Genomic DNA, 225,055 nt, shown 5'->3' with positions numbered 1-225,055 from the left:
CGTAGCCCGCGATCACCTCGTGCAGCAGCGCGGTGTCCAGCACGGTGCGGCCACACGGGCCACCCTGGTCCAGCGAGGACGCGCAGGCGACCAGGCCGAAACGGGACACGGTGCCGTAGGTCGGCTTGGTGCCGACGGTCGCGGTGACCGCGGCGGGCTGGCGGATGGAACCACCGGTGTCGGTGCCGATGGCCAGCGGCGCCTGATACGAGGCGAGCGCCGCGGCGGAGCCACCACCCGAACCGCCCGGAATCCGGTCGGTGTCCCAGGGATTGCGGGTCGGGCCGTACGCCGAGTTCTCGGTGGACGAACCCATGGCGAACTCGTCCATGTTCGTCTTGCCGAGGATCGGGATGCCCGCCTCGCGCAGCTTGGTGGTGAGCGTCGCGTCGTACGGCGACACCCAGCCCTCGAGGATCTTCGATCCGCAGGTGGTCGGCATGTCCGTGGTGGTGAAAACGTCCTTGAGCGCCAAGGGAACACCGGCCAGCGCCGAGACCACCTTGCCGCCGGCGACCTGACGGTCCACCTCGGCGGCGGTCAGCAGCGCCTGCTCGCCGGCCACGTGCAGGAAGGCGTTGATCTCCCCGTCGACCTCGGCGATGCGCTGGATGTGGGCCTCGGTGACCTCGACCGAGGAGACCTCGCGCGCGTGGATCTTGTCCGCGAGTTCGGCCGCGGACAGCTTGGTCAGGTCTGTCATTCGCCCTCTCCCAGAATCTGCGGAACCATGAACCGCTGCTCGTCGACGGCCGGCGCCATGGCGAGCGCCTGCTCCGGAGTCAGGCAGGGCTGCTCCGCATCCGGGCGCGTCACATTGGTCTCCGGATTCGGGGATGCGGTGGCGGGCACGTCCGCGGCGGCGACCTGCGAGATCTGTGCGACGTGGGTCAGGATGGAATCCAGCTGACCGGCGTACAGATCGAGTTCGTCGTCCGTCAAAGCGAGCCGGGACAGCCGGGCGAGGTGAGCGACCTCGTCCCTGGAGATGGCGGGCACCGCGGGACCCCTTTCGGCATGGTTCGAGCTTGGTGATTGGCCATTCGACAGCCTAGTGGGTCGCCTCGAGCCAGCGGTCGCAGGTGTGCGCCAGAACTGGCACCATCAATGTGTAACCGATGGGTAAGTGGCCCGCGTCACACGGAATGGTTCGATTCGATAACGAGCTCTCGAGGGTGTAAGTATTGCGGGACTCGGGTACCCGTCCGAAAGTTTCGGTCGCACAGTAAAGAAAGGAAGGCACGTGTCTTATCTGCTTCGCGTGCAACTTCCGGATCGCCCAGGGAGTCTCGGATCGCTGGCATTGGCGCTGGGTTCCGTCGGCGCGGACATCCTCTCGCTGGATGTCGTCGAACGCGGCGACGGCTTCGCGATCGACGACATCGTGGTGGAGGTACCCCCGGGTGCATTGCCCGACACCCTCATCACCGCGGCCGAATCCCTGCACGATGTGCAGGTCGATTCGCTGCGCCCGTACTCCGGGATGCTGGACACCCACCGCGAACTCGAGCTCATCGATCAGGTCGCCAATGCGCGCGACGATCGTTTGCAGGTGCTGGTCGACGGCGTGCCGCGGGTGCTGCGGGTGGGCTGGTCGATCGTGATCGACATGGGCCCGCAGGGCGCGTATCGCGTGGTCGGCTCGCAGAGCGCCCCGTCGACCCAGGCGGCGTCGGCGCCGTGGATGCCGCTGGAGAAGCCGACGGTCCTCGACGGCGAGGCCGACTGGCTGCCACAGCTGTGGAAGGACATGGACACCAAGCTGGCCGCGGCGCCGCTCGGCAACACCGGCAAGGTGCTGCTGCTGGGCCGTCCGGGTGGTCCGGACTTCCGGCCCTCGGAGGTCGCGCGGCTCGGCTACCTGGCCGGCATCGTCGCCACCGCGCTCGGCTGAGCCGCACCACCTTTCTCGCACCGCGTTTCACGCCCCCGCCGGAGATCCGGTGGGGGCGTTCTCGTCCGCCCGGCCGCTGTTCGCCATGTCGCATCTACGTACGAACTTAGTAGATTCACAGCATTTACCTACTATTCATCTACGTAGATGATCTACGGTCTTACTTAGTAGATAAGTCGCCGACGTGACCAGAACCGGCAAGCAGATCAGCAATGACGCCATGCAGAGAGGCAGGACGCCATGCCGCAAGCCCATCGATCACGCCCGACCCCCCGACGAGCGACCCTCGTCCTGACCCCCGTGGCCGGACTGGCCGCAGCCCTGCTCGCAGCCGGGCCCGCCAGCGCCGAATCCCAATCCCGCGGCACCATTTCGCCCGGCGCCTCCGACTCGGCCGGACCCCGATCCGGCGGCGGCCGGGGCATCATCACCCATGGCGACGACCCCACCGGGGTACACGCCAGCGACCCCTTCGGCTACCGCCACTCGGACATGAATCCCGTTCTGCAGAACCAGCATCCGCGCTCCCCGGGCAAAGTCCCCGCCCCTTCGCCACCGTTCGACACCGGGGCGGCCAACTCGCCCGTCTGGACGCCATCGTGGAACGCCGACGGCTCCGGCTACACCGTCTGCCCCCCGCTGGCCAGCTACTGCTGACCCCGCACCGAGCCACGGGAGCCCCGATGCCCAACCCCGCAACACCCACGCCGACAGCCACCAGCACCATGCCCACGGCCGGCAGCCCCCACCGCCCCGGGCGCGTGGCCGCTGCGCCCCTCGCGGCCGCGGCGCTGGCCTCGCCGGTCTTCCACTCGCTGGAGCCGCCGAGGCCGAACCGAGCGAGCGCAAGTCGCGCGCCGGATATCTTTGGGCGGGAACAACTCACCCGCAGGACAGCACCGTGGCAGCGGGGCGGCACCATCTTCCGATGCGGAACCCAGTCAGGCGCTGCGTAGATCGCGGCCCGAACATGCCGGGATGACAGACACTTCCGTCGCCGCTTCCCCTGGGCATCGCCCGCGAATCCGTCGCGGGCCCGCGAGGTTGGCCGGTTCGACCGCGTGACGGTCGAGCCGGTCCGCCGCGGCCGGTCGGTGAGTCCGCCGCCACCGGTGCCCATCCGACGATGCCGGGCCTCCGGCCAGGTCAGCGTGCCGCAGCGATCTCCAGGCGCATCACCGTGAGCTGCAGGCCCGTGTCGGTGCGCCAATCTCGTTCCGGGGCATGGGCGAAGCCGAGCCGGTCGTACATGCGGCGGGCGTCCTGCATGGTCGGCATGGTGGTGAGCACCACCGCGTCGAACCCTTCGGCGCGGGCGGTATCGATCACCCGCTCCATCAGGGCGGTCCCGATTCCCAGCCCGCGGGCGCCCTTGGACACCGCGAGCATCCGGAACTCCAACTCCCCCGGCCGGGCGATATCCGCGAACGGCGTGCCGGGCCGGGCCATGGTCAGCGAGCCCAGGAGCTCGCCGTCGCGGACCGCCACCACAATCTCGGCCGCCGCCGCCCGGGTGGCCGTATCCGCGAGCTCCTCGACATAAGGGCTGCGCGGATTCACGTGCCCCTCACCGACATACACCTCGACGGTCAGCTCACCGATGGCCGGGTAATCCCCGGGCTCGGCTACCCGAATCTCCACGCGGCCGTCCCGTGACCGCTCAGTGCGCACACTCATCATCACAATTCCATCCTCGATACCGCCCCGCCGCACGCGTTGCCTTTACCGATCGCCCCGCCCGGGTGGCGGTGTCGGCACAGAGCCCGGCGGATTCGCGCACCCCTCACCGACATACACCTCGACGATCAAGTCGCCGATGGCCGGGTAATCCCCGGACTCGGCCGCCCGAATCTCTGCGCTCCCCCGACCGCATTACCGATCGCCCCGCACCGGGCGCGTACGCGGTTGCACGAGGCGCCGCGCCGGTGCGAATCGGCCTCCAGGACACCGCCTCCGGGCTCTATGACACCGCCTCCGGGCTCTCGGAGTCCGCTTCCGGGACTTCCGATACCGCCTCCGGGCCGCCCTCGAGCAGTTTCACGAAACCTGCCTCGTCGAGGATGGGAACACCCAGTTCCTCGGCCTTGGCGGCCTTCGAGCCGGGTGCGTCGCCGATCACCACGAAAGCGGTCTTCTTGGAGACGGATCCGGCCGCCTTGCCGCCGCGGACGAGGATGGCCTCCTTCGCGCCGTCGCGGGTGAAGCCTTCCAGCGAGCCGGTCACCACGATGGACAGGCCCTCCAGGTTGCGCTCGATGGACTCGTCGCGCTCGTCCTCCATCCGGACGCCGGCGGCGGTCCACTTGTCGACGATCTCGAGATGCCAGGGCACCGTGAACCATTCGGTGACCGCGGCGGCAATGGTGGGGCCGACGCCGTCGGTGGCGGCCAGTTCCTCGGCCGAGGCCTCCCGGATGCGGTCCATGCTGCCGAACGCGGTGGCCAGGGCGCGGGCCGCGGTGGGACCGGTATGGCGGATGGAGAGGGCGACCAGCACGCGCCACAGCGGGCGGTCCTTGGCGGACTCCAGGTTCTCCAGCAGGCGTTTGCCATTGGCCGACAGGGTGCCGCTCTTGTTGGTGAACAGCGTCGTGGTGAGCAGCCTGTCCGCGTCGAGGGAGAACAGGTCGCCCTCGTCGGCGATGGCGCCCGACTTCAACAGGTCGATGGCGGCCTCGTAGCCCAGCGCCTCGATATCGAACGCGCCGCGCCCGGCCACGTGGAATACCCGTTCCCGCAGCTGCGCCGGACAGTACTGCTGGTTGGGGCAGCGGATATCGGCGTCGCCCTCCTTGGCCGGGGCCAGCTCGGTGCCGCACTCGGGGCAGTGCGTGGGCATCACGAATTCCCGCTCGCTGCCGTCGCGGGCATCCACCACCGGGCCCAGCACCTCGGGAATCACGTCCCCGGCCTTGCGGATGGTGACGGTGTCGCCGATGAGCACGCCCTTGCGCTGTACCTCGGAGGCGTTGTGCAGGGTGGCCATGGCGACGGTGGAGCCCGCCACGGTGACCGGCTGCATGACCGCGAACGGCGTAACCCGGCCGGTGCGACCGACATTCACCTGAATGTCGAGCAGCTTGGTGGTGGCCTCCTCCGGCGGGTACTTGTAGGCGATGGCCCAGCGCGGCGCGCGCGAGGTGGAGCCCAGGCGGCGCTGCAGGCTGAACTCGTCGACCTTGATGACCTGGCCGTCGATCTCGTGCTCGATATCGTGGCGGTGCTCGCCCCAGTAGTCGATGCGGTCGACCACCGCGTCCGCGCCCTGCACCCGGATCGTGTGCGCCGACACCGGCAGCCCCCAGGAGGCCAGCGCGCGGTAGGCCTCGAACTGCGATTCCGGCGCGAAGCCCTCCAGCCGGCCGAAGCCGTGGCAGATCATGCGCAGCCGCCGCCGCGCCGTCACCGCGGGATCCTTCTGCCGCAGCGACCCGGCGGCGGTATTGCGCGGATTCGCGTACGGCGCTTTGCCTTCCGCGACGATGGCGGCATTGAGCGACTCGAAGTCGGCCAGCGTCATGAACGCCTCGCCGCGCACTTCCAGGAGCTTCGGCACCGGGAACTCGTCGCTGTGGATGAGCTCGTGCGGAATGTCCTCGATGGTGCGCGCATTGAGGGTGACGTCCTCACCGGTGCGGCCGTCGCCGCGGGTGGCGCCGCGCACCAGCTTGCCGTCCTCGTAGACGAGGTTGAGGGCGACGCCGTCGATCTTCACCTCGCACACGTAGTGCAGATCGGTGCCGGCATCGGCCTCCACCTTGGCGACCCACTGCCGCATCTCGTCCTCGTTGAAGACGTTGTCCAGCGAGTACATCCGCTCCAGGTGATCCACGGGCTGGAATTCGGTGGTGAAGCCGCCGCCGACCAGCTGGGTGGGCGAATCCGGGGTGCGCAGATCCGGATGCGCCTCCTCGAGCGCCACCAGCCGGTTGAACAACTCGTCGAACTCGCCGTCGGAAATGACCGGCGCGTCCCGCACGTAGTAACGGAACTGGTGGTCGCGAACCTCCTCCGCCAGCCGCTGCCACTCGACGCGCTCGTCCCCGCTCGCCGCGGTGATCTCCATGCCCGATTCGCTCACACCAGGCACTCTATCCCGCCCCACCGACAGCTTCGATCAACATTCCCGCACGTCGCACGCCTGAAGCGAGGTTTTTCCGGCCTCGGGAACACGCCCGCAACCGGCCGGGTTCCACTCGGTATGGACCTCGCCAAGGCAGTCGATTTCGCGCGCTCCCACCGCAAGTCGGTGCTCACCACGATTCGCCGCGACACCCGTCCGCAGCTGTCCAATGTGCTGCACTGGACCGGCGAGGACGGCATCATCCGGATCTCCATCACCGCCGACCGTGCCAAGTACCACAATCTGGTCCGGGACCCGTGGGCCGCGCTGCACATGAGCAGCGACGACTTCTGGTCGTACGCGGTCATCGAAGGCGAGGCCGAGGTCTCCCCCGTCGCCGCCGATCCCGGCGACGCCACGGTCGACGAATTGGTCGCCTACTACCGTGCCCTCAGCGGCGAGCACCCCGACTGGGACGACTACCGCCACGCCATGGTCACCGACCGCCGCGCCGTCGTCCGCCTCACTCCCGCCCGCGCCTACGGTCTGCTCCGCTGAGGTTCGCGCACTGCTCCGCTGCGGTTCGTGCACACCGTCATCCGGTCGCGGCGCGGTCCGTGCCGGTCGCCCCGGTTTCGAACCCGGATATCGCGAAAGTTGCCCTCCGGGTGCCGCCCTCACGGAATGCCCGAATAAGGTGAGTCGCATTTCCGACCCGCGACCGGCAGGATGTCCAGGGTGTTGCGTAGTTTTCAGGTGTCGAATCATCGGTCCCTCGCCGAACCGCAGGAACTGCGGCTGACCCGGGGTAGCGGGCCGGTCGCCACACCGGTCACCGCCGTCTACGGGACGGCCGCCACCGGCAAGACGGGCCTCGTCGACGCGCTCGATCGCATGCGCGACGCCGTACTCAATTCGGTCACCGGGTGGGATCCCTACTCCGGTCCGGTTCGGACGCCGCACCTCGGATTCTCCGATCGCCCTTCGGAATTCGTGGCGAACTTCGTCGCCGAGGGGTGCCCGTACACCTACGGGTTCCGGCTCGACAATGCCGACGTGGCCGCGGAATGGCTGCACTCGCATCCGCACAATCGCAAGCGCGTGGTGTTCGAGCGCGCCGGCGACGACATCCGCATCGGGCCCATGTTCGAGGCCGCGCGCTACGGGCTGGGTGCCGTGGTGCCGCTGGTGCGCCCGAATGCCCTGCTGCTCAGCCTGTCCGGGCAGTTGTACGCCGAGCCGCTGGTCCCGGCCTACCGCTGGTTCCAGTCGCTGCTGGAAGTGCAGTGCGGGCAGCCGGATCCGCAGGAGGTCGCGCACCGGGTGGGCTCGCACATCTCGCGCTCGACCGACCATGCGGTGCGCCTGCTGACCCTGCTGCGCGCCGCCGACCTCGGCATCACCGATCTGCTGCTGCCGTCCGACGACCCCATGTACGCCGACTACCTCCGTGACCTGGACGCCGATATCGCCTCCACCACAAAGGAAATCGAGTCCTGCACGGTCTCGGCGAACTACGCCGAGGAGATGTTCCTCGAGCACGGCATCACCGTCACCCTGTTGCAGCGCGAACTGGCCAACCTCTATGCCGCCCGGGACGCGCTGTACTCCCGCATGGTGGCCCGCCGCGGCGTCGGCCTGGGCCTCACCCACGAGGGCATCGAAACCGCCTTCGACATCACCGACGAGTCCAGCGCCACCCTGGCCATGCTGCGCCTGCTGCCGCCCATGCTCGACGCCCTCGACACCGGCGGCGTGCTGGCGGTGGACGATATCGACGCCGCCCTCACCCCCGAAACGGCCGACAGCCTCATCCAGCTGTTCCAGAATCCCGAAACCAATACCCAGGGCGCGCAATTGGTCTTCACCACCGCCAACCGCACCCTCATCGACCGCGGCAACGGCCGCTCCCAGTCCAAGCGCACCACGGTCTGGCAGCTGCGCCGCCACAACGGCATCTCCGAACTCACCGCCCACTAGCCGCACCGGTCGTCACACGGCCCCGGCCGCTCGTCACACGGCCCCGGCCGGGCATGAACTCCACGCCGCCTAGCATGGAGTTCATGCTCCTGCAGCTCATGTTCGTCCTGCTGATCGGCGGCGCACTGGCCGCGGCCCTGGTGTACTACCGTCGCGGCAACGGCGGCGGCTCACGAGCCTTCCCCGGCGACCCGCTCGCCGCCTCCTGGAACGCCTCGCCCGCAGGCCTCGAATCCGGCACTCTCCACGTCACCGGCGTCAGCCCCCGCCCCGACGACCTCGGCGAGCAGTACGTCACCATCGCCGGCAGCATCTCCGGCCCCACCGTGTTCGCCCACGAGGTCTACGGCCGCTTCGCCTGGGACGTCGACAACTGGCCCTCCATCGGCGACCAGATCCCCGTCACCTACCCCTCCGGCAAGCCCGACAAATGGCAACTCGACCACCCCGGCGCCCGCCCCTACTTCGGCTCCAAACGCCCGAAGAACCAGGGCTACTGAGCCTTTCCGATGCTTCTGGGCGGGACTCAGCGGCGGATGGCGGCGATGGTGCCGATGCGGGGGTCGACCAGGGTGGTGGGGCGGGGTAGGTGGGAGGTCATGTCGTTCCAGGTGCGGAATTCGGTGGTCCAGCCGATGTTCTCGAGCCAGTGTTGGACGTCGAAGTCGGGGGCGGGTGGGGTTGGTTGTGGGGTGTTGTCGCCGGAGACGAGGCGGCGGAGGTCTCGGTACCGAGGGGCTTCGGGGTCGATGGGGATGCGGGCCGCCCCGAAACGGCTTGCGGGGGCGGATAGTTCGGTGAGGGTCTGGACTACCTGGCGGTTCCAGTCCTGATTGAGGTAGCCGAGGGAGCCCTCGTCGACCCAGTAGGTCGGGACGGTTGGGTCGAAGCCGGTGTCGAGCAGGGGTTTTCGCCAATTTTCGCGGAGGTCGGCGATGACCACGTGGCGGTGGCAGGCGGGGGTGGCGGCGGTGGCCGACAGGACCGGTTCCTTGAAGGCGAAGAGTTCGGGTAGGTCGATCTCGTAGATGTGCAGGGCGGGTGGGAGGTCGAGGCGGTAGGCGCGGGTGTCCAGACCGGCGCCCAGGAGGACGATCTGGCCGCAGCCCGCATCGATCGCCTCGCGGAAGCGCTCGTCGACGAGGCGTACGCCGATGGTGCGGCCGTCGTAGAACTGGTCGGCCAGGGCTTCCATGCGCGCCCAGCGTTCGGGGGTGAAACCTTTGCGGGCCGCGGCCACGAAGTTCTTCGCCTGCGGATCGTCGTAGAGGCGATGGTCGCGTTCGGATTCCCGTGCCCGGATGATGGCGACCCCGATAGCTGTCACGGCCACGCCGTCGACCGGCACTGTCGCTGCTGTCTCGGTCATGTTCTGCTCCCCACTGCGCAAAGTAACTTGCCGACCGGCTAGGTATCGGCCGGTGATGGAGACGCTAGGCTTCACCTTGCCGGTCGTCAAGCAAAGGGACCGTCGTCAAGGAACAAGGGCGGGGTACCGAAAGAAGGACTCGATGGACGGGCGTCGCAGTGATACGCGGGAACGGATTCGCTCCGTCGCCATGGAGCTGTTCTCCGAGCGCGGCTATGAGAAGACCTCGTTGCGCGAGATCGCCGAGCGCCTGGGCGTCACGAAAGCCGCGCTCTACTACCACTTCCGGACCAAGGAAGACATTGTCGCCAGCCTGTCGGAGGATCTGCGCGGCGGTATCGACGAGATCGTGCAGTGGGCCGAGGCCACGCCGCCGGGGCCGGAGCGGGCCCGCGAGATCGTGATTCGCTACGGCGCGCTGCTGCACAGCCTCGGCAAGGACATGATCCGGTTCTGGCACGAGAACCAGCCCGCCTTCCGGGACCTCGGGTTCGGCACCAGCCTGCGCTACCAGTTCCGGGTGCTGGCCGACCTCATGACCGCGCCGAGCACGGAGCCGCTGGCCACTTTTCACGCCCGGCAGGCGCTGCTGGCCATCAGCTGGAGCCTGTCCATGATGGGCGATCTGGAACTCTCCGACGAGGAGAGCAACCAGGCGTCGGTGGCGATCGCGCTGGACATCCTGACCCGGATGTGAGCCGCACCCGCCGAAACACCCTGCGGCACAGCGTCACGCTGCCACACGGCCTCACTCGAAGGTGAGCGACTCCGGCTCCTCGGCGTAGGCGCGCGCGGTCTCGGCCGCCAGGCTCAGCGCGCGGCGCGCCCAGGACAGCGGGGCTCCGGCCAGGCCGCAGGCCGGGGCGACCAGGATCTGCTCGGCCAGCAGGCGCCGCGGGAAACCGAGCCGATCCATCAGGCGCACACCGGGTTCCGCGATATCGCGCCAGGTGACGGGCGCGGCCGGCGCGGTGGTCGGCACCAGCCCGAGCACCAGGTGCTTTCCGCTGTCCAGCAATTCGCCGATCCGGTCGAGGTCGGGGGTGCCGACGGCGGCCATGTCGAAGCCGACCGCGGCCGCCCCGCTCTTGCGCAGGAACCCCAGCGCGGGCCGGTCGGCGCAGGTGTGCACCAGCACCGGCACGGACTGGCTGCCCGCGACGATGTCCAGGATGTGCAGCGCCTCGGGTTCGGGCATGGCGCGCACCGTGTTCAGGACGCTCACGCCCTTCAGCGTGCCGTTCAGCACGGCCGTCAGGTCCGGCTCGTCGATCTGGAGCACGACCTGTGCGCCCAGCCGCTTGCCCACCTCCGCCACATGATTCGCGATGCCCTCGGCCAGCGACTCCGAAAGATCGCGTAGCGCACCGGAATCGGTCAGCACGCGATGCCCGCCCGGCAGCTCCACCTCCGCGGCCACCGTCAGCGGCCCGGCCACCTGCACCTTCACCGGATGGCCGGAGCCCGCGAAACCGCCTGTCTCCCATGCCTCTTCGAGCGCGTCCAGATCGGTGCGCAGCAGATCGCGGGCCCGGCGCGCGACCGCGCCCGGTCGCGCCGCCAGCCGATATCCGCGCGTGGTGCTGTCGAACTGCATGTCCACCAGCAGGCCCGACACCCGTCCGACCATGTCCGCGCCCACGCCACGGCCGGGCAGTTCGACGAGATGCGGCAGCTGCCCCAGCTCCCCCACCACGGTTGCCGCCGCCTCCCGCGGATCGGTCCCCGGCCACGAGCCCACGCCGGTCGCGATGCCGCCGCGCAGTACCGCCGTGTTCGTGTCGTCAGTCATCCCAGCCATCCCGTATCACTCGGCCGTCCGTTCCGAAAACCCCGCGTACCAACCGAACTCGTCACCTCGGCGTCGACCCGGCCGCCCGGCATCCGGCTCGCCCCGTTTCAGAGGCGTCGACGAACTCCCGCCCGGAGCGAACCGGATCGCGTGCGAGCCGTCGTGCACTGCGCGGCGAAGCGGGCTGCCGAGCCGCGCGAGGTCACTCGTCGGCATTGCCGCGTTCGGTGCGGCTGCTCGAATTCGTGTACCAGTCCCAGCAGGTCGCGTTGACGAACCAGTCCCAGGTCTTGCCCGCCCGCTCGGCCGCGTCGGCGGGCGCGCCGGGCCCGGTCGTGGGGCGGCCGCGCTCGGCATACGGGGTGACCCGGACGACCACCCCGGTCCGTGCCCGACCGCGGCCGGTGCCGTTCGCCACATCCGTTTTCCCGTCGGGGCCGGGTTGCGGCTCGCCGGGCCGGAATTCGCCGGTGTCGGTGCGGGCGATCTGCTCCGGCGCGGCGCTGCCCGCGGCGTTCCGGCCGAGCCTGGCCCGCCCCGGCGCGCGGCGCGGGCGCAGGCGCAGCGGCTGCGGCATTCCGGTGCGCCAGACGACCCGGGAGGTCGATCGAATCTGCGCCGCTACATATGATTTCGCGCGTCCGCGCGTGTGGCGGTCGCTCACCGGGCGCTATCCGAGACCAGTTCGCTTGCGTACGAATGAGGTTCGCGTTCGGTACCGGAGATGGTGCCGCTGCCCAGCACCTCGTCTCCCGCCGGGTCCGGGCGGTACAGGACCACGGCCTGGCCGCGGGCGACACCGGTGAGCGGTGTGCGCAGCCGCACCACCAGGCCGCCGTCCACGGCCTCGGCGACGGCCGGGGCGATGCCGCCGTGGGCACGCACCTGGGCCACGCATTCCACCGGGCCGGAAGGACTTTCACCCGAGGTCCAGATGGCGCGGTCGGCGCGCACCGTCCACACCTCCAGGTCCTTGGCCGAGCCCACGTGCACGGTGCCGGTGTCCGGGTCGATGCCGGTCACGTAGCGTGGCTTGCCGTCGGCGGCCGGGCCGGGCAGGCCCAGGCCCTTGCGCTGGCCGATGGTGAAGCCGTGCACGCCCTCGTGGTCGGCGAGCTTGGTGCCGTCGGCGTCGAGCACCGCGCCGGGGCGGATGCCGATCTTGGCGCCCAGGAAGGCCTGGGTGTCGCCGGAGGGGATGAAGCAGATGTCGTGGCTGTCGGGCTTGCCGGCCACCGCCAGCCCGCGCTCGGCGGCCTCGGCACGGATCTGCGGCTTCGGAGTGTCGCCGACCGGGAACATGGCGCGCGAAAGCTGTTCGGCGGTAAGGACGGCCAGCACGTAGGACTGGTCCTTGTCCTCGTCCACGGCCCGGCGCAGCACGCCGTCCGCGAGCCGCGCGTAGTGCCCGGTGACGACGGCGTCGAAGCCCAGGGCCACCGCGCGGTCGGCCAGCGCCGAGAACTTGATCTTCTCGTTGCAACGCAGGCACGGGTTGGGGGTCTCACCGGCGGCGTACGCGGCGACGAAGTCGTCGATCACGTCCTCCTTGAACCGGTCGGCGAAATCCCAGACGTAGAACGGGATTCCGAGCACGTCGGCCGCCCGCCGGGCGTCACCGGCGTCCTCCTTGGAGCAGCAGCCGCGCGATCCGGTGCGTAGCGTGCCCGGGTTCGCCGACAGCGCCAGGTGCACGCCGACCACCTCGTGTCCGGCGTCCACCGCGCGGGCGGCCGCCACGGCGGAATCCACGCCACCACTCATCGCGGCAAGTACTCGCATCTAGAAGCCTCCCTTCGCTCCGGCCAGTCCGGCCGCCTTCGCCCGTTCCACCACCTGCGGCAGCACGGCCAGCAGGGCATCGATATCGGCGTCGGTCGAATTGTGTCCCAATGAGAATCGCAGGGATCCGCGCGCCAGCGCCGGTTCCACGCCCATGGCCAGCAGCACATGGGAGGGTCCGGCCACACCGGCATTGCACGCGGATCCGGTCGAGCATTCGATCCCGGCGGCGTCCAGCAGCATGAGCAGCGAGTCGCCCTCGCAGCCGGGGAACGTGAAGTGGGCGTTGCCCGGCATGCGCTGGGTGCCGGTCGCCCCGTTGAGCACCGCGTCCGGCACGACGGCGCGCACGCCCTCGATGAGCCGGTCCCGCAGCCGCTCCAGGTCGACCGCGCGCACGGCCAGGCCGGCCACGGTCTCGCGAATCGCGGCGGCCAGGCCGGCCGCCGCGGGTACGTCCGAGGTGCCCGAGCGCAGATCCCGCTCGTGCCCGCCACCGTGCAGCAGCGGCACCGCCGGCACCTGCCGCCCCAGCAGCAGCACGCCCGCGCCGTGCGGTCCGCCGACCTTGTGCCCGGCGAAACTGGCCGCGGCCAGGCCGCTGGCGGCGAAGTCGATGGGCAGTTGCGCCGCGGCCTGCACCGCGTCGCTGTGCATGGGCACGTCGAATTCCTGTGCCACCGCGGCCAATTCCTGGATCGGCTGGATGGTGCCGACCTCGTTGTTGGCCCACATGACGCTCACCAGCGCAGTCTCGGCGGCGTACTCGGCCAGCGCGTCGCGCAGCGTGCGCGGCGAGACGATGCCCTGGGCATCGCACTCCAGCCACGTGATGCGCGCGCCCTCGTGCTGCTCGAGCCACTCCACGGTGTCCAGCACCGCGTGATGCTCCACCGCGCTCACCAGGATCCGGTTCCGCCGTGGATCGGCGTCACGCCGCGCCCAGTAGATGCCCTTGACGGCGAGATTGTCGCTCTCGGTCCCGCCCGAGGTGAAGATCACTTCCGACGGCCGCGCCCCCAGCCCCGCCGCGATCGACTCCCGCGCCTCCTCCAGCACCCGCCGGGCGGCCCGCCCGGACCCGTGCAACGACGACGCGTTCCCCGTCATCCCCAGCGCAGCGCACATCGCCTCGACAGCGACCGGGAACATGGGTGTCGTGGCCGCGTGATCGAGGTAGACCGTCTGGGCACCGACCGGACCCGGGAAAGCCGACTTCATGACCGTCCAAGGATAGCCGCCACCGTCGAGACGATATTCCCGCCATGCCCGCAGCAGCTCCCGCCCCCATCGTCGCGACCATCGCGCCCGCACGCTCCGCCTCCACTCCCGACGCCGGCCTCCCGCCGCCGACCGCCCCGTCCGAGTCCTCCATCTAGGCCACGAAACGGCGACGGGCCGGGTTCGCCCGGTCCGTTGGTTCTCCCGGCGGCCGGGCACGGAACGGCCCGCCGGGGCGGACCGGCGGGCCGTCGTGGGCGCGTGATCCGAATCGGATCAGCCCAGGTTCGGCAGTTCGCGCACGCCGTGGGCCTTGGCGGCATCCAGCTTCTGCGGGTTCTCGTCCAGCAGCTTCAGGATGGTCGGGGCGATCTGGGTGGTCTGCACGGCGTCGGTCACGACCGTCTTCTTGGCGCCCGGGCCGGAGACGATCAGCGGGACATTGCGGTCGGCCCGGTTCGCGCCGCCGTGCTCGGCGATCTTGCCCTTGCCACCGGTGTAGACGGTGCCGACCTGTGCGACGCCGACCAGGTCGGGGTGGCGAGGGTCGTTCTCCGGGGCGCCCAGGTACGAGGCGGCGCCGGCACCGGCGTGCACCTCGGTCAGGCCGGACTTGGTGTACGCCTTCGGGTGTCCGCTGATGTCATTGCCGGTGCCGTTGTCGGCCAGCAGCCACTGCTCGGCGAAATCGGCGGCGGCCTGCGAACGGTCGTTCAGCCACAGCAGCATGGCGTCGTCGTTCACGCTGAAGGCGACCAGGTCCTTGGTGGCCTCGGGGTGCTCGGCCTTCCAGGCGGCGTTGAGGGCGGTCATGATCGGGCCGTCGTCGATGCGGGTCAGGTCGCTCGGCTTGGTGGGCGACTGGCCGTGCTTGGCGGAGACGATGACGGTGGTGTTCTTGTCCTCGCCCTTGGTCTTCAGCTCGCCGAGCAGCTTGCCCAGCTGGCCGTCCACGTAGTCGAGCGCACCGGACAGCAGCGCGCCGGGGGTTACGCCGTCGGCCTGGTAGCCACCGGTCATGCCGTCGGAGGTCGGCAGCTTCTGCGCGACGGAGACGGTCTGGAAGTTCATGCCGAAGACGGCCGGCTCACCGACCTGCTTGGTGTGGCCGTGGTCGTAGCCGTCGATCTCGTTGAGGACGGCCTGCACCTTGTAGCCGTCGTACTGCTGGGTGGACTTGTCGTCCTTGGTCCAGTCCTGGCCCGCGATCGGGGAATTGGAGTTGATCTCCGGGGTGAAGAGGTCGTCGATGGCGTTGCCGGCCTTGCCCTCGAGGATCGAGTAGGCGGGGTGCTTGTCCGACCAGGCGGTCAGCTTGCCCGCGGCGTGCAGGACGTCGAAGACCGAGTTCACCTGGAGGTACTGGCTCGGGTAGACCGGCTTGCAGGTGGCCGGGTCGACCGGCATGGCCGCCGGGTTCAGCAGGGAAGCCGGGTTGCCCGTCATGCCCAGGATGCTGCCCGGCAGGCCCGCCAGGCCCTGGCCGGCGTCGATCGAGTTCTGGTTCTTGTCCATCGCCTCGGTCATCGCGACCTCGGCGCCCTTCGGGGTGTGGACGCAGTCGGTGGTGCCGGCGGGCAGCAGGTCGTGATTGAAGGTGTCGTCGTAGTAGACGCCCGACTGTCCCGCGGTGGCGCCGGTGAACTGCGCGATCATGCCCGGGAAGGAGTCCGACGGGTTGGTGGTCTGTGCGTTGGTGTACTCGGCGCCGTTGTTCGCCAGCGAGGCCAGCGCGGAGTTCGGATGCTGCTCGACGTACCACGCCAGGTCCGCCTGGTGCATTCCGTCGATCGAGATCAGCAGCACGTGGTCGGCGTCCTTGCCCTGACCGGTCTTGCCGCCGGGGGCGGCATGGGCGATAGCGGCACCGGTACAGACCAGCGCCACCGCACCGGCGGCAGCGGCGACCCGAATGCTCTTACGGGACATGGATTCCTCCTGATCACGCGACACAGAACTCTTGTGTCACGGCGTTATTGCGAATGAAGTGAATCGAAGGACAGCGATCAGGCGTCGTAACCAGTTGCGGCAGTGCGCACTTGGCCGACATAGACCGAGGAATGGTTGTAGGCGAGGATGGCCTGCCGCCAGCCCGCGGCGGTGGCCAGATCGCCGCCGGCGGCGCACAGGTAGCGGCCCGCGGCCAGCGCGGCGTCGTCGATATTGTCCGGGTTGCCCGACAGGTCGCCGGTGGCAACGGGTTTGGCGGCCTCGAGCGCATCGGCGAGGGTGCGATAGTCGGCACCGGCGCGAACACCCCAGTGCTTCCAGGTGTCCGGGATGAACTGGAACGGGCCCATGGCGCGGGCGTAGACGATGCGTCCGGCCCGGGCGGTCGAGGCGGGATCGAGGATGACGGCATTGCCGCCCGTGCCGTTGAGGGCCACGCCGCGAATCGGCGGCTGCACCAGGCCGTCGGCCGCGATGGTGGCGCCGCCGAAACGGGCGTGATCGCTTTCCACGCGGGCGATCCCCGCCAGCGTGGTCCAGCCGAGGTGGCAGCCGGGCTGGGCCTTCGCCAGCACGACCGTGGCGTATCCGTACGCCTCCAGCGCGCGGAGCGGGATGCCGTCCTTGTCGGCCCGTGGGCGAGCCCACTCGCGGAGCTGATCGAGCTTGTTGTCCATCGCGTCGAGCCGGATTTTCGGGATCGGGCCGCCGGAGCCCGGAGGAGCGGGTTCCGGCGCCCGGCCCGGTCCTGCGGCACACCCGGCCACGGTGAGCGCGACCGCGGCGATGAACAGGGGCAACCGAGCCCCGCCCAGCGCCCGGCCACCCGTGCCGGGCACGTACGAATTCGTCATGGTTCCGCGAAATTCACTGGTGCGCACAATGTTTCGTTCCGTGCGCCTAGCCGCACGGACGAGGGGCGGGCGGGGGTGTCGGCGCCTTGGATGCCGGGGGCGTGGCCGGCTTCGAGGTCGCGGGCACCGGCGGCTTCGAGGTCGCGGGCACGGGCGGCTTCGGCGCCGGGGCGGCCGGCGGGGCGGGCTGCGGCTTCACGGTCGGCGGATGCGCGAGGGTCGGGGATGCCAGCGGCTGCATCTGATTCCGCGGCGACGCTGCGATGCAGTGGGGCGAGGTCGGCGGCGGGGCGGTCGTCGTCACCGGGGCGGGCGTCACCGCGGGCGTGGTCGTCACGGGAACCGTGGTCGTCACCGGCGACGTCGTCGTGGGTGCCGCGGTCGTGGTGGCCACCGGAACCGTCGTCGTTGTCGACGGGGGCGTGGTGACCGGGGCCGTGGTGGTGACCGGAATCGTGGTGGTGGACGGGACGGTAGTGGTCGTCGAGGGGTCGGTGGTCACCGTGACCGTCGTTGTGGTGGCGGCAGGGTCCGATGTGGGAGTCACCGACTGCGAAACGGTTTGGCCCGGATCGGAAGACTGATCCGCCTGGAACGAGAGGGTCGCGCTCGCGTCGATGGAGAGGCTGGGCGCGGCGGTCGCGGTCGGCGTATCCGTGGTCGTGACCGGCGTATCCGTGGTCGTGACGGGGGTGCTGGTGGTCGCATCCGGGGTGGTGGTCTCCTGGGCGGGATCCGTTGTCGCGGACGCGGGATCGGTGCCCGGATCGGTCGCGGCGACCGGGTCGCCCGCGGCGTCGGGTGTGGAGCCGTCGGTGGGGACCGGAACGTCGCTCGGAGTCAGTGAGCTGTCGGCGAGACCGATCTCCGGCATGGTCGACCCGGGCTGCACTGCCGTCAGATCGGCGTAGCTCTGCGAATCCGGTACCTTCGCCGCTTCGGTCGACGCGGCACTGGTCGCCGCCGGATCGGCACCGTGCGTTTCGGCCGCGGCGACCACGCCGACGACGAGACTAGCCAGCGCGGCGCCGGCCGCCACCTTCGGCAAATGGCGGCGGACAGGACGCGACGCGATCAGGCGAGCCATCAGCTGCCATTTCCCCGGGGCCTCGGTCTCGGCGAGTTCGCCCGGGGCCTCGATGAATTCGGTCGGCACCGCATCGACGGCATCGGCGTTCGGCTCGACGGCCGGTTCGGACGTGTCCGATTCGTCCCGATCGGGTTCGTTGCTGTCCAAGGCTGTCCCCACTGTGGATTCTTTCTCCGCGATAAGTCGCCGCACCAGCGCCCATGCGGAGGACGAACTGGATGGCCACCGGGGCCGGAAATTCAAAACTCGTTGCGAAACGGCTTTCTGGCGACCAAGACTGTGCAATGCACTCGGACAGCATGCAACTCAGTCCCGCACCGCACACCACAACTCGCCGGCGCCCCGCTACACAGCAGCGACAACATGCCCTGGATCAGGCATAAATCTCTGTGCAACAGGGGAATCGAACACTACCGGCGGGATGGATCAGCCAATCGGCACATCGAAGGACGCAGTAGCACCCGTCAGCCAGGAAAAAGGCAGCAACCACCGATCAGGCGCGCCGAGTCGCCCACCCGACCCTTCTGCCAGATAACACCAAATACGTTGTACCAAAACATATTTCACGCCGAAAGCGACGCCAGAACGCGAGCTGAACGATTGACCGAGCGACACAAATTGTCACACCTTCCGTCCGAACGCCCACACCCATCGCCTGCACAACCAGGCGGCACGACATATGAGCTTTGGAGCCCTGTTCACGATTTTGCCCCATAACCCAAACTTCAATGAACAAACGGTGCATGAAAGGTGTCGGAAAACCGTTGGCATCAGCGAATATTCATGTTGCGAACGCTGTGACCTTTCCAACAGTGCGCCGTTTCGGCCCGTCGGGTAAAAGTTCTTCAGCGAATCCGATTCACACCGCTCGGCCGCGCAAGGCTTCGCAGGACGTTCGATAGAGAGGCTGGCCGTGCAGATCGCCGCACCGCTCCCCCACCCCGGCCAGTCGGCGTTTCCCCCGATCCCACCCACGCAGGTCCGTCGCGGCGCCGGGCAGCTCTCGTGGGTCTGCGAACGACCCGAGATCGGGGGCTATCTCCGCCGGCAGCGCGAGGCGCTGGGATTGACCCAGGAGGAGGTGGCCCTGGCCGCGTCGACCACGCTGTCGTCCCTGCGGAAGTGGGAGGCGGGTCTGCGCAATCCGAGCACCGATGGTCTGGCGGCCTGGTGCCGTGCGCTGAATCCACCGGACTGGATGTTGCGCAAGATCATGTCGCTCGCGCTCGGTGACATGGATACGCTGCGCACGAAACCCTGGCCCCGGACCATCGGCGGCGAGGATCTCGCTCATCTCGAATCGTTCTGCGGGCCCGCCTTTTTCATCAGATTCCCCCATTTGGATGTCGTCGCCGCCAACGGACCCGCGCGTCGGCTGATTCCGAGCTTGACGCCGGCCGACCTCGGTCCGGCGCGCCCGGTCAATCTGGTCGAATGGATCATGACCGACGCCGCACGAGAACTGCTGGTCAACTGGCGCGACGTCGCCGTTCGCGTGATCCATGCCCTGCGGGTCATGGGTCCCGGCATCGTTCCGCAGCAGCGCCTCGACGAGATCTTCAACGCCTGCTATTCGCGATCGCCGAAGGACTTCAAACGATTCTTCGCCACCAACCCGGTCGAGGACGAACAGGACGGCGACGCACTATTGGTGCGAAACCTGGAGCAGGGCACGGTCGATCGGTATACCTACCGATCCTTGCGCCCGACCCAGCCGATGCGCCCATATGACCTCGTCCACGTGATCCGGAGCACCGCACCGCGCGATGCGGGCGCGTAGCCCGCACCGGATCGACCACACCGAACACGTTCCCGCCGCCCCCATCCCGGGGGTTCCGATCGTGCCAGACTGCGGACCACGCGTGCCGATCTCGGACACCGGTGATGCAGCGCCGGGCCGGGTGCACCAGAATTCGGTGCGGCCGGTACCGACTCGCGGACCGGCCCTGGTTTTCAACGCGGTCGACCGCACACGCACCGGTACATGGGCAATGGGGTGGTGTGGGGCGCGGCCGCGACCGATCCCACACGGAAGGTCGATACGTGCCCAAGCACCTGATCACAGTGGCGTCGATTGCGCTGGCGGCAGTGGCCCTCGCGGGCTGCGGCAGCCACCACAGCAGTCCGCTCACCCCGCCGACTTCGACGACCTCGGTACCGGTTTTCGGCGGTGGCCAGATACCGGATGTGATCGATGTGCCGACCACCACCCCGTCCACGACCAAGGCCAGGTGATGGCCGAGCGGTGACCTCGACCGGTCGTCGGCCGCGCCGGAGGCGACGCTCACGCCCATACAGCCGAGCCTCTGCGCGGAGACCGTCGGGCCCTGGGCGCCGAGTTCTCTTGTCCGCATGTGTGTTTCCCCGTCGGACGGATGGCTCGTCACAGCCCGCGACGGCATGGACGAACAACGACAGCGCCGGGAGGCCTGCAGTGCGGCGCGCGGATTGCTGACCGAATCCCAAGTCCGTTGCAGGGCACGCACTTCCGGCAATATCGGGTAACCCACAATGGCTCCTTCTGCTCACCGATGACGATTTCTAGCGATGGTAGAATTCATGTCGCCTCTATATTCAGAGGCGGTAGCTAGATAACTTTACGGCCGATGCGATGAGGCGATGACGATTCAGCAACGGCGCGAGCGGGAACGAGCCGCCAGGCGTCAGCTGATCATCGACACCGCGCGCAGACTCGCCGAGGACGATGGCTGGGCGGCGGTGACCACGCGCCGGCTGGCCGATTGCATCGAGTACAGCCAGCCCGTGCTCTACAGCCATTTCACGAGCATGGAGGCCATCGCGGCGGCGGTGGCCGTGCAGGGCTTCGCCGAGCTGGCCGACGATCTGCACGCCGCGGGCGCTGGGCGCGAGACCCCCGGGCAGCGCCTGGGCGCCCTGGCCACCGCCTATGTCGAATTCGGGTTGTCCCAGCCGGCGCTCTACGACGCCATGTTCGTCCAGGCCACCGATCTCGCCTTCGACAGCGCCGAGACGCCCGAGCAGTTACGCCGCGCCTTCGACGAAATGCGGTCGGTGATCAGGGCATCCCCCGGCGGCATCGATCCGGACGCCGACACCGACACCGAGGTGTTCTGGGCCGCCCTGCACGGCCTGGTGACGCTGGCGCGCAGTCACCGCCTGCGCACCGAGTCCATCGGTGTGCACCTGACGGTGCTGCTGGAGCGTTTCGCCAACCTCGGCATCCACCGACCCTGAATCCGTGGCGGGATCCGTGGTCGGCACGGATGTCGCCGGCCGGGCCGAAATTTAGCGTTATCGGCATGACGAACACCGCCACCACCACCGAAATCAATGTCAGCCTCGAGGCTGCCGATCCCGCCGCCACCGCGGCCGCCTATGAAGCCGCCTTCGGCCTCGGCGCCAGGCTGACCTTCCGTCCCGCCGCCGCCCCGGCGGAGGGCTTCCGCGGATTCATGCTGTCCCTGGTCGTCACCCAGCCCGGCACCGCCGACAACCTCATCGCCGGCGCGCTGCAGAACGGATTCACCATCCTGAAGCCGGCCAAGAAGAGCCTCTGGGGCTACGGCGCCGTCATCCAGGGCCCGGACGGCACCGTCTGGAAGGTCACCACCTCCCAGAAGAAGAACACCGGCCCCGCCACCCGCGAGGTCGACAGCGTCGTCCTGCTGCTCGGGGTCGAGAACGTGAAGGCCAGCAAGCAGTTCTACCTCGACCGCGGCCTCACCGTTTCGAAGAGCTTCGGCAGCAAGTACGTCGAGTTCGCCCTCCCCGACTCTCCCGTCAAGCTCGCCATGTACCCCCTCGCGGCCGCCGCCAAGGACGCCGGCGTGCCGCCGACCGGCTCGGGCCCGCACGGAATCGTTGTCAGCGGCGCCACCACCTCGTTCGTCGATCCGGATGGCTTCGAATGGGAAGCATCCGCGAAACGCCCGTGACGCCTTCGGGTTACCGATCGGCCGGGCGGGCGCGACTAGGATTACCGCGGCCTGTCCGAGAGCACCGTCCGGCCTGATCGGACATTCGTGTGAAGGAATTAGCCATGCCGTATGTTGTTGACTTCGTGAACGTCTCGACCGAGGGACTGGAGTCGTCGCCGGTCGCACCCGCGCTCGCCGGATTGCGGGCGAACGAGGCCCGGTACTTCAAGAACAAGTACGACCACGTCTTCACGGTGGAGCCCGCGGAGGATGCCCAGGAGACCATCGAGTGGGTGAACCGGATCCTCGCGGAGGAGCGGTCCCTCGTCATCTCCTCGAAGCCCCTCGAGGCGACGGCCTTCCAGGTCGAGGACATTCGAATCGCCTACGTGTTCTATCAGAACGGCCTGTCGATCAATGTGATGTACACCGTCGACGACGCCAAGAAGCGAGCGGTCGGGTTCAAGCTCTCCGACGGGATGGAAGTCCCCGCGGAGCTCGCCTCGCAATTCAAGTTCGCGCGGCAGAAGTCGAAGCTGGCCGGCACCATTCGCGGCTCGTACTTCGTCATCAAGGGCGAGTACTGACCCCGGTGGGCCTTACCGCCCCGCAGCCGACGAAGACCTGCGGGACGGTTCGGCCACTGCCCGATCAGCCGAACGGGTACTGACCGGCGCCGGCGTAGCCGGTGCCACCCATACCGATGATGTCGGTGAGCATCACGAGCATTCCCTGCCCGATCGACAACGCGTCGTTGCCGATCGTTCCGAGGTTCTGCGCAAAGGTCTGCATGTCCACCTCCGCTGTCGGTCGATCCGAATAGTGCGCACGGGAACGTAGCTAGTCGGTGTCACCACCGGCAAGTCCGGTGTGGCGCGATCTGCCGCACCACGATGCGCCGAAATCTGTTCTCTGCCAACAACATCGCCGAGTCTCAGCGGACGCGACAGCGCGACACGCCGACATTCGGACAATCGGGGCCACAGCAGACTCACAGGACCGCCGCGCGCCCCGAGCGCGGCTAGGTCACCGAATCGAGGGACGAGAAGACCACCACGTTGGACTCGTAACTCTTGGCAGCCTGGTCGAATTGGCCGCCACAGGTGACCACCTGCAGCGTCGCGCCGCCGCGGGGACCGAAGACGAGCTGGTCGGGGAACTGGGATTTCAGGTACATGCGGACATCGGTGACCTTGAAGTGCGCGGTCTTGCCGTCCGCGCGCTTCACGTCGATCATGTCGCCCGGCTTCACCTTCTTCAGGTAGAAGAAGACGCCGGTGCCCTTGTAGGAGTCGACGTGGCCGAGGATGACCGCCGAGCCCTGCTCGCCCGGCGCGGGACCCTGCTGATACCAGCCGGCCTGCAGGTAGTCGGAAGGCACCTGGACCGAGCCATCGGCATTGAGCCCCACCGCGATCAGCGATCCCGAGGCCTTGATCGAGGCGATGTCGAACGACACCGGAGTGGACCGGCTGATCGCGGCCGCCGTCTTCACCCCGGAGGCGGACGCGGCCGCGGTGGTCGTGCTCGCGGCCGAATGGGTTGCGCCGGAGGACGAACAACCGGTCATCAGGGCCAGGATGATCGCCACCACGGCGATGAGCGCACCGCGTAGTGGTCTACGGATTCTCAACGCGCCCACGGCGTTTCCCTTCGCGATGCTCACTGCGCGCTCACCTGGGCGGCCATGCCGCCCGCGCCGGTTTCGGGCGCGCCCTTGGGGATCACGTAGCCACCCGGCGGAACCTGATCGGTGACCGCCGTGCCACCCGGGATGCCGGTGGTCGCACCGACCGGAATCGCCATGCCGTACACCGTGTCCGCACCGGCCGCCGCGGCTCCGGCCGTCACCAGATCGATGCCACCCAGTGCGCTGCCGCCGATGTCGGTGTTCCCGCCGGCCTGTACTCCGCCACCGGCATTGCCACCGATCTGCGTACCGCCACCGACCTGCACGCCACCACCGGCATTGCCACCGATCTGCGTACCGCCACCAACCTGCACGCCACCACCGGCATTGCCACCGATCTGCGTACCGCCACCAACCTGCACACCACCATTGGCATCCCCGCCAACCTGCGTACCGCCACCGATCTGCACGCCACCGTTGGCATTGCCACCGGTCTGGACGCCGCCGCCGACCTGCACACCACCATTCGCGTCACCGCCGACCTGGGTGCCGCCGCCGATCTGCACGCCACCATTCGCGTCACCGCCGACCTGCGTACCGCCACCGACCTGGACACCACCGTTGGCATCCCCGCCGGTCTGCGTACCGCCACCGACCTGCACGCCACCACCGGCATTGCCACCGGTCTGCGTACCGCCGCCGACCTGCACGCCGCCATTCGCGTCACCGCCGACCTGCGTACCGCCACCGACCTGCACGCCACCACCGGCATTGCCACCGGTCTGCGCGCCACCGCCGACCTGCACGCCACCACCGGCATTGCCACCCGTCTGCGCGCCACCGCCGACCTGCACCCCACCACCGGCATTCGCGCCGGCGCTAGGCTGGACGGACGCACCGGCATTGCCGCCGCCTCCGCCTTGGACGTCGACGCCCACGTTCACCCCGCCGGGTCCGATGCCGACGTCCACACCGAGGCCGGCGCCCGGGGCGGGCTGTGTCGTCGCGGTCGGGTCCGCGCCGGCCAGCGGCGCCCATAGTGCGACTGCGGCCGCGGCGATCACCATGACCGGGAATGTCCTAGCCGACATTTTCGAATTCGCTTCCAGACGTTGTTGTTCGGTTGCCTTCCCGTCGAACAGACGGGTTGGTGTGTTACCGACAAGTCGCCCCTGACCGCGAGAACTATGCCGTTTCAGGCACGTTTGAAACTGGACGCCTGCACAAGTCCCTAATGCACCGAGTCCCCACCCGAAGCCCCTAATTTGCTCCGCTTCGCCGACGATACCGACGGCATTCCGGTACGGCTGTCAACCGCCCGCGACAACGGTGACGAATCAGCGGGCGGCATGCTGGGACGTGGTCTCCCAGGCGAATCCGTCCGGATCGGTGAAGGTCGCCGCGCCGCCGACGACGAGGCGGTGGGACCCGCTGCCGTCGGAGGAGACCCCGGCATCCTTGGCCAGGGCGCGGCGCTTGTACAGGGCCAGCTTCACCGGGCTCGAGCCGGTGTCGAACTCCACGTACATCGGCCCGAAGCTCTTGGCCACCGGCAGCCCGTGATCGACATAGAAGCGCTTGCTCGCGCCGATGTTCTCCACACCCAGCAGCAACACCATGGAGTCGAAGCGCTTGGCCGCCGGACCGCTGTTCTTCTTCGAGGAGGTCGCGACCTTCCAGATCGCGCCGTCCGGGGCCTGCACCACGCCGCCGTAACCCCACATCGACTTGGCCGCGGGCTGGAGCGCGGTCGCGCCCGCCGCCAGCGCGGCATCCAGATAAGCGTCGGCGTCGGCCGGCTGTGCCACCGTCAGCGAGAGCGTGTATCCGCGGAATCCGGTGCTGGGCTCCTGGGTGGCTCGGAAGCCCAGCAGCTGCGAGTCCAGCCCGAACGCGGTGGAGTAGAAGCTGGCCGCGGCGTCGACGTCCGCGACGTCGAGGGTGATGTTCTCGATGGAAGTCATGTCAGCAACGCTACGGTCGCGCCACTGACCAGCGCTTCTCGATTCCTGATCAGTCCCGGGCCACTCGCGGGCGAGTCACTTCCCGGCGGTCGCCCGCGGTGTCTCCGCACGTCGGACCGCACCCGTGCCGACGGCCTCGAGATGCTCGGAGCCGTGGATGACGTCGGTGAAGGCGCGGGCGACGGTGTCGCCCTCCAGGGTCTGTTCGCAGCGTCGGGCCAGCTCATGGCGGTCGGTGTCGGGGAGCAGCTGCGGCTGCAGGGCGATCTCGGCGACGACGCCCTTGGAGCGCAGGACCCGGCGGAACGAGTCGGCCAGCGAGTCGATGCCGACGAAGCCGGGAATGGTCGACAGGTCGCCGGCGCGGTCGAGGTAGCGCAGGCGGATGGGCTGCACCGGGGTATCGGAGTCGATGGCGGCCTGGAACAGGGCGGGACGCAGGCTGCCGTGGGCGCGGCCGCACCAGGTGGTGCCCTCGGGGAAGAAGGTGACGCGCTCGCCGGCGCGCAGGCGGTCGGCCATGGTCGCGATGACCGACGGCAGCTGCCGCAGGCGTTCACGCTCGATCGGGATGACGCGGACCCGCTTGGCGACATCGCCGAGCATCGGCCACTCGACCAGGTCGGCGCGGGCCACGAAGGACATGGGCTCGACGGCGGTGAGGGCCACGATGTCGGTCCAGCCGATGTGGCGGGCCGCGATCAGCACACCGCCCTCGCGACGGTCCTCGGGGGCGCGGTTGTCGACGATGCGGACGCGAATTCCGCAGCAGGCCAGCAGGGCTCGCGCATAGCGGCGCTGCAGCCCGGCGCGACGGCGGCGCGGGGTGGCGTAGTGCGCGATCGGGAAGCTCAGCAGGACCCCGGCGATGCCAGCGATCCGGGCGGCCACCCGCAGCGTGCCCGCCTCAGCGGAAGCGTCGACACACGAAGAGCCGCAGGGACTGTGGGGCATCCAGGCGTGGGCGGAGGCCTCGGCCGGCGGGCACGAGAGCGATCCGGTCTCCGGGGAGAGCAGTGCGGGCATCATGGGGCATCACCGGGCATCCAGGCTGTTGGCCGCGCCCTGCAGGCGCTCCAGGTAGCGGGTGTTGATGGTCTCGAGGCCGAGCAGGGCGACGAAGTCGGCGACCGCGAAGTCCGGGTCGTGGGCGGGCTCGCCGCAGATCTGCGCGCCCAGGCGTAGGTAGCCGCTCAGCAGCGGGGGTAGCTTGGGGCGGGCGGGAGCTGCCAGCTCGTCGAGGGTGCGGCCGTCCACCACCACCGGGTTGTACGGGCGCACATGGCGTTCCGCCTCCAGCGCGTGCTTGCGCAGCAGCATGTCGCGCACGCCGCGCACGTTCACGCCCGGCTCGTCCTCGGGCGTCATCCGCATCGGTACCGAGACGCAGCCCATCACCCAGTCGTATCCGGTGAGCTGGATGTAGTGCAGGATGCCCGCCCACATCAGCGTCAGCACCGAACCGTTGCGGTGATCGGGCACCACGCAGGCGCGGCCCATCTCGACGATCCGGTGACCGACGGGATCCAGTGCGGCCAAGTCGAATTCGGTGGCGGTGTAGTATCCGCCGGCGGCGGTCACCTTGTCCGGGGGCAGCATGCGGTAGCAGCCGACGAACTGCTCGGTGAGCTCGTCACGCACCAGCAGGTGATCGCAGTGGTCGTCGAAACGGTCGGCGTCCAGGCCGGTTCCGTTGTCGGGAATGGTGAAGCCCGGCTCATTGGCGAACACCTGGTAGCGCAGCCGCTGTGCGGCCTCGCGGTGCTCGGCATCGGAGGAGACGACCAGGGAGTACTGGGACCGTCCGGTGGTGCGGGGCGCTTCCGGGGCGGGCTTCGACGCGGCTGCCAGCAGGCTGGAATTCGACGCTGCCATGGTGGTCATAGGCTTGATCAAGCCAGTCCCAGACTGCGCTGGAGCGACCGCCGGATTACCTGCCGATGCCAGTCCGGTGAACGCGACGCAGACCGCACCGGGAGTTCATCCGGCCGCCTCGCAACGTTCTCTACCAGGACAAATGCTCGTATCCCGGCGGGGTACCGGCGGCTCTGGAAGGCCGCGCGCCGAGCCCGTAAGACGTTGCGGCGAGCCCGGACCCGCGTCCGCGAGCGGTCGGCAACGCGGAAGAAATCAGCCTACGCCCACCGGGTGGGCCTTGCATCGTGGGGGTCCACTTCCGGAACGACGACCAGTCAGTTCCGGAAGAGCAAGGCGGAATCACCGAATTCGTGCCAGAGATACCCGGAGTCGAGCGCCACCCGGTACGCCTCCCGCACCACCGCCCCGCCCGCCACGGATTCGAGCAGACGCAGATGCGAGGCGCCCGGCGCGTGCCAGCCGGTGATCAGCCCGTCCACCGCCCGCGCGGGACGATCCCCGTCGAGCACCAGCTCGGTCCAACCGGCCATCGGACGCACCAGACCGTCTGCGGCGGTGGCGGTTTCGAGCGCCCGGGTGACCGTGGTGCCCACCGCCACCACCCGGCCGCCCGCCGCATGCGTGGCGTTGACCAGCCGCGCCGTCATCTCCGGCACCGCGAACCGCTCCGGACTCGGCGGCTCCCCGGACTCCGGCGAGGACACCCCGGTGTGCAGCGTGATCGGCGCGAACCCCACCCCGCCCGCCACCAGCTCGGTCACCAGCGCTTCGGTGAAAGGCCGCCCTGCACTGGGCATTTCGGCACTGCCCGGCTCGAGCCCGAAGACCGTCCGATAGTAGGCGGCCGACCACCGCCCGGTGAGGTAGGAGTAGGAGATCGGACGGCCGTACCGTGCGAGCAGCGCCCGCACATCCGCCTCCGCCCGATCGACCCCGTGGTCGGCACGCTTCTCGGCCAGTCCGCCACCCACCCGGTCGTCCTCCACTGCTGCGCTGGCGGTCCTTGCGGCGTCACCGCGTCCCGCAGCGGCGACACCACGGACCCCAGCGGCGGTCGGATTCCCGACGCGGGCATGCTCGGACGCGGCTTCGATGTCCGCGGCCCACAGGCGGTCGCTGCCGCGCGGCCAGCGGGTGCGCACGGTGGCGATGTGACCGGCCGGAAGGGTAACGCGCGCACCCGGTTTCAGCGCCCGCCCGCGCCACGGCACGCCCGCGGGGTCGCGCAGTTCGACCACCCAGCGACCGTCGTCGAGCCAGGTCGAGAAGTGCAGCACCGCGGCCGCATCGCCGTACCGCGCGTCCACCGCGGCGCTGAGCATGGCCGAATTGTTCACCACCACAAGGTCTCCGGCGCGCAGGAACCTCGGCAGTTCCCGGAACCGCGCATGGGTGACCGTCCCGGCGTCGCAGACGAGCATCCGGACCTCGTCACGCGCCAGGCCGCGCGCCTCGGGCGGGCTGGTCGCCGACAGCTCGTCGGGCAGCGTGAACGCGAGCTCCTCCATACCGAGGGTCATGACGCCACCGACAGTTCGGACGCGAGGTAGCGGCCGCTCGGCGGGCGCGACTCGAGGAGGTGCAGCAGCGCGGGCACAACGGTTTCCGGCTCGGGGCGATCGGAGATGTCCTCACCGGGGAAGGCGGCCTGGTGCATCTCGGTGCGCATGTCGCCGGGATCGAAGCTGTAGACGCGCAGCTGGGGATTCTCGGCCGCGAGCACATTGGTGAGCTGGTCCAGTGCGGCCTTGGAGGCGCCGTAGCCGCCCCAGCCCTGGTAACCGCCGACGGCGGCGTCGGAGCTGATGTCCACCACCACGCCGTCGGAGGCCCGGAGTGCGGTCAGGGTGAGCTGCAGAATCGCCAGGGGTGCAATCACATTGGTGTCGAGGACGGCGGCGAGTTCGTCCAGCGGGTAGCGGTCCAGGGTCGGGAGCGGGCTCGGGCCGAGTGCACTGGCGTTGTTGAGCACCAGGTCCAGCCGGCCGGGGCCGACGGACTCGGCGATGCGCTCGCGCACCGCCGGGTCGGCGACATCTCCCGCGATGGCGTGCGCGCCGGTCGCGGCCCGCACCCGGTCGAGCCGATCCGCGCCGCGAGCGACGAGGATCAGCTCCCAATTCCGTTCGGCGAGCGCGAGCGCGACCGCCCGGCCGAAGCCCGCCGACGCCCCGGTGATCAGGGCCCTTTTCGTGTTTTCAGGCATACAGCCATCGTGAAACCTGAACCTCTGTTCAGGTCAACAACTTTTCGCCGGCAGCGAAGAGCCGCCCGGGTCAGGCGTTCTCCCGGGCGAAGCTGCGGGAGGCGACCAGGATCAGCAGCAGTGAGACCACGATGGTGACGGCGGTGCCGACATAGACCTCGTGCGCCCCGAAGTCACCGCGGAACAGCGCCCGCGCCGCGTCCACGGTGTGCGAGAACGGATTCACCTTCGCGATGTCCTGCAGCCACTTCGGTCCCACCGTCATCGGCAACAGGATGCCCGACAGCAGCATGATCGGCACCGAGACCGAGTTCAGCAGCGAGGCCAGGGTGTCCTCCGAGCGCGCCCACAGGCCCAGCGCATAGGACGCGGACGCCAGCCCCGCACCCATGACCGCGATCAGCAGCAACGACAGCACCAGGCCGCCCGGATTCGGCCGCAGCCCGAAGACCGCCGTGGCCACCCCGACCAGCACCAGGGCCTGCACCAGCAGCACCGTCATGTCCTTGAGCACCCGGCCCAGCAGCAGCGCGCCGCGCGAGGCGGGAGTCACCCGCTGCCGTTCGATCACGCCTGCGCGCCATTCGGCCACGATGCCGAAGCCGACGAACAATGCTCCGAACAAACCGATCTGAATGACCAGCGCCGGGGTGAGGATCTTCCACGGATCCGCGCCCGGGCCCAATGACGGGGCGATGCCCTTCACCAGGGGACCGAACAGGACCAGATAGATGATCGGCTGCATCAGGCCGATGATCACCCAGACCGGATTGCGCAGATTGGCCCGGACCTGGGACCAGTAGATCAGTCCGGTGTCGCGCAGGAAGGTCATGACCGGTCTCCTTCCCGGAGTGAACGCCCGGTGAGCGTGAGGAACACATCGTCGAGGCTGGGACGCTTGACGGTGAGCGAACTGGGCGTGATGCCCTTGTCACCGAGCGCCTGCAGCAGCGGGACCACCGCGGCGTCACCGTGTTCGACGGTGAGATGCACGAGACTCTTTCCGGCATGGCCGTTCTCGTGGCCCTCGGTGCGCAGCCGGGAGCGCAGTTCGAGCGCCTCGGCGGCGACATCCAAGGCCAGATCGGCGCTGCCGGAAGCGATTTCGAGGCTGATCACGTCGCCGGAGATGCGCCGCTTCAGCTCATCGGGGGTGCCTTCGGCGACGATGGTGCCGTGGTCCATCACCAGGATGCGATCGCAGAGCGCGTCCGCCTCCTCCAGATAGTGGGTGGTGAGTACGACGGTGGTGCCTTCGTCGCGCAGCCGCCGGATGTGGTCCCACAGGTTGGCCCGGCTCTGCGGATCCAGCCCGGTGGTGGGTTCGTCGAGGTAGATGAGCGTGGGCCGGTGCACGAGGCCGAGCGCGATGTCCACCCGCCGGCGCTGCCCGCCGGAGAGCTGCCCGCACCGGCGGCGTTCCAGCCCGTCGAATTCGAGCGCCTTGGCCAGGTCGGCGGCATTGCGCCTGGCCTCGGCCCTGGACAGCCCGAAAAGCCTTGCCTGCAGGATCAATTCGTCCTCGACCAATTCGGTCTCATTGGTCGATCCGCCCTGCGGCACATAGCCGATGCGGGAGCGCACCGTCCGCGGCTCGGCGCGCAGGTCGGCGCCGACCACGGTGGCCTCGCCCGCGGTGGGCGCCAGCAGCGTCGAGATCATCCGCAGGGTGGTGGTCTTGCCGGCCCCGTTCGGGCCGAGCAGTCCGATGATCTCGCCGTAGCGCACGTCGAAGTCGATACCCGTGACCGCTTGCACGTCACCGGTTTTGGTCTTGAAGGTCCGGGCCAGCCCACGGACCCGGATGACCGGGTCGGTGGGTGCGCCGCGGACGGGTGATGTCGTTTCCACGTCTCAACGGTAGAAACGACCCACCCAGATAGTCAAGCTTGACTATTAAAACTTGAGTACTTCGCCGGGAGCGGCGACACTACTTCACCGGAGGCGGGACCGGGGCCCCACCCATGGTCCCCGACCAGGCATCCAGCTCCCCGCTCTCGATCCGCTGCAGGGTCCGGCGCGACCACTCCAGATCCGCACGCACATGTGCCGCAGCAAGATTGATCGCATCGGCGACATGATGCGGCTCCGCCTCCCGCGGATCCCCGCTCCCGGCCAGAATCCGCTCCTCCTCGCGCTCGAGATAGACCAGATTCGACTCGAACTGCAGGATCCGGCTGCGCAGCGCCGCAATCACATCCACCTTCGGCGCGTGCGGAAACAGCGACACCGTCGCGAAATACGGATGCTTGAGCTGGTCGGCCGCGAACAGCGACTCGCGCAGCATCTCGCCGAATTCCTTCTCCCCCTCCGGAGTCAGCCGATACGTGCGCCGCTCCGGCCGCGCCCCCTCCTGCCCGACACCCTCCACCGAGATGAGACCGTCCCGCTCCAGCGTGTTCAGCGCCCCGTACACCGACCCGGGCTTCACATTGGCCCAGTCGTCGGCATGCCAGGACAGCAATTCGCGGCGCACGTCGTAGCCGTGCACGGGCTGGAGCAGGCGCACCACCGCCAGCACCAGCAATCGAGTTGTAGGAACAGCCATAGTCGCAGGTTAACCTTGCCCCACAACGGGAACGAGCCGCCCGGCGCTATCGCCGAACGGCTCGTTTCGTTCCTGCGGTCAGGCCGCTACCGGTGACTTCTCCGGAGTCTTTGCGGCCGAGGCCTTTTCGACCTCGTTGAAGCCGGGCCGGCCGCTGCCGATGAAGGCGACCAGCCAGGACAGCACCGCGGCGAAGCGGTTGCGGAAGCCGACCAGGTAGTAGATGTGCACCGCGAGCCAGGCCACCCAGGCGATGAGGCCGGTGAACTTGACCTTGTCGTTCAGCTTGGTGACCGCGCTGAAGCGGCTGATCACCGCCATCGAGCCCTTGTCCCAGTACTTGAACGGAGTGGCCGCGGGCTTCTTGCCGCGAATGATGTCGGCGACGTGGCGGCCCTCCTGCATGGCCACCGGCGACTGGCCGGGGTAGCCGTTGAGGTAGGTCATGTCACCGATGGCGAAGATGTCGGCGTGGCCGCCGACGGTGCAGTCGGGGTTGATGAGCAGGCGGCCGGCGCGGTCGGTCTCGCAGCCGGTGGCCTCGGCCAGCACCCGGGCGAAGCCGCCGGCCTGCACGCCCGCCGACCACACCACGGTCTCGGCGGCGATCCGGCGCTCCACGCCGTCCTTGCTCTTGACGGTGACCTTGCCGTCCTCGATATCGGTGACGAAGGTGTCGACCAGCACCTCGACGCCGCTGCGCTCCAGCGACTCCTTGGCGTATTCCGACAGCCCCCCGCCGAAGGGCGGCAGCACCACGCCCGCGCCCTCCACCAGGGTGACGGTGTCCTCCTGGTGGTAATACCTCTTCGCGAGCTCCTTCAACTGACCGGCGACCTCGACGCCGGTCGCGCCCGCGCCGACCACCACGAAGCTCAGCAACCGGCGGCGGGTCTCGGGGTCGGCATCCTTGGCCTGCTCGAAGACGCGCTGGATCTGCGCGCGCAGGTTGCGGGCGTCGTCGATGGTCTTGAGCGAGAACGTCTTGTCCGCGAAGTCGTCACGGCCGAAGTACGACTGGCTGGCGCCGGTGGCGGCGATGAGCTTGCCGTACCGGATCCGGCGCGGACCCTCGGATGTCTCATAGGTGAGTACCGCATTGGCGGCGTCGATGGCGGTGACCTTGCCCAGCCGCACCTCGCCGTTCTTGTGGTTGCGCAGGATATTGGCCATGGGAGGCGCGATCTCGTCCGAGGCCAGCACACCCGTCGCGACCTGATAGAGGAGTGGCTGGAAGAGGTGCTCGGGCGTACCCGAGATCAGGACGTAACGGACACCCGACTTGTTCAACTGCTTCGCAGCGGCGAGACCACCGAAGCCCGATCCGACGATGACGACATCGGCGGTTTCGATACCCGCCTCCACGTACTGCATGACTGCTCCCTTCCGTCATGACTAACCGTGATTCGGAACGCGGTTGTTCCACGTGTCAGGGCGCATAATCAAGATGACTCTTATCTACGTTGATCATGAATTGGAGAATGCCGTGGAGCTGCGCCAACTGGCCTACTTCGTGGCGGTCTGTGAGGAGCTGAGCTTCAGCCGGGCCGCGAGCCGATGCTTCATCTCGCAGTCGGCTATCAGTCATCAGATCGCCCGGCTGGAACGCGACCTCGGCGTGAACCTCTTCGAACGGTCCACACGCTCCGTCGTCCCGACCGACGCGACCACTCGGCTACTTCCCCTTGCGAAGCAAATGCTGAGCCTCGAATCGGCCATTCGCGCAGCTGTGCGGGCCTCCGGGCCGCGCATTCGCTTGGCGGCTAATATGAGCTTTGCAACTAGATCACTGTCCGCCATCGCGGGCGCGCGCGAGGCGCACCCGGGCGCGGAGATCGAATTCGTCATCAAGCCCTTCCGTCAGCGCATCCAGGCGGTGGCCGACGGCGACTGTGACCTTGCCCTCATCCGGGGCAGTGTGGACCAGCCGGGGCTGACCGTCGAGAAGCTCTGGGACGAGGATCCGGTCATCGCCACCTCCACCGCGCACCCGCTCGTCACGCGCGGCGGCGATGTCACCCTCGCGGAATTGGGGGCCTATCCCCTGCTGCTCCCGCCCGAGTCGGAACAGGTCCTGCTCCACAATGTGGTGCGGGCCGCCTTCGCCGACCTCCCCACCGGGCCGGTCTTCGGCCCGCCCATCCCGCCGGACCACACCGCCACCATGGAACTCATCAACCGGCCCGACGCCTGGACCATCCTCTACGCCGACAGCCAGACCGAGGGCATCGCCACCCTGCGGCTCACGGGGCACCCGCTGCGCATCCCGGTCTCGGCCGTCACCCGCAGCGAGGGCCGCACGTCCCCCATCGTGACCACCCTGCTGGCGGCGCTGCACTGCGCGTGACCCACCACCCCTAACCGGGATGCGCGGCTGCGAACTCGGCGAGACCGGCCGCGAAGGACTCGAACATCGGAGTCAGCATCGACCGCACGAACCGCGCCTCGACCGGAGCGAGCGCCGGTGCCGGTGCCGGATCCAGGTGGACCTGCCAGGTCAGGGTGCAGTGCCCGGCGTCGATCGGCGTGAACGAGATGTCCTCGATCATGCGGCGGGCCAGGGGAATCGACATCGCGTCCGCGCCGAAGGTGAAGCGCACGGCCGGTTCCCAGGCCAGAAAGCGTTCCCGCACAGTGATCCAGCGCAGGTGGATATCGCGGATCGCGCCCGCGGCACGGGCATTCGAGTACCAGGTGGTGGCGCGATAGCCGTTCGCCCACTCGGTCTGCCCCTCCCCCGCGGCGAGGATCTCGAAGGTGCGCGCCGCCGAGGCCGCCACCGTGCGCTCGCTGTGCAGGTGCAGGCGCATGGCATCGATATCGCCGAGTTCGCTCGGGCGCAGCGCGAACATCATTTCGACCCCACCAGACGCCTGGTCACGCGGATGGTGGTGCGGCGCGGCAGGATTCGCGGCAGACCCGACGAGACCGCATTGGCGGTGCCGGACACGGTGCTCGGCGGCGGGTTGCGGCGATCCAGTGCCCGCAGGGCGGTGGCCACCACCTGCTGTGGTGTCTGCCGGCTGCCGACACTCGCCGCTTCGCCTGCCACATCGAAGAATTCGGTGTCGGTCGCGCCCGGGCAGACCGCCAGCGCGGTGACGCCCGACCCCTCCAGTTCGCCCCACAGCGCCTCGGTGAAGGAGAGCACGAAGGCCTTGGTCGCGCCGTAGAGGGCCATGAACGGAATCGGCTGGAAGGCCGCGGTCGAGGCGATATTGACGATCACCCCGCGATCGCGGGTCACCATGGCCGGCAGTGCGGCGTGGGTCAGCTCGGCCAGCGCGGCCACATTCACCGCGATCTCCGCACGGACCTGGCCGGCCGCATGGTCGGCCAGCGCGCCGTGGGTGGCGAAACCCGCGTTGTTGATCAGGATGCCGACGGGATGCAGCGGATCGGCGCAGACCTCGGCGACCCGCGCCACACCGGCCGGATCCGCGAGGTCCGCGGCGAGTACGCGCACCGAAACCCCGTGCGCGACTTCCAATTCCTTCGCCAGGTCCCGCAGCCGCGGCTCGCGCCGGGCCACCAGGATCAAATCGCAGCCGCGGGCGGCCAGGGCGGCGGCGAAGGCCGCGCCGATACCGCTGCTCGCGCCGGTGACGACCGCCGTCGCCGGGTACCACTCGGTCATTTCTCCTCCTAGGTGAACAGGTGTTCAGCTATGTATACTTAACAGCTGTTCAGTCATCTCTGTCAAGGAGGACTTCGTGCCGGGTACCCGACAGCGCCGAACCCGCGGCGAAGGCGAGCGGCTGCGCGCCGAACTCGTCGCCGCGGCCATCGACCTGCTGCTCGAACCACAGCCGCTGCCCGCGCCGTCACTACGCGCCATCGCCCGCGCCTGCGGCGTCGCACCCAGCGCCGTCTACATGCACTTCGCCTCCCAGGACGCGCTGAACTACGCGGTGATCGCCGAGTTGTTCGGCCGGCTGCGCGCCGACCTCGACGCCGCCGACCCGGAAGCCGCGAGCCCCGCCGAACGACTCGACGCCCTGCTCGGCGCCTACCTGACCTGGGCCGAAAACCACCCGGGCGCATACCAATTGCTGTTCGAGCGGCCCGATCCGCTCGACACCGAGGGCGAGGGCCCCGGCCTGGATCTGCTCGACCGCCTCGCCCGGCTGCTGCCCGATGCCGACCCGCAGGTGCCCGGCACCGACCCACAGGCCCGCCACGCCACCGCCCTGCGCATCTGGTGCGCCGTGCACGGGGTGGCCTCCCTGCGCATCCACAAACCGAGCGCACCGTGGGCCGCGACCGCCCGCGCCGACGCCCGGGCGCTGGTGGCGGGCCTCGCCGGACTGCCCGCCGGCACCTGACCACCGCGCGAAAGCCGCGACGGCCGGATAGCGCCGACACACCCGGCGGAACCGAGGCATCGTGGGGCAGGAGAACATGCGGGCCTCCGACCGGGACCGCGAACAGATCGTCGACCGGCTGCGGGTGGCCATGGGCGAGGGGCGGATCACGCTGCACGAATTCGACGAACGGTTGCAGCAGGTGTACTCGGCCCGGACCTACGGGGAACTGGCGCCGATCATGTCCGACCTACCGGTCCCACGGGGTCCGGGGCGACCCGTGGGCCGTCCCGACGACGGCGGCAGCGTGCCGGTCTGGGTCAAGATCATCTGGGCGCCATGGGTTTTCGTGAATCTCTTCGGCCGCCGCGATCAGGCCAACGCCGCTGCGACCGCGAGATGCAACCGCAGGTCCGCGGGCTCCTCGTCCTCGACGGCCCACACGATCTCCTCCATCGACCGCATGAACGCCCAGGCACGTGCCCGATCGGCGCGGACGGCCAATCCCGCAGCGGTCCGCTCGACCACCGACCGGGCATGGTCCGGCGTCGGATCGCTCTGCACCTGAATCATGATCAGGAACCCAGCATCGAAGGCCGCCTCCCCCAGATAAGCCTTCGGATCGATGAGCAGCCACGGCTCCCGTTCCGCCGCAACGATATTCCCCAGATGGGTATCCCGATTCACCACCAGCAGCGGCCCGTCCGGCACCGCCAGCTCACCACACCGCTCCGCCGCCCGATCCAGCAGCCGAGCCGGAATCACCTCCGCGACACCGTCTTCCGGCTCGAGAAACATCCCCTCCCACCCCGCCACCATCCCGGCGGCAGTCGGCAACTCCGGAAAACCCGCCGGAACCACCACCGGCTCCCGCCGCAGCCTGCGATACAACCCGCACGCCTGCTCGACCTTGCCGATGTTCTCCGGCCGCCCTTCGAGACTCGGGAACCCGGGCTGATACAGCAGTTCCGTCCCCGGCCGCGCCCATTCGAGCAGCATCGCCCCGGTCTCGGGATCGAACTCGTACAGCCGCACCGCCCCATCCCCGCCATAGCAGTACAGCCCGGCCGGCTCCCCATGGTTCTCCTCGTCGACCACCGGCACCTTCAGTACCGCGACCGAGCCGTCGGTTCGCCGCACCGGTGCGACCCACGAATGCGTCCCGCCTCCGAAGCTGTGCTCGATGATCTCCAGCCCCCAGGCCGCACACCGCTGCTCCACCACCCTCGGCAGCGCGGCCAGCCACCGCGACCCGCGCTCCCCGAAACTCCCCGCGATGTTCTCGGCCACCTCCGGCGGCAATGAGATCGGCATCAGGCCACCCTGCCCCAGACCGCCGAGAACCGGCAAACCATTTCGTATGGAAATGATTCGCACCCGAGGTCGCCGCCAGGTTCGACGACCAGCTCCTACTCGGGGTCTCCTACCGCGACAACGACACTCTCCTCGCGGCCGACGGATACCTCCCCACCGCCGCCGTCGGCGACCGGCTCCCCCGCGCCCGGCTCTCCGACGGCCGCTCCGTCCTCGACCTCATCGGCCCCGGCCGCGTCCTCCTCATCGGATCCCAGCTCCCCCGGCAACTCCGCACTGTCTGCGATCTCACCCCCTGTGCCGCTCTCCTCGTCCGCCCCGACGGCCAGATCGCCGCCCGCGTCTACGGCTGACCACGACTCCGAGGCCGTAACCGATTGCGGCGCATCATTTTCGGCTACCGGTGGCGGGGCGGATTCGGTCGGCTCGGCCGGGGCGCTCGCGGCCGGGTCCGGTGTCACCGTCTGCGGCACTTCGGGAAGCGGGGTCTCGTGGACGGTTCGCCAGAGGTGGGTGCGGCCGTCGGTGACCAGCACGGCCGTGACGATCCGCTGACCGGTCCGCGCCGCCCCCACCCGGTTCTCGGCGACGAATCGGACCACGATCAGCTGCCCACTGCGCGCGACCTCCGCCACCTCGGAGACCTCGATCTCCATCCCCGCCAGCGCATTCCGCGCCGACCAGATCCCCGCCAGGAACGCTTCCCGATCCACCGCCTGCCCGGTGGTCACCACCGAGGTGAACCGCTCGTCCAACGCCCCGGAGATGCGGTCGAACACCTTCGGCGCCGCATCCGACCCCAGCCATTCGGCGAGGTCGAAATGCAGTGCCGCGACGATCTCCGACAGCTCGACGCCATCCGCGCCGAAACCGGCCGTCTCATCAGCCTTCTCGGGAGCAGGCTCCCCGGCCCGCCATCGCCGAGGATCGAATCGCCCACGCACCGGGCAAGCCTGCCCGACCCTCGTCATCCCGGCAACCGTAGCGGTCCGCGAGCCGCATGCCCCCGAAACTCGAATGTCCCCGGCCGCTGCGGCCGGGGACATTCGAGTTTGCCTGCGCTGCAAAGGCAGCGACGGGCGACTAGCCCTTGTGGGCCTTCACGGCCTCGGTGAGCTGCGGGGCGACGTTGAACAGGTCGCCGACGATGCCGTAGTCCGAGATCTCGAAGATCGGGGCCTCTTCGTCCTTGTTGACGGCCACGATGGTCTTCGAGGTCTGCATGCCGGCGCGGTGCTGGATGGCGCCGGAGATGCCGAGGGCGACGTACAGCTGCGGGGAGACCGTCTTACCGGTCTGACCGACCTGGAACTGGCCCGGGTAGTAGCCGGAGTCGACGGCGGCACGGGACGCACCGACGGCGGCACCGAGGGCGTCGGCCAGCGGCTCGACGACCTTGCCGAAGTTGTCGGCCGAACCGACACCACGGCCACCGGAGACCACGATCGCGGCCTCGGTGAGCTCGGGGCGGTCGCCGCCCACGTTCGGCTCACGCGAGACGACCTTGACGACGCCCTCTTCCTGCGCGGGCAGCTCGACGGCGACCTTCTCGCCGGCGGCGGCCTGCGGGGCGGCCTCGATGGCGCCCGGGCGCACCGAGATCACCGGCACGTCGCCGGTGGCCTTGGCGTCCACGGTGAACGCGCCACCGAAGATCGAGTGCTGCACCGAGCCGTCACCGTTCACGGCGATGGCGTCGATGAGCAGACCGGAACCGATGCGGGCGGCCAGGCGACCCGACACCTCCTTGCCCTCCGCGGTGGCGGCGACCAGGATCGCGGCCGGGGCGGCGGACTCGGACAGGCCGGCGAGCACGTCGACCTTGGGGGTGACGAGGAAGCCCTCGGCGTCGTCGCCCTCGGCGACGTAGATCTTCTCGGCGCCGGCGGCGGCCAGGGCGTCGCCCAGCTTGTCGGCGGTGCCGGCCGGGCCGACCACGACCGCGGCCGGGGTGCCGAGCGAGCGGGCGGCGGTGAGGAGTTCGGTGGTCACCTTCTTGGGCGCACCGTCAGCGTGCTCCACGAGCACCAGAACTTCTGCCATTTTTTCTATCTCCTGAAAGTCGTTGGGCTCGGGGGGCTTTAGATGATCTTCTGGCCGACCAGGTAGGTGGCGATCTGGTTGCCGCCCTCGCCCTCGTCGACGATCTTCTCGCCCGCCGTGCGCGCCGGCTTCGGGGTCACACCGGTCACCTGGGTGCCGGCGTTCGCAACGCCCACGGTCTCCGGGTCGACGCCCAGATCCGCCAGGGTGAAGGTCTGAACTTCCTTCTTCTTGGCGGCCATGATGCCCTTGAAGGACGGGAAGCGCGGCTCGTTGATCTTCTCGGTGACCGAGACGATGGCCGGAAGAGTGGCCTCGAGCTTGAACACGCCCTCGTCGGTCTCCCGCTCGCCGGCGATGCGCTCACCGTCGACGGTCAGCTTGCGCAGGTGGGTCAGCTGCGGCAGGCCCAGGTACTCGGCGATGATGGCCGGAACCGCACCGGCGCGACCGTCGGTGGCCTCGTTGCCCGCGATGACCAGCTCGATGCCCTCGATCTGGCCCAGCGCGGCGGCCAGGATGTAGGCGGTCTGCACGGCGTCGGAGCCGTGGATGGCCGGGTCGTTGATGTGGATGGCCTTGTCCGCGCCCATGGACAGGGCCTTGCGGATGGCCTCGGTGGCCCTATCGGGGCCTGCGGCCAGCACGGTGACCTCGCCGCCCTGCGCCTCCTTGATCAACAGCGCCTCCTCGACGGCGCGCTCGTTGATCTCATCGAGGATGGCGTCGGCGGCCTCGCGGTCGAGGGTGTAGTCACCGCTGGTCAGCTTGCGCTCGGACCAGGTGTCGGGAACCTGCTTGATCAGTACGACGATGTTCGGCATTGGTCTTCGTCGACCTCCTGTTCTGGTGGCACTGGGTGTGGCGGTCGCACGAGATCGTCACGTACGTCCACAAGTAGCTCGTCCGGGAGATTACCCTACGTTAAGTTACTCGTGGGTAACTTAGCGTGTGACTTTCTGCATCGGCTGATCCGGTCGCGGGTGTGATATGGACAACCGCTAACGTCGGAGCAATGAGCGAGGCCGTGAGTCCTGTTGAAAACCCCACCGATCCCTTGCCTTTGACCGGTGAGCGGACGGTGCCCGGCATCGCCGAGGAGAACTACTGGTTCCGGCGGCACGAGATCGCCTACGTGCGCATGCTGGAGCACTGCGCGGGCAAGGTCGTGCTCGAGGCCGGCAGCGGAGAAGGCTACGGCGCCAATATGATCGCCGACGTCGCCGCGCAGGTCACCGGCCTGGACTACGACGACAGCGCGGTCGCGCACGTGCGCGCCAAGTACCCGCGGGTGCGGATGGTGCAGGGCAATCTGGCCGCGCTGCCGCTCGACGACGCCTCGGTCGACGTCGTGGTGAACTTCCAAGTGATCGAGCATCTTTGGGACCAGGCACAGTTCCTGCGCGAATGCCTGCGGGTGCTGCGGCCCGGCGGCAAGCTGCTGATCTCCACCCCCAACCGGATCACCTTCTCCCCCGGGCGCGATACGCCGCTCAACCCTTTCCACACGCGTGAGCTGAATGCCGCCGAGATGACCGAGCTTCTCGTCGAGGCCGGTTTCACCGTGGAACTGATGGCGGGCATCTTCCACGGGCCCGAACTCGTAGCGCTGGACGCGAAGTGGGGCGGGTCGCTCATCGACGCGCAGATCGAGCGGGCGCTGGCGGGCGAGCCGTGGCCGGCGGAGCTGGCGGCGGACGTGGCCGCCGTGCGCATCGACGATTTCGAACTGGTCGCCGACACCGAGCGGGATATCGACGCCAGCCTGGATCTGCTGGCCATCGCGGTGAAGCCGTGACGGACAAGCTTTCCCCGGTGCCGGGCCAGTTCACGCTGGTCCTGCACTCACATCTGCCGTGGCTGGCCCATCACGGGCGCTGGCCGGTCGGCGAGGAGTGGCTGTACCAGTCGTGGGCGGCGTCCTACCTGCCCGTGGCGAAGGTGCTGAGAACCCTTGCGGCCGAAGGCCGTTCGCACCTGATCAGCCTGGGGATCACGCCGGTGCTGGCGGCGCAGCTGGATGATCCGCACTGCCTGAAGGGCATGCACCACTGGCTGGGCAACTGGCGGCTGCGCGCCGACGAGGCGTCCATGGCGGGCAATACCGCGCTCGGCGGGCACGAACACCGGCTCGCCGCAACGGCTCTCGACGATTTCGAGACGCGCTGGATGCACGGGGCCTCGCCGGTGTGGCGCGAGCTCATCGACGCCGAGGCCATCGAATTGCTGGGCGGGCCGCTGTCGCATCCGTTCCAGCCGCTGCTGGATCCGCGGCTGCGCGAGTACGAACTGACCGAGGGCCTGGCGGACGCGCGGGCCCGATGGGGGCACACACCCTCCGGCATCTGGGCCCCCGAGTGCGGGTTCACGCCCGGGATGGAACGGACCTACGACAAGGTCGGCATCTCGCACTTCATGGTGGACGGTCCCGCCCTGCGCGGCGACACCACGCTCGGGCGGCCGGTGTGGGATTCGGATGTGGTGGCCTTCGGCCGCGACCTGACGGTCAGCTACCGGGTGTGGTCGCCGAAATCCGGGTACCCGGGGCAGCCCTTCTACCGTGATTTCCATCACTACGATCACGCCACCGGACTGAAACCGACGCGCGTCACCGGCAAGACCGTCGCGGGCCCCGACAAGGCCCCCTATGATCCCGAACTCGCCGCCGCGGCCATCGAGAAGGACGTCGCGGACTTCGTGGCGACCGTGCGGGAGCGGCTGATCGCCGAGTCGGAACGGATCGGTCGCCCGGCCCTGGTGGTGGCCGCGTTCGACACCGAACTGTTCGGGCACTGGTGGCACGAGGGCCCGCAGTGGCTCGAACAGGTGCTGCGCGCACTGCCCGAGGCGGGGGTCACCGTCGGCACGCTCGCCGATGCGCGGTCCCGTGGTTACGTGGGCGAACGCGTCGAATTGGCCGACTCCTCCTGGGGTTCGGGCAAGGACTGGCGCGTGTGGGCCGGGGACCAGGTCGCCGACCTGGTCGAGCTCAACGCCGAGGTGGTGCGGCTGGCCCTGGACACCCTCGACAAGATGCGGGTGGACGCCGGATCGATGCACAACGACCGATTCGGGCTCCGTGACACGGTTGCCGACCAGCTGCTGCGAGAGGCGATCCTCGCCGTCTCCAGCGACTGGGCGTTCATGGTGTCCAAGGATTCCGCCGCCGGATACGCGCGTGACCGCGCCCATGAACACGCCCACGCCGTGCGCGAGATCGCCGCGGCGGTCGCGGCCGGGCAACTCGCCAAAGCGGGGCAGTTGGCGGCAGGATGGTACGCGGCCGACGGACTCTTCCCCGCGCTCGATGCGCGCAGGCTCGGCCCCGCTTCAGAAGGACCCGCATGAAGATCTTGATGGTGTCGTGGGAGTACCCACCCGTCGTAGTCGGTGGGCTGGGCCGCCACGTGCATCACCTCGCCGTCGAACTGGCCGCGGCCGGGCACGAAGTCGTCGTGCTGGCGCGCCGTCCGATGGGCACCGACGCCACCACCCACCCGACGCACTCCTTCATCGAGGAGGGCGTGCTGGTGGTGGCGGTGGCCGAGGATCCGCCGGCCTTCGATTTCGGCGAGGACATGCTGGCCTGGACGCTGGCCATGGGCCACGCCATGGTGCGGGCCGGGATCGCATTGAACAAGCCGGGCATCGGCGAGGGCTGGACGCCCGATGTGGTGCACGCCCACGACTGGCTGGTCGCGCACCCTGCGATCACCCTGGCCGAGTACTACGACGTGCCGCTGGTCTCGACCATTCACGCCACCGAGGCGGGCCGCCACAGTGGCTGGGTCTCGGGACGGGTGAACCGGCAGGTGCACTCGGTGGAGTGGTGGCTGGCGCACGAATCCGACGCGCTGATCACGTGTTCGGAGTCGATGAAGGACGAGGTGCACCGGCTCTACGGCGCCGAGAAGGTGCCGATGACGGTGATCCGCAACGGTATCGACGTGGGCGCGTGGACCTTCCGCGAGCGCGCGCCGCGCTCCGGGCCGCCGCGACTGCTGTATGTCGGCCGCCTCGAATACGAGAAGGGCATCCAGGACGCCATCGCGGCGCTGCCGCGTATCCGCAAGGCGCACCCCGGTACCACCCTCACCGTCGCCGGTATCGGCACCCAGTTCGATTGGCTGCGTGAGCGGGCCCGCGCCCATCGCGTCTCGCGCGCGGTCAGCTTCGTCGGCAAGCTCGACCACACCGATCTGCTCGGCTGGCTGCACAGCGCCGACGCCATCGTGCTGCCCAGCCGCTACGAGCCGTTCGGCATCGTGGCGCTGGAGGCGGCGGCGGCGGGTACCCCGCTGATCACCTCCACCGCGGGCGGGCTCGGCGACCTGGTCACCGATGGCGTCACCGGCGCGTCCTTCGAACCGGCCGACGTGAACGGCGTTGCGGAAGCGGTCATCTCGGTCCTCGACGACGCGACCGCCGCACAGGAGCGCGCCTGGGCCGCCCGCGAGCGGCTCACCGCCGACTTCGCGTGGGACGTGGTGGCGCAGGAGACCGCGCTGGTCTACCAGGGCGCCAAGCGCCGGGTCCGCAACCCGGTCGGCCGCCCGGTCATCTCGGAACGTCCACTGCCCGAACGGGATCCGAACCAGCCGTACTGAGCGGCGCCGGTCGGATTCTCCCCCGGACACGTCTGCGCCTCGAATTGGAACGAGTTCTAATTCGAGGCGTTTCCTCGCCGCGCCGGTCAGTTGAACGGACAGCCCGGATTCGGAGCATTCTCCGACAGGGGACTCCCCGCGGGCAGGACATAAAGCACATCCAGAATCTGCGCCTCGGCGCCCAGATTACGTTCCAGATGCACATTGCCCGACCCGGCCCGCTCCACGAATGCGGTCCCCGCCCCGCCGACCTGATCCACCGCGCAATCCGAGTCGTAATGACTCAGCTGCCCCTGTCGCAGCACCGCGTACAGCGTCCCATCGTGGTAGTGCCAGCCGGTGGAACCGCCTGGCGCAATGGTGATTTCACGCAGGATGTAGTCGGTGTCGCCGATGGTGGTCCGCGAGATGATCACCCCGGTGACCCCATCGGAGGGCGTCGCCTGCGCGGTCGCGGCGAGCGAGGCCACCAGCGCGCAGGACGCCAGACCGGTCAGCACAGCTCGAAAACCGACAGTCACCCGGCCACGGTAGCGCGCACGGGCCCGCACCGCAGCCGATGCGCGGTTCAGTTCTCCTTGACGATCGGACGAATACCCAGGTCGCGGGCGGTGTCGACGAAGGCGCGGACGGCGGCGTTCTCGGCGGCGGTCAGCCAGACCAGCGCCCATTCCGTGAGGGGCGCGTCGACGATCGGGACATAGGCGATGTTCGGCGGGGTATAGGTCCAGGCGACGTGGGCGTTCATCGGGGAGACGACGGCGCCGGACATGATCAAAGGAAGGATCTCGAAGAAGGACGCCGCTTCGGGGCCGCGGGCGATCGGGACGCCGCTGGGCGTGGTGGCGGGCAGCATGCCTTCGGCCCAGTACTTCGGGACATTGCCCAGACTCGGGAAAACACATTCGGCGAGGTCTTCCATCGTGAGCGAGGCGCGGGCGGCGAGTTCGGAGGTGGTCGTGGTGGCCAGGACCCGCCCCTCGGTCATCAGCACCGGTCCGACGGTGAGGTCCGGTTCCCGGACGGGCAGCCAGATCAGGCCGAGGTCGACCTCCTTGGCGCGCAAGGCGGTGAACGGTTCACTGTGCGGGAAGTCGACCAATTCGATTGCGCAGTCGGGGTATCGGACGTTGAAGGCCTCGATGACGGGGCGCAGGTACAGGCCCAGGATGCTCATGACGGCCACCCGCAGGGTGCCCTGCACGCTGCGGCTCGCGGCGCGGGCGCGGGTGAGTCCGGTGTCGATCAGACTCTGCGCCCGCTTCAGGTCCTCGTACAGCTGACGCCCGATCGGTGTCAGGCTGACCGAGCGGGACGTGCGCTCGAACAGCGTGGCCTGAACCTGCCGCTCCTGCTTCTTGATCGCCTGACTGACCCGGGCCGGGGTGATTCGCAGCTTCTCGGCGGTTCGGCCGAAATGCAGTTCCTCGGCCAAGGTCACGAAGATCTCGATGTCCCGCAACTCCACAACGATCTCCGCTCGGTAGCTCCGCTCACCAGCATTCGATGAACGAAGCCAGTGTAACCCATAACAGAGCGCTTGCTCTGTTATGGGCGGCGCACAGCCCCGCCCGGTCCCCGCCGCGGCGCGTTCGTAAACCTCTGACTTAACCGACCTTTCGATCTCTGTCGTTGTTCCCACCTGCGGAAACTCCGAAGCTTGGAACTGTCGCCGAACACGGTGACCGAACCCAGAGGAGGGAGTGGGGGCATGAAGATCCTCGGCGCGGCAATCACCTTGACCGTCTCCGACCCCGCGGCATCGAGCGAGTTCTTCTGCACGCATCTCGGATTCCACGCCACGGTGACGAACGAGGACTTCACCTACCTCGAACGCGACGACCTGGACGTGGAAATCGTGCTGCGGCACCGCGATCCGGAAAGACCCCCGGCGACCGCGGGCCCCGGGCCCAGTGGCGTCGAACTGTCCTTCGACGTGCCGAACCTCGCCGCCGAACAGGATCGGCTGCTCGACGAGGACGCACCCGTCACCACACCGCTGCGCCGCGAAGCCGGCGGCCTACTGCGGCTCCGGCTCACCGACCCGAACCAGGTCGACGTCCAGCTGACCGAGTGGACACCCCCCGCCGGCTGCCCGCCAGAAGATTGACCCGAGAAGAGAATTCGATGGATACGACACAGATTCCGGTGGCAGCGACGCCGGACCCGACCATTCCCCGCGATCCCCGGCGCTGGTGGATTCTGGTGGCGCTCTGCCTGGCCACGATCATCCTCGTCATCGACAATATGGCGCTGTCGGTGGCGGTGCCCGCCCTGACCGAGGACCTGCACGCCAGCGCCCAGGACATGCAGTGGATCCTGGACTCCTACCTGCTGGTGTTCGCCGGGCTGCTGCTCACCTCCGGCAGTCTGTCGGATCGATTCGGGCGCAAGCGGATCCTGACCATCGGCCTGGTGCTGTTCGGTGCGGCTTCCGCAGTGGCCACGCTGGCGGCGAGTCCGGGCGAGCTGATCACCGCCCGCGTGGTCATGGGCATCGGCGGTGCGCTCATCATGCCCGCCGGATTGTCCATCGTGATCAATCTGTTCGACACCGAGGAGCGGCACCAGGCCATGTCCGCCCTGGGTGGCGTGAGCATGCTCGGGCTGATCGGCAGCCCGGTCCTCGGCGGCCTGCTCATCGACCGATTCTGGTGGGGCGCGGTCTTTCTCATCAATATCCCGATCGTGATCGTCGCCCTGGTCGCGGTGGTGACACTGGTGCCCGAATCACGCGGCCCGTGGCGGCGACCCGACCCGCTCGGCGCGGTGCTGTCCGCCATCGGCATGGTCGCGCTGGTCTGGACGATCACCGAATTGCCCGCGGACGGACTGCATTCCACCGGTACGTTCCTCGCGCTGCTGGTCACGATCGGCAGCCTGGTCGCGTTCCTGGTGTGGGAATCGCGCATCGACCACCCGATGGTGCCGTTGCGGCTGTTCCGCGATCGCGATTTCGCCGGCGGCAGCGTGGCGCTCACGCTGGTGCAGATCGGCAATGGCGGGTTACTGCTGGTCCTCACCCAGTATCTGCAGTTCGGACTCGGGTATTCGCCGCTGCGGGCCGGTACCGCCTTCCTGCCCATGGCGATCGCGGCGCTGGTGGCCAGCGGGGCGGGCGCGGGGCTCGGGCCCAAGGTCGGCAATCGCATGCTGACCGTGATCGGCATGCTGATCATGGCGGCCGGGTCGCTGCTGCTCGCGACGCTGAACGCGGACAGCGGCTTCGGGATGGTCTCGGTCGCCCTGATCGTCTTCGGACTGGGTGGCGGGCTGGCCATGCCCGCGGCCATCGCCACCATCACCGGTGCGGTGCCGCCGGAGCAGGCCGGGGTGGGGTCGGCGCTCAACGACACCATTCAACAGTCCGGCGCGGCGCTGGGCGTCGCGGTGCTGGGCAGCCTGGTGTCGTCCGTCTTCGCACACAAGATGCCCGAGTCCGCACCCGCGGCGGCCTGGCATTCGCTCGGCGACGCGCTCGCCATCGCGGCGCGCACCGGCGACCACGGATTGGCGCACACCGCCCGCGACGCCTTCGCGGGCGCGATGTCGGTCAGCTTCGGGGTGAGCGCGCTGGGCGTGCTGGCCGCGGCGGTGCTGGCGCTGGGCGTGCTGCGCGGCCGGCAGCCCACACCGGCCGCCGAGGCCGATCCGGAGCGCGGGGACACCGTGGCCGCGAACGTGTCAGCGGCGTATCAGGTCGACATCAGCCCGGCCCGCGAGGGTCTTCCCCAGCAGAACTCAGCAGCAGACCAGTACTGATCGGAAAGGAATCCTCCCGATGTTCGCTCTACTCGGGCGCATTGCCGTCAATCACCCGTGGAAGGTGATCGCCCTCTGGGTCATCGCCACCATCGCGGTGGTGGGGCTGGCGCCGAAGCTCACCGCGACCACCGACCAATCCTCGTTCCTGCCTTCGCATTACGAGTCCATTCAGGCGATGGAACTGCAACAGCGGGCATTTCCCGACGATGTGACGCCCGCGGCGCTGATCGTGGTGGAACGCGCCGACGGCGCCGCGCTCGGTGCGGACGACGCGGCGCGCGTCACCACGGTGGCGACCGACCTGAGCAGTCGCAATATCAAGGGCGTCACCGGAATTCAGGCGACTCCCCCGGCGGCGAACCGCTCGATCCAGGTCATCGCGGTGCAGATGACCAAGACCACCGACCCGAGCGACAAGACCCAGACCGATGCCGTGAAGGAGCTGCGCGACGCACTGCACGGGCAGGTGTCGGGCACCGAGCTGAAGGCCGGAATCACCGGCACCGCGGCGCAGACCCTGGATCAGACCGAATCCGGCAACAAGGGCATGGCCATCATCGGCATCGCCACCGTCGTACTGATCTTGGTGCTGATGCTCGTCATCTTCCGCAGCCCGGTGATCGCGCTGCTGCCGGTCATCACCATCGGCGCCATCTCGAGCACCGTCGGCGGCCTGATCGCCATCGTCGCCCACGCCTTCGACCTGAAGGTGGACAGCTCGGTCAACTCGCTGCTGACCGTCGTATTGTTCGGCGTCGGAACCGATTACATCCTGTTCCTGATGTTCCGCTACCGGGAGCGGCTGCGCGCCGGTGAGGATCCCAAGACCGCCATGATCAGCGCGGTCACCCGGGTCGGCGAAGCCATCACCTCCGCCGCGGGTGCGGTGATCATCGCCTTCCTCGCACTGACCCTGTCCTCGCTCGGCATGTTCCGCGCGCTGGGCCCGGCGCTGGCCATCGCCGTCGCGGTCGCCATGCTGGCGGGGCTGACCCTGGTCCCGGCCATCGTCTCCAAGCTGGGCACCAAGGTGTTCTGGCCGTCCAAGGCCTGGCAGCAGGAGCCGAAGGGCACGGTGTTCGCCGCACTCGGCCGCGGTCTGGGACGCCGGCCGGGCGTCTTCGCCGCCGCCGCGGGTGCGGTGCTGGTGGCCCTGGGTGTGGCCGCCTTCGGCTTCCACCCGACCTTCGACATGAGCTCCGCATCCACCTCCGATACGACCGAATCCACCGTCTACAGCAAGGAACTGCTCAAGGGCATGCCGGCGGGCGCCACCCAGCCGTCGCTGGTCTACCTGCACTCGGACGCTGCCCTGACCGGCGCCCAGCTCGACTCCTATCGGACCGCGCTGACCGCCACGCCCGGCGTCGGGCAGGTGGGCGCGCCGCGGGTCTCCGCCGACGGTTCGATCGCCGAATTCCAGGTGACCCTCACCTCCGAGCCGACCTCCGATGCCGCACTGGCCACGGTCCGCGGGCCGCTGCGGGACAGCGCGCACGCGGCGGCGCCGGCCGGGAGCAGCGCCTACGTCGGCGGCATGTCCTCGGTGCTGGTCGACTTCAAGGCCGCGATGAACCACGACTACAAGATCGTGTTCCCGGTGGCGGCCATCCTCATCGCCCTGGTGCTCGCACTGTTGCTGCGCAGCGTCGTCGCACCCTGGTACCTGATGGGCGCGGTCGGCCTCGGCTTCGCCGCCACCCTGGGCGCGGCGGTGCTGGTATTCCAGCGGGCCCAAGGCAATTCGGGCCTGATCTTCTCGCTGCCGATCATCATGTACATGTTCGTCATCGCCCTGGGCACCGACTACAACATCCTCATGGTGGCCCGGCTGCGCGAAGAGGCCGCCGAGGGCCGGGATCCGCGGACCGCGGCGGCGCTGAGCCTGCGCCACACCGGCCCCACCATCGCGGCGGCCGGCGTCATCCTGGCCGGTACCTTCGCCTCGATGATGCTGGCGGGCAATTCGATGCTGGCGCAGATGGGCTTCGCCATCTCCTTCGGCATCGCTCTGTCGGCCTTCGTCATGGCCATGTTCTTCACCCCCGCGGTGACCGCCCTGTTCGGCCGCAAGGCCTGGTGGCCGGGCCGGATCGGCGCCCGGCGGGATGTCATGGCCGAGCTGGACGACCAATCCGATTGGCAGGCAACGCAGAACAGCTACATCCGCTGATCCCGGACCCCTTGGATGCCTGACCGCACGCGGTCAGGCATCCATCTTTTTCAGGGCCTTCTGGACGGTGAGGTAGGTGCGGGTGGTCATGTCCTTGCCCCAGGCCTTCTCGATGGTGGCCATGAAGCCGGTGGTGCTGGGGTCGGTGTTGTCGATGACGGTGAGCAGTGCGGCGGCGGGCTTGTCGTAGCGGACGACGCGGACCGGGGAATCCTCGGGGAAGTCGGGGATGGACTTCGGGTGCTCACGGACGAAGGTGACCGTCAGATAGGTTTCGCGGCCGTGGGCGAGGCCCGCGAAGGGATCGGAGTCGACCAGCGCCTGGAGTTGGGCGCGGCTGCGGATCAGGGTGCCGCCGGGGATGCCCAGTTCGGCGGTCAAGGCCCGCTGGATCTTCGATTCCAGGGCGGGCACGTTCGTGTCGTCGGACCGGAAGACCACATTGCCGCTGGCCAGCAAGGTGCTCACTTTTGCGAACCCGAGACCCTCGAATACACCGCGCAGTTTCTCGCCGCGCATGTTGGGGTTGGTCGGCATGATCCCGCGCAGGAAGGCGGCGTACTGGTGCATGGCCGTGAACCTACCTGCGCGGGGTGACAGCGTCAGGACGCGGCGATGCCGCTCTTCTTGCGTTCGATGTCGGCGAGCGCCGCCATGTGGGCGGCACGGGCCTCGGCAGCGGCGTCCCAGGTGTCCTTGCGGTTCTTGACCGCCCGGGCGGGAGCGCCGACGCAGATGGAGTAGTCGGGGTAGTCCCCCTTGACGACGGCGTGCGCGCCCAGCACGCAGCCGCGGCCGACCCGGGTGGAGCGCAGCACGGTGACCTTGGCGGCGATCCAGGTGTCGGGGCCGATGCGCACCGGGGACTTCACGATGCCCTGGTCCTTGATGGGCAGGTTGATGTCGTCGGTGACATGGTCGAAGTCGCAGATGTAGCACCAGTCGGCGACCAGGGTGGATTCGCCGATCTCGATATCGAGGTAGGTGTTGACGACATTGTCCTTGCCGAACACCACCTTGTCGCCGATCCGCAGCGAACCCTCGTGGCAGCGAATGGCATTACCGTCGCCGATGTGCACCCAGCGGCCGATCTCCAGCCGGCCCAGTTCCGGGGTGGCGTGGATTTCGACCCTGCGGCCCAGGAAGACCATGCCGCGCAACACCACGTGCGGATTGGCCATCTTGAACTTGAACAGCCGGTAGTAGCGCACCAGATACCAGGGCGTGTAGGCGCGATTGGCGAGAACCCACTTGAGGGACGCAGGGGTGAGGAAACGCGCCTGCTCCGGATCACGGCGGCGCGACCCCCGCCAACGCGAGCGCAACGGTGCGCCCCACATGCTCGTCACGAACTACTCCCTGTGTTCACCGGTCGTTTCAACGAGGGTATCCGCCCCCTTCACAGGGCGTGAAAGTAGGCTGTGCTCCGGCTGTAGCGGCCCGGCGAGAAACTACAGACTTCCGTACTGGCAGAAGGGACACCAGCAGGTGCGAAACGGCAGGCGGCGGACCGGACGTGAACGACGCACCCGCACCGGGGCGAAGGTGCTGGCCCTGGCGAGCGCCGGGCTGTTCACGCTGACCGCGTGCGCGTACGGCAGCACCAAGGTCGACGATATCGGCGTAGGCCCGGGCAAGGGGTGGCCGCTGGCCTTCCACGACGCGCACAACAGCGGGTCGAGCCCGGTCACCGGGTCGCGGAAGCTGGCGCTGAATTGGTCTCGGCCCGTGGGCGGTCCGGTCGCACAGCCGGTGACCATCGGCGGCGACGGGCAGCTGTACGTCACCACCCGCGCCAATGCCTGCAGTATTGCCTCGTTCCAGATGCCGACCGGGCGCAAGCGGTTCTGCAATCCGATGGGCCCCAGCGCCGTCGACGGCGGCTCCGCGGTGGACGGCATCGGCAATGTGTACGTCGGCGACGACGGCGCGGTGAACTCCTTCAACAATCTCGGGCAGCCGCGCTGGCGCACCCAGGCCGCCGGGACACCGGTGTCGGTGCAGTTCACCGGTGACGGAAATGTCCTGTCGGTGACCCAGTCCGGGCAGGTGGACGTGCTCAGCCGGCAGACCGGCGATCGGCAGGTGTCCACCTTCCAGCTGCTCGGCGAGCCCGACTTCCTGACCAATCCGTCGCTGAGCCGGCCGCCGGACCGGCAGGGCCTGGAGGACTGCGCAACCGGCGGGCCGCAGTGCCCGATCGCGAATGTGTCTGCGGTGGACCAGAAGTCGGGGCGGTTCTACGCGACGGTGTGGAAGCCGGGCGACAAGGCGGCCGCACTGATCGCACTCACCTACGGCGGCAAGGACGTTCACGTCGACTGGACCGCGCAGCTGCTCGAACAGGGCAGCGCCACCAGCCCGGCGCTGTCGGCCGACGGCTCCACGGTGTACGTCGGCGACAACACCAACCGCCTGATGGCCGTGGACGCCGCCACCGGTCACACCAAATGGGTGCAGGATCTGGGTTTCCCGGCCCGCGGCGGCATCTCGGTGGCCGACGGACTGCTGGTCCCCGCCGGCGACGAGGGGCATCTGGTCGCGCTGCGCGACAGGGGGAACAGCGCCGAGATCGCTTGGGAGCGTAAGGATCTGGAGCTGCGCGGGCGGCCGGTGCAGACGGCGGGCGGGACCGGGTACACGGTCGCGCCGATCGGCGACAAACTGACGCTGGTCACCTTCGACACGAAGACCGGCGCCACGGTGCAGTCGAACGAGCTGCCCGGCGCGGAGGGCACGACCGTGGCCACCGCCGTGGGCGATCAGGGCGAGGTCGTGGTGACCACCCGCATCGGCGAGCTGTTCGTCTTCAAACCCGAGAAGTGACGCCGCTTCGAACCCGAGAATTGACACCGTGTCCGGCTTGACCCTGACGCAGGGTCAACCCTCCATCCTGGTGCCAGGAGCCTCCCGGACCGACCGGACCAGCTCCGGGATGGAGAAGAACGATGACAACGGCCGAACCGATCACCGCCCCGGCGATCCGGGTGCGGGGTCTCGAGAAGTCGTACGGACAGCTCGAAGTGCTGCGCGGTGTGGACTTCGATGTGGAGCGGGGCAGCATCTTCGCGCTGCTCGGATCCAACGGGTCGGGCAAGACCACCACCGTGCGGATCCTGGCCACGCTACTGAAGGCCGATGCGGGAACGGTCGACGTCAACGGATTCGACGTCGCCACGCGGCCGGCCGACGTGCGCGAATCCTTCAGCCTCACCGGGCAGTTCGCGGCCGTCGACGAGATCCTCAGCGGGCGGGAGAATCTCGTCCTCGTCGCCAGACTGCGCCACCTCGCGCAGCCGGGCGCGATCGCGGATGACCTGCTCGAGCGCTTCTCACTGACCGACGCCGGCGCGCGGAAGGTGTCCACCTATTCGGGTGGGATGCGCCGCCGCCTGGATATCGCCATGAGCCTCATCGGGAATCCGCCGGTGATCTTCCTCGACGAGCCGACGACCGGACTCGATCCCGAGGCACGCCTCGAAGTGTGGCAAACGGTCGAGGAGCTCGCCGGCCACGGCACGACGGTACTGCTCACCACCCAATACCTCGACGAGGCAGAACAATTGGCCGACCGGATCGCGATTCTGCACCGGGGCCGGATCATCGCCGACGGCACCCTCGCGGAACTCGAGCGACTGCTCCCGCCCGCCACCGTGGAGTACGTCGAGAAGCGGCCGACGCTCGAGCAGATCTTCCTCGCCATCATCGGCGACGACGCCACCAGCGACGTCGCCGGCACAAACCCTTAGGAAAGACGATGCCTTCCAACTTCTTCGGCGACACCGCCGCACTCACGGGCCGGACCCTGCGGCATGTCACCCGCAGCCCCGACACCATCATCACCACCGCGATCGTGCCGATCGCCATGATGCTGCTGTTCGTCTATGTGTTCGGCGGCGCGATCAACACGGGCTCGGAAAAATACGTCGACTACATGCTGCCCGGCATCCTGCTCATCACGATCGCATCGGGCATCTCCTACACCGCGTTCCGGCTGTTCATGGACATCAAGAGCGGGATCTTCGAACGCTTCCAATCGATGCCGATCGCCCGGTCGGGCGTGCTGTGGGCGCATGTGCTGACTTCGCTGATCGCCAACCTGATCTCGCTCGTGATCGTGGTGGGCGTGGCGCTGCTCATGGGTTTCCGCTCGGGCGCCGGAGTGGCGGCGTGGCTCGCGGTCGCCGGGATTCTGATCCTGTTCACCCTGGCGTTGACCTGGCTCGCGGTGATCCCCGGCCTGTCGGCAGGGTCGGTCGAGGGTGCGGGCGCGTTCTCCTACCCGCTCATCTTCCTGCCGTTCGTGAGCTCGGCGTTCGTGCCCACCGCGGGTATGCCCGGGCCGGTGCGCTGGTTCGCCGAGCACCAGCCGGTGACGTCGATCGTGAATACGATCCGCGCTCTGTTCGCCCAGCAGCCGGTCGGCGACAGTGCCTGGACGGCGCTCGCCTGGTGCGCCGGAATCCTGGCCGTGGCCTATGGATTCGCGATGGTCACCTACCGCCGGAAGATCGCCTGAGGCAGGCTGAAGCCATGCTCACCATCAGCAGGCTGGCCGCCTACGCGGGGGTGACAGTGCGGGCGGTCCGCCACTACCACCGGATCGGGCTGCTGCCGGAGCCGGAGCGCGACCACTCCGGCTACCGCACCTACGACGCGGCGGCGGTGGTGCGGCTGATCCGGATCCACACCCTCGCCGCCTCGGGGGTGCCGCTGGCGCGCGTGCAGGAACTGCTCGACGCCGACCCGGAGGAGTTCGCCGAAGGCGTCCGGGCGATCGACAAGGAGTTACGCGCCGAGATCCGACGGTTGCAACAGACCCGGCAGCGGCTGGCCAAGCTGGCCGCCGGGGAGCAGCTGGCATTGCCGCAGAGCGTGGTCGATTACCTCGATCGGCTGCGGGGTCTCGGGGTCGAGGAGCGGTATATCGAGCTGGAGCGGGACGGTTGGATCATGATCGCCGCTCAGGTACCCGATCTGATCGACGCCGTGATCGCCAAGAAGCACGAGGAGCTGAACAACCCCGACATGGTGCGGCTCTACCAGCTCCTGAGTGGCGCGCTCGACTGGACGGTCGAGGACCCGCGGATCGTCGAGGTCGCGGACATCCTGGAGCGCTTGATGATTCACGCGACGACGGCCGGCGGGGGCGGCGGCCGATTCAGCGACCTGATGGACGACCATTTCGTCGACCTGATGGACACGACCATGCTCGAGACCTCGCCGGTCGCCGAGCGGCTCATGGCGATCCTGTCGGAGCGGGGTTGGAAGGGCTGGACCCGGGTCGAGCGGGTGCCGCCTCGGTCGTGAACCGCTACCGCAGGGTCAGCGCGAACGCGTCGACGTTCGCCGAGACGCGCTGCAGCAGATCGAGCAGCGTGCGGTAGTCGTCGGCGCTGAGGCCCTCGGTCACCGCCGTGCGTTGAATCCCGATGCGCTCCAGCAGTTTCGCGTGCGCGCCGATGCCGTCGAGGGTGAGGGCGTAGGTACCCATGGCATCGCGAACGACCCAGCCGCGGTCGAGCAGTGTGCCGACATATGGTGCGGCCGTAGGGTCCTGGGCGTTCAGGAACGGCGAGAGGGCCACATCGAGCGCGGTCGCGTCGAGTGCGCCACCGGAGAGGGTGTGCATGATCTGCCAGTGGCGGCGCAGCAGGCCCTCGGTGGCGAGCAGGGCGGCGAAGTTCTCTTCGAGGGTCTTGTCGATGTGCTTGAACCAGTAGCCGATCGGCTTCGGGGTGTCGGTCATGGCTGTCTCCAATCAGTTGTCACATTACATATATATGTACTTTAGCAAGTAATTGTACGATGGCAAGGGTGAAGGACAACGACCCCGCGATCGTCGCCATCGAGCGCGCCATGGTGGCCATCCGGCGCAGCCAGACCCGGCGTGCGCTCAGTAGATTCGCGGCCCGCGGGGGCGGACCGGCCGTCGATCCGACCCTCTTCGGCGTGCTCGACGCGGTCGAGGCGCGTGACGGGGAGGCCACCGTCACCGACATCGCGACCGCGCTGGGCGTGGATCAGCCCCGCGCCAGCCGCCTGGTGGCGCGGGCGGTCACCGAGGGCCTGCTGGAACGCCGTGCCGACCAGCACGATGCGCGCCGCATCCACCTGCAGCTGACGCCGGCCGCGCAGACCGCGCTGAACCGCGCCCACGCCAACCGCCAGGCCGTCTTCGCCGAGGCGACCGCGGCCTGGGGCGAGCGCGACCGCACCGAATTCGCCCGGCTGCTCACCAGATTCGTCGCCGACTTCGGCGCCGTCAGCGACCGTTAGCGATCAGTCCGGCCGCACCGAATCGAGCAGGGTGGCCGCACGCTCGAGCATGGACATGAGCGCCTCGCGCTCGGCATCGGTGAACTCCGCGGCCAGCGCGCGTTCGACCGGGACCGCCCGCTTGTCGGCGGCGTGCATGATGGTGCGGCCTTCCTCGGTGAGCCGGGTCTCGAGCACATTGCGGTGCCAGGCGTGCGGCGTGCGCTCGATGAGGCCGCGCTCGCGCAGATTGGTGAGCACCGTGTTCATGGTGGGCGGCGTGACGCCGCAGCGCCGGGCCAGCTCGGCCGCCGAAATGCCCGGGTTCTCACTCAGCACGTAGAGGGCCGCGTACTGCGGAATCGTCACGCCCGCGGGTTTGAGGGCGGCGTTCTTCGCACCCATCAGCGCCTGCTCAGCGCGCTTGATGAAGGTCCCCAGGCGTTCTTCGACCGGCATCGACGTCACCCCGGAATGATAGCTCACCCAGTTATTCGAACCTTGACGATCATTAGAGTTCTAATCTATCTTCGCTCTCACACTCAGATGTCATCTCTATCTACCGAGAGCGAAAGGTACGAACCATGTCCCACCCGATTCGCCGCTGGGCCGCGCCCGCGGTGACGGCGGCGCTGCTGCTGGCGTCGGCGGCGTGCAGCACCGGCGACGCGGCGACGCCGGGCGCCGCGCCCGACCACGACACCCCGGCGCCCGACCGCATCACCACCGCGTACGACCTGCCCGAGCGCGCGTATCCGGAGAGCATCACCGTCGATCCGCGCACCGGCGACGTGTACGCGAGCTCGTTCCTCACCGGCGCGATCTACCGGGCCACGCCGGGCACGACCGCGGCCGAGACCTTCCTGGCCGCGGGCGCGGACGCACGCCGCACCGCCAACGGGGTGAAGGTCGATGTCGCCGGGCGGCTCTGGGTGATCGACCACACCGCGGGAATCACGGTGTACGACACCGGGACTCGCGCCGTGCTCGCCCGCTTCGACGTCCCGGCCGCCGGGCAGCCGTTCGTCAACGATCTGGCCATCACCGCGGACGGCAGCGTCTATGTCACCGACAGCGTGCGGAACGTGGTCTACCGCATCGGACCGGACCAGCTCGCCGACGCACTCGCACACGACGGGCACGGCGGCGAACTGCGGGTCTACCTCGACCTCGGCGCGGCCAAGGACCCGGCCGCACGGAATCCCATGACCCTCAACGGCATTGCCGCCGACGACGCGGGCCGGTATCTGATCGTGGTCGACATGACCAACGGCGACCTCTACCGGGTCTCGACCGGACCGCAGCCGACCGTGCAACGGGTCGAGCGCACCGGCGGCGACGCGGTCGACGGCGACGGCCTGGAACTGCGCGGCGACACCCTGTGGGTGGTGCACAACAAGGGGAACGCCGTGTCCCGCTGGCGGCTCGGCGACGACGGCGCGAAAGCCGAACTGCAGCACCGCGTCACCGACCCCGCACTCGACATCCCCACCTCGATCGTGCACACCGGCGGCCACGCCCTGGTCACGGTCTCCCAGTTCGACAAGAACGGCCCCTACGGCAACGGCGTCCCCGCCGGCTTCCGCATCGTCGAGATCTCCCAACTCTGAAGGAGCACACCGTGACCCACCCCGTCATTCCCGAGAAGTACACCGACCTGCTGACCCGCCCGCTGTTCGCGCACCTGGCCACCCTCAATCCGGACGGCACCCCGCAGGTCACCCCGGTCTGGCAGATCTGGGACGGTGAGTTCCTGCGCTTCACCACGACCACCACTCGCGCCAAGCACCGCAATACCTCTCGCGACCCGCACGTGGCGGTGAGCATCAATGATCCCGAGGCTCCCTACCGCTACCTCGAGGTGCGCGGCGTCATCGAGCGCATCGACACCGACCCCGAGGGCGAGTTCTTCGACGTCCTGGCGCAGCGGTACGGTCTGGCCTACGACAAGCCCGTCGGCGACCATCCGCACCGAGTCGTCCTCGTCATGCGGCCCACCCACGTCAGCTATCAGGGCTGAAACAGCGCGAGCTACCGGGGCGGAGACGCCGCGTCAGGGCGTGGCGCAGAGGAAAACCGTTGCCGCCCGGCCGATCCGGGTGACGACCAGCGTATGCGGCTGGGAGCCTCGCGGTTTGAGCCGGGCACGGAGCGCATCCGGATCGATATCGACACCGCGCGCGAGGATCTCCAGCGGACCGCAGTCGCGCCGATGCAATTCCGCCCGTAGCGGCTTCTCCCGGAATTCCATGCGGTCCAGCACCCGGAACCCCCGCACACCCTCCGGAACCCGGTCACCGGTCAGGTACGCGATGCGCGGATCCAGCTGCCACAGCCCGTGTTTCGCGGCGTAGTGCCGCACCAGCCCCGCACGGACGACCGCCCCGTCCGGGTCGATGATCCACTGCCCCGGCTCACGCTCGGGGATATCGTCCGGGTCGGCATCGGTGAGTGTCCAGGGGGCGGCAGTGGACGAGAGCACGGTCGCACGACGGGTCACGCCCGGCTCCGCCAAACCCGGCGACCACAGGCAGGCTTCCCGCACCGCCCCGTCGAGCGAGACGACTTCGATCTCCCCGGCCCACCCGAGCTTGTCGAAATCCAGTCCGGGAGCGCACTTCACGGCCAGCTCCCGCCCGGTATACGCCGCGAGCAGATCCGGCAGCGGCGGCTGCAGCTTCGCCGGATCATGCGTCCGCCGCCCATCCGCCCGCCGCGCCGGATCGGCGATCACGACCTCAGCGGTACTGCACGGCACCAGCGCATCCGCCTTGACCAGCACCACATTTCGCGCCTGCGCCCGGCCGCGCGCCGCAGTGGATACGCTGCCGATCGTCGATGAGGCGCCACGTCCCTGCCCGGCAGGGCTTGCATCCCCGTGGTGGATCGCATCGCCGTCCGAGCGGGAATTCACCAGCGGCACACCGAGATTGTGCCGAGCCATCGCGAGACGTACGTCGTCGAGGTCGCTGCCGATCACGGCGGGGCAGACCTCGGCCAGGGCGGCCAATTCCGCGCCGACGGAGCAGGTGACATCGTGGACCGTGCGGCCTGCCAAGCGCTGGGCGCGGTGGCGAGCTACGGCCGACGGGGTGGCCTGCTGGAGGGCGTCGTCGGTGAAGAGCCACTCCCCCGCGCCGTCGAGTTTCGCTGTCGCGCGGCGGCGCAGGCGGACCGTCTCCACGAGGGCGGGGGCGTGGTCGCCGTGGTCGCGGCGGAGGCGCTCCAGGTCCTTGAGGAGCGAGGCGGGGGTGAGCGCGAAATCGCCTACCTCGGCCAGGGCGGCCGCGCCGGCCGGACTGGCGAGGTAGGCGATGTCAGCGCGAGAGAAGGCGTAGCCCACGGGGATTCGTGGACCGGCCTACTTGGCGGAGGCGCCGGGCTTCACGCCGGTGATCATGGCGTTGTAGAAGAACTGGCGGGGCACCACGTGGCGCAGCACCTTCTCGTCGAGGGCCGAGAACGCCAGCCACGCCTTGTACTGGGCCATGCGGTAGCGCCAGGTCAGCTTCTCGTCCGGGACGGCGGCCTCGAAGGTGCGCACCGGCCAGCCCCACAGGGCGGCGGCGAATTCCTCGGTCTTGGCCTGCACCTCGACGGCGCCGGCGCTGCGGGCCATGCGCTCGAGGTCGGACGGGTCGAAGGTGTGCAGGTCGACGACGGCCTCGAGGGCGGCGGCGCGGGAGGACTCGTCGAGCTCCTCCTGCGGGCGACGCCAGTCGCTGAGGAACGGCAGCTTGGTGATCTCGGTGGTGATCTTCCAGGTGATCTGGCCCAGCTTGCGGGCGTAGAGATTGCCGATGGTGGTCGGCTCACCTGCGAACACGAACCGGCCGCCCGGCTTCAGCACGCGCAGGCACTCCTTGAGCGCCAGCTCCACATCCGGGATGTGGTGCAGCACGGCGTGGCCCACGACGAGGTCGAAGGTGTCGTCCTCGTAGGGGATGGTCTCAGCGTCGGCGACCCGGCCGTCCACGTCCAGACCCAGGTTCTGGCCATTGCGGGTGGCGACCTTGACCATGCCCGGGGACAGATCGGTGACCGAGCCGCGCTTGGCGACGCCCGCCTGCATCAGGTTCAGCAGGAAGAAGCCGGTGCCGCAGCCGAGCTCGAGGGCCCGGTCGTAGGGCAGCTCGGCACTCGGGGCGACGGCGTCGAAGCGGCCGCGCGCGTACTCGATGCAGCGTTCGTCGTAGGAGATGGACCACTTGTCGTCGTAGGTCTCGGCTTCCCAGTCGTGATACAGGACCTGGGCGAGCTTGTTGTCGCTATACGCGGCCTGGACCTCCGCCTCGGTGGCGTGCGGGTTCGGCGCGGGGTCTTCAGGACCAACTGTCATGCAGGGCAGCCTAATGAATACCCCGGTGAACGGTGTTATCGGGCTGCTTAACGGCCGGTGAACCGGGCCGCATCCGGACCGTCGACCAAATAAGAACGTGTTCCAACCTGCTGATCTGCGGTGCCGAACAGATCCGCCCACTCACGACGCGCGCGATCGTGGCCGTGCGTGCCCGCCTCGAACACCCGCTTGGCAGCGCCCAGGGCCGCGCGCGGACCATCGGTGAACTGCTTCGCCCACCGCAGGGCGGCGGCGAACACGTCGTCGGGCGCGACCACCTCGTCGACCAGCCCGAGCGCCGCGGCCTCCTCCGGATCCACGAACCGGCCGCTGTACACCAGGTCCTTGGCGTGCGAGGGACCGATCAGCAGGCTCAACCGGCGGATACCGGCCAGCGGGATCAGCCCGGCCTTGATCTGCGGCAGGCCCAGTTTCACGTTGTCGCCGATGACGCGTCGGTCCGCGGCCAGGGCCAGCTCCAGCCCAGCGCCGAGGGCGTATCCGCTGATGGCGGCCACGGTCGGCTGCGGCAGCCGGGCCAGGCACCCCAGCGCCGACTGGAAATCGCCGGCCATGGCCTGCGCCTGCTCGGGGGTGAGCCGGGCCAGTTCGGCCAGTTCGTCACCGGCGGAGAACACCCGCTCGTCGCCGTAGACCACCACGGCCGCGATCGACGCGTCGGCCGCGATCTCCTCGGCGGCCGCCGCCACCTCCAGCGCCACCTGGAGATCGATCAGATTCATCGGCGGGCGTGCGATGCGGAGCACGGCGACATGCTCCGCCACACCCCGGTCCACGGTCACGAATTCGGCCACAGCCGATCACCCTACTTCGAGCCCCGGGCACCGGGACGCCCCGCCCGGGCGGGCGCTACTCGGGTCGCTGCGAACCGCGGATACGCGAATTGTCGGGCAGCTCGGCGAAGTAGCGGTCGGCGTGCGGGAACGCCAGCGCCGGACCGCCGCCCGACGGGTCGTACACCGGCATGATCGGGGTGATGTCCCGGCCGGCCGCGAGAATCTCGGCGGTGGAGGCGAATTCGTCCAGCGCCGCGAGCTGGGTCCAGGTCGGCGGCAGCAGCACGTCCACGCCCTCGCGCCAGCGGCCGATGGCCTCGGCGGGGGTGCACCAGGCGACCACCTCGGCCTCGGAGGTGGCGCCGTCGGCGAGCTGACCCTCCGGCAGCACCGCGACGAAGAAGCGGGTGTCGTAGCGGCGCGGCTCGATCACCGGGGTGATCCAGTTGTCCCACGGGCGCAGCAGGTCGGCGCGCAGCACCAGGTTCTCGCGGGTGAGGAATTCGGCGAAGGACAGCTCGCGGCGTTCCAGCTGCCCGCGCGCTTCGGCGTAGACCGCGGTGTCGCTGACGACGCTGTCGGCGGTCGGTCCCGCCAGCAGCACCCCGCACTCCTCGAAGGTCTCGCGCACCGCCGCGCAGACCAGCGCCTGGGCACGGCCGGCGTCGATGCCGAATCGCTCGGCCCACCAGGCGGGTTCGGGTCCGGCCCAGTCCAGTGCGATGGACGCGTCGGACGGGTCGACGCCGCCGCCGGGGAAGACGGTCATGCCGGCCGCGAAGGCCATGCCACCCACTCGACGCTGCAGGAACACCTCGGGCCCGTGCGCACCGTCGCGCACCAGCATGACCGTGGACGCGTCCTTGACGGGCGCGACCGCGGGCTGGGATTCGGACTGGGCCATTGCTTCGCTCACCTTTCGCACCATAACCGTTGCCCCGGCTAAGCGATACCACGCGCTGCGGGTTCGCCGGTCACTCGGCCACATGGACTGATGGTCAGTCGGTCACACGGACTGATCCGGTGCGGGTTTCGATGACGGCCCGACCGGCGTCATCGCGGCGGGTCCAGGTGCCCTCCACCTTGCCATTGCGATAGTCCTGCACCTGGCTGATCACCGCGCCGGTGTCGTCGGTCCAGGTAACCAGGAAGATGCCAGCCGCGATGGACGCAACCGCGACCGGCGTGCTCGACCGGCTTCCGGTATCGGCGGCGATAGCGGTCAGGGTGCGCCCGTCCGCCGAGAAGACAATGGTGCCGCCCGCGCCGCTGTCATAGCTGAGCTGCACCGTTCTACCGTTCAGGTCCGACGGGACCGTGGCCCGGCCCAGGGTCTCCGCGGCGTGCGAATTCGAAACCCGCTGGGCGGCCGGTGGATCGGCCACGCAGCCGGTGGCGACGACCGCGATGGCCAGAATCGTGATGGCGCCGATGTTCCGGCCCACAGCCAGCTCCCTCCATCCGCGGCAGTTGCGGACAGTTTGCCCGGCGGTGGCGGCGGATGCAATCGCAGCGCGCCGCGGTCCGCGAGACAGGTTGCGGGAGGCAGCTTTCAGCGGTTGCGGTGCCGCCCGAAGCGCTGGCTGCGGCGCGCGAAGTAGCGCCCCTCGATACGGTCCAGCTGAATCGACTGGCGGAACGCGTCACTCAGGTTCTCGGAGGTCAGCACATCGGTGAGCAGACCCTGCGCGACCACACTGCCCTCATTGAGGAGCATGCCGTGGGTGAAGCCCGGCGGAATCTCCTCCACGTGGTGGGTGACCAGCACGGTGGCGGGCGCGTCCGGATCGGCGGCCAGATCGCCGAGCCGCTCGACCAGCTCCTCACGCCCGCCCAGATCCAGTCCGGCGGCCGGTTCGTCGAGCAGCAGCAGTTCCGGATCGGTCATGAGCGCCCGGGCGATGAGCACCCGCTTGCGCTCCCCCTCCGACAGCGTCCCGTAGGCGCGATCGGAAAGGTGTTCCGCGCCCAGGCTTTCCAGAATGTCGACGGCCCGGTCGGTGTCCATGTCGTCGTAGCTCTCCCGCCAGCGGCCCATCACCGCGTAGCCGGCCGAGACCACCAGGTCGGCGACCTTCTCGTCGAGCGGCACCCGGCTGGCGATGGCGGCCGAGGACAGGCCGATGCGCGGGCGCAGCTCGTTGATGTCGACCCGGCCCAGGGTCTCGCCGAGCAGGTTGGCGACCCCGGAGGTGGGGTGCATCTCGGCGGCGGCCATGCGCAGCAGCGAGGTCTTGCCGGCGCCGTTGGGGCCGAGCACGACCCAGCGCTCGTCCAATTCCACCTGCCAGGTGACCGGACCGACCAGGGTATGTCCGGAACGTCGGACGGTGACGTCGCTGAAATCGATGAGCAGATCGGGATCCGGTTGCGGCACGGGGTCCATCTTGGCCCACCACCCGGGACGCTCGTCAACGTGGTGGGAAAACTCGGTGCGTGTCCTCCCCGGAATTGCGATGGCGATAAGCGATTTCGTGTGCGCCACCATCGAATTCCGACGGTTCGCGCTCCGGGTCCGCCAACCCGCGGTCCCGCGCATCCGCCCGGGTGGACCGGAACATGCGCGCCAGAATGAGTGCCGCCGGGACCGAGAGCGCCGCCCACACGATGAGAACAACCAGCAGTGTTGTCATTTCGGTGGTTTCCTTTCGAGGAAACGTGAATCGATCCTTGCCGACCCGTCCGGGGAAGTCGATATGCACTGCCCATATAGGTCAGTGCGCCGACCATCCGGTTTCGCTAGTGCGACATCCGCACTAAGCCACCGCGATCACGGTCGTCGACCCCGGTGCCACCTCGGTGAAACCGGCATCGCGCACCGCCACCGCGCTGCCCTCGGCCACCCGCCGCTGCAACTCCGCCCAGCGGCCCGGATCGGCCTCCGCGACGGTGCACCGGAATCCCTGTGCGGCCCACGCATACGCCCGCTGCGCCGGCAGAGCGCCTGCCAGCAACATACTGGCATGCCCTACCTGTGCCGCGGCCTTCCCTACAGTCATACCCAGTTCCGCGTTCACCCATAGCACCGGAGATTCCGGATCGATTGCGATCTCCTCCGTGACGGGCAGCTCGGTGCCGCTGATCTGGAGGCGCCGGATGCGCGGATCCACCTCGCCGACCGGTCCCGGCACCAGTGCCCGCGCCTGCGCACCCGCGAAATCGACTGTGACACCGTCGACTTCCTGCGCCGCCAGCCACTGCGCCCCGCGCGCCCGCCGCGCCACCTTGCGAATACGCGAGCGTTTCCAGGTCAGATAGCGCTCCTCCCACTCCCCATCGGGCCCGACCCGCTCGTCGAGGCACAGCGCCACCACCGCCGAAGCGGCGGCTGCCAGAAGTGCGCTGCGCGCCGGTGGATCGTTCTTCGGAATGTGCAGCACCATCTGCATGGCCTGCACGAGCGCCGGGTCCGCCGGATCGCCTCCGCCGCCATATCCCCGCGCCAATTCCGCGTGCCTGGCCACGAAACCGGCATCGATGGTGGATCCGACGCTCGACACAACCACTCCTACACAACTGTTCGGGCTAATGAACCGTCAGGTTCAGGGTGAAGCTCTCGGCCGGCTCCACACCCTGTTCCCAGGCTCGCTTGTATTCCAGGCGCAATCGGGTGGAACCCGCAGCGACCGCCACGAAATTCGACACCGATCGACCGCCGACCCCGACCTTGCCGTCCGGATTCGGGTCCGGTTCGTATTCCGGCGAGCCGTTCTGCCTCACCACGTTCTGATCCAGACCGCCCAGCATCCAGGCGTACCCGGTGGTCGGGTTGGCCTCGAGGGTGATGATCAGTCCCTGGCCGACCGCGAGACTCACGTCCTTGCCGTCGGAGTCGGCGCCGACTCGCACCGGCTCGTGCTCGGACGAGGTCGAATTGCCGCAGCCGGCCAGCGCCAGCGCGGCCATCACCACTGCCAGCGGCATACGCACGCGCACGGACTCTCCTTCGGTCGTGACCGGACTCCCCGACCACGGTACCGAGAGCGGAGCTGCGAGTGCCGCAACCGGATTGGACGCGTTGCCGGCCTCAGCGCGGCAGGACCCATACGCCTCAGCGCGGCAGGACCCATACGCCTCAGCGCGGCAGCGGCACCCGGCGGATGCCGCCGTCGCGGGCATCGGCCGCCTCGACCTCGTCGCGGGTGACGCCCAGGATGAACAGCACCGCGTCCAGGAACGGATGCGACAGCGCCGCGTCGGCGACCTCGCGCAGCGCGGGCTTGGCATTGAACGCGATGCCCAGCCCGGCGGCATTGAGCATGTCGATGTCATTGGCGCCGTCGCCGACCGCCACGGTCTGATCCATGGCCACCCCGGTCTCGGCCGCGAATCGGCGCAGCGCAACGGCTTTCGCCTCCCGGTCCACGATCTCCCCGACCACCGCGCCGGTCAGCTTGCCGTCGCGGATCTCGAGGGTGTTGGCCTGCACGAAGTCCAGTTCCAGTTCGTGCGCCAGCGGCTCGATGACCTGACGGAAACCGCCGGACACCACGCCGCAGCGGAAACCCAGGCGGCGCAGGGTGCGAATGGTGGTGCGGGCGCCGGGGGTGAGCTCGATCCGCTCGGCGACCTCGTCGATGACCGAGGCGTCCAGCCCGGCCAGCGTCGCCACCCGCTGACGCAGGGATTCGGAGAAGTCGATCTCGCCGCGCATGGCCGCCTCGGTGACCTTGCGGACTTCCTCCTCGACACCGGCGTGCGCGGCCAGCATCTCGATGACCTCGCCCTGGATCAGGGTGGAGTCCACGTCGAACACGATGAGCCGCTTGGCCCGTCGCGCCAGGCCCGCCTTCTCGACGGCGACGTCCACGCTCTCCTTGGCGGCCACCGTGGCCAGCGCGGTGCGCAGCTCGGTCTCGGCGTCCGCGTCGGCGGTGGGGACGGTGACCATGAGTTCCAGGCCGGTGACCGGATAGTCGGCGATGCCGCGAATGGAGTCGATGTTCACCCGCTGCGCGGCCAGCTTGCGCGCGATGGCGCTGAAGGCGCGGGCGGTGACCGGCGAACCCAGCACCACGACCGCGTGGGTGGACAGCTTGGCGCCCGAGACGGCGCTCGCCCCGATCTCCACATCGACATCCATGCCGATGGACGCCATGGCGTCCTCGAGCTGATCCTGCAGCGCTTCGGGATCGGTGGGACACGACACCAGCACACCCAGGGTGAGCCGGCCGCGAATCACGACCTGCTCCACATCCAGCAGACTGACCGCGCTATTGGCCAGGGCGGCCAGCAGTACCGATGTGACGCCCGGCTTGTCGGGTCCGGTGACCGTGACCAGAACCGTCGTGTCAGACGCGCTCAATCGATAACTCCGTTCCATGCGACTGCCTGTCCCGCCCGGCATGCGGCGGCAGCTCATTCTGTCAGGTCGGCGCGAACGGGACCGCGCCGACCGCCGCCGACGGTGGCGGGCATCACGCTGCCCGAGGTCAGCGACCAGGCCACCGGAGGTCAGGGCGACCGCCGACCGAGAGCCGGTGCGTCAGCGACCGAGCAGGCGTGCGGCGCCCGAACACATTTCGGTCAGTACGTCGGCGACCGGGCGCACCGCGGTGACCAGGCCGACGCCCTGCCCGGCGTCGACCGGGGCGATACGCGGGTCGTCGGCGGTATTGGCGGCGGTCAGCTCGGACCGCGCGGCGGTGTCACCGGCCAGCTCGCCGAGGTGGTCGTGCCAGCGGGCGGTGAAGTCGTTGCGCAACACCCGGGCCGGAAAGCGTTGCGGCCAGGGCAGTTCCATGCCCACGTCGAAGGTCCGCGTCACGATGGTGTCGGTGTCCTCGGCCGCGAGCAGGGCCCGGCGGCCGCCCGGCGACAGCAGCGATTCGGTACAGGCGGCCAGGGCGGTCCCCAGCCACACTCCCGAGGCTCCGGCGGCCAGCATCGCGGCGACCCCGCGCGCCGACCCGATTCCACCGGCGGCCAGCACCGGACCCGGCACCGCGTCGAGCACGGCCTCCAGCAGCGGCAGCGTCGCCAGTTCGGGAGCGCCGTGCCCACCGCCCTCCAGACCGCGTGCCACCAGGACATCGATGCCGGCATCGTGCGCACGCCGGGCATCGTCGACGGTGTAAACCTGTGTCGCCGTGCGGATTCCGGCGGCACGAGCCCGATCGGCCCACGACAGGTCGGACCCGAAGCTCACCGACAGCAGCGCGGGTGCGGCCGAGAGGGCGAGCTCGAACAGCCCGGGACGGGCGGCCGTCACCCAATCCACCAGACCGATCCCTACCGGACCGGCAGCGTCGGCGACATGCGGCAGTTCCCGCTCGAGGGCCTCCACCGAGCCCGCGCTCCCCATCCCGATCATGCCCAGGCCACCGGCCGCCGCGACCGCCGCCGCCAGCCTGCCACCGGCAACCCCGCCCATCGGCGCGTTCACCACCGGCAGCCGCAGCCCCAGCGCACGCGACCACTCGGTGGGCAGTCCCGTTTCCGACATCGCTCCCGGATCCTCCATCAGCCAATAGCAACACATCGCGCATGGCGCCAGGCCGTCGCTCCGGCCCCGACGCGGGAGGGCCGGATCGTCGGCAGGCGCAGAATGCGCTGGGCGGCATGCTCCTCGTGGTGGTCACGAGCCCGGCCGTGCGCCGAGAATCAGCAGCGGATTGTGGTGCGTCGCGCCGGCGGACACCGGATCGGCGCTGAGCCGTTGGTACCAGACCAGATTGGTGATCAGCGCGATGAGACGGGAGAGCGCCCAGGCCGCGCAGCCGCCGAGCGCTCCGATGGGGACGGCGAGGGCCGCGATGAACAGCATTCGCGGGGTCGCGGTGAAGTCGGTCAGATGCCCGACATCGCGGCGCGCGGTCGCGCTGGTTCCCGGCCGCCGCCGACCCGCAATCATGCACATGACAACTGTTGCACAGTGCGCGCGTCTGACGGAAGCCGGGCGGCCCTACGAGCGGGAGATACGAGTGCGGGACGCCCGAGGTCGGGTCGGCCCTCCCTCTCCGAAAACAGCGCGGCACCCGTCCTCAGACGGGTGCCGCGTCGGTGTTCAGGTGTCGAGACTAGCTGGAAACCTTCTCCAGCTCCTTGACGGTGTGGGACTTGGAGCCCCAGCCGACATGGGCCTCCGCGCGCATGCGCTCGACCATGTGCGGGTAGTGCAGCTCGAACGCGGGACGCTCGGAGCGGATGCGCGGCAGCTCGTAGAAGTTGTGCCGCGGCGGCGGGCAGGAGGTGGCCCATTCGAGGGAGTTGCCGTAGCCCCACGGGTCATCCACGGTCACGACCTCGCCGTAGCGGTAGGACTTGAAGACGTTCCAGATGAACGGCAGCATCGACGAACCCAGGATGAAGGCACCGATCGTGGAGATGGTGTTCAGGGTGGTGAAGCCGTCCGAGGGCAGGTAGTCGGCGTAGCGACGCGGCATACCCATGTTGCCCAGCCAGTGCTGCACCAGGAACGTGGTGTGGAAGCCGACGAAGGTGGCCCAGAAGTGCCACTTGCCGAGGCGCTCGTCCATCATGCGGCCGGTCATCTTCGGGAACCAGAAGTAGATGCCCGCGAAGGTGGCGAACACGATGGTGCCGAAGAGCACGTAGTGGAAGTGCGCGACCACGAAGTAGGTGTCGGACACGTGGAAGTCCAGCGGCGGCGAGGCCAGGATGACACCGGACAGACCACCGAAGAGGAAGGTCACCAGGAAGCCGACCGACCAGAGCATCGGGGTCTCGAAGGTGAGCTGACCGCGCCACATGGTGCCGATCCAGTTGAAGAACTTCACACCGGTCGGAACCGCGATGAGGAAGGTCATGAACGAGAAGTACGGCAGCAGCACGGCACCGGTGGCGTACATGTGGTGCGCCCACACCGCGATGGACAGCGCCGCGATACCCAGCGTCGCGTAGACCAGCGTGGTGTAACCGAAGATCGGCTTACGGCTGAAGACCGGGAAGATCTCCGACACGATGCCGAAGAACGGCAGCGCGATGATGTACACCTCGGGGTGGCCGAAGTACCAGAACAAGTGCTGGTAGAGCAGCACGCCGCCGTTGGCCGGGTCGTAGATGTGGCCGCCCAGGTGACGGTCGTAGGCCAGGCCGAACAGGGCCGCGGTGAGCAGCGGGAAGGCCAGCAGCACCAGCACCGAGGTGACGGCGATGTTCCAGGTGAAGATCGGCATCCGGAACATGGTCATACCCGGGCAGCGCAGGCAGACCACGGTGGTGAGCATGTTGACGCCACCGAGGATGGTGCCCAGACCGGAGACGGCCAGACCCAGGATCCACAGGTCGCCGCCGACGCCCGGGGAGTGGACGATGTCCGACAGCGGGGCGTAGGCGGTCCAACCGAAGTCGGCCGCGCCACCGGGGGTGATGAAGCCGGCGGTCGCCATGGTGCCGCCGAACAGGTACAGCCAGTAGCTGAACGCGTTCAGACGCGGGAAGGCGACGTCAGGGGCGCCGATCTGGAGCGGCAGGATGATGTTGGCGAAGCCGAACACGATCGCGGTCGCGTAGAAGAGCAGCATGATCGTGCCGTGCATGGTGAACAGCTGGTTGAACTGCTCCGGCGACAGGAACTGCATGCCCGGGCGCGCCAGTTCGGCGCGCATGAGCAGCGCCATGATGCCGCCGACCATGAAGAAGGACATGGCCGTCACCAGGTACATGACGCCGAGAACCTTCGGGTCCGTCGTGGTGACCATCTTGTAGATGAACGATCCCTTCGGACCCGTCCTTTGAGGATAGGGCCGAGCCGCCTCCACAAGGCTGGCCGGCCGCGGTTCTACGGCAGTCACGAAACCTCCACAGGTATGCCATCGTTCGTACGCTGCTTCCGGCGTCCGGTTCGGCACATGACGAACGACGGTGGCTTGCGCTGTGACAGATCGTAAACCGTGTTCCGGCAGCGCTCGCTCCGGGTCCTACTCTGTGTCGTATTTCGGCGGCGCCGGTGTCGTAATTGGGAGTCGCCGGGCACGGCTGTAGGCTGCCCCGCATGCCGGTGCGCGAGTCCGCTTCCACCCGAAACACGTTCGCCTCCACCTTCTCTCCCCTGGTCGCTCCCCATTGGCGATCCTTGCGGCATTTGCGCAGTGTGGGATTGGTCTCGGCGGCCACGTTGCTGACAGTGGGTCTGGTCGCAGGATGCGGCAAGACCGATGACAACTCCGCCTCGATCGTGCGCACCACCACGAATATCGCGGGTGCGGGTGTGGTCGGGATCGAGCGCGACACCTCCAAGGCGTGCCCGCTGCCGTCCGGCCCGGACTCGGCCGCGGGCACGAAGACCGTCGCCCATGCCGCGGGCACCTCGGAGGTGCCGGCCGATCCCAAGCGCATCGTGGTGCTCTCCACGTCCGCCCTGGACGCCACCTGCGCGCTGGGGCTGTGGGAGCGCGTGGTCGGCGCGACCACGCTGGCCGGTCCCGCGCCGCAGCCCGGTTACCTGGGCACCGGCGTCATCGATATTCCCTCGGTCGGCCCGGCGGGCAATCCGGATCCGGCGAAGATCGCGGAGCTGAAGCCGGATCTGATCATCGGCCCGGCCTCCGACAGCTCGCACTACGACGCATTGAAGGGCATCGCCCCGACGGTGCTGGTCGGTGCGGAGAACGGCTGGCAGGCCACCTTCACCGGTTTCGCGGAGGCCATGGACCGCAAGGCCGCCGGAGTCAAGGCGCTCGACGACTACCGCACGGCCGCCAAGGACACGGGCGTGGCCGCCAATGCCGCCCTCACCCAGGCGTCGGTGATCCGCTTCGAGCCCGATGTCATTCAGGTGCAGGGCGGCAACAGCTTCGCCGCGCAGGTGCTGGGTGACGCGGGCGTGCAGCGGCCGCAGCCGCAGCGCGGGGACTCCTTCGACGTGACCAGCCTGAGCAGCCAGGATGCCCGCAACCGGATCGAGGGCGACCTCATCTTCCTCATGTTCGACGGCAAGGAGGGCCTCGACTACGGCAAGTCGATCATGAAGGGCGACAACTGGAAACAGCTCGCCGCCGTGAGCGACCGCCGCGAGTTCGCCGTCGACGACACCATCTGGCACGGCAGCGGCATCACCGCCGCCCGGGCCCTGCTCGACGACGTCCGCAACAACCTCAACGGATACGTCACCGACTGAGCGCGCTCCCCCGCCTCCCCGGACCTTCCGCGCGCGGCAGAGAGCCGTCAACCGTTGGGCACGCGTGCCGGCGGTTGGGGAGCAAACCGATTCTGGTCGTACCCGGTGAGTTACCCCGACCGTTGCGAAATCAGTTGCTGCGGTCGGCAAACGGCCCCGAGCGAATCTATGCCCGGGGCCGTTTGCCATGTCTGACCGTGGGGAACACCCGTGATCACGAAAAGTTCACGATCTCGCTGGTGAACTTCGCGTTCGGCGCTCGGCCGGGTGGCGACTTCCCCGCGTCATCGGGTCGAGCGCCGCGACTTGTCAGAACTCCCAGTCCTCGTCTTCGGTGTTGACGGCCTTGCCGATGACGTAGCTGGAGCCGGAGCCGGAGAAGAAGTCGTGGTTCTCGTCGGCGTTGGGCGAAAGCGCCGAGAGGATGGCCGGATTGACGTCGCACTCGTCCTTGGGGAACAGGCCCTCGTAGCCGAGGTTCATCAGGGCCTTGTTGGCGTTGTAGCGCAGGAACTTCTTGACGTCCTCGGTGAGGCCGACCTCGTCGTAGAGGTCCTGGGTGTACTCGACCTCGTTCTCGTACAGCTCGAACAGCAGCTCGAAGGTGTAGGCCTTGAGCTCCTCGCGCTCGGCCTCGGAGACCAGCTCGAGGCCCTTCTGGTACTTGTAGCCGATGTAGTAGCCGTGCACGGCCTCGTCGCGAATGATCAGGCGGATCATGTCGGCGGTGTTGGTGAGCTTGGCCCGCGAGGACCAGTGCATGGGCAGGTAGAAGCCGGAGTAGAAGAGGAACGACTCCAGCAGGGTGGAGGCGATCTTGCGCTTGAGCGGGTCCTCGCCGTTGTAGTACTCCAGCACGATCTCGGCCTTGCGCTGCAGGTTCCGGTTCTCCTCGGACCAGCGGAAGGCCTCGTCGATCTCGCGGGTCGAGCACAGCGTGGAGAAGATCGAGCTGTAGCTCTTGGCGTGCACCGACTCCATGAAGGCGATATTGGTGAGCACCGCCTCCTCGTGCGGGGTCAGCGCGTCGGGGATGAGGCTGACCGCGCCGACCGTGCCCTGGATGGTGTCGAGCAGGGTGAGGCCGGTGAAGACCCGCATGGTGAGTTGCTTCTCATTGGCGGTCAACGTGTTCCAGGACGGGATGTCATTGGAGACCGGGACCTTTTCCGGCAACCAGAAGTTGCCGGTGAGCCGATCCCAGACCTCGGCATCCTTCTCGTCCTGCACGCGGTTCCAGTTGATCGCCGTCACCCGATCGATCAGTTTCACGCCCGCTCACACACCCTTCTCAGCTCACCGGACCCTGCGGAATTCCCTTACCCTGAACACTACTACTGGTAGGTGACATCCCCACGCAGCACAAGAAGTTGTGTCTTCACGTGTCCTCGCGCTGTCCTGCGAGGATGCGAGAAGGGGATGGGCAAGCACGCCACCGACTGCAGAAAATTACAGCGGTGCAATCCGTCACAGCGACCCGGGGTCGGCGTGTCCGAACCAGCCCCAAGTTTGCCGATCAGATGCCCAGTACTAGTTTCGCGGTCGTGAAATAGATGACCAGCCCCGTCGCGTCCACCAGCGTGGTCACCATGGGCGCGGAGATGACGGCCGGGTCGATGCGCAGTTTCTTGGCCAGCAGCGGCATGGTTCCGCCGATGGTCGCCGCCCAGGCGCAGATGATCACCAGTGCGATGCCCACCACCACGGCGATCTTCACGCCCACGAACAGCGTGCCGATCACCATGCCGACCGCGGCCAGCATGCAGCCCAGCAGCAGCCCGACCCGGCATTCCCGCCAGATCACGGCGAACAGGTCCGAGACCCGGACCTCACCGACCGCGAGCGCGCGCACGCAGGTGGTCGCGGCCTGGGCGCCCGCATTGCCGCCGGACCCGATGAGCAGGGGGATGAACAGCGCCAGGTGCGCGGCCTGTTCGAGGGTCGGCTCGAAGAAGTTGGTGACGGTGACGGTCAGGGTCGCGGCGACCAGCAGCAGCATCAGCCACAGGGCGCGGTAGCGGGCCAGCTGGAACACGCCCGCGGCCATGTAGTGCCCGGACCACGGGGTGGTGCCGGCCTGCCGGGCCATGTCCTCGGAGTCGGCGGCCTCGATGACCTCGACGGCGTCATCGATGGTGAGCAGGCCCACCAGGCGGTCCTCGCTGTCCACCACCGGCAGGTTGATCAGGTTGGCGCCCTGCATGAGCCGGGCCGCCCGCTCCGCCGAGTCGGTGGCGCGCACCGAGACCGGTTCGGCCACAACCAGATCCGCGATCATGGCGTCCGGTGAGCCGAGCACCAGATCGCGCAGTTCGACCACGCCGATCAGGCGGCGGCCCGCGTCCACGACCGGCAGCGTGTAGACGGTCTCGGCGGTGCCGCCTTTGGTCCGGACGGTCTGCAGCGCCTCGGTGACGGGCAGATTCCGCGGCAGCGCAACGACTTCCGGCGTCATGTAGAACCCGACCGACCCCTCCGGGTAGCCGAGCAGGGTGGCGGTCATGCGCCGTTCGCGCGGGCTGAGCCCGGCCAGAACCTTCTTGGCCACCTTGGCCGGCGCCTCGCGCAGCATGCGGGCGCGGTCATCGGGGTCCATGTCCTCGACAAGGTCCCGGAAGCTCTGATCGCGCAGGCCGGACAGGATCTGCTGCTGGTCGACGGGCTCGAGTTCCTCGAACACGGCCAGCGCGCGGTCCTTGTCGAGCAGCCGGAAGGCCATGCCGGCGGTGACCGCGTCCATGCGGGCCAGCTGCTCGGCGATGACGTGCGGCGGGTGGTTGTCGAGCCACTCCACGGCGGGGGTGAGGTGGCGGCGGTCGACGATGTCGCACAGCGAATCCCCTTCGGGGCGGCGCACATCGGAGACGACAGGGTGCAGGTCGGTCTGCGTCATGGCGGAGTCCTCGGCCGAACGGCGAGTAAAGAGTGGATGGGAGGCACCGGGGCACACCGCGGGCACCGCACCCACCGCCGCCAGCGAAGCTAAGGACGGATTCGGGGGGCGATGCCACACGGCCTTCGACTGGGAGGTTCGCCGCGCATGCACCTCACCCCCTCTCGGTAGCCGCTGACAGAAACAACCGCGTTCAGGATACAGCGGGTTGCCTGCGACCCTCGACCTGGCGGGCGGTTCCGTGAGAGGGTCGGAAGCCGGTGGTAGCGCGCCGGTTTGCCGTCGGATCATTTTCCGATCATTTTTCGCCGATCCGGACGCCGCAGCCGTTGGGCAGGCGTCCGGGATGCCCTACTCTCTGCCTCTGTGCGTGTTTTGGTGCTGGAGGACGACCACCAACTCTGCCGTGAGGTGACCGATGGGTTGCGCTCGGCCGGGTTCGCGGTCGACCTCGCCCAGAGCATCGCCGACGCGGATTTCAAGATCGCCATCAATCGCTACGACTGCCTGGTGGTGGATCGCGGCCTGCCCGACGGCGACGGCCTGGACCTGGTCGCCGGGGCGCGCAGCGCCGGGCACACGGTGCCCGCGCTCATGCTCACCGGCCGCGACGGGCTCGACGATCGGCTGGCCGGTTTCGAGCACGGCGCCGACGACTACCTGACCAAACCCTTCGCGCTGCCGGAGCTGGTGATGCGGGTGCGGGCGCTGTGCCGCCGCCGCGAACAGCCCACCGCGTCGCGAATCGCGGTGGCGGACATCGATATCGACCTGATGCGCCGCCGGGTCACCCGCGCCGGCATCATGCTGATGCTCACCCCCAAGGAGTTCGCGGTGCTCGAGCTCATGGCGACCCGGCGCGGCAGCGTGGTGACCCGCACCGATCTCATCGAGTGCTGCTGGGACGAAATGGCCGAGCCCGCTTCGAATGTGGTGGACGCGGTGGTGGCGAAGCTGCGCCGCAAGCTCGGGGAGCCGAGCGTGATCGAGACCGTGCGGGGTACGGGATTCCTCATCGGCGGCGGGATCTCGTGAGCGCGCACCGCTCCCCCGCCGTGGCCCGGCTGAAGCGGGCCCGCTGGATCATGACCGCGCTGGTCACCGTGATCACCGCGACGGCCGTGCTGGTGTTCGGCTTCGTGGCCGCCTCCATCGACGCGCACGCGCGCCAAACCAGGGCGCAGGATCAGGCCGAGCAGGTGGCGGGCGGGCTGGCCCGGGCCATTCAGCACGACGACAAGCAGGTGCTGGACCTGTCCACCGTCATCGACGACGAGCTGGCCAAGGGTTCGACGGCGGTCGTGGTGGCGGTGCGCAAACCGGGCGAGCCGTGGAAGCAGGCGCACACCTACCAGCGTTCGCTCATGCCCGATGACACCCAGATCTCCACGCTCGCAACGCAAACCGAGGATCACGCCGACGGCCTGCTCTATCAGGGCAGCCGGTTCGCGGGCACCGACATCACCGGCCGCTCGGTGACGGTGGCGGGCGCCCCGGTGTTCTGGAACGACTGGGACAGCATCGTGGTCATCCTGGCCGGGACCGAGGCCATGGCCGACGCCGGGGCGCATCGAATCCTGGTGTGGGAGTTGATCGCCGGCGGTGGCCTGCTGGTCCTGCTGTCGGCGGCGGCCACCTTCCTGCTGTCCGGGCGCAGCCAGCGGCAGGCGTTGCGCATGCTGGACGAGCACGAGCAGTTCCTCGGCGATGCCGCGCACGAATTGCGTACGCCGCTCACCACCTTGAAGTTGCTCACCGAATCCCGGCCCAAGCCCGAGGAGGTACAGCAGACGCTGGCCGAGGCGCGCCGGCTCGCGGATCGGATGGCGCGCCTGGTGACCGGGCTGCTGGCCCGCGCCCGCATGCAGTCCGGCATCGCCGAACCCGAGCGCACCCTGCTGCGACTGGATCAGCTGGCCGAGGCGGTGGCCGAGGAGGCCGCCGACGAGCGCATCGTGGTGACCGCGCACCCGAGCGTGGTGGTGGGCGATCCGCAGCTGCTGAGCCTGGCGATCCGGAACATGCTGGAGAACGGGCTGACCCACGGCGCGGTGAACCGGGCCGCGCCGGTCGAGGTGCACGTGGCGGAGGGGCGGGTCAGCATTCGCGATCACGGCCCGGGCGTCGATCCGGTCATGTCGGCCAGCCCGTTCAATCGCGGCGCGGCCGGGCGCAGCGGGCGCAATGGCATCGGGCTGGCGCTGGTCGCCTGGGTGGCGCAGGCGCACGGCGGCAATGCCTCCATCGAGCCCGCGGTCGGCGGCGGCACCATCGCCACGCTGTGGCTGCCGCCCGCCGACATCACGGTGGGCAGTCCGGTCGCCGCGCACCGGTAGCGAAACCCGGTGCGCGGATCCGCCTCCCGGTGCGGCGACTCCGGCATGTGCCGCCCCGCCACGAACACCAGCGCCGCGCCGACGCCGCCGAGCATGAACAGCCAGCGCCGGCCGACGATCCCCAGGGGCCGCAGCGGCACCAGCCAGCGGGCCAGGAAGCCGACGGCGGGGACCGCGCAGAAGCCGAGGGTGTAGGCGACGGCGATCATCCGCCCGCGCACCCGGCGGGCATGGTCTCCGACAGGTAGCCGTCGGAGACCGTCATCTCCGCGCCGACCAGCGCGAGCAGCTTGTACTGCACGGGACCCAGCGGCAGTTCGTCCAGTCGCACCGGCGGACCGGTCCGGGCATCGCGGGGGTCACCGAGTGTGGTCATTGGGCAAACTCACCATTTCACCGGGCGGTCGGCGATGGTTGCGCGCACGATATATGGGTGGACGCGACGGGAGCGGGACTGGAATCACTGACCATGGTGCGACACGGCCAGAGCACCGTCAACGCGGCGCCGTACACCGGGGCGGAGGAATTCATCACGGGCACACGGGATGCCGACGTGCCGCTGACCGAGCTGGGCGCGGCGCAGGCGGCGGCGGCCGGGAGACGGCTGGCCGGGTTCGATCCGGGCTTCGACCTGGTGCTCTGCTCGCCGTACCTGCGCGCCCGCGAGACCGCCCGCATCGCGCTCGTTTTCCTGTCGACGCCGCCCGTGCACTTCGACGAGCGGATCCGGGACCGGGAGCCCGGGGTGCTGTTCGGGCTCACCAGAATCGGCATTCAGCGCCGCTACCCGGACGAATTCCGGGAGATGCAGCGCTCGGGCGGCTTCTACCATCGCCCGCCGGGCGGCGAATCCTGGCCCGACGTCGCGCTCCGGCTGCGGGCCGTGCTCCGCGAAATGCACGGCCATGTCCTGGTTTTCACCCATGACATCGCAATCGTGCTGACCCGCTACATCTTCGGGGATCTGAGCGAGGCCGAGATCAGCGTCCAGACCAGCGCCCAGGTCCGCAACGCGTCCATAACCCGTTGGGAGCGAGGCGATTCCGGGATGCGGCTCACCTCGTACAACGACACCAGCCACCTGGGCTGATCACCGCCCCGGGAATGTCCACCCGGGCTGACAGGATTCCGTTCCGAGGGGAGTCGGATAGATCACCCCGGTGGCGCTCTCACGCCTCGGTCGGGCGCCCGTTTCACCCGCGTGTCCACGCGAATTGCCCCGCGTCGACGCTGCCCGGCCGTCATGCGGGGCCGGCCTGGCGCATGTGAGAAGTCACAAGAGCGCCGAAAGCGCATTACTGTGCCTCACAGGAGAGATCGATCCGGCCGCTGGTACCGGCGGCATCCGTTAGCGTTTCAGGTCCCGGAAGGGGCACAACCCGGGGGTGGAAGGGAGTCACGGATGTCCGTGGGAATTCCGGCCCGGGCGGGGCTCACCGTGTCGGGCAACCCGATATCGTCGCCGCTCAAGGATGTGCGCGGGCTCGCGCAGCACATGGTGGGGCATTTCGTCGAAACCGTCGCGCCGTGCGGGACGCTGCCCGGCGACGCCATTCACGGCGACGTCACAGCCATCACCCGCACCTGCCTGGAGCTGGCGGTGGGCATGCTGGACGGGCGCGACATTCCGGAGAAGACAAAGCGTTTGGAGGAGGCGGCCGCGCAGTGGGCGCGCGAGGGCATTCCGATCGACACCATCCACCACGCCATCCACGAGGGCTTCAAGATCGGGTCGGAGCTGGTGATGGCCAATGCCATGGCCGGGCACGTGCGCCGCGAGGACGACGACGGCGATGTCACGCTGGTCATTGCGGCCGCCGACATGGACAGCATCATGGGCGGGGCCAAACTCGTGGTGGAGCTGCTGGACCGGATGACCTCTGCGGTGGCCATGGCCTATGTGCGGGAGCTGCGGTCGGTGGTGAGCGAACACCACACCGCCGTGCACACGCTCACCTCCGCGCTGCTGGGCGGGCACAGCACCTCCACCATGGCGCGCGAATGCGGGATCGAGATCGCCGAGACGTATCACGTACTGGCGCTGGCGATTCCCGAGCATCCCGAGGAGCACTCCCCCACCGTGGACGGTGCGGTGGTGGCGCGGCGCAAGCTGCGCCGGATACAGGCCGAACTGGCCCACCGGTATCCCGACCGCGTGCTGTCGCTGCTGAGCGTGGACGGCGGCACGCTGCTGGTGCCGGTCACGGCGCTCGCGGACCAGCAGCTGGACGAACTGGTCGAGCAGCTGTCGCGGGCGGCCCGGGTGCCGATCACCGCGACGCTGGTTTCCGCTGCGCCGCAACAGATTCCGGATGCCGCCGACCAGGCGCACGAGCTGCTCGACATCGTGCACCGGCTGCGGCTGGTGCGCGGGCTGTTCCGCTTCGACGAGCTGGCACTGGAATATCAGCTCACCCGTCCGGGACCGGGCCGCGATCATCTTGGGTCGCTGCTGGATCCGCTCGACGAGCACGCCGAGCTGCTGGAGACGCTGCAGTCGCACATCAGCAACAACCTGAACCGGCAGCGCACGGCGCGCATGCTGCACGTGCACACCAATACCGTGGACTACCGGCTCAAGCGGATCGGACAGCTGACCGGGTTCGATCCCACCCAGGCGTCGGGGCTGTGGTACCTGCGTTCGGCGCTGGTGGCCCGCACCTATCAGGCGGCGGGCTGCTGACCTGTGGCGGTCGGCCGGACCGTCGGCAATCGGCCGGCGGGTTCAGCAGTTGGTCGGTGCCGGCTCGCCGCGCAGGCGGGCATCCAGCCAGGCGAGCGCGGGCGGGAGACCGAGGACGGCGGCGGTGAGATGGTCGGGCACCGGAACCTGCACGCTCCACACCTGCGCGCCGGCCGCACAGTAGTCAACATTTCTGTTCCAACGCGTAACAACTACCCTCGCGCCGCGCTTGTGACATTTCCAAGGTCGAATCCGGAACATGTTCCCGTACAGGCCAATCCGGTTACCTTCGGTTACAGAGACGCGCAGCCGCCAAAGGAGTCGGCTCGCGCGTCTCCACGCCACTACTCGAGGAGCAGCACGCATGGCCGGCATCACCGAAGGCAAGGTTCTGTTCGACAGCATCGGGGAGGCGCTCACCCATCGCGTCACCGTGTATCTCGGCGGGCCCGACGAAGGGGCCGAACTCACCATGGAATACGCGGCCACCTGGAAAGAGGCGTCCGACTTCACCGTGGCGGCCGTGCACGCCGGACTGGCCGTGACGGTGGACAGCCGGATCCGGCCGGGACTCCGCCGACTGCCCCGCTACGGATTTCGACACTGAGATACTTTGCGCCCCAATCGCATTCGGGCGGTGCGACTACCGCCCGGAGGCCGAGGCGAACGCGGTGGCGAGGGTATCCCAGGCCGGGCCCAGCTCGGCGGAGAAGTCCTCCCAGGCGTGAATTCCGGTCGGCTCGTAGTGCACGGTGGCGGGAATTCGCAAGTCGCTCAGTCGATTCGCGAAATGCTCGGTGCAGACGCGGGCGCCGGCCTCCAGCACCACGCCGCCCCCGGCGGCCTCCAGGGCGGCCGGGATGTCGGGCGACTTCAATACCTGGGTCAGATCGGGCAGGCCCGGGAGACCGGAGGCGGCCGACACATAGATCACGGTGCCGCGCAGGGCTTCCGCCCAGACGGTGCTGTCGTGGATCAGCCAGTCGAAGGTGCCGGGCGGGCCCCACAGGTTCATGATGTTGCCGCCGCGCGAGGCGACGGTGAGCGCGGTGATCGCACTGCCGGAAGGGTCGATGGTCGAGTAGCAGCCGCTCAATCCGGCGACGGCGCGGTAGAAGCCGGGGTGGCGATGGGCGAGCATCATCGCGCCCTGCGCACCCATGGATACGCCCGCGATAGCCCGGCGGCCGTCGGAATGCAGATAGGGCTCGATGGCGCCGGGTAGCTCGGCAGTCAGGAAGGTCTCCCAGCGGTTCCAGCCGAGCGCGGCGTCGGCATGCAGCCAGTCGGTGTACATGCTGCCGGTGGCGCCCGCGGGCAGAACGACGTCAACGGGCTTGTCCGCGAAGAATTCCGGCGCGTGCCCCTTGGTCAGCCAGTCGGATACGCCCTCGGCGTCCACCCCGTCCAGCAGATAGAGGGTGGGCCGGGGACCCGCGCCGGAGCCGTGCAGCACATCGAGGGCGACGTTGCGGCCCATGGCAGCGGAGGTGACCTCCACCCGCTCCCAGTTCGGACCGAACTGATGCACTCGGGTCACATCCGCCGGGGACGCGGACCGGTACGGCATTCCGGCATGGGCGGTCGCGCCCAGCGGCGGGCACGCGAATATCGCCAGCGCCACCGCGACCCCGGCGGCAACCCGGGGCCTCACGACTCCGCTCCCACATCGGGATTCCTCTGAATCATGTTGTGCGACAAGCTAACTCCTCATGCGCCGGCGCGATATCCGAAGAACCCACCGAGCGGGTGCGAGGTTGGCCGCTCGGTGGGTCTTCATCCGATGGGAGTGCAGTTGCGACTGCACCGGCAGTACATGTCTCGAACAAGCAGTCCTCGGCATGCGGGGGCAGGAGAGGACTTCCTACTCACCTCCAAAAACGGGAGTCCTGATGCGATTCCGATTCCGGCATCGACCGCGCAGTTCGGTGATTCGATACCCGAATCACAGCGAGCCTAACCAGGCTCGAACCGCGATCGGCAGGGCGCGAGCCACGTTCTGGAGAGTTCACAACAGCGGGCGGCGCGGTCGTGGGGTCGACCACAGCAGCGGTCATCCCCTGTCTTCTGGTCCTTTGTCTTTCAGCGCTTTCCGAACCAGTCGAGGCTCTGCCCGTGCGGGCGTGTATACGCCATCGGGACGCCGTTCGATGCAAGTACCAGGTGTACGTCTGCGGGTCCAGCCGGGAGCGCATCGGTGGCGAAATCAACTACTCCCGGCGGCTCGTTGGTAATCCACTCACACGGAAGCTCTCGCATCATGGCCGGGAAAGCCGCACGATCGGTGCGGGCTAGATAGAGCAGGACAGCACTGCCGAAAACGATGACGGGTATATCGGAGGGAGCTTCGTGGACCAGGTCCGCCAGGGCATTGCTGAGATCGCCCCGCACCAGATGCGGCGGGTTCTCCCGGGCGATGGCGGCGGCATGGCGCAAGCGGTCCAGGCGGTTTCGCTGTTCGGGCCAGACGAGAGATTCCAGCCAGCGCATGTCCTCGGGATCCCGGACATCGAGCGGGTTGAGGTCGATACCCGCGCGGTGCACGACGTTCGGTAGTTCGGTGGGCAGTGGCGGGTTACCGGTGGTGGCGCATGGCAGGACGACGGTGGAGCGCCCGTCTCGGGGGTCGAGGGTGGGGCCGTCGTCGTAGGTGTAGCTGTACCGGTCGGGGTACAGGCACAGTCCGGCAGAGGCACCGAATTCTATGAGCGCCACCGGATCCGAGCCGTGCCGGGCGAGCAGCGGGAGCAGGGTCGCGGTTCGGCCCACCTCGTTGGTCTGGGTGCGACGGGTCGTGGCGACATCCCGGACCCCGGGCCAGTTGGTGATCAGGAAGTCCTTGAACTCCTCGAATGGCCCCACCGTCACGCCCAGGTAGCGGGCCGCACCGAGGATCAGGTTGGGCTGGCGCTTGTGCACGGGCAGGGTGTCGATGAGGGCGAGAAGCTCGGTATCCCCGGCGATTCCGAGGCACCAGTGCTCGTAGCAGGGCGAGTAGCCCCGTACCTCCTTCTCGGCGAATGCCCGGTATCGATCGGCGGTTTCCATCCTGCCTCCCCCACATCGGCTTTCACGAAAAAGGGCGTCCGCGGCAGTTGCCGGGACGCCCTTATCGATAGCACCTGTCAGAGCATGCAGCTCACGCAGCCCTCGACCTCGGTTCCTTCCAGGGCCATCTGGCGGATGCGAATGTAGTAGAGGGTCTTGATGCCCTTGCGCCAGGCGTAGATCTGGGCCCGGTTGACGTCGCGGGTGGTGGCGCTGTCCTTGAAGAACAAGGTCAGGGACAGGCCCTGGTCGACGTGCTGCGTCGCCGCGGCGTAGGTGTCGATGATCTTCTCGTAGCCGATGTCGTAGGCGTCCCCGAAGTATTCGAGGTTGTCGTTGGTCAGGTAGGGGGCCGGGTAGTAGACACGGCCGATCTTGCCTTCCTTGCGGATCTCGATCTTGGACGCCACCGGGTGGATGGAGCTGGTGGAGTGGTTGATGTAGGAGATCGAGCCGGTCGGCGGCACCGCCTGCAGGTTCTGGTTGTAGATGCCGTGCTCCATGACCGACGCCTTCAGCGCCCGCCAGTCGTCCTGGGTCGGGATGTGGACGCCGGCGTCGGCGAAGATCTGGGCGACGCGGTCGGTCTTGGGCTCCCACGCCTGGTCGGTGTACTTGTCGAAGAACTCGCCGGTGGCGTACTTCGAGTCGGCGAAGCCGCCGAACGCCGAACCCCGCTCCATCGCAATCAGATTCGAGGCACGGATCGCGTGGTAGGCGATCGTGTAGAAGTAGATGTTGGTGAAGTCCACGCCCTCTTCGGAGCCGTAGTGGACCCGCTCGCGCGCCAGGTAGCCGTGCAGGTTCATCTGCCCCAGGCCGATGGCGTGGGACTCGTTGTTGCCCTGCTCGATCGAGGGCACCGAATAGATGTGGGTCTGGTCCGACACCGCGGTCAGCGCGCGAATCGCGACCTCGACCGACTTGCCGAGGTCCGGCGAGTCCATGGTCTTGGCGATGTTCAGCGAACCCAGGTTGCACGAGATGTCCTTGCCCACCTTGGCGTAGGACAGATCGTCGTTGAACTCCGACGCGGTGGAGACCTGCAGGATCTCCGAGCACAGGTTGGAGTGGGTGATCTTGCCCGCGATCGGGTTGGCCCGGTTCACGGTGTCCTCGTACATGATGTACGGGTAGCCCGACTCGAACTGCAGCTCGGCGATGGTCTGGAAGAACTCGCGAGCCTTGATCTTGGACTTGCGGATCCGCTTGTCGTCGACCATCTCGTAGTACTTCTCGGTCACATTGATGTCGGCGAACGGCACGCCGTAGATGCGCTCCACGTCGTACGGCGAGAACAGGTACATGTCCTCGTTCTTCTTCGCCAGCTCGAAGGTGATGTCCGGAATCACCACACCCAGCGACAGCGTCTTGATGCGGATCTTCTCGTCCGCATTCTCCCGCTTGGTGTCCAGGAACCGGTAGATGTCGGGGTGGTGCGCGTGCAGGTACACCGCACCCGCGCCCTGCCGCGCACCCAGCTGGTTGGCGTAGGAGAACGAGTCCTCCAGCAGCTTCATGATCGGAATGACGCCGGAGGACTGGTTCTCGATCTTCTTGATCGGCGCGCCGGCCTCACGAATATTGCTGAGCAACAGGGCAACACCGCCGCCGCGCTTGGACAGCTGCAGGGCGGAGTTGATGGAGCGGCCGATCGACTCCATATTGTCTTCGATGCGGAGCAGGAAGCAGGACACCGGCTCGCCGCGCTGCTGCTTGCCCGAGTTGAGGAAGGTGGGGGTGGCCGGCTGGAAGCGGCCGTCCATGATCTCCTCGACCAGCTCGCGCGCCAGGGTCTCGTCACCGGCGGCCAGGGCCAGGGCCACCATGCACACGCGGTCCTCGAAACGCTCCAGGTAGCGCTTGCCGTCGAAGGTCTTCAGCGTGTACGAGGTGTAGTACTTGAACGCGCCGAGGAAGGTCGGGAACCGGAACTTCTTGGCGTACGCCTGCTTGAACAGCTGCTTGACGAACTCACGGGAGTACTGGTCGAGCACCTCGGTCTCGTAGTAGTTCTCGCGCACCAGGTAGTCGAGCTTCTCCTCCAGATTGTGGAAGAAGACCGTGTTCTGGTTGACGTGCTGCAGGAAGTACTGATGCGCGGCTTCCCGGTCCTTGTCGAACTGGATCTCGCCGTTGGGGCCGTACAGGTTCAGCATCGCGTTGAGGGCGTGATAGTCCAGTCCCTCGGTCGCGGAGTCGCCGCTGACCGGGCGCTCTACGCGGGCAGTCTTTCCGACCGGTGCTGTTGTCGTTGCCAAAACAATCCCAATCCCTCTCGGACGCGCTCGACGTCCTCGGCAGTTCCCATGAGTTCGAAGCGATACAGGTACGGGACCCCTGCCTTACGTGAGATCACTTCTCCCGCATAGCAGTACGTATCGCCGAAGTTCGTGTTGCCGCTCGCGATCACGCCGCGCAGCAGGGCGCGGTTGTGCGGGTCGTTGAGGAACTTGGCCACCTGGCGAGGCACGAATTCCCTGTCGGATCGCTGCCCACCCAAAACGTGCCGACCTCCCCCGTAGGTGGGGACGATCAGCACGAAGGGTTGGTCGACGCGAAGCGAGTCGGCGGTGTGAAGCGGTATGCGAACGGCGGGCACGCCCAGTCGTTCGACGAAGCGGTGCGTGTTCTCCGAAGCGCTCGAGAAGTAGACCAGATTCGGTGTCGCGCTGGACATCTCGGTCATCTCCCCTCCTTTCGATTCGGACGAACCTGCAGGAGGCCGCCGGCCCTGATCGGCGGCGCGGCGTCAGGCGACGGCGACGATGTCGGCCAGAGCCTTGATGCGGTCCGGGCGGAAGCCGGACCAGTGGTCGTCACCGGCGACGACGACGGGGGCCTGCAGGTAGCCCAGGGCCATGACGTAGTCGCGGGCTTCGGGGTTCTCGGAGATGTCGATGACGCTGTAGTCGACACCAGCCTTGTCGAGGGCGCGGTACGTGGCGTTGCACTGGACACAAGCGGGCTTGGTGTAAACGGTGATGGTCATTGGTATCCCCTTCTCCTTAGCCTTTGATCTGTCTGCAGTGCACGGCTCAAACAAGATCCACGTAGTAAGTGCGCAAACCCCTGGAAGTGGAACCGAAGCCCCTGGTCGCTCGGTGAACTTCGAGGTGTTCACCTGGTGGCCTTCCAGCTCCCAAGACACTACACCTAGTGGCCGACAGATTCATACAACACGACATGTTGCGACTCACAAAGGTGAAATTCCAGTGTCGTAAGTACCTGGACACTCGATTCGCAACTCGACACGACTGCGACGCACATCACAATTTCGGCATTCAGTTCATTTCCAGCAAACACACCATCACCGCTGATCAACACCCACCCCACGAGTCACAGCAGACTCGAGCGACCACCCGGTTTGCCACCCCGCCGAGCCCTGCCCCCAATTCCAGGGCCCCCGGTCCACTCGGCGTGTCGCGGCGTTTGCGCCCGCTCTACCGGATGGTGAAGGACGCGCCGTCGATCGGACCGGGCGTCAGCAACCGATTGGTGGCCGCGATCCCATAGGCCTCGGCGTCATAGGCCGCCAGTGGCAGACCGTCGATGGTGATGTCGGTGAAGGTGATCGGATCGAAACCGGGCAGCGCGCCGCTGAGATGGCCCTCGACGATGATCTCCGCGGTGTGGGCGGGTACCGAAGAGGCGGAGACCGTGGTGCGGGACCACTTCGCAGTGCGGTTCTCCAACGTCATGACGTAGCGCCCGTTGTCCCAGCTGACCACCGAATGCATGATGTCGCCCGGCCGGACCGCCACGTCGTCGTAACTCACCGGCGCGTCCGGGTAACGCTCCCACCAGCCGTCGACCTGCGTATCGGGGGTGCAGGAACCACCGAGGAGACCGAGCGAGCACAGGCCGTCCGCGGCCGCGCCCAGCAGGTCGGACAGCTTGCCCCCGGCGTTCATGACCACCCCGGCCAGGTCCGGATCGGCGTACGCCACGCCCGCGGCGGCGGATTCCACCTGCAGACCCGGCAGGGCCGCGTACACGGCCACGTCACTGGCGCACAGGGATTCGACGCCGGTCTGCACGAGCGGGAGTGCGACCTGGCCATCGAGCCCGGCGGCGCCGTTCAATCCCACCCAGGGCACCACGCGCTGCAGGATGCCCGGATTGAGACAGTCCACCCGCGGCTGCACCCAGGTGGCGCTGACCTCCCGGAATTCCCCCCGCACCACGTACCCGGCCCAGTTGCCCAGATAGAGACGGACATACGACTCGGCCACCGCGTCGGCGGCATTGACCACCACCGAGGCGGCCGAGACGGCCAGGGTAACCGCCATGAAACAACGGCCTAACAGAGTGTTGCCCGTTGATAGCTTCATGGTGTGACCGTAGCCCGATTTGTCCGGGAAAAGCTATAGGCCACGACTCAAAAGCCGTGGCCTTGTGCTGAATTCAGCAAGTAATCACTGCGTATGCCGGGCGTTCGCCCAACCTGTCAGGCGTTCGCCCGCGCGTTGGCGGTCTCCGCCAGCAGGTGCACGGTGGCAGCCAGCTGGGTCAGGGCCTCCGCATCGTCGGCCGGGTGGGTCTCACCGAAGCGCTGGCCGATGACACCGAAGTTCAGCGACGCCTCCTCGACCACCTTCGCACCGGCCACGCCGAGCGCCTTGACGGCGTCGTCGTGCGACCACTTGGCGGCGTTCGGGCTGATGGACGCGGAGATGACCGCGGCCGGGAAATCCTTGAGCGCGCCCGCGCCGTATGGACGGGAGGCCCAGTCGATGGCGTTCTTCAGCACGGCCGGCAGGGTGCCGTTGTATTCGGGGGTCACCAGCAGCAGGGCGTCCGCGGCGGCGACGGCGTCACGCAGCGCCTGCGCGGTGGCCGGGACCTTGCCCTCGGCGTCGATGTCCTCGTTGTAGAAAGGAATCTCACCGAGGCCCTCGTAGATCGCGAGCTCGACGCCCTCCGGGGCGGCCTTCGCAGCGGCCTCGGCGAGGCGGCGGTTGATCGACGCGGCGCGAAGGCTGCCGACCAGAACGAGAATGCGGGTCTGCGACATGATGATCACTCCAAGGGTTACTGATTCAGCAGCGGAACTTTCGATAGACTGTAACCGGACTGCAGTCCGGTTACATTCCCTGGTAGGAGCACACAGCCTGTGACACGCGACACCTCACCGGATGAGGTCGTTCCGGCCCTGCCGAGCATCGCGCTGCCGATCGAACCCGTCGGCACGCAGCGGCCCCCCGCGCACTCGGTGCCGCTGCTCATGCCCGGCAGCAGCCACGAGCGCAGCGACGCCGCCCGCAACCGGCAGCTGCTGCTCGACGCCGCCGAACAGCTGGTCCGCCAGTGCGGCGCGGATGGCGTCACCATGGACGCGGTCGCCAAGCTCGCCGGCGTCGGCAAGGGCACGGTGTTCCGGCGCTTCGGCAATCGGGCCGGGCTCATGCTGGCACTGCTCGACCAATCCGATCAGAAACTCCAGTGGGCCTACATGTTCGGGCCGCCGCCACTGGGCCCGGGCGCGCCACCGGTGGAGCGGTTGATCGCCTTCGGGCGGGCGCGCCTGGCCCTGGTCGAGGTGGAGGGCGACGTGCGCAAGAACGCCGACATCGGCGGGCAGTACTCCGGGCCGCCCTATAACATCGCGAAAACCCATGTCGCCCTGCTGCTCCGGCAGGCCGGCGCGCCCGGCGATATCTCACTGACCGCCGACACGCTGCTGGCCAGCCTGGACGCCGGGCTGGTGCTCCACCAGATCCGCGAATTGCGCTACACCCTCGACCAGGTGGGCGATCACTGGGAACACCTGGTCCGGCAGGTGACCGCTCCCGTCGGTCAATAGAGCCGCCGGCCGTTCAGTAGAGTGTGGCCATGGGGAACCTGCGCGCACAGATCATCGCCGAATTGGGCGTCCTGCCGGACATCGAACCGAAAACCGAAGTGCGGCGGCGCATCGACTTCCTCAAGGATTATCTGCGCTCCACGCCCGCGACCGGTTTCGTGCTCGGCATCAGCGGCGGCCAGGACTCCACCCTCACCGGCCGCCTGTGCCAGCTGGCCGCCGAGGAGCTGCGCGCCGAGGGCCACGACGCCACCTTCGTGGCCGCGCGCCTGCCCTATGGCGTCCAGTTCGATGAGGAAGACGCCCAGATCGCCCTGCGGTTCATTCAGCCCGACCGGTCGGTCGTGGTGAACGTCAAGCCCAGCGCGGACGCCGCCGCCGGAGAAGCCGCCCTCGGCATCGTGGAACTGCACGAGGAGCCCCGCCTGCGAGACTTCGTGCGCGGCAATATCAAAGCCCGCGAGCGCATGCTGCTGCAGTACGCCATCGCCGGTCAGCTCAATATGCTGGTCGTCGGCACCGACCACGCCGCCGAAGCGGTCACCGGCTTCTTCACCAAGTACGGCGACGGCGGCGTCGACATCACCCCGCTGACCGGTCTCACCAAGCGTCAGGGCGCGGCGCTGCTCCAGGAACTCGGCGCGCCGCCGAGCGTCTGGCAGAAGGTCCCGACCGCCGACCTCGAGGACGATCGCCCCTCCCTGCCCGACGAGGAAGCCTTGGGCCTCAGGTACTCCCAGATCGACGACTACCTCGAGGGCAAGCCCGTCGCCCCCGAGGTCGCCGAGCGGGTCGAGACCATCTTCCGGAACACCCGCCACAAGCGCACCGTCCCGGTGACTCCGCTCGACACCTGGTGGAAATAACCGGCTCCGGACCTCGTGCCCGCTGCGCTCACACGCGGCGGGCACAGCTGTGAATCGAGCAGCGGGCGCTGCTCATTTCTGATCCGCGTCCTCGATGAGGCGGCGGTGCAGCTCGGCCGTCATGGCGTGAATGGCCCGGGTCAGTTCGGTATTGGTCTTGAGCTCGAGTTCCTGCTCCTGGAAATCGTGATCGGCCTTGGCCTGCTGGAAATCGGCCTGGCGGTTCTGGCCGATCATGACGAAGGTGGACAGGAAGATCGCTTCCAGGGAGACCACCAGGGTCAGGGTGGGCCAGGGGCTCTTCTCGAGGAAGATCATCCACACCGCGAAGCCGATCGCGTGGATGTAGACGAAGGGCATCGAGCCCGCGAACTTCGTGATCCAGTCCGCAACGCGCAGCTGGAAACTGGCGGCACGATCCTGCCGCACTTTCGCGACGGCGGGGTGCTGGGGCCGGGGGGCGTGCGTCATTCGGATCGGTCTCCTGGCGAGGGCGTGCGGGGACCGGCGAATGTTAGCGCCCGGCAGTGAAATTCGCGGCGGCGCGGCGCCGTGCGACGGGTCAGCCGCCCGCGAACGGGGGCAGCACGTCCACGCGCGGGGAGAGCGGGGTGGCCGCGTCGCGGGTGAGTTCGTCGCCGATGAGGTAGGCGCAGACCTTCAGCATGGGGTCCAGCTTCGGGCCGTAGACCGCCGAGAGGGCGGTGCGCAAGTCGGCGACGGTGGCCCCGGACGGCAGGTCCAGGGTTTCCTTCTCCTTGCCGACCGCATCGGCGATCGCGGCGAAATAGCGGACCTCAACCACCGATGGCTCCCATCGTTCGTTCGGGCGGGACGAAGCCGGCGGCGTCGATGCCGTGCCCGGCCGATTTGTTCCACATGGCGCCACGCCACAGTCCGGCGATATCGGCGTCGGTCGCACCGGACCGCAGTGCAGCGCGAATGTCGTACTCCTGATCGCTGAACAGGCAGGAGCGGATCCGGCCATCGGCGGTCAGGCGGGTGCGGTCGCAGTCCGCGCAGAACTTGCGGGTCACCGAGGCGATGATGCCGACGGTGGCCGGGCCGCCGTCGACCAGCCAGCGTTCGGCGGGCGCGGAGGGATCCTCGCGGCCGGTCTCGGTCAGGTCGAAGCGGGTGCCGAGCACGTCGAGGAGTTCGGCGGCGGTGATCATATTGGCGCGCGCCCACTCGTGGTCGGCGTCCAGCGGCATCTCCTCGATGAACCGCAGCTCCGCGCCCTCGTCCAGGCACCACTGCAGCAGGTCGGCCGCGCCGTCCAGGGTTTCGCGCATGAGCACCGCGTTGACCTTGAGCGGGGCGAGCCCGGCCGCGATGGCGGCGCGGATCCCGGCCAGCACCGAATCGAGCCGATCCCGGCGGGTGAGCCGGTGGAAGCCGTCGCGGTCCACGGTGTCGAGCGAGACATTGATGCGCCGCAGCCCGGCCGCGGCCAGTCCGCGCGCCCGATGCTCGAGCCCGACGCCATTGGTGGTCATGGCGAGCGGCGTTTCCGGCAGCGCCGCATGGCAACCGGCGATGATGCTTTCCAGATCGCGCCGCATGAGCGGTTCGCCGCCGGTGAATCGCACCTCGTGCACACCCAGTTCGCGGACCGCGAGCGTCACCAGGCGCACGATCTCCGCGGTGGAGAGCAGTTCGTCGGCGGGGATGGGCGGCAGGCCCTCCTCCGGCATGCAGTAGGTGCAGCGCAGCGAGCACTTCTCGGTGATGGATACCCGCAGGTCCCGCGCGACCCGGCCGAAACGGTCCAGCAGCAGGGGCGTGTCCGGGCGTCCGTCCATCGCGGGCCGCCCGGTTCGCACAGCGGGCATACCCATCGCGACCACGGTCATTGCACCATTATTGCCGGGACCGCAAGTGTTCGTAGATTCCTACGAGGCGAGCCCGGCGAACAGCCGGTCACGGCCTGGAGGATCCACCCGCGTATAGGCTCACCGGCATGAGTTCCCGGCACGCGCTAGCCCCGGCCCGACCCGTCGACGACCACCGCCGACGCATCGAGGATGTGCTCCGGCCGCTGGCCGGACGCGCCGCCGAGACGGTGCCGATGGACCGGGCGCTGGGGCGGCGGCTGGCCGTGGATGTGTATGCGCCCCTGGATCTGCCGGTGTTCCGGAACTCGGCCATGGACGGGTACGCGGTGCTCGCGGAGTCGGTGGCCATCGTCCCCGCGACCCTGCCGCTGGTCGGCGTGGTGGCGGCCGGGAACACCGAGCAGCTGACGCTGCCCGCGGGCAGCGCCGTCAAGGTGATGACCGGCGCACCCGTGCCGCCCGGGGCGGACTGCGTGGTGCCGGTGGAGCACACCGAGTCCGACGGCGTCACCGTGACGATCCGAACCAGCCGTGCCAGTGGCGATTTCGTGCGCGAGCCGGGTACCGACGTACGCGCCGGGCAGTTGCTGGCGGCCGCGGGCACCCTGCTGCGACCCCGGCACATCGCGGCGCTGGCGGCGGTCGGGCTGGGCGAACTGTCGGTGCGGCGACCCGTGTACGCGGCGGTCCTCACCACCGGTGACGAACTGCGACCCGCCGGGGCGACCCTGCTGCCCGGCCAGATCTTCAACTCGAACGGCATCGCACTCGCCGCGGCCCTCACCGACAACGGTGTCGAGGTGGTGTCGGTGGCGCATTCGACCGACGACCACGACGAGTTCCGGGCCCGGCTGGCCGAGGCCGTGGCGCAGGCCGATGTGGTGTTCACCTCCGGCGGTGTCTCCATGGGTGACTTCGAGGTCGTCAAGGAGGTGCTGTCGGCGCGGGGCGGCGAATTCGGCTCGGTGGCAATGCAACCCGGCGGCCCGCAGGGGCTGAGCATGGTGGACGGGGTGCCGGTGCTGAGCTTCCCGGGCAATCCGGTGAGCACCATGGTGTCCTTCGAGGTCTTCGCCCGCCCCATCCTGCGCGAGCTGGCGGGTCTGCCCGCGCTGCCGATTTCCGAACTGCCACTGCTGGAACCGGTCCGCTCCCCCGCCGGGAAGCGGCAGTTCCTGCGCGGCAAGCTCGCCGAGGGCGGGGTGGCGCTGGTGTCGGGTCAGGGCTCGCATCTGATCGCCGCCATGGCCCACGCCGATGTCCTCATCGATGTTCCGGCCACCGCGACCGAGCTGCCGGCGGGCACGATTGTCGAGGTCCGGCCGCTGTGAACGACACGTCCTGCCTGTGCCAAGGTGGTTGCCATGAGTGAGTTGTCGCATGTCGACCGTGAAGGTCGCGCCCGCATGGTCGATGTGAGCGCGAAGGCCGACACCGCGCGCATCGCGGTCGCCGCGGGCGAACTGCAGACCACCGCCGAGGTCGTCCGGCTGGTCCGCGCCGACGACATGCCCAAGGCCGATGTGCTCAGCACCGCGCGCATCGCCGGCATCAACGGCGCGAAGAAGACCTCCGAGCTGATTCCGCTGTGCCATCAGCTGGCGCTGTCGTCGGTGACCGTGAACTTCGGCTTCACCGACACCACCATCACCATCGAGGCGAGCGCCAAGACCAAGGGGCCGACCGGCGTCGAGATGGAGGCGCTGACCGCGGTCGCGGTCGCGGGCCTCACGCTGCACGACATGGTGAAGGCGGTGGATCCGGCGGCCACCCTGAACGGGGTGCGGCTGATCACCAAAGAGGGCGGGAAGCACGGACATTGGGTGCGGCCGGAGGCCGAGGTCCACCACGGCGAGCACCAGCGCCGGCACGAGAAGCGCGAAAAGACCGCTGCCGCAACGACTCCGCTCGCGGGCGCGGGCCGGACGGCCACCGTCGTGGTCGCTTCGACCGGGGTCGCCGCCGGTAGCCGCGAGGACACCACCGGCCCCGCCCTGACAGAATGGCTGGGCGCGCAGGGCTTCTCGGTGCGCGGGCCGCTGGTGTTCGCGGACGCCGATATCGCCTTCGGCCTCGCGGATGCACTGTCCACCGAGCCGGATCTGGTCATCAGCACCGGCGGCACGGGGGCCTCCCCCACCGACGGCACCCCGGAGGCGACGCTGGCCCTGCTCGATCGGGAGCTGCCGGGCGTGGCCGACGCCATCCGCCAGGCGGGCACCGCCAAGTTCCCGCTCGCCGCGCTCAGCCGGGGCGTGGCGGGCCTGGCCGGACGCACCGTGATCGTCAATCTGCCCGGTTCGCCGGGCGGGGTGAAGGATGGCATGGCCGTGCTGACACCGCTTCTCGAACATCTGCTGGCCCAGGTGGCCGGAGGAGGCAGCCATGAGTGAACTGCTGGCCCGGATCAGCGATCAGCCGCTGGATCCGGCCGAGGTGGAGCAGGCGGTGAGCGGGCCCGAGCACGGCGGCATCGTGGTGTTCACCGGCAAGGTGCGCGATCACGATGGCGGGCAATCGGTTTCGGCGCTGGAGTACTCGGCGCACCCGCAGGCCGAGGAGTTCCTGCGCAAGGTGTGCGCGGAAGTCGCCGAGTCCTCCGGACTGCCGGTGGCGGCCGTGCACCGCGTCGGCCCCCTGACCATCGGAGATCTCGCGATCGTCGTCGCCGTCGCCGCGCCCCACCGCGCCGAAGCCTTCACCACCTGCGCCGAACTGGTCGACCGCATCAAGCACGAGGTCCCCATCTGGAAGCGCCAGATGTTCACCGACGGCCTCTCGGAATGGGTCAACGCCTGCGGGTGATCCGACCGGCACAGGGTCGGTCGATCGTCAGGCCAGGCAGCGCCGGGACCGCGCTTTGTCCGATTCGCCCAAACGTCGCGGTGGCGGAGTACGGCGTTTTGTCCTCGGAACCAGCGTGTGCGGCGGCTCCCGTACGTCACAGTGGGGCACAGTGATCAGCGACGGGAGGCGACCATGAGCGAAGCCGGCGGCCGGATCGTGCTCGGCCCGCACCAGTACGGCAAGGCCGAGAACCGGGTGGTGCGCATCTACCGCGATACCGCCCGGCACGAGATCCGGGACCTGAACGTGTCCTCGTGCCTGCGCGGCGCGTTCGACGACGCGCACACCGTCGGCGATCAGGGCACGGTGCTGCCGACGGATTCGCAGAAGCAGACCATCTACACCTACGCCAAGAGCCACGGCGACGGCAGCATCGAGGAGTACGGGCTGGCACTGGCCCGGCATTTCGTCGACGACATCGAGCCCGTGGGTGAGGCGCGTCTCGAGATCGAAGAGTATGCGTGGCGACGGGTTCCGGTCGGCGGCAGCGGGCACGACCACACCTGGACGCGGGTGGGGCCGGAGGTGCGTATCGCGGCGATCACCGTGAGCGGGACCGGTACGGACCGCCGCGAGTGGGTGATCGGGGGCGTCAAGGATCTGGTGATCCTCAAGTCCACGGGTTCGGAGTTCTCGGGTTTCCTCGAAGACCCGTTCACCGTCCTCGAACCCGCCCACGACCGGATCCTGGCCACCAGCCTGATCGCCCGGTGGCGCTTCGCCACCCCGCCCGAGGACTGGGATGCCGCCTACCACGGGATCCGCGCCGTCATGGTCGAGACCTTCGCGACCCTGCACTCGAAGGCCTTGCAGCAGACCCTGTTCGAGATGGGCCGGGCCGCGCTGGCGGCGTATCCGTGCCTGGCGGAGATCCGCATGTCGGCCCCCAACAAACACCACTTCGCCTATGACACAGACCGATTCGGCGTTCCGAACCAGGGCGAGGTCTTCCACGCCGACGACCGCCCCTACGGCCTGATCCAGGCGAGTGTGCTGCGCGAGGGCGCTCCGGAGGCCGGAACCGCCTGGGATCCCTACACCGGCGCGGTCTGACCGGCCAGCGTACGCACCGCCAGATACAGATCCAGCCGATCGTCGAGCCGCCCGAAATCGCGCCCGGTGAGCTCCTCGATCCGGCCGATCCGATAGCGAACGGTATTGATGTGCAGGTGCATTCGATCGGCCGCCTGCCGCCACGAGCCTTCGCACCCGAGAAACACCTCCAGCGTCTCCAGCAGTCCGGCCCCGTGCCGCCGGTCGTACTCCAGCACCGGACCCAGTACCCGTTCGGCGAATCTCCGCTGGAGGCCGCCGGGCACCGCGGTGAGCAGGCCTACGGCCGAATCGATATCGGCCACCCGCAGGCTGACCGGGGTCGTGTCGTCGCGGGCCGCGGTGGCGGCGGCCGCGGCCGCGCCGATCGCACCCGCCAGGGTCTCCTCCGGCTGCCGGGCGCTCACGCCGACCGCGAGCCGAATCTCGGTGAGCGCCGGTGCGATTCGCCCGAGACGGCGGACCGCCGTGGCCGCGATGCCGTCCTGGGTTCCGGCCGTCACGCCGACCAGCCTGCCTTCGCGGTCGATCGACGTGGCGATATCCGGCAGGGCGTCGTGCAGGGCCGCACGTACGGCCAGCAGTCCGGCGGACGAATCGGCCCAGCTCGAAACCTGCCGCGGTGCCACAGGTCCCGCAGCGTGAGCCGGTGCTCCCGCCCGTTCGATGGCGCCCGCAACACCCCCCGACATCGATCGGCGCTGCGGCACATCCGGTTTCGATCCCGGTCCGGTCAGCCCGTCGGCGGCGTGGACCTCGCAGACGAGGGCCACCTCGCACCGGTCCGCCCGTTCGGCGAACGGCACCGGGAAGCGGTCGGCCAGTTCCCAATCCAGATGCTGCCGGTCGGCGCGACGCTGCCGATACAGCTCCGCCACGGCCGCCAGATCCGCGCCGAACGGGTCGAGTTCCGGAGCCGACGGGCGGATCACCAGATACCAGGCGGTAATGCGGTCGCCCGCACCGACCTGGAGGACTCGCATCGCGCCGGTAGTGACCGCGGGCAGGCGCGGCGCGGTGAGCGCGGTGGCGACGATGCGATCGATGTCCGGCTCGGCCAGGTCCTCGGTGCCGGCGATGACCGTCCCGGTCGAAGTCAGAATCCAGGCCGAAACCCGCTGTTCCGCAGCGAAATCCGCGATCAGGGCCTCGATAGCCGTCCCGGCGGCGACCGCGGTCAGCAGCCTGCGCTGCCGGTCGGCGCGCGATTGCACCCGTCGCCAGCGCACCTCCGCCGCCTGCTCGGCCAGGTATTCGATGATCCGGCTGAACGGCACGCTCTGAGGTACGGACAGCAGCGGCAATCCGTGCCGGCGACAGGCCTCGACCACATCCTCGGGCACGTGCCCGTGCAGCGCCTGCCCGGCCACCACGCCGGCGACCCCGGCTCCCGCCAGCAGGCCCACATAGCGGTCCGCGTCCGTCGCCTGCCGCCGCCACACCAATCCTGTACACACCAGCGCACCCGGTGTCACGAAGGGCCGGGGGTCGGGCATGTCCGTCGCACAGACCCTGGCGACCGGCCGATCCAGTTCCCCCGCGTCCCCGTGCAGCAGCCGCATCCGCAACTGCGGCGCATCGAGAATGTCGCGCACCCGCACAGCGCACCTCCCGTGGTCGGTCCGGATAGTCCGTCACGGTAGGAGGCTGTTATTTCCACGCGGTTTCCGGCGTGCTGCGGCGGGCTCACAGCCGGTCGGTAGGGTGGTCGCCGTGAGCCGCCGCATTCCAGTCCTGATCGTGGCCGGATTCCTCGGCGCCGGGAAGACGACGCTGCTCAACCGGCTGTTGCGGACCCGGAGCACGCGAATCGGGGTGGTGGTCAACGACTTCGGCGCGGTCAATATCGACGCCATGCTGGTGGCCGGGCAGGTCGATGCCATGGTCTCGCTGGGCAACGGGTGCGTGTGCTGCGCGGTGGATGTCAGCGAACTGGACGACCTGTTCGACCGGCTGGCGCATCCCAGGCAGAAGATCGACGTCATCGTGGTGGAGGCCAGCGGACTGGCGGAGCCGCGCAATCTCATTCGCATGGTGGTGAACAGCGACAATCCGCGCATTCGCTACGGCGGGCTGGTCGAGGTGGTCGACGCCGAGCACTTCCCCGCGAGCCGGGAACTGCACCCGGAACTCGCGACGCATCTGCGCATGGCGGATCTGGTGGTGCTCAACAAGGCCGACCGCGTCGAGCCGGCCGCGCTGGAGCTGCTGCGGTCGGAGATCACCCGCCTGGTCGGTCAGGTCCCGGTGTATCCGACCAGCCACGGGCGCGTCGACCCGGGCCTGCTGTTCGACGTCCCCACCCACGAACCGAGCCGGCCGCGCATCGGTGAACAGCTCAGCTTCGACGAGCTGCTGCTCGACGAGCACACCGATGACGGGCACGGAGACCACCGCCAGCACGGAGACCCCTGCCACGAGCACGGCGGGGACTGCCGCGACCATCGGCACCTGCACGACGCCTACGACAGCGTCTCCTTCACCTCCGACACGGACCTGAATCCGCGCGAACTCATTGCGCTACTGGAGGATCCGCCCGCCGGCCTGTTCCGCGCCAAGGGCGTGCTGGCCTTCGCCGTCCCCGACGACCCGCGAAAGTTCGTGCTGCACATGGTCGGCCGCCACATCACCATCGAGCCCACCGCCTGGACCCGCCACGAACCCCGGGTCAGCAACCTGGTCCTGATCGGCTCCGGCCTCGACGCCGGCGAGGTCACCGCCCGCCTCCGCGCCACCGCCCATCTCGCCGGCGACCCCCTCGACGACCACGCCCTCCTCCCCGTCTGGCGCTACGTCGCCGACGACGACGCGCTTGCCGGCGAGGGCTGATTCCGCCTCGAGTTCCGCCCGCAGCTCCGCGACCTCGGCCGCCAGCTCGTCCCGCATCTGTTCGCGTTCGGCGAGGGCGGCCCGCATGGTCTCGACGCTGTCGTTCATGGCGGCCAGCCGCTGGTCGGCGCCCCTGAGCAGCCACTCCACCACGTCCCGCCGGCCGACGGCGGCGCTGGCGGCCCGGACCCACCCGACCACGTAGTCCACCCACTCCTGCGGCTTGGGCATGTCCTTGGGCGCGTCCCAGCCCTTGCGCTGGGCGGCCTTGGTGGATAGCACCAGCTCCGCCCGCTTCCCGCGCCCGGGCGAATTCAGTTCCGCCAGGGACAGTTTCCCGGCGCTGGTCACCACCGCCGTGAACCGGTACTTCCCCGCCAGGTGCATGCGCAGCTCGGCGGTCCCCCGCCCATCGGAATCCATGGCCCCCAGCCACGGCCCGTCCGCCGCCTCGATGATGGCCGCCAGGATTTCCAGCTGCCCCACCCCGCGCCGCAGCCGCGCCGCGGCCGTCCGCAGCGCACCCGGCGTGGCCGTCATCTGATCCCAATGCATGCCCCGAACATAGCCCCCGCCGCACTGGCCGCCGTGTTCGACTGGCCCGGTGAGTGATATGCCCGAACATCCGAATATCGAGCTGGCCGTCCGTCATCACCGAGCCGGCGCGGCCGGCGCCACCGGAGCGGCTCTGGCCGCCTACTTCCACCCGGACATCGTGCAGCGGGAGCTGCCGAACGCGCTGGTCCCGCAGGGTGCAACCCGGAATCTGGACGAGATCCTGGCCGCGGCCGAACGCGGGCAGCAGGTGATTCGCCGGCAGCGATTCGAGTTTCACCACGCCATCGCCACCGGCGATCAGGTGGCCCTGGAGGTCACCTGGATCGGGGTACTGGCCGTGCCGGTCGGCGCGCTCGCCGCGGGTTCGGAGCTGCGGGCGGAGATCGCCACCTTTCTCATCATCCGGTACGGATTGATCGTCGAACAACGCAACTACGACTGCTACGTCACGAAGTTCTGACCGTTCCGGGTGATTCGTGCCATAGCCTGGCGGCGTGCGAGTTGTGGAGCCTGGCGGCGTGCGAATTGTGGTGGCGAATCGTGGTGAGGTCGCGGTCCGGGTGGTGCGGACGGCCCGGGAACTCGGATATGTGACGGAGGTACTGCACACCGCCGAGGACAGCGGAAGTCTGGCGGTCCGGCTGGCCGACCGGGCGATCGTACTGCCGGGCAGCGGTGCGGCGGGATACCTCGATGTCGAATCCGTGGTGCGGGCCGCGGCCGCCTGCGGACCGGGCGCGCTCGTGCACCCGGGGTATGGATTCCTCAGCGAGAGTGCGGAGTTCGCGGCGGCCTGCGCGACCGCGGGGCTGACCTTCGTCGGGCCCGCACCGGATGTGCTGCGGATCTTCGGGGACAAGATCGCGGCGCGCGACGCGGCCGCGCGGGCCGGGGCGGCCGTGCTGCCCGCGACCCGGGCCGGAGCCGGAACGGACGAGATCGCCGCGCTGCTCGCCGAACATCCCGGCGGCATCATGGTGAAGGCCGCGGCGGGCGGCGGCGGCCGCGGCATGCGGCCCGTGACCGAGGCAGCGCTGCTGGCGGAGGCCGTCGAACGCTGCCGGGGCGAGGCCCGCGCCGGATTCGGCGACGACAGCGTCTACGCCGAAGCCCTGGTCGACCGGGCGCGGCACATCGAGGTGCAGGTGGTGGCCGACGGGCTCGGCGCGGTGGCGCTGGGCGACCGCGATTGCAGCGTGCAGCGGCGGCGGCAGAAGCTCATCGAGATCGCGCCCGCGCCGGAACTGCCCGCGGCCGTGCGGGATCGAGTGCACCGGGAGGCGGTGCTGATCGCCGAGGCGGTGGGCTGCCGGGGCGTCATCACCGTGGAGTTCCTGGTCGACGGCACGAATGTCTGGTTCCTGGAGGTGAATCCGCGCCTGCAGGTCGAGCACACCGTGACCGAGGCGGTGACCGGCGTGGATCTGGTCGCGCTGCAACTGGACCTGGCACAGGGCCGCACGCTGGCCGAAATCGACCTGCCCAAGAACGAGACCCGCGGCTTCGCCGTGCAGGCGCGGGTCAATGCCGAACTGCTCGCGGCCGACGGCGCGGTGCTGCCCAGCACCGGCGTGATCAGCCGCTTCGACGCCCCAACGGGCACGGGCGTGCGGGTCGACACCGCCGCCCAGGTGGGAATGCGGCAAGGGGTGCAATTCGATTCGCTGCTCGCGAAGATCATCGCGTCCGCGCCGTCGTACCGCGCCGCGCTGCGACGGTGTTCGGACGCGCTGGCCGAGACCGTGATCGGCGGCGTCGACACCAACCTGCACCTGCTGCGCGCCGTGCTGACCGAACTCGGCGACGCGGGCCCGGTGAGTACGGCCTGGTTCGAGCAGCGCCTCGACGACCTGCGCTCCCGGGCAGAGGGTTTCGAGGATCCGACCGGGCCGCAGCCGGTGCGGCAGGCCGCTGCCGCCGAGCTCGATCTGGACGAGAACGAACAGGCCCTGCGCTCCCCGATGGGCGCCACCGTCGTCTCACTCTCCGAGCCCGGAACGGTTCTCGCCGCCGGAGCCGAGGTCGCGGTCCTGGAGGCCATGAAGATGCAGCACGTGCTGCGCGCGACCGAACCGCTGCGGGTGCTGCGGCACGCGGTCGCTCCGGGTGACGTGGTCGACCCGCACGCCATCCTGGTCACCTGGGTGGCCGCCGATCACGACGGTCCGGCCGCGGAATCGACCGCGGTGGACCTGGATTCGGTGCGCGCCGACCTCGCCGAGGTGCTGGACCGCCATGACATCACCCTCGACGCCCGGCGCGAGACCGCGGTCGCCAAGCGGCATCGGCTCGGCCGCCGCACCGCCCGCGAGAACATCACCGACCTGGTCGATTCCGACAGCTTCATCGAATACGGCGCGCTGGCGGTCGCCGCCCAGCGCAGCCGCCGCAGCCTCGAGGACCTGATCGCCGGCACCCCCGCCGACGGCCTGATCGCGGGCGTGGCGACCATCAATGCCGGCCGCTTCGGCCCGGACCGCACCCGCGCGCTCGTCATGTCCTACGACTACACCGTGCTCGCCGGCACCCAGGGCATGCGCAATCACGCGAAGACCGACCGCATGCTGGAACTGGCTCGCGAGCAACGGCTTCCGGTGGTCTTCTTCACCGAGGGCGGCGGCGGCCGGCCCGGCGACACCGACCACGGCGGCATCTCCGGCCTGGACGTCACCACCTTCCGCGCCATGGGCGCGCTGTCGGGCACCGTACCGCTCATCGGCATCGCCTCCGGCCGCTGCTTCGCCGGCAATGCCGCCCTGCTGGGCATGTGCGATGTCGTGATCGCCACCCCCGACGCCAATATCGGCATGGGCGGGCCCGCCATGATCGAGGGCGGCGGACTGGGCGTGTACGCGCCCGAGGACATCGGCCCGATCGAGGTGCAGCGCCGCAATGGCGTGGTCCACATCGTCGCCGCCGACGAGGCCGAGGCGGTCGACCTCGCCCGCCGCTACCTGTCGTACTTCCAAGGGGCGGACGCGGAGTGGGAAGCACCCGACCCCCGCCTGGCCCGGCACGTGGTGCCCGAGAACCGGCTGCGCGCCTTCGACATTCGCGCCGCCATCGATGCCATCGTGGATGTCGGTTCGGTGCTGGAACTGCGCCGGGACTGGGGCGTCGGCATCGTCACCGCCCTGGTCCGGGTCGAGGGCCGCCCCTTCGGCCTCATCGCCAACGACTGCCACCACCTGGGCGGCGCCATCGACGCACCGGCGGCCGACAAGCTGTCCGCCTTCCTCCAGCTCTGCGGCGCTCACGGCCTGCCCATCGTGTCCCTGTGCGACACACCGGGTTTCATGGTCGGCCCCGAGGCCGAGGAGCACGCCACCGTCACCAAGTTCAGCCGCCTGTTCATCGACGCCGCCGCCCTCGACGTGCCCTTCGGCACCGTCATCCTGCGCAAGGGCTACGGCCTGGGCGCACAGGCCATGGCGGCGGGCTCCTTCCGCGCACCCCGCTTCGTGATCGCCTGGCCCACCGGCGAGATCGGCGGCATGGGCCTGGAGGGCGCGGTCCGCCTGGGCTTCGCCAAGGAGCTGGCCGCCATCGAGGATCCGGTGCAGCGGCAGGCCGCCTTCGACGCACTGGTCCAGGCGGCCTACGACAGCGGCAAGGCCCTCACCGCCGCAACGGTTCTCGAACTCGACGACGTCATCGACCCGGCCGACACCCGGCGCTGGGTGCGGACCCTGCGCTGAGAGGACTCCACGCTGTGAATCGGCACCGCTACGCCCACCAGCCCCGGATCCTCCGGTAGCAGGCATAGGCCATGGTGAGCGCCGCGACTCCGCCGAGGGAACCGCCGGCGCTCACATACCGGCGACGCCGCGACCCGGACACCCGGGCCCGCAGGCGTTCCTCGGCGAGATCGGCGTACCGGCCGGGTAGCAGGGTGTCGAAGTATTCGGTGACGAAGTTGTCGGTGCGCCGGGTGGGCAGACCCATGTCGCCCATCAGCTCGTCGATGTGGTGCGTCAGGTACGGGCCGAGGTAGTAGCCCTCGGGCCGTTCCGGCATGACCTCGCCCAGCCATGTCCCGACACGCGCTATCTCCCTGTGCATGCCGTCGACGCCCGGCAGGGCGAGCTCACCCAGGAAATGCTGGGACAGCCAGTGCGCGGACACCTCCGCGGTGAGCTGGCAGGCGGCGGAGGAACCGTATCCGATGAAGCCGAGCCGCGGCAGCGTCGGCGGCAGAATGTGCCGGTAGAGCTGGAACCGGCCCTCGACCCGGATGGTCTTGGCCAGCTCGGGCGACAGGAATTCCAGCTCCTGCCGCCAGCCGGTGGCGAAGACGACGACATCGGCGTCGAGCCGATCACCCCCGGCCAGTTGGACCACGGTGCCGCCGGGGAAGGCCGCGATGGTGTCGCGCCGCAAGGCGATTCGCCCGCGCCGGGCCATCCGGAAGAACTCGTCGCTGACACCCAGATTCTCGATCCCCGCCGGCAGCGGCGCGTCCGGCACCATGACCTTCGGCGACCGCAACAGCAACCGCATCGAGGCCGAGACCGCCCGCCAATACCGCTCGGCGAACTTCTTGCCCGGCCCGTGCAGGAACCGCTCGATCAGGGTCTGCCGGTGATAGCGGAAGAACGCTTCGGTGCTGCGGTTCAGGATGATCCGGTCCGAGGGCACCCCGCCCGGCAGAAACCGCGGCAGCATCGGATGGGCCCGGCGGAACACCAGCGTGCACTGCCGCGCGTGCTCCCCCGCCCAGGCCGCGCAGTCCAGCGCCGACTTCCCGGCCCCGACCACCACCACCCGCCGGCCGGCGAACAGCCTCGGATCGGTGGCCCGGCTGGAATGCAGCCGCACGCCCTCGAACTCGTCCTCGCCCTCGATGACCGGGAGCTGCGGGGTGGAGAACACACCCGCGCACACCACCACGAAGTCGAACCGCAGCTCCTCGACCCCGTCCGGGCCGCAGATCTTCAGCTCGAAGCCCGCGTCCACCTCGGACACCCGGATCACCTCGGTCGACAACCGCAACAGGGGCGACAACCCGAAGCGCTCCACATACGACGCCAGGTAGTCCCGCACCTGCGCGGCCGTCGGAAACACCTCGGCCGACTCCGGATACGGGTGATCGGAGTAGGCGTAGGTATCGCGGGAGTTGTTGGTGCGCAGGCCCGGATAGGTCCGTGCCTCGATCCACACCCCGCCCGCTGCGCCCTCCTTTTCGAAGATGACGACCTCGAATCCGTCGTCCCGCAGCACTTTCGCGGTGACCAGCCCCGCGATACCGGCCCCGATTATCCCGGCCCGTTTTCCACCCGCACTCGTCCCGTCCACTGTTTCCCCTTTGGACCTGCACGTTTCGAGGCTCACGCTACTTCAGCACGAGACCCGGCGTACCTGCGTCGGGGCAACTCGCCAATCGGTGGATCAAATTGGGCGTGTCGTGACTTCTCACCGAAATCGCTTAAACGGAACTAACTTACGAGACCGGAAGCTCCGGGATCTGGGTGGCGCGGGCGTACACGGTCTCGCCCTCCGCCAGGTGCAGAGCGGCGGCGTCACCACGCGTCACCTGCGCGGTGAACAGATCACCGGTGGCCGCGTTGCGCAGCTCCACCCGCACCTCGAACCCGAGCTGCACGACCCGCTCCACCGTCGCGCGGGTGACACCGGCGGATTGCGCGGTGCCCTCGTGCGCGGCCAGCGCCATGCTCGGATCCCGGCCGACGCGAATATCGTGCGGCCGCACCAGATGCCCGTTCAGCTTGGCCACCGCGCCCAGGAAGGACATGACGAATTCATTGGCGGGCCGGTCGTATACGTCCTCCGGAGTGCCGACCTGCTCGATGCGGCCCTTGTTCATGACCGCGATGCGGTCGGCCACATCCAGGGCCTCCTCCTGGTCGTGGGTGACCAGCACGGTGGTGACGTGCACCTCCTCGTGCAGCCGCCGCAGCCAGGTGCGCAGGTCCGCACGGACTTTCGCGTCCAGCGCGCCGAACGGCTCGTCCAGCAGCAGCACCTGCGGGTCCACCGCGAGCGCCCGGGCCAGGGCCATGCGCTGGCGCTGACCACCCGACAGCTGCGCCGGATACCGGTGCTGGAAGCCGTCCAGGCCGACGATCTCGAGCAGGTCGTCGACCTTCTTCTTGATCTCGGCCTTGGGCCGCTTGCGGATCTTGAGCCCGAAGGCCACATTGTCGCGCACGGTCATGTGCTTGAACGCGGCGTAATGCTGGAAGACGAAACCGATATCGCGCTTCTGCGGCGACACATTGGTGACGTCGCGGCCCGCGATGGTGACCAGGCCGTTGTCGAGCGTCTCCAGTCCCGCGATCGAGCGCAGCAGCGTCGACTTGCCCGAACCGGACGGGCCCAGCAGCGCGGTCAGCTCCCCCGACGGGATGTCGATGCTGACATCGTCGAGAGCGGCGAAGGTGCCGTACCGCTTGTTCGCATTGGTCACGGTGATCATTTGGCAGTGCCCCGCTTGCGTTCGAGGAGGGTCATGAGCAGAAGGACGACGAGGGCGATGCCCATCAGCAGCGTCGCCGCACAGTACGCGCCGAAGGTGTTGTGATCGTTCACGTATCGCCCGTTCACCAGCAGGGTGAGCGTCTGTGACTTTCCGGGCAGGCCCGTGGACACCATGATCACCGCGCCGAATTCACCCAGCGCCCGCGCTACGGTCAGCACGATGCCGTAGGTCAGACCCCAGCGGATGGCCGGCAGCGTGATGCGCCAGAACGTCTGCCAGCCCGACGCGCCCAGGGTGGCCGCGGCCTGCTCCTGATCGTCGCCGATCTCGTGCAGCACCGGCTCCACCTCGCGCACCACGAAGGGCAGCGTCACGAAGATGGTGGCGATCACCATGCCCGGCAGATTGAAGATGATCTTCAACCCGTGATGGTCCAGCCCGCCGAACCAGCCGTTGGCGCCCCACAGCAGGATCAGCGAAACACCCACCACCACCGGCGAAGTCGCCATCGGCAGATCCACCACGGCCTGCAGCAGATTGCGGCCCGGGAACTTCCCGCGCACCAGGGCGAGCGCGATGATCACACCGAAGATCACGTTCACCGGCACCACGATCACCACGATCGTCAGTGTCAGGTTGAACGCCGAGATCGCCGCGGGTGTGGAGATCGAGTCGAAGAACGCGCCGAAACCGCGCTCGAAGGTGCGCCACAGGATGATGCCCAGCGGCACCAGCAGCAGCACGAACAGATACGCCAGCGCCACCGTGCGCAGCGAGATCTTGGTCCAGAAGCCGAGTTTCATCTACGCCTCCCGTTCCTTGCGCGCCAAGCGGTCCGAGGTGACCCGCAGGACGAACAGGGTGACCAGCGAGATGGCCAGCAGCGCCACGGAGACCGCGGCGGCGTTCACCGGGCGGTCCACCTCGATCTGCTGCTGGATGTACTGCGAGGCCATCTGTGTCTTCTTCGGGATGCCGCCGCCGATCAGCACCACCGACCCGTACTCGCCGATGGCGCGCGCGAACGCCAGGCCCGAGCCGCTCACGATGGCGGGCGCCAGCGTCGGCAGGATGATGGTCCGGAAGGTGGTCCAGTTGTCCGCGCCCAGCGACGCGGCCGCCTGCTCCACATCCCTGTCGGCCTCGATCAGTACCGGCTGCACCGACCGCACCACGAACGGCAGCGTCACGAACGCCAGCGCCACCACCAGACCCGGCTGGGTCGCGTTGAGGTGGATGTCGAACGGCGACTGCGGCCCGTACAGCGCCAGCAGCACGATGCTGGCCACGATGGTGGGCAGGGCGAACGGCAGGTCGATGAGCCCGTTCACGAAACCCTTGCCCGGGAACTCGTCCCGCACCAGCACCCAGGCGATGAGCGTGCCCATCACCACATTGATCAGCGTCACCACGATCGACACGAAGACGGTCACCTTCAGCGCGTCCAGCGCGCCGGGAGCGGTGACCGCGTCCCAGAACCCGGACCAGCCGTCCTCGAAGGACTTGACGGTCAGCGCGGCCAGCGGCAGCAGCACGATGATGCTGAGCCACAGCACGGAGGTGCCGATGCCGAGCGGGCCGACCGACCCGCTGACCCGGAACCAGGAACGGATCCGGCCCGGACCCGCCGCCTTACGCGGGGTGTCGTCTACCGAAACGCCGGGATCATGATCGATCCCGGCGTTCGAACTGCTGTCACTCACGGTTTCGAGTATCGCTTGTGTCGCAGGTCACCCGGCTACTTGGTGGCCTTGTCGTAGATCTGGGCCACCGTGCCGGTGTTCGGCGTGAACAGCTCCTTGTCCACGGTCTTCCAGCCACCCAGATCGTCGACGGTGTACAGCTTCTGCGGGGTCGGGAAGTCCTTGGCGTGGTCCGCGCGCACCTGCGGATCGACCGGGCGGAAGCCCGCCTCGGCGAACGCCTGCTGCGCGTCCTTGGTGTAGAGGAAGTCGCGGAAGGCGATGGCCTGCTTGAGGTTCTTGGCGTTCTTCAGCACCGCGACCGGGTTGTCGATCCGGAAGGTGGTGTCGGGCACGATGTGCTCGATCGGATCGCCCTTGGTCTCGGAGAAGATGGCCTCGTTCTCGTAGCTGATCAGCACGTCACCGGTGCCCTGCAGGAAGGCGTCGGTGGCCTCGCGGCCCGACTTCGGCTGCACGTGCACGTGGGTGAGCAGCTGGCTCAGGTAGTCCAGACCGGCCTGCGGGTTCTTGCCGCCCTCGCTCTTGGCGGCGTACGGGGCCAGCAGGTTCCACTTGGCCGAGCCCGAGCTGAACGGGTTGGGGGTGACCACCTCGATGCCCGGCTTGAGCAGGTCGTCCCAGTTCTTGATGCCCTTCGGATTGCCCTTGCGGACCGCGATGGCCACCACCGAACCGAACGGAACACCCTTGTTGGCGTCGGAGTTCCAGCCCGCGTCGATCTGACCGGAGTCCACCAGGCGGGTGATGTCGGGCTCGACGGAGAAGCTCACCACATCGGCCTCGGCGCCGTCCTTCACCTTGCGGGACTGATCACCGGAGGGACCGTAGGAGGCCTGGAACTGGGTGCCCTTGCCGGCGTCGGTCTTGTTGAAGACCGGAATCACCTTGTCGTAGGCGGCCTTCGCCACCGAGTAGGCGTAGAGGTTGATATTGCCGCCGCCTCCGCTGGCCGGACCGCTGTCCTTGGTGTCGCTCGCGCCGCCGCTGCAGGCGGTGAGCACGGTGGCCGCGACCGCGGTGAGGGCGACGGCGAAGGTAGATCGGCGGGAGAGACGAGTATTGCGCGACATCGGCGTGGACCTTTCGGGGCACCCGCCGGTGAGACGTCGACCGGCGGGAATGAACGTACTGCCGTAGACCCGTCGCGTGGGATGCCGCGACGGTGGCGCTCCGGCCCGAGGGCCGCCGGGGGACGAACACGAACTGCGAAAAATGCGCGCGCCAAGTCTACTCAGACGTGCAGCAGTGCCCGATCGGCCATCAGCGACAGTGAATGTCCGCGACCGCGAGGCAACCCACAGCGATCAACGCCAATTCATGGCGGACCTGGGGCACAACACTCGAAGACACCCGGCGACTTTAGCAGAGCAGCACGTCAGGTGGCGAATTTCGGACGGCTGTTGGAATCGGCTCGAGCACAACCCTGGACGGACGCGGCAGACTGTACCGAGCGGCCCGATACCGCGTCGCCTGCTGAAAACCCATGGGGGATCGATGACCACACCCGCTCGTCTCCGCCGGGAGTTCCCCGGCATCTCCACTCGCGCCTGGGAGCATCCCGCCGACCGCACCGCACTGGTCGGGCTGCGGCAGCTGAGTGGATTCGACACCCTGCTGCGCACGCTGTCCGGGTTGTTGCAGGAGCGGCAGCACCGGCTCATGTACCTGGCGACCGCCGTACGGGTCGACGAGCGGCAGTTCAAGAACATCCATCAGCTGCGCCAGGACGCGGTGAAGATCCTCGACGCGCAGCGCACGCCGGAGATGTTCGTCTTGCAGCAGCCGGAGGCCAATGCCTTCACCATCGGCATGGACCGGCCGTTCATCGTGCTGACCACCGGGCTGCTGGATCTGCTCGATCACGAGGAACTGCGGTTCGTGGTCGGCCACGAACTCGGGCACGCCCTGTCGGGGCACGCGGTCTACCGGACCATGCTCATGCACCTGATGCGGCTGGCGGCCAATGTCGGCTGGATGCCGGTGGGCGGCTGGGCTTTACGCGCCATCGTGGCGGCACTGCTGGAGTGGAGCCGCAAGTCCGAACTGTCCGGCGACCGGGCCGGGCTGCTGGTCGGACAGGACGTGGAGGCGTCGGTCCGGGTGCACATGAAGCTGGCGGGCGGATCGCGGGTGGACCAGATGAGCCATGCCGCCTTCCTGGCCCAGGCCGATGACTACGACCGGGCCGGCGACCTGCGCGACGGTGTGCTCAAACTCCTCAATCTGGAGCTGCAGACCCATCCGTTCTCGGTGCTGCGGGCCGCCGAACTGCGCCGATGGATCGCGAGCGGCGACTACGACCGAATTCTCGACGGCCAGTACCCGCGCCGGGACCAGGACAAGAACGCCCGCATCGGCGAGGAGATCAAACACGCCGCCCGGTCCTACCGGGAGAACTTCGACCAGTCCGAGGACCCGCTGATCCGCACCGTGCGCAACCTCGGCCGCGATGTCGGGGCCGCGGTCGGCACGGTGGGTCAGGAAGTCAGCGACACACTGTCGAAGCTGGGCAAGCGAATCCGCGGATCCGACGACTGACAAGGAAATAGGGGTGCGGGGCCGAGCGCCCGCACCCCCATTCGAGTCGAAGCTCGATAACCCGCGGGGTTACTCGTCGCCCTCGACCACGGGCGGGGTCTCGAGGATGTCGAGGATCCACTCCTCGGTGGCGGTCTCGGCATCCTCCTCGTCGGGACGGATGCGGTTGGTGAGGCGCACGCCCAGACCCAGCAGCTGGGCGGCCTTCACCATGTCGATGGCCTCGTCGGGGCCGCAGAAGTGGGTGGCGATCAGACGGGGCTCGTCCTCGAAGTCTTCTTCGGACAGCACCAGTTCCAGGCCTTCATCGGTTGACATGGGTCTGCACAGTACGCCGAGAATTCGCCCGAGTGGTACCGAAACTCGCTCAGCGAGTGAACAACCAGGCGACGACTACGAGAACAAGAAGTGCGATCAGGGCGAGCTGGACACGAGAGCGAGGCATCTCAGGCGGCTTCCTTCCGGATGCGGCGCGACGGCGTGGCGGGGATCGCGGCTTCCCGGGCGGCGATCCGATCACGGCCGAGCACGTGCAGCACCATCCGCAGCGTCCGGTCGAGCAGGTAGGCGATGGCCAGGCAGACCGGCACCATGGCGGCCAGCACCACCGCGAACTGGGGAACGAAGGGCAGGCCGGCCACCCAGAGTTCGACGCCGTCCCACCATCCTGCAATCGCATGCACGACCCCAGCCTAGGCCGACTGGTCAGCGGTGGACGATTCGGGCCGTTCAGACCGATCATGGTGGTATGGATGCGTACGACGAACCGGAATCCGCCGACCGTCCGCTCGGCAGCGAGACAGGCATCGATCCCAACGAGGACTTCGACGATCCGTCCGAGGTGGACGCCCCGCGCGACCCGCTCTCGCCCGCGGACCCCAGCCTGGCGGACGCCTTCCTGCCCACCGGGGCGGGTGGGATGCATCATTCCGTGTTTCCGCCCATCGACGACTACGCCTTCCTGTCCGACTGCGAGACCAACTGCCTGATTGCCCGCAATGGCTCGGTGGAGTGGATGTGCATCCCGCGGCCGGACTCCCCGAGCCTCTTCGGGGCCATGCTGGACCGCAGCGCGGGCCACTTCCGCATCGGCCCCTACGGCCGCAAGGTGCCGGCCGCCCGCCGGTATCTGCCGGGCGGGCTGATCGTGGAGACCACCTGGCAGACCGAGACCGGCTGGCTCATCGTGCGTGACGCGCTGGTGCTGGGTCCGTGGCACAACAACCGGTCCCGCAGTCGCAGCCACAAGCGCACGCCCATGGACTGGGACGCCGAGCACATGCTGCTGCGCACGGTGAAGTGCGTGAACGGCGTGGTCGAGCTGGAGATGAGCTGTGAACCCGCCTTCGACTACCACCGTGGCCCGGCCACCTGGCACTACAGCGGCGACGTGTACGAAAGGGCCAGTGCCACCTGCGATATCGAGGGCGCACCGCGCCTCACGCTGACCACGGATCTGCGGCTGGGGATCGAGGGCCGCGAGGCCCGCGCCCGCACCCGCATGAAGGAGGGCGACGAGGTGTTCGTGGCCCTGTCCTGGTCGGACCTGCCGCCGCCGCGCACCTTCGCCGAGGCGGCGGAGAAGATGTGGCAGACCACCGAGTGCTGGCGGCAGTGGATCACGCTGGGGCGCTTCCCCGATCACCCGTGGCGCGGCTACCTGCAGCGCAGCGCGCTGACCCTGAAGGGCCTCACCTACGCGCCCACCGGCGCGCTGCTGGCGGCGGCCACCACCTCGCTGCCGGAAACCCCCGGCGGCGAACGCAACTGGGACTACCGCTACACCTGGGTGCGCGACTCCACCTTCGCCCTCTGGGGTCTGTACACCCTCGGCCTGGATCGGGAGGCCGACGACTTCTTCGCCTTCCTGCACGACGTCGCCACCGACGACAACGGCAAACCGGTGTCACTGCAGGTGCTCTACGGCATCGGCGGGGAACGCCAGCTCACCGAGTCCGAACTCCCCCACCTGTCCGGGTACGACGGGGCGCGACCGGTGCGCATCGGCAACGGCGCCTACAACCAGGACCAGCACGACATCTGGGGCACCATCCTGGATTCCGTATACCTGCACGTGAAGTCGCGTCAGCAGGTGCCGGAAACGTTGTGGCCCATGCTCGAACGACAGGTGCAGGCGGCAATCGAGAACTGGCGCAGCCCCGATCGCGGTATCTGGGAGGTCCGTGGCGAGCCGCAGCACTTCACCTCCTCGAAGGTCATGTGCTGGGTGGCGCTGGACCGCGGCGCGAAACTGGCGGAGCTGCACGGGGAATTCGACTATGCCCGGAAGTGGCACGAGATCGGCGAGGAGATCCGCGCCGACATCCTCGACAACGGCGTCAACTCCGACGGCGTGTTCACCCAGAGCTACGGCAGCGACACCTTGGATGCCTCACTGTTGCTGGTGGTGCTGCTCCGCTTCCTGCCGCCCACCGATCACCGGGTGCGGGCCACCGTGCTGGCCATCGCCGACGACCTGACCGAGAACGGCCTGGTGCTGCGCTACCGCACCGAGACCACCGACGACGGCCTGTCCGGCGAGGAGGGTTCGTTCACCATCTGCTCGTTCTGGCTGGTGTCGGCGCTGGTGGAAATCGGTGAGCTGCACCGCGCCCGGCAGCTGTGCGAGCGGCTGCTCGGCTATGCCAGCCCACTCAAGCTGTACGCCGAGGAGATCGACTCGCGGACCGGACGGCACCTGGGCAACTTCCCGCAGGCCTTCACCCACCTGGCCTTGATCAACGCGGTCATGCACGTGATCCGGGCCGAGGAATCCCATCACGTGGGCCAGTTCCATCCGGCGCACCCGGGGCGCTGACAAGACGAACGGGAAGCACTGAAAAGACAACCGGGAAAAAGGAATCGGCCGCTCTCGCGGCCGATTCCTTTCGTTACCAGGGGTTCTCGTCAGTACGAGGGGTTCTCGCCGATCGCGTCGGCGTGCTCGCGGATATCGCGCAACCGGACCAGCGAGCGTTCGATCTCGGTCAGCCGCGCCTCCCGCCCCGCACCCGAGTGCACGGTGGCCGCCTCCTCGGCGGCGCGCAGCGAGGCATCCACCGAACGCAGTGTGGCCGTGGCGATCTCGGTGAAGTGATCGCGCAGGCTGCGCTGCACCGCGCGCAGCCGGTAGCGGGACTCCTTGCTCACCTGGAAGATCACATCGTCCATGAGCCGGGCCACCGCCATCTTGGCCTCGGCCTGGCGGCGCTGGCGGCGGGCCTTGCGGTCGTCCCACAGCGCGTTCACGCCCAGCAGCACGGCCGCGCCGCCGGAGTACCAGTTCACCAGCGACATGTGCAGCAGGCTGGTGATCAGGCCGACCATGAGCAGGCCGCCATAGGAGCCGCGCAGGGCGGTCAGCACCTGCTGGGTGATGCCGTGCTTGGCGCTGTCCAGATTGTCCAGCGCGGCAACGGGTTCCAGCACCGCGCCGACATCGCCCGGATTGTCGAGCTTGAGATCGGGGGTGGGGATGCCGCTGTCGGGGAACTTCGCCGCCACCTGCTCGGCCAGCTCCACCGACCGGTAGTGGGCGATGACGAAGTTCTCCTCCACCGCCTCACAGATCCTGGCGTCCAGATCCGCGCCGAAATCCGCCCAGCGCCGGACCGGATCGCCCTTCATGATGTCGGCCTCGGCGTCGCGGATCAGGCTGCGCAGCCGGTGCCGCAGATCGTGTTCGGTGTCGGCCATCAGCTCGCCCGCGCCATCCGCCAGGGTGACCTGCCAGTTGGCCGAGCGCTGGCGGAGCTGCTCGGCCTCCTCGCGGGTGCGGCGCAGCTGCTCGGTGATGACGGTCAGCCGGCGCGGATCCCGCAGCGTCTCGGCCTCACTGCGCAGGGCCAGCGACAGATGGTCGGTGATGAGCCGGATGTCGCGCACCGCGGCCTCCACCGCGACGGCGTCCGCGCGGCCGAGCACATAGGAGCGCAGATGGTCGAGCAGTTGCGGCACACCGGATTCCAGGTCCAGCTGCGTGTCCCCCGAGGCGGCGGCGTGCTCGTGCAGCCGCGCCGAGGCCGGGGCCACCGCGAAGGCCAGCCCGGCGTCGTCGAGCAGCTGCCGGTCGTGCTGCTGCACCTGCGGCCACTGCGGATACTGGTCGATCTTGTTGAGCACGCAGACGACCGTCGGGCACACCTGCTGAATTCGCTGCAGCTGCTCGATCTGCGCCGGGGTGAACGGCGCCCGGGCATCGGCCACGTACAGCACCGCGTCCGCGGCGGCGATCAGCGACCAGGTGGCCGGCGCCTCGGCGGGCGCGCCGGGCGCGTCCAGCACCACGAAGCCCTCCGCCAGCAGCGGGCTGGGCTGGGTGAACTCGGCCCGGATGACGTCACCGGAATCCAGCTCGGCCAGCGCCGCCTGCGGATCCACGGCGGTGCGCTGGGCGGTGCCGCCCGGGCTCGCCTTCACCAGGGTGGCGCTGGGCTGCGGACCGTACTCGGCGATCACGGGGACGCTGGCCTGGCCCTCGGTGGCGCTCACCGCGGCCCCGACCAGGCTGTTGACCAGCGTGCTCATCCCGCTCTTGGATTCGCCCACCACGACCAGCCGCACCCGCGGGTCGGCCAGGCGCGCACGCGCGATGCCCAGCCGCCCGGACAGATCGAGCCGGCCGGAGGCATGGGTCAATTCGAGCAGCCGGTCGAGCAGATCGACCAGCGGACCCAGCGCATCGGGATTCTTCACCGCTACCTGATGACCGGCGGCGCTCACAGCAGCAGCATGTGATCGCCCGGACCCTGCACCGGGGAGTGGGCGTCGACGAACGAGACATCGGGACCGAGGCCGGAGAACAGCCCGGCATCGTGCACCAGCAGACCGCCGTCGTGCACCGAAAGCGGGTGCAGCGCGGAGTCATCGGCGATCGGCAGCACGTGGTTACCCGAATCGAACTGGTCCGCTATGGGTTTCACCGGCTGCGGCGGGTCGATGTGCGGCGGCGTGGTGATCGGCTGCTGCACGGTCGGCGCCGGGGCGACGGTCGGCACGGGCGCGACCGAAACACTGGGCTGCCCACTGTGATCGGGCACGGTCGGCACGGTCGGCTGCGCCGTCGGGGCGGTGGGGTGCGGCTGGTTGGTGACGGTCGGCTGATGAGTTGGCAAGGGCTCATCGGTCGGCACCGTGACGGTCGGCGTGCTGCCGTGAGTGCCGGAATCGTCAACCGGCTTCTGCGGCTTGACGGTGACGTCGGTGTCGCCACCCGAGGTCACCGGCGGAGTCACCACCGGGGTGCTGCCGCCCTTGGTGAGATCGGGGTCCAGGCCCGGGATCTTGGTGGTCGGAATCGGCGGCACGGTGGTGAGCACCGGCGCCGGATCGGTCTTGGCCGGCACGCTGACGTGCGGAGCGGGTGCCGGCGTGGCTGCCGGCTGGACCGGCTTGTCCGTCAGCGGCGACGGATGCACGGGCGCGGTGGGCTCAGCACTGGCCAGCACCGGCTGGCGACCATGATCGAACAGTGCGGGGGCCACGGCCGCGGGCGCGGTCAGCGGCGACGGACCGCCATGTGTCGACAGCAGATTCGCGATCGGCTGGTTGGCGGCATCGGGCTGGATGGTGGTCTGCAACGGCGTCACCGCGACCGGCTGCGCCATGGACACCGGCGCGACCGCGACGGGCGCGGCGGCCACCGGCACCACGGGTGCGGCGACCGGCGTCGAGACCGGGGTGACGGCGGCGGGCGCGACCGGAGCAGTCTGCGCGGCCGGAATGGTGGTCAGCGAGATCGGGTTCGACGGCGCCGCGGCGGCGCCGGGCAGCGTGAACGCGCCGCCCGGCGCCCCCGGAAGCTGCGAATTCGCACCGGGCACAGCGGAAGTGGGGGCTCCGGCACCGCCCGCCGGGGAATCGGACGGGCCGTGCCCCTGCCCCGGAAGGGCTGGGGTGCCGGTGCCGGCCGACGAGTTCGAGGAGCCGAACGGCTGGCCCATATTGTTGGGCTTGTCCGCACCCGGCAGGCTGGGCGCACCGCCGTTGTTGGGCAGTGTCGTGTTCGCCGGGATGTGCGAAATCCCCTGTCCCAGTTGCTGACCGAAGGCATCGAGCTGATGCCCGACCGCACCGACGCCGACATCGGCCGACAGGTTCGAGTGGAACCACACGCCGTCCAGCCCGACGTGCGCGTCGAAAGCCCAGTTGGTGCCGACGAACATGCCGGCACCGTCGCCGCCGGTGGCGCCGACGCCGTCGAAGGCCCCCGAGTGGTCGGGCAGGCCGGTCTGCCCGTTGGGCGCGAACGACGCGCCGTTCATTCCGGGCAGGTGCATCGCACCGCCCGCGCCGGGCAGGTGCATGGCATCGGTGCCGGGCAGGCCGAGCCCGGGCAGACCCATCCCGGGCAGCCCGGTGCCCGGCAGGGTCGGCAGGCCGGGCAGCATCCCCGGCTGTTGCTGGTCGAGCGTCGGCAGTTGCGGTTGTGCCTGTCCCGGAACCGATTCCGACTGCTGGTCGGTGTCGAGCGGCAGACCCCAGCCGGGACGCGGGCCGTAGGTCGGCAGGCCGGACGCGCCGGTGTCGGCGTCGGGCAGGCCGAGGCCGTGGAAGGCGGAGATCGCCGGGTCGTTGGCCGGGATCGCGTCGAGCGACGGGAACAGGCCCGCGTCGGTGCCGTGCTGGTAGTCGCCGAGTGGGCCGAAGTGCCCGTTCACCGGCGCGGCGGCCGCCGGACCGCGGTGCGGGAGCACCGAATCCGCGGTCAGGTCGGGGAAGGTGATGGTCGGGCTCGGCACATTCGGCTGCGGGTCCTCGACCTCCGACCAGCCCACGTTCTTGCTGTCGTGGTTGATGGCCGGGGTGCCGCCGTGATTGCCGCCGGCGGCGATGAGCGCGCCACCGGTGACGTACGCGCCTGCCCTGGCCACGCGCGCGACTCCGTTGGCAATGCGGTAGGCGGCGTCTCCGTCGTCGTCACCGGCACCGGCAGCATCGTCGAAGGGCAGATCACGCGTCATGTGGGCTCCGCTCTCAGGGCTTCGGCGACCCGCCGCGCGGGCCGCCGAACCGAACTCGTTTCACACCCTATTTCCGGATAACCGGTCTGTCACATCCACCAGGTCGGAGGCGGTGTGCTCAGCGGTGCGTCACATAGCTTGTCACCCGGCATATCAGTACGGAAGACCCATTTTCCGGCTGCATACCGAACCTTGCACCTGACCGGGAATCTGCTACTTCTTCTTGTCCGTGGCGGAATCGGTGGACAGTGCGGCCACGAAGGCTTCCTGCGGCACGTCGACGCGACCGATCGTCTTCATGCGCTTCTTGCCTTCCTTCTGCTTCTCGAGCAGCTTGCGCTTACGGCTGATGTCACCGCCGTAGCACTTGGCGAGCACGTCCTTACGGATCGCCCGGATGTTCTCGCGCGCAATGATCTTCGAGCCGATGGCCGCCTGGATCGGCACCTCGAACTGCTGCCGGGGAATGAGCTCGCGCAGCTTGGTGGTCATCTTGTGCCCGTAGGCCTGGGCGGCATCCCGGTGCACGATGGCCGAGAACGCGTCGACGGCCTCGCCCTGCAGCAGGATGTCCACCTTGACCAGATCGGCCTGCTGCTCGCCGGACTCCTCGTAGTCGAGCGAGGCGTAGCCGCGGGTGCGCGACTTCAGCGAGTCGAAGAAGTCGAAGATGATCTCCGCCATGGGCAGCGTGTACCGCATCTCCACGCGGGTCTCGGACAGGTAGTCCATGCCGAGCAGTTCGCCGCGCCGGGCCTGGCACAGTTCCATGATGGTGCCGATGAATTCGCTGGGCGCGATCACCGTGCACTTGGTGATCGGCTCGTAGATCTCCCGCACCTTGCCCTCGGGCCAGAACGACGGGTTGGTGACCACGTGCTCGCTGCCGTCCTCCATGACCACGCGGTAGATCACGTTGGGCGCGGTGGAGATCAGGTCGAGCCCGAATTCGCGCTGCAGGCGCTCGCGGGTGATCTCCATGTGCAGCAGTCCGAGGAAGCCGCATCGGAAGCCGAAGCCCAGCGCCACAGAGGTTTCCGGCACATACGTCAGCGCGGCGTCGTTGAGCTGCAGCTTGTCCAGTGCGTCGCGCAGGTCCGGGTAGTCGGAGCCGTCGACCGGGTAGAGACCCGAGTACACCATCGGCCGCGGTTCCTGGTACCCGGCCAGGGCCTCGGTCGCGCCGTCGCGCGCGGAGGTGACGGTGTCACCGACCTTCGACTGCCGGACATCCTTCACACCGGTGATGAGGTAGCCCACCTCGCCGACGCCGAGGCCCGCGGTGGGCTTGGGCTCGGGCGAGACGATGCCGATCTCGAGCAGTTCGTGCGTCGCGCCGGTGGACATCATCTTGATCTTCTGGCGCGGGGTGAGCTTGCCGTCCACCACGCGCACATAGGTGACGACGCCGCGGTAGGTGTCGTAGACCGAGTCGAAGATGAGGGCGCGGGCGGGCGCGTCGGAATCGCCCACCGGCGACGGGATCTCCGCGATCACCTTGTTGAGCAACTCCGGCACGCCCACTCCGGTCTTGCCCGACACCCGGAGCACGTCCTCCGGCTCACAGCCCACGATGTGGGCGAGTTCGGCGGCGTAGCGGTCCGGGTCGGCGGCCGGGAGATCGATCTTGTTGAGCACCGGGATGATGGTGAGATCGCGTTCCATGGCCAGGTACAGGTTGGCCAGGGTCTGCGCCTCGATGCCCTGCGCCGCGTCGACGAGCAGGATCGCACCCTCACACGCCTCCAGCGCGCGCGACACCTCGTAGGTGAAGTCGACGTGTCCCGGGGTGTCGATCAGGTGCAGGACGTAGTCCTCGCCGTCGACCTGCCACGGCAGCCGCACGTTCTGGGCCTTGATGGTGATGCCGCGCTCACGCTCGATATCCATGCGGTCCAGGTACTGGGCGCGCATGGCCCGCTCCTCGACCACTCCGGTGAGTTGCAGCATGCGGTCGGCCAGGGTCGATTTCCCGTGGTCGATGTGCGCGATGATGCAGAAGTTCCTGATCCGGCTGGGATCGGTGAACGTCTTGTCGGCGAAGCTGCTAATCGGAGTCACTCCTCGGCATGGCGAAACAGCGGCATGTCAACCCCGAAGTCTACGGTGCTGGACCGGATGTCCTCGCCCCGGCGTTCCCTGCGCGCGAACCGCCCATCGGCGCAGGCGAATCCGGTACAGATGAGAATCCCGTTGTCCGCCGTTAGGCTGCCGGACATGGCCGGCAGGTGGAACGCTCTGGGGAAGCAGTTGGGGATCGTGGCTAAGGAGCAGGGCACTCAGCTCGTCACGCAGCAGGCCCCGAAGTTGATCGGGCGGGTGCGGCAGTCGACGATGTGGGACCGCGCGCTGAAGGCGGTGGGGACGCCGCGCAAGGGTCCGGGCGTCAATGTCCGGCCGACCTCGTCGGCGGGAGTGCCGTCGCACGAACGCGCGCGCCGCATCGTCTACAGCCCGCAGCTCGACGGCCGGGCCGATCCCGGCGAGATCGTGTGGACCTGGGTCCCCTACGAGGAGGACCCGGACAACGGCAAGGACCGCCCGGTACTGGTGGTCGGCCGCGAGGGCGACACACTGCTCGGGCTCATGCTGTCCTCGAATTCCGAACACGCGCACCATCCCAACTGGGTGGGCATCGGCTCCGGCCCGTGGGACAGCGCCGAGCGCGACAGCTGGGTGCGGCTGGATCGTGTCCTGGACGTCCCGGAGATGGGCATTCGCCGCGAGGGTGCGATCCTCCCCCGCAAGACATTCGACCGGGTGGCGCACCGGCTCTGCGCCGAATACCACTGGCACTAGCGCCTTCCCGGAGACGAGCGAACCCCGCTCCGGCGGAGCGGGGTTCGGGACCGTGAGCGGTCAGCTCACCATATTGCGGGAGCGGCCGTAGATCGTGCCGTAGACCAGCGACCCGAGAACACCGCCGATCAGCGGGAAGACGATGAACACCCACAGCTGCGCGGGGGCGCCGTCCTGATAGAACGCGACGGCCAGGCTGCGGGCCGGGTTCACCGAGGTGTTGTCGACCGGGATCGAGATCAGGTGGATCACGGCGAGCGTGAAGCCGATCGAGAGCCCGGCCAGCGGAATGTCGGAGAGCTGATCGGTGGAGGCCAGCACCACGAACACCAGCAGCGCGGTCAGGATCACCTCGACCGTGATGGCCGCCGCAAGACCGTAGCCATTCGTGGTGACGTCGCCGAGCACCAGCTTCGACGGGCTGTGCTCGCCCCAGCCGTTCGCTGCCAGGCCGTCCTTGGCACGATCGTAGGAGGGCAGGTTCTTGGCGATGGCGTAGACGACTGTGCCCGCGAGCAGGCCGCCGATGATCTGCGCGACCCAGTAGGCCGCCGCCACCGCGATGGTTACCCGGCCCAGCAGCAGCTGGCCGACCGTGACCGCCGGGTTCACGTGGCAACCGGAGATGGGCCCGATGGAGTAGACCAGGAACAGCAGGGTCAGGCCGAAAGCCAGTGCGATACCGAGCGCGCCGACCCGGCTCCCCGCCAGCACCGCGGTGCCGACGCCGCCGAGGACCAGCACGAATGTGCCCAATGCCTCGGCGAATACCTTGCGCCCCAGGGTGGGCGGTGTCAGATCGGTGAGATCCTCGGCGACTTCCTGAGCTGTGGGGGACATCGGCTACCTTCCGCTGGCATGGACAACGCACCGACAAGAACCGGCGGCGCGAGCCGAAAACGCCTCAGGCCAGGCGAGTTATCTCCACTACGACCTCGAGATCGGTCGAGCCGCTCCCGCTGAAGATACCTTTGAGTGGGGGCACATCCGCGTAATCACGCCCCACCCCGACCGAGACGTGTTGCTCGGTGACCGGGATGTTGTTGGTCGGGTCGTAGCCCCACCACTGCCCGGTCCAGGCCTCCACCCAGGCGTGCATCTGACCCGCGACCGTGTGACCGACCTCGGCGGACGGGTCCGGATGCAGGTAGCCGGACACATAGCGGCTGGGAATCCCCATGCCGCGCAAGAGCAGCAGCGTGAGGTGCGCGTAATCCTGGCACACGCCTTGCCGTTCGGCGAAGGCCTGCACCGCCGAGGTGTGCACCGAGGTGGTCCCGGCCAGGTAGTTCATCTCCCGGTGCACCCATTCCGAGGCCCGGACAACCGCTTTCGCCGGCGACACGCCGCGCGCCAGCTGCCGGGCCACCGGGGCCAGCCGCCGCTTCTCACGCGGCACGTAGACGGTGGGTTCGAGCAGTTCGTCGAAGCGGTCGGCAATGGCGTCGTCGCGCAGCTCCTCCCAGGCCAGCTCCTCGGGCGGCCCGGCGAACGGCTCGGTCTCGACGACCGAGGCGCTGGTGACCTCCAGCTCGGTGTGCGGGGCGTGCAGGTCGAAGGCCGTCACCGCCGTTCCCCAGTAGTCGATGTACCGGTAGGACCGGGTGGACGGCACGGTGTCGACCCGATTGAGGATCACGGTCTGCCGGCTGTCGGCGCGCGGGGTGAGCCGGGCCTCGTTGAACGACCGCATGACCGGCGCGTCGTACACGTATCCGGTGGTGTGCACCACCCGCATCCGCCAGCTCACGCCATCTCCTCGACCAGGTCCGCGCCGCGACCGTGCAGCCCCGTCCACGCCACCCACGATTCGGCGTGGAAGTACTGCAGCGCCACGGCCTCCCCCACCTCGCGGCAGGTCTGCTGCAGCCACAGCAGCCGGCTCGGCAGATCCTCCAGCAGCACCGACGAAGGCAGGAATTCCAGTTCGCTGCGCGCCCGGCCGAGCAGGCGATGCGCTTCGTGACGCGCCGCGAAACGGCTGTTGGGGCGTTGATCCAATTCCTGCAGACAGGTTTCGGCCACCCGCAGCGAATGGAATACCGACCGCGGGAACAGGCGGTCGAGCAGGATGAATTCCGCGATCTGATTGGCGTCGAGCACGCCGCGATGGGTGCGTAGATACGGGTCGTGGGCCCCCGCCGACCGCAGCACCGTCACCCAGGCCGGCGAGGAGGTGCGGTCACCGGCGCGCGAATGCAACAGGCGCACAGTCATATCCACGCGTTCGATGGATCTGCCCAGCAGCAGGAATCGATAGCCGTCGTCGCGGCTCAGGGTGGAATCGGAGAGTCCGGCGAACATGGCGGCGCGATCGGTGATGTAGTGGCAGAACTCGTGCGGCCCCAGCGCCCGCGCTGCCCGCTCGGCCGCCGCCAGCCCGTTGAAGGTGGCATTGAGGCACTCCCACATCTCGGTGGAGGTGACTTCCCGTGCGCCCCGGGCATTCTCACGCGCCCGGCTGATGGAATCGACGATGGAGCCGCCGTCGCGGCCGAAGGCCACCAGCTCGGTCACCGACCACACATCCAGTTCCCGGTCCTCGTCGGGCGGCTCGATGCCCAGTACCCGCAGCAGCACCCGCGAGGTTCGGTCCGGATCGACCGTGGCGTCCTCCAGCAGCTGATGGACCGCGACATCGAGAATGCGCGCCGTATATTCGGCTCGCTCGACGTAGCGCCCGATCCAGAAGAGGGATTCGGCATTGCGCGCCAACATGATGCTCTGCCCTATCTGCCTCCGCTTCGCTCCGGCGGGTTCGCGGCCCTGAAGGTCTCGTTCTTCCCTCCTCCGCTCCTCCGCTTCGCTCCCCCGCTCCGTCAGTCCAGAACGACACGGGCCGCGAACCAAAAGAGTTGAGCCTCAGCGAATGCTGTTTGTTGTTGTTATTGCTGTTGTTGGTTGGCCCGCATCGCCGAGGGCTCTCTGGATTGGTCTCTCTCCGGGGCGATCTGCAGTTCGCCGACCAGCTGCGAACCCGCCAATTCTCGTTGCGCCACAGAGGTTCTCGGTGCGAGCACCCAGGTGTCCTTGCTCCCGCCCCCTTGACTGGAATTCACCACCAGCGAGTTCGCGGGCAGCGCCACCCGGGTCAGCCCGCCCGGCAGCACCCAGATGTCGTCGCCGTCGTTGACCGCGAACGGCCGCAGGTCCACATGCCGGGGCGCGAGCCGCCCGTCGATCTTGCTCGGCACCGTGGACAGCTGTACCACCGGCTGCGCGATCCAGCCGCGCGGATTGGCCCGCACCTTGCGCCGGGTCGCCTCCAGCTCCCGGGTGCCGGCCGCCGGGCCGATCACGATGCCGTAGCCACCGGACCCCTCTACCGGCTTGACCACCAGTTCCGCCACCCGGTCCAGCACCTCGTCGCGTTCGGCCGGTTCCCAGCAGCGGTAGGAGTCCACATTGGGCAGGATCGGTTTCTCACCCAGGTAGTACTCGATGAACGCGGGCACATAGGTATAGACGAGCTTGTCGTCGCCGACCCCGTTGCCGACGGCATTGGCCAGCACCACAGTGCCCGCGCGGGCCGCGTTCAGGATCCCGGCCACCCCGAGCATGGAGTCCGGGCGGAACTGCATGGGATCGAGGAAGTCGTCGTCGATGCGCCGGTAGATGACATCCACCTGCCGCTCCCCCGCGGTGGTGCGCATATAGACGACATTGTCGCGGCAGAACAGGTCCCGGCCCTCGACCAGCTCCACCCCCATCTGCCGGGCCAGCAGCGAATGCTCGAAGTAGGCGGAGTTGTGGACGCCGGGGGTGAGCACCACCACGGTCGGGTCGGCCTCGTTGGGCGCGGCGGCGGCGCGCAGGGCGCGCAGCAGGTGGGTCGGATAGTCGCCGACGGCGCGCACCCGGTGCGAGGCGAACAGGTCGGGGAACACACGCGCCATGGTGCGCCGGTTCTCCATGACGTAGGACACACCCGAGGGCGAGCGCAGATTGTCTTCCAGCACACGGAAATCCCCGTGCTCGTCGCGCACCAGATCGATCCCCGCCACGTGGATGCGCACGCCATTGGGCGGCACCAGGCCGGCGGCCTCGCGGTGGAAGTGCGCGCAGGAGGTCACCAGCCGTTTCGGAATCACGCGGTCGCGCAGGATGGTCTGCTCGCCGTAGACGTCGGCGAGGAAGGCCTCCAGCGCGCGCACCCGCTGCCGGATGCCGCGTTCGAGTTTGGTCCATTCGCCGGCGGCGATCACCCGCGGTACCAGGTCGAGCGGGAAGGGCCGCTCCTGGCCGGAGAGCGAAAAGGTGATGCCCTGATCGACGAATGCGCGGTCCAGCGCCTCGGCGCGGGCGGCCAGATCCTCGGCGTCGATGGTGGCCAGGGCGTTGAATATCCCCCGGTAGGGCGCCCGCGGGCGGCCCGCGGAATCGAACATCTCGTCATAGGCACGGTCGTAGCGGCCCGGTTGATACCCCGCGAAGACGCCTGATTTATCCGATTTTTCGCGTTCCAGTCCGGAAGGAGCGAGCGCGGCGGAGGCTGACGCGGTGGATCTGTCTACTCTGGAGAGACCCGGTGCGGGTGCTGCGGGGGTCATGCAAAAATAGTCCATCACGCAGGGGCAACACGCAGTTGGACGGCGATAAATTTCTGGTTTCGGCCAGATGGCGGACAGACTCGATTTCATACCTCGCCACGTCGCCTGGTAGCCTCGACTGTCGGTGCTGCAACTGCCCCTCTCGTAGTGCGCGCCCGAAGACTTTGCATCCCGCATACACCACCAAGTGAAGGAACACGAGGAAACCGGCGTGGCCAACATCAAGTCCCAGATGAAGCGGATCCGCACCAACGAGCTTGCGCGCCAGCGCAACCAGTCGGTGAAGTCCGCGCTGCGCACCTCGATCCGCAAGTTCCGCGAGGCCGCTGCGGCGGGCGAGAAGGACAAGGCGCTCGAGCTGATGCAGTCCGCGAGCAAGAGCCTGGACAAGGCCGCCTCCAAGGGCGTCATCCACACCAACCAGGCCGCCAACAAGAAGTCGGCCCTGTCGCTGGCTTTCAACAAGCTCGGCTGATCCTGCCCGGTACACCTACCGGCATCATGCTTCTCACAGCCGCCGTGGCCACGAAGACCACGGCGGCTTTTGTCGTGTCCGGAGCTGGCGACTTGCGCGAGCGCGCTATTTTCAGCAGGATGGCCGCGAACCGTCGGGGGCTACCTGTAAACCTGCACTGGGAGAGATCTCTTGGCAACGCTGCGTCGTGACAACCGTTCGTCCTGGACCCGGGGCACGCTGGCCGTCAGCGTGGCCGCGGTCACGCTGACCACCGGAATGGGTGTGGCAGCCGCGCGTCCCATCGGCCCGTTCGAGGTGGGCGGGGCCATCGAGGTCGAATACGACGGGGCGGGGGGACCGGACTTCTTCGGTGATCCCACCACTCCGGAGACCGACGCCGCGGGCGGCGGCAAGAAGCAGGACTTCGTCAACAACGTCTCCATCTACTGGACCCCAGCTACCGACGCGCACGCCATCGGCGGCGCCATCCGCGACAAGTGGAAGGGCGCGGGCGCGGAGTCGGGCGCGCTGAAGTACCCGGTGGTGGACGAGGGGCAGACCTCGAAACCCGGCCGCTTCCAGCACTTCCAGGGCGGCTCGATCTACTGGTCGGTGGGTGCCGGCACCCATGTGGTGAGCGGCGTGATCCGCGACAAGTACTCCTCGGTCGGCTGGGAGAGCAGCCCGCTGGGCTTCCCCATCGCCGATGAGAACAAGACCAACAGCACCACCACCCACGAGCAGCTGTTCGAGGGCGGAGCCGTCTACTCCACCCAGAAGACCGGGACCCACGTCGTGTGGGGCTCGATCCGCGACGAGTGGGTGCGCAATGGCGCGGAGAACGGCCGCTACGGCTACCCGACCAGCGACGAGTACGACTACCAGGGCGGCAAGGCCCAGGAGTTCCAGGGCGGCAAGATCACCTGGAAGCCGGAGTAGTCCCGGGCCTTCCCGCTACGAGGCGCTCTCGCGCAGCTCCAGAATGCGCGAGAGTGCGTGCTCCAGCGCGTAATCCGCGTCGGCCGCCTGACCCTTGACGTCGGCATTGAGCGCGGCCACCACCTGCAGCGCCGCCCCGATGGACGCGCCGGTCCAGCCGCGCGCCTGGCCCTGCGCCTTCTTCACCTTCCACGGCGGCATCCCCAGATCACCGGCCATCTTGAACGGGTCGCCGCGCCCGGCCGAGCCGACGCGGGCGATGGTGTGCACCGAATCCGCGAGGGCGTCCGCGAGCAGGACCGCGGGGACGCCGCGATCGATGGCCCAGCGCAGCGCTTCCATGGCGGCGGGCCGATCCCCCGACACGGCGAGATCGGCGACATCGAACCCGGTCACCTCGGCCTTGCCCGAGTAGTACTGCCGCACCGCCGCGAGATCCACCTTGCCGCCGGTATCGGCCGCCAACTGCGAACTGGCGGCGGCGAGTTCGCGCAGGTCCGAGCCCACGGCCTCGATGAGGGCCTGCACCACGTCCGCCGGCACCCGCACATTGGCGGCCCGGAACTCGTTGCGCACGAACTCGACCCGCTCCCCCGCCTTGGTCAGCTTCGCGCAGTCGTGCACCACCGCGCCCAGCTTCTGCAGGGCCGGCGCCAGCGCCTTGGCCCGCCCGCCCCCGCTGTGCAGCACCACCAGCACCACACCCTCGGGTGGTGCGGACGCCGCATCCTGGATGACCGCGACCGCGTCCTTGCCCGCCTCGGCCGCCGACTCCAGCACGATCACCCGATCCTCGGCGAACAGCGAAGGACTGAGCAGCTCAGCCAATTCCGCCGTGCTGGCATCCCCCGCCCGGAGTCGATCCACCGGCAGCGCATCCGCCTCCGCCGAGCCGGCCCGGGTCTGCGCGGTAATGCCCGCCACCGCCCGCTCGATCAGCAATTCCTCTTCACCGAGCACGAGATGCAGGGGCGCGGGTCGCTGGTTCACACCCCGATCCTACGAGCCCGCTCCGACAACCCCTGCATCCCGCACCCGGTCAGCACAGGCACACAAACGTATGACACGTGGGCCCGATGGCCGCGCACTTCGGGGCGCTGGTTCGCGAGCGTGCCGACGGCTCCTGGAGCCTGCCCTTCCGCCCCCTCGACATCGTCGCCTCCGAGGACCTTGTGCACGGCGACCACTGGTCGGACTGGGTCGCCGGCACCTGCCCGGCCCTGCTCGTCCGTGCCGCGCACGGCGTCATCCCCGCCGACATGGCCGCGGCCATGCGCGACCGGCGCCCGGGCACCCGTATGGTCGAACTCGATGCCGACCACGTCGTCTACGCCAACGACCCCGCCGGTTTCGCCGACGCCGTCAACGAGTTCCTGAGCTCCCTCTAGCCGGACGGCGAGTCCTCGTCTCGACCCGGCCGAGGCGGCACCGATCCCGGCACGGCGTCCGGATCCGCCCGCGAGCGGCCAGGGTGCAGAGCCGCGATCACCAAGGCGCACACCACCGTTGCGACGAGACCTGAACGCAGACCGGTCGGTAGTGAGACCGAGGCTCCCAGGGCGGCGGCTCGGTCGGAGACCGTGAGCAGCCACCACAGTGGCGGTGCGGTGCAGTGCATGACCGCCGCGGCGAGGGGCGACCACACGCAGGCGAGCAGCGCACCCAGCGCGCCGAGGATGGTGATGGGCGCGATCACCGGTTCGACCAGCATGTTCACTACGATCGCGACCAGGCTGAGGTGGCCGGTCATGGCGATGACCAGCGGCGTGGTGACCACGAAGGCCGCGGCCGCCACCGCGAAGGAGTCGGCGGGGATCCGCCACCAGCCATGGGCGCGAAGCCAATCCGACCAGCCCGGGGCGATCACGATCAGTCCGGCGGTGGCCAGCACCGACAGGGCGAATCCGGCGTCCACCGCGAGACCCGGTGACCAGGCCAGCAATCCGATGATGGCGGCGCACAGGGCGGGTAGGGCCTGCTTACGGCGGCCCGTGCAGAGAGCCAGTAGCGCAATGGCTCCCATGACGGCGGCCCGCAGGACACTGGGCGAGGGGCGGGCCAGGATCACGAACATGACCAGAGCCGCGCCCGCGGCCACCGCGCCGATCCGTGGATCCACCGTGAGGATGCGCATCGAAACCAGCACGGCCCCGAGCAAAATCGTCACATTGGCCCCGCTGACAGCTGTCAAATGCGTCAAATCGGACTCACGGAAGTTCTCCTGGACGTGGTCGGTGAGGGTCGAGGTGTCGCCGATGACCAGGCCCGGGAGCAGGCCGGCGGCATCATCGGAGAGCGCGCGGTGGGCGGATGTCGCGAAGTCGCCGCGCACCTGCCCGGCGAGGCGCTGCCACCAGGGCGGGGTGCCCACCGAGATGGGAGCGGCCTCCGCCCGCAGGATGGCGACCGTCATGTCCGGACGCCACGGACGGGCCACGCGGGCAGGGAATTCCACCCGCTGGCCGGGCAGCAGGGTCCGCCACCCCGCCGCCGGCGCCATCACCAGCACCGATCCGCCGGAATGCACAATCCGTCCACCCAACCGGTAATCCACCAGCGCGGCCCGCACCAGCACCTTCGGCCCGCCGAACGGCTTGGCGGACACCCGTTTCGGATCATCGGTCAGCTCCACCACCGCCACCAGCCGCTGCCCGGCCCGCACCGCCCGCAACGGATGCGTCTGCACTCGATGCGCATGCCACGCCCCCGCCACCCCGAACCCCGCCCCGATCACCAAGGCCCCCAGCACCACCCATGCCACCCCCCTCCCCCGCCCCGCCCGCACCCGCCGAATCGCCCACGCCGCCACACACATCCCCACCAGCCCGCACCCGGCCGCCACCCCGACCCCGGCCCACCACCCCAACACCAACGGCGCTACCGTCGCGCCCCAACCACATACCGCCGCCGGAACCAGCCGCGCATCCAGCACCTCGGGTATTTCGACGGGCCCGCGATCCCCGGCATCGACGCGGTCGGTCGCGCCCGTTGTCATCGACACCGCCCCGGCTCCGACCGCAGCTTCACTACCGTCGTCATTCCACTCCCGGGCGCCGATCGTCCACCGGCGGCACAATCGTTGCGCCCCGACAACTCTGCGCGATTGCCCCGCTCGGCGCAGGCCGTAGCCTGCCGGCCCCGATGAGCGCCCGCATGCCTCGCTGTCCGAGTCGTGCTCGCGCCCTCCGACTCGGCTTTCCGGCAACCGGTACGACTGTACTGGTGCGCGGCAAGGCAATTCACGGTGGTCATATCGTCACCCGGTCGCGGAGGCGGGCGAGGCGGGAGTGGCCTATGCCCTCGATTTCGGAGAGTTGGTCGATGGAGGTGAAGCGGCCGTGGCGGGTGCGCCAGGTGAGGATGGCGCGGGCGGTGACGGGGCCTACGCCGGGGAGGCTGTCGAGGTCGGATTCGGTGGCGGTATTGAGGTTCACCTTCGCGGGGACGGCGGTGGAGCGGGGTGGGCCGGAGGGTGGGGGTGAGTTCGCCGGGGGGTGGGCGGAATTCACGATGGTGGTGCCGACCTGCTGGGTGGTGGGGCGGGGTGTGGTGCGGCCGACGATGATCTGGTCGCCGTCGGTGAGGGGCTGGGCGAGGTTGAGGGTGGAGAGGTCGGCTTCGGGGCGGGGAGCGGCGACGCGGAGGGCGTCGGCTATCCGGGCTCCGGCGGGGAAGCGGCGGAGCCCGCCGTGCTCGACGAGACCGACGACGCTGATGACGAGCTCGCCGGGGGCGGCAGTAGCCCCCGGAGCGCCGGTTGCCGTGGTAGCGAGCGGGATTCGATCCGGCTGCGAGGCGGCGGGCCGCGACGCGGGCGGCTGGGCCGCGCCCGGCACGGGCGTGGCTGTGACCGTCACGGCGGAAGCGGCGGCTTCGGGTGCGGCACCATCCTGGTCGGCGGGTGCGGATTCGCTGAGTGCGGCGATGGGTGGGACCGGTTGGGAGACAGGCTTTTCGCGCAGGGTGACGTAGCCGGCGAAGAGGATGGCCAGGATGCCGAGGGCGGCGATGACCACGACACCGCGCGGGCCCGGATCCCAGCGGGTGCCGCGGAAACGTTCGGGGACCAGGCGTTCGTGCCACAGGGACACGCTGCCGCAGGGCTCGGACAGCCAGTCGGGCGAGGATCCGCCGGGATGCCGATCAGCGTCCCGGAGATCGGGTTCGACGAGCTGGTCGAGTGAGTCCTCGTCCCAGCGGCCGGGATGTGGACGGCCGGAGGCGAATTCCGCCGGGTCGGCGGTGACCTCGGCCGGGCCGGGGCGTGGGTCGGCGGCGGTGCGGGCGTTGAGGCGCTGCAGCGGGGTGCGTTCGTCGAGTCGTGGCATGCAGCTCACGGTAGAAGCGACGACGACCCCGGCCGCCCACGCGACCTGGGCTTTCAGCCGACCTGTGGATAGCGAATTACGTTGTGGACAAGGCTGTTTCCGCTAGCCGCAGCCGCCCGGCACCACCAGCGCGCCGACCGCGCCCACGCCCAGGTGCACCCCCAGGGTGGGTCCGAATTCGGCGATGATGACCTCCCGGATACCGGGGATCAGATCCCGCAGCTGACCGGCGATGGTGTTGGCGGCCTCCTCGGCCCCCAGATGCTGGACCGCGACCGCCGCCCCGTCCTCGCCCGCCGCATCCACCACGGCCGCAACGAGTTTGGTGAACGCCTTGGAGCGCGTGCGGGCCTTCTCGCGCAGTTCCAGCCGCCCGTTCACGATCTGGATGATCGGTTTGGTGACCAGCTCGGTGCCGAAGAACGCCGCGGCCGTGCTCAGCCGCCCGCCGCGCCGCAGCTGCTCGGTCCGGTTGACGACGATGAACGCGCGCCCGCGGCTGGCCGCCGCCACCGCCGAGTCGTACACGACATCGAGCGGCTCGCCCGCCCGTGCCCGGCGCGCCGCCGCCAGCACCGGCAGCCCGGTACCCAGCCCGGCGCTCAGCGAGTCCACCAGCCGGATCCGATCGGCGGCATCCATGTCCCGCACGGCCTGCCGCCCGGCCTCCCAGGTGCCCGACAGCTGCCGCGAGATGTGCACGGCCACTACGCCGTCGCCGTCGGACAGCTCCAGCGCCCGCTCGTAGACGCTGCGCAGGTCACCCGGCGAGGCGGCCGAGGTGGTGACCTGGGAGGAGCCGTAGTCGATGTCGCAGTCGTCGATCCCCTCCCGAATCTCGCGATCGTCGACCAGCACGTGCAGCGGCACGGCCAGCACACCAAGATCAGCCGTGAGGCCGGCCGGCAGGCTGGCCGACGAGTCGGTCACCACCACCACGGTCATGCAGTGTGTACCTCGTCGGCCGTGGCCTCGGTCAGCACCTTCACCATGGCCCGCGCGACCGCGCTGTGGCCCTCCCAGCCCCAGTGGATGCCGTCCGGGTTGGCGGGGCCGTTGAACACGTTGTCGCGCACGGCGTCCCCGAGATCCACCAGCGGCACCCCGTGCTCGGCGGCCCAGGCCGACACGGCCCGCACCATGGGCTCGCGCCCGGTGTGCACCCCGGCGTAGGCCTCGCACTTGTGCACCGAGGGCAGCACCGCCACGAACGGCAGCTCGGGCCGCAGCTGGGCCAGCGAGTGCCGCGACTGTTCCAGGTAGTCCACGCTCACCGCGGGCGGCAGCGCCACCGGCCGGCCCAGCGGGGACAGCCTGGGCTGCACCCAGTTGTAGGCCTCGCGCACCCGCCGGCGCACCGAGGACGGCCGCACATAGCGGATCAGCTCGCGCAGCGCGGTCGGCAGTGGCGAGGGCAGCGAGTCCATGCCTCCGGTCGCGAACACCACGGCCCCGGCCCGCGGCACCGCGGCCCAGATGCGCGGGTCGCCGATCAGCGCCCAGTAGGCGTCGCGGCAGGTCCAGCCGATGCGGGCCACCAGTTCGACGTCCCAGTCCAGCTCGGCGGCAACGAGATTGGGCCAGATGCCGGGATGGTCGGCGGGCAGCCCGCCCTTGGGACCGAAGTAGGACAGCGAGTCCGCCACTACCACCAGCACCTTGCGCTGCGGCGAACCGTCCTGCGCCGGTTGGGCGTTCGGACTCTCAGAGGACATCAGGGGCTACCTTCGCGACGGCGTTCCACACATCCAGGCGCCAGCCGGGCTTGTCGATGCCGGGACCGTGGCTGGTCAGCTGCACCCAGCTGGTATTGGCCAGGCCGCCCAGGGCCGGCCAGTTCGCCTCGGGCAGGTCGAGCAGGGCCGCGGTCAGCGCCGCGATCAGCCCGCCGTGCGCAACCAGCATGATGGTACGGCCGGGCCAGTCCTCCCGCGCGGCGAAGAGTTCCGTCACCACGGGCAGCGCTCGCGCGCCCACCTCGAGCTTGGATTCGCCGCCGGGCGGGGTGAAGCGGGCATCGAGCCGCCACGCCTTGCGGGCGCCGGGGTACTCGGCGTCGACCTGGTGGTGGTCCAGGCCCTCCCAGTCCCCGAGGTTGGTCTCGCGCAGGCGCTCGTCGGTGACGACCGGCATGGCCGCGCATTCGGCGACGGCGAGCGCGGTGTCGTGGGCCCGCTTGAGATCGGAGGAGACAATGGCGATCAGGTCGCTGGTCGCCATGTCCGGCGCGCAGTCCTTGGCCTGGCGTCTGCCGATGTCATCGAGTTCGGTGTCGATCTGGCCCTGCATGCGGTCGCCGGCGTTCCATTCGGTCTGCCCGTGCCGCAGCAGAATCAACCGGCGGACGCCGGCCATCTTGCTCACTCGTCGTCCCCGCCCTTGTCTTGCTCGGTCGTCGCGCGCGGATCGCCGATGCCGTCGACCGGCACCGCCGGGCAGTCCTTCCACAGGCGCTCGAGGCCGTAGAAGTCGCGTTCGTCCTCGTGCTGGACGTGGACCACGATCTCGACGTAGTCCAGCAGCGCCCAGCGGCCCTCGCGGGTGCCCTCGCGGCGCACCGGCTTGTATCCGGCCTCGCGCAGCTTGTCCTCGATGTTGTCGACGATCGCGTTGACCTGGCGCTCGTTGGGCGCGGACGCGATGACGAAGCAGTCGGTGATGACCAGCTGCTCGGAGACGTCCAGCACGACCACGTCGGCGGCCAGTTTCTCGTCGGCGGCCCGTGCGGCCACCGTCGCCATCGAGACGGCTTCTGCCGATGCTGTCACCCTGCTACCTCTTCCCTGCGCACTTTCACCATGCACTGTCTTGCGGCACGTACAGGTGCCGTTTCGATATGTATTGGACGACCCCGTCCGGGACGAGGTACCACACCGGCCGACCCTCCCCCGCCCGTCGCCGGCATTCGCTCGACGAGATGGCCAGGGCCGGGATCTCGACCATCGTGACCGTGCCCTCCGGGTAGTCGCGGAGGTGGTCGGCGAGATGGTCGATATTCAATTCGTACCCCGGACGGGTCACGCCGACGAATTTCGCCAGCTCGAACAGTTCCGACCAATCCTGCCACGTCAGGATGCTGGCCAGCGCGTCCGCTCCGGTGATGAAGTACAGATCCGCGTCCGGGTGGAGTTCGGCCAGGTCGCGCAGGGTGTCGACGGTGTAGGTCTCCTTGCCGCGGTCCACGTCGACGCGGCTCACCTGGAACCGGGGATTGGACGCGGTCGCGATGACCGTCATGAGATACCGGTCCTCGGCCGGGCTGACCGCGCGATCGCCCTTCTGCCACGGCTGACCGGTCGGTACGAAAATCACCTCGTCCAGGTCGAACCGATTCGCGACCTCACTGGCCGCGACCAGGTGCCCGTGGTGGATGGGGTCGAAGGTGCCGCCCATCACGCCCAGCTTGCGGCGGCCGTTCGTATACACGAAAAGCGAGCTTACCGGGGGCGATTGATTACGCCGCCCCCGCACCGGCGGGGCTCGGCCGGCGGGCCGGCCGGATTCAGACCGGCAGCAGACGGCCCACCAGGGCGGTCAGCTGGCGGGCCGAACGGCATTCGTGCATCTCGATGATGTCGGCGTAGCGGTCGGCGGCGGAATCGCCGGTGCCCCACATCTTCTCGGCCTCGGGGTTGAGCCAGTAGGCGTGCTTGGCGGTGTCGACCAGCCGCCGGAGGGTGTCCAGCGCCGGGTCGCGGTAGTTGGTGCGGGCGTCGCCGAGGATGAGCAGGGAGGTGCGGCTGGTGACGGCGTCGGGGAACCGCTCGGCGAAACCCTCCAGGGCCGAGCCGTAGTCGGAGTGGCCCTCGATGCCGACGACCTCGGCTTCGGTGAAGATGCGGCGGGTCAGCTGATCCAGCGGGGTGGCCGCGTCGAACAGCTGGGTGACCTCGTCGACGCGGTCCACGAAGGCGAAGATGCGGACCCGGGAGAACTGCTCGCGCAGGGCGTTCACCAGCAGCATGGTGAAGCTGGAGAAACCGGCGACCGAGCCCGAGATGTCGCACAGCAGGACGAGATCGGGGCGGCCGGGACGCGGCTTGCGGGTGACGAGATTCACTGGGACGCCGCCGGTGGACATGGATTTGCGCATGGTCTTGCGCAGATCGATCTCGCCGCGGCGGGCACGGCGGCGGCGCGCGGCCAGGCGGGAGGCCAGGACCCGGGCCAAGCGCTGACTGCTGCGGCGCAGTTCGTCGAGTTCGGCCTGGGAGATGCGCAGGAAGTCGGCGTCCTCGGCCTGCCGGGCGACGCCGTAGGTGGCGACGCGCTCGCGGCCGATGCGCTCGGCCACCCGGCGGCGGGTCTCGGCTTCGACGGTGCTGCGGAAGTCCTTGATGCGGCCGCGGGCCGTGCGGCGGGCGACCTCGGTGTCGAAGTCGGAATTGTCCATGCCCTGGGCGAGGCCGGCGAGAATCCTGCTCACCAGCAGTTCCGGCTGCAGATCCTTCAGCGTCTGGTAGGCGGAGAAGGACGGCCCGCCCGCCGCCTGGTACTGGCCCATCTGGTCGACCATCTGCGCGGCCAGCGCCTGCAATTGCTGCGCCTGCTCGCCCGACGGGTCCTGGATCAGCAACTCCGCCAGCATCTTCCGCAGTTCGAGGATGTCGACCGAGCCGTCCGGTTTGATCGGCAGCTCCACCTCCTCGGCCCCGGCCCGCTCCCCCAGCGCGGCCGGGAACCACAGGTCGAACATGCCGTCGAAGGTGGCGCGCTGGGTGGTGCGGCGCAGCAGCGCGCAGGCCAGGCCCTCGCGCAGCGCCTCCCGGTCCATGAGGTCCAGGACGGTGAGAACCTGTCCGGCGTCCACGGTTTCGGACGGCCCGACCGGAATTCCCCGGCCGCGCAACGCCTCCACGAAGCCGACCAGATGCCCGGGCAGGCCGTGTTCGGCCGTCGGTCCCGGCACCTGCACCGGCTTGGCCGGCGTACCGCCCGAGATCGCCCGCATGGCGGCGGAAACCAGCCCGCGCGGCGAGTTCTCCTTGCCCTTCGAGGGCTCCGAAGCCCCGCCCACGATCAGGCCAGCTTCAGCTCGGACTGCGCACGCACGTGATCGGCCTGGTGCTTCAGCACCACTCCGAGCGTGGCCCGCACGGTCTTGTCGTCGAGATCCTTTGCGCCCAAGGCCAGGAGCGTGCGCGCCCAGTCGATGGACTCCGCGACCGACGGCAGCTTCTTGAGCTGCATGCCGCGCAGCACGTGCACGATCCGCACCAGCTGCGCCGCCACCGCGGGCTTCAGCTCCGGCACCCGGCTGGCCAGGATGCGGCGCTCGAGCTCCTCGTCCGGGAAGTCGATGTGCAGGTAGAGGCAGCGCCGCTTGAGCGCCTCGGACAGCTCGCGGGTGGCGTTGGAGGTGAGCACCACGAACGGCTTGCGGGTCGCGCTGATGGTGCCCAGTTCCGGCACGGTGACCGAGAAGTCGCTCAGCACCTCGAGCAGCAGGCCCTCGATCTCGACGTCGGCCTTGTCGGTCTCGTCGATGAGCAGCACGGTCGGCTCGTCGCGCCGGATGGCGGTGAGCAGCGGGCGTTCCAGCAGGAACTCGTCGGTGAAGACGTCGGCCTTGGTTTCGGCCCAGTCGTTCTCCGAGGACGCCTGGATGCGCAGGATCTGCTTGGCGTGGTTCCACTCGTAGAGCGCCCGCGCCTCGTCCACGCCCTCATAGCACTGCAGCCGCACCAGTTCCGCACCCGCGACCTGCGCGACGGCCTTGGACAGCTCGGTCTTGCCGACACCGGCCGGCCCCTCGATGAGCAGCGGCTTGCCGAGCCGGTCGGCGAGGAAAACCGAAGTGGCGGTGGCCTTGTCGGCCAGGTAGCCGGTGCGGGCCAGCCGCTCGATCACATCGTCGACCGACGAGAAGATCGGCTCCTGGTTGGGTGCGGTGGTGGGAGCCACGGCGGTCCTTTCGTATCCAGCGGGTGCTAGACGGGGCGAATCTGCCCGTCGCCCCACACAATCCACTTGGTGGAGGTTAGTTCGGGCAGGCCCATGGGTCCGCGGGCGTGCAGCTTCTGGGTCGAAATGCCGATCTCCGCGCCGAATCCGAACTGCTCGCCGTCGGTGAAGGCGGTCGAGGCGTTGACCATGACGGCGGCGGCGTCGACGCGAGCGGTGAACTCGCGGGCGGCCTTCAGGTCGGCGGTCACGATGGCCTCGGTGTGGCCGGTGCCCCACTCGTTGATGTGCTCGACGGCCGCGTCGAGATCGTCGACGACCTTCAAAGCGATGTCCAGGGACAGGTATTCGTCGGCCCAGTCGGTGTCGGTGGCGGGCACCAGGCCCGGCAGATCGCCGTGGATGGTGACGCCCTTGTCCTCGAGGGCCTTGATCATGCGCGGCACCGCGGTCTCGGCGATGGCCCGGTCGATCAGCACCGTCTCGGCGGTGTTGCACACCGAGGGCCGGCGGGTCTTGGCGTTGATCAGGATGGACTCGGCCATCGCCAGATCGGCGTCCCGGTGGACGAATACGTGGCAGTTGCCGGTGCCGGTCTCGATGGTCGGCACCAGCGCGTCGCGCACCACCGCATTGATCAGGCCCGCGCCGCCGCGCGGGATCACCACGTCCACCAGGCCGCGTGCCTGGATCAGGTGGGTGACGCTGGAGCGGTCCTCCGCCGGGAGCAGCTGCACCGCGTCGGCCGGAAGCCCCTGCGCTGCAAGCGCTTCCCGCAGCACCCGAACCAATGCCGCATTGGACTTCGCCGCCGAGGACGAGCCGCGCAGCAGCGCCGCATTGCCCGACTTCAGCGCCAGCCCGAAGGCGTCGACGGTGACATTCGGCCGCGCCTCGTACACCATGCCCACCACGCCCAGTGGCACCCGCACCTGGCGGATCTCGAGACCGTTGGGCAGCGTCGACCCGCGCACCACATCGCCGACCGGATCCGGCAGCCCGGCCACCTGCCGCAGCCCCGAGGCGATGCCGTCGACGCGGGCCTCGGTCAGCCGCAGCCGATCCAGCAGCGACTCGGCGGTGCCGCCCGCCCGGGCGATCTCGATGTCCTCGGCGTTGGCGGCGAGTACCGCGTCCTTGGCCGCGAGCAGCGCGTCGGCCGCGGCGTGCAGCGCGGCGTCCTTCTGCGCGGTGGTGAGCTGAGCGAGCGTCCGCGACGCCACCCGAGCCCGGCGCGCCGAGTCGTGCACCACCTCGCGGACAGCGTCCCGATCTGTGGTCGTGGGAGCAGTCATAAGGACAGATTACTGATGACGATCTGCCGCCGGTCGGGGGCAGGTTGTTACCGTGAGCGCATGACCGCGAGCATCCGGTTGTCCTCGGGCACCGGCCGATGGGTTCTGCTGGCCACCGTCCTCGGTTCGGGGATGGCCATGCTGGACGCGACCGTCGTGAATGTGGCACTCCCGCGGATCGGTGACGAGTTCGGCGCATCGATGGCGGGACTGCAGTGGACGGTCAACGCGTACACGCTGACGCTGGCCGGATTGATCCTGCTGGGCGGGTCGCTGGGCGACCGCTACGGGCGGCGGCGGGTGTTCCTGATCGGGGTGGTGTGGTTCGCCACCGCCTCCGCATTGTGCGGTGCGGCGCAAGACGTTTCGATGCTCATCGCGGCCCGGGCCCTGCAGGGCGTGGGCGGTGCGCTGCTGACGCCCGGCTCACTCGCCATCATTCAGGCCTCCTTCCGGCCCGAGGAGCGGGCGCGCGCGGTCGGGGCCTGGTCCGGGCTGGGTGGCGTGGCCGGAGCCATCGGGCCCTTCCTGGGCGGGTGGCTGGTGGAGGCGGCCGGCTGGCGGTGGGTGTTCCTGCTCAATATCCCGCTGGCCGCGGTGGTGGTGGCGGTGACGGCCCGGCACGTGCCCGAGACCCGCGATGCCGAGGCGCACGGGAGGTTCGACGTGCTCGGCGCGGTGCTGGCGGCCTTGTGCCTGGCCGGGATCACCTACGCCCTGACCATGGCGCCCGAGCACGGTACGAGTCGAATCCTGGTGTGGGGCAGCGCGATCGCGGGCGTCGCCGCGGGTACGGGATTCGTGGTGGTGGAGCGGCGGCGGTCGCGCGACGGCCAGGATCCCGCGGCCATGCTGCCCGTCGCCGTGTTCGCCTCCAAGCAGTTCACCGCGATCAATGTGGTCACCTTCGTCATGTACGGCGCCATGAGCGTGGTCTTCTTCCTGCTGGTGCTGACCCTGCAGGTGGTGGCCGGATTCACTCCGATCGCCGCGGGCACGGCCATGCTGCCGGTCACCGTTCTGATGCTGCTGTTCTCGGCCCGCTCCGGCGCGCTGGCCCAGCGCATCGGACCCCGCTGGCCGATCACCGCCGGTGTACTGCTCGCCGCGACGGGCATGCTGCTGATGACCCGCATCGGCATCCACACCTCCTACCTGGTCGATGTCCTGCCCGCCGCACTGGTTTTCGGCTTCGGCCTGACGCTGGCGGTGGCGCCGCTGACCGCGACCGTCCTCGCCACCGCCGACGAACGCCATGCGGGCGTGGCCAGCGGCGTCAACAATGCGGTCGCCCGCGCCGCGGGTCTGCTGGGCGTGGCGGCCATTCCGCCCCTGGCCGGACTCACCGGTGCGGCGTACACCAATCCGCCCGACTTCGCCCACGGCTTCCATCTGGCCATCCTCACCTGCGCCGTCCTCATGATCGCGGCCGCCGCCCTGGCCTTCTTCACCGTCCGCGACGACGCCCTCCGCACCGCCCCGGCCTCGTGTGAACCGGAGTGCCGCACCTTCTCCGCCGTCGCCAGCCCGCCCCTCGAACCCGACCACCACACCGCCCCGACCGAAAGCGAGCCCTCATGACCGCGCCCGAGCCGACCATCACCCAGGTCACCGACACCGTCCCCCAGTACTTCGCCATCAAGGTCGGCGATACCCGCGCCGGCCTGACCGCCTACGTCGATCAAGGCCGCCAGCGCATCTTCTTCCACACCGAGATCGACGAGGCCTTCGCCGGTCAGGGCCTGGCCTCCACACTCATCGGCGCCGCCCTCACCGCCACCCGAGCCGGCGGCAAACGCATCGTCCCCATCTGCCCCTTCGTCAAGGCCTACGTCGAAAAACACCACGACTTCGACGACATCCTCGACCCCGTCACCCCGGAGGCCACGTCCATCGTCGAATCCGCCCTCGGCTGAGCCGCCTGAACTACGGTCCGGACCATGGCGCGAATTGCGGTGGTGGGCAGCATCAATATGGATCTGGTGACGACCGTGGGGCGGCGGCCGGAGGCCGGGGAGACGGTGACCGGAGACGGGTTCGCACTGGTTCCGGGTGGGAAGGGGTCGAATCAGGCGATCGCGGCGCGGCGGGCGGGGGCCGAGGTCGAGTTCGTGGGGGCGGTCGGCGGGGATGTGTTCGCCGACGCGCTGCGGAAGGTGTTGCGTGAGGCCGGGGTTGGGGTCTCACGGCTGCGCGAGGTCGAGGGGCCCAGTGGGATCGCGACGATCGTGGTGGACCGGAATGGCGAGAACACCATCATCGTGGTGGCGGGGGCCAACGGGCGGATGACGGAACTGACTGCAGCGGACCTGGATACGATCGCCGCCGCGGATGTGCTCATGTGCCAGTTGGAGATTCCGATTCCCACGGTGCTCGCGGCCGCCCGGCAGGCGCGGGCCCATGGCACCACGGTGGTGCTGAATCCCTCACCGGTGCAAGAGCTTCCGGACGAGTTGTGGGCCGAGATCGACGTCGCGGTCGTCAATGAAGGTGAGGCGGCTCGACTGGCCTCCGCGCTCACCGGTGTGCCGCACGTCATCACAACGCGGGGCGGCGCGGGGGCGAGCTATCGCGGTCCCGACGGTGTCGAGCTCTCCCATCGGGGGATTCGCGTGCAGGTCGTGGACACCACCGGTGCGGGCGACACCTTCACCGGGGCGCTGGCCGCCCACTGGCACGAAGGCCCCGACACCGCCCTGGCCTGGGCCTGTACCGCGGGGGCGCTGGCCACGACGAAACTGGGTGCCAGTGCCTCGATTCCGGAGTCGGCGGAGGTCGAGCGCGTGCTCGCGGAGTCGGGGCGCGATAGCCGGGTGTGATGATGTGGTGAGGGTCTACGAAAGGGTGTGGCATGTCGCTGCGGCACGGGTTGCTGGGGTTGCTGGCGGAGGGGCCGGCCAGCGGGTACGACCTGGCCCAGCGGTTCCAGGAGGCGCTGGGGCCGGTGTGGCCGGCGCGGCATCCGAAGATCTATGCCGAGCTCGGACGGCTGGCGGAGGCCGGAATGATCGAGCTGGACAGCGAAGGGGCGCGGGGGCGCAAGGCGTACCGGATCACCGAGGCCGGGCTGGCCGAGGTGCGGCGGTGGCTGGTCGAGGACGAGGTCGATCACACCCTGCGATTGGAACCGCTGCTGCGGTCGTTCTTCTTCTGGCTGATGGAGCCGAAGGATCTGGGCGAGCACCTGGATCGCGAGGGGCGTTTCTTCAGCGATACCGCGGCCATGTACCGCGAGCTGGCCATGGCCAAGGACCGCGGCGAGTTCGGCACCGATCCGCACGACAGGTCCAAGCGGATCGCGGTCGAGGCGGGCATCCGGTTGTACGAGGCGCTGGCCGAATGGGCCGAATGGGCACGCGACGAGATCGACGAGGATCGGTAAACACCTAGGCCGCACCGGGATTCGAATCGATCGGGATACTCGTGACCATTGACATGTACCTTGGGACATGTACTCTTGTTCATGTACCCGGGTATGCGTATCAACCGCGATTCGATCCGAGGCTTCACATGACAACAGCCACCAACGCACGCGCGATCCTGCTCACCGGCGCGGGCGGCGGCATCGGCCGCGCCTGCGCACTGACCCTGGCCGCCAAGGGATTCCACGTCTACGCCGGGGTCCGCACCCCGACACCGGACCTGGATGCCACCGGCATCACCCAGCTCACACTCGATGTCACCGATTCCGCGAGCGTCGCGGAAGCCGCCGGACAGGTGGCGAAACACCAAGACGGACAGGGGCTGCACGCCCTGATCAACAATGCGGGCGTACTCGTCCAGGGTCCGACCGAACTGGTGCCGATCCCCGAGTGGCACCGGCAATTCGAGGTCAATGTGCACGGTCCGGTGCGCGTCATCCAGACCTTTCTGCCCCTGCTCCGGGAGGGCGGCGGCCGGATCGTGAATATCAGCGCGGCCAGCGCCCGGGTCGCTTTCCCCTTCCTCGGCCCCATCGGCGCGAGCAAGGCCGCGCTGGAGTCGTATTCGGAATCACTGCGCGTCGAACTGACCCCGTGGCGTATTCCGGTATCGGTCGTGCAGCTCGGAGCCATGCGCACGGAGATCTTCGCCAAGTCCGCCGCTGCGGCCGAAGCCGCACTGGCACAGGCTGATCCGCAGATCGCCGGGTTGTACGAGCGCCAGCTCACCGCCTTCGAGCGGGCCGCGGCCGGCCAGCGCTACGCGCCGGTCGAGGTGGCGGCTTCGGTCATCACCCGCGTGGTCGAGGCACGCAAGCCGAAGGCGTTCTATGTAGCGGGATCCGATGCACGACTCGCGGTCTTGCTGTCCCATATCCCGGCAAGGCTGCGCGACAGGGTATTCCAGCGCGTGCTCGGCCTGTCGGGCATCACGCCCACCGCCGCGACGGCGTAGTGGGCACCGGGAACAGATGGCGGCGATCCGCCTTTTCCATCAACGTGGACATTCGACCAAAAAGTTGAACCCGACGAATGTCCGCACCGTTTGACATCGGCATCGGACACGAGATTCAGGAGATGTGCCAATGGATTTGAGACTGGGCGGCAGAACGGCGCTCGTGACCGGCGCGTCGGCGGGCATCGGCGCGGAGATCGCGCGGGTACTCGCCGCGGAGGGCTGCCATCTGCATCTGGCCGCCCGCAGCAAGGAGCGGCTGGACGAGATTGCCGAGCGGCTGCGCGCCGACCACGGGGTGCAGGTGCGCTCCCACCCGGTGGACCTGCGGTCGGCCGAGGATCTCACCGGGCTGGCGGACGCGGTCGGAGCGCCGGACATCCTGGTCAACAATGCCGGCGACATTCCGGCCGGACCGCTGGCGGCGGTCGACGCCGAAACCTGGCGGCACGCATGGGAACTCAAGGTCTTCGGCTACATCGACCTGAGCCGCCGCGTCTACGCGGACATGACGCGGCGCGGTGGCGGCGTCATCGTGAACGTCATCGGTTCGGCGGGCGAGCGGCCCGATGCCGAGTACATCGCGGGCAGCACCGGCAATGCGGCGCTCATGGCGTTCACCCGCGCGCTGGGCAGCCGCAGCTGGCGCGACGGCATCCGGGTGGTCGGCATCAATCCGGGCCCGGTGGCCACCGCGCGCATCACCACACTCATCGAGACCAATGCCCGTTTCGCCGAGATGGCGGCGGACTTCCCCTTCGGCCGCCCGGCCCATCCGCGCGAAATCGCCGATATGGCAGCGTTTCTCGCCTCGGATCGGTCCGGCTACACCACCGGCACCATCGTCACCGTCGACGGCGGCCTGAGCCTGATCTGAGGCTCAGGCGACCGAGGTCGTCCTGCCCGTGTGCAAGGCGACCAGGTCGGCCATCTGCTGGCCGGCCCGTTCCAGGGGTGTGGTCGAGCGGGTCGCCAGCGACATGATGACCGCGCCCTCGACCGCCGCGATGATGGTGGTCGCCAGGGAGCGGGCGATGGCGGGTTCCACGGCCTCGGCCTCGAGCCGGTCGGCGAGGATGCCCTCCCACTCGCCGAAGGTCTCCCCCGCCACGTCGGCCGCCTCGGGCGATTCCGAGCGGCCGAGCGCCGCGGCCACGATCGGGCAGCCCGCGGTGAAGTCGCTCGAAACCAGCACGTCCCGCCACAGGGCCGGGAAGGCGGCGATGGCGCCGGCCAGATCGGTGCCGGCGGTGACGGTTCGCATGAGTGCGCTGGTGGCCTGTCCGGCGGTCCGGGTGGCCTCGGCGACCAGTTCGGATTTGCCGCCCGGGAAGTTCAGGTAGATCGACCGGCGGGAGATGCCGCTGTGCTCGAGCAGCTGCGCGATGCCGGTCCCGGCGATGCCATTGCACCGCATCAGGGCGATGGCGCTGTCGATGAGGCGGTCGCGGGCACCCATGGACGATTCCTCCTTGCTCTATACCGATCGGTGTACTACCGTTTTCCAATATACCGATTGGTCTACCCAGTGTAGTCCGCCGCTCAACTCTTCGACGAGGAATCGGGGCCACACCATGCCGTCAGCATCCACCGCGCGACAGTCGACCCTGCACGATCCCCTGCCGCTGGCCAGCGGTCAGGTGCTATCCAATCGGATCATGAAATCCGCCCTGAGCGAAGGGCTGGCCAACGGCGACAATGCCCCCGACGCGCGGCTGGAACGACTGTACGGCCGCTGGAGCCGCGGCGGCTACGGACTCATCGTCACCGGCAATGTCATGGTGGACCGCCGCCACTGCGGCGAACCCGGCAATGTGGCCATCGAGGACGAGCGGCACCTGGAGGCCCTCACCCGCTGGGCCAAGGTCGCCAAGGACGGCGGCGCCAAGGTCTGGGTGCAGCTGAATCATCCCGGACGGCAGGCCAATCCGATCGTCACCCGCACCCGCGCGGTCGCACCCTCGGCCATTGCCATGGGCATCCCCGGCGTGCCCGCACCGCGCGAGCTGACCGAGGACGAGATCCTCGACATCATCGCCCGCTTCGGCCGCGCCGCCCGGATCGCCGAGGCCGCCGGATTCGACGGCGTCCAGATCCACGGCGCGCACGGCTACCTGGTCTCGCAGTTTCTGTCCCCGCTGTCGAATCAGCGCACCGACGCCTGGGGCGGCGACGCCGAGCGACGGCGGCAGTTCGTGGTCGAGGTGGCGCGCAGCATCCGCGCGGCGGTGAGCCCGGGCTTCGGGCTGGGCATCAAACTCAATTCGGCCGACTTCCAGCGCGGCGGCTTCACCGAGGACGAGTCGCGCACGGTCATCGAGGAGCTGTCCGGCGAGCAGGTGGACCTGTTCGAAATCAGCGGCGGCAGTTACGAATCCCCCGCCATGATGGGCCGGCCGCGCACGGCCTCGGCCAGCACCCGCGCCCGCGAGGCGTACTTCCTGGACTACGCCGAGACCGCCCGGCAGGCCGCGGGCTCGGTCCCGATCGCGGTGACCGGCGGTTTCCGCTCCCGCGCCGCCATGTCCGACGCACTGGCCGGCGGCACCTGCGACCTGGTCGGCCTGGGCCGCCCCGCGGCCGTGATCCCCAGCGCCGCAGCCGATCTGCTCACCGAGCGGACCGACGCGCTGCACCCGCCGCACATCTCGCTGGGCCTGCCCCCGCGTCTGGCCGCCAATGGCGGCCTGAAGTCCTTCGACGGCGCGCTCGACCTGCAGTGGCACACCGATCAGCTGCACCGGCTCGGCGCGGGCAAGGATCCCGATCCGGACCGCTCGCCCTGGCTGACGGCGGTGACCATGCTGCGCCGCAACGGCTTCGATGCCTTCCGCAGCAAGCGATCCACCGCCCCGCGTACCGCCGCCGACCGGGCGGCCCGCAAGTTCCGCGCCGAGCGCGCCATGGGCCGCTATGTGATGAACCCGGCCGTCCGCGCCCTGGACCGGATCGGCATCCGCACTGCCTTCGCCAGCGAGATCGAAACCGTCGGCCGCAAGTCCGGGCAGCCGCGCCGCGTGCCGGTGTCGCTGCTGTTCGACGATGAGGGCGCGTGGGCCATCTGCCAGCACGGCCTGCGGTCGGGCTGGGGCCTGAACCTCACGGCCAACCCGAATGTCCGTGTCCGCCAGGGTGATAACTGGCGCACCGGCACCGCTGCGCTGCTCCCCGACGACGACGTGGTGGCCCGCGCCCGCACCTTCGCCCCGCATCCGGCGCTGGCCCCGTTCAGCCGCGGCTTCTTCGCGGCGCTGGAGAGCGATCCGGTGACGGTCCGGATCACATTCACCGATCGATAGTCCGACGGCATTCACCGTAATCGGAAATTTATTTCCGTGTGATATGGTGAAAGCGAAATCGAATTCTCCTGTCTACCATCGGATCTCGCAGTAGCGATTTCCGATAATGGGCTGCCGCACATCCTAACGTGGAGGGAGAATTCGATGGACAACGGCTCGACGGACAACAGGGGCCCGAGCCGGACCGCGATGATAGCGGCGGCCGGTCGCGCCGCGCATCTGATCGTGGATCGCCCACCGCATCTGTTCCAGGACACCGTGGCCGAGACGCTGCTGGGCGAGCGGGCCGCCGAACTCATCTCCTATCACCGGGAGTCCGGCGATCACCCGGTGCTCAGCGGCACCAGGGCCCAGGTCAGCGCACGGAGCCACTACACCGAGGCCCGGCTGGCGGCCGGTGGGTTCGAGCAGTACGTGATCCTCGGCGCGGGCCTGGACACCTTCGCCTACCGCTCGCCCCTGGCGGGGCGGCTCGCGGTCTACGAGGTGGACCATCCCGCCACCCAGGCGTGGAAGCGGGAATTGCTCGCCGCCGCCGGAATCGGCGACGCCACGGTCGAATTCGCCGGTGTGGATTTCGAACGGGACGACCTGGCCGCGGAATTGACCGCGCACGGCTTCGACCCGAATCGGCCCGCCCTGGTGAGCTGGCTGGGCGTCACCATGTATCTGACCGAATCGGCGATCGGCGCCACCCTGGACACGCTGTCGGGCTGGGCGCCCGGCACCGAATTGGTAATGGAGTACGCGCTGTTACCGGAGCTGCGCGACGAATCCGGCCGTGTCTTCGCCGAATTCGCGCTCGCCGCCACCGCCGAACAGGGTGAGCCGCTGCTCAGCTTCTTCTCACCCGAGTCCGTGACAGCGCTGCTCGATCGGCACGGATTCACTGTGGCCGAACACATTTCGCAGCACACCGCCGTCGACGCCGCCCTCTGGCAGCGCGCGGACGGCCTGCACCCGGTCGACTTCTGCCGGCTGGTGCGCGCTCACATTCCGGGGCGGACCAGGATCTGAATGTGATCGTCGGGATTGCGCAGTGACTCGATGGCGCCCGCGACCCCGTCCAGCCCTACCTGATCGGTGATGAGCGAGGCGGCGTCCACGGTGCCATCGGCGATGCGGCGCAGGGTCTTCGCGTACTCCTCGTGCGGGTACACCATGCACATCTGGAGCGAGATGTCCTTGTAGATGCCGACGATGGGCCGGATGACGTCGTCGGTCATGACCGCGCCGATCTGCAGGATCGCCGTCTCGCGCGGGACCTTGAACATGAGGTCGTTGAGCAGTCCCGGCACCGAGGCGCACACCCACACGTGCAGCTTCTGCCCCGGCGCGGACAGCTCCCGCCACACCTCGACCGGATCCTCGACGGCCGGATCCACCACCCGGTGCGCGCCCAGCCGCAGCGCGGCCTCCCGGCGCAGCTGCGACGGATCCGAGGCCACGATGGGTGCGACGCCGCGCTCGGCCAGCGCGGCCACCGCACCCAGACCGACCGGCCCGCAACCGATCACGATCCCGGTCCCGTCCGGTCCGATGCCGGTGCGCGCCACATTGCCGAACCCGACCGCCAGCGGCTCGGTCAGGGCGGCGACATGCGGCGGCACATGATCGGGAATGGGCTCGAGCGCCATGGCCTGCAACACCATGCGCTCGCCGAAGCCGCCCGGGAACTCGTTGGAGTATCCGACTCCGTGGATCCCGCCCGCGGCGTCCAGCGCCCAGGGCAGCGCGACCACGTGCTGCCCCGCCACGAACGGCGTGTCCGGTCCGGCGCCGATGACCCGGGCGGCCAGCTCGTGGCCCAGCACCAGGTCCCGGTGCGGATCGAACAGGAAGGTCGGCACGCCGCTGTCGCGCGAGGCCTGCAGGAAATCGTCGGTGTGGTCGAGCGCCTGCTTGTCGGATCCGCAGATCCCGCAGGCGATCGTCTCGACCAGCACCTGCCCGGGTCCGGGGACCGGTTCGGGCACCTCGTCGACCACGAGTTTACGATTCCGCATGACTACCGCACGCATGTCACTGTCCTTCCGTGCCGGGAGCGCGGGTGCGGGTGGGTCAGCCCCTAGCCCACTCGTGGCCCCAGTAGCTGTCGGCGGTCATCTCCTCGGCGACGTAGTCGTCGCCGACGAGCATGCCCTCGCAACCGAATTCGAGATCCCAGTTGCCCGGCGTGCGGACGTAGAAGGAGATCATCTTGTCGTTGGTGTGGCGGCCCAGCGTGGAGGACAGGTGGTAGCCCGCCTTGTTCACGCGGTCCAGGGCGCGGCCCACATCGTCGAGTGAGTCCACCTCGACCATCACGTGCACGATGCCCGGGCCGTCCGGGCGCGAGCCCGGGATGAGCGCCAGGCTGTGATGGCGGGCATTGACGCCCATGAAGCGGATCCAGATCGGATGCTCGGGCGGGCCCACCCGGAACGAGCCGCGGGAGGCGAAGCCCAGCACCTCGGTGTAGAACTTGCGCGCCTCCTCGATATCGCGCACCGGCAGCACCACGTGGCCCAGACCCAGGTCCCCGGTGACGAACCGGTTGCCGAATTTGCCGACCACCGGGCTGTGGTCCAGCAGCGGGCCGTGGAAGACCTCGATGGTGAACCCGGACGGATCGACGAAGGCGATGGCCTCCTCGACGTGCCGGTTGGCGGCCTCGGCGAGCGTCAGCGCGGTGACCGCGACGCCGGCCTTCTCCAGGATCTCGCGCACCAGCTCCAGCGAGCGACGGTCGGCGACCTGCCAGCCGACGGCGATGACCGCGTCCCGGTCGCCGGGCACCAGCTCGAGCCGGTAGGTGTGCTCGTCGACGCGCAGGTACACCGAATCGGCGTTCGGGCCGGAGCCCTCGGCGAAACCGATGGTGTCGAAGGCGAATGCGCGCCAGGCGTCCACATCGGCGATCTGGGCGCGCACGTAGCCGAGCGAGGCGAAGGCAGCCATGGTGATACTCCTCGGGAGATTCGGGATATCAGGAATAGGTGACGGTGACGTCGTCGGTGACCGGAACGGCCTGGCAGGCGAGCACATAGCCGTCGGCGATGTCCTCCTCCTCCAGGATTTCATTGCGGCGCATGCTCACCTCGCCGGAGACCACCCGGCACACGCAGGCGCTGCACGCGCCCTCCTTGCACGAGTACGGGGCGTCCAGGCCCTTGGCGAGCATGGTGTCGAGCAGGGTCTGCTGCCGCGGCCAGGTCAGCTCGTGGTTCTCGCCGTCGAGCTCGACCCGCGCGAGGGCGGCGTCACCGTCGTCGGCCACCACCTCGGTTGCGGCCGTGTCGATCTCGAACGGGTTGCCGGACAGCGAGACGAACTTCTCCGAGTGGACGCGCTTGCGGTCCGCGCCGAGCTCGGCCATGGCCGCCGCGACCGCGTCCATGAACGGACCGGGACCGCAGACGAAAACCTCCCGGCCCGCCCATGGACGCGCCATCGCGGCCAGACCGGCCACGCTCGGCAAGCCCTGCACCGACTGCAGCCAGTGCAGCACCAGGAGTCGATCCGGGTGCGCGGCAGCCAGTTCCGCGAGCTCCTCGGCGAAGATAACCGAATTCTCGTGCTGGTTGGCGTAAATCAGCGTGCAGTGGCCGGAGCCCTGCGCCAGCACGGATTTCAGGATGGACAGCACCGGCGTGACGCCGCTGCCGCCGGCGAACAGCAGCAGGTCGGTGTCCAGCGAGTCCGGGGTGAAGATGCCGGCGGGCGGCAGCACATCCAGGGTCAGGCCCTCGGTGGCGTTGTCGCACAGCCAGTTCGAGCCGTAGCCGTCGACGGTCCGCTTCACGGTGACCTTCAGCGGACCGCCCTCGTGCGGAGCGCTCGACAGCGAGTAGCAGCGGCTCACCGACCCGGTGAGATCGCTCGGGATGCGCAGGGTCAGGAACTGTCCCGGACGATACGAGAACCGGTCGGCGTGCGCGGCGTCCGGCGCCAGCTCGAGCGACACCGCGTCGGCCGTCTCGCGCACCACCCGCACGATCCGCACCGATGTGATCCCGCTCACCTGAGCGGCTTCCACAGCCGCGTCCACCTCGAAGTCCGTGACCGTCATCCGTTCCACCAGTTCCATTCCTGTGCTGTCAGTTTCGACCCCGTCCCGGAGGGGTATCCGCTACTCGGGGCCGACCGCCGACGATGTCGGGAGGCCCACCCGGAGGCCGCCGACCGCAGCCGGCGACTCCACTCAGGCCAGAGTTCGCCCGCGAGTGCGCACGTCCACGTCACGCGTGCTGACGGTCAACGCACCCGAGGCGACGGCCTCGTCGATGCCGGCCCGCAGCGCCGGGCACGTGTGAGCTCGCAGTCCGGTGTCCGCGAGTTCCGTGCAGGCGGCCTGCGCGTCCCTGTTCCACTGCACGCTGGTGTGCTGGTCGCTGTATTTCTCCACCAGCACACAGGTCCCGCAGGACCGGCACGAAACCTTGTCCATGGCAGCGTCTCTCAGCCCTGCGCCACTGCGCCGGTGACGGCGGCTTCGCGCTTGGCGATATTGTCGGCGACCTCGGCCTCCCACGCGGTGACCGCGCGGGTGGTGTCCACCTCGTACTCGAAGCGGTCGGTCATCTCGTCCTTGACCTCGGCCGTGTCCACGTAGAACTGCTCGTACCAGCGACGCAGCTGGTAGACCGGCCCGTCCTCCTCGCACAGCAGCGGATTGTTGATGCGCGACTTGCGCTTCCAGATGGCCGCGTCCTGCTCGAAGCCCTTGCCCAGACCGCCCACGAACTTCTCGGCGATCTCCTGCGCCTGCGCGGCGGGCACGCCCTCCGGCTTCTTGGCGATCGCGCCGTACATGAGCACGAACTGGTTCTCGTCGATCGGGTAGTGGCAGTTGATCAGATAACCCTCGACGACCAGGCCGTTCGGGCTCTCGCTCTTGAGGTAGTCGATCATGTAGGAGGGCCCGTAGTAGGAGGCCTCCGACTGCAGGACGTTCTTGCCGCCCAGCGCCTTCGCGGTCTCGCCCATCATGTCCTCACGCGACACGGAGGTCATGTACTGGCTGGCGGTGTGGCCCTCGAAGACGTTCTTGAAGAAGGTCGGGAAGCCGTAGTGCACGTAGAAGAAGTGCGCCATGTCCACGACATTGTCGACGACCTCGCGGCAGTTGGCGTCGACGATCATCGAGTTCCAGGTCCAGTCGGTCCACTCGTCGTCGAAGGCGGCGTCGATGCGCGGGATCGCCAGCTCGGCCGGCGGCTGCTTGCCCTCCGGATCGTTCCAGACGAACAGCATCTTGTTCTCGACCATGGTCGGCCACGCCTTGGTGCGGGCCAGCGGAGGCACGCGGCGCGCGTACGGGATGCCGGTGCACTTGCCCTTGCCGTTCCAGCGCCAGTCGTGGAACGGGCAGGCGATGGAGTCGCCCTTGACGGTGCCGTCGGCCAGGTTGCCGCCCATGTGGGGGCAGTACGCGTTGAGCACGTTGAGGGTGCCGTCCTCGGCCGCGAACACCACGATCTCGGTGCCGAAAGCCTTGACGGTGTGCGGCTTTCCATCGCGGAAGGAGTCGGCCAGGCCCAGGCAGTGCCAGCCGCGCGCGAATCGCGCCGGCGGCTTGCCCGCGTCGATGACCCGCACCTCACCGTCCATGGTGGTCATGTGAATTCCTCTCCCTTGCCTTGCTTCGATGGTTGCGGCCGATGTGACGGCGACGACAGCGCAGTCTCACTGGCCGGGCTGTGACTACTGATGGACGAGACGACCGCGCCGGCCGATGGCCGCGACGACTACGCCCACTGATGCTCGGGACGACCGTGCCTACTGCGTGTCGAGGCGACCGAACGCCGCGCGGTAGAACAGCAGCGGCTTCGCCTCGGAATGCTCATTCAAACAGGTCACGCGGCCGATGACGATGGTGTGGTCGCCGCCGTCGGCTTCGTCGTACAGCTCGCAGTCGATGGAGGCCATGGCCCCGGCGAGCAGGGGCGAGCCGTTCGCCGAGGCGGTCCACTCCACGCCCGCGAACTTGTCGGCGCCCGGCCGCCCGAGCTGACGGCAGATCTCGGCCTGATCGTCGGCCAAGATGTTCACGCAGAACCGGCCCACCTCACGGATCCTCGGCCAGGTGCTCGAGGTCCGCGCCGGGAAGAAGCTCACCAGCGGCGGGTCGATGGACAGCGATGCGAACGACTGGCACGCGAAGCCGAGGGGTTCGTCCTCGGCAAGGGCGGTGATCACGGTGACTCCCGAGCAGAACCTGCCGAGAACGGTCTTGAATGCCGTCGCGTCGATGGCCGGTGTCCGGCCGCCGGGCACATTGACACCAGTAAGCACCGGCGCCTCCTTATTTCGATCCGAAATATAGCTAGCAGTCATGACAGCAGGTCGCGCGCAGGAGGCGTCAACTCCGTGGTTCGGTGATCGGGACACGGATGCGTAGGTTTTACGTAGTTCTCCCGATTCCGCAGGTTGTGGCACGAGGCACTGTGATGGGTAGCACAAGCTCCGAACTAGGTACATGCCTAATCGGAATAGTCCTAGACTGGATATGAACCAACGGAGGTACATATGTCCGTCACCATGCTGCCCCCGGCGGAGACTCGACACCCACACAATCCCATGCGCGCCAAGGAATCTCGCGCCAGCGCCGAAGTTCCCGTCTCGATGATCGAGCGGATGACCTTGATCCTGGACGCATTCGACGCATCCACCCCCACCCTCACGCTGCTCGGCCTGGTCGAGCGCACCGGGCTGCCGCGGTCCACCGTGCACCGGATCCTCGACCAGATGATCAAGCTGCGCTGGCTGGCCCACACCTCGGGCGGCTACCGGCTGGGCATGCGCGCACTCGAGCTCGGCGGACTCACCGCCGACCACAACGAGATTCGTGATGCCGTGTCCCCGCTGCTGCACGAGCTGAGCCAGCGCACCGGCATGGTCGGACACCTGGCCGTCCTCGACGGCCGCGACGTGGTCTACCTGGACAAGGCCGGCGGCCGCTTCGCCGCCAGCCTGCCCACCCGCCTGGGCGGCCGGATGCCCGCGCACGCCACCGCGCTCGGCAAGGCCATGCTCGCCTGCCTGGAGCCGAACATCGCCGAGGCCGCGCTGCGCACCCGGCTGCCGCGCCTGACCCCGCGCACCATCTGCGAGCCCGAGGCGCTCTCGCGCGAGCTGCAGCAGATCCGCATGCGGCAGGGCGTGGCCATCGACCGCGAGGAGGCCGTCGCCGGAATCGCCTGTGTCGCAGCACCGCTGCGGGGCCGCGGCACGGCGCCCGCCGCGCTGTCGCTGTCCGGGCGCGCCGACGGCATGAGCTACGACCGGCTGGCCCGCGTCGTGCTCGAGGTCGCGCACGAGGCCGGCCGCACCCTGTTCCCGCGTCGCGCCCACTGGCGTTGAGCGGAGCCAGGGCATGCGGGGGCGATACAGTTCGATCATGACCGATGGCGTGCCTGCCGAAGAGACGCAGGCGATTCCGGAACTTCCCACAACGGCGTGGGCGGTTCTCGGAATGCTCTCGCACGCCGAAGAACTGTCCGGATACGACCTGAAGAAATGGGCCGACTGGAGTCTGCAGTTCTTCTATTGGAGTCCGTCGTTCAGCCAGATCTACGCCGAGCTCAAGCGTTTGGAAAAGCACGGCTACGCGATCTCCCGGACCGTGGTGTCCGAGGACGGCATGCGCGGCAAACGCATGTACGCGATTACCGAGAGCGGGCGGGAAGCGGCGTCGAACTGGGTCAACCACTCCCCCGTCGAGGCCCCTGTCCTCAAGCACAGCGTGATGCTGCGGGCCTGGCTGGGGCACCTGGCCGAGCCGGAGCGCATGCGCGAGATCCTCACCCAGCACATCGAATACACCGAGACCATGCGGCGGCGCGCACAGGCGGACGCCGAGGGCGCGGATGTGAATCCGGATTGGGCATATCCCAGCGCGGTATTGCGCTGGTGCGTCAAGCATTACGAGGCCGAAAAGGAATTCGCCGAGGACTTGCTGGCGGATTTGGACAAATTGGCGAGACAGCGTAGCCGCCGGAAGCCTGCGAAGAAGCAGAATTCCAGCGATTCCCACTGAACGGACTTGGTGATAGTCGGCGCCCAGTGGCCGTGACACGGTTCACACGATCGTGTTACTACCCACCCCATGGAGGACGCCTCATGTCCACCTCCGTCGACACCGCGGTGCCACCGAGTCCCGCGCCTGACGAATCCGGGCGCCTCGACGGCGCCTCCAATCTGAGGATCTGGTCGGTCCTCGCGGTCATCGTGCTGTTCACCGAGGTCTCCCCGATGCAGTACGTCATGGTCGCGTCGGCACTGCGACAGATCGCGCCCACCTTCCCCGAGCAGGGCGCGAACATCAACTGGGCCATCATCGTCTTCGGCATCTTCGGTGCCGCCGTGTCCCCGCTGATCGGCAAGCTCAGCGACATCTGGGGCAAGAAGAAGATGTTCCTGGTCTGCGGTGTGCTGTTCCTCATCGGCACGGCCTTGTGCGCCATCACCAGCAACTGGGCGGCGTTCCTCGTGGGCCGCGCGCTGGAGGCGACGGCCATCGCGACGACCGTGGTGTCCTACGGGCTGATCCGGGACCTGATGCCGCGCAGGCTGGTTCCCGTCGGCCTCGGCATCGCCTCCACGGGTCTGGGCGTGTCCGCCCTCGCCGGTCCGCTGATCGGCGGCTACATCACCGATCACTACAGCTGGCGCGGACTGTTCTGGTTCCTGTTCGTCTTCACCGTGATCATGATTCCGCTGCTGATCATCGTGGTGCCGGAGTCGAAGCTGCGCACCCCGCAGCGCCTGGACATCATCGGCGCTGTGCTGCTCGGCGCGGGCGCCACCCTCACCCTGCTGTACCTGGACAAGGGCCAGGACTGGGGCTGGACCAAGCCCTCCACGCTGGCGTGGCTGATCGGCGGCCTGGTGCTGCTCGCCCTGTTCCCGATCGTGGAAATGCGTGCCAAGCAACCGATCATGGACATGAAGCTGCTGTTCAACCCGCGCGTCAGCGTGGTGCTGTTCATCGGTCTGCTGGCCTCGTTCATGATCGGCTACCAGTCCTACGCGACCGGCTACATGACCCAGTCGCCGCCGTCCGATCAGGTCGTGGCGCAGGTCAAGGACGCCACCTGGGATCAGGTGAAGGCCGGTGCCCTGGCCCAGGCACAGGCACAGGCTCTCACTCAGGCGCGAGCACAGGGGCTCGCCGCGGCCGAGGCACAGGCCAAGGCGGCGCTGCCGCCGGGCATGGACCTGCCGCCGGATGTGGTCAAGAAGCTGACGGACACGGTGAACGCGCAGGTGACACCGGAGGTCGTGAACGCGCAGGTGCCGCCGGAGATGGTGTACCAGCACTTGCCGCCGGACATGGTCAAGGTGGATCTGCAGCCGGGCTACAGCTACGGCGACAACTTCTCGCTGCTGAAGTACGCCACCCACGTGACCCTCGCACAATCGTTGATCGCCATGATCTTCGGCTTCCTGGGCGGCCTGTGGATCCGGCGCTCGGGCGCCCGGTGGCCACTGGTGACGGCACTGGTCATCTTCGTCGGCAGCGGCCTGGCCTATGCGGCGCTCTCGCACGGCTGGCAGACGCAGGCGCTGATCAGCGCGGTGTACGGCATCGCGTTCGCGCTGTACTACGCGTCCACGCCGAACCTCATAGTGGAAGGCGTTCCGGCGGAACAGCAGGGCATCAGTGCGGGCATGCTGGGCGTCATGCAGGCCATGGGCGCCGGTATCGGCCTCGCGGTGGCCACCGCGTTCCTGACCGCGAATCCGGTCAAGGCAGTGGTGTCGGTGGCGGGCCAGGCGCCGGTCGTCAAGGACATTCCGCTGCTCTACGCCGACAAGGGCTACGAGATCAGCTTCTACTTCGTGGCCATCTCGGCCGCGGTGGCACTGATCGGAGCGCTCGTCATGAAGCACGGCCGGACCCCGGCCACCGGTGGTGCCGCGCACTGACATTCGTGTGAGGCACTGACAACCGAATGAACAACGGCCCGGAGGCGATTCGCCTCCGGGCCGTTGTGGCGTACTGGAAAACTCCGTCACCACCATGGCCCGAGGCGTGCACTGACCGCACTTTCCTGACCGCTGAGCGGGACCTCACCTCGTCGTTCCGCACTCGTCATATTTCGATTGGAAATAGGTCGCCAGCCTGTGCGGCCGGAGGAGGTGGTCGACGATGACCGGTGAACTCGACTCGATCGCAGCCGCGGTGGCGGCGGTGGCCCGCGGCGGCATGGTGCTGGTCGTGGACGACGAGAACCGCGAGAACGAAGGCGATCTGATCCTGGCCGCCGAGCACGCGACCGCGGAGAACATCGCGTTCCTGGTGCGGCACACCAGCGGGGTGCTCTGCGTGCCGATGGCCGGCGAGGACTGCGACCGCCTCCAGCTGCCGCCGATGACATCGATCAACGAGGATCCCAAGGGCACCGCCTACACGGTCTCGGTGGACGCCGTTTCCGGTGTCAGCACCGGCATTTCGGCCGCCGACCGCGCGCACACCATGCGCCTGCTGGCCGACCCGCGCACCACCGCGGCCCAGCTCTCCCGGCCCGGGCACGTGTTCCCGCTGCGCGCGAATCCCCGTGGCGTGCTGGGCCGTCCGGGCCACACCGAGGCCGCCGTCGATCTGATGCGGCTGGCCGGGCTGCGTCCGGCCGGTGTCATCGCCGAGGTCGTCAATGACGACGGCAGCATGGCGCGGCTGCCCGAGCTGCTGGTCATGGCGCGGGAATGGGGTATCCCGCTGGTCTCCATCGCCGACCTGATCGCACATCGGAAACAGCTGGAGCACGGCATCGTTCGCGAGGTCGAGACGCGGCTGCCCACCCGCTTCGGCGACTTCCGCGTCTACGGCTACTCCGACGCCCACACCGGCGCGGAACATCTCGCCCTCGTCCACGGCGACCCGTCGGGCGAGAACACGCTCGCCCGAGTGCATTCCGAATGCCTCACCGGCGACGCCTTCGGCTCGCTGCGCTGCGACTGCGGCGAGCAACTCGACGCCGCCCTGGAGGCCGTCGCCGCGGCCGGGCGCGGCGTCATCGTCTACCTGCGTGGCCAGGAGGGCCGGGGCATCGGCCTGCTCAACAAGCTCCGCGCCTACGAACTCCAGGACGCGGGTGCGGACACCGTGGACGCGAACGTCCGGCTGGGCCTGCCCATCGACGCGCGCGACTACGGCGCCGCCGCCCGCATCCTCGCCGATCTGGGTGTGCGATCGGTGCGCCTGCTGAGCAACAACCCCGCGAAGCAGTCGGGCTTGCAGGCCAATGGCATCGCGGTGCACGCGCGGATCCCCCTGCAGACCCAGCCGACCGAGCACAATGTGCACTACCTCGCGACCAAGCGCGATCGGATGAGCCACCAGCTCCCCCATATCCCCGCGGTCGGGTAGCCGTATCCCGGGGTAGCGCGGGCGTCAGGTGTCCTCCGGCTCCCGCTCGTCCCACTGCAATCCGAGCCGGAAGGCCTGCAACCCGGGCTTCGAGGGCGACAGCCACGCCTGAAACCGTAGGTCCGACGGATATTTCGCGCCCGACCGGCGGATGGCCGCCTTCGTCTCCGCCGCGATCTGCCGCGCCGAGGCGACGCCGTGGTTGAACATCCGGCCGCGCACCCCGCCGTCTTCACGCACCTCCAGGCGGGACTGGGCGTTGGAGGCGAAAAAGCCCTGCGCCACCCACTCCGGCTCGTCGGCCAGGGTGAGAACCCAGATCGCGTGCGGCACCAGGGGATGCAGGACCGGGAGATCCACCGCCAGGGAGAGGAACAACCGGTCGATGTGGTCGTCGAGTTCGTCGAGGGTCGGTGCGTCGGGCTCCTTGTAGCCGAGGGCGCCGACCTCGGTGCGGCGCGACTCGTCCGGCCATGCCAGCCAGCACTCGGCGGGCCGGTGGTCTTCGTCGTATTCCCAATCGAATTCGCGCTCGACCGTCCGCGGCTCGCGCGGCTCGATTCGCAGGCTCACCTCGATCGGGCGGATCGATCGGCCCAGCGTCACGATGTCGCCGGGGCGCAGCCAGATCGCCAGAGCGCCAGGGCCGCCCACCAGATCCGGATCGCCGAGGACGCCGATGCACTCGGCCAGTGCGGTCGTGAACACGTGATCGACGAGCGCGGGCGAACAGGGGTACGACAGCAGAAGCTGTTTGATCTCCCCGTATCCGAAGCCCGGCGCCGTGATCGAGCGCGGGGTCTCGACCGCGACGAGTGCCGCGCCTTCCGCAGTCAGCGCGGCTGCGTCGCCGGTCGATTCCCACCCCAATTTCGCGTAGACGCCGTCGATCTCGGTCCGGGACCACGTATCGAGTTCGGCGGCCAGCAATACCGACATGGCCTGACCGAAGCTACCGAGTTCCACGCGGCGTCCGTAGTTCCGCTCCCACCACTGGTTGGCCTCCGCATCGCGTTGCCGCCGTTGCTCTTCCGTCGGATGCCGGACGTCTTCAGTCAGGTCTTCGCTCACCGCGGCAGCGTATGTGACGGGGACGCATCGGATGGCCGTGGGATTCACGGCAGCCAGTGGACCGGGGTCACCTCCCGGATGTGGACGAGAATGTCGAAGGCCTTCGACAGGTTGCGAATCGCCAAGTGCTCGTCCGCATCCCGGACCGGATCGTAGACGCCGCTGATCACGCGCATCTTGGCGGGAGCCGCGATCGGGGCGGTGCGCATGTCCAGCCAGAGTTTCGGAAGGCCCATCGCACCCAGCGCCGCGTCCAGGAAATCCGGTGCGGGGGCGGGGATCTCGGCCACACCGACATCGCCGTGGTGGAAGCCGATGGCCACCGGGGCATAGTCGCGGCCGAAATACTCACGGAGAACGCTGCCGACACTGGATTTGGCGACCTGGTCCCCGGCCAGACCCAGGGCCGCGTCATCGGCGGAGACATGCGATATGCCGTCCCAGTACACGGTCCGCAGCCCAGTGCGCTGGTAATGGCCGATGATCGAGGAGGCCCACAGTTCGGCTTCACCCGCGTAGCTGCCGCGGCCCGCGACGCTGTGGCGGTGGAAGTCCTCGATCAGAGCCATTCGGGCCCGGACGGTTTCGCTGATGCCCGGGATCGAGGCGAGGAGTGTCGAGGCGTCGCAAGCGTGGTCGAGAAACGGGCGGCCCGGGTGGACGCCTCGGGCACGTTGGACGTGCTCGTCCAGCGTGTGGGCGGTGCGGATGGGCTCCAGATGGGCAGCGAGATCGGCCACACGATCCGGGGCCTGGATTCGGACCGCAGCGAGCACGGCGTCGTAATCCTCCGGCTTGGCCTGGGCCGGCTTGACGCCGACGACGCGCACTTCATCGCCGGGATGGGCCTCGTTGAACTCACGAATCCAGGTCAGTGCCGCAGCCATCTCCGCGGTACGCCAGGGACGCCAGGCCAGTTCGAGAGCCGATACCGCCGTCCCCCTGCCCTCCCGCACGTAGGCATCCAGCGTCTCGCCGACATCGGCACTGTCCTGGACAGCAAGTGTTCGAAATCCGTGATGCACAACCAGATTCCGGAACAACTCGTCCCGAAGCGCAAACGTCTCCTGAGCGAACCGCGTCGATTCCCCGATCCCGACCACAGTCGCGGCTGACAGCGACTGCGCAAGGGTGTCGATCGTAGTGGCATCGAAAGGGGCTGCGCTGAGTGTGGTTTCGGTCGGCATGACCCCACTCTCCAACCTCGACCAAGGTTCAGGTCAAGCCCGAAAGGACAGAACCCAAAAACCAAAGGACAAAAGACCAAAGATGCCTGGAGAAGGGAGGTGGCCGGGCCCACGTTCGCGCCTGCACCTTCCAGCCCCCTCACCTTTGAAGCCGCATGTGGGGTTGCTGCAGGAGGTATTCCTTCAGCTCACGGGGTTGGGGTCGCCACGTGATGGCTTGCGCCCCCGGAATCACGCTGCCCGTGAACCCCACTTCTGGCAACTGGATTCGATGGCAGCGGCGACCTGCTGCCCGACGTGATGTCTGTCGTTCACGCGAGGAATGCCGGTGGGGTCAAGGCGTTTCGGGGCAAGCCACCCGGTCCGGCCCCGATAGGGGGAATCTGTGCCCATGACAACGGTTTTCCAGCCGTCGGGACTGTCGTTGACCAGTGCGTGGCAGTGATCGCAGGCCAGGGTCAGGTTGGTCAGGTCGGTCGGCCCGCCTGTGGCCCAGTCGGTGATGTGGTGGACCGCGCACATGCTCGCGGGTGCGTCGCATCCTGGTCGGGTGCAGCCCTTGTCGCGGGCGATCAATGCCAGGCGTTGGGCGGGGGTGGCCAGGCGTTGGCAGCGGCCCAGGTACAGCGGCAGCCCGTCGGCGTCGAGGACCGCCAACACCGGGCGGGTCCCCTCGGCCAGCTTCAACGCCTCGTTGATGCTCACGTGGCCGCCGGAGGCGGTGGTCGCGACCCCGGCTCCACGCTCGAGGTCGGCGAGGTTCATGGTCAGGATGGCCTGCACCGGCAGGCCCCGGTGCGAACCCAGCTTGGCGGGGTCGACGCCGGGCTGCAGCAGCGCGAACAACGCGTCGTGGGTGCGCTGACCGCCATCACGGCGGTCACGACGCGCGGCTGCCTCGAGGACCTTGGAATCGACGACCCTGACCGTGGCGGCAACGCTGTCGGGGTCGTCGATGTTGCACATACCCGGACGCGTGAGCTTCGCGAAGACGGCATCGAGCAGGGCACGCAGCTCGGGAGTGATCCAGCCCTCGATCCACGACATCCCATCCACCCCGGGACGACCCAGGATCAGGCCGCGGCGGCGGCGACGGTCGGTGTCGGAGACGACCTTGCCGTCGGGGTCGACGCGGGCGAGGATGTCGCGACCGATCTTGGGCAGGTCATCGGGCCACCCGACGCGGGAGTGGCCGACCAGGATGTCCTCGGCTTCCGCGCGCGTCTCGGCGGGGATGTCGGCGGGCAGGTGGTTCATGACGTCGATGATGTTGCGGACGTGATCACGCGAGATCTGGCCTGCTTCAAAGGCTTCGGCGGTCGAAGCCAACGTCGCCGGGCGCAGGTGTCCGGTGGGTTCGAAGAATTCCCCGCACTGGCGGGTGATCTTCACTCGCACCGACGCGTCGTACCTCGACAGGCCCAAGGTCTGCCGCAGGAACGGCACCACATCTTTTGCCCCGCTGCTTTCGGGCAGGGAGCGGTTGCAGGCTTCGATGATCAGGCGTGAATCCAGGGCCGACAGTTGGCGTTTGCAGGTTTCCAGGCGCTGCATCAACTCCACGACATCACTGTCGGAGAACGGGTTCAGGTTGCCGTGCAGGACGGAATTCGACAGCGTCTCGACGGCGGTCGCCAATTCGGCGATGCCGCATGCGTTGAGTGTCACCCCCGTCGAATTCATGCATTGATTTTACCGCCGAATGGGCATGCTAGGAACCCGAAATGTCCAGCATCCCTTGCCTTTTCACAATTTCCGAGACACGGGCACCCATTGTTTTGCCGGCGGCCAAAAGCGGTTCTGTCGATCGCAGGGTCCGACTGAGAATGAAAGCTCCTTCCAGCGCACCGAGAATCGCGATCATCAGTTCCCGGGCGTCGGCCGCTTCCAGGCCACGGCGAATGAAATAGCCTGTGCCCTCGTCGATCCAGGAGTTCATGACTTCCGCTGCCACGTCGCGGATTCCGGGTTCGCTGTCGGCGACTTCCCCGGCCACGGTGCCGACCGGGCACATGTTCATCCAGCCGGCCTGCTCGATGGTTTCCGCGGCGGCGGTGAAGGCGGCCGGGACGGCTTCGCGGAGGTCGTCGTGGGCGTCCATCAGGAGTGGCAGCAGCTGGATGTAGGCGGCGCCCGAGACGCGGAGGGCCTCGGCGGCGATGGCCGACTTTCCGGCGGGGAAGTGGTGGTAGAGCGAACCCATCGGGGCGCCCGACGCCGAGGTGATCTGCTTGACGGTGATCGCGCTGTAGCCCTGGACGCGCATGAGTTCGGCGACGGCGGTGACCAGCCGATCCCGGGTGGTGGTTGACAGCTTCTCGCTCACCCGTCCAGACTAGAGCAAACGCACTAGAGCGTGTGCTCTAGAGGGGAGATATCATGCCGACTGTCGAACTGAGCGCGGGACGGGTGCACTACGCCGAGCGGGGCGAGGGGCCACCGGTGGTGCTGTTGCACGGGCTGCTGATGAACCACACGGTGTGGGACGAGGTGATCGGCAAGCTGCCCGAGGGCTTCCGGTACGTGTTGCCGGATCTGCCGCTCGGGTCGCATCCGGAGCCCTTGCGTGCGGGCACGGATCTGACCTTGCGCGGGCTCAATCAGCTGATCGCGGATTTCCTCGCTGCCCTGGACCTGCGTGACGTCACCCTGGTGCACAGCGACTGGGGCGGCGGGCTCTTCCTCACCGCTTACGGCCTCGACGAGCGGGTCGGCCGGTTGATCGTGCTGCCCTGCGAGGCCTTCGCCAATTTCCCACCCGGCCTGCCGGGCAAGACCGCCATCGTGGGCGCGGCGTTGCCCGGCGGAATCACGATGGCGCTCAAACAGTTACGCGTCCGGTGGCTGCGCTCCTCACCGCTGCTGTTCGGCTGGATGGCGCGCTATCCGCTCGGCGACGAGATCATCCGCGGCTGGACCGATCCCGGCCTGCGGGACAAGCGGATCCGGCGTGATCTGCTCGCCTATGCCCGATCCCGCCGCAACAAGGCCGAGCTCATCGCGAATACCGAAGCGCTGCGCGACTTCCGGGGCGAGGCCCTGATCCTGTGGTCGTCGGCCGGCAAGGTGATGCCGCGCGAGCACGGCCGCCGCCTGGCCGAGCTGATTCCCAGGGCGCGCCTGGTGGAGATCGATGACGCCTACGTCCTATCGATGCTCGATCAGCCGGCTGCCGTCGCCGCGGCCATGTCCGCCTTCCTGACCGGCGCGGTCATCGAACACAGCTAGGGCATTGGTCCGATTCGGTATGGTCGAGGCCGCAGACCGACTATCGCACGGGAGGCGCTGATGCCCAGCTTGCTCAGTCGGGCGGTGCCCGCGTATCTGCGGGTCGTCCGGGCCAACCGGCCGTTCATCAGCGCCGAGGGTGCCCGCGAGCACATTCGGGAGCGCAGCCTCCGGCCGCAGGCGTACGGTCCGCCGCGCGTGTTGCGTGCGGATGTGACCATCGAGGTGCGCCGGGAGAACGGCTGGCCGATCTACACCCTCACGCCCCGATCCGGCCGCGCCCGAGGCAATGTCGTGTACTGCCACGGCGGCGGCTGGGTCAATGAGATCGCCCGGCAGCATTGGCAGCTGGCCGCCGATATCGCGGCCGAGGCGGGCACGACGGTCACGGTGCCGATCTATCCGCTCATCCCCTACGGCACCGCCGATCAGGTGATCCCGGCCTTCGCGAATCTTGTTCGCGCCAATCGGGCCGAGTACGGGGAGGTCTGCCTGGCGGGTGATTCGGCGGGCGGCCAGATCGCGTTGTCCACGGCGGTTCTGCTCCGCGACGAGCAGCAACCGGCAGTGCCTCGGACAGTGCTGATTTCACCCGCCCTGGATCTGAGCCTGAGCAATCCGGAGATCCTCACCGTCCAGGCCCAGGATCCCTGGCTCGGACGCGATGGCGGCCTGGTCCTCGGCGACCACTGGCGCGGCCCGCTCTCGATCACCGACCCGCGCGTCAGCCCGCTGTTCGCCGACTTCACCGGCCTCGGCCCGCTCACCGTCTTCTGCGGCACCCGCGACATCCTCGTGCCCGACACCCGGATCATGGTGGGCAAGGCCCGGGCCGCCGGTGTCGAGGTCGACTATCACGAGGCGCCCGAACTGGTCCACGTCTATCCCCTGACGCCGACTCCCGAAGGCACCGAGGCGCGCAAGCTGATCATCGACGCCCTGCGCGGCGCACTGGCCCCGGCGACCTCCGCGGCCTGAGCCTCAGCCGGATCTGCCTGTCCCCGGCGCGTTTTCGGCCAGCCACCGTCGCGCCCTGGTCGCCGAGGCGCGCGAAAGCCAGGCGTCCTGCACGACCTCGGTGAGCTCCTGCAGGCCGAGTTCGGGAATTCGACTGCCGCGCACCAGGACCGAGAGATGTCCCTGGAAGTGCGGGGTCGTGAAGAACGGTGAATCCGGGTCCTGGGTGAGGGCCAGCTTGTCGTCCTCCGACGGCACCCAGAAGATGATGACGTCGTCGTACCGCTCCCCGGTCTCCGGGTCGGCGGCGTCGGGGCGCGGGGTCCGGAAGTAGACGAAGGACTTGCGGCCGACCTGGTAGACCGGGTTGCCCGCGGGCCCGTGCTCGATGGTCACGTGCGGCATACCGGCCGCCAATTCGTGGACGTCCGCCAGGCGGGCTCGGCGCGTTCGGCTCGGCACCCGGTCGAGTGTATCGCCGCACACATCAGCAGCCGCCGCGAGCTGCGTTTATGCGAACCTGCTGGCACAGAATGCGGCAAATCACATAGGTTTGACGCCATGGCGCGGCGTGTCTATGGAAACCTCCCCGAAGAGGTAACTAGCTTCGTCGGCCGCCGCGAAGAGCTGGCTACTGCGAAGCGCCTGCTGCCCACCACCCGGGTGCTCACCCTGCTGGGTCCCGGCGGCATGGGAAAGACCCGCCTGTCACGACAGATCGGGCACCTCGTCGCGCGCGCGTTCCCCGACGGCGTATGGCTGGTCGAGCTGGCCGATGTACAGGATCCGGCGCTGGTCACCCTGAGTGTCACCGAGGCGTTGAACCTGCGCGACGAATCCACCGCGCCGCTGCCCCGGCTCACCGAATTCCTGGCCGACAAGCGGCTGCTGCTCATTCTGGACAACTGTGAGCATCTGATCGAGGCGTGCGCCGCGCTGGTCGGCCGGATCATCGCCACCACACCGGATGTGCGGGTGCTGGCCACCAGCCGCGAGGTGCTCGGGATACCGGGCGAACAGGTCATGCCGGTGCCGCCGCTGACCGTGGCCCAGACCCCCGGTGAGGACAGCGACGCGCTGCAGCTGTTCATCGAGCGCGCCAGCGCCGCCAACCCGGGCTTCCAGGCCACCCCGGGCAACCGGCCGGTGCTGGCGGAGATCTGCCGCCGCCTCGAGGGCATGCCGCTCGCGCTGGAGCTGGCGGCGCTGCGGCTGCGCATGTTCACGCCGGAGCAGATTCTGGATCGTCTCGACGACACCATCGGGTTGCTCAGCGCCGGGCCGCGCACCGCGCCGCAGCGCCAGCAGACCATCGAGGGCGCGATCCGCTGGAGCTACGACCTGTGCACCGCGGCGGAACAGGCACTGTGGGAACAGCTTTCGGTGTTCGCGGGCGGTTTCGACATCGATGCCGCGGAGGCGGTGTGCGAGCTGGGGTCCGCGTCGCTGATGGAGGCGCTGACGGGGCTGGTGGACAAGTCGGTGGTGATGCTGCGCTTCGACGGGGATGTCGCCCGGTACTCGATGCTGGAGCCGATCCGTCAGTTCGCCGCCGACCGGCTCGCCCAGCGCGGTACCGACCAGGAGGTCCGGGCGCGGCACCGCGAGCACTATCGGCAGCTGGCCATGCGTGGGCAGACCGCGTACTGGACCGCGGAGGACGTGGAGTGGTTCCGGGAGCTGAGCCGCGAGCACGCGAATCTCCGTGCCGCCCTGCGCACGGGCCTGGAAGACGAGCCACTGCGCACCATGGCCACGGTGACCGTGCTGCGCCCCTTCTGGGAACACAACCGCTTCCTGTCCGAGGGCTACCGCTGGCTCACCGATTCGCTGGCCCGCAATCCGGAGCGGACCGCCGAGCGGGCCAAGGCGCTGTCCTCCGCCGCCTCGCTGGCAGCCCTGCTGGGTGATCAGGAATCGGCGGCGCGGCTGGTGAGCGAGTGCATGGAATTGGCTGCCGCCCTGGGTGATACCGACATCATGGCCGAGGTGGCGCTGGACCGGTCGCTGCTGGCCTTCGCCTCCAGCGACCGCGAACGCTCACTGGAGCTGGGCCGCAGCGCCATCGAGCTGGCGGCCACGCACGGCCAGCACGCCATCGAAATGGACTCGCACGCCTTCTCTTTCATGGCGGCCATGGTCTTGGAAGCGCCGGGGCGCACCGAATTGGCCCAGCGCTTCCTGGAACTCACCACCGACAGCGGTTCGCACCTGCTGGGCGGGCTGGCGCTGTGGACGGTCGGGATCGACCACTGGCGGCGCGGCGAACTCGAGGCCGCCGCCGAATTCCACGGCCGCGCCATCGAGGAACTGGCCCTGTTCGAGCGCTGTATCTGGCTGTCGTCGGCCTTCGAGGGGCTGGCCTGGACGGTCTCCGCGGACGGCGACCACGAGCGGGCCGCCCGCCTGCTGGGCGCGGCGGAATCCCTGCAGCGCAGCACGATTCGGCTGGCCCACACCATCACCGTCGCGGTCGGTGAGAAGGAGCGGCTCAAGGTCCGGGACGCGCTGGGCGAGGAGGCGTTCCGCACCGCGTTCGGCGCGGGCGCGAGCCTGCCGCTGGAGGAGGCCATCGACTACGCGCTCGGCCGCACCGCCGCCGAGCCGGAACCCGTTGCGCCACCGCCCGCCCTGAAGCGCGCTCCGCGGGCGGCCACCGCGACCCTGTCGGAAACCAGTGTGCTGACCCGCCGTCAGAAGGACGTCGCCCGCCTGGTCGCGGCCGGTCACAGCAACAAGCGCATCGCCGCCGACCTGGTCATCTCGGTCCGCACGGCCGAGACCCACGTCGAGCACATCCTCACCAAGCTCGGGCTCACCTCCCGCACGCAGCTGGCCGCCTGGGCGCACGAACACAATCTGTAGATCCGCTACCCGCACGCGACCCCGAATCTGTCGCAGCCGAAGGCACATTCGGATCGGACGCGTGTCGAACCGGGGCTACTGGTAGCCGGTGGCCCCGTCTATGCGTTCGCGCAGCAGGTCGGCGTGGCCGTCGTGGCGGCCGTACTCCTCGATCATGTGCAGGTAGATCCAGCGCAGGGAGAGGTCGGTGCCGGTGCGCGGATGGGTGACCGTGTGGTCGAGGGGAAGATCGGCTATGGCCTTGTCGCACACGGCGATTTCCTCGAGGAATCGGGCGTAGTCGGCCTCGGCCTGCTCGGGAATGGCGTCGTCGAAGTCGGCGTCCCGGCCCGGATCGCTGGAGTAGAGGTAGCCGACCGGCTCTCCCGCGGCCCGCTTGCGGAACCAGCCGCGTTCGACCTCGGTCATGTGCCGGATCAGGCCGAGCAGGGACATGGTGGACGGTTCCACGCTGCGGGTCGCGAGCTGAGCGCCGGTGAGCCCCTGGCATTTCCAGAGCAGGATCTCGCGGCCGCGGGTGAGCAGGGAGTGCAGCATGGCCCGCTCGTCACCGACGAGCACCTGGGCGGACCGGGTGATGTCCGGGGCTGTCCACGTCATGCTCGGACTGTAGCGCCGCGCCGAAACCGGGAAAACGAGTTCGGGGGTGGGAAATCCCACCCCCGAATCATCGGAAACCGCTTGCTACAGGCCGTTGTTCAGGAAGTCGACCACTGACCGCTCGAAGGCGTCCTTGCGCTCCACCATGACCCAGTGGCCGCAGCGGGCGAAGGTGCGCAGGTCCGCGTTCGGCAGCTGCCGGGCGGCGAAGAGCGAGCCCTCCACCGGGGTGACCCGGTCATCGCGGCCCCACAGGATGAGCACCTCCTGCGTGATGCCCTTCAACCGCGCCCACAGCGGGACCGGTTCGGCCAGCCCGGGGTTGTAGAAGGTGGCGTACGCGTCGCGCAGGGCGGCCTGGGCCTTGGGATCGGCCGCGGCCTTCAGGCGCTTGGCCACCAGTTCCTCGGTGAGCGTGGCCTGGTTGTAGACCATGGCCCGCAGGAAGCCCATCGCCTTCTCGTCGGTGGGGTTGGCATTGAACTCCATGAGCCGCGTAATGCCCTCGGACGGTTCGGGTCCGAGCACGTTCACGCCGACGCCGCCGGGCGCCATCAGCACCACGCGATCGACGCGACCCGGGTGCTCGAGCGCGAGCAGGGTCGCGACGGTGCCGCCCATGGAATTGCCGAGCACGTGCGCCTTCTCGATGCCCAGCTCGTCGAGCAGCCCGATCACGGCGTCGGCGGCGATGCGCAGGTAATTGCGCTCGTACACCTCCGGGCGGCCGCTCTCGCCGAAGCCGGGCTGATCCAGGACCAGGCAGCGGAAGTGCTGCGCCAGCACCGGCAGGTTGTCGCCGAAGTTGGCCCAGCCGGACACGCCCGCGCCGGAGCCGTGCAGCAGCACCAGCGCCGGGCCCTCGCCGGCCTCGTGATAGCGGAGTTTGTGGCCGCCGACCGTCACCCAGCGGGTGGTGTTCTCCGCGGTCAGAGTCATCAGAGCATCCGATCCGCGACCTCGAGGCCCATGGCGCCCTTGCCGTACATGGCCAGGGCCCGCTCCACATCGTTGATCACATGCACGCTGCCGGCGTGCGCGTCACGCCAGTTGCGCTCGATGATGTTCGGGCGGCGGATGGCGTGGCCGCCGGAGTTCTTGAACAGCAGGTCGATCGCCTCGAGCGCACGCTCGGTGCCGCGCACCTGATCGCGGCGGGTGGCCAGGCGCAGCTCGAACGGGATCTCCTCACCGGCCTGTGCGTAGCGCAGCTGCTCGCCCATATTGCGCTCCATCTGGAGCACGGCGGCGTCGATTTCCGAAGCGGCACGGGCGATCCGGACGTGGGCGAAGGGATCCTCCGACACCTTCTGCCCGCCGTAGGACAGCCGCACCCGCTCGCGCTGGCGCTCGATGTGCGCCTCGTACGCGCCCTGGGCCGCGCCGATGATCGGGGCGGTGATGGTGTTGGAGAACAGCGCGCCGAACGAAATCTTGTACAGCGGAGAGGTATTCACCTGCTGGCCGGGGCCGACCAGGTTGGCCTGGTCCGCGGCGGAGTAGGCGCGGTGGGCCGGCACGAAGGCCTTCTCGATGACGATGTCGTTGGAGCCGGTGCCGGACAAACCCGACACGTTCCAGGTGTCCTCGATCCGGTAGTCGGTGCGCGGCACCAGGATCGTGTAGTAGTCCATGCCGGTCTCGGTGGGCACCAGCGCGCCGAGGAACACCCACTGGGCGTGGTCGCAGCCGGAGGAGAACGCCCAGCGACCCGACAGCTCGTAGCCGCCGTCGACCACGGTCAGCTTGCCGGTCGGCGCATAGGAGGAGGACACCAGGGTGTCGGAGTTCTCGGCCCACACGTCCTGCTGGGCCTGATCCTCGAACAGGGCCAGCTGCCACGGGTGCGCGCCCAGCACCGAGGACACCCAGGCGGTGGACGGGCAGACGGTGGCGATGGTGCGGATCACCTCGTAGAAGGCGACCGGCGACTCCTCCATGCCGCCGAAGCGGACCGGCTGGAGCATGCGGAACACGCCGGCCTCGGTGAGCTCGGCAATGCTGGCGTCGGGCACCCGCCGCTGCTCCTCGGCCTGAACCGCGCGTTCCCGGATCGCGGGCAGCAGATCGCGGACCCGATCGAGCACCTTGTTAGTCATGCGGGCGTTCCTCCTCGTGCCAGAGTTTCCTGCCCTCGAAGCTATGGCCAACGCGGTGTTTCGATCCGAAATAGTCCCGATGATCGGAATCCAGGTTCCGCTGGATACGGACCGATCGCTGTGCAGCGGCTATTTGTGGGCGTATTCCCAGGTGATGTCCTCGTCGAGGGCCTTGCGGATGCTGCGTTCCAGGTCCGGGTTCCAGTCCTGCGGCTGGGCCACCGCGACCCAGCCGTCCAGGGGCAGGTCGCCGTAGCGGTGGCCGCGGCCCGACGGGACGCCCTGGGCGTTGGCCAGGTCCGCGCTGATCTGCCAGAAGGTGACGATCGGCCACCAGCGGATGGACTTGGAGACGTCCGCACCGCGCGGTTCCTTCAGCCAATCCGGTTGTGTGAACAGCAGATCCGGGGACCACCAGACGATCGGGTCGGAGGCGTGCTGCAGATACACCACGCGCGGGTCGAACCAGGTCCGGTCAGGGCGGCCCAGGTCCGGTGCGGTGGCGGCGAAGCGGACGATCAGGCCGTCGGCGTAGACGGGCAGGATCTCCGGCGTTCCCGGATCGCGGCGCTGCTCGAGCTGACGCCAGATCCGGTTGGAATTGGGCGGGCCGACCCACAGCACGCCGTCGACCATGGTGCGGATGTCGTCGAGCCCGGTGAAGGCGCCCTCGGAGCCCTGCGAGCCCAGACTCTCCCCGTACACCAGCAGTTTCGGACGCTGTCCCGGCGGCAGCCGCGCCCAGCGCTCGTGGACGGCGTGGATCACCGCATTCCCGGACTCGGTGGCCTTCTGGCGGTCGGACAGGAACGACAGCACGCTCGGCAGGTAGGAGTACTGGGTGGCGGCGATGGCGGTGTCACCGCCGTACATGTACTCGATGGACGAGGCGGTGGTGGAGTCCACCCAGCCGGTTCCGGTGGTGGTGACCACGACCAGCACCTTGCGCTCGAAGGCGTGGGTGCGATCCAGTTCCCGCACCACCAGATCGGCGATGTCCTGCTGTGTGTTCGCCGAGTCCAGGCCCGCGTACACCCGAATCGGTTCGCGCGCGGGCCTCCCCGTGACCTGGGCGATCCGGTCCGCGCTCGGCGCGGTGGCGACGAACCAGCGGCCCTCCGACCCGAGGGTGTCCCAGGGCGCCAGTGACTGTGGGCTGCCGGACCTTTCGGGCAGCTGCGGCTGGACTGCGCTCGCCGAGGTCTTGCCGTTGCGCAGGCTGAACGCCGAATTCGCCACGGAGAAGAAGGCTTTCGCCAGCACGCCCTGGAACAACAGCACCGCGATCACCGCGACCACGATCACCGCGCCCGGGTAGGCGATGTTCCGCGGCACCCGCCATTCGATGTTCAGCAGCCGCACGATCAGCCGGATCAGCCACCGCACCAGGCGATACGCCACGATCACCAGCGCGAGGGTCGCCGCCGCCACCAGTTCGGCACGCAGGTAGCTCGAGGTGGTGGTCGGCGGCATCCCCATCAGCACCTCGAGATCACGCTGCCAGCGCGCCGACCGGGCCAGTACCAGGGCCGCGCCGACAATGGTCCCGACCACGATCGCGGCCTTGCTGACCGCCCGGGTCGTCTCGCTCGGATGCCACAGCTTGGCCAGGCCCTCCGCCGATTCCGGCAGCCGTGGCCGCACCCACTTCTTGAAGGCCCACTCCAGCACGCCACCCACGGCGTATCCGATGGCCGCGCTGATCCCGCACACCAGTCCCTCGAACAGCCAGGTGCGCGGCAGCAGTGAGGGCGACACCGCCCAGAGGAAGAAGATCCAGGCCACCACCAACCCCGGATAGCTCGGATTGACGGCCCGCTCCGCACGATCCACGACCGCCCACACCCGTGCACGCAGCGATGCCGGCCGTGCCGCGCCTGCGGCCTGCCCATTCGTCTCACCCGTGTCGGTCGACTTACCAGTCGCGGTTACCTCTTCGCGCGCTGTCGTCTCATCACGACCGGTTGTCTCGTCACATTCGGTCGTCTCATCACGTTCGATCGTCACGGCGGGCTGCGTCGGCCGCTCCGGCTCGGTCGGCTGCTCGGGCTCGGTCGGCTGCTCGGGCTCGGTCGGCTGCTCGGGCACGGTCGGCTGCTCGGGCACGGTCGGCTGCTCGGGCACGGTCGGCCGCTCGGGCACGGTCGGCCGCTCCGGCTCGCTCGGCCGCTCCGGCTCGCTCGGCCGCTCCGGCTCGCTCGGCCGCTCGGGCCCGGCCGCAAGCTGAGATATCGGCGGCTGGGGTTCGGTCGCTTCGCCGCGCCCGGTTACCGCGTCGCGGGCGTCCCCGTGCTCGTCACCCTGCCGTTCGTCCGCCATCATGCCCTCGAGTCTGGTCGCCCGACAGTGACCGCACGGCAGCGACACGCGCGGGCACGGGCGCCGACACCGCCCGGACGACGGGGGCTCAGTCCGTCGTCCGGCGGTGCTGGCTATCCGAGATCGCCTCACCGGGTAGATGAGGCAGTCGTGAGCCTTGGGCGGACTCGCCGGTGGACGCCGCAACCTCCGCGTTGACCGCCCACGCGGAAACACATTAGGGCGCAGGGGAACCGGTGTGAAACAGCTATTTCCCAGCCATTGACAAGCACCGGTTGTCAATCACAGATGCTGCGGCAGGGTGCAGTCGTCGAGATCGGGTTGTTCCAGGCGCGCGACCAGGTCGGGGTTGGCGTCGCGAACGCGGCGCGCGATGTCCACGAACGACCGCACCAGCGGCGTCTCGTGGTCGACGCGCCAGCCGACCGTCACCTGGTTGTGCGGAGCGTCCGCGACCGGCAGCACCCGGACCCGGGGAAAGGGCATCCACCGCGCCGACGCCACCGTCAGCACGACGCCGACCCCGACCGAGACCTTGTGCAGCTCCTCGAGCAGCGAACTCGACCGGGACACCACCGGCGCGGGCCGCCCGTCGCGGTGATCGTGCAACTCCCAGAAGGCATTCCACTCCGGATCGGTGGTGGCCGCCCCGAGCAGCGGCTCGTCGAGCAGGTCCCGCACCCGAACCTCGGGCAGTTCCGCCAGCCGGTGCGCGGCGGGCACCAGCGCCACCAGCGGCTCGGCGAACAGGGGCTCGAAGCGGATTCCGGCCGCGCAGAACGGGAGTCGCACGAAGGCCACGTCGACGGTCCCGCTCTCCAGTCCGGCCGCGGGCTCCTCGTAGGTGAACTGCCGCATGTCGACCGTCACCCCGGGATGCTGTGCACGGAAGGCCGCGAGGATCGGCTCGGTGAGGGTGAGCGCGGCGCCCTCCAGATAGCCGAGCACCAGCCGATCCGACTCCCGCCGCTGTGCCACCCGCGCCCCCTCGACCGCCATTTCCAGTGTGGTCAAAGCACTTCGGACACCTTCGAGGAGGGCCGCCCCCGCCTCGGTGAGTTCGACGCTGCGGGTGGTCCGCGTGAACAGCACCAGATCCAGCGCCTTCTCCAGCTGCCGGATCTGCGCGCTCAGCCCCTGCTGCGCCACATGCAACCGCTGCGCGGCGCGCGTGAAGCTCAGCTCCTCCGCCACCGCAACGAAATACCGCAGCTGCCGCATGTGAATTTCCATAGCGGGCGAGTCTAGAACCTGTTCTCGGCCGCAAAGGCGTCATCGCCCACCACAACTCACCCCAGACGGCAGGCGAGCGGCTATGCGCGGCGGGCGGCCGCGGTGCCCGCGCGGCGGCCGAAGAAGGTGCCGTCGCCCAGGGATGTCCCGGAGATATAGCCGAAGCCGTGCAGGCCGTTGGCGGCCCGGCCCGCGGCGTAGAGGCCCGGGATGGGGCGGCCGTCGAGGTCGAGGACGTGGCCGTCCAGGTCGGTGTGGAGGCCGCCGAGGGTGAAGACGGACGCGCCGGTGCCACGCCGGTCACCGGCCTCCGACGGCGGGCGCACGCCGGCCTTGACGTCGATGGCGGCGAACGGCGGGGTCAGTTCGCGCAGCCAGCGGGGCGACTTGTGGTGATCGAGATCGGTTCCCTGCCGGGCGAATTCGTTGTAGCGGGTGATGGCCGCGGTCAGCGAGCCCGCCGGCAGGCCGGTCAGCTCTTCCAGTTCGGCGGGGGTCTCGGCGACGTGGGTGGGCCGCACGCCCCAGCGCTGCGGCTCGGGGACGTCCTCGAAGCCGTCCTCGTCGACGACGACCCAGACCGCGGTATCGTCGCCCGCCCAGCTGCCGCCCATGTTCTGGCGGTAGAGCGCGTGCTGGCCGATGCGGCCGGGGTAGGTGTCCTCGTTGATGAAGCGGCGGCCGAGGGCATTGACCACCAGGCCGCGCGCGGCCAGCCCGGGAATGAGGGACATGCCGACCTGACCGGCGGACATGTGGCGCACGGCCGCGCCGAGGGCCTGGGCCATGCGGATGCCGGAACCGTCGTCGGTGCCGGCGCTGACCTTGGTGTGGCCCAGCAGTTGCGGCGCGTGGGCGGCGAGCATGTCGTCGTTGTCGACGAAACCGCCGGTGGTGAGCACGATGCCGCGCCGGGCGCGGATGGTGATCTCCTTGCCGTACCGCCGCGCGACCGCTCCGGCCACGACACCGTCGCCATCCACGATCAGGGTGCCGACATGGGTGTCGAACAGTGCGGTGGCGCCGGCGGATTCGGCGGCGCCGGCCAGGCACTCCATCAGCAGCTTGCCGCCGAAGTCATTGGCGGTGGGCCGGTGCCCGCGCGGGGCCGGGTACGCCAGTTCGGTGAAGGGCCAGCTGTTCTCGCCCAGCCACATGAGCCCGTCGTCGGTGGGCGGCACCCAGGTGGGGGCATCCCACATGGTCGGCTTGAACGGCACGCCGCGGTCGACCAGCCAGTGGAAGTGCTCGACGCTGCCCGCGCAGTACTCGTCGATCTTGGCCGCGTCCGCGCCCGCGCCGAGGGCCGCCTTCAGGAAGGCCGCCATCGCCTCGGGGGTGTCGTCGTAGCCGCAGGCCACCTGGATCGGGGTGCCGCCGCCCAGATAGATCTCGCCGCCCGACATGGCCGACGCACCGCCCGGACCGCCGGACCGGTCCACCACCAGCACCCGGGCGCCCGCGTAGGCCGCCTCGTAGGCCGCCGAGGCGCCCGCCGCGCCGTACCCGACGACCAGCACATCGGTCTCGATGTCGTAGTGGCTCACCTCGCCGGCCGCCCGCGGCGTGACCGGATTCCGCACTGTCATGCCTCGACGGTGCCCGCTCCGACCGCCGTCACTTAGCGCCCCATCTTGCTGAGCGATTCACCGATCCCGTTGACCGGGACTGTGACCGGTCACCACCCGTCGCACTGGGGATGGTGTGTGAACGGCGTCACTGTGGTTGGGGATGCCTGCACGAGGAGGAGAGTCAATGCGGATTCTGGTCACCGGTGTCACCGAGCCGAGCGGCCGTGCCGTGGCGCGCATGCTGCTGGCGGCCGGCCACGAGGTGGTCGGCCTGGACCGGCAGCGGCACCGCTACGTGGACCCGCGGGTCGAGGTGATCGTCGGCGATCTGTCCGATGCCCAGGTCTGCGCGCGGGCCGTGGCCGGGGTGGACGCGATCGTGCACCTGGCGGGTCCGGCGGTGGCGGCAATCGCCCAGGCGGCCAAGGATTCCGGTGCGCGCCTCGTGGTTCCCGTTGCGGCGGGCGGCGATTCGAGTGTCGAGAAGATCGTGACCGGCTCCGGCGCGGACGCGCTCATCGTGCGCACCGCGCTGGTGGCCGGCCGGCGCATCGACCGCGGCAGCTGGCGCACGCTGGAGAGCCTGACCGGCGGTGGCAAGGGCAGCATCCAGGTGCTGCACTACGACGACCTGGAGCGCTTCCTGGTGCTGGCGGCGCTGTCGCAGCGCGGCGGCGTGGTCGAGCTGGCCGCGCCCGGCAATGTGTCGAGCGCCGAGGTGAAGCGCATCCTCGCCGATGCGGGCGTGAAATACGGTGCGTGGCTGCCGAAGTCGTCGGCGTCGCAGACCCCGGTGGACGCGAGCGCCGCCCGCGAGGACTGGGGCTTCCGCTACGGCTGGACCGCCACCGAGGTGATCGCCGACGTGGCGCGCGCGCTGCACGGCCGCAAGAGCGGCGGCTCCGGCATCCGCGCTCGCCGCGGCGCGATTCCGCTGCCCACCCACGTGGTGCCCCAGAACGCCCCGACCTCCGACGGCCACGCGCTGAAATCGGCTGCGCCCGAAGGCCTGCAGGGCGAGTTCGACGACATGGTCGACGACCGCATCCCGGTCTACACCGCCACCAACACCTCCGAGGCGCTGCCCGGCCCGCTCACCCCGCTGACCATCGATCTGCAGGCGGGCGCCATCCGGCTCGGCAACGAGGCCATGGGCCACATGATCGCCATCGAGGGAATCGCGCTGGAGCACTGGGTGTCCCGCGTGACCAGCGTGCTCGGCCACAGCGTGTACATCAACGCCTCCATCGGCGTCTTCTCCGCGCAGAACATGCCCGGCTGGGACGAGGAGAGCGTGCGCCGCGACGTCTACGGCACCATCGGCGATGTCGAACTGCACCCCAAGGGCCGCCCGGCCATGCCGACCGGCCTGGCCGCCCGGGCCGGCACCTTCAAGGCCATGGGCCGGGTCGCCGCCACCGCGCTCGGCTACAGCAAGACCGCCGAGCACATCAATGCCGTCTCGCACGCGGAAGCGCTGACCCGCGACCAGATCTCGGAGCTCACCGACGAGCAGCTGCACGCCCGCGCCCTGCTCTGGCGCGACCGCCTCAACCAGGCGTGGCAGGCGGCCTCCATCGGAGTCATGATGACCGGCGCGGCCACCGCCGCCCACAAGGGCGAGGTCAAGATCGACCTGAACCGCCTGGAGTCGGCCAAGACCATGCTGGCCGTGGAGCGGCTGGCGGCCCTGTGCCGCAAGGACGCCGGACTGCAGGCGCTGGCCAAGACCGGTGACGTGGCGGCCGCCCGCGAGAAGTCGCCGGAGTTCTCGCAGGCCCTCGACCAGGAGCTGGCCAGGATCGGCCACCGCGGCCCGGGCGAGTGCGAACTCATCAACGCCACCTTCGGCGACCGCCCCGAGCTGCTGGTCACCGCCGCCGGGCGGGCCGCGGAAATGCCCGCGCCGCACCGCGAACCGGTGCCGGAGCCGACCAGCCGCACCGCCAAGATGGCCGTCGGCGCGACCGTCTACCGCGAACGCGCCCGCGACGCCGTCGTGCGGGTCACCAACTGCCTGCGGCTGGCCACCCAGGAGCGGGCCGCGCGCCTGGTGCACGCGGGCAAGCTCACCGCGATCGAGGATTCGGCGTTCCTGAACCTCGACGAAATCCTCTGGGCCCCGGCCGATCTGCAGGAGCGGGTGGCGCGCCGCCGCGCCGAGCGCACCCGCTTCCAGGCCATCCGGATGCCCGACGTGGTCAACGGCCCGTGGGAGCCGGAGGAGATCTCCGGCGCGATCGCGGTCGGCGACACCATCTCCGGCCTGGGCGTGAGCCCGGGCGTGGTGGAGGGCACCGTCAAGCGCGTGCTGACCCTCGACGACGACATCGAGCCGGGCGACATCCTGGTGGCCGCGGTGACCGACACCGGCCACACCGCCATGTTCGGCTACGCGGGTGCGGTGGTCACCGATATCGGCGGCTCGGCCTCGCACGCCGCCATCGTGGCCCGCGAGTTCGGCGTCCCCTGCGTCGTCGACACCAAGACCGCCAGCACGGCGCTCCAGGACGGCCAGCGCGTCCGGGTCGACGGCGCCGCCGGAACCATCACGCTGCTGGCCGACGCGGAATAGCTCGGCCGGCAACCGCACCGTGCCTCGGGCGCGCTCCCGCGCTCGCGCCCGAGGCCGGTCGGTCATGCCCCGACCCGTGGGCCCGCGCCGTATCCGGCAGGCGGGCCCGCGTCAGAAGCCCGGACCGGGACACCCCACCACCCGGTCCGTGACCGAAAGGAACCCCCTAGTGACGATCTCGCGCGCCGCACGCGGCACACTCACCGGTGTAGCCGCCGCGCTCATCGCCCTCACCCCGATCGCCGTCACCCCGGCGCTGGCGGCGCCCGTCCCGGTGCTACAGACGCCCAAGGGCGCGTCACTGGACCTGCCGTCCGCGCCGAACGCCCGGGACCTGAGCGGCATCCCGACCCAGGGCGGCGGGGGCAAGGTCAAGGACGGTTCGGTCTTCCGCTCCGACGCGCTGAACAAGCTGAGCGACGCCGAGCAGCAGCAGCTGGTGTCGGCGGGCATCGTCGAGATCATCGACTTCCGCAGCCCGACCGAGCGCGGCCAGAACCCGGACAAGCTGCCGGCTTCGATCCCGGAGAAGTCGCTGCCGGTCTACGACCCGAACAACGACTTCTACCTGTTCTTCGCCAAGGCCGTGCAGGGCGGCCCGGCCGTGCAGCAGCAGCTGCTCGGTGACGGCAAGGGCCATCAGTACATGGTCGACTACTACAAGTGGATGGTCACCGACCCGACCGCGCGCTCGCAGTTCAGCGCCGCGGTCAAGGAGATCGCCAACGCCAACGGCCCGGTGCTGTTCCACTGCACCGCCGGCAAGGACCGCACCGGCTGGATGTCGGCCATCCTGCTGAGCGCCCTGGGCGCGCCGAAGGGCCAGATCTACAACAACTACCTGGCGTCCAACGACAACCTGGCCGCGTCGAACAAGGCCACGCTGGACGGCCTGGTCGCCAAGGGCCTGGTCACCGATCCGTCGCTGTTCGAGCCGGTGCTCGGCGTGGACCGCGACTACCTGGACGCCTCCTTCGACGCGGTCCAGCAGAGCTTCGGCTCCTTCGACAACTTCCTGTCGCAGGGCCTGGGCGTCGACGACGCGACCGTCGCCGCGCTGAAGTCCAAGCTGGTCGGTAAGTAATCAGTTCCGGAATGCCGGCGTCGTGGGCCCGGGGAGGCGGCGGCCATGGGACGGCGTCGGCATTCGCATGTCCGCCGCATGTCCGCTTCACATTCGTGATCGACATGCGAAAATTCGCATGGTGCACGATATCTGGCAGCTGGACGGGCGGCGCACCCGCTCGGTGAGCGCGGAGAACCCCACCGGCGAGGCCGGCGGGGGCGGGCGCGCCATCTCCGGAACCGGGGCCTTCGCGGCCGCGGGGCTGGGACGCGGGTGGAAGGTGTCGCCGTCCATCGATCTGCCGCCCGGCGAAACCGCCACGCTCGCCGACCTTTCCGGGCCCGGCGTGATCCGGCACCTGTGGCTCACCACCGATCGCGCGCTGCTGCGCGACTTCACCCTCCAGATGTATTGGGACGGTTCGCCCGAACCGGGCGTCGCGGTGCCGCTGGGCGACTTCTTCTGCAACGGCTGGGATCAGCTGGCGCTGATCAATTCCGCCATGGTGGTGGTCGCACCCGCCGGCGGGCTGAACAGCTACTGGCCCATGCCCTTCCACACTCACGCGCTCATCACCCTGCACAACGGGTCCGAGCGGGCCGCGCCGGTGTACTACCAGATCACCTATCTGGAGGAGGAGTTACCCGGCGCCGCCGGGTATCTGCACGCCCGGTGGCGCTGCTCCGATCCGCTGGGCATTCCGGCGGAGCATCCGATCGTCGAGATCGACGGCGGTCCCGGACGGTATGCCGGGACGTATCTGGCCGTGCAGCCGCGGGCGGCGGGCTGGTGGGGCGAGGGCGAGCTGAAGTTCTATCTCGACGACGACACCGAATTCCCCACCCTGTGCGGGACCGGCACCGAGGACTATTTCGGCGGGGCCTGGAATTTCGACCTCGACGGCGCTTATCGACCCTACTCGACCCCCTATCTGGGCATGCCGCAGGTGTTGCCGCCGCATCGAATCTACGAACCGCACCAGCGATTCGGCATGTACCGCTGGCACATTCCCGACCCGATCTGTTTCGACCACGGCCTGCGCGCCACCGTGCAGGCGCTGGGCTGGCGCGCGGACGGCCACTACCTACCGCTGGACCAGGCGCATGTGGCCTCCACCGCCTTCTGGTATCACGCCCTCCCCTGATCCCCCGCGTGTCCCCGTAACGATTGCGGGAAAACAGAAAGATTGCGATTGCTATTGCGTAAAACGCGTCGAACGGGTGGCACGCGGGTGCATGGTTATTGCTATGCGCGCCTTGGTGGTCGAGAAGCCCGGACAGTTCTCGGTCGAATCCGTGCCGGATCCTGCTCCGGGCACCGGTGAGGTAGTGATCCGGGTGGATGCGGTCGGGATATGCGGTACCGATATCCATATCGTGGAGGGCGAATTCCCGCCGACGCCCTATCCGATCGTGCCAGGCCACGAATTCGCCGGCGAGGTGGTGGCGCTCGGCGCGGACGCGGCCGGGGTGCGGGCCGGTGACCGGGTGGCGGTGGATCCCTCGCTGTTCTGCGGGCGCTGCCACTACTGCGCGATCGGGCGCGGCAATCTCTGCGAGAACTGGGGCGCCATCGGCGACACCGTGGACGGCGCCATGGCCGAGTACGTGAAAGTGCCCGCCGCCAACTGTTATCGGCTGCCCGGGCATGTACCGCCCGCGCACGGCGCACTGGTGGAACCACTCTCGTGCGCGGTGCACGGATTCGATGTGCTGCCACGGCGACTCGGGTCGCACTACCTGATCTACGGCGCGGGCACCATGGGACTGCTCATGCTGCAGCTGGCCATCGCGGCGGGCGCGGCGTCGGTGTCGATGGTGGACACCAATGCCGATCGGCTGGCCACCGCGCGCACGCTGGGCGCGGACGCGGCCACCGTGTCCGCCGAGGATATGGACCGGCCCGAGGGCTGGGAGATCGTGATCGATTGCAGCGGAACGGTGGCCGCTGTCGAGGACGGACTGTCGAGGGTGCGCCGCGGCGGCACCTATCAGCAGTTCGGGGTGGCGCCGGCGGCGGCGCGGGCGAGCATCTCGCCGTTCCGCGTCTACAACGACGAGATCACCATCGTCGGCTCCATGGCCGTGCTGCACAGTTTCGGACGGGCCGTGGACCTGCTCGGCGAGGGCGTCATCGACGCCGACACCGTGATCACCCACGACTTCGCACTCGACGAATTCGGCGATGCCCTGCGGACCTTCCGCGCGGGCACCGGACGCAAGATCCAGCTGCATCCCGGACGGGCGGCGGCACGATAGAGGGTGGTGGCTGGCCAATGACGGTCGTTGCCGGAGTGGACTCGTCCACTCAGTCCTGCAAGATCGTGGTGTGCGATGCCGATACCGGAACGATATTGCGGCACCGCCAGATTCCGCACTACGACGGGACCGAGGTGCCGCCGCTCATGTGGTGGGAGGCGCTGCGGGCAGCGTGTGATCGCATGATGCGCGATGTGGAGGCCATCGCGGTGGCCGGGCAGCAGCACGGACTGGTGGCGCTGGACGCGGCCGGGCATCCGGTGCGGGATGCGTTGCTGTGGAACGACACCCGGTCCGCGGAGGCGGCGACACAGCTGGTGGACGAGCTGGGCGGGCCGCAGGCGTGGGCGGACGCGGTGGGGAGTGTGCCGCTGGCCGCGCACACGGTGGCCAAGCTGCGCTGGTTCGCCGATCACGAACCCGAGCTGGCCGACCGGACGGTCCGGGTCCTGCTGCCGCACGACTATCTGACCTGGCAGCTGCGCGGCGGTGATCCGGCCACCGAGCCGACCACCGATCGGGGCGACGCCTCCGGCACCGGGTACTGGTCACCGGCCGCGGGCGCCTACCGGCCGGATCTGCTGGCGCTGGCCTTCCGCGGCCGCAGTCCCGCGCTGCCGCGGGTGCTGGCGCCCGCCGAGATCGCCGGGCACACGCCGGGCGGGCGGCTGGTGGCGGCCGGCACCGGGGACAATGCCGCCGCCGCACTGGGTTTGGGCATCGGGGAGGGGGATGTGGTGGTCTCGCTCGGGACCAGCGGCACCGTCTTCACCCGCGCCGCGCACCCCAGCGCCGATCCTTCCGGCGCGGTGAACGGGTTCGCCGACGCCACCGGGGCGTTCCTGCCGCTGGTGTGCACGCTCAATGCCGCCCGGGTGCTGGACGCGACCGCGATGCTGCTGGGCATCGACGTGTCCGGCCTGGAGGTGCTGGCCGCGCAATCGCCCGCGGGCGCGGACGGTCTCACCCTGCTCCCCTATCTCGCGGGTGAGCGGACCCCGAATCTGCCGTACGCCACCGGCAGCCTGCACGGCCTGCGCCCGCACACCATGCGTCCGCACCATCTGGCCCGCGCCGCCATCGAGGGCATGCTCTGCAATATCGCCGAGGCCCTGGACCGCCTGCCGACGGTACCGCATCGAATCCTGCTGATCGGCGGGGCATCCCGGTCCCGCCTCATCGCGCACGCCGCCGCCACCATCTTCGGCCGCACCGTCACGGTGCCCAATCCGAGCGAATACGTCGCGCTCGGCGCGGCCCGCCAGGCCGCCTGGGCCCTGCGCGGCGGTCCCCGCCCACCCCGCTGGCCGACCCCCGCGGGCACCGAATTCCATGCTCTGGCAGTGGGGATCGGCACCGCTATTCGCCAGCGCTACACCGAGATACGCGACACCTACTACCCGTAGACGACCGGACCGTCGGACAGATAGTCGTCCCAGGTCTTATGCCGGGTGATGTAGGTCCGGATGGCGTCCCGGGCAATGTCGTGTTTCGACCGCCCCTCCATCGCCGCCTGCGCACTCAGCGCAGCTTCTTCGTCCTCGCTGAGCCGCAAAGTCCATGCCACCGCGAATTCATACCACCCTGGCGCAACCCTGTCTGCCGAACGGTTGACCAGTTGGCAACCATCACATGTCCGGCGGGTAGCTCCGGGGCCGTGCGACGAGCCGCGATTGCGCTCACGGCGAGCGTAACCATCGTCGACACCGGTGGCCGGGTCGTAGCTTCACGCGGTATGACAACCGAGCTGAGCACTCCGTTGAACGATATCGTCGAGGCGACCGGCCGGGCCGTGGCCGCGGATCCCGCACAGGCCACGGTGGTGTTCCGGGCCGCGGGGACACCGGAGGGCACCGTCGGGAGCGCGATTGCCCTGGGGCGGTACACGGTTCGGGTGGACGAGCCGCCGGCACTCGGCGGTGCGGGATCCGCGCCGAATCCCGTCGAGGTGTATCTGGCCTCGCTGATCGCCTGCCAGGTGGTGACGTATCGGTTCTGGGCGCAGCGGCTCGGCGTGGCCATCGAGGAGCTGGCCGTCGACGCCGAGGGCGATCTCGATGTGCGCGGCTTCTTCGGACTCGACGACACGGTCCGCCCCGGATTCCAGGCGGTGCGCGTGACCGTGCGGATCAGCGGACCCGAGTCCGCCGAGCGCTACGCCGAATTGCAGCGGGCGGTCGACGAGCACTGCCCCGTCCTGGATCTCACCACGGGCCGGACCCCGGTCGAGACCACCCTCGTCACCCAGTAGGAACACGTCCCCAACCCACCGGAGGCCCCGATGACCGTATCCGCTCTGCCCGAAGACCCCACCGCCGCCTGGAGTTTCGAGACCAAGCAGGTCCACGTGGGGCAGACGCCCGACGGCGCGACCGGCGCCCGCGCGCTGCCGATCTACCAGACCACCTCCTACGTCTTCCGCGACACCGATCACGCCGCCGCGCTGTTCGGGCTCGCCGAGCCGGGAAACATCTACACCCGCATCATGAATCCCACCCAGGACGCGGTGGAGCAGCGCATCGCCGCGCTGGAGGGCGGTGTGGCCGCGTTGCTGCTGGCCTCGGGTCAGGCGGCGGAGACCTTCGCGATCCTGAACCTCGCGGGGGCCGGGGATCACATCGTGTCCAGCCCGCGGCTGTACGGCGGCACCTACAACCTGTTCCGGTACACCCTGCCGCGCCTGGGCATCGAGGTGAGCTTCGTCGAGGATCCGGACGACCTCGACCAGTGGCGGGCGGCAATCCGCCCGAACACCAAGGCTTTCTACGGGGAGACGGTGTCCAACCCGCAGAACCATATTCTCGACATTCCCGGCATCGCGGAGGTCGCGCACGGTTCCGGGATCCCGCTCATCGTCGACAACACCGTCGCCACCCCGTATCTCATCCAGCCACTCGCCCACGGCGCGGACATCGTCGTGCACTCGGCGACGAAGTACCTGGGCGGTCACGGCGCGGCCATCGCGGGCGTGATCGTCGACGGCGGCGCCTTCGATTGGCGCAGTGGACGTTTCCCCGGATTCACCGAGCCCGACCCGAGCTACCACGGTGTGATCTACGCCGATCTCGGCGCACCCGCCTACGCGCTCAAGGCGCGGGTGCAGCTGCTGCGTGATCTGGGCTCGGCCATCTCGCCGTTCAACGCCTTCCTCATCAGTCAGGGCCTGGAGACCCTCAGCCTGCGCCTCGAACGACACGTCGCCAATGCCCGGGCGGTGGCCGAATTCCTCACCGAGCGACCCGAGGTCACGGCCGTCTCCTATGCGGGCCTGCCGTCGTCACCGTGGTACGAACGCGGAAAGCAGCTGGCCCCCAAGGGCGTCGGCGCCATCATCGGCTTCGAGCTGGCCGGCGGGGTCGACGCGGGCAAGCGCTTCGTCGAAGCCCTCACCCTGCACAGCCACGTCGCAAATATCGGCGACGTCCGCTCACTCGTCATCCACCCCGCCTCCACCACCCACTCCCAGCTGACCCCCGAGGAGCAGCTCGCGGCGGGCGTCACCCCCGGCCTGGTCCGCCTGGCCGTGGGAATCGAGGGCATCGACGACATCCTCGCCGACCTGCGCACCGGATTCGCCGCCGCGCAGTAGCCCTCAGAAACGATCGAACGGGCGAATCGGCGGGGAGACAGCCGAATTCACCTGGAGGGCGATGATCAGCCCGATGCTCAGGTAGGTGCTGATCGGACAGAGGACCACCGCCGCCGCATACAGCAGTTGCACGATGCCGATGCGGCGGCGGATGGCCGTCAGGTCCCCGGGTCCGGTGTGCTCGGCGAGCAGACCGGCGCGACGTGCGTAGCGGAGCGCGGCGAGCTGGACCAGGCCCAGATACAGCAGGTCGGCCCAGTACACCAGCAGGGCCAGGCGGGACTGGGGGAAGGCGGCCAGCAGCGCGGTGACGAAGGGCACCAGGCAGATTCCGAACAGGAACATGAGGTGGATCCAGGTCAGCGAGCGGTCCGCCCGGTCCATGAGATTGAGCTGGGTCTGCTGGCCGATCCAGAACATACCCAGGGTGAGGAAACCCAGCAGGCAGATGAGGAACTGCGGGCCCACGTGGGTGAGCGCATGCCAGACCGGTTGCTCGTCGGAGACCGCGCCCGCACTCCACAGCGAGCGCTCGTGCCACGCCTCGGCCGCGGGCACGTGCAGATCCAGCACCAGCAATGTCATTGCCACAGCGAAGATTCCGTCGCTGAGCGCCCCGAGGCGGCCGAGGTCCTGCGCCGCGATGCGGTGATATCGAGTCATCCACCTGCCCTTCCCCGCCGGACCCTAGCGGATGTCACGGGGCGGCGCGGTGTTGCTCCCGGGCGAGGAAGTGTGCAGTGGCTCTCGTTGCGTCGTAAAGGGATCGGTAGTGGCGGTAGTACGGGGCGTAGTGGGCAGTGACCGACGGGTCGGGTTCGACCGTGGTGATGATCGGGTTCCAGGCGGCCGTGTCCAGGCCCAGGGATTCGGCGGCGAGCAGGGCGTCGCCCAGGGCCGCACCGACCGTGTCGGCCGGAAGCTGCTGGGGCAGGCCGGTGATGTCGGAGACGATGCGGGTCCACAGCCCGCCCTTGGTGCCGCCGCCCACGGCCACCAGCCGGGTGGCGGGAGCCCCCGCGGCGGCCATGGCCTCGAGGTTGTGCCGCACGCCGTAGCCGATGCCCTCGAGGACCGCGCGGTAGAGGTCGGCGCGCTGGTGGGTGACGGTGAGACCGGCGATCACGCCGCGGGCGTCCGGATCGAACAAGGGCGTGCGTTCGCCCGCGAAGTAGGGCAGCACCAGCAGCCCGCGGCTGCCGGGCGGAACGTGGGCGGCCTCGTCGACGAGTTCGGAGAAATCGCTGCCGGTGAGGGTGCGCAGCCAGTCGGTGATCGCACCGGAGGTGGCCATGCCGGCAGCGGAAGTGTAAGTGCCGGGCCAGGTTCCGCAGGTGGTCCACAGGCCGGGCTGGGGGCGGGGGTCGGTCAGCACCTGGGTGAGGAACATGGTGGTGCCGTACATGATCATGCAGTCGCCGGGGGCACGGACGCCGACACCAGCGGCCTCGGCCCAGGCGTCGATGGTGCCGGTGGTGACCGGCAGCCCGGCGGGCAGCCCGGTGGCCGCGGCGGCCTCGGCGGTGACCCGCCCGACTATCTCGGTGGGCCAGGCCAATTCGGGTAGTCGCAGGCCGGGTGCGACGGATTCGGCCCAGTCCACGGCCCAGTCGCGAGCCATCAGGTCGTACATGGGCACGCACTGGCTGGCGGATTGATGGTCCAGGACGTAGCGGCCGGTGAGGCGATGGACCAGAAACGAGCTCGCCATCAACAGCATCCGGGTGGCCCGCCACACCTGCCGCTCGTGGCGGATGAGCCACCGCAGCTTCGGCCCGACCGCCTGACTGGTGAGCGGCGAGCCGCAGCGCTCCAGCACGGTCTGCGCACCCAATTCCGCGTTCAGTTCCTCGATTTCGTCGCCGGCGCGGGTGTCGACCCCGTAGAGGATGGCGGGCCGCAGCGGACGGCCGGCAGCGTCGGCGGGCAGCAGGCACGGCCCGATGCCGCTCACCGCGAGCCCCTCGAGGGGTTCGCCGTCGGCGGCCGCCACCAGTTCGCGGGCGATGGCCGCGAAGTCGGCCCACCACACCGTCTCCGCGTCGTGCTCCACCCAGCCCGGGCGCGGCGTCGAAACCCGGTGCGGTCGTTCGGCTCTCATCGCGACCGTGCCCGCGTGGTCGACCAGGACGCCCTTGGATCCGGAGGTGCCGATATCGATCCCGAGGAACATGTCAGCTCGCCCGGCTGAATTCGTCGAGCGTGACATCGAGCAGTTCGCAGGCCGCGCGGACGGTAGCGCGCTGGTCGCCCGGCACGGCGTGAATGTGATTGGCGCCGAAGCGGGACAGGAAGTCCCCGGCATCGGCGTCCAGGCGGGCGAAGGCGTGTGGCCACTCCCAGGTGGACTGTTTCATCAGCGATTCGTTGGTGGCCGGGTCGTAGGTCTCGAACTCGCCGAGCATCAGCTGCATGCGGTAGGCGCCGTCGCGGCGGGTGAGCCGGGCCAGCGTCATCTGCCCGGGCGCGGCCAGGTGATGCACCGACGCCCCGCCGGCCGGGAAGAAGAACACCTCCGGATACAGGTGCACGCGGGCCAGATTCTCGGCCGGATCGTCGCTGCGCGCCGCGTACCAGGTGGCGTGCTGGCCGGAATTGCACAGATCCCAGATGTCGCGGTCGGCGTGATAGTGCCGGACATCGGCGAAGAGCACCGGCGTGCCCGCGATCTGCTTGAGCAGCTGCATGGTGAGCGCCCCGTCCATATCCGCCTCGGTGGCGCACACGTGGGGCTGTTTGGGCCCGTTCCAGTCGTAGGGGTCGTTGAGGAACGCCTCGGTGATGTCCATGGTGGCGAAGTACTGGGTGAGCTCCGGCTGTCCCTTGATGCCGGAGAAGTCCAGCCGCCATTCCGCGATCAGATCCCGCATGGCCAGGTACGAGCGCAGCTGCCGTTCCAGCAGCTCCGGGGTCAGCTTGCCGCCGTCGTAGTGGACCCCGGCGGTATTGCGCTCCAGCCATTCTCGCGCCGCCCGGGCCTCACCGGCGTCGGCGAGTTCGGCGCGGCGGACGATCTCCCACTGGTCGATCTCCTCGACATCGATGCCGAACAGCCGCTGCCACTGATCGGTATTGGCGACCGCGGTGTTCATGCCCATGGGCCGTCCGCCGATGCGCCCGAAGGTGCTGCCCCGCAGGCCGGCCACCGCCGCCGCACCGCGAGCCTGGTCCCCGATGGCCGCGATCAGGTCCGGATCGGCGGGATCGCCCCACAGCCGGGCGTGCGCGCGGCCGATCTGATCCAGCGCGCCGCCCGCGGCCAGCATGCCCACCATGCCCGGCTGCACCGGGTCGATATTGGACAGCAGCAACAGCGGCCCGCGCAGTGCGCCCGCGGCCAGCATGGTGAAGTGCGGGAACGCCCACACCGCGTAGTGCAGCACGGTCAGGTCCACCCCGGCCGCCTCCACCTGCCGGGCCACCCGCACCGCCTGGTCGTTGCCGCCGATGGGTTGCACACCGCGAATCACGATGTGCCCGGCCGCGGTCAGCTCGGTGACGAGCCGGTCCTCCGCGGTCCGGATGAATCCGACGATGCCGCCGTGCACATAGTCGCGGCCGTCGGAAAGACTGATCACGCCGATTCGGGCCATACTGCCTGCCTCCCCGCACTGGGTGGACTCTCGACTCCGTTCAGAATTCCAGGTCAGGCCGCACGCCGCGCCCGAAATCGGATTTTCGGGGTGAACGCGGGCCTGGCTGTCTCAGCGTGGGAAGTACAAGCGGGCCAGCGCGACTCCGCCCTGCGCCCAGCCGGCGTGGGTGATCCAGAGGGCGTCCTCGTGGGTGATCACCTCGGCCGCGTGGGCGGGCACCTGCCCCACGCGGCCGGACGCGTCGAAGTGAAAAGGGTTGTCGCCGCGGAAGATCTCGGTGCCGACGTAGCCGGGGCGCGGACCGATCAGCAGATACCAGGCACCGGCGTGGCGTAGTACGAACGGCGATTCGGTATTGCCCGCGCCGGTTCCGGTCTTCGGGTCGGTGTAGGCAATGCGGCGCTCGCTCCAGTGCAGCAGGTCCGGGCTGGTGCGGTAGGCGACGACGTGGTTGCCGCCGGTGGGGGCGCTGGTCGCGCAGTAGTACATGACCCACTGCCCGGCCACCCGCAGCACCATGGGGTCGCGGGCGTCGTAGCCGTCGCGGAAGACCGGGCCGCCCGGATGCCGGGTCCAGTGGAACAGGTCGGTGGAGGTGGCCAGGCCCATACCCGTTGCGGTGCGGTCGGTTCCACCGCCGTCGTAGAACATAAAGTAGGTGTCGCCGTCGCGCACCACGAAGGGGGCCCATAGGTGGGTCTCGCCGCGTTCGCGGTCCACCGTGAGCGCGGCGGCACGCTTGGTCCACGGGCCGTGCGGGTCATCGGCGGTGGCGTGCGCGAACTCGGTCTCGTCGAAGGGGTCGGCGGGCTCGGGATGGGTGATGCCGAACAGGTGCCAGCGCCCGCCGACGTCCTGGACCAGGGTGTGATCGTTGATGTACCAGCACTGATCCGGCTCGCTGGGGTCGTAGATGTGCCGGAACTCCCCCGCTGTCACCGTGCCCATACCCGTCCTCCATATAGGACCTGAACTGTCCTACTTTCGCTCGACAATGGACCCATGCCGGAACTCTCGCTGCGAACCCTAAACCGCACGCTGCTACTGCGTCAGAAGTTGAACGAACGGGTCGCCTTGCCCGCCGCCGAGCTGGTCCGGCATCTGATCGCGGTGCAGGCGCAGGAACCGAACTGGCCGTATGTGGGGCTGTGGGCGCGCCTCACCGATTTCCGCCATGAGAATCTGACCACGCTGCTGCGTGATCGAACCGTGGTGCGCGCCACCACGATTCGCCGGACCGTCCACCTGACGGACGCCCGGGACTACCGCTGGCTGTATCCGACGGTCCGACCGGCGATCGAGCCCACGCTCCGCTCGGTCCACCTCCGGGATGCGGTCGAGGGGCTCGATATCGCCGAATTCGCCTCGGCCGGAACAGAATTGCTGACCGGCACCACTATTTCCCGCCGCGACCTCGGCAAGCGGCTGTCCGAACGCTTCCCGGGCCGTGAACCGCGCGCCCTGGTCCACGCGCTCGGCGTCATCCACCCGCTGGTGCACGATCCCGCCGCGGGTGTGTGGGGCGCGTGGCGCGGCCGCTCGGTCTCGGTATCGCCGGCCGAGGAGGCGATCGGCGTGCCCCTGGCCGACGGCCCGCGCCCGGAAACCCTCGTCCGCCGCTATCTGGCCGCCTACGGCCCGGCCACCGCCTCCGACATCCAGGAATTCGCGGGCGTCACCCGCCTGGCAGCGGTGATCGCCCGTCTGCGCCCGGAACTGCGTGTCCTGCACGATGACTCGGGCCGCGAACTCTTCGACCTCCCGGACGCCCCGATCGCCGACGCCGAACTCCCCGCCCCCGTCCGCTTCCTCCCCGCCTTCGACAATGCGTGTCTCGGCCACCGCGACCGCAGCCGCATCATCAGCGACGCCGACCGCGCCCGCATCGCCAAGATCGCCTCGGGCGGCGTGCCCATGTATCTCGTCGACGGATTCGTCCACGGCCGTTGGGATCTGGACGGTTCCACGATTCGGATCACGCCCTGGCATCCCCTCACCCGTGCCACCGAGGCCGCTGTCCGCGACGAGGGCGAACGCCTGCTCCCGCTCGTCGCACCCGGCGAAGAAGGCAAGATCATGATCGAGACGCGCTGATCGGATCTCTCCCGCGTGGCCGCGTCGGGGTCAGCGGGCCTTTCTCGCAGCGCGGAGGAAGTCCTTGTTCAGACGTCCGATGACGTCCTGCGGGATTTCCTTCGGACAGGCGAGCGTGCATTCGCCGGTGTTGGTGCAGCCGCCGAAGCCCGCATCGTCGTGGGCTTCGAGCATGCCGACGACGCGGGAATGGCGCTCCGGCTGTCCCTGCGGCAGGAGGCCGAGGTGGGTGACCTTGGCGGCGGTGAAGAGCATGGCCGAACCATTGGGGCAGGCGGCCACGCACGCGCCGCAGCCGATGCATTCGGCGGCCTCGAAGGCCAGGTCGGCGTCGGGTTTCGGGACCGGGATCGAGTGCGCCTCGGGTGCGGCGCCGGTCGGCGCGGTGATGTAGCCGCCCGCCCGGATGATCCGGTCGAAGGCCGAGCGGTCGACCATCAGGTCCTTGATGACCGGAAAAGCCTTGGCCCGCCACGGTTCCACGGTGATCGTGTCGCCGTCGGAGAACTTCCGCATGTGGAGCTGGCAGGTGGTGGTGGCCTGCTCCGGGCCGTGCGGAGTGCCGTCGATGACGAGTGAGCACGCGCCGCAGATGCCCTCGCGGCAGTCGTGGTCGAAGGCGATGGGCTCCTCGCCGGCGCCGGTGAGCCGTTCGTTGAGGACGTCGAGCATTTCCAGGAACGACGCGTCGGGCGAGACCTCCACGCCGTAGTCGACCATCCCGCCCTTGTCGCGGGAGTTCCGCTGCCGCCAGATACGCAGGGTGAGTTTCATTCTCGATTCCGCTCTTACTTGTAGGACCGCGTGCTGGGCTGGACGTACTCGTAGCTCAGCGCTTCCCGGTGCAGCGTCGGTGGCTCGTGCTGGTTCCATTCCCACGCGGCGACATAGGAGAAGTTCTCGTCGTCGCGGCGCGCCTCACCGTCCTCGGTCTGCGACTCGGCCCGGAAGTGGCCGCCCGCGGATTCGGTGCGGTGCAGGGCGTCGACGACCATGAGTTCGGCCAGTTCGAGGAAGTCGGCCACCCGGCCCGCGCGCTCCAGCGACTGGTTGAGGTCATCCCCGGAGCCCGGCACGTTGACGCGCTGCCAGAACTCCGCGCGCAGTGCGGGAATCAGCGCCAGCGCCTTGCGCAGTCCCGCCTCGGTCCGTTCCATGCCGCAGTACTCCCACATGAGGTGGCCGAGCTCGCGGTGGAAGGAGTCGACGGTGCGGTCGCCCCGGATGGACAGGAGTCTGTCGATCATCGCGGTGACCCGGGCCTCGGCGGCCGCGATCGCGGCGGCCGGCACCTCCCCGACCGGACCGCGGGCGAGATAGTCGCCGAGGGTGGCCGGCAGGACGAAATACCCGTCGGCCAGGCCCTGCATGAGCGCGGAGGCCCCGAGCCGGTTGGCGCCGTGGTCGGAGAAATTGGCCTCCCCGATCACGAACAGTCCCGGAACGGTGGATTGCAGGTCGTAGTCCACCCACAGCCCGCCCATGGTGTAGTGCACGGCGGGGTAGATGCGCATGGGCATCTCGTACGGGTTCTCGCCCGTGATCCGCTCGTACATCGTGAAGAGGTTGCCGTACTTGGCTTTCACCGCATCGGCGCCGAGCCGCCCGATGGCGTCGGCGAAATCGAGATAGACGCCGAGCCCGCCCGGCCCTACTCCACGCCCCTCGTCGCAGACGTTCTTGGCCGCCCGGGAGGCGATGTCGCGCGGCACCAGATTGCCGAACGCCGGATAGATGCGTTCCAGGTAGTAGTCGCGCTCGCGCTCGGGCACATCGCCGGGCTTGCGTTGGTCCCCAACGTTTTTGGGCACCCACACCCGGCCGTCGTTGCGCAGTGACTCCGACATGAGCGTCAGCTTCGACTGGTGCTCGCCCGAGACCGGGATGCAGGTCGGATGAATCTGTGTGAAGCAGGGATTGGCGAAGTACGCGCCGTGCTTGTGCGCCCGCCACGACGCCGTGACATTCGAGCCCATGGCATTGGTCGACAGGAAGTAGACGTTGCCGTACCCGCCGGAGGCCAGCACCACGGCGTCGGCCGTGTAGGACCGGATTGCGCCGGTGACCAGGTCGCGCACGACCACGCCCCGCGCCACCCCGTCCACCATGATCAGGTCGAGCATCTCGTGCCGCGCATGCAGTTCCACGGTGCCCGCGTCGACCTGCCGCAGCAGCGCCTGATACGCGCCCAGCAGCAGCTGCTGGCCCGTCTGCCCGCGGGCGTAGAAGGTGCGCGAGACCTGCGCGCCGCCGAACGACCGATTGTCGAGCAGGCCGCCGTACTCCCGCGCGAACGGAACACCCTGCGCCACACACTGATCGATGATCTGCGTCGAGATCTCCGCCAGCCGGTGCACATTCGACTCGCGCGACCGGTAGTCACCGCCCTTGACCGTGTCGTAGAACAGCCGGTGCACGCTGTCACCGTCATTGCGGTAGTTCTTGGCGGCATTGATCCCGCCCTGCGCGGCGATCGAGTGCGCCCGACGCGGCGAATCCTGGAAACAGAACTGGATCACGCGATAGCCCTGCTCCCCCAGCGTGGCCCCCGCCGAGCCGCCGGCCAGCCCGGTGCCGATGACGATGACCGTCTTCTTGCGCTTGTTCGCCGGATTGACCAGCTTGGCCTCGAACTTACGGGTGGTCCAGCGCTCGGCGATCGGCCCGCCCGGCGCTCTGGTGTCGGAGATCGGCTCGCCGATGCGGAAAAGACTGTCATTCATGGCTATTTCACCCATCCGAAGGAGACAGCGATCGGGACGGCCAGGAAACCGGCGACCAGCAGGATCGAGACGGCGGCCGCGAGCAGGTCGTAGCCACGAGCGCCGGTCAGACCCAGGGTCCGGGCGGCACTGCGAATGCCGTGCCGCAGGTGCAGACCCACCATGACCACGGCGACAACGTAGAAGAGCGTGACGTACCAGTGGGACGGCGCGAAGTCGGCGACCACCTTCTCGTACGGAGTCGCGTTGCGGCCCACAGGATTCACCGCGCCGAAGGTCAGATCCAGCAGATGCCAGACGAGATACAGCGCGATGATCACCCCGCCCCACCGCATGGTGTGAACGGCATAACCCTGCGCATGCGACTTCTTCTTCGCCGCGTACCCGACCGGCCTGGCGCGCCGCGCCGTACGCGCAAGCGAGACCGCCGACCACATGTGCAGAATCACGCTCACCGCGAGCACGACCTCCACAGCCGACAACAACCCCCGCCGAGGCACCGCCGGCTCCCCCACCGTCCGCAACCATTCCGCATAGTGATTGAAATCCGACGCCCCCAGGAACACTTTGAGATTCCCGGCCATGTGCGCGATGAGGAACAGCACCAGAATGCCCCCGGTCACCGCCATCACGGCCTTCTTGCCCACCGTCGTCCGGTAGAGCTCAGGTATTACGACAGCCACCAGCGGAAACTACGTCCGCTCCGCGCCCCCGGTCCAAGTCCCCGACGCTCTGGTCTCCATGACCCTGGCCTATCCATCGAGCTGCAACCGGAATTACTACTCCAAGTAGTGATTGCGGCCGGTGAACGATGTCACACGGAGACCGAACCAGCGAACCCCGGCCGAAAGCGCTCGGCCGGGGTCCGCCGCCGATGGCGTCGCGATCAGCGGATCTCTCGGGTGAGTCGGGACGACCACGGACACCAGAAGCAACCCGGCAGGAAAGCGCCGCAAGCCTCGTCCAGGTTTTCCTCGACATAGGAGATAGCCGAGTCACAGACCTCGATCGCCACAGTGAAGAAGCTGATCGTGTCCGGGTCGAGGTGGAAGCTCCAACCCGGGTTGTAGTCGGCCACCCGCTTCCTGATACGTCCCATGACGTGGATCGACATCTGCTCCTCGCCGGACAGGATCCGACGTGCTTCCGCGATGCGTTGCGGGTCATTGAGCCGGATGATGAATTCCTTGCCGGAGTAATCGGTGAATGCGAAGTCCGCCATGACATCTCCCTGCCAGAAGTAGTGGATGGGATTCGTACGCGGTTCTGCATCGATGCACTCAGCATCGTATCGACGCGAGACCGCTGTGTACACGAAATTCTCTGTGCGACAATCGATTTGGACTTCCAGCCGGTTTCTGGCGGTGGTAACCGGACCGACGGGTCAGTTCTGGCCCTGGTTAGCGGCGTGGTGGCCGTTGCTTCGAGAGGAAAGCTGGGCTCGGATCGATCTCCCGGCGAATATCAACTCGCGGATCGCGATAGCGCCCCGCGCAACGGGCGCGGCGACCCGGCCCTCGGCGTCGATCAGCACAGCCGACGGTGTACCGCGGACGCGATATCGCAGCGCCGCCTCGTTGCCCTGCTGCACCAGCGACGGGATCTCGCCCAGACCCTGTTCGGCACCCCACACGGCCTGCTCATCGGCATCGCCGTTGCCGACGACGACCATGGTCATGGCCGTGCGCGCCCGCCACCGCGGCAGCTCACGCGCCAGCGCGGCGCACATCTCACAGCCCGGGTGCACGAACACCAGCAGCACTGCCCGGCCCCCCGAGAGCAGGTCCGCGAGGTTCGTGCGGGCACCCGCGAGGTCGAGCAACTCGAACTCCGGGGCGACCGAGCCGACCGGCAGGCCCTCGGCACCCAGCGTCGAGAGCGCCTGCTCGTCCAGCCTGCGCCGCAGCACGCCGACCTGGCCGACCAGCCACGCCAGGACACCGCACAGCAGCGCACCGAGCGCGAGCCCGGTCGCGGCATCCGCAGCCAGTCCGGCGGGCACCGAGGAACGAGCCAACCCGCCCCACACGACCGACGCCGCGAGCACCATCAGCACTCCGTTGCGCACGATGCTGCGCCGGCCGATCGGCGTCGTACTCGCCGCGCCGAAGCATGAGCACGAGGGGCGCTTGCCGCGCCGCAACAAGCCGACCATGACCACCGTGAAGACCGTCAGCAGGAGCAGCGCGCCGACCGCCCCCGCGACGGCCGTCCACGGCAGGATGACGCCGACCGCCAACACCGCCTCGGCGACCGGCAGCCCCCACGCCACGGCGGGCACCCACCGCACCGGCACCTCGAACTCCCCCACCGCCTGCCGCGTACCGGCGCGATCGGCCAGCTTCCCCCAGGCCGACAACCCGAACACCACGGCGAGCGCCAATCGCGTAACCCACACCCCGTATTCGATCAGCATGGGCCGCACCCTCCCACATCAGCGATTATTCGAATAAAGAATCGCCGGAAGAGTATTCGAGGTGTTGCGAAGGCCTGTCGGACACGTCATCGTCCGGCCGCGACGACAAGAGCGGCGCCTGCACGCCGATGCCCTGGGTGGCCCGAGACCCCAGCGCGGCGGCCTCGTGGAAGTCGAGACCGCCGGCTGGGATCCGATCGTCGAGTTCGTGACCGTGCACAGCTCATGCGGCGGTAGGTGCGCCGCGGGCTAGAACTGCTCGATTTTCATCCTGTCGCAGGAGAGAGTGACGGTCTCATTCGCCGGCCCGGCGTTGCCGGCCTCGAGCGAGGGAACGTTCCATGAGCGAGTCCAGGCATTTATCAGACTGATCGCCAGCACGGGCTCCCCATGGCTGTCCAGCTCGGTGATCGTGATGGTCGCTCTCGCGCCGTGGGGGTCCTTGAGCGACTGCCGGATCCAGCGGTCGAATACCTCGCTCTTGTCCGGGCTCCGGGTGATGGTCACCTCACGCTGCTCGGCCTCCCGCTGGTGGTCATCTCGTCCATCGCCGAGACCTGACACCACGCGACGCGCCTGCTCCATGAAGAACCTGTCCAGATCGATACGGAACATTCCCGTGCTGATCTTGTCCTGGGTTTGCATGTCGACCTCCTGAATTCGTAACCGGTTGGTTTCTCGCTCATGAGGCAATGCCATTCGAGAGTACGGCGTGGACGGGGCCGCCGGAATGGGAAATTGCGGTCTTCTCGAGCAACGGTCGCCCGGCGTCCGCACCACGCGGCGACCTCACGCCCGATGCGCCACCAGCCCCCGCTCGAGAGCACGAGTGTTCGTGATCATCGACTCGGAATCGGAATCGCGGAGTTCATAGTTCTAGGCTATCGACTGTGCAGTTGCAGCAGTTGTCGTATTTCTTGGCTGTGGCGCAGGCCAGGCATTTCACCAGGGCGGCCGATGCGCTGGGGGTCGCGCAGCCGTCGTTGTCGAAGCAGATTCGGACGCTGGAGAGCGAGCTCGGGGCTTCGCTGTTCAGCCGGGCGCGGGGGAATATCACGCTGACTCCGGCGGGTGAGGCGTTGTTGCCGTTGGCTACCCGGATTCTGGCGGATGTGGATACTGCGCGGCTGGAGGTGCAGGAGCTTGCGGGGCTGCGGCGGGGGCGGGTTCGACTCGGGGCGACGCCGTCGCTGTGTTCAGGACTGCTGGCCGATGCGCTGCGGCGGTATCACGACGCGTATCCGGGGATCAGGCTGCTGGTGGAGGAGGGTGGGTCCCGGGATCTGGTGCGGCAATTGACCAGGGGCGCACTCGATTCGGCGCTGGTGATCCTGCCGCTGGGCGAGGACACCCCGCTGGCCACCACGCCGATCCTGCGCGAGGATCTGGTGGTCACCGCCAGGGTCGACGACAGTTCGCTGCCCCAGCGTCCGCACCTGCGGATCACGGACCTGCGGGATCGGCCGCTGGTGATGTTCCGGCTGGGCTATGACCTGAGGGAGGCGACGATCGGGGCCTGCCGGGAGGCGGGGTTCGAACCCCGCTTCTCGGTCGAGGGCGGCGAGATGGATGCCGTGCTGCGGTTCGTGGAGGTGGGGCTCGGGATCGCGGTCGTCCCATCCACGGTGCTGGCCGGACGGCCTGGGCTGCGCGGGATTCCGCTGTCGGGCGACGGCGGCCGCGAGTCCCGCGGACTGCACCGGACGGTCGCGCTCGCCCATCGCAAGGACGTCACACCCACGCACGCCGCCGGGGCGTTCCGGGCGACGCTGGAGAGTTTCGTCCGGGAGGCTGCCGCGAGCGGCGGCCTCCCGGCGGGGGTCCGGTCGCTGCTGCCGCAGGCTGGAACGACCGGGACCTGAGGTAGCGACCGGGACCCGAGGCCTAGGCGACGATCAGGACCTCGCGGAGACGCTGGAGTTCGGATTCCGAAAGTCCGTTGGCGAGTAGCCAGTTGGCGGCCCCGCCGTGCTCGGCATGCAGGTTCCTCAGGAAGCCGAGCATGACCTCCGGGGAGACGGCCAGGATGCCCGTATTGGTCTGCGGCAGGCCCTCGTAGGACGGGAGCGCGTCGAGTCGGTCGCGGACCTTCTGGATGCGCTCGTTGGTGAGGGCGTAGTCGTGGGCGATCGCCTCGGCGGGGACCCCGACCGCGTCCAGCAGAATCGCGGCGAGCACGCCGGTGCGGTCTTTGCCTGCGGCGCAATGGAACAGCACCGAGTGGCGGTCCGGATCGACGATGAGGCGAACCGCCTCGACGATGTGCTCGCCACTGCCGCCGAGCAGTTGACCGTACAGCTCGGTCAGGTCGACGCGGGTCTTGTCGGGGACCAGATCCCGTGCGGCCAGCGAGGATTGCGGCGACTTGCGGATCGGCAGGTTGGCGATGCGCAGACCGGAGTCGGCGATCAGCCCGTAGCCCTCGCGCTCCACCTCGTCGGGCAGGCGCAGGTCGATGACCGTGCGCAGGCCCAGCTTCTCGACCAGGTGCGACAGATCGTCGCAGGTGGCCTGCTGCAGCGTGGAGGAGCGCAGCACGATGCCGAAACGTGTGGTGCCGCCGCCGGTTACGGGGAGCCCGCCCAGGTCGCGCACATTGTCGATCTGGGCGAAGTCGATCCAGCGGGAGGGCATGGAATCAGTGGTCATGACAGGCTCGGTGGTCACGACGGGCTCAGTGGGCACGGCCGGCCGCCGCCTCTTCCGCGCGGGTCAGGCCGCACAGGCCGATCAGGTCTTCGTGCAGCTCGAACCAGACGGTGTGGTAGCTGTCCATGATGGGCCGGGCCACGTAGGTGTGGTCGCCCTCCGCGATGCGCTCGACGGCGCGGTCGAGGCGGTCCAGGTAGCGGGACAGGCGCGGGGCGAGCCCGCCCAGGCGGCCGATGAGCGGGCGCAGGCGCTGGTGAGTCTCGTTGAGCCGGCCCAGCACCGAGGCGTCGTACTCGGCGTCGGCGTGGTCGTTGACCGTGGCCGGGTCCTTCATCTGCCAGTCGGTGATGATGACCTTGAGGTCGCCGTTGAAGACGCAGAACTCGTCGTAGGCGGCGGTCATGGCGGCCGCGTCGACGGTCGCGCGCTCCTCGGCCAGCAGTTGCTCCAGACGCGGGCGGCCCTCGGGGGTGATACGGAAGCCGGCCGGGGTGGTGGCGCAGTAGCCCGCGGTCACCAAACCTTCACAGCAGGAGGCGATCTCGGCGGTGTCGGCGAACAGGCTGGCGGCCAGATTGTCGGCGTTCACCCGGCCCTTGATGCCGACCAGCCGCAGCACGGCCAGCTCGGTGACGGGAGCGTCCACGGAAACCTCTTCCTGCTCGGCGTTCTCGGTGGCGGACTCGGCGTCTTCCGCTGCGACAGAGCGGTTTTCGAGCCGGTCGGCGAGCTGCTCGCCGGTCACGCCCGCCCACTGGGCGAGCTGACGCACATCGTCGAGGACGGCCTGCTCGACCGGCTTGGCGACGACCTCGCCGGGCAGCACCAGCCCGGCCCCGCCGTCGACGGTGACGGACCTGCCGGTCAGCGCGGCGACCACGCCGGGCCCGCAGCCGACCACGCACGGCCGGCCGAGTTCCCGGCTGACCAGCGCGGCATGCGAAGTGGTGCCGCCCAATTCGGTGACGATGGCCCGCGCGGCGATCATGCCGTGCAGATCGTCGGGGCTGGTGGTGGGGCGCACCAGGATGACGTCCTCGCCCGCCTCGGCGCGCGCCTCGGCTTCGTCGGGATCGGTCACGACGACGCCGGAAGCCAGTCCGGGACAGGCGGATTCGCCGCGGGCGAGGGGCTCCTGACCGCCGGTGTCACCGGAGGCGGGGCGCAGCACCTCGCGCACCTGGTCGGCGGTGACCCGGTCCAGGGCCTCGTCGGCGCTGATCAGCCCCTCCTCGACCATGGCGACCGCGGTGCGCACCGCGGCCCGCGCCGAGCGCTTGGCCGGACGCGACTGCAGCAGCCACAGCGTGCCGGATTCGACGGTGAACTCCACGTCCTGCAGATCGCGGCCGTCGTGCTCGAGCAGCTGCGCGGCGGCGATCAGCCGCTCGTGCACCGCGGGCTGGGTGGCGGCCAGCTCGTCGAGCGGGCGGGGGGTCAGGCGGCCGGACACCACGTCCTCGCCCTGCCCGCCGACCAGCCACTCGCCGTAGACGGGACCGTCGCCGGTATTGGGGTTGCGGCTGAAAAGCACACCGGTGCCGGACAATTCGTCGAGGTTGCCGAACACCATGGCCTGCACGGTGACCGCGGTGCCCAGGGTGTCGGGCACGCCGCGGTTGGCGCGATAGGTCTTGGCGCGCGCGGAATCCCAGGACCGGAACACGGCCTCGATCGCACCGCGCAGCTGGTCCCACGGATCGGCCGGGACCGCGCCGCTCGCGTCGCCGAGCACGGTCTCGCGGTACTGGTGCACGAAGCGCTGCCGGGTGTCCTGCGCGTAGGTCGGATTGCTGGTCTCCACGGCCAGCGCCTGCTGCACCGCGTCGGTCATGCCGAGGTTCAGGACGGTGTCCATCATGCCGGGCATCGAGATGGCCGCACCCGAGCGCACCGACACCAGCAGCGGGCGCTCCGCCGACCCGAAGCGACGGCCGGTGCCGCGCTCGATCATGGCGATACCGTCGAGCACCTGGGCCCAGATCCCATCGGCGATGGCGCCGCGCCGCGTGTAGTCGGCCCAGCCGTCGGTGGTGATGACGAACGCGGGCGGCACCGGCAGACCGAGGGCCCGCATGTGGTCGATGCTCCACGCCTTGCCGCCGATCTTCTCTCGCGACAGTCCGCACGCGCCGTCGAGTTCGACAACGGTCGCGCCCGCCGCAAGGTCCAGACGCTGCGCAAGCTCCGTTCCGGCCGTCATGTCACTCCTTCGAGGTCCTGGATTCATTCGCACTCCAGCGCTCCGCCGCTGTTCGAGCGGCCTGCCGGGCAATATCCATCCCGTCCCCTACGGGACCACTTCAACGAGCGTGCCGGGTGAGCGCGCCCACACCCAACTCCCATCCCGATCAGCGGAATGAAAGCACCGACACTCACACCCGGCACGTTGCCCAACGCGACAACTGATCTCGCGCCGAGCGGGGTAACTCCCCGGGGACCCCCAAATAGGTGGCGCTCCCGACCGCCGGCACGCGTGCGACACCGGCAACGGCTCCCAAACCGTGCGCTGAAGTCTCGGGGAGGCGGAACAGCCCGGTCAGCGGGATGGCGCGTCGAAAATGGGCTACGCGGACTGCGGGTTGGGGCAGGATGGGCGGATGGATCGGCGGCACTCGGGCGGCAGTTCCGCGGCCGGGCCCGTGACGACCATTCCGGCACTGGTGGCGGACCGGGCGCGGCGCTATCCGGAGGCGGTGGCCATTGCCGGGCCGGCGGGGCGGCTGACGTTCGCCGAACTCGCCGACGATGTCGCCACGGTGACCCGGGCTGCCATGGCGTCGGGGCTCGAACCCGGTGACCGGGTGGGCATGTGGGCCCCCAACAGCGTGCGCTGGATCGTGACCGCGCTCGGAATGCTCGGTGCGGGAGCGACTCTGGTGCCGATCGGCACCCGGCTGCGCGGCGCGGAGACCGCGGAGGTGCTGGCCCGCAGCCACGTCAAGGCGGTGTGCACGGTCCAGGAGTTCCTGGGCGCGGACTACCCGGCCATGCTGGCCGAATCCGGCCGTCCCCTACCGGATCTGGAACATGTCATCCTGCTCGACGACGCCCGCGGCGAGAACGCGGCCGACTGGGACGTCAGCTCCTGGGCGGGATTTCTGGCCCCCGGCACCGTGATCGAGCCGCAGTCCGCGGTCGAGCGCACCGCCCGGGTGGATCCGGAGTCGGTGTCCGACATCCTGTTCACCTCCGGCACCACCGGCGCGCCCAAGGGGGTGCTCGCCACGCACCGGCAGACCCTGGAGGTGCTCGCGCAGTGGGCCGACGCGGTGACGCTGCGCCCGCGCGACCGGTATCTGCTGGTGAACCCGTTCTCGCACACGTTCGGGTACAAGGCCGGCATCCTGGCCTGCCTGCTGCGCACCGCCACCATGGTCCCGATGGAGCGCTTCGACGCCGCCCGGGCGCTGCAGCTCATCGAGAGCGAGCGAATCACCGTGCTGGCCGGGCCGCCAACGCTTTTCACCGACCTGCTGGCCGCCGAGCACGATCACTACCTGCTGGGCTCGCTGCGCCTGGCCGGGACCGGCGGCGCGACCATCCCCACCGAACTGGTGCGGCGCATTCGCGAGGATCTGCGCGTCCCCTACGTCTTCACCGCGTACGGCCTCACCGAATCCATCGGCGTCGTCTCCATCTGCCCGCCCGACGCTCCGACCGAACTGGTCGCGGGCACCGTCGGAAAGACGCTGTCCGGCAGTGAGATCCGGATCCTCGACCGCGACGGCACACCGGTGGCGCCGGGCGAACCCGGCGAGATCACCGTCAAGGGCCCGAATGTCATGCTCGGCTACCTCGACGACCCCGAGGCCACCGCCGCCGCCATCGACGCGGACGGCTACCTGCACACCGGCGATGTCGGCACCCTCGACCACGACGGCTACCTACGCATCACCGACCGGCTCAAGGACATGTTCATCGTCGGCGGCTTCAATGCCTACCCGGCCGAGATCGAGCGAGTCCTGCTGCAGCACCCGGATATTCGCGACGTCGCGGTGATCGGCATCCCCGACGAGCGGCTCGGTGAGGTCGGCCGCGCCGTTGTGGTGCCCGCCGACGGGGCCGCGACCGATCCGGCCACCCTCATCGAGTGGTCGCGCTCGCGCCTGGCCGGCTACAAGGTGCCGCGGGAGATCGTCTTCGTCGACGACCTCCCGCGCAATGCTGGCGGCAAGGTGCTCAAACAGCAGCTGCGCGATCCCAGCTGATCAGTTCGACAGCACCGCTCGCTCAATTCCCCAGCACCGGGCCGTCGGCCCAGCGGTACAGGTGCGCGATCGCCGGTTCCACGATGGAATCCGGGATCTCGCCGTCGAACCAGCGATCCACATGCGTCCAGTGGTAGGGATGCAGCAGGTAGTCGCCATTGAGCCCGTCCGGGTCGGCGAACTCCTGCTCCCACACATGGGTCCAGCGGCCGTGGCCCGGCACCCGGCTCAGCGACCAGGACCGGATGGCCGAGATGTGCGCGGGCATGGCCATCAGGTCGGATTCGAAGCGCGCCACCGTATCCGGAGCCGTGCCGGACCGCACCGTGAGCAGCAGGGTGCGTTTGATGCGACGGGCAGCGTCCAGCCGCACCACGCGGGCGTTCACCGGGGCCAGTGGCACTACATCGGCGGTGGCGGGCAGGACGGGCAGGACGGTCGCGGGCGCCGAGTCGGCGGCCAGATCCCAGACCGCGCCGAGTCCGCCCGTGCTGCCGGGCAGATCGACACCGGCCGAGCAGTGCGTGACCCCGGGGGTGGCGGTCGCCGCCGTGGCCTGCGCGGCGAGCTGCCCGTCCGCGTCGTCTCCGGCGGGCGGGGCGGTGAGAATCACCCAGCGGCTCATGACAGTTCCTCCTGTACCGCCAGGACGTGCCGCTCCCGCGTCAGCGCGACGGCGTCGGTGTCCGACCAGAAGGCCGAGACGGCGGGATCAGCGGCGGCCGCGCCCCGCATGCCGTAGAAGTCGTAGATGCCGGGCAGTTCCCAGATGATCTGCACGGCAACCGAATCCGCGCCGGAGTGCGCGTGCAGTACCTGGGGCGAACGCAGTCCGCGGGCGGCGGCCCCCGGCAGATAGTCGCTGCGCCAGCGGGTCAGCCAGTCCTCCGCACGGTCGGCGGGCAGGACGATGCGGTCGACAACGCGGACAGCCGTCGCGGGATTCACAGCTTCGCCTCCACCTCGTTGCGATACCGATCCACGTAGGCCGCAAGGTTTTCCACGCCATTGAGCAGGGACTCCGGGCCGAACATGGGCGGGGTGAGCACGACGCGGCTCGCGCCCGCCGTGACGTAGGGGCGCACGTAGCCCGGGTCGAACTCGCGCGTGAAATCGAAGGAGCCCGGCCAGATGGTCATCTCGACCGCGTCCTCGGCACGTCCTGCCTCCCGCGACAACTCACGAATCCGGTCCGCGCCGCGCGCGAAATCCTCCGACGAGATGGTGTACGGGAACCAGCCGTCCCCGACCCGGGCCGCGCGCCGCACCGCCGGAGCGCTGTTGCCGCCCAGCACGATCGGGATCGACCGTTCGGGCTGCGGCAGGCAGAACTGCTTCTCGAACGACACGTGCTTGCCCTGATAGGTGGCCGGGGACTCCGTCCACAGCGCCCGCATGGCCCCGATGCAGTCGTCCAGGCGTCCGCCGCGATCCTCGAACGGCACCCCGATCGCCGCGTATTCCTCTTTCTGCCAGCCGATTCCGAGCCCGAGCAGCAACCGCCCGCCCGACTGCCGATCGAGGGTGGCGGCCCGCTTGGCCAGCACCACCGGGCTGTGCAGCGGCGCCACCACCATGGCGGTGCCCAGCTTCAGGGTGCTCGACGCCGCCGCCACGAACGCCAGCGTCTCCAGCGGATCCGTCATCGGCACCCCGAGATCCCCGCCCGGCATCCGTCCGTCGGGCGAATACGGGTACAGCGGCTCGTAATCCTGTGCCACCACAACGTGTTCCACGGTCCAGATCGAATCCAGCCCGCATTCCTCCGCCGCCGCCGCGAACTCCCGCAGAAATCCGCCCGAGGTCACCAGACCCTCGAGATATGGCATGAGCATGCCGATGCGCATCGGCCGCCTCCGTCCTTCCGGGTACGACCCGCCACTGGGCCACCCCCCGATCGTGGCGTGTTAGCGGGGTCACAAATCGCCCCGGTCCCGGTCACCGAGACCAGCGAAATCCCATGTCACAGCGGTAGTTTCACGCAACGACAGCTGGCCCTGCACCGTACGGTGCAGGGCTGACGCGGGCGCGGCTCGACAAGCGGGACCACCAGGGCACCACTCACCACTCCTCGGTCCGTGTCCCGGTGCGGAACGCACCGGGACACGGGAGCTCCGAGAGTGGGTCAGATTTCCTTGCGCATCTGGGCGGTGAGGGGCTTCATGTAGCCCGAGCCGAGCAGGCGGCGCATGATGTTCATGGCCTTGGCGTCCTTGCCGATCAGGATGAGCGGCTTGTTCTTCCGGATGCCGTTGACGATGGTCTTGGCGCAGTCCTCGGGGCTGGTCTGGGCCAAGCGGTCGAAATTGGCGGCCAGGTCGTCGCGGTCGCGGGTGGCGGCGGCGCGGGCCTTCCAGGCGATCTCGGTCTTGATCATGCCGGGGTGGATGCTGGAGACGCCCACGTTGTAGCCGGCGATGATCATCTCCTGGCGCAGTGCGTCGCTGATGGCGTGCATGGCGTACTTGGAGGAGCTGTAGCCGCCCTGGCTGGGGCAGGCCACCAGGCCGAACATGCTGGAGACATTGGCGATGTGCCCGTCACCGGAGGCGATCACGTGCGGCAGGAACGCCTTCACGCCGTGCAGGGTGCCCCAGTAGTTGATGCCGAAGATCCACTCCAGGTCTTCCCAGGAGACTTCCTCGATATTGGCGGTCAGCGAGACGCCCGCGTTGTTGACGACGACATTGACCTTGCCGAAATCCGCGACCACCTCGTCGGCGTGCGCGTACACGGCCGCCCGATCGGTCACGTCCAGCTTGTAGGCGCGGGCCTTGGCGCCCTCCTTCTCGCACAGCGCCACGGTCTCCGCGACATTGTCGAGATTGCGCCCGGACAGCGCCAGCTGCGCGCCGTTCCGGGCCAGCTCCAGGGCCAGCGCCCGGCCGATGCCCGCTCCCGCACCGGTGATTACGGCGACTTTGCCGTGGAAGTCCTTCATGGGTGTTTCCTTGTCTCGCAGCGGAGTTGTTACTGGGTGGTGAAGCCGCCGTCGGCGATGAATTCCGCGCCGGTGCTGTAGGAGGAGTCGTCGGAGATGAGGAACAGCACCATATTGGCGAGTTCCTCGGGAGTGGCCGGGCGGGCGATGGGCTGATTGGCCGCGATGTTCGCCGACCGCTCGGAGGCCGCGACCATCTCGGTCGCCACGATGCCCGGGTGCACGGAGTTGACGCGGACATTGTCGGCCGCGAATTCCTGTGCGGCCGTTTTGGTCATGCCGCGCACGGCCCACTTGGAGGCCACGTAACCCAGGATGTTGGAGTAACCGATGAGCCCGCCGGTCGAGGAGATGTTCACGATGGAACCCACCCCGGCCCGGCGCATGGACCCGATCACGGCCTTCATGCCCAGGAACACGCCGACCTGGTTGACGTCGATCACCTTGCGGTAGTCGGCCTCCGAGAGCTTCTCGATCGGGTCGACGTGCACGATGCCCGCATTGTTGACCAGGCCCGAGACCGGGCCGAACGCGGCCTCGGTCTGCGCGACCACGTCGTTCCAGGCCGCCTCGTCGGTCACGTCGAGCGGAAAGAACCGTGCGGCGTCACCGATTTCGGCCGCGACGGCCTCGCCTGCCTCGGTGAGCACGTCGGTGATCACCACCCGCGCGCCCTCGGCCGCGAGCTTGCGGGCGAAGGCCGCGCCCATGCCGCGCGCACCGCCGGTGACGACGACGACCTTCGAATCAACCCGTCCCATATCAGTTCTCCTGTGCCGCTTCGGATTCCGCTTCGGCCATATGGTTGGCCGCGATGTAGCCGAACACCATGGCGGGTCCGATGGTGGCGCCCGCGCCGGCGTAGTCGTTACCCATGACGGCGGCGGAGTTGTTGCCCGCCGCGTACAGGCCGTGGATGACCTCGCCCTGGTCGTTCAGCACACGGGCGTGCTCGTCGGTGACCAGGCCGCCCTTGGTACCCAGGTCGCCCGGCACCATCTCGACCGCGTAGAACGGGCCGCGCTCGAGCGGAGCCAGGGTCGGGTTGGGCTTGACGGTCGGGTCGCCGTAGTAGCGGTCGTAGGCCGAGTCGCCGCGCAGGAAGTCCTCGTCGCGGCCCTTGCGGGCGAAAACGTTGAAGCGCTCGACGGTGGCCGCCAGCTTGTTCGCCGGAATGCCCAGCTTGTCCGCCAACTCGGCCAGGGTGTCGGCCTGCTTGATGATTCCCGCGTCGAAGTACTTCTGGGGCAGCGGCCGCTTGGGGAAGTTGCCCAGGAACAGGTACCGGTCGCGGAAGTTCTGGTCGAAGATGAAGTGCGCCGGAATGCTGCCCGGCACCTTCTTCTCCTCCTCGTACATGGTGTGCACGACATTCACGTACGGCGCGGACTCGTTGACGAAGCGCTCACCCTTGGCATTGACCACGATGGCGCCCGGCTGCGAGCGCTCGGCCAGCATGAAGAACGGCGGGCCCTCGGGGTTGCGCACGGACGGACCCCACCAGGCGTCGTCCATGAGATCCACTGCGGCGCCGGCCTTCTGGCCCGCCACGATGCCCTCGCCGACATTCTCGGTCGCGCCGACGGTCCAGCCGGTGTTCTGCGGCCCGTCGATGTACTGCTTGCGCATCTCCAGGTTGTGCTCGAAGCCGCCCGCGGCCAGCACCACGCCGCGGCGCGCCTTGATGGTGACCGGACGGCCCTCGTGCTCGGCCCGAATGCCGACCACGGCGTCGCCCTCGACGATCAGGTCGGTGAGCGGCGTGTTCAGCCACACCGGCACGCCCGCGTCGCGCAGCGACAGCCACAGCCGGGCCGCGAGGGCCTTGCCCAGGCTGAGCGGCTTGGCGCCCTTGATCAGGTTGAGCGCGGTCTGCGCGCCGACCTTCATGGCGGTCTTCTTGCCGGTCCAGGTGCGCGCGATCATGTTCAGGTCGTGGAAGTCCTTGACCGTGATGGCGATGCCCTTGGGCGCGGACATGGTCGGCTGGTTGATCTTGTGCAGATCCCCGCCGAGCAGGCGGCCGTCGATCGGCTTGGGCTCGATGCTGCGGCCCTGCGCCAGACCGCCCGGGAACTCCGGGTGGTAGTCGGAGTAGCCGCGGTCGTAGGCGAAGTCCCAGTGCTTGGAGCGGGCGCCGATGTAGCGGAACATCTCCGGGCCCTGCTCCAGGAACGCGCGCTGCTTGGCCTCCGGAACCCGGTCGCCGACAACGGCCTTCAGGTAGGTACGGGCCAGCTCCGGGCTGTCCGGCACGCCCGCGGCCTGCAGCACCGGGTTGTTGGGCACCCAGATGCCGCCGCCGGAGCGCGCGGTGGAGCCGCCGAACAGGCGGCTCTTCTCGATGAGGGTCACCGACAGGCCCCGGTAGGCGGCGGTCAGCGCGGCGGTCATGCCCGCCGCGCCGGAACCCACCACAACGACGTCGAATTCGAATTCCATGAATCTCGTTCCTTAGTAGCCGCAGCTGGTCAGCATGCCGCCGTCGACGACGAATTCGCCTCCGGTGCAATAGCTCGAGGCGTCCGAGGCCAGGAACAACGCCACCTCGGAGACCTCGACCGGCTGACCCCAGCGCGGAATGGGCAATTCGGAGAAGAAGGTGTTGCCGTCCACCCCGGACGCGCCCGCGACGGACGCGGTCATGGGGGTGGCGATACCGCCGGGATGAATCGAGTTCACCCGGATACCCGAGTGCCCCAGTTCCCGGGCGGCGGACTTGGTGAGCCCGCGCAGCGCGAATTTGCTCGCGCTGTAGGCGGAGAGACCGGCCGCACCGACGAAGCCCTCGACCGAGGAGACGTTCACGATGGACCCGCCGCCGGCGGTGGTGAGCGCGGCCGCGGCCGTCTTGATGCCGAGGAAAGCGCCGGTGACGTTGATGTTGATGATGGTGTTGAACTCGTCCAGGCTCATCTCCACGATGCGCTTGAACCGCAGGATGCCGGCATTGTTGATCAGCACATCCAGTTTGCCGAACATGGTGGTGGCCGCGGAAACCGCCGCCTGCCAGTCGCTTTCGCTGGTGATGTCGTGGTGCACGTAGTGGACGGCGGCGCCCAGCTCGGCGGCCAGCGCCTTGCCCTCGTCGTCCAGCACGTCACCGAACACGACCTTGGCGCCCTCGGCCACGAAGCGGCGCACGTGCTCCGCTCCCATACCCCGGGCGCCACCCGTCACCAGCGCCACCTTGCCGTCCAGTTGTCCCACCGATTCCATCCCTTCCTCTGCTCGTCAACCGACGCTAGGTCCCGATGCGGAACCCCGGCACGATGTGGTCCCGGCCACTGAGACAGACCCATGACCTGAGGCTATGGGTGCAGTTGTATTCCGGTTAGGCATAAGCGCCCGGACGGGTGAGGCAGCGTCGCGGCAAGGAGCCCCGGATGAAGTTCTCGATGATCTTCGAAGCGCAGATGACCGACCCCACCGCCGCGCACGAGGCCCAGGTGCTGCGCGATTGCGTCGAGCAGGCCGTGCTCGCGGATCAGGTCGGCTTCGACGCGGTGTGGGCCGTCGAGCATCACGGGCTCAAGTGGTACGCGCACATGAGCGCGCCGGAGATCTTCCTGACCTGGGTGGCCGCCAAGACCTCGCGGGTGCGCATCGGGCACGGCGTGGTGTGCATGCCGTTCGGCTTCAATCATCCGGTACGCACCGCTGAACGCGCGGCCATGCTCGACGTGCTCTCCGGCGGCCGCCTGAACCTGGGCGCAGGCCGCGGCGCGACCGCCGTCGAAACCTCCATGTGCGGAGTCGATCCCGACCGCACCTATCAGGAGGTCGAGGAATCACTGCGCATGATCGCGGCCGCCTGGCAGGACCCCGAGGGCGAATTCGAGTACCACGGCGAGCTTTTGGACATCGACCCCCACCACCTGCTGCCGCGCCCGGTGCAGCGCCCGCACCCGCCGCTGTTCATGGCCTGCACCAAGAAGGACACCCTGAAACTGGCCGCCGAGTACGGAATCGGCGCGCTGGTCCTGGGTTTCGCGGGCATCGAGGAGATCGCCGAGCTGCGCGGCATCTACGACGAGGCCATCGCGGCCCGCACCGGCGAACGCTTCGTCTCCACCGTGGTCAACGATCATTTCGCGGCGCTGTGCCCGACCATCGTCCTCGACGATCGGGAGAAGGCGCAGCAGATCGGCGCGCGCGGCCAGCGCTTCTTCGCCCAGTCCATCAAGTACTACTACGGCGCGGGCCCGGTCCCCGACGAGGCCGTGGAACCGGCGGTCGACGAGATCGCCAAGATGAAGCAGGTCGCCGACGAACACGTCGCCTACCTGCACGAGGCCAAGATCCCGGTGAAGACCGGATCCACCGCCATCTTCAATACCGAGCACGCCTACGGCACCGCCGACGACGCCATCGCCTACGTCGAGCGGCTGCAGGCGGCCGGGGCCGACGAGATCCTGTGCCTGATCCAGATGGGCACCGTGCCCCAGGACGCATGCCTGGAAACCATCCGTCAGTGGGGCGAGAAGGTCATCCCTCACTTCCGTGACCGATAGACGACCGACAAGTAGATGACACAGAAAGAAGTCGAAATGGCTGATCTGACAGGCAAAGTCGCCCTGATCACCGGCGCCGCCCGCGGCCAGGGCGCGGCCGAGGCGCGACTGTTCGTGGAACGCGGCGCCAAGGTGGTCATCACCGACGTGCTCGAGACCGAGGGCAAGGAGCTCGCCGAATCCCTCGGCGACGCCGCACGTTTCGTGCGCCACGACGTCACCGACGCCGAGAGCTGGGACGCCGCCGTCAAGGTCGCCGTCGACACCTTCGGCAAGCTGGACGTGCTGGTGAACAATGCGGCCATCTACATCATGAAGCCGCTCACCGATACCACCGCCGAAGAGCTGGAACGCATCCTGAAGGTCAACCTGATCGGCGCCTTCCACGGCATCAAGGCCGTGCTGCCCGCCATGACCACGGCCGGCGGCGGCTCCATCGTGAACATCTCCTCGCAGGCCGGGCTCGAGGGCCTGATGAACCACAGCGCCTACGGCTCCTCCAAGTGGGGCCTGCGCGGCCTGTCCAAGATCGCCGCCCTGGAGCTGGGCCCGGCCCAGATCCGGGTCAACTCCGTGCATCCCGGCCCGATCGCCACCCCGATGGTGCCCTACCTGACCACCGGCCCCGGCAGCTTCCCGACCCTGCCGCTGGAGCGCACCGGCCTGCCCGAGGAGGTCGCCGAACTGGTCGCCTTCCTCGCCTCCGACGCCTCCGCCTACATCACCGGCGCCGAGGTGACCGTCGACGGCGGACTCGCCGCGGGCAAGTTCATCCCGCGGAACATGCAGTAAGACAGCGCGATCCAGGAAGGCCCGCAATGACCCTGTCCCCCGAATGGCAGACCTTCGTCGACGCCGCCACCGCGGCGTTCCCGGCGCTGGGCACCGAGGTGCTCGACGCCGCCGAAGCGCGGGCCTTCCTGGCCGCCCGCCCCGCCGCCGCCGTCGAACCGATTCCCGTTGCGGGAGTGGAGGAATGGCTGGTGCCGGGGCCCGAGAACGCGCCGGAGGTGCCGGTGCGCCTGTACCGGCCGCTGGACGCCGAACCCGTTCCGGCCGTGGTGGTCTTCTACCACGGCGGCGGATTCGTGCTGTGCAGCCTGGACTCCCACGACCGGTTCTGCCGCACCATGGCCAACGAGGCCGGGGTCATCGTGGTCTCGGTCGACTACCGCCGCGCCCCGGAGGCCCGCTTCCCGGCCGCGGCCGACGACGCCTACGCCGTCCTGCGCTGGGTCGCCGACCACGCCGAATCGCTGGGCGGGGATCCCGATCGCATCGCGGTGGCCGGGGACAGCGCGGGCGGCAACCTCGCCACCGTCGCCGCCATCACCGCGCGCGACAACGGCGGTCCCGACATCGCCTTCCAGTTGCTCATGTACCCGCTGCTGGACCCGAACTGCGACCGACCGTCGCACACCGAGAACGCCGAGGGCTACTTCACCACCGCGGCCCACATTCGGTGGTACTGGGAGCAATACCTGTTCTCGGACACCGACAAGTCCGACCCCTACGCCAATCCCACCGTCGCGGACCTGACCGGACTCCCGCCCGCCCATATCGCCACCGCCGAATTCGATCCGCTGCGCGACGAGGGCGAGGCCTACGGGCGGCGGCTGCGCGAGGCGGGCGTCGAGACCGAGATCCACCGCTGGAACGGCACCGTGCACGGGTTCATGTCGATGGCCTTCCATCTGCGAGAAACCCAGCGCGCCAATGCGACCGCGTTCGGCGCGCTACGCCGGGCGCTGGCCCGCACACCCGTCGTCTGAAATTCCCCGTGGGTTCACGGGCGGACCGGTTAGCATCACGTGCGTTCACACATCTGAAACGTCAGGAATTCTCTTGCCGGTCGCACGCCTCATCCCCTCGGCGACGAATCATGCCCGATTCGCCACGGGGGCAGCCGCTCTCACCGCGGCCATCACCCTCACCGCGACCCTGGCGGGATCCGCCGGGGCCGCACCCCAGTCCTTCGGCACGCTGGCGCTGTCCCGGCTGAAGAACGCCGCGGTCGCCGACATCGGCACCACCAAGGTGACCGCCGACGCCGCCGCGATCCGCGACTGCGCCAACTACGACTGCGAGATCGTGCTCCGCTTCACCGGCGGCTGCGGCGCGGTCGCCCAGGGCGCGGACGGCACCTGGGGCTGGGCCCAGGGCGCGAGCCTCGACGAGGCCGAACAGAACGCCGTGAACGGGCTCGGCCAGAGCGCTCCCCCGTTCCCCGACCTGGGCAGCGCGCAGCCCCGCGCCGCCCACGTCGTTGCGAGCACCTGCACTGAAAGCGGGCAGTAGCACCGGCTTTCGGGGCTCAGTGCGGGTACTGGGCCTCGTAGGCCGCGCGTTCGGCGGCCCGGCGGGCCGCCCGCGCCGGATTCTCCAGGTCCTCGGGGAAACCGTGCTTGACCAGGCGGTGCGCCCGGTTCATCGGCATGTAGGCCACGATGTAGAACAGCGCCAGCAGCAGGCCCAGCAGAATCACCGCCAGCTTCAGCCACAGCTCACCCGGCAGCAGGAATGCCAGCGCGAACACCGGGACCAGCGGCACCAGCTGCCGCACGAGGTGCCGCGGCACCGCCCAGGGGCCGGTGAGGTCGTTGCGCACCCACTCGTGCAGATCCTCGGGCAGCACGCGCCCGCACGAGTAGCCGAGCCACTGAACAGGGTTGGGGCGCTTCATTTCCGGTTTCCCTTCGTCGATCCGGCCTGCTCGCCATCCGCCAAGACCGACCGCCGCGCCGCGGCGTTGACCCGGTTCAGCACCTCGCGCAGCTCCTCGAGATCCGCCAGGCTCACGCCCAACCGCGCCACCACCGCCGGCGGAATCCGCTCCGCCTCCCTGCGCAATTCGCGCCCGGCTTCGGTCAGATCCACGACCAGATTGCGCTCGTCGTGACTGTCGCGCCGGCGAGTGATGAGCCCGGCCGTCTCCAGCCGCTTCAGCAGCGGCGAGAGCGTCGGCGAGTCGAGTTGGATGGCCTCGCCGATGTCCTTGACCGACATCGGCGCCTCACCCCACAGGGCCAGCATCACCAGATACTGCGGATGCGTCAGGCCCATGGGCTCGAGCAGCGGCCGGTACACCGCCAGCACCGCCCGATTGGCCACCGCCAGCGCGAAGCACACCTGCCGGTCCAGCCGCAGCGGGTCCTCGACCTCCAACTCCACCGCTCAACCCTCCTCGATCGTCTTGGTTAGGGCAATAATAGTTAATGCGCTAACTGTTCGTCGACGATCGGGTGGGTGATCGATGCCACACGCTCAACCCTGCAGCGCCTGCCGCATGGTCAGGATCCGACCGGTGTCCATGTAGTCACGGAAGAGCGTGACCAGGCCGTTCTGCACGCGAATCACATTGACGGAGCTGCGAATCCAGGCGCGCGGCTGCCCCGGGCGGGTGATGTCGATATCGACCTCGGTAATGAGCAGTTCCGGATCGCCGGTCTCGTGCACGACCGGACGGATGCCGTGCAGCTCCAAACTCGGCATTCCCGACCAGCGGGAGGCCAGGTACTCGCGGATCGCCTCCCGGCCCTCGATACGGGTGGGCTCGCCGGGAATCAGGAACGGGATCTCGAATACGGCATCCGGATCGAAGAGCGCGACGAACCGGTCGGCATCGCGCGAGGGCAGGCTCTGAAACAGCTGTTCGACAAGGTCACGAGGGGTTTCGACGGAAGTGGACACGACTGCCTCCAAAAGCGGAACGTTGGACCCGGTTAATATTCGGGGCGTGCGCCCCGTTTGTCAATGGTGGGTAGGCTATCGGAGTGACGGATCGACCCCTGCGCGCCGATGCGCGCCGCAATCGCGAGCGGGTGCTGGCCGCCGCCCAGGAAGCCTTTGCCGCCGAAGGCCTTTCGGTGCCGCTGGACGAGATCGCCCGGCGGGCCGGCGTCGGGGCGGGCACGGTGTACCGCCACTTCCCCACCAAGGAGGCGCTTTTCGAGGCCGCCATCCTGGATCAGGTCGAGAAGATCACCGCGCACGCCCGCGACCTGACCACCGCCGACGATCCGGGGACGGCGTTCTTCGAATTCCTGGAGAAGCTGGTCCTGCAGGGCGGCGTCAAACGCGACCTCGCGGACGCGTTGCGCGCCAACGGCGGTGACTACCCGCGCACGGTCTCGCGCGACCTCGAAGCAGCACTGGCGACCCTGCTCTCCCGCGCCCAGCAGGCGGGCGCGGTGCGGCCCGACATCAGCGTCGGCGACCTGCTCACCATCATCAAGGGCATCTTCCTCGCCGCACACGACACGGGCGCGACCCCGGGACTGCGCGAGCGCACCTTCGCGGTGATGACCGACGGATTACGCACCTCGCGCTGACCGGCCGGAACAAACGGAGATCAGCCCGTCCGGCCGATCGCAAACCTGGGGCAATAATCGCTGAAATATTGCGGAATTGACTGAGGCACGGGCGAATCGCGCGTCCAGTTCGGCGATGTCCGCACGTTTTCTCAACTCGGATGCTTTGATGCACCATGTGCTGACCGGTTGCCTCTCCGGCACCTCGGCCCGGGGCTGTTCTTCGACGTTCATCCGCACGAGTTGACGACAGGAGATCGGATTCGATGAAGCGTGCGATCCGCGCCGTCGCGGTTATGACCGGACTGGCACTCGCAGCCTGCGGTAACACCCCGAAACCCGATGATGCTCCGCTGTCGGCGCCACCGCGGACGCTGACCATCGGCATCAAATTCGATCAACCCGGGCTGTCGGTCGAGGGACCCGACGGCAAGCCCTACGGCTTCGATGTCGACACCGCCGTCTACATCGCCGACAAGCTCGGCGTCACCCCCGACCACATCACCTGGCGCGAGGCCCGCACCGATCAGCGCGAGGACCTGTTGAACTCGGGCGCAGTCGATTTCATCGTCGCCTCCTACTCCATCACCGCCGCCCGCCAGCAACTGGTCTCCTTCGCCGGGCCCTACCTGCTGGCCGGGCAGGACCTGCTGGTGCGGCAGAGCGAACGCGCCATCGACCAGCCCGAGGACCTGAACGGACGCACCGTCTGCACCGCCGAGGGCTCGACCTCCGCGGACAAGATCCGGCGCAGCTTCGCCCAGAACGTGAAGCTCGCCACCCGCGACACCTACGCGGAGTGCGTCGCCGACCTGATCGCGGGCACCATCGACGCCGTCACCACCGACGACGTCATCCTGGCCGGATACGCCCACGAACACCCGGGCGTGCTGCGCGTGGTCGGGCATCGCTTCACCCGCGAGCGCTACGGGGTCGGCGTGCGCAAGGGCGATCTCGAATTGCAGAGCCGCATCACCACGGTCATCCGCATGATGATCGACGACGGCAGCTGGCGGCGCGCCCTGGACGCCGATCTCACCGCGAGTGGATACCAGCCGCTGCCCGCGCCGGTGGTGTTCAATGCGCCGGATAAAACGGTCACTCCCGGCGATCCGGCCACCCTCGATCCAGAATTGGTGAATGCCGCCACTGCCGTCGCGGCCACCTCCAACGCTCGCGACTGGGAGGGCTTTCGTTCCCTGGTCTGCCCCGAAACCGCCGACGTCATCGACCAGATCGTCTTCCAATACACCCCGCAATTCGATAAATCACTCGGTGCGGAAGTGAAGAACGCCGGCTACACGAACACCGTCACCGGAGTCACCCAGAACGACCCGAACTCCGCCACCTTCGCATTCCACGAAAGTTTCACAAACGTCCCCGAGAAATACCGCAGCTACTTCAAGGACATCGATTACACCGGCACCATGGTCCGGCGCAACGGCGCCTGGAAGCTGTGCGGCCTCGCCGCGGATTTCGTCGAACCCTGACCGCCGGATAAATACGGTGCACCGGGACGGGCGGTGGACCTACCGTGGACGGCAGTCGAGAGGAAGGAAAGTCCCATGTTTCCCGTCGAGCTGCGCGGTACTCGGGCGCAGACGCTCATGTGGGCCCACGAGCACGAGGTCGAGCCGGCCGCGCTGCAGCAGCTGCGAAATATCGCGCAACTGAAGTGGGTATACGGGGTACGGGTGATGCCGGACGTGCACCTGGGCAAGGGCGCGACGGTCGGCTCGGTCATCGCCATGAAGGACGCGGTCGCGCCCGCGGCGGTCGGGGTGGACATCGGTTGCGGAATGGAGGCCGTGCTCACCTCGCTGACCGCGGCCGACCTGCCCGACAACCTGCACTCGCTGCGATCACGAATCGAGGCGGTGCTGCCGGTGGGATTCGCGTCCCACCACGACCCGGTGAACGTGAACCGGTTGAACGCAGAGGTTTTCGGTCAGCGCGCGGCGGGCACCACCCTGCGCGCGGGATGGGACCGCTTCTGGAAGGCGTTCGATTCACTGGATCCGGCCGTGCAGGCACGCGAGTCCAAGGCACACAAGCAGATGGGAACGCTGGGCGGCGGCAACCACTTCCAGGAGCTGTGCATCGACACCGAGCAGCGCGTGTGGATCCTGCTGCACTCCGGAAGCCGCAATATCGGCAAGGAACTCGCCGAGCGGCACATGACCGTGGCCCGCAGACTGCCGCACAATGCGGATCTGCCGGATCGCGACCTGGCGGTATTCCTTTCCGGCACACCGGAAATGGATGCCTACCGCCATGACCTGACCTGGGCGCAGGAGTACGCGGCGCGCAACCGCGCCGTCATGCTCGCCCTGGTCTGCAAGGCGGTGCGCGACGAATTCCACGGTCTGGACGTGCGATTCGACGATCCCATCTCCTGCCACCACAACTATGTGGCGGAAGAACTCATCGACGGGATCCCCATGCTCGTCACCCGCAAGGGCGCGGTGCGCGCGGGCGCGGGCGACCTGGCGCTGATTCCGGGGTCGATGGGCACGCGCTCCTATGTGGTGCGAGGCAAGGGGAATCCGGCCTCGTTCCAGTCGGCGTCGCACGGCGCGGGCCGGCGGATGAGCCGCAACGCGGCCAAGCGCCAGTTCACCGTGGCCGACCTGGTCGCGCAGACCGAGGGTGTGGAGTCCCGCAAGGACGCCGGGGTGATCGACGAGATCCCGGCGGCCTACAAGGACATCGACCAGGTCATCGCGGCCCAGTCCGACCTGGTCGACATTGTCGCCACACTGCGGCAGGTGCTGTGCGTGAAGGGTTGATCGGGGTCAGCGGCGGCGGAAGGTCGCCGCTGCACCCGCACCCACCAGCAGGATGCCCACGATGAGCGGGAATCCCGTTTGCAGCCACTGGAACAGCGCGATGTGCATGTCGTCGGACACCGGCAGATCGCCGATCAGGCGGAAGGTGTCGTCCGGGAAGATGAAATGGATGATTCCGGGCAGCACCCCCCACACCAGCCCGGCGATGATGGTGCCCGCCGGCGAGTAGGCGGCCAGGGCCGCCACCAGCAGGAACACCACTGCGGCAATGAGGATCTCGACGGTGGAGCCGACGCGGTCGGCGAAGTCCCCGAGGATCGTCCACTGCCTGGTCCCGGCCGCGCCGCGGGCGGCGAGGACGATGCCGACGGGGGTCAGGATCAACCCCACCAGCGCGCCGGTCACCGTCCGCGAAACGCCTCCACTACTGCGGAACTCTGTACCCGGCGGAGTCCACCCCGCGGGCGACGGAAACTTCTCCGGCATCTGCGTCTCCCTGCGCACCCCCGGACGCCCTTCGTGCCCGGAACCCTATTGTCCGTCCGCGCACGGGATTCCGCGCGATCTTGACCCCACCGCAACCAAGGCGGCCTCCACCGGTGTTGCACAGGGCAGACGTTTGTCCGGTTCGGAGCATTTGCACTGTTGTCTCCGGGGCGAGATCCGCTGGCTCAGGACCGGCCAAGCTTCCAGGCCTCCCTCGATCGTCTAGTCGGCACGCTCGTCGACGCGCACCTGGCCGCCGGGCGCTGATCGGCGACCGCCCCGGGAACAGCGCAGGTCGCCCGCGCTGGCGGCACGCAAGGGGTGCGAAGTCGGTCGAAAATCCGGGCGGCGGGGGGTGGTGTCGGTGCGGTGGGGCACGATGGAGCGCGTGACCTCGACCGACCCCGCTACCTCGCCCGGCACCGACCCTTCGGCCTCGGCGGCGACCGGCACGTCCCGGCCGTCGCCCGAGGCCGCCGACCCCCGCTCGGCGGCCTCGGGGGCGGTTGGCGCGGGCGGCCTGCGGGAGGACGCCGAGTCGCTGCTGCGGGAGCTGGCCGGGCCGCAGGCGCGGCTGCGCGAGGATCAGTGGATCGCGATCGAGGCGCTCGTAGTGCAGCGGCGTCGGGCACTGGTGGTGCAGCGCACCGGGTGGGGCAAGTCGGCGGTGTACTTCATCTCGGCGAAGCTGCTGCGGGCACAGGGGCGGGGGCCGACGGTGATCGTGTCGCCGCTGCTGGCTCTGATGCGCAACCAGGTCGCGGCGGCCGAACGCGCGGGAGTCGTTGCGGCGACCATCAATTCGGGGAATGTCACCGAATGGGACGAGATCCACGCGCGGGTGGCGGCCGGGGACGTCGATGTACTGCTGGTGAGTCCGGAGCGCTTGAACAACCCGGACTTCCGCGATTCGGTGCTGCCGAAGCTGGCCGCGGACGCGGGGTTGGTGGTGATCGACGAGGCGCACTGCGTGTCCGACTGGGGTCACGACTTCCGGCCGGACTATCGGCGGATCCGCACGCTCATCGCCGATCTCGGGTCCGAGGTGCCGGTACTGGCGACCACGGCCACCGCCAACGACCGGGTGGTGACCGATGTGGCGACCCAGATCGGCACGGACACATTGGTTTTGCGCGGCAGCCTGGACCGGGAGTCCCTGCATCTGTCGGTGGTGCGCATCCCCGATGCGGTCCAGCGCACGGCCTGGCTCAGCCGGCGGCTGCACGAACTGCCGGGCTCCGGCATCGTCTACACGCTCACGGTGGCCGCGGCCCACGATCTCGCCGACGTTCTCAACTCGCACGGACACCACGTCGCCGCCTATACGGGGCAGACCGACCCCACCGAACGGGAAGCCCTCGAGGCCGCGCTGCTGAACAACGAGGTGAAGGCGCTGATCGCCACCTCCGCGCTCGGAATGGGTTTCGACAAGCCAGATCTCGGCTTCGTCGTGCATCTCGGCGCGCCCTCCTCCCCCATCTCCTACTACCAGCAGGTGGGCCGTGCGGGCCGCGGCACCGAGCGGGCCGAGGTGGTGCTGCTGCCCGGCCACGAGGACCGGCAGATCTGGAGTTACTTCGCGTCGGTGGCCTTCCCACGCGAGCACATCGTGCGCTCGGTGCTCGCCGCCCTCGACACCGACCGGCCGCTGTCCACCGCCGCCCTGGAACCGCTGGTCGAGCTCAACCGCTCCCGTCTGGAGATGGTGCTCAAGGTGCTGGACGTGGACGGCGCGGTGCGCCGGGTGCGCGGCGGCTGGCTGGGCACCGGTCAGCCCTGGGCCTACGACACCGAACGCTACGAGCGGCTCAGTGTGGCGCGCGAGGCCGAGCAGCAGGCCATGATCGACTACGAGTCCACCGCCGAGTGCCGGATGACGTTCCTGCGCAGGCAACTCGACGATCCCGGCCTCGCCGCGGACGCCCGCTGCGGCCGCTGCGACAACTGCACCGGCACCCGGGTGGACATCGCCGTCGACGCCGCCGACCTGGCCGATATCCGCACCCGCCTGGACCGCCCGGGTATCGATCTCGCGCCCCGCAAGCAGTGGCCCACCGGCCTGGCCAAACTCGGAATCCCGTTGTCCGGCAAGATCACCGACGGCCCCGAGACCGGGCGCGTCCTGGGCCGCCTCAGCAACCTCGGCTGGGGTCAGCGCCTGCGCCCACTGCTCGACGGCCCCGACGCCCCGATCCCCGACGAGGTCTTCCGCGCCTGCACCACCGTGCTGCGCGAATGGAATTGGGCCCAGCGCCCGACCGCCGTCATGGCTCTGGACTCCGGCGCGCACCCGATCCTGACCCGCTCACTGGCCGCCCGCCTCGCCGAGGTCGGCCGCCTGGCGGACCTCGGCGTCCTCCACCTGCGCCCCGACCTGCCACCGGTCTCCGCCGCCAACTCGGCCCATCGGGTGGCCGCCCTCCACAATGCCTGGGAGACACCGGATCTCAGCGCGGTCGACGGCCCAATACTGCTGGTCGACACCCTGACCGACACCGGCTGGACCTTCACCATGGCCGCCCGCATGCTCCGCGCCGCGGGCGCCGCCGCCGTCCTACCCTTCGCCCTGGCCACCCCGTCCTGATCACCGGCGCGCTCAGGCGTCGGCGGGCGGGCGGCGGTTCTTGAGGTCGTCGATGGCGTCGACGTAGCGGAGCATCAGCCGCGCGAAGTCGAGGCGGTCCTGTTCGGGCCATTCGGCGGTGATGTATTCGTAGGCCGCGCGCTGCCGGCGACGGAAGGTGCGCATGAACTCGAGGCCCTGCTCGCTCAGCTCGAGGACCGCGCGGCGGCCGTCCAGCTGGGACGGGACCCGCCGCAGGTAGCCCGCCTTGATGCTGTCGGTAACCATGCGGCTCGCCACCGAGGGATCGACGCACATGCCCGCGGCGATACCGCCGACCGTCATCTCCTGCCCGGGATCATGGGGTTCTCGGCCGGGTCCCTGAGAGCAGCCGAGCACCATGCCCAGCAGCAGGGCGCGGGTCGAATCCTTGGTGCTGATGGGGTTTTCGACCTCCTGGAGGACACCGCGGCGGAGCTTGCCGAATGCCGGTCCGATGGCATCGAGCAGCTCGTCGGGGGTGCGGTCGTCCTGGGTCATGGGCACATCGTATCTGCATGCATTCGCGAACATATGTGTTGACTCGCAAATGTATGCATGACAGCATGCATTTGTCCATCTGCATGGATTCTCACTCGATCGGAGTACGCCATGACCATCCTCGTCACCGGCGCCCGCGGCCAGATCGGCCGCGCCGTCCTCACCGCACTGCAGGCCCGGAGGCTGCCCGTCCGCGCGGCCAGCAAGGACCCGTCCGCCCTCGACCTCCCCGCCGGCATCGAGGTCGTCGCACTGCGCGGCGACGATCCCGAAAGCCTCACCGCCGCACTGGAAAACGTGCGCCAGGTCTTCCTCTACGCCGACCCCGGCACCGCGACCACCTTCGTGCGGGCCGCCGAGCAGGCCGGAGTCGAGCACGTCGTACTGCTGTCGTCCTCCGCGGTCGACTCCCCCGACGCCGCTTCCAATCCCATCGGCGCCAGCCATCTGGCGGTCGAAAAGGCGCTCGCCGCTTCGACTCTCGCCACCACCACGCTGCGACCGGGCGGATTCGACAGCAATGCCTTCGGCTGGATCCCGGCCGTCTCGGCGGGACAGCCCATCGAGCACGCCTACCCGGACGCCGCCCTGGCCATGATCCACCCGCTGGATATCGCCGATATCGCCGTCGCCGCCCTCACCGGCCCCGAATTGCGCGGCCGCACAGTCAGTCTCACCGGCCCCGAAGCGATCAGCTTCCGCGCGCAGATCGCCACGCTGTCGGAGGCCATCGGCCGGGAGATCCCGATCGTCACCATCACCCCGGCGCAAGCGCAGGCACAGCTGTCGCAAACCATGCCGCCGTACATCGTGGACGCTCTACTGACCATCTGGGCGCTCACCACCGAGCAGCCCGAGACCCCGGCCGACACCACCGACACCCTGCTGGGCGTCCCGGGCCGCACCTTCGCGCAATGGGCCCGTGAGAACGCCGCCGCCTTCACCGCCGGCTGACCCGCGCCACGTCGGGGCTGATTGCCCCGCCGTCACGGAAATTACTGCCCACCAGGGACGCAGCGCGTAGGCTCAGGCAAATCCCGCAGTCGCCGAACGATCCCGGGGAGTTCATCCATGGCGTCCGCATCACTCAAAGCTCCACCGTTGCCGGTCCTGCGCGCCATCACCTGGCTCCGCGACGGCATGTACGCCCTGCATCGGCGGATGGTTCCCGGGCACATCGCGCTCCTGGAACTGGCCACGGCCGGATACCTCAGTCAGGCCACCTGCGCGGCGGCCGAGCTGGGCATCGCCGACGCGCTCGCCGAGGGCCCCAGGCAGCCGGCCGACCTCGCAGCGGCGGTCGGCGCGAACGAGGACGCGCTGCGGCGGCTCATGCGCCTGCTGATCAGTGCGGGCGTGTTCGCCCAGCGCCGGGACGGCGCGTACGAGCTGACCGGCATGTCGCAGGCGCTGTGCTCGGATGCGCCGGTCACACTGCGGGATCTGCTCCTGTTCTTCGGGGCCGATCTGCATCGCAAGCACTGGACGCACCTCAGCGGCTCGGTCCGGTCCGGCGGATCACTCTGGCCCGAGCTGGAAGGCATGGAGTTCTTCGAGTTCGCCGACAAGCATCCCGAGGCGGGGGAGATCTTCGACCGCGCCATGACCAGCGTCAGCAGTCTGTCCAACGAGCCGTTGCAGGCCGCCTTCGACTTCGGCCGCTTCGGCTCGATCGTGGATGTCGGCGGCGGGCGCGGCAGCCTGCTCGTCGACATCCTGCAACGCCACCCCTCCATGCGCGGCACCGTCTTCGACCTGCCCCGCGTGCGGGAAGGCCTCGAGGAAGAGCTCCGGATGCCGGGCCTGACCGGCCGTCTGACCTTCGAGCCGGGCAGCTTCTTCGACTCGGTCCCCAAGGGCGCCGACGCCTACCTGCTCAAACACATCCTGCACGACTGGTCGGACGAGGATGCCGAACGCATCCTGCGCACCATCCGCGCCGCCATGGAATCCGAGGCGCGCCTGCTCATCATCGAAATGGTCATGCCGCAACACCACCGCCCGCACCCGGGCAAGATCATCGACCTGGAGATGCTGATCCAGACCCGGGGCGGCCGGGAACGCACCCAGACCGAATTCGGAAACCTGCTCTCCCGCAGCGGATTCGTGCTCACCGGGGTGACCGCGACCGCCGCCCCCGACTGCGTGATCGAGGCCCATCCGGCCTGGTGATCGGGCCTGCTGCCCGATGAGTGAGGCGCCCGCGGGGCGTGTCCGGCTATGGTCACACGCCCGGCGCGGGCCTCCCGCCACCCGGATGCGGTTGCCGCACCGGCACTTCAGGCGGAACGGCGGATTCTCGGGCCGACAACCCCTGCGGCCCGATCGGTCCAGCCGTCCGCCATCTGCGCCAGCAGGAACCAGGCGGCGTGTACTTGTTCGTCCGATACGTTCTCGGCCGTTCGGAGCAGATGCACGGCGCGCACATGGGCGGCCGCCATGGCATCCACCACGGCCCCGAGGGATTCGGCCCGCGCTGCACCCCTCGGCAGCGCCCGGCTCGTCACCCACTCGTCGATGAACGAGACCAGTTGAGCGCGTAGCTCGTCGATCCCGCCCGCATCGCCGGACTGTTCCCGCCGCTGCAGGTGCAGTTCGGCCAGAGCCCGGGCCCAGCGGGTGACCGCGTGGTCCTCGGGCTGATCACCGATGTGGCCGCAGAAGGCGGCCAGCAGTTCATGCCAATCGGGCAGTAGTGGGCGTTCGGCGAACCTCTCCTCGAAAGTCGTGTCACGTCCGCTCGCCCGCCACAGCTGTGTGCTATCAGGTTGCGGTACGTACATACCTACCTCCACGGGCGGTGCGGCGCACCCGGAGCCGCGGGCGATCACCGGACCGCGAGCCCGGCGCGGCAAGGGCGGACCGCGCCGGATCCAGGCGACCGCTATCGGCGAAGGGCACATCTCGATGCGGCACCGGGTGCTCCTCAAGCATGAACCTCCGGGCCGTCCCGCCCACTGCCCTTCCCCCGCCCTCCCCCTGCCCCTCGCCCGAGCGACCAACCGACCGGTTCGTGGCGTTACTTCGCCTCTCCCCCAATGCAATTCGCCCGTAACCGGCACTTCGCCTTCGCGAGCCGCGGGCGAAACCAGACCTTCACCGGGGCTAGACCTTCACCAGATCGTCGGCATGCACGACCGGGCGCTGCATGCTGTCGGGAAGGGCGGTGGTGGAACGGCCCTTCATGGTCTCCAATTCGTCGCTGTCATAGGCGGCCACGCCACGCGCGACCAGTTGGCCGCCGGGCGCGATCAGATCGACGACGTCACCGGCATAGAAGTGACCCGCCACCTCGGTGATGCCCGCCGCCAGCAGCGAGTGGCGGCGCTCCGACACGGCCGCGACCGCGCCCGCGTCCAGATGCACCGCGCCCCGGGCGTCGGCGGCATGCCGGACCCAGAACTTGCGAGCCGAGAGCCGCACCGGACGCGCGGCGAAAGCGGTGCCCACGGTCGCGCCCGAAAGCGCCGCTCCCGCATCCGAAGCCGCGGCCAGCAACACCGGCACGCCGGCATCCGCGGCCAGGCGGGCCGCCGACAGCTTCGAGGCCATGCCGCCGGTGCCCAGCGCGCCACCGGATCCGGCGATGACGCCGTCCAGATCGGCGCTGCTGCGCACCTCGGGAATGAAGTTCGCCGCACCCTTGCGCGGATCGCCGTCGTAGAGACCGTCGACATCCGACAGCAGGATCAGGGCATCCGCTCCGACCAGGTGGGCGACCAGCGCCGCCAGCCGGTCATTGTCGCCGAACCGGATCTCTTCCGTTGCGACAGTGTCGTTCTCGTTCACCACCGCGATGGCGTGCAGTGAGCGCAGACGGTCCAGGGTGCGCTGGGCATTGCGATGCGGCTCACGGCGGCCGAAGTCGCCCGCGCTCAACAGCACCTGGCCGACGACGCGATCGTAGCGGGCGAACGAGGTGCCCCAGGCGTGCGCCAGCGCCAGCTGCCCGACACTCGCGGCGGCCTGCTTGGTGGCGAGATCCCTTGGGCGCTTGGACAATCCGAGCGGAGCCATGCCCGCGCCGATGGCGCCCGAGGACACCACCACCAGATCCGATCCCGCGCGCATGCGGGCCTCGACCGCATCGGCCAGCCGGTCCAGCCGGCCGGTGTCGAGTCCGCCCTCCAGGGAGGTCAGCGCCGACGAGCCGATCTTCACCACCACACTGCGCGCCGACGCGATCGCCTGCCGCGCCGCACTGAGCTCTCCAGAACCAGCACTGAGCTCTCCGAGTCCAGCGCCCTGTCCCGTCACCTGAGTGCCGCTCGAACCCACTTGCACCACACCTCAATTCGCCCGCGGCGCCGCAGCGCCGTCGCGCCCGAATCCGTTGCCCACCCGCATCGGCCGCCCGCTCCGTCGCGAACGGCCCTGCGGCACTGTATTACTCGTCGTCCTCGGTCACCAGACCGCGGCGCACACGCGAGGCGTGCTTGCGCTCGGCGGCGCCGATGCGTTCGGTCTGATCCAGGCGCGGGTCCACGCCGCGACGGGTCATCAGGGTCTCCACACCGGCGGAAATCGAAGGCTCCCAATCGAAGCAGTAATCCGCGATGGTGACCGACGCACCCGGCTCCGCGCCGAGCTTGACCAACTCGTCCTCGACACCGAGGCGGGCCAGCCGGTCGGCCAGGTAGCCCACGGCCTCGTCATTGTCGAACTGGGTCTGGTGCACCCACCGCTCGGGCCGCTCACCGATGACGATGAAGCCGCCCTCGACCTCGGGATCCTGAATGACCCGGAAACCGCTGTCACCCTTGGCGACCGGTCGGATGATCTGCCGCTTCGGCTCCGCCTTCGGATGCGCCGCCCGGTACTCGGCGACCATCTCCGCGAGCGCGAAGGTCAACGGCCGCAAGCCTTCCCGGCTCACCGCCGAGATCTTGTAGACCGGCCAGCCGCGCTTCTCGAACTCCGGCAGCACGAACTCGGCCAGCTCGTCGGCATCCGGGATATCGGCCTTGTTCAGGATGACCACGCGCGGGCGATCCGCCAGATCACCCAGACCGGCGTCGCCCACCAGCGCGGGCTGGTACGCGGCCAGCTCGGCCTCCAGCGCGTCCACATCCGACACCGGGTCACGGCCCGGCTCCAGCGTCGCGCAGTCCACCACGTGGGCCAGCACCGCGCAGCGCTCCAGATGCCGCAGGAAATCCAGGCCCAGGCCGCGGCCCTCGCTCGCACCCGGGATCAGACCGGGCACATCGGCCACGGTGAAAGTGGTGTCACCCGACAGCACCACACCGAGATTCGGCACCAGCGTGGTGAACGGGTAATCCGCGATCTTCGGCTTGGCCGCCGACAGCACCGACACCAGCGACGACTTGCCGGCCGACGGGAAGCCCACCAGGCCCACATCCGCCACCGACTTCAGCTCGAGCACCAGATCGCGCTCCTGGCCGTCCTCGCCGAGCAGCGCGAAACCGGGCGCCTTGCGCGACTTGGACACCAGCGCGGCATTGCCCAGCCCGCCGCGGCCGCCCTGCGCCGCCACGTACGTCGAACCCACCCCGATCAGGTCGGCCAGCACCTCACCGTCGGTGCTCATGACGACGGTGCCGTCCGGCACCTTCAGCAGCAGCCCCTCGCCCTGCTTGCCATTGCGGTTGCCGCCCTCACCGGGCTTGCCGTTGCCGCCCTTGGCATGCGGGTGGAAGTGGAAGTCCAGCAGGGTGTGCACATTGGGGTCGACCTCGAGGACCACATCCCCGCCATTGCCGCCATTACCGCCATCCGGGCCTCCCAGGGGCATGAACTTCTCACGCCGCACCGAGGCACACCCGTGCCCACCCTTGCCCGCGCGCACGTGCAAAACGACACGGTCGATGAATTTGGACATATCGGTGATCATCCTCCTTCAGGACTAGTCGACTCTGTCTAATTTGCCCTCCGCTGCGCTCCGGGCTGGTTCGCGGCGCTGAAGGTCTCGTTCTTCCCTCCTCCGCTCCTCCGCTTCGCTCCCCCGCTCCGTCAGTCCAGAACGAGACGCGCCGCGAACCTGTGAGCATCGGCGGTGTGGTGCTGCTGTAAACAGCAAAGCGGGCCAGGGTTAATCCAAACCCTGACCCGCTTCGGAAGCTTGTGGAGCGAACTCCGGTGCGCCGGTCAGGCGTTCACCGGCTCCGGAACCACGATGTTGACGGTCTTGCGACCACGCTTGGTGCCGAACTGCACCGCGCCCGCCTCGAGGGCGAACAGCGTGTCGTCGCCGCCACGGCCGACATTGACGCCGGGGTGGAAGTGCGTGCCGCGCTGGCGAACCAGGATCTCGCCGGCCTTGACGGTCTGACCACCGAAGCGCTTCACACCGAGCCGCTGGGCATTCGAATCGCGACCGTTGCGCGAGCTGGATGCACCCTTCTTATGTGCCATTTCAGAACTCCTCGTGCCGGGGTGCGAACCCCAAGTCGGATTACTTGATGCCGGTGACCTTCAGGACCGTCAGCTTCTGACGGTGGCCCTGACGCTTGTGGTAGCCGGTCTTGTTCTTGAACTTGTGGATGCGGATCTTCGGGCCCTTGGTCTGTTCGACGACCTCGGCGGACACGGAAACCTTCGCCAGCTTGTCAGCATCGGTGGTCAGCTCGGCGCCGTCAACGACCAGCACCGGCGACAGCGACACCGCAGTGCCCGGCTCACCCTCGATCTTCTCGACCTTCACCAGGTCACCGACCGCGACCTTGTACTGCTTTCCGCCGGTCTTGACGATCGCGTACGTTGCCATCGGTCGGCTGCCCTTCTTTCTCTTCAAGTGCGCGAAGTGCTCGGCACTCTGCTCACACGGCCGGTCGCCCGGTTCGCACCGGAAACCGCCGCAGACTGGTCTGGTGGTTTTCACCGCCGCCTCGGGCCTTTGGTTCTACCGAACCGAACCGGGCCCACTCACAGCACTAGTCACAACAGAGTGCCGTCGCAGGGGGCAGCGACTGACCAAGACTACAGGACATGGCCGACCCCCTCCAAACCGGGCCGCACCCCACCCCCGATGGTGTTCGTCACCGCCCGAAAAGGCCGTGGCCCCGCCGGAATTCGGCGGGGCCAAGGGGCCCGGAGACGGGAGCCGGCGAGTTGTCACCCTCCGGCGCACCGGCG

Annotated in this window: 218 protein-coding genes and 2 pseudogenes (1 of these 220 cut by a window edge); 84 read left to right on the top strand and 136 right to left on the bottom strand. The window is 68.9% G+C overall.

Going from position 1 to position 225,055, the window contains the following annotated elements; all coding sequences use genetic code 11:
• Both gatA and gatC read right to left on the bottom strand, forming a co-directional pair.
• Positions 1 to 703, bottom strand: partial view of an Asp-tRNA(Asn)/Glu-tRNA(Gln) amidotransferase subunit GatA gene (gatA, locus tag ACFXKA_RS06250; RefSeq protein ID WP_354835252.1) — the start only. It extends 767 nt beyond the left edge of the window; only the first 703 of its 1,470 coding nucleotides appear in the window; the start codon lies at positions 701 to 703; the stop codon falls past the left edge of the window.
• Positions 700 to 999 (bottom strand): Asp-tRNA(Asn)/Glu-tRNA(Gln) amidotransferase subunit GatC, encoded by a 300-nt coding sequence (gene gatC / locus ACFXKA_RS06245; protein ID WP_354835250.1) that lies wholly within the window; start codon positions 997 to 999, stop codon positions 700 to 702. The genes gatA and gatC overlap by 4 nt, the downstream gene beginning before the upstream one ends.
• 244 nt (positions 1,000 to 1,243) lie before the next feature.
• Between gatC and ACFXKA_RS06240 the strand changes: the two genes are divergently transcribed.
• Positions 1,244 to 1,894, top strand: a complete 651-nt coding sequence (locus tag ACFXKA_RS06240) for an amino acid-binding protein (protein ID WP_354835248.1) — start codon at positions 1,244 to 1,246, stop codon at positions 1,892 to 1,894.
• Between the two features lie 300 nt (positions 1,895 to 2,194).
• Entirely contained in the window at positions 2,195 to 2,551 is a 357-nt protein-coding gene (locus tag ACFXKA_RS06235; RefSeq protein WP_379426336.1) for a hypothetical protein, read from the top strand.
• Positions 2,552 to 3,040: 489 nt separating this feature from the next.
• Here ACFXKA_RS06235 and ACFXKA_RS06230 read toward each other — a convergent pair whose 3' ends face one another.
• On the bottom strand, positions 3,041 to 3,571 hold the full coding sequence (locus tag ACFXKA_RS06230; protein WP_354835244.1) for a GNAT family N-acetyltransferase: 531 nt from the start codon (positions 3,569 to 3,571) through the stop codon (positions 3,041 to 3,043).
• A gap of 283 nt (positions 3,572 to 3,854) precedes the next feature.
• Positions 3,855 to 5,960, bottom strand: coding sequence for an NAD-dependent DNA ligase LigA (gene ligA / locus ACFXKA_RS06225; protein ID WP_379426368.1), 2,106 nt, complete (start codon positions 5,958 to 5,960; stop codon positions 3,855 to 3,857).
• Positions 5,961 to 6,095: 135 nt separating this feature from the next.
• Here ligA and ACFXKA_RS06220 point away from each other — a divergent pair, with 135 nt between their 5' ends.
• The 3 genes from ACFXKA_RS06220 (at position 6,096) to ACFXKA_RS06210 (ending at position 8,437) form a co-directional block, all read left to right on the top strand.
• A complete protein-coding gene (locus tag ACFXKA_RS06220; protein ID WP_354835242.1) occupies positions 6,096 to 6,515 on the top strand; it encodes a PPOX class F420-dependent oxidoreductase in 420 nt (139 codons plus the stop codon).
• 180 nt (positions 6,516 to 6,695) lie between these two features.
• Positions 6,696 to 7,937: an ATP/GTP-binding protein gene (locus tag ACFXKA_RS06215; RefSeq protein ID WP_379426335.1), complete on the top strand. Its 1,242-nt coding sequence runs from the start codon at positions 6,696 to 6,698 to the stop codon at positions 7,935 to 7,937.
• Between the two features lie 83 nt (positions 7,938 to 8,020).
• Complete coding sequence (locus ACFXKA_RS06210) at positions 8,021 to 8,437, top strand: hypothetical protein (RefSeq protein ID WP_379426334.1); 417 nt, start codon at positions 8,021 to 8,023, stop codon at positions 8,435 to 8,437.
• 26 nt (positions 8,438 to 8,463) lie between these two features.
• Here the strand turns inward: ACFXKA_RS06210 and ACFXKA_RS06205 are convergent, their stop codons facing one another.
• Positions 8,464 to 9,306, bottom strand: coding sequence for an SAM-dependent methyltransferase (locus tag ACFXKA_RS06205; protein WP_379426333.1), 843 nt, complete (start codon positions 9,304 to 9,306; stop codon positions 8,464 to 8,466).
• Positions 9,307 to 9,448: 142 nt separating this feature from the next.
• Here ACFXKA_RS06205 and ACFXKA_RS06200 point away from each other — a divergent pair, with 142 nt between their 5' ends.
• Positions 9,449 to 10,003 (top strand): helix-turn-helix domain-containing protein, encoded by a 555-nt coding sequence (locus tag ACFXKA_RS06200; protein ID WP_354835234.1) that lies wholly within the window; start codon positions 9,449 to 9,451, stop codon positions 10,001 to 10,003.
• Between the two features lie 51 nt (positions 10,004 to 10,054).
• Here ACFXKA_RS06200 and ACFXKA_RS06195 read toward each other — a convergent pair whose 3' ends face one another.
• From ACFXKA_RS06195 to ACFXKA_RS06165, 7 genes are all read right to left on the bottom strand, one after another.
• Positions 10,055 to 11,098 (bottom strand): methionine synthase, encoded by a 1,044-nt coding sequence (locus ACFXKA_RS06195; RefSeq protein ID WP_379426332.1) that lies wholly within the window; start codon positions 11,096 to 11,098, stop codon positions 10,055 to 10,057.
• Positions 11,099 to 11,300: 202 nt separating this feature from the next.
• Positions 11,301 to 11,675, bottom strand: a complete 375-nt coding sequence (locus tag ACFXKA_RS06190) for a hypothetical protein (RefSeq protein WP_379426331.1) — start codon at positions 11,673 to 11,675, stop codon at positions 11,301 to 11,303.
• A gap of 83 nt (positions 11,676 to 11,758) precedes the next feature.
• A complete protein-coding gene (gene mnmA / locus ACFXKA_RS06185; protein WP_354835228.1) occupies positions 11,759 to 12,880 on the bottom strand; it encodes a tRNA 2-thiouridine(34) synthase MnmA in 1,122 nt (373 codons plus the stop codon).
• On the bottom strand, positions 12,881 to 14,101 hold the full coding sequence (locus ACFXKA_RS06180) for a cysteine desulfurase family protein (protein WP_354835226.1): 1,221 nt from the start codon (positions 14,099 to 14,101) through the stop codon (positions 12,881 to 12,883).
• 276 nt (positions 14,102 to 14,377) lie between these two features.
• Positions 14,378 to 16,030 carry an alkaline phosphatase family protein gene (locus ACFXKA_RS06175; protein WP_379426330.1) on the bottom strand — a complete coding sequence of 551 codons (1,653 nt, stop codon included), beginning with the start codon at positions 16,028 to 16,030 and terminating at the stop codon, positions 14,378 to 14,380.
• A 77-nt stretch (positions 16,031 to 16,107) separates the two neighbouring features.
• Positions 16,108 to 16,905 (bottom strand): murein transglycosylase, encoded by a 798-nt coding sequence (locus tag ACFXKA_RS06170; RefSeq protein WP_379426329.1) that lies wholly within the window; start codon positions 16,903 to 16,905, stop codon positions 16,108 to 16,110.
• A 46-nt stretch (positions 16,906 to 16,951) separates the two neighbouring features.
• On the bottom strand, positions 16,952 to 18,154 hold the full coding sequence (locus ACFXKA_RS06165; protein ID WP_379426328.1) for a hypothetical protein: 1,203 nt from the start codon (positions 18,152 to 18,154) through the stop codon (positions 16,952 to 16,954).
• Between the two features lie 754 nt (positions 18,155 to 18,908).
• Here ACFXKA_RS06165 and ACFXKA_RS06160 point away from each other — a divergent pair.
• From ACFXKA_RS06160 to ACFXKA_RS06140, 5 genes are all read left to right on the top strand, one after another.
• On the top strand, positions 18,909 to 19,775 hold the full coding sequence (locus ACFXKA_RS06160; protein WP_379426327.1) for a helix-turn-helix domain-containing protein: 867 nt from the start codon (positions 18,909 to 18,911) through the stop codon (positions 19,773 to 19,775).
• Positions 19,776 to 20,038: 263 nt separating this feature from the next.
• Positions 20,039 to 20,230, top strand: coding sequence for a hypothetical protein (locus ACFXKA_RS06155; RefSeq protein ID WP_354835216.1), 192 nt, complete (start codon positions 20,039 to 20,041; stop codon positions 20,228 to 20,230).
• A 384-nt stretch (positions 20,231 to 20,614) separates the two neighbouring features.
• Positions 20,615 to 21,211, top strand: a complete 597-nt coding sequence (locus tag ACFXKA_RS06150) for a TetR/AcrR family transcriptional regulator (protein WP_379426326.1) — start codon at positions 20,615 to 20,617, stop codon at positions 21,209 to 21,211.
• A gap of 65 nt (positions 21,212 to 21,276) precedes the next feature.
• Positions 21,277 to 21,912: a glyoxalase gene (locus ACFXKA_RS06145; RefSeq protein ID WP_379426325.1), complete on the top strand. Its 636-nt coding sequence runs from the start codon at positions 21,277 to 21,279 to the stop codon at positions 21,910 to 21,912.
• Positions 21,913 to 22,016: 104 nt separating this feature from the next.
• On the top strand, positions 22,017 to 22,481 hold the full coding sequence (locus ACFXKA_RS06140; protein WP_354835210.1) for a phage tail protein: 465 nt from the start codon (positions 22,017 to 22,019) through the stop codon (positions 22,479 to 22,481).
• 64 nt (positions 22,482 to 22,545) lie between these two features.
• On the opposite strand, the gene ACFXKA_RS06135 is transcribed toward ACFXKA_RS06140, so the two are convergent.
• Together ACFXKA_RS06135 and ACFXKA_RS06130 are read right to left on the bottom strand one after the other, a co-directional pair.
• Complete coding sequence (locus tag ACFXKA_RS06135) at positions 22,546 to 22,692, bottom strand: hypothetical protein (RefSeq protein WP_354835208.1); 147 nt, start codon at positions 22,690 to 22,692, stop codon at positions 22,546 to 22,548.
• A 223-nt stretch (positions 22,693 to 22,915) separates the two neighbouring features.
• Entirely contained in the window at positions 22,916 to 23,536 is a 621-nt protein-coding gene (locus ACFXKA_RS06130; protein ID WP_379426324.1) for a class F sortase, read from the bottom strand.
• On the opposite strand from ACFXKA_RS06130, the gene ACFXKA_RS06125 reads away from it, so the two are divergent.
• Entirely contained in the window at positions 23,509 to 24,564 is a 1,056-nt protein-coding gene (locus tag ACFXKA_RS06125; protein ID WP_379426323.1) for a hypothetical protein, read from the top strand. The two genes, ACFXKA_RS06130 and ACFXKA_RS06125, sit on opposite strands and share 28 nt — an antisense overlap.
• Positions 24,565 to 24,861: 297 nt before the next feature.
• On the opposite strand, the gene ACFXKA_RS06120 is transcribed toward ACFXKA_RS06125, so the two are convergent.
• The 9 genes from ACFXKA_RS06120 to ACFXKA_RS06080 all read right to left on the bottom strand — a co-directional run bounded on the left by ACFXKA_RS06120 (position 24,862) and on the right by ACFXKA_RS06080 (position 33,494).
• A complete protein-coding gene (locus ACFXKA_RS06120; protein ID WP_379426322.1) occupies positions 24,862 to 25,488 on the bottom strand; it encodes a VOC family protein in 627 nt (208 codons plus the stop codon).
• A 75-nt stretch (positions 25,489 to 25,563) separates the two neighbouring features.
• The gene (locus tag ACFXKA_RS06115; protein ID WP_354835200.1) at positions 25,564 to 26,517 is read right to left on the bottom strand and encodes a lysophospholipid acyltransferase family protein; all 954 of its coding nucleotides are present in this window, start codon (positions 26,515 to 26,517) and stop codon (positions 25,564 to 25,566) included.
• 6 nt (positions 26,518 to 26,523) lie between these two features.
• Complete coding sequence (locus ACFXKA_RS06110) at positions 26,524 to 27,372, bottom strand: GNAT family N-acyltransferase (RefSeq protein ID WP_354835198.1); 849 nt, start codon at positions 27,370 to 27,372, stop codon at positions 26,524 to 26,526.
• A 308-nt stretch (positions 27,373 to 27,680) separates the two neighbouring features.
• Positions 27,681 to 28,886 (bottom strand): S-adenosylmethionine:tRNA ribosyltransferase-isomerase, encoded by a 1,206-nt coding sequence (locus ACFXKA_RS06105; protein WP_379426321.1) that lies wholly within the window; start codon positions 28,884 to 28,886, stop codon positions 27,681 to 27,683.
• Positions 28,883 to 29,572: an SDR family NAD(P)-dependent oxidoreductase gene (locus ACFXKA_RS06100; RefSeq protein ID WP_379426320.1), complete on the bottom strand. Its 690-nt coding sequence runs from the start codon at positions 29,570 to 29,572 to the stop codon at positions 28,883 to 28,885. Before ACFXKA_RS06100 ends, ACFXKA_RS06105 begins: the two co-directional genes overlap by 4 nt.
• Positions 29,573 to 29,642: 70 nt before the next feature.
• A complete protein-coding gene (locus tag ACFXKA_RS06095; protein WP_379382217.1) occupies positions 29,643 to 30,404 on the bottom strand; it encodes an ABC transporter permease in 762 nt (253 codons plus the stop codon).
• Entirely contained in the window at positions 30,401 to 31,423 is a 1,023-nt protein-coding gene (locus tag ACFXKA_RS06090; protein ID WP_379426319.1) for an ATP-binding cassette domain-containing protein, read from the bottom strand. The genes ACFXKA_RS06095 and ACFXKA_RS06090 overlap by 4 nt, the downstream gene beginning before the upstream one ends.
• Positions 31,424 to 31,502: 79 nt before the next feature.
• Positions 31,503 to 32,120 (bottom strand): PadR family transcriptional regulator, encoded by a 618-nt coding sequence (locus ACFXKA_RS06085; RefSeq protein WP_354835188.1) that lies wholly within the window; start codon positions 32,118 to 32,120, stop codon positions 31,503 to 31,505.
• Between the two features lie 78 nt (positions 32,121 to 32,198).
• Positions 32,199 to 33,494, bottom strand: coding sequence for an NAD(P)/FAD-dependent oxidoreductase (locus tag ACFXKA_RS06080; protein ID WP_379426318.1), 1,296 nt, complete (start codon positions 33,492 to 33,494; stop codon positions 32,199 to 32,201).
• Between the two features lie 112 nt (positions 33,495 to 33,606).
• Here ACFXKA_RS06080 and ACFXKA_RS06075 point away from each other — a divergent pair, with 112 nt between their 5' ends.
• On the top strand, positions 33,607 to 34,467 hold the full coding sequence (locus ACFXKA_RS06075) for a LysR family transcriptional regulator (protein WP_354835356.1): 861 nt from the start codon (positions 33,607 to 33,609) through the stop codon (positions 34,465 to 34,467).
• Between the two features lie 10 nt (positions 34,468 to 34,477).
• Here the strand turns inward: ACFXKA_RS06075 and ACFXKA_RS06070 are convergent, their stop codons facing one another.
• Together ACFXKA_RS06070 and ACFXKA_RS06065 are read right to left on the bottom strand one after the other, a co-directional pair.
• On the bottom strand, positions 34,478 to 34,975 hold the full coding sequence (locus ACFXKA_RS06070) for an SRPBCC family protein (RefSeq protein ID WP_379426317.1): 498 nt from the start codon (positions 34,973 to 34,975) through the stop codon (positions 34,478 to 34,480).
• Entirely contained in the window at positions 34,972 to 35,757 is a 786-nt protein-coding gene (locus tag ACFXKA_RS06065) for an SDR family NAD(P)-dependent oxidoreductase (protein WP_379426316.1), read from the bottom strand. Before ACFXKA_RS06065 ends, ACFXKA_RS06070 begins: the two co-directional genes overlap by 4 nt.
• A 76-nt stretch (positions 35,758 to 35,833) precedes the next feature.
• Between ACFXKA_RS06065 and ACFXKA_RS06060 the strand changes: the two genes are divergently transcribed.
• Together ACFXKA_RS06060 and ACFXKA_RS06055 are read left to right on the top strand one after the other, a co-directional pair.
• Entirely contained in the window at positions 35,834 to 36,445 is a 612-nt protein-coding gene (locus ACFXKA_RS06060) for a TetR/AcrR family transcriptional regulator (RefSeq protein ID WP_379426315.1), read from the top strand.
• A gap of 76 nt (positions 36,446 to 36,521) precedes the next feature.
• Positions 36,522 to 36,668: pseudogene (locus tag ACFXKA_RS06055) on the top strand (DUF1707 domain-containing protein); the annotation flags it as partial.
• Positions 36,669 to 36,796: 128 nt separating this feature from the next.
• On the opposite strand, the gene ACFXKA_RS06050 reads toward ACFXKA_RS06055, so the two are convergent.
• The 4 genes from ACFXKA_RS06050 to ACFXKA_RS06035 form a co-directional block, all read right to left on the bottom strand.
• Positions 36,797 to 37,738: an aminoglycoside phosphotransferase family protein gene (locus ACFXKA_RS06050; RefSeq protein ID WP_379426314.1), complete on the bottom strand. Its 942-nt coding sequence runs from the start codon at positions 37,736 to 37,738 to the stop codon at positions 36,797 to 36,799.
• Between the two features lie 95 nt (positions 37,739 to 37,833).
• Entirely contained in the window at positions 37,834 to 38,709 is an 876-nt protein-coding gene (locus tag ACFXKA_RS06045) for a hypothetical protein (protein WP_379426313.1), read from the bottom strand.
• Between the two features lie 112 nt (positions 38,710 to 38,821).
• A complete protein-coding gene (locus ACFXKA_RS06040) occupies positions 38,822 to 39,781 on the bottom strand; it encodes an electron transfer flavoprotein subunit alpha/FixB family protein (protein WP_354835175.1) in 960 nt (319 codons plus the stop codon).
• 38 nt (positions 39,782 to 39,819) lie between these two features.
• Entirely contained in the window at positions 39,820 to 40,605 is a 786-nt protein-coding gene (locus tag ACFXKA_RS06035) for an electron transfer flavoprotein subunit beta/FixA family protein (protein WP_326309084.1), read from the bottom strand.
• Positions 40,606 to 40,796: 191 nt separating this feature from the next.
• Between ACFXKA_RS06035 and ACFXKA_RS06030 the strand changes: the two genes are divergently transcribed.
• The 3 genes from ACFXKA_RS06030 to ACFXKA_RS06020 are packed head-to-tail and all read left to right on the top strand — an operon-like array spanning position 40,797 to position 44,388.
• Entirely contained in the window at positions 40,797 to 41,579 is a 783-nt protein-coding gene (locus ACFXKA_RS06030) for a class I SAM-dependent methyltransferase (protein WP_379426312.1), read from the top strand.
• Positions 41,576 to 43,129, top strand: a complete 1,554-nt coding sequence (locus ACFXKA_RS06025; protein WP_379426311.1) for a 1,4-alpha-glucan branching protein domain-containing protein — start codon at positions 41,576 to 41,578, stop codon at positions 43,127 to 43,129. The genes ACFXKA_RS06030 and ACFXKA_RS06025 overlap by 4 nt, the downstream gene beginning before the upstream one ends.
• Complete coding sequence (locus tag ACFXKA_RS06020; protein WP_354835169.1) at positions 43,126 to 44,388, top strand: glycosyltransferase family 4 protein; 1,263 nt, start codon at positions 43,126 to 43,128, stop codon at positions 44,386 to 44,388. The genes ACFXKA_RS06025 and ACFXKA_RS06020 overlap by 4 nt, the downstream gene beginning before the upstream one ends.
• 86 nt (positions 44,389 to 44,474) lie before the next feature.
• Here ACFXKA_RS06020 and ACFXKA_RS06015 read toward each other — a convergent pair whose 3' ends face one another.
• Together ACFXKA_RS06015 and ACFXKA_RS06010 are read right to left on the bottom strand one after the other, a co-directional pair.
• The gene (locus tag ACFXKA_RS06015; RefSeq protein ID WP_354835167.1) at positions 44,475 to 44,909 is read right to left on the bottom strand and encodes a cupin; all 435 of its coding nucleotides are present in this window, start codon (positions 44,907 to 44,909) and stop codon (positions 44,475 to 44,477) included.
• Positions 44,910 to 44,956: 47 nt separating this feature from the next.
• Positions 44,957 to 45,856: a LysR family transcriptional regulator gene (locus ACFXKA_RS06010; RefSeq protein ID WP_364613296.1), complete on the bottom strand. Its 900-nt coding sequence runs from the start codon at positions 45,854 to 45,856 to the stop codon at positions 44,957 to 44,959.
• A 243-nt stretch (positions 45,857 to 46,099) separates the two neighbouring features.
• On the opposite strand from ACFXKA_RS06010, the gene ACFXKA_RS06005 reads away from it, so the two are divergent.
• The 3 genes from ACFXKA_RS06005 to ACFXKA_RS05995 are packed head-to-tail and all read left to right on the top strand — an operon-like array spanning position 46,100 to position 50,326.
• Complete coding sequence (locus tag ACFXKA_RS06005; protein ID WP_354835163.1) at positions 46,100 to 46,498, top strand: VOC family protein; 399 nt, start codon at positions 46,100 to 46,102, stop codon at positions 46,496 to 46,498.
• 17 nt (positions 46,499 to 46,515) lie between these two features.
• A complete protein-coding gene (locus ACFXKA_RS06000) occupies positions 46,516 to 48,150 on the top strand; it encodes an MFS transporter (protein WP_379426310.1) in 1,635 nt (544 codons plus the stop codon).
• A 19-nt stretch (positions 48,151 to 48,169) separates the two neighbouring features.
• Complete coding sequence (locus tag ACFXKA_RS05995; RefSeq protein ID WP_379426309.1) at positions 48,170 to 50,326, top strand: MMPL family transporter; 2,157 nt, start codon at positions 48,170 to 48,172, stop codon at positions 50,324 to 50,326.
• A gap of 33 nt (positions 50,327 to 50,359) precedes the next feature.
• Here the strand turns inward: ACFXKA_RS05995 and ACFXKA_RS05990 are convergent, their stop codons facing one another.
• Both ACFXKA_RS05990 and ACFXKA_RS05985 read right to left on the bottom strand, forming a co-directional pair.
• On the bottom strand, positions 50,360 to 50,896 hold the full coding sequence (locus tag ACFXKA_RS05990) for a DUF1697 domain-containing protein (RefSeq protein WP_379426308.1): 537 nt from the start codon (positions 50,894 to 50,896) through the stop codon (positions 50,360 to 50,362).
• A 32-nt stretch (positions 50,897 to 50,928) separates the two neighbouring features.
• On the bottom strand, positions 50,929 to 51,675 hold the full coding sequence (locus tag ACFXKA_RS05985) for an acyltransferase (protein ID WP_354835156.1): 747 nt from the start codon (positions 51,673 to 51,675) through the stop codon (positions 50,929 to 50,931).
• A gap of 139 nt (positions 51,676 to 51,814) precedes the next feature.
• On the opposite strand from ACFXKA_RS05985, the gene ACFXKA_RS05980 reads away from it, so the two are divergent.
• The 4 genes from ACFXKA_RS05980 to ACFXKA_RS05965 all read left to right on the top strand — a co-directional run bounded on the left by ACFXKA_RS05980 (position 51,815) and on the right by ACFXKA_RS05965 (position 55,636).
• Complete coding sequence (locus tag ACFXKA_RS05980) at positions 51,815 to 53,152, top strand: PQQ-binding-like beta-propeller repeat protein (protein ID WP_379426307.1); 1,338 nt, start codon at positions 51,815 to 51,817, stop codon at positions 53,150 to 53,152.
• 122 nt (positions 53,153 to 53,274) lie between these two features.
• The gene (locus ACFXKA_RS05975; protein WP_379426306.1) at positions 53,275 to 54,075 is read left to right on the top strand and encodes an ABC transporter ATP-binding protein; all 801 of its coding nucleotides are present in this window, start codon (positions 53,275 to 53,277) and stop codon (positions 54,073 to 54,075) included.
• Positions 54,076 to 54,083: 8 nt separating this feature from the next.
• Positions 54,084 to 54,845: an ABC transporter permease gene (locus ACFXKA_RS05970; protein WP_354835150.1), complete on the top strand. Its 762-nt coding sequence runs from the start codon at positions 54,084 to 54,086 to the stop codon at positions 54,843 to 54,845.
• A gap of 14 nt (positions 54,846 to 54,859) precedes the next feature.
• Positions 54,860 to 55,636 carry a MerR family transcriptional regulator gene (locus tag ACFXKA_RS05965; protein ID WP_379426305.1) on the top strand — a complete coding sequence of 259 codons (777 nt, stop codon included), beginning with the start codon at positions 54,860 to 54,862 and terminating at the stop codon, positions 55,634 to 55,636.
• A 4-nt stretch (positions 55,637 to 55,640) separates the two neighbouring features.
• On the opposite strand, the gene ACFXKA_RS05960 is transcribed toward ACFXKA_RS05965, so the two are convergent.
• Positions 55,641 to 56,075: a hypothetical protein gene (locus tag ACFXKA_RS05960; RefSeq protein WP_379426304.1), complete on the bottom strand. Its 435-nt coding sequence runs from the start codon at positions 56,073 to 56,075 to the stop codon at positions 55,641 to 55,643.
• A gap of 68 nt (positions 56,076 to 56,143) precedes the next feature.
• Here ACFXKA_RS05960 and ACFXKA_RS05955 point away from each other — a divergent pair, with 68 nt between their 5' ends.
• The gene (locus ACFXKA_RS05955) at positions 56,144 to 56,605 is read left to right on the top strand and encodes a MarR family winged helix-turn-helix transcriptional regulator (RefSeq protein WP_354835144.1); all 462 of its coding nucleotides are present in this window, start codon (positions 56,144 to 56,146) and stop codon (positions 56,603 to 56,605) included.
• A 3-nt stretch (positions 56,606 to 56,608) separates the two neighbouring features.
• Here the strand turns inward: ACFXKA_RS05955 and ACFXKA_RS05950 are convergent, their stop codons facing one another.
• Positions 56,609 to 57,043, bottom strand: coding sequence for a MarR family transcriptional regulator (locus ACFXKA_RS05950; RefSeq protein ID WP_354835354.1), 435 nt, complete (start codon positions 57,041 to 57,043; stop codon positions 56,609 to 56,611).
• A gap of 125 nt (positions 57,044 to 57,168) precedes the next feature.
• On the opposite strand from ACFXKA_RS05950, the gene ACFXKA_RS05945 reads away from it, so the two are divergent.
• Complete coding sequence (locus ACFXKA_RS05945) at positions 57,169 to 58,194, top strand: SMP-30/gluconolactonase/LRE family protein (RefSeq protein WP_379426303.1); 1,026 nt, start codon at positions 57,169 to 57,171, stop codon at positions 58,192 to 58,194.
• 11 nt (positions 58,195 to 58,205) lie between these two features.
• Positions 58,206 to 58,604, top strand: a complete 399-nt coding sequence (locus ACFXKA_RS05940) for a PPOX class F420-dependent oxidoreductase (protein ID WP_379426302.1) — start codon at positions 58,206 to 58,208, stop codon at positions 58,602 to 58,604.
• A 33-nt stretch (positions 58,605 to 58,637) separates the two neighbouring features.
• Here ACFXKA_RS05940 and ACFXKA_RS05935 read toward each other — a convergent pair whose 3' ends face one another.
• The 12 genes from ACFXKA_RS05935 to ctaD form a co-directional block, all read right to left on the bottom strand.
• Positions 58,638 to 59,927 (bottom strand): class I SAM-dependent methyltransferase, encoded by a 1,290-nt coding sequence (locus ACFXKA_RS05935; protein WP_379426301.1) that lies wholly within the window; start codon positions 59,925 to 59,927, stop codon positions 58,638 to 58,640.
• A gap of 18 nt (positions 59,928 to 59,945) precedes the next feature.
• The gene (locus ACFXKA_RS05930; RefSeq protein ID WP_354835136.1) at positions 59,946 to 60,923 is read right to left on the bottom strand and encodes a class I SAM-dependent methyltransferase; all 978 of its coding nucleotides are present in this window, start codon (positions 60,921 to 60,923) and stop codon (positions 59,946 to 59,948) included.
• Positions 60,924 to 60,970: 47 nt separating this feature from the next.
• Entirely contained in the window at positions 60,971 to 61,738 is a 768-nt protein-coding gene (locus tag ACFXKA_RS05925) for an enoyl-CoA hydratase-related protein (RefSeq protein ID WP_354835134.1), read from the bottom strand.
• A gap of 55 nt (positions 61,739 to 61,793) precedes the next feature.
• Complete coding sequence (locus ACFXKA_RS05920) at positions 61,794 to 62,648, bottom strand: NUDIX hydrolase (RefSeq protein WP_379426300.1); 855 nt, start codon at positions 62,646 to 62,648, stop codon at positions 61,794 to 61,796.
• A gap of 70 nt (positions 62,649 to 62,718) precedes the next feature.
• Positions 62,719 to 63,165 carry a hypothetical protein gene (locus ACFXKA_RS05915; protein WP_379426299.1) on the bottom strand — a complete coding sequence of 149 codons (447 nt, stop codon included), beginning with the start codon at positions 63,163 to 63,165 and terminating at the stop codon, positions 62,719 to 62,721.
• Positions 63,166 to 63,272: 107 nt separating this feature from the next.
• Positions 63,273 to 64,106, bottom strand: a complete 834-nt coding sequence (locus ACFXKA_RS05910; RefSeq protein WP_354835130.1) for an ABC transporter ATP-binding protein — start codon at positions 64,104 to 64,106, stop codon at positions 63,273 to 63,275.
• Positions 64,107 to 64,476: 370 nt separating this feature from the next.
• Positions 64,477 to 65,220: an aminoacyl-tRNA hydrolase gene (locus tag ACFXKA_RS05905; protein WP_379426298.1), complete on the bottom strand. Its 744-nt coding sequence runs from the start codon at positions 65,218 to 65,220 to the stop codon at positions 64,477 to 64,479.
• Between the two features lie 25 nt (positions 65,221 to 65,245).
• Positions 65,246 to 65,656, bottom strand: a complete 411-nt coding sequence (locus ACFXKA_RS05900; RefSeq protein ID WP_379426297.1) for a protease inhibitor I42 family protein — start codon at positions 65,654 to 65,656, stop codon at positions 65,246 to 65,248.
• Between the two features lie 139 nt (positions 65,657 to 65,795).
• On the bottom strand, positions 65,796 to 67,025 hold the full coding sequence (serB, locus tag ACFXKA_RS05895) for a phosphoserine phosphatase SerB (RefSeq protein WP_354835124.1): 1,230 nt from the start codon (positions 67,023 to 67,025) through the stop codon (positions 65,796 to 65,798).
• 180 nt (positions 67,026 to 67,205) lie between these two features.
• Entirely contained in the window at positions 67,206 to 68,165 is a 960-nt protein-coding gene (locus tag ACFXKA_RS05890) for an NAD(P)H-dependent flavin oxidoreductase (RefSeq protein WP_379426296.1), read from the bottom strand.
• A gap of 132 nt (positions 68,166 to 68,297) precedes the next feature.
• Entirely contained in the window at positions 68,298 to 68,573 is a 276-nt protein-coding gene (locus ACFXKA_RS05885) for a hypothetical protein (RefSeq protein ID WP_379426295.1), read from the bottom strand.
• A 166-nt stretch (positions 68,574 to 68,739) separates the two neighbouring features.
• Complete coding sequence (gene ctaD / locus ACFXKA_RS05880; protein WP_354835118.1) at positions 68,740 to 70,476, bottom strand: cytochrome c oxidase subunit I; 1,737 nt, start codon at positions 70,474 to 70,476, stop codon at positions 68,740 to 68,742.
• Between the two features lie 200 nt (positions 70,477 to 70,676).
• Here ctaD and ACFXKA_RS05875 point away from each other — a divergent pair, with 200 nt between their 5' ends.
• Positions 70,677 to 71,801, top strand: coding sequence for an ABC transporter substrate-binding protein (locus ACFXKA_RS05875; RefSeq protein WP_379426294.1), 1,125 nt, complete (start codon positions 70,677 to 70,679; stop codon positions 71,799 to 71,801).
• Between the two features lie 309 nt (positions 71,802 to 72,110).
• Here ACFXKA_RS05875 and nrdF read toward each other — a convergent pair whose 3' ends face one another.
• On the bottom strand, positions 72,111 to 73,073 hold the full coding sequence (gene nrdF / locus ACFXKA_RS05870) for a class 1b ribonucleoside-diphosphate reductase subunit beta (protein ID WP_379426293.1): 963 nt from the start codon (positions 73,071 to 73,073) through the stop codon (positions 72,111 to 72,113).
• Positions 73,074 to 73,317: 244 nt separating this feature from the next.
• On the bottom strand, positions 73,318 to 74,694 hold the full coding sequence (gene mgtE / locus ACFXKA_RS05865) for a magnesium transporter (RefSeq protein WP_379426292.1): 1,377 nt from the start codon (positions 74,692 to 74,694) through the stop codon (positions 73,318 to 73,320).
• Between the two features lie 366 nt (positions 74,695 to 75,060).
• On the opposite strand from mgtE, the gene ACFXKA_RS05860 reads away from it, so the two are divergent.
• Positions 75,061 to 75,729, top strand: a complete 669-nt coding sequence (locus ACFXKA_RS05860) for a response regulator transcription factor (protein ID WP_354835110.1) — start codon at positions 75,061 to 75,063, stop codon at positions 75,727 to 75,729.
• Entirely contained in the window at positions 75,726 to 77,030 is a 1,305-nt protein-coding gene (locus ACFXKA_RS05855) for a HAMP domain-containing sensor histidine kinase (protein ID WP_354835108.1), read from the top strand. Before ACFXKA_RS05860 ends, ACFXKA_RS05855 begins: the two co-directional genes overlap by 4 nt.
• Before the next feature lie 205 nt (positions 77,031 to 77,235).
• Here the strand turns inward: ACFXKA_RS05855 and ACFXKA_RS05850 are convergent, their stop codons facing one another.
• A complete protein-coding gene (locus ACFXKA_RS05850) occupies positions 77,236 to 77,406 on the bottom strand; it encodes a hypothetical protein (protein WP_379426291.1) in 171 nt (56 codons plus the stop codon).
• A 57-nt stretch (positions 77,407 to 77,463) separates the two neighbouring features.
• Here ACFXKA_RS05850 and ACFXKA_RS05845 point away from each other — a divergent pair, with 57 nt between their 5' ends.
• On the top strand, positions 77,464 to 78,120 hold the full coding sequence (locus ACFXKA_RS05845; RefSeq protein ID WP_379426290.1) for a histidine phosphatase family protein: 657 nt from the start codon (positions 77,464 to 77,466) through the stop codon (positions 78,118 to 78,120).
• Between the two features lie 312 nt (positions 78,121 to 78,432).
• Positions 78,433 to 79,713 carry a PucR family transcriptional regulator gene (locus ACFXKA_RS05840; RefSeq protein WP_379426289.1) on the top strand — a complete coding sequence of 427 codons (1,281 nt, stop codon included), beginning with the start codon at positions 78,433 to 78,435 and terminating at the stop codon, positions 79,711 to 79,713.
• A 42-nt stretch (positions 79,714 to 79,755) separates the two neighbouring features.
• On the opposite strand, the pseudogene ACFXKA_RS05835 reads toward ACFXKA_RS05840, so the two are convergent.
• A pseudogene (locus tag ACFXKA_RS05835) lies at positions 79,756 to 79,896 on the bottom strand (lipase family protein); the annotation flags it as partial.
• 181 nt (positions 79,897 to 80,077) lie between these two features.
• Between ACFXKA_RS05835 and ACFXKA_RS05830 the strand changes: the two are divergent.
• Entirely contained in the window at positions 80,078 to 80,320 is a 243-nt protein-coding gene (locus ACFXKA_RS05830; protein WP_364613198.1) for a hypothetical protein, read from the top strand.
• 36 nt (positions 80,321 to 80,356) lie between these two features.
• Here ACFXKA_RS05830 and ACFXKA_RS05825 read toward each other — a convergent pair whose 3' ends face one another.
• The 7 genes from ACFXKA_RS05825 to ACFXKA_RS05795 form a co-directional block, all read right to left on the bottom strand.
• Complete coding sequence (locus ACFXKA_RS05825) at positions 80,357 to 81,367, bottom strand: alpha/beta hydrolase (RefSeq protein ID WP_379426288.1); 1,011 nt, start codon at positions 81,365 to 81,367, stop codon at positions 80,357 to 80,359.
• A 428-nt stretch (positions 81,368 to 81,795) separates the two neighbouring features.
• Positions 81,796 to 82,761: a DUF2332 domain-containing protein gene (locus ACFXKA_RS05820; protein WP_379426287.1), complete on the bottom strand. Its 966-nt coding sequence runs from the start codon at positions 82,759 to 82,761 to the stop codon at positions 81,796 to 81,798.
• A 77-nt stretch (positions 82,762 to 82,838) separates the two neighbouring features.
• The gene (nrdE, locus tag ACFXKA_RS05815) at positions 82,839 to 84,944 is read right to left on the bottom strand and encodes a class 1b ribonucleoside-diphosphate reductase subunit alpha (protein ID WP_354835350.1); all 2,106 of its coding nucleotides are present in this window, start codon (positions 84,942 to 84,944) and stop codon (positions 82,839 to 82,841) included.
• Between the two features lie 35 nt (positions 84,945 to 84,979).
• The gene (nrdI, locus tag ACFXKA_RS05810; protein ID WP_379426286.1) at positions 84,980 to 85,450 is read right to left on the bottom strand and encodes a class Ib ribonucleoside-diphosphate reductase assembly flavoprotein NrdI; all 471 of its coding nucleotides are present in this window, start codon (positions 85,448 to 85,450) and stop codon (positions 84,980 to 84,982) included.
• A 63-nt stretch (positions 85,451 to 85,513) separates the two neighbouring features.
• Positions 85,514 to 85,753, bottom strand: a complete 240-nt coding sequence (locus tag ACFXKA_RS05805) for a redoxin NrdH (protein WP_040860114.1) — start codon at positions 85,751 to 85,753, stop codon at positions 85,514 to 85,516.
• Positions 85,754 to 86,204: 451 nt separating this feature from the next.
• Positions 86,205 to 87,053 carry a G1 family glutamic endopeptidase gene (locus ACFXKA_RS05800; protein WP_379426285.1) on the bottom strand — a complete coding sequence of 283 codons (849 nt, stop codon included), beginning with the start codon at positions 87,051 to 87,053 and terminating at the stop codon, positions 86,205 to 86,207.
• A 158-nt stretch (positions 87,054 to 87,211) separates the two neighbouring features.
• Positions 87,212 to 87,778: an NAD(P)H-dependent oxidoreductase gene (locus ACFXKA_RS05795; protein WP_379426284.1), complete on the bottom strand. Its 567-nt coding sequence runs from the start codon at positions 87,776 to 87,778 to the stop codon at positions 87,212 to 87,214.
• Between the two features lie 210 nt (positions 87,779 to 87,988).
• On the opposite strand from ACFXKA_RS05795, the gene ACFXKA_RS05790 reads away from it, so the two are divergent.
• Positions 87,989 to 88,567 (top strand): helix-turn-helix domain-containing protein, encoded by a 579-nt coding sequence (locus ACFXKA_RS05790; protein WP_354835348.1) that lies wholly within the window; start codon positions 87,989 to 87,991, stop codon positions 88,565 to 88,567.
• Positions 88,568 to 88,596: 29 nt separating this feature from the next.
• Complete coding sequence (gene nadE / locus ACFXKA_RS05785) at positions 88,597 to 89,433, top strand: ammonia-dependent NAD(+) synthetase (RefSeq protein WP_354835088.1); 837 nt, start codon at positions 88,597 to 88,599, stop codon at positions 89,431 to 89,433.
• Between the two features lie 72 nt (positions 89,434 to 89,505).
• Here the strand turns inward: nadE and ACFXKA_RS05780 are convergent, their stop codons facing one another.
• The 3 genes from ACFXKA_RS05780 to moaA all read right to left on the bottom strand — a co-directional run bounded on the left by ACFXKA_RS05780 (position 89,506) and on the right by moaA (position 91,289).
• Complete coding sequence (locus ACFXKA_RS05780; protein ID WP_379426283.1) at positions 89,506 to 89,904, bottom strand: DUF1003 domain-containing protein; 399 nt, start codon at positions 89,902 to 89,904, stop codon at positions 89,506 to 89,508.
• 91 nt (positions 89,905 to 89,995) lie between these two features.
• Complete coding sequence (locus ACFXKA_RS05775; protein ID WP_379426282.1) at positions 89,996 to 90,238, bottom strand: MoaD/ThiS family protein; 243 nt, start codon at positions 90,236 to 90,238, stop codon at positions 89,996 to 89,998.
• A complete protein-coding gene (gene moaA / locus ACFXKA_RS05770) occupies positions 90,231 to 91,289 on the bottom strand; it encodes a GTP 3',8-cyclase MoaA (RefSeq protein WP_379426281.1) in 1,059 nt (352 codons plus the stop codon). Before moaA ends, ACFXKA_RS05775 begins: the two co-directional genes overlap by 8 nt.
• Before the next feature lie 107 nt (positions 91,290 to 91,396).
• On the opposite strand from moaA, the gene glp reads away from it, so the two are divergent.
• The 4 genes from glp to pucL all read left to right on the top strand — a co-directional run bounded on the left by glp (position 91,397) and on the right by pucL (position 95,171).
• Positions 91,397 to 92,602, top strand: coding sequence for a gephyrin-like molybdotransferase Glp (gene glp / locus ACFXKA_RS05765; protein WP_379426280.1), 1,206 nt, complete (start codon positions 91,397 to 91,399; stop codon positions 92,600 to 92,602).
• Positions 92,603 to 92,635: 33 nt separating this feature from the next.
• Complete coding sequence (gene moaCB / locus ACFXKA_RS05760) at positions 92,636 to 93,664, top strand: bifunctional molybdenum cofactor biosynthesis protein MoaC/MoaB (RefSeq protein ID WP_379426279.1); 1,029 nt, start codon at positions 92,636 to 92,638, stop codon at positions 93,662 to 93,664.
• Positions 93,657 to 94,076, top strand: a complete 420-nt coding sequence (locus ACFXKA_RS05755; RefSeq protein ID WP_354835076.1) for a molybdenum cofactor biosynthesis protein MoaE — start codon at positions 93,657 to 93,659, stop codon at positions 94,074 to 94,076. Before moaCB ends, ACFXKA_RS05755 begins: the two co-directional genes overlap by 8 nt.
• Before the next feature lie 174 nt (positions 94,077 to 94,250).
• Positions 94,251 to 95,171 carry a factor-independent urate hydroxylase gene (gene pucL, locus ACFXKA_RS05750; RefSeq protein ID WP_379426278.1) on the top strand — a complete coding sequence of 307 codons (921 nt, stop codon included), beginning with the start codon at positions 94,251 to 94,253 and terminating at the stop codon, positions 95,169 to 95,171.
• On the opposite strand, the gene ACFXKA_RS05745 is transcribed toward pucL, so the two are convergent.
• Positions 95,153 to 96,766 carry a helix-turn-helix domain-containing protein gene (locus ACFXKA_RS05745; RefSeq protein WP_379426277.1) on the bottom strand — a complete coding sequence of 538 codons (1,614 nt, stop codon included), beginning with the start codon at positions 96,764 to 96,766 and terminating at the stop codon, positions 95,153 to 95,155. The two genes, pucL and ACFXKA_RS05745, sit on opposite strands and share 19 nt — an antisense overlap.
• A gap of 118 nt (positions 96,767 to 96,884) precedes the next feature.
• On the opposite strand from ACFXKA_RS05745, the gene ACFXKA_RS05740 reads away from it, so the two are divergent.
• From ACFXKA_RS05740 to ACFXKA_RS05730, 3 genes are all read left to right on the top strand, one after another.
• Positions 96,885 to 98,000, top strand: a complete 1,116-nt coding sequence (locus ACFXKA_RS05740) for a CobW family GTP-binding protein (protein WP_379426276.1) — start codon at positions 96,885 to 96,887, stop codon at positions 97,998 to 98,000.
• Positions 98,001 to 98,613: 613 nt separating this feature from the next.
• Positions 98,614 to 99,018 (top strand): nuclear transport factor 2 family protein, encoded by a 405-nt coding sequence (locus ACFXKA_RS05735; protein ID WP_379426367.1) that lies wholly within the window; start codon positions 98,614 to 98,616, stop codon positions 99,016 to 99,018.
• 34 nt (positions 99,019 to 99,052) lie between these two features.
• Positions 99,053 to 102,256 carry a carboxyl transferase domain-containing protein gene (locus ACFXKA_RS05730; RefSeq protein WP_379426275.1) on the top strand — a complete coding sequence of 1,068 codons (3,204 nt, stop codon included), beginning with the start codon at positions 99,053 to 99,055 and terminating at the stop codon, positions 102,254 to 102,256.
• Between the two features lie 28 nt (positions 102,257 to 102,284).
• On the opposite strand, the gene ACFXKA_RS05725 is transcribed toward ACFXKA_RS05730, so the two are convergent.
• The 6 genes from ACFXKA_RS05725 to ACFXKA_RS05700 all read right to left on the bottom strand — a co-directional run bounded on the left by ACFXKA_RS05725 (position 102,285) and on the right by ACFXKA_RS05700 (position 108,053).
• Positions 102,285 to 103,853: a flavin-containing monooxygenase gene (locus ACFXKA_RS05725; protein ID WP_379426274.1), complete on the bottom strand. Its 1,569-nt coding sequence runs from the start codon at positions 103,851 to 103,853 to the stop codon at positions 102,285 to 102,287.
• 145 nt (positions 103,854 to 103,998) lie between these two features.
• On the bottom strand, positions 103,999 to 104,994 hold the full coding sequence (locus ACFXKA_RS05720) for a sulfate/molybdate ABC transporter ATP-binding protein (RefSeq protein ID WP_379398814.1): 996 nt from the start codon (positions 104,992 to 104,994) through the stop codon (positions 103,999 to 104,001).
• Complete coding sequence (cysW, locus tag ACFXKA_RS05715) at positions 104,991 to 105,800, bottom strand: sulfate ABC transporter permease subunit CysW (RefSeq protein WP_379426273.1); 810 nt, start codon at positions 105,798 to 105,800, stop codon at positions 104,991 to 104,993. Before cysW ends, ACFXKA_RS05720 begins: the two co-directional genes overlap by 4 nt.
• Positions 105,801 to 106,610: a sulfate ABC transporter permease subunit CysT gene (gene cysT / locus ACFXKA_RS05710; protein ID WP_379426366.1), complete on the bottom strand. Its 810-nt coding sequence runs from the start codon at positions 106,608 to 106,610 to the stop codon at positions 105,801 to 105,803. It lies immediately after the preceding gene.
• 125 nt (positions 106,611 to 106,735) lie between these two features.
• Positions 106,736 to 107,773 (bottom strand): sulfate ABC transporter substrate-binding protein, encoded by a 1,038-nt coding sequence (locus tag ACFXKA_RS05705; RefSeq protein WP_379426272.1) that lies wholly within the window; start codon positions 107,771 to 107,773, stop codon positions 106,736 to 106,738.
• Between the two features lie 190 nt (positions 107,774 to 107,963).
• Positions 107,964 to 108,053 (bottom strand): Ms4533A family Cys-rich leader peptide, encoded by a 90-nt coding sequence (locus ACFXKA_RS05700; protein ID WP_328601465.1) that lies wholly within the window; start codon positions 108,051 to 108,053, stop codon positions 107,964 to 107,966.
• A gap of 144 nt (positions 108,054 to 108,197) precedes the next feature.
• Here ACFXKA_RS05700 and ACFXKA_RS05695 point away from each other — a divergent pair, with 144 nt between their 5' ends.
• Complete coding sequence (locus tag ACFXKA_RS05695) at positions 108,198 to 109,241, top strand: M48 family metallopeptidase (RefSeq protein ID WP_354835056.1); 1,044 nt, start codon at positions 108,198 to 108,200, stop codon at positions 109,239 to 109,241.
• Positions 109,242 to 109,310: 69 nt separating this feature from the next.
• On the opposite strand, the gene ACFXKA_RS05690 is transcribed toward ACFXKA_RS05695, so the two are convergent.
• Positions 109,311 to 109,559 carry a hypothetical protein gene (locus ACFXKA_RS05690; RefSeq protein ID WP_354835054.1) on the bottom strand — a complete coding sequence of 83 codons (249 nt, stop codon included), beginning with the start codon at positions 109,557 to 109,559 and terminating at the stop codon, positions 109,311 to 109,313.
• 128 nt (positions 109,560 to 109,687) lie between these two features.
• Positions 109,688 to 109,924, bottom strand: a complete 237-nt coding sequence (locus tag ACFXKA_RS05685; protein ID WP_379426271.1) for a hypothetical protein — start codon at positions 109,922 to 109,924, stop codon at positions 109,688 to 109,690.
• Positions 109,925 to 110,160: 236 nt separating this feature from the next.
• Between ACFXKA_RS05685 and ACFXKA_RS05680 the strand changes: the two genes are divergently transcribed.
• A complete protein-coding gene (locus ACFXKA_RS05680; protein ID WP_379426365.1) occupies positions 110,161 to 112,059 on the top strand; it encodes a glycoside hydrolase family 15 protein in 1,899 nt (632 codons plus the stop codon).
• Positions 112,060 to 112,148: 89 nt separating this feature from the next.
• On the opposite strand, the gene ACFXKA_RS05675 is transcribed toward ACFXKA_RS05680, so the two are convergent.
• From ACFXKA_RS05675 to lepA, 3 genes are all read right to left on the bottom strand, one after another.
• A complete protein-coding gene (locus tag ACFXKA_RS05675; protein ID WP_354835050.1) occupies positions 112,149 to 113,963 on the bottom strand; it encodes a hypothetical protein in 1,815 nt (604 codons plus the stop codon).
• Entirely contained in the window at positions 113,960 to 116,203 is a 2,244-nt protein-coding gene (locus ACFXKA_RS05670) for a hypothetical protein (RefSeq protein ID WP_379426270.1), read from the bottom strand. The genes ACFXKA_RS05675 and ACFXKA_RS05670 overlap by 4 nt, the downstream gene beginning before the upstream one ends.
• A gap of 213 nt (positions 116,204 to 116,416) precedes the next feature.
• On the bottom strand, positions 116,417 to 118,264 hold the full coding sequence (gene lepA / locus ACFXKA_RS05665) for a translation elongation factor 4 (protein ID WP_379426269.1): 1,848 nt from the start codon (positions 118,262 to 118,264) through the stop codon (positions 116,417 to 116,419).
• A gap of 156 nt (positions 118,265 to 118,420) precedes the next feature.
• Here lepA and ACFXKA_RS05660 point away from each other — a divergent pair, with 156 nt between their 5' ends.
• Complete coding sequence (locus tag ACFXKA_RS05660; RefSeq protein WP_364617386.1) at positions 118,421 to 119,002, top strand: type II toxin-antitoxin system PemK/MazF family toxin; 582 nt, start codon at positions 118,421 to 118,423, stop codon at positions 119,000 to 119,002.
• 60 nt (positions 119,003 to 119,062) lie between these two features.
• Here ACFXKA_RS05660 and ACFXKA_RS05655 read toward each other — a convergent pair whose 3' ends face one another.
• The 4 genes from ACFXKA_RS05655 to ACFXKA_RS05640 all read right to left on the bottom strand — a co-directional run bounded on the left by ACFXKA_RS05655 (position 119,063) and on the right by ACFXKA_RS05640 (position 123,390).
• The gene (locus ACFXKA_RS05655) at positions 119,063 to 119,842 is read right to left on the bottom strand and encodes an aquaporin (protein WP_354835042.1); all 780 of its coding nucleotides are present in this window, start codon (positions 119,840 to 119,842) and stop codon (positions 119,063 to 119,065) included.
• Positions 119,843 to 119,906: 64 nt separating this feature from the next.
• Positions 119,907 to 120,740: a transglutaminase domain-containing protein gene (locus ACFXKA_RS05650; protein WP_379382827.1), complete on the bottom strand. Its 834-nt coding sequence runs from the start codon at positions 120,738 to 120,740 to the stop codon at positions 119,907 to 119,909.
• An 8-nt stretch (positions 120,741 to 120,748) separates the two neighbouring features.
• Entirely contained in the window at positions 120,749 to 121,720 is a 972-nt protein-coding gene (locus tag ACFXKA_RS05645) for an alpha-E domain-containing protein (RefSeq protein ID WP_354835040.1), read from the bottom strand.
• 167 nt (positions 121,721 to 121,887) lie between these two features.
• Positions 121,888 to 123,390 carry a circularly permuted type 2 ATP-grasp protein gene (locus ACFXKA_RS05640; protein WP_354835038.1) on the bottom strand — a complete coding sequence of 501 codons (1,503 nt, stop codon included), beginning with the start codon at positions 123,388 to 123,390 and terminating at the stop codon, positions 121,888 to 121,890.
• A gap of 373 nt (positions 123,391 to 123,763) precedes the next feature.
• Here ACFXKA_RS05640 and rpsT point away from each other — a divergent pair, with 373 nt between their 5' ends.
• On the top strand, positions 123,764 to 124,027 hold the full coding sequence (gene rpsT, locus ACFXKA_RS05635) for a 30S ribosomal protein S20 (protein ID WP_379426268.1): 264 nt from the start codon (positions 123,764 to 123,766) through the stop codon (positions 124,025 to 124,027).
• 171 nt (positions 124,028 to 124,198) lie between these two features.
• On the top strand, positions 124,199 to 124,948 hold the full coding sequence (locus tag ACFXKA_RS05630; protein WP_379426267.1) for an LGFP repeat-containing protein: 750 nt from the start codon (positions 124,199 to 124,201) through the stop codon (positions 124,946 to 124,948).
• A gap of 15 nt (positions 124,949 to 124,963) precedes the next feature.
• Here the strand turns inward: ACFXKA_RS05630 and holA are convergent, their stop codons facing one another.
• On the bottom strand, positions 124,964 to 125,938 hold the full coding sequence (holA, locus tag ACFXKA_RS05625) for a DNA polymerase III subunit delta (RefSeq protein WP_354835032.1): 975 nt from the start codon (positions 125,936 to 125,938) through the stop codon (positions 124,964 to 124,966).
• A gap of 77 nt (positions 125,939 to 126,015) precedes the next feature.
• On the opposite strand from holA, the gene ACFXKA_RS05620 reads away from it, so the two are divergent.
• A complete protein-coding gene (locus tag ACFXKA_RS05620) occupies positions 126,016 to 126,336 on the top strand; it encodes an alpha/beta fold hydrolase (protein WP_379426266.1) in 321 nt (106 codons plus the stop codon).
• Here ACFXKA_RS05620 and ACFXKA_RS05615 read toward each other — a convergent pair.
• From ACFXKA_RS05615 to ACFXKA_RS05570, 10 genes are all read right to left on the bottom strand, one after another.
• On the bottom strand, positions 126,333 to 127,943 hold the full coding sequence (locus ACFXKA_RS05615) for a ComEC/Rec2 family competence protein (RefSeq protein ID WP_379426364.1): 1,611 nt from the start codon (positions 127,941 to 127,943) through the stop codon (positions 126,333 to 126,335). The genes ACFXKA_RS05620 and ACFXKA_RS05615 overlap by 4 nt on opposite strands.
• A 253-nt stretch (positions 127,944 to 128,196) precedes the next feature.
• A complete protein-coding gene (locus ACFXKA_RS05610; protein ID WP_379426265.1) occupies positions 128,197 to 129,276 on the bottom strand; it encodes a ComEA family DNA-binding protein in 1,080 nt (359 codons plus the stop codon).
• A gap of 102 nt (positions 129,277 to 129,378) precedes the next feature.
• Complete coding sequence (locus tag ACFXKA_RS05605; RefSeq protein WP_354835024.1) at positions 129,379 to 130,221, bottom strand: DegV family protein; 843 nt, start codon at positions 130,219 to 130,221, stop codon at positions 129,379 to 129,381.
• Positions 130,218 to 130,991: a diglucosylglycerate octanoyltransferase gene (octT, locus tag ACFXKA_RS05600; protein ID WP_379426264.1), complete on the bottom strand. Its 774-nt coding sequence runs from the start codon at positions 130,989 to 130,991 to the stop codon at positions 130,218 to 130,220. The genes ACFXKA_RS05605 and octT overlap by 4 nt, the downstream gene beginning before the upstream one ends.
• Positions 130,981 to 131,631, bottom strand: a complete 651-nt coding sequence (locus ACFXKA_RS05595) for a histidine phosphatase family protein (protein WP_354835338.1) — start codon at positions 131,629 to 131,631, stop codon at positions 130,981 to 130,983. Before ACFXKA_RS05595 ends, octT begins: the two co-directional genes overlap by 11 nt.
• A 5-nt stretch (positions 131,632 to 131,636) precedes the next feature.
• Positions 131,637 to 132,044: a ribosome silencing factor gene (gene rsfS / locus ACFXKA_RS05590; RefSeq protein ID WP_354835020.1), complete on the bottom strand. Its 408-nt coding sequence runs from the start codon at positions 132,042 to 132,044 to the stop codon at positions 131,637 to 131,639.
• A gap of 25 nt (positions 132,045 to 132,069) precedes the next feature.
• Positions 132,070 to 132,702 (bottom strand): nicotinate-nucleotide adenylyltransferase, encoded by a 633-nt coding sequence (gene nadD, locus ACFXKA_RS05585; protein ID WP_379426263.1) that lies wholly within the window; start codon positions 132,700 to 132,702, stop codon positions 132,070 to 132,072.
• Positions 132,703 to 132,778: 76 nt separating this feature from the next.
• On the bottom strand, positions 132,779 to 134,227 hold the full coding sequence (locus tag ACFXKA_RS05580; RefSeq protein WP_354835336.1) for a VWA domain-containing protein: 1,449 nt from the start codon (positions 134,225 to 134,227) through the stop codon (positions 132,779 to 132,781).
• 68 nt (positions 134,228 to 134,295) lie between these two features.
• On the bottom strand, positions 134,296 to 135,180 hold the full coding sequence (locus ACFXKA_RS05575; protein ID WP_354835016.1) for a MoxR family ATPase: 885 nt from the start codon (positions 135,178 to 135,180) through the stop codon (positions 134,296 to 134,298).
• Between the two features lie 26 nt (positions 135,181 to 135,206).
• Entirely contained in the window at positions 135,207 to 136,475 is a 1,269-nt protein-coding gene (locus ACFXKA_RS05570) for a glutamate-5-semialdehyde dehydrogenase (protein WP_379426262.1), read from the bottom strand.
• A 60-nt stretch (positions 136,476 to 136,535) separates the two neighbouring features.
• On the opposite strand from ACFXKA_RS05570, the gene ACFXKA_RS05565 reads away from it, so the two are divergent.
• The 6 genes from ACFXKA_RS05565 (at position 136,536) to ACFXKA_RS05540 (ending at position 141,729) form a co-directional block, all read left to right on the top strand.
• Positions 136,536 to 138,056: an MFS transporter gene (locus ACFXKA_RS05565; RefSeq protein WP_379426261.1), complete on the top strand. Its 1,521-nt coding sequence runs from the start codon at positions 136,536 to 136,538 to the stop codon at positions 138,054 to 138,056.
• Entirely contained in the window at positions 138,053 to 138,391 is a 339-nt protein-coding gene (locus ACFXKA_RS05560; protein WP_379426260.1) for a GNAT family N-acetyltransferase, read from the top strand. Before ACFXKA_RS05565 ends, ACFXKA_RS05560 begins: the two co-directional genes overlap by 4 nt.
• Before the next feature lie 24 nt (positions 138,392 to 138,415).
• On the top strand, positions 138,416 to 139,294 hold the full coding sequence (locus ACFXKA_RS05555) for a ribokinase (protein ID WP_379426259.1): 879 nt from the start codon (positions 138,416 to 138,418) through the stop codon (positions 139,292 to 139,294).
• Between the two features lie 32 nt (positions 139,295 to 139,326).
• Positions 139,327 to 139,857, top strand: a complete 531-nt coding sequence (locus ACFXKA_RS05550) for a PadR family transcriptional regulator (RefSeq protein ID WP_354835006.1) — start codon at positions 139,327 to 139,329, stop codon at positions 139,855 to 139,857.
• Positions 139,858 to 139,985: 128 nt separating this feature from the next.
• Entirely contained in the window at positions 139,986 to 140,852 is an 867-nt protein-coding gene (locus ACFXKA_RS05545; protein ID WP_379426258.1) for an SDR family NAD(P)-dependent oxidoreductase, read from the top strand.
• Between the two features lie 130 nt (positions 140,853 to 140,982).
• Positions 140,983 to 141,729, top strand: a complete 747-nt coding sequence (locus ACFXKA_RS05540) for a short-chain dehydrogenase/reductase (RefSeq protein ID WP_379426257.1) — start codon at positions 140,983 to 140,985, stop codon at positions 141,727 to 141,729.
• A 3-nt stretch (positions 141,730 to 141,732) separates the two neighbouring features.
• On the opposite strand, the gene ACFXKA_RS05535 is transcribed toward ACFXKA_RS05540, so the two are convergent.
• Complete coding sequence (locus ACFXKA_RS05535) at positions 141,733 to 142,311, bottom strand: TetR/AcrR family transcriptional regulator (protein WP_379426256.1); 579 nt, start codon at positions 142,309 to 142,311, stop codon at positions 141,733 to 141,735.
• Between the two features lie 115 nt (positions 142,312 to 142,426).
• On the opposite strand from ACFXKA_RS05535, the gene ACFXKA_RS05530 reads away from it, so the two are divergent.
• On the top strand, positions 142,427 to 144,151 hold the full coding sequence (locus tag ACFXKA_RS05530; protein ID WP_379426255.1) for a nitroreductase family deazaflavin-dependent oxidoreductase: 1,725 nt from the start codon (positions 142,427 to 142,429) through the stop codon (positions 144,149 to 144,151).
• 144 nt (positions 144,152 to 144,295) lie between these two features.
• The gene (locus ACFXKA_RS05525) at positions 144,296 to 145,168 is read left to right on the top strand and encodes a class I SAM-dependent methyltransferase (protein WP_379426254.1); all 873 of its coding nucleotides are present in this window, start codon (positions 144,296 to 144,298) and stop codon (positions 145,166 to 145,168) included.
• Here ACFXKA_RS05525 and ACFXKA_RS05520 read toward each other — a convergent pair.
• From ACFXKA_RS05520 to ACFXKA_RS05495, 6 genes are all read right to left on the bottom strand, one after another.
• On the bottom strand, positions 145,141 to 146,172 hold the full coding sequence (locus ACFXKA_RS05520) for a zinc-binding dehydrogenase (protein WP_379426253.1): 1,032 nt from the start codon (positions 146,170 to 146,172) through the stop codon (positions 145,141 to 145,143). The two genes, ACFXKA_RS05525 and ACFXKA_RS05520, sit on opposite strands and share 28 nt — an antisense overlap.
• 40 nt (positions 146,173 to 146,212) lie before the next feature.
• Entirely contained in the window at positions 146,213 to 147,091 is an 879-nt protein-coding gene (locus ACFXKA_RS05515) for a VOC family protein (protein WP_356997355.1), read from the bottom strand.
• A 28-nt stretch (positions 147,092 to 147,119) separates the two neighbouring features.
• The gene (locus ACFXKA_RS05510; protein ID WP_379426252.1) at positions 147,120 to 148,202 is read right to left on the bottom strand and encodes a 2Fe-2S iron-sulfur cluster-binding protein; all 1,083 of its coding nucleotides are present in this window, start codon (positions 148,200 to 148,202) and stop codon (positions 147,120 to 147,122) included.
• A 132-nt stretch (positions 148,203 to 148,334) separates the two neighbouring features.
• Complete coding sequence (locus ACFXKA_RS05505) at positions 148,335 to 148,580, bottom strand: hypothetical protein (protein ID WP_379426251.1); 246 nt, start codon at positions 148,578 to 148,580, stop codon at positions 148,335 to 148,337.
• An 11-nt stretch (positions 148,581 to 148,591) separates the two neighbouring features.
• Positions 148,592 to 149,752, bottom strand: a complete 1,161-nt coding sequence (locus ACFXKA_RS05500) for a Rieske 2Fe-2S domain-containing protein (RefSeq protein ID WP_379426250.1) — start codon at positions 149,750 to 149,752, stop codon at positions 148,592 to 148,594.
• A gap of 159 nt (positions 149,753 to 149,911) precedes the next feature.
• Positions 149,912 to 150,427, bottom strand: coding sequence for a flavin reductase family protein (locus tag ACFXKA_RS05495; RefSeq protein ID WP_354834984.1), 516 nt, complete (start codon positions 150,425 to 150,427; stop codon positions 149,912 to 149,914).
• Between the two features lie 234 nt (positions 150,428 to 150,661).
• On the opposite strand from ACFXKA_RS05495, the gene ACFXKA_RS05490 reads away from it, so the two are divergent.
• From ACFXKA_RS05490 to ACFXKA_RS05475, 4 genes are all read left to right on the top strand, one after another.
• Positions 150,662 to 151,495: an IclR family transcriptional regulator gene (locus ACFXKA_RS05490; RefSeq protein ID WP_354834982.1), complete on the top strand. Its 834-nt coding sequence runs from the start codon at positions 150,662 to 150,664 to the stop codon at positions 151,493 to 151,495.
• Positions 151,496 to 151,532: 37 nt separating this feature from the next.
• Positions 151,533 to 152,171: a PadR family transcriptional regulator gene (locus ACFXKA_RS05485; protein ID WP_354834980.1), complete on the top strand. Its 639-nt coding sequence runs from the start codon at positions 151,533 to 151,535 to the stop codon at positions 152,169 to 152,171.
• A gap of 83 nt (positions 152,172 to 152,254) precedes the next feature.
• A complete protein-coding gene (locus ACFXKA_RS05480) occupies positions 152,255 to 154,063 on the top strand; it encodes an MFS transporter (RefSeq protein ID WP_379426249.1) in 1,809 nt (602 codons plus the stop codon).
• Positions 154,064 to 154,286: 223 nt separating this feature from the next.
• Positions 154,287 to 155,507 carry a bifunctional 3,4-dihydroxy-2-butanone-4-phosphate synthase/GTP cyclohydrolase II gene (locus ACFXKA_RS05475; RefSeq protein ID WP_379426248.1) on the top strand — a complete coding sequence of 407 codons (1,221 nt, stop codon included), beginning with the start codon at positions 154,287 to 154,289 and terminating at the stop codon, positions 155,505 to 155,507.
• Positions 155,508 to 155,531: 24 nt separating this feature from the next.
• Here the strand turns inward: ACFXKA_RS05475 and ACFXKA_RS05470 are convergent, their stop codons facing one another.
• The 4 genes from ACFXKA_RS05470 to ACFXKA_RS05455 all read right to left on the bottom strand — a co-directional run bounded on the left by ACFXKA_RS05470 (position 155,532) and on the right by ACFXKA_RS05455 (position 160,091).
• Complete coding sequence (locus ACFXKA_RS05470; protein WP_379426247.1) at positions 155,532 to 156,578, bottom strand: hypothetical protein; 1,047 nt, start codon at positions 156,576 to 156,578, stop codon at positions 155,532 to 155,534.
• Positions 156,579 to 156,622: 44 nt separating this feature from the next.
• Positions 156,623 to 157,603, bottom strand: a complete 981-nt coding sequence (locus ACFXKA_RS05465) for an erythromycin esterase family protein (RefSeq protein ID WP_379426246.1) — start codon at positions 157,601 to 157,603, stop codon at positions 156,623 to 156,625.
• 393 nt (positions 157,604 to 157,996) lie between these two features.
• Entirely contained in the window at positions 157,997 to 159,448 is a 1,452-nt protein-coding gene (locus tag ACFXKA_RS05460; RefSeq protein WP_379426245.1) for a DUF222 domain-containing protein, read from the bottom strand.
• 28 nt (positions 159,449 to 159,476) lie between these two features.
• Positions 159,477 to 160,091: a TetR/AcrR family transcriptional regulator gene (locus ACFXKA_RS05455; RefSeq protein WP_379426244.1), complete on the bottom strand. Its 615-nt coding sequence runs from the start codon at positions 160,089 to 160,091 to the stop codon at positions 159,477 to 159,479.
• 53 nt (positions 160,092 to 160,144) lie between these two features.
• On the opposite strand from ACFXKA_RS05455, the gene ACFXKA_RS05450 reads away from it, so the two are divergent.
• A complete protein-coding gene (locus ACFXKA_RS05450) occupies positions 160,145 to 160,993 on the top strand; it encodes an alpha/beta fold hydrolase (RefSeq protein WP_379426243.1) in 849 nt (282 codons plus the stop codon).
• A 60-nt stretch (positions 160,994 to 161,053) separates the two neighbouring features.
• Positions 161,054 to 161,971, top strand: a complete 918-nt coding sequence (locus tag ACFXKA_RS05445) for an alpha/beta hydrolase (RefSeq protein ID WP_354834964.1) — start codon at positions 161,054 to 161,056, stop codon at positions 161,969 to 161,971.
• A 3-nt stretch (positions 161,972 to 161,974) separates the two neighbouring features.
• Here ACFXKA_RS05445 and ACFXKA_RS05440 read toward each other — a convergent pair whose 3' ends face one another.
• Positions 161,975 to 162,355, bottom strand: a complete 381-nt coding sequence (locus tag ACFXKA_RS05440) for a hypothetical protein (RefSeq protein ID WP_379426363.1) — start codon at positions 162,353 to 162,355, stop codon at positions 161,975 to 161,977.
• 156 nt (positions 162,356 to 162,511) lie between these two features.
• On the opposite strand from ACFXKA_RS05440, the gene ACFXKA_RS05435 reads away from it, so the two are divergent.
• Positions 162,512 to 164,815, top strand: coding sequence for a LuxR C-terminal-related transcriptional regulator (locus tag ACFXKA_RS05435; protein ID WP_354834960.1), 2,304 nt, complete (start codon positions 162,512 to 162,514; stop codon positions 164,813 to 164,815).
• 75 nt (positions 164,816 to 164,890) lie between these two features.
• Here ACFXKA_RS05435 and ACFXKA_RS05430 read toward each other — a convergent pair whose 3' ends face one another.
• The 6 genes from ACFXKA_RS05430 to ACFXKA_RS05405 all read right to left on the bottom strand — a co-directional run bounded on the left by ACFXKA_RS05430 (position 164,891) and on the right by ACFXKA_RS05405 (position 172,655).
• The gene (locus ACFXKA_RS05430) at positions 164,891 to 165,415 is read right to left on the bottom strand and encodes a DinB family protein (protein ID WP_354834958.1); all 525 of its coding nucleotides are present in this window, start codon (positions 165,413 to 165,415) and stop codon (positions 164,891 to 164,893) included.
• Between the two features lie 84 nt (positions 165,416 to 165,499).
• Entirely contained in the window at positions 165,500 to 166,354 is an 855-nt protein-coding gene (locus ACFXKA_RS05425; RefSeq protein ID WP_354834956.1) for an alpha/beta fold hydrolase, read from the bottom strand.
• Positions 166,354 to 167,514, bottom strand: a complete 1,161-nt coding sequence (hsaA, locus tag ACFXKA_RS05420; protein ID WP_354834954.1) for a 3-hydroxy-9,10-secoandrosta-1,3,5(10)-triene-9,17-dione monooxygenase oxygenase subunit — start codon at positions 167,512 to 167,514, stop codon at positions 166,354 to 166,356. The genes ACFXKA_RS05425 and hsaA overlap by 1 nt, the downstream gene beginning before the upstream one ends.
• 129 nt (positions 167,515 to 167,643) lie before the next feature.
• Entirely contained in the window at positions 167,644 to 169,836 is a 2,193-nt protein-coding gene (locus ACFXKA_RS05415; protein WP_379426242.1) for an alpha/beta-hydrolase family protein, read from the bottom strand.
• Between the two features lie 279 nt (positions 169,837 to 170,115).
• Complete coding sequence (locus ACFXKA_RS05410; protein ID WP_379426241.1) at positions 170,116 to 171,066, bottom strand: LysR family transcriptional regulator; 951 nt, start codon at positions 171,064 to 171,066, stop codon at positions 170,116 to 170,118.
• Between the two features lie 80 nt (positions 171,067 to 171,146).
• On the bottom strand, positions 171,147 to 172,655 hold the full coding sequence (locus tag ACFXKA_RS05405; RefSeq protein ID WP_379426240.1) for an FAD-dependent oxidoreductase: 1,509 nt from the start codon (positions 172,653 to 172,655) through the stop codon (positions 171,147 to 171,149).
• A 166-nt stretch (positions 172,656 to 172,821) separates the two neighbouring features.
• On the opposite strand from ACFXKA_RS05405, the gene ACFXKA_RS05400 reads away from it, so the two are divergent.
• The 5 genes from ACFXKA_RS05400 (at position 172,822) to xylB (ending at position 179,942) form a co-directional block, all read left to right on the top strand.
• Positions 172,822 to 175,212 carry a PEP-utilizing enzyme gene (locus tag ACFXKA_RS05400; protein WP_379426239.1) on the top strand — a complete coding sequence of 797 codons (2,391 nt, stop codon included), beginning with the start codon at positions 172,822 to 172,824 and terminating at the stop codon, positions 175,210 to 175,212.
• 169 nt (positions 175,213 to 175,381) lie between these two features.
• Complete coding sequence (locus ACFXKA_RS05395) at positions 175,382 to 176,296, top strand: tyrosine-protein phosphatase (protein ID WP_379426238.1); 915 nt, start codon at positions 175,382 to 175,384, stop codon at positions 176,294 to 176,296.
• A gap of 118 nt (positions 176,297 to 176,414) precedes the next feature.
• Complete coding sequence (locus tag ACFXKA_RS05390) at positions 176,415 to 177,422, top strand: glycoside hydrolase family 172 protein (protein ID WP_379426237.1); 1,008 nt, start codon at positions 176,415 to 176,417, stop codon at positions 177,420 to 177,422.
• Positions 177,423 to 177,525: 103 nt separating this feature from the next.
• Positions 177,526 to 178,536, top strand: a complete 1,011-nt coding sequence (locus tag ACFXKA_RS05385; protein ID WP_379426235.1) for a zinc-dependent alcohol dehydrogenase family protein — start codon at positions 177,526 to 177,528, stop codon at positions 178,534 to 178,536.
• A gap of 17 nt (positions 178,537 to 178,553) precedes the next feature.
• On the top strand, positions 178,554 to 179,942 hold the full coding sequence (gene xylB / locus ACFXKA_RS05380; RefSeq protein ID WP_379426233.1) for a xylulokinase: 1,389 nt from the start codon (positions 178,554 to 178,556) through the stop codon (positions 179,940 to 179,942).
• Here xylB and ACFXKA_RS05375 read toward each other — a convergent pair.
• Positions 179,933 to 180,103, bottom strand: a complete 171-nt coding sequence (locus ACFXKA_RS05375) for a ribbon-helix-helix domain-containing protein (RefSeq protein ID WP_354834936.1) — start codon at positions 180,101 to 180,103, stop codon at positions 179,933 to 179,935. The genes xylB and ACFXKA_RS05375 overlap by 10 nt on opposite strands.
• Positions 180,104 to 180,271: 168 nt before the next feature.
• Here ACFXKA_RS05375 and ACFXKA_RS05370 point away from each other — a divergent pair, with 168 nt between their 5' ends.
• Both ACFXKA_RS05370 and ACFXKA_RS05365 read left to right on the top strand, forming a co-directional pair.
• Complete coding sequence (locus ACFXKA_RS05370) at positions 180,272 to 180,787, top strand: OsmC family protein (RefSeq protein WP_354834934.1); 516 nt, start codon at positions 180,272 to 180,274, stop codon at positions 180,785 to 180,787.
• A 30-nt stretch (positions 180,788 to 180,817) separates the two neighbouring features.
• Positions 180,818 to 182,125 carry a bifunctional o-acetylhomoserine/o-acetylserine sulfhydrylase gene (locus tag ACFXKA_RS05365; RefSeq protein WP_379426231.1) on the top strand — a complete coding sequence of 436 codons (1,308 nt, stop codon included), beginning with the start codon at positions 180,818 to 180,820 and terminating at the stop codon, positions 182,123 to 182,125.
• A 3-nt stretch (positions 182,126 to 182,128) separates the two neighbouring features.
• On the opposite strand, the gene ACFXKA_RS05360 is transcribed toward ACFXKA_RS05365, so the two are convergent.
• The 4 genes from ACFXKA_RS05360 to ACFXKA_RS05345 all read right to left on the bottom strand — a co-directional run bounded on the left by ACFXKA_RS05360 (position 182,129) and on the right by ACFXKA_RS05345 (position 186,669).
• On the bottom strand, positions 182,129 to 182,788 hold the full coding sequence (locus ACFXKA_RS05360) for a TMEM175 family protein (protein WP_379426229.1): 660 nt from the start codon (positions 182,786 to 182,788) through the stop codon (positions 182,129 to 182,131).
• A gap of 34 nt (positions 182,789 to 182,822) precedes the next feature.
• Positions 182,823 to 184,298 carry an FGGY-family carbohydrate kinase gene (locus tag ACFXKA_RS05355; protein WP_379426227.1) on the bottom strand — a complete coding sequence of 492 codons (1,476 nt, stop codon included), beginning with the start codon at positions 184,296 to 184,298 and terminating at the stop codon, positions 182,823 to 182,825.
• A 1-nt stretch (position 184,299) separates the two neighbouring features.
• Positions 184,300 to 185,718, bottom strand: a complete 1,419-nt coding sequence (locus ACFXKA_RS05350; protein ID WP_354834926.1) for an L-fucose/L-arabinose isomerase family protein — start codon at positions 185,716 to 185,718, stop codon at positions 184,300 to 184,302.
• Positions 185,719 to 185,829: 111 nt separating this feature from the next.
• Positions 185,830 to 186,669: a glycosyl hydrolase family 32 gene (locus tag ACFXKA_RS05345; protein ID WP_379426225.1), complete on the bottom strand. Its 840-nt coding sequence runs from the start codon at positions 186,667 to 186,669 to the stop codon at positions 185,830 to 185,832.
• A 54-nt stretch (positions 186,670 to 186,723) separates the two neighbouring features.
• On the opposite strand from ACFXKA_RS05345, the gene ACFXKA_RS05340 reads away from it, so the two are divergent.
• A complete protein-coding gene (locus ACFXKA_RS05340; protein ID WP_379426223.1) occupies positions 186,724 to 187,815 on the top strand; it encodes a winged helix DNA-binding domain-containing protein in 1,092 nt (363 codons plus the stop codon).
• A 30-nt stretch (positions 187,816 to 187,845) separates the two neighbouring features.
• On the opposite strand, the gene ACFXKA_RS05335 is transcribed toward ACFXKA_RS05340, so the two are convergent.
• From ACFXKA_RS05335 to ACFXKA_RS05310, 6 genes are all read right to left on the bottom strand, one after another.
• On the bottom strand, positions 187,846 to 188,589 hold the full coding sequence (locus ACFXKA_RS05335; protein ID WP_379426221.1) for a succinate dehydrogenase/fumarate reductase iron-sulfur subunit: 744 nt from the start codon (positions 188,587 to 188,589) through the stop codon (positions 187,846 to 187,848).
• Positions 188,590 to 188,603: 14 nt separating this feature from the next.
• Positions 188,604 to 190,538: a fumarate reductase/succinate dehydrogenase flavoprotein subunit gene (locus ACFXKA_RS05330; protein ID WP_379426219.1), complete on the bottom strand. Its 1,935-nt coding sequence runs from the start codon at positions 190,536 to 190,538 to the stop codon at positions 188,604 to 188,606.
• A gap of 2 nt (positions 190,539 to 190,540) precedes the next feature.
• Positions 190,541 to 191,221 carry a succinate dehydrogenase cytochrome b subunit gene (locus tag ACFXKA_RS05325; protein WP_379426217.1) on the bottom strand — a complete coding sequence of 227 codons (681 nt, stop codon included), beginning with the start codon at positions 191,219 to 191,221 and terminating at the stop codon, positions 190,541 to 190,543.
• 203 nt (positions 191,222 to 191,424) lie between these two features.
• A complete protein-coding gene (locus tag ACFXKA_RS05320; protein WP_379426215.1) occupies positions 191,425 to 191,853 on the bottom strand; it encodes a calmodulin in 429 nt (142 codons plus the stop codon).
• Positions 191,854 to 191,922: 69 nt separating this feature from the next.
• Positions 191,923 to 192,954, bottom strand: a complete 1,032-nt coding sequence (locus tag ACFXKA_RS05315; RefSeq protein ID WP_379426213.1) for a MauE/DoxX family redox-associated membrane protein — start codon at positions 192,952 to 192,954, stop codon at positions 191,923 to 191,925.
• Positions 192,955 to 193,203: 249 nt separating this feature from the next.
• Positions 193,204 to 193,599, bottom strand: a complete 396-nt coding sequence (locus ACFXKA_RS05310) for a phage tail protein (protein WP_379426211.1) — start codon at positions 193,597 to 193,599, stop codon at positions 193,204 to 193,206.
• A gap of 245 nt (positions 193,600 to 193,844) precedes the next feature.
• Between ACFXKA_RS05310 and ACFXKA_RS05305 the strand changes: the two genes are divergently transcribed.
• A complete protein-coding gene (locus tag ACFXKA_RS05305; protein ID WP_379426209.1) occupies positions 193,845 to 194,816 on the top strand; it encodes a LysR family transcriptional regulator in 972 nt (323 codons plus the stop codon).
• A gap of 22 nt (positions 194,817 to 194,838) precedes the next feature.
• Here ACFXKA_RS05305 and ACFXKA_RS05300 read toward each other — a convergent pair whose 3' ends face one another.
• Both ACFXKA_RS05300 and ACFXKA_RS05295 read right to left on the bottom strand, forming a co-directional pair.
• Positions 194,839 to 195,603 (bottom strand): tyrosine-protein phosphatase, encoded by a 765-nt coding sequence (locus ACFXKA_RS05300; RefSeq protein WP_379426208.1) that lies wholly within the window; start codon positions 195,601 to 195,603, stop codon positions 194,839 to 194,841.
• A 25-nt stretch (positions 195,604 to 195,628) separates the two neighbouring features.
• The gene (locus ACFXKA_RS05295; protein WP_379426206.1) at positions 195,629 to 197,809 is read right to left on the bottom strand and encodes a pyruvate, phosphate dikinase; all 2,181 of its coding nucleotides are present in this window, start codon (positions 197,807 to 197,809) and stop codon (positions 195,629 to 195,631) included.
• Between the two features lie 397 nt (positions 197,810 to 198,206).
• On the opposite strand from ACFXKA_RS05295, the gene ACFXKA_RS05290 reads away from it, so the two are divergent.
• The gene (locus ACFXKA_RS05290) at positions 198,207 to 199,817 is read left to right on the top strand and encodes a FadD3 family acyl-CoA ligase (protein ID WP_379426204.1); all 1,611 of its coding nucleotides are present in this window, start codon (positions 198,207 to 198,209) and stop codon (positions 199,815 to 199,817) included.
• Between the two features lie 22 nt (positions 199,818 to 199,839).
• Here the strand turns inward: ACFXKA_RS05290 and ACFXKA_RS05285 are convergent, their stop codons facing one another.
• The 7 genes from ACFXKA_RS05285 to ACFXKA_RS05255 form a co-directional block, all read right to left on the bottom strand.
• Positions 199,840 to 200,442 (bottom strand): Dabb family protein, encoded by a 603-nt coding sequence (locus tag ACFXKA_RS05285; protein ID WP_379426202.1) that lies wholly within the window; start codon positions 200,440 to 200,442, stop codon positions 199,840 to 199,842.
• The gene (locus ACFXKA_RS05280) at positions 200,439 to 200,765 is read right to left on the bottom strand and encodes a hypothetical protein (protein ID WP_379426200.1); all 327 of its coding nucleotides are present in this window, start codon (positions 200,763 to 200,765) and stop codon (positions 200,439 to 200,441) included. Before ACFXKA_RS05280 ends, ACFXKA_RS05285 begins: the two co-directional genes overlap by 4 nt.
• Entirely contained in the window at positions 200,762 to 201,664 is a 903-nt protein-coding gene (locus ACFXKA_RS05275; RefSeq protein ID WP_379426199.1) for an LLM class F420-dependent oxidoreductase, read from the bottom strand. Before ACFXKA_RS05275 ends, ACFXKA_RS05280 begins: the two co-directional genes overlap by 4 nt.
• A 278-nt stretch (positions 201,665 to 201,942) precedes the next feature.
• On the bottom strand, positions 201,943 to 202,758 hold the full coding sequence (locus ACFXKA_RS05270; RefSeq protein ID WP_379382484.1) for an SDR family NAD(P)-dependent oxidoreductase: 816 nt from the start codon (positions 202,756 to 202,758) through the stop codon (positions 201,943 to 201,945).
• Positions 202,759 to 202,787: 29 nt separating this feature from the next.
• On the bottom strand, positions 202,788 to 203,519 hold the full coding sequence (locus ACFXKA_RS05265) for a glucose 1-dehydrogenase (protein WP_354834892.1): 732 nt from the start codon (positions 203,517 to 203,519) through the stop codon (positions 202,788 to 202,790).
• A 1-nt stretch (position 203,520) separates the two neighbouring features.
• Positions 203,521 to 205,200 carry a 3-oxosteroid 1-dehydrogenase gene (kstD, locus tag ACFXKA_RS05260; protein WP_379426197.1) on the bottom strand — a complete coding sequence of 560 codons (1,680 nt, stop codon included), beginning with the start codon at positions 205,198 to 205,200 and terminating at the stop codon, positions 203,521 to 203,523.
• A gap of 12 nt (positions 205,201 to 205,212) precedes the next feature.
• The gene (locus ACFXKA_RS05255; RefSeq protein ID WP_379426195.1) at positions 205,213 to 205,977 is read right to left on the bottom strand and encodes a glucose 1-dehydrogenase; all 765 of its coding nucleotides are present in this window, start codon (positions 205,975 to 205,977) and stop codon (positions 205,213 to 205,215) included.
• Between the two features lie 167 nt (positions 205,978 to 206,144).
• Here ACFXKA_RS05255 and ACFXKA_RS05250 point away from each other — a divergent pair, with 167 nt between their 5' ends.
• The 4 genes from ACFXKA_RS05250 to ACFXKA_RS05235 all read left to right on the top strand — a co-directional run bounded on the left by ACFXKA_RS05250 (position 206,145) and on the right by ACFXKA_RS05235 (position 209,570).
• Positions 206,145 to 207,272 carry an LLM class flavin-dependent oxidoreductase gene (locus ACFXKA_RS05250; protein ID WP_379426193.1) on the top strand — a complete coding sequence of 376 codons (1,128 nt, stop codon included), beginning with the start codon at positions 206,145 to 206,147 and terminating at the stop codon, positions 207,270 to 207,272.
• 36 nt (positions 207,273 to 207,308) lie between these two features.
• Positions 207,309 to 208,064: an SDR family NAD(P)-dependent oxidoreductase gene (locus tag ACFXKA_RS05245; RefSeq protein ID WP_379426191.1), complete on the top strand. Its 756-nt coding sequence runs from the start codon at positions 207,309 to 207,311 to the stop codon at positions 208,062 to 208,064.
• A 26-nt stretch (positions 208,065 to 208,090) separates the two neighbouring features.
• Positions 208,091 to 209,044 (top strand): alpha/beta hydrolase, encoded by a 954-nt coding sequence (locus tag ACFXKA_RS05240; RefSeq protein WP_354834878.1) that lies wholly within the window; start codon positions 208,091 to 208,093, stop codon positions 209,042 to 209,044.
• A 73-nt stretch (positions 209,045 to 209,117) separates the two neighbouring features.
• A complete protein-coding gene (locus tag ACFXKA_RS05235) occupies positions 209,118 to 209,570 on the top strand; it encodes a DUF4189 domain-containing protein (protein WP_354834875.1) in 453 nt (150 codons plus the stop codon).
• Positions 209,571 to 209,586: 16 nt separating this feature from the next.
• Here ACFXKA_RS05235 and ACFXKA_RS05230 read toward each other — a convergent pair whose 3' ends face one another.
• The 3 genes from ACFXKA_RS05230 to ACFXKA_RS05220 all read right to left on the bottom strand — a co-directional run bounded on the left by ACFXKA_RS05230 (position 209,587) and on the right by ACFXKA_RS05220 (position 210,962).
• Positions 209,587 to 209,955 (bottom strand): DUF5313 family protein, encoded by a 369-nt coding sequence (locus tag ACFXKA_RS05230; RefSeq protein ID WP_354834872.1) that lies wholly within the window; start codon positions 209,953 to 209,955, stop codon positions 209,587 to 209,589.
• Positions 209,952 to 210,437, bottom strand: coding sequence for a MarR family winged helix-turn-helix transcriptional regulator (locus ACFXKA_RS05225; protein WP_379399025.1), 486 nt, complete (start codon positions 210,435 to 210,437; stop codon positions 209,952 to 209,954). Before ACFXKA_RS05225 ends, ACFXKA_RS05230 begins: the two co-directional genes overlap by 4 nt.
• Before the next feature lie 99 nt (positions 210,438 to 210,536).
• Positions 210,537 to 210,962, bottom strand: coding sequence for a nuclear transport factor 2 family protein (locus tag ACFXKA_RS05220; RefSeq protein ID WP_354834870.1), 426 nt, complete (start codon positions 210,960 to 210,962; stop codon positions 210,537 to 210,539).
• Positions 210,963 to 211,045: 83 nt separating this feature from the next.
• Between ACFXKA_RS05220 and ACFXKA_RS05215 the strand changes: the two genes are divergently transcribed.
• The 3 genes from ACFXKA_RS05215 to ACFXKA_RS05205 all read left to right on the top strand — a co-directional run bounded on the left by ACFXKA_RS05215 (position 211,046) and on the right by ACFXKA_RS05205 (position 214,371).
• Entirely contained in the window at positions 211,046 to 211,603 is a 558-nt protein-coding gene (locus tag ACFXKA_RS05215; RefSeq protein ID WP_379426188.1) for a TetR/AcrR family transcriptional regulator, read from the top strand.
• Positions 211,604 to 211,848: 245 nt separating this feature from the next.
• Positions 211,849 to 213,072, top strand: coding sequence for a glutamate ABC transporter substrate-binding protein (locus ACFXKA_RS05210; RefSeq protein WP_379426186.1), 1,224 nt, complete (start codon positions 211,849 to 211,851; stop codon positions 213,070 to 213,072).
• A 75-nt stretch (positions 213,073 to 213,147) separates the two neighbouring features.
• Positions 213,148 to 214,371 carry an RtcB family protein gene (locus tag ACFXKA_RS05205; protein WP_379426185.1) on the top strand — a complete coding sequence of 408 codons (1,224 nt, stop codon included), beginning with the start codon at positions 213,148 to 213,150 and terminating at the stop codon, positions 214,369 to 214,371.
• A gap of 6 nt (positions 214,372 to 214,377) precedes the next feature.
• Here the strand turns inward: ACFXKA_RS05205 and ACFXKA_RS05200 are convergent, their stop codons facing one another.
• Positions 214,378 to 214,857: a hypothetical protein gene (locus ACFXKA_RS05200; RefSeq protein WP_379426183.1), complete on the bottom strand. Its 480-nt coding sequence runs from the start codon at positions 214,855 to 214,857 to the stop codon at positions 214,378 to 214,380.
• A 379-nt stretch (positions 214,858 to 215,236) separates the two neighbouring features.
• Here ACFXKA_RS05200 and ACFXKA_RS05195 point away from each other — a divergent pair, with 379 nt between their 5' ends.
• A complete protein-coding gene (locus ACFXKA_RS05195; protein ID WP_379426181.1) occupies positions 215,237 to 217,441 on the top strand; it encodes a RecQ family ATP-dependent DNA helicase in 2,205 nt (734 codons plus the stop codon).
• Between the two features lie 12 nt (positions 217,442 to 217,453).
• On the opposite strand, the gene ACFXKA_RS05190 is transcribed toward ACFXKA_RS05195, so the two are convergent.
• Positions 217,454 to 217,960 carry a MarR family winged helix-turn-helix transcriptional regulator gene (locus ACFXKA_RS05190; RefSeq protein WP_354834852.1) on the bottom strand — a complete coding sequence of 169 codons (507 nt, stop codon included), beginning with the start codon at positions 217,958 to 217,960 and terminating at the stop codon, positions 217,454 to 217,456.
• Between the two features lie 111 nt (positions 217,961 to 218,071).
• Here ACFXKA_RS05190 and ACFXKA_RS05185 point away from each other — a divergent pair, with 111 nt between their 5' ends.
• Positions 218,072 to 218,914, top strand: coding sequence for an SDR family oxidoreductase (locus ACFXKA_RS05185; protein ID WP_379426179.1), 843 nt, complete (start codon positions 218,072 to 218,074; stop codon positions 218,912 to 218,914).
• Positions 218,915 to 219,031: 117 nt separating this feature from the next.
• The gene (locus ACFXKA_RS05180) at positions 219,032 to 220,132 is read left to right on the top strand and encodes a methyltransferase (protein WP_379426177.1); all 1,101 of its coding nucleotides are present in this window, start codon (positions 219,032 to 219,034) and stop codon (positions 220,130 to 220,132) included.
• Positions 220,133 to 220,239: 107 nt separating this feature from the next.
• Here the strand turns inward: ACFXKA_RS05180 and ACFXKA_RS05175 are convergent, their stop codons facing one another.
• From ACFXKA_RS05175 to rplU, 5 genes are all read right to left on the bottom strand, one after another.
• A complete protein-coding gene (locus ACFXKA_RS05175; protein WP_354834844.1) occupies positions 220,240 to 220,743 on the bottom strand; it encodes a DUF4254 domain-containing protein in 504 nt (167 codons plus the stop codon).
• 322 nt (positions 220,744 to 221,065) lie between these two features.
• On the bottom strand, positions 221,066 to 222,145 hold the full coding sequence (gene proB / locus ACFXKA_RS05170; protein ID WP_354835330.1) for a glutamate 5-kinase: 1,080 nt from the start codon (positions 222,143 to 222,145) through the stop codon (positions 221,066 to 221,068).
• A gap of 202 nt (positions 222,146 to 222,347) precedes the next feature.
• Positions 222,348 to 223,802 carry a GTPase ObgE gene (gene obgE / locus ACFXKA_RS05165; RefSeq protein ID WP_354834841.1) on the bottom strand — a complete coding sequence of 485 codons (1,455 nt, stop codon included), beginning with the start codon at positions 223,800 to 223,802 and terminating at the stop codon, positions 222,348 to 222,350.
• 266 nt (positions 223,803 to 224,068) lie between these two features.
• A complete protein-coding gene (rpmA, locus tag ACFXKA_RS05160; protein WP_040806195.1) occupies positions 224,069 to 224,335 on the bottom strand; it encodes a 50S ribosomal protein L27 in 267 nt (88 codons plus the stop codon).
• 40 nt (positions 224,336 to 224,375) lie between these two features.
• Entirely contained in the window at positions 224,376 to 224,687 is a 312-nt protein-coding gene (gene rplU, locus ACFXKA_RS05155) for a 50S ribosomal protein L21 (protein ID WP_030512746.1), read from the bottom strand.
• Positions 224,688 to 225,055: the final 368 nt, after the last annotated feature.

This window comes from Nocardia sp. NPDC059228 (assembly GCF_042754245.1).
In the GTDB taxonomy this organism is placed as follows: domain Bacteria; phylum Actinomycetota; class Actinomycetes; order Mycobacteriales; family Mycobacteriaceae; genus Nocardia.
Note: the sequence above shows the minus strand (reverse complement) of the source record. Positions and strands in the feature narration are given on the sequence as shown.

Excerpts from the sequence above, each read along its gene's own strand:
- ACFXKA_RS05400 (WP_379426239.1), top strand. The coding sequence starts at position 172,822 with ATGCGGATTCTGGTCACCGGTGTCACCGAGCCGAGCGGCCGTGCCGTG.
- ACFXKA_RS05920 (WP_379426300.1), bottom strand. The coding sequence starts at position 62,648 with ATGGTGCGAAAGGTGAGCGAAGCAATGGCCCAGTCCGAATCCCAGCCC.
- ACFXKA_RS06000 (WP_379426310.1), top strand. The coding sequence starts at position 46,516 with ATGGATACGACACAGATTCCGGTGGCAGCGACGCCGGACCCGACCATT.
- ACFXKA_RS05505 (WP_379426251.1), bottom strand. The coding sequence starts at position 148,580 with ATGGACAAGGTTTCGTGCCGGTCCTGCGGGACCTGTGTGCTGGTGGAG.
- ACFXKA_RS05295 (WP_379426206.1), bottom strand. The coding sequence starts at position 197,809 with ATGACGGCCGGAACGGAGCTTGCGCAGCGTCTGGACCTTGCGGCGGGC.
- nrdI (WP_379426286.1), bottom strand. The coding sequence starts at position 85,450 with ATGACCGAGATGTCCAGCGCGACACCGAATCTGGTCTACTTCTCGAGC.
- ACFXKA_RS06095 (WP_379382217.1), bottom strand. The coding sequence starts at position 30,404 with ATGACCTTCCTGCGCGACACCGGACTGATCTACTGGTCCCAGGTCCGG.
- ACFXKA_RS05970 (WP_354835150.1), top strand. The coding sequence starts at position 54,084 with ATGCCTTCCAACTTCTTCGGCGACACCGCCGCACTCACGGGCCGGACC.
- ACFXKA_RS05680 (WP_379426365.1), top strand. The coding sequence starts at position 110,161 with ATGCATCATTCCGTGTTTCCGCCCATCGACGACTACGCCTTCCTGTCC.
- ACFXKA_RS06220 (WP_354835242.1), top strand. The coding sequence starts at position 6,096 with ATGGACCTCGCCAAGGCAGTCGATTTCGCGCGCTCCCACCGCAAGTCG.
- ACFXKA_RS05410 (WP_379426241.1), bottom strand. The coding sequence starts at position 171,066 with ATGGAAATTCACATGCGGCAGCTGCGGTATTTCGTTGCGGTGGCGGAG.
- ACFXKA_RS05995 (WP_379426309.1), top strand. The coding sequence starts at position 48,170 with ATGTTCGCTCTACTCGGGCGCATTGCCGTCAATCACCCGTGGAAGGTG.
- ACFXKA_RS06050 (WP_379426314.1), bottom strand. The coding sequence starts at position 37,738 with ATGCCGATCTCATTGCCGCCGGAGGTGGCCGAGAACATCGCGGGGAGT.
- ACFXKA_RS05195 (WP_379426181.1), top strand. The coding sequence starts at position 215,237 with ATGGAGCGCGTGACCTCGACCGACCCCGCTACCTCGCCCGGCACCGAC.
- ACFXKA_RS05250 (WP_379426193.1), top strand. The coding sequence starts at position 206,145 with ATGAAGTTCTCGATGATCTTCGAAGCGCAGATGACCGACCCCACCGCC.
- ACFXKA_RS05735 (WP_379426367.1), top strand. The coding sequence starts at position 98,614 with ATGCCCGAACATCCGAATATCGAGCTGGCCGTCCGTCATCACCGAGCC.
- ACFXKA_RS05480 (WP_379426249.1), top strand. The coding sequence starts at position 152,255 with ATGTCCACCTCCGTCGACACCGCGGTGCCACCGAGTCCCGCGCCTGAC.
- ACFXKA_RS06070 (WP_379426317.1), bottom strand. The coding sequence starts at position 34,975 with ATGATGTTCGCGCTGCGCCCGAGCGAACTCGGCGATATCGATGCCATG.
- ACFXKA_RS05950 (WP_354835354.1), bottom strand. The coding sequence starts at position 57,043 with ATGCCGGTCGAAGAACGCCTGGGGACCTTCATCAAGCGCGCTGAGCAG.
- ACFXKA_RS05365 (WP_379426231.1), top strand. The coding sequence starts at position 180,818 with ATGACCGTATCCGCTCTGCCCGAAGACCCCACCGCCGCCTGGAGTTTC.
- ACFXKA_RS05705 (WP_379426272.1), bottom strand. The coding sequence starts at position 107,773 with ATGTCGCGCAATACTCGTCTCTCCCGCCGATCTACCTTCGCCGTCGCC.
- ACFXKA_RS05445 (WP_354834964.1), top strand. The coding sequence starts at position 161,054 with ATGCCCAGCTTGCTCAGTCGGGCGGTGCCCGCGTATCTGCGGGTCGTC.
- ACFXKA_RS05945 (WP_379426303.1), top strand. The coding sequence starts at position 57,169 with ATGTCCCACCCGATTCGCCGCTGGGCCGCGCCCGCGGTGACGGCGGCG.
- cysW (WP_379426273.1), bottom strand. The coding sequence starts at position 105,800 with ATGAAACTCGGCTTCTGGACCAAGATCTCGCTGCGCACGGTGGCGCTG.
- ACFXKA_RS05890 (WP_379426296.1), bottom strand. The coding sequence starts at position 68,165 with ATGTCGGAAACGGGACTGCCCACCGAGTGGTCGCGTGCGCTGGGGCTG.
- ACFXKA_RS06140 (WP_354835210.1), top strand. The coding sequence starts at position 22,017 with ATGCCGTATGTTGTTGACTTCGTGAACGTCTCGACCGAGGGACTGGAG.
- ACFXKA_RS06100 (WP_379426320.1), bottom strand. The coding sequence starts at position 29,572 with ATGCCTGAAAACACGAAAAGGGCCCTGATCACCGGGGCGTCGGCGGGC.
- pucL (WP_379426278.1), top strand. The coding sequence starts at position 94,251 with ATGAGCGAAGCCGGCGGCCGGATCGTGCTCGGCCCGCACCAGTACGGC.
- ACFXKA_RS05350 (WP_354834926.1), bottom strand. The coding sequence starts at position 185,718 with ATGGCCCGAATCGGCGTGATCAGTCTTTCCGACGGCCGCGACTATGTG.
- ACFXKA_RS05930 (WP_354835136.1), bottom strand. The coding sequence starts at position 60,923 with ATGACAGTTGGTCCTGAAGACCCCGCGCCGAACCCGCACGCCACCGAG.
- ACFXKA_RS05570 (WP_379426262.1), bottom strand. The coding sequence starts at position 136,475 with ATGACTGCTCCCACGACCACAGATCGGGACGCTGTCCGCGAGGTGGTG.
- ACFXKA_RS05545 (WP_379426258.1), top strand. The coding sequence starts at position 139,986 with ATGACAACAGCCACCAACGCACGCGCGATCCTGCTCACCGGCGCGGGC.
- ACFXKA_RS06195 (WP_379426332.1), bottom strand. The coding sequence starts at position 11,098 with ATGACTGACGACACGAACACGGCGGTACTGCGCGGCGGCATCGCGACC.
- ACFXKA_RS05655 (WP_354835042.1), bottom strand. The coding sequence starts at position 119,842 with ATGTCCCCCACAGCTCAGGAAGTCGCCGAGGATCTCACCGATCTGACA.
- ACFXKA_RS05695 (WP_354835056.1), top strand. The coding sequence starts at position 108,198 with ATGACCACACCCGCTCGTCTCCGCCGGGAGTTCCCCGGCATCTCCACT.
- ACFXKA_RS05560 (WP_379426260.1), top strand. The coding sequence starts at position 138,053 with ATGACCGCGCCCGAGCCGACCATCACCCAGGTCACCGACACCGTCCCC.
- hsaA (WP_354834954.1), bottom strand. The coding sequence starts at position 167,514 with ATGACTAACAAGGTGCTCGATCGGGTCCGCGATCTGCTGCCCGCGATC.
- ACFXKA_RS05515 (WP_356997355.1), bottom strand. The coding sequence starts at position 147,091 with ATGGCTGCCTTCGCCTCGCTCGGCTACGTGCGCGCCCAGATCGCCGAT.
- ACFXKA_RS05255 (WP_379426195.1), bottom strand. The coding sequence starts at position 205,977 with ATGGAATCGGTGGGACAACTGGACGGCAAGGTGGCGCTGGTGACGGGT.
- ACFXKA_RS05175 (WP_354834844.1), bottom strand. The coding sequence starts at position 220,743 with ATGTACGTACCGCAACCTGATAGCACACAGCTGTGGCGGGCGAGCGGA.
- ACFXKA_RS05615 (WP_379426364.1), bottom strand. The coding sequence starts at position 127,943 with ATGACAACGGGCGCGACCGACCGCGTCGATGCCGGGGATCGCGGGCCC.
- ACFXKA_RS05550 (WP_354835006.1), top strand. The coding sequence starts at position 139,327 with ATGTCGCTGCGGCACGGGTTGCTGGGGTTGCTGGCGGAGGGGCCGGCC.
- ACFXKA_RS05290 (WP_379426204.1), top strand. The coding sequence starts at position 198,207 with ATGGATCGGCGGCACTCGGGCGGCAGTTCCGCGGCCGGGCCCGTGACG.
- rpmA (WP_040806195.1), bottom strand. The coding sequence starts at position 224,335 with ATGGCACATAAGAAGGGTGCATCCAGCTCGCGCAACGGTCGCGATTCG.
- ACFXKA_RS05490 (WP_354834982.1), top strand. The coding sequence starts at position 150,662 with ATGTCCGTCACCATGCTGCCCCCGGCGGAGACTCGACACCCACACAAT.
- ACFXKA_RS05190 (WP_354834852.1), bottom strand. The coding sequence starts at position 217,960 with ATGACCCAGGACGACCGCACCCCCGACGAGCTGCTCGATGCCATCGGA.
- ACFXKA_RS05270 (WP_379382484.1), bottom strand. The coding sequence starts at position 202,758 with ATGAAGGACTTCCACGGCAAAGTCGCCGTAATCACCGGTGCGGGAGCG.
- ACFXKA_RS06210 (WP_379426334.1), top strand. The coding sequence starts at position 8,021 with ATGCTCCTGCAGCTCATGTTCGTCCTGCTGATCGGCGGCGCACTGGCC.
- ACFXKA_RS05520 (WP_379426253.1), bottom strand. The coding sequence starts at position 146,172 with ATGCGTGCGGTAGTCATGCGGAATCGTAAACTCGTGGTCGACGAGGTG.
- ACFXKA_RS05990 (WP_379426308.1), bottom strand. The coding sequence starts at position 50,896 with ATGCACCAGTACGCCGCCTTCCTGCGCGGGATCATGCCGACCAACCCC.
- ACFXKA_RS05370 (WP_354834934.1), top strand. The coding sequence starts at position 180,272 with ATGACAACCGAGCTGAGCACTCCGTTGAACGATATCGTCGAGGCGACC.
- ACFXKA_RS06110 (WP_354835198.1), bottom strand. The coding sequence starts at position 27,372 with ATGACCACCATGGCAGCGTCGAATTCCAGCCTGCTGGCAGCCGCGTCG.
- ACFXKA_RS05245 (WP_379426191.1), top strand. The coding sequence starts at position 207,309 with ATGGCTGATCTGACAGGCAAAGTCGCCCTGATCACCGGCGCCGCCCGC.
- octT (WP_379426264.1), bottom strand. The coding sequence starts at position 130,991 with ATGTCCTCTGAGAGTCCGAACGCCCAACCGGCGCAGGACGGTTCGCCG.
- ACFXKA_RS06170 (WP_379426329.1), bottom strand. The coding sequence starts at position 16,905 with ATGACGAATTCGTACGTGCCCGGCACGGGTGGCCGGGCGCTGGGCGGG.
- ACFXKA_RS05690 (WP_354835054.1), bottom strand. The coding sequence starts at position 109,559 with ATGTCAACCGATGAAGGCCTGGAACTGGTGCTGTCCGAAGAAGACTTC.
- ACFXKA_RS05645 (WP_354835040.1), bottom strand. The coding sequence starts at position 121,720 with ATGTTGGCGCGCAATGCCGAATCCCTCTTCTGGATCGGGCGCTACGTC.
- ACFXKA_RS05830 (WP_364613198.1), top strand. The coding sequence starts at position 80,078 with ATGGCCGGCATCACCGAAGGCAAGGTTCTGTTCGACAGCATCGGGGAG.
- ACFXKA_RS05440 (WP_379426363.1), bottom strand. The coding sequence starts at position 162,355 with ATGCCGCACGTGACCATCGAGCACGGGCCCGCGGGCAACCCGGTCTAC.
- ACFXKA_RS05755 (WP_354835076.1), top strand. The coding sequence starts at position 93,657 with ATGAGTGAACTGCTGGCCCGGATCAGCGATCAGCCGCTGGATCCGGCC.
- ACFXKA_RS05820 (WP_379426287.1), bottom strand. The coding sequence starts at position 82,761 with ATGGAAACCGCCGATCGATACCGGGCATTCGCCGAGAAGGAGGTACGG.
- ACFXKA_RS05205 (WP_379426185.1), top strand. The coding sequence starts at position 213,148 with ATGTTTCCCGTCGAGCTGCGCGGTACTCGGGCGCAGACGCTCATGTGG.
- ACFXKA_RS06105 (WP_379426321.1), bottom strand. The coding sequence starts at position 28,886 with ATGACCCTCGGTATGGAGGAGCTCGCGTTCACGCTGCCCGACGAGCTG.
- ACFXKA_RS05355 (WP_379426227.1), bottom strand. The coding sequence starts at position 184,298 with ATGTTCCTCGGGATCGATATCGGCACCTCCGGATCCAAGGGCGTCCTG.
- ACFXKA_RS06120 (WP_379426322.1), bottom strand. The coding sequence starts at position 25,488 with ATGACTTCCATCGAGAACATCACCCTCGACGTCGCGGACGTCGACGCC.
- ligA (WP_379426368.1), bottom strand. The coding sequence starts at position 5,960 with ATGGAGATCACCGCGGCGAGCGGGGACGAGCGCGTCGAGTGGCAGCGG.
- ACFXKA_RS05885 (WP_379426295.1), bottom strand. The coding sequence starts at position 68,573 with ATGATTGCGGGTCGGCGGCGGCCGGGAACCAGCGCGACCGCGCGCCGC.
- ACFXKA_RS05390 (WP_379426237.1), top strand. The coding sequence starts at position 176,415 with ATGGTGCACGATATCTGGCAGCTGGACGGGCGGCGCACCCGCTCGGTG.
- ACFXKA_RS05415 (WP_379426242.1), bottom strand. The coding sequence starts at position 169,836 with ATGATGGCGGACGAACGGCAGGGTGACGAGCACGGGGACGCCCGCGAC.
- ACFXKA_RS05335 (WP_379426221.1), bottom strand. The coding sequence starts at position 188,589 with ATGAAACTCACCCTGCGTATCTGGCGGCAGCGGAACTCCCGCGACAAG.
- ACFXKA_RS06040 (WP_354835175.1), bottom strand. The coding sequence starts at position 39,781 with ATGGCAGAAGTTCTGGTGCTCGTGGAGCACGCTGACGGTGCGCCCAAG.
- nadE (WP_354835088.1), top strand. The coding sequence starts at position 88,597 with ATGGGGAACCTGCGCGCACAGATCATCGCCGAATTGGGCGTCCTGCCG.
- ACFXKA_RS06030 (WP_379426312.1), top strand. The coding sequence starts at position 40,797 with ATGAGCGAGGCCGTGAGTCCTGTTGAAAACCCCACCGATCCCTTGCCT.
- ACFXKA_RS05525 (WP_379426254.1), top strand. The coding sequence starts at position 144,296 with ATGGACAACGGCTCGACGGACAACAGGGGCCCGAGCCGGACCGCGATG.
- moaA (WP_379426281.1), bottom strand. The coding sequence starts at position 91,289 with ATGACCGTGGTCGCGATGGGTATGCCCGCTGTGCGAACCGGGCGGCCC.
- ACFXKA_RS05180 (WP_379426177.1), top strand. The coding sequence starts at position 219,032 with ATGGCGTCCGCATCACTCAAAGCTCCACCGTTGCCGGTCCTGCGCGCC.
- ACFXKA_RS05405 (WP_379426240.1), bottom strand. The coding sequence starts at position 172,655 with ATGACAGTGCGGAATCCGGTCACGCCGCGGGCGGCCGGCGAGGTGAGC.
- ACFXKA_RS05460 (WP_379426245.1), bottom strand. The coding sequence starts at position 159,448 with ATGAATTCGACGGGGGTGACACTCAACGCATGCGGCATCGCCGAATTG.
- ACFXKA_RS06020 (WP_354835169.1), top strand. The coding sequence starts at position 43,126 with ATGAAGATCTTGATGGTGTCGTGGGAGTACCCACCCGTCGTAGTCGGT.
- ACFXKA_RS05965 (WP_379426305.1), top strand. The coding sequence starts at position 54,860 with ATGCTCACCATCAGCAGGCTGGCCGCCTACGCGGGGGTGACAGTGCGG.
- ACFXKA_RS05790 (WP_354835348.1), top strand. The coding sequence starts at position 87,989 with ATGCCCGGCAGCAGCCACGAGCGCAGCGACGCCGCCCGCAACCGGCAG.
- ACFXKA_RS05340 (WP_379426223.1), top strand. The coding sequence starts at position 186,724 with ATGCCGGAACTCTCGCTGCGAACCCTAAACCGCACGCTGCTACTGCGT.
- ACFXKA_RS05975 (WP_379426306.1), top strand. The coding sequence starts at position 53,275 with ATGACAACGGCCGAACCGATCACCGCCCCGGCGATCCGGGTGCGGGGT.
- ACFXKA_RS05605 (WP_354835024.1), bottom strand. The coding sequence starts at position 130,221 with ATGACCGTGGTGGTGGTGACCGACTCGTCGGCCAGCCTGCCGGCCGGC.
- ACFXKA_RS05530 (WP_379426255.1), top strand. The coding sequence starts at position 142,427 with ATGCCGTCAGCATCCACCGCGCGACAGTCGACCCTGCACGATCCCCTG.
- mnmA (WP_354835228.1), bottom strand. The coding sequence starts at position 12,880 with ATGCGAGTACTTGCCGCGATGAGTGGTGGCGTGGATTCCGCCGTGGCG.
- ACFXKA_RS05285 (WP_379426202.1), bottom strand. The coding sequence starts at position 200,442 with ATGAGCCGCTGGGTGATTCTCACCGCCCCGCCCGCCGGAGACGACGCG.
- ACFXKA_RS05265 (WP_354834892.1), bottom strand. The coding sequence starts at position 203,519 with ATGGGACGGGTTGATTCGAAGGTCGTCGTCGTCACCGGCGGTGCGCGC.
- ACFXKA_RS05840 (WP_379426289.1), top strand. The coding sequence starts at position 78,433 with ATGTCCGTGGGAATTCCGGCCCGGGCGGGGCTCACCGTGTCGGGCAAC.
- ACFXKA_RS05555 (WP_379426259.1), top strand. The coding sequence starts at position 138,416 with ATGGCGCGAATTGCGGTGGTGGGCAGCATCAATATGGATCTGGTGACG.
- ACFXKA_RS06045 (WP_379426313.1), bottom strand. The coding sequence starts at position 38,709 with ATGACGAGGGTCGGGCAGGCTTGCCCGGTGCGTGGGCGATTCGATCCT.
- xylB (WP_379426233.1), top strand. The coding sequence starts at position 178,554 with ATGACGGTCGTTGCCGGAGTGGACTCGTCCACTCAGTCCTGCAAGATC.
- ACFXKA_RS05450 (WP_379426243.1), top strand. The coding sequence starts at position 160,145 with ATGCCGACTGTCGAACTGAGCGCGGGACGGGTGCACTACGCCGAGCGG.
- ACFXKA_RS05720 (WP_379398814.1), bottom strand. The coding sequence starts at position 104,994 with ATGATCACCGTGACCAATGCGAACAAGCGGTACGGCACCTTCGCCGCT.
- ACFXKA_RS05650 (WP_379382827.1), bottom strand. The coding sequence starts at position 120,740 with ATGCGGGTGGTGCACACCACCGGATACGTGTACGACGCGCCGGTCATG.
- rplU (WP_030512746.1), bottom strand. The coding sequence starts at position 224,687 with ATGGCAACGTACGCGATCGTCAAGACCGGCGGAAAGCAGTACAAGGTC.
- ACFXKA_RS06145 (WP_379426325.1), top strand. The coding sequence starts at position 21,277 with ATGACGAACACCGCCACCACCACCGAAATCAATGTCAGCCTCGAGGCT.
- ACFXKA_RS05910 (WP_354835130.1), bottom strand. The coding sequence starts at position 64,106 with ATGGACCCCGTGCCGCAACCGGATCCCGATCTGCTCATCGATTTCAGC.
- ACFXKA_RS05805 (WP_040860114.1), bottom strand. The coding sequence starts at position 85,753 with ATGACCATCACCGTTTACACCAAGCCCGCTTGTGTCCAGTGCAACGCC.
- ACFXKA_RS05580 (WP_354835336.1), bottom strand. The coding sequence starts at position 134,227 with ATGCGGGCGATCTCGGGCGGTACGCCGGCCAAGCCGGTGCAGGTGCCG.
- ACFXKA_RS05360 (WP_379426229.1), bottom strand. The coding sequence starts at position 182,788 with ATGACTCGATATCACCGCATCGCGGCGCAGGACCTCGGCCGCCTCGGG.
- ACFXKA_RS05875 (WP_379426294.1), top strand. The coding sequence starts at position 70,677 with ATGCCGGTGCGCGAGTCCGCTTCCACCCGAAACACGTTCGCCTCCACC.
- ACFXKA_RS05500 (WP_379426250.1), bottom strand. The coding sequence starts at position 149,752 with ATGACCACCATGGACGGTGAGGTGCGGGTCATCGACGCGGGCAAGCCG.
- ACFXKA_RS06150 (WP_379426326.1), top strand. The coding sequence starts at position 20,615 with ATGACGATTCAGCAACGGCGCGAGCGGGAACGAGCCGCCAGGCGTCAG.
- ACFXKA_RS05610 (WP_379426265.1), bottom strand. The coding sequence starts at position 129,276 with ATGCCACGACTCGACGAACGCACCCCGCTGCAGCGCCTCAACGCCCGC.
- ACFXKA_RS05510 (WP_379426252.1), bottom strand. The coding sequence starts at position 148,202 with ATGACGGTCACGGACTTCGAGGTGGACGCGGCTGTGGAAGCCGCTCAG.
- ACFXKA_RS06115 (WP_354835200.1), bottom strand. The coding sequence starts at position 26,517 with ATGATGCCCGCACTGCTCTCCCCGGAGACCGGATCGCTCTCGTGCCCG.
- ACFXKA_RS05795 (WP_379426284.1), bottom strand. The coding sequence starts at position 87,778 with ATGTCGCAGACCCGCATTCTCGTTCTGGTCGGCAGCCTTCGCGCCGCG.
- ACFXKA_RS05200 (WP_379426183.1), bottom strand. The coding sequence starts at position 214,857 with ATGCCGGAGAAGTTTCCGTCGCCCGCGGGGTGGACTCCGCCGGGTACA.
- ACFXKA_RS05385 (WP_379426235.1), top strand. The coding sequence starts at position 177,526 with ATGCGCGCCTTGGTGGTCGAGAAGCCCGGACAGTTCTCGGTCGAATCC.
- glp (WP_379426280.1), top strand. The coding sequence starts at position 91,397 with ATGAGTTCCCGGCACGCGCTAGCCCCGGCCCGACCCGTCGACGACCAC.
- ACFXKA_RS05475 (WP_379426248.1), top strand. The coding sequence starts at position 154,287 with ATGACCGGTGAACTCGACTCGATCGCAGCCGCGGTGGCGGCGGTGGCC.
- ACFXKA_RS05535 (WP_379426256.1), bottom strand. The coding sequence starts at position 142,311 with ATGGGTGCCCGCGACCGCCTCATCGACAGCGCCATCGCCCTGATGCGG.
- ACFXKA_RS06065 (WP_379426316.1), bottom strand. The coding sequence starts at position 35,757 with ATGACCGAGTGGTACCCGGCGACGGCGGTCGTCACCGGCGCGAGCAGC.
- ACFXKA_RS05300 (WP_379426208.1), bottom strand. The coding sequence starts at position 195,603 with ATGACCACTGATTCCATGCCCTCCCGCTGGATCGACTTCGCCCAGATC.
- ACFXKA_RS05425 (WP_354834956.1), bottom strand. The coding sequence starts at position 166,354 with ATGACTCTGACCGCGGAGAACACCACCCGCTGGGTGACGGTCGGCGGC.
- ACFXKA_RS05430 (WP_354834958.1), bottom strand. The coding sequence starts at position 165,415 with ATGACGTGGACAGCCCCGGACATCACCCGGTCCGCCCAGGTGCTCGTC.
- ACFXKA_RS05210 (WP_379426186.1), top strand. The coding sequence starts at position 211,849 with ATGAAGCGTGCGATCCGCGCCGTCGCGGTTATGACCGGACTGGCACTC.
- ACFXKA_RS05185 (WP_379426179.1), top strand. The coding sequence starts at position 218,072 with ATGACCATCCTCGTCACCGGCGCCCGCGGCCAGATCGGCCGCGCCGTC.
- ACFXKA_RS06180 (WP_354835226.1), bottom strand. The coding sequence starts at position 14,101 with ATGAAGTCGGCTTTCCCGGGTCCGGTCGGTGCCCAGACGGTCTACCTC.
- ACFXKA_RS05310 (WP_379426211.1), bottom strand. The coding sequence starts at position 193,599 with ATGCAAACCCAGGACAAGATCAGCACGGGAATGTTCCGTATCGATCTG.
- ACFXKA_RS05780 (WP_379426283.1), bottom strand. The coding sequence starts at position 89,904 with ATGACGCACGCCCCCCGGCCCCAGCACCCCGCCGTCGCGAAAGTGCGG.
- ACFXKA_RS06005 (WP_354835163.1), top strand. The coding sequence starts at position 46,100 with ATGAAGATCCTCGGCGCGGCAATCACCTTGACCGTCTCCGACCCCGCG.
- ACFXKA_RS05230 (WP_354834872.1), bottom strand. The coding sequence starts at position 209,955 with ATGAAGCGCCCCAACCCTGTTCAGTGGCTCGGCTACTCGTGCGGGCGC.
- ACFXKA_RS05670 (WP_379426270.1), bottom strand. The coding sequence starts at position 116,203 with ATGACGCGTGATCTGCCCTTCGACGATGCTGCCGGTGCCGGTGACGAC.
- ACFXKA_RS05565 (WP_379426261.1), top strand. The coding sequence starts at position 136,536 with ATGACCGCGAGCATCCGGTTGTCCTCGGGCACCGGCCGATGGGTTCTG.
- ACFXKA_RS06035 (WP_326309084.1), bottom strand. The coding sequence starts at position 40,605 with ATGCCGAACATCGTCGTACTGATCAAGCAGGTTCCCGACACCTGGTCC.
- ACFXKA_RS06205 (WP_379426333.1), bottom strand. The coding sequence starts at position 9,306 with ATGACCGAGACAGCAGCGACAGTGCCGGTCGACGGCGTGGCCGTGACA.
- ACFXKA_RS06190 (WP_379426331.1), bottom strand. The coding sequence starts at position 11,675 with ATGCCGCAGCCGCTGCGCCTGCGCCCGCGCCGCGCGCCGGGGCGGGCC.
- ACFXKA_RS05800 (WP_379426285.1), bottom strand. The coding sequence starts at position 87,053 with ATGGCGGTTACCCTGGCCGTCTCGGCCGCCTCGGTGGTGGTCAATGCC.
- ACFXKA_RS05485 (WP_354834980.1), top strand. The coding sequence starts at position 151,533 with ATGACCGATGGCGTGCCTGCCGAAGAGACGCAGGCGATTCCGGAACTT.
- ACFXKA_RS06080 (WP_379426318.1), bottom strand. The coding sequence starts at position 33,494 with ATGCAGTACGTGGAGGCGGGTATCGAAACCGCCGATGTCGTCATCGTC.
- ACFXKA_RS05345 (WP_379426225.1), bottom strand. The coding sequence starts at position 186,669 with ATGGGCACGGTGACAGCGGGGGAGTTCCGGCACATCTACGACCCCAGC.
- ACFXKA_RS05240 (WP_354834878.1), top strand. The coding sequence starts at position 208,091 with ATGACCCTGTCCCCCGAATGGCAGACCTTCGTCGACGCCGCCACCGCG.
- ACFXKA_RS06230 (WP_354835244.1), bottom strand. The coding sequence starts at position 3,571 with ATGAGTGTGCGCACTGAGCGGTCACGGGACGGCCGCGTGGAGATTCGG.
- ACFXKA_RS05960 (WP_379426304.1), bottom strand. The coding sequence starts at position 56,075 with ATGACCGACACCCCGAAGCCGATCGGCTACTGGTTCAAGCACATCGAC.
- ACFXKA_RS05640 (WP_354835038.1), bottom strand. The coding sequence starts at position 123,390 with ATGTTCGATTCCGCGGGCCGCCCGCGGGCGCCCTACCGGGGGATATTC.
- ACFXKA_RS05660 (WP_364617386.1), top strand. The coding sequence starts at position 118,421 with ATGGCCGGCAGGTGGAACGCTCTGGGGAAGCAGTTGGGGATCGTGGCT.
- ACFXKA_RS05275 (WP_379426199.1), bottom strand. The coding sequence starts at position 201,664 with ATGCGCATCGGCATGCTCATGCCATATCTCGAGGGTCTGGTGACCTCG.
- ACFXKA_RS05850 (WP_379426291.1), bottom strand. The coding sequence starts at position 77,406 with ATGACCACACTCGGTGACCCCCGCGATGCCCGGACCGGTCCGCCGGTG.
- ACFXKA_RS05595 (WP_354835338.1), bottom strand. The coding sequence starts at position 131,631 with ATGGCCGGCGTCCGCCGGTTGATTCTGCTGCGGCACGGGCAGACCGAA.
- ACFXKA_RS05330 (WP_379426219.1), bottom strand. The coding sequence starts at position 190,538 with ATGAATGACAGTCTTTTCCGCATCGGCGAGCCGATCTCCGACACCAGA.
- obgE (WP_354834841.1), bottom strand. The coding sequence starts at position 223,802 with ATGTCCAAATTCATCGACCGTGTCGTTTTGCACGTGCGCGCGGGCAAG.
- ACFXKA_RS05315 (WP_379426213.1), bottom strand. The coding sequence starts at position 192,954 with ATGCTGATCGAATACGGGGTGTGGGTTACGCGATTGGCGCTCGCCGTG.
- ACFXKA_RS06085 (WP_354835188.1), bottom strand. The coding sequence starts at position 32,120 with ATGGCTGTTCCTACAACTCGATTGCTGGTGCTGGCGGTGGTGCGCCTG.
- moaCB (WP_379426279.1), top strand. The coding sequence starts at position 92,636 with ATGAGTGAGTTGTCGCATGTCGACCGTGAAGGTCGCGCCCGCATGGTC.
- ACFXKA_RS05540 (WP_379426257.1), top strand. The coding sequence starts at position 140,983 with ATGGATTTGAGACTGGGCGGCAGAACGGCGCTCGTGACCGGCGCGTCG.
- ACFXKA_RS06200 (WP_354835234.1), top strand. The coding sequence starts at position 9,449 with ATGGACGGGCGTCGCAGTGATACGCGGGAACGGATTCGCTCCGTCGCC.
- ACFXKA_RS06175 (WP_379426330.1), bottom strand. The coding sequence starts at position 16,030 with ATGTCCCGTAAGAGCATTCGGGTCGCCGCTGCCGCCGGTGCGGTGGCG.
- ACFXKA_RS05435 (WP_354834960.1), top strand. The coding sequence starts at position 162,512 with ATGGCGCGGCGTGTCTATGGAAACCTCCCCGAAGAGGTAACTAGCTTC.
- mgtE (WP_379426292.1), bottom strand. The coding sequence starts at position 74,694 with ATGACGCAGACCGACCTGCACCCTGTCGTCTCCGATGTGCGCCGCCCC.
- kstD (WP_379426197.1), bottom strand. The coding sequence starts at position 205,200 with ATGGAATTCGAATTCGACGTCGTTGTGGTGGGTTCCGGCGCGGCGGGC.